This window comes from Leeuwenhoekiella obamensis, assembly GCF_055391795.1.
The window spans coordinates 1,969,801-2,200,486 of record NZ_AP029251.1 but is presented as its reverse complement, the minus strand read 5'-3'; the positions used below and the strand labels follow the sequence as shown (position 1 = coordinate 2,200,486).

General features: G+C 38.5%; 175 protein-coding genes and 1 tRNA gene (2 of these 176 running past the window's edge). 75 read left to right on the top strand and 101 right to left on the bottom strand.

All coding sequences use genetic code 11. The features are described 5' to 3' along the window. From ACZ5L8_RS09615 to ACZ5L8_RS09605, 3 genes are all read left to right on the top strand, one after another. On the top strand, position 1 holds a 1-nt sliver of the coding sequence (locus ACZ5L8_RS09615; protein WP_462597487.1) for a BlaI/MecI/CopY family transcriptional regulator. 359 nt of this gene lie to the left of the window's left edge; just 1 of its 360 coding nucleotides falls inside the window; its start codon lies beyond the left edge, outside the window; its stop codon straddles the left edge of the window (only 1 of its three bases is visible, at position 1). Between the two features lies 1 nt (position 2). Beyond that, a complete protein-coding gene (locus tag ACZ5L8_RS09610; protein ID WP_464436974.1) occupies positions 3-1,955 on the top strand; it encodes a M56 family metallopeptidase in 1,953 nt (650 codons plus the stop codon). A gap of 537 nt (positions 1,956-2,492) precedes the next feature. After that, entirely contained in the window at positions 2,493-2,645 is a 153-nt protein-coding gene (locus tag ACZ5L8_RS09605) for an SsrA-binding protein (RefSeq protein ID WP_462597489.1), read from the top strand. Positions 2,646-2,718: 73 nt separating this feature from the next. On the opposite strand, the gene yaaA is transcribed toward ACZ5L8_RS09605, so the two are convergent. The 5 genes from yaaA to lnt all read right to left on the bottom strand — a co-directional run bounded on the left by yaaA (position 2,719) and on the right by lnt (position 8,673). Next, positions 2,719-3,483: a peroxide stress protein YaaA gene (gene yaaA, locus ACZ5L8_RS09600; RefSeq protein WP_462597490.1), complete on the bottom strand. Its 765-nt coding sequence runs from the start codon at positions 3,481-3,483 to the stop codon at positions 2,719-2,721. 96 nt (positions 3,484-3,579) lie between these two features. Further along, a complete protein-coding gene (locus tag ACZ5L8_RS09595; protein ID WP_464436971.1) occupies positions 3,580-4,284 on the bottom strand; it encodes an ABC transporter ATP-binding protein in 705 nt (234 codons plus the stop codon). A gap of 74 nt (positions 4,285-4,358) precedes the next feature. Next, complete coding sequence (locus ACZ5L8_RS09590; RefSeq protein ID WP_464436970.1) at positions 4,359-5,096, bottom strand: O-methyltransferase; 738 nt, start codon at positions 5,094-5,096, stop codon at positions 4,359-4,361. Positions 5,097-5,128: 32 nt separating this feature from the next. After that, entirely contained in the window at positions 5,129-7,021 is a 1,893-nt protein-coding gene (locus ACZ5L8_RS09585) for an ABC-F family ATP-binding cassette domain-containing protein (RefSeq protein WP_464440944.1), read from the bottom strand. Positions 7,022-7,050: 29 nt separating this feature from the next. Beyond that, positions 7,051-8,673 carry an apolipoprotein N-acyltransferase gene (gene lnt / locus ACZ5L8_RS09580; protein WP_464436968.1) on the bottom strand — a complete coding sequence of 541 codons (1,623 nt, stop codon included), beginning with the start codon at positions 8,671-8,673 and terminating at the stop codon, positions 7,051-7,053. Between the two features lie 151 nt (positions 8,674-8,824). On the opposite strand from lnt, the gene ACZ5L8_RS09575 reads away from it, so the two are divergent. Beyond that, on the top strand, positions 8,825-9,730 hold the full coding sequence (locus tag ACZ5L8_RS09575) for a TIGR01777 family oxidoreductase (RefSeq protein ID WP_464436967.1): 906 nt from the start codon (positions 8,825-8,827) through the stop codon (positions 9,728-9,730). A gap of 52 nt (positions 9,731-9,782) precedes the next feature. On the opposite strand, the gene ACZ5L8_RS09570 is transcribed toward ACZ5L8_RS09575, so the two are convergent. Continuing rightward, complete coding sequence (locus ACZ5L8_RS09570) at positions 9,783-10,451, bottom strand: YceI family protein (protein ID WP_464436965.1); 669 nt, start codon at positions 10,449-10,451, stop codon at positions 9,783-9,785. A gap of 152 nt (positions 10,452-10,603) precedes the next feature. Between ACZ5L8_RS09570 and ACZ5L8_RS09565 the strand changes: the two genes are divergently transcribed. The 12 genes from ACZ5L8_RS09565 (at position 10,604) to ACZ5L8_RS09510 (ending at position 24,029) form a co-directional block, all read left to right on the top strand. Then, the gene (locus ACZ5L8_RS09565) at positions 10,604-11,173 is read left to right on the top strand and encodes a nucleotide exchange factor GrpE (protein WP_462597496.1); all 570 of its coding nucleotides are present in this window, start codon (positions 10,604-10,606) and stop codon (positions 11,171-11,173) included. Between the two features lie 48 nt (positions 11,174-11,221). Then, positions 11,222-12,346, top strand: a complete 1,125-nt coding sequence (gene dnaJ, locus ACZ5L8_RS09560; protein ID WP_464436963.1) for a molecular chaperone DnaJ — start codon at positions 11,222-11,224, stop codon at positions 12,344-12,346. A 274-nt stretch (positions 12,347-12,620) separates the two neighbouring features. After that, positions 12,621-13,580, top strand: coding sequence for an ABC transporter ATP-binding protein (locus ACZ5L8_RS09555; RefSeq protein WP_464436962.1), 960 nt, complete (start codon positions 12,621-12,623; stop codon positions 13,578-13,580). Further along, complete coding sequence (locus tag ACZ5L8_RS09550; RefSeq protein ID WP_464436960.1) at positions 13,577-14,863, top strand: ABC transporter permease; 1,287 nt, start codon at positions 13,577-13,579, stop codon at positions 14,861-14,863. Before ACZ5L8_RS09555 ends, ACZ5L8_RS09550 begins: the two co-directional genes overlap by 4 nt. 2 nt (positions 14,864-14,865) lie before the next feature. Continuing rightward, complete coding sequence (locus ACZ5L8_RS09545) at positions 14,866-15,777, top strand: mechanosensitive ion channel family protein (protein ID WP_464436958.1); 912 nt, start codon at positions 14,866-14,868, stop codon at positions 15,775-15,777. A gap of 8 nt (positions 15,778-15,785) precedes the next feature. Beyond that, complete coding sequence (locus ACZ5L8_RS09540) at positions 15,786-16,667, top strand: DUF6268 family outer membrane beta-barrel protein (protein ID WP_464436956.1); 882 nt, start codon at positions 15,786-15,788, stop codon at positions 16,665-16,667. 2 nt (positions 16,668-16,669) lie between these two features. Continuing rightward, positions 16,670-17,833, top strand: a complete 1,164-nt coding sequence (locus tag ACZ5L8_RS09535; protein WP_464436953.1) for a sigma-54-dependent transcriptional regulator — start codon at positions 16,670-16,672, stop codon at positions 17,831-17,833. A gap of 274 nt (positions 17,834-18,107) precedes the next feature. Then, positions 18,108-18,614, top strand: coding sequence for a CAP domain-containing protein (locus tag ACZ5L8_RS09530; protein WP_464436951.1), 507 nt, complete (start codon positions 18,108-18,110; stop codon positions 18,612-18,614). Between the two features lie 234 nt (positions 18,615-18,848). Then, positions 18,849-19,730, top strand: coding sequence for a PPK2 family polyphosphate kinase (locus ACZ5L8_RS09525; RefSeq protein WP_464436949.1), 882 nt, complete (start codon positions 18,849-18,851; stop codon positions 19,728-19,730). 9 nt (positions 19,731-19,739) lie between these two features. Further along, on the top strand, positions 19,740-21,140 hold the full coding sequence (locus ACZ5L8_RS09520; RefSeq protein ID WP_464436948.1) for a M20/M25/M40 family metallo-hydrolase: 1,401 nt from the start codon (positions 19,740-19,742) through the stop codon (positions 21,138-21,140). 86 nt (positions 21,141-21,226) lie between these two features. Continuing rightward, positions 21,227-22,759 (top strand): GH3 family acyl-acid amido synthetase, encoded by a 1,533-nt coding sequence (locus ACZ5L8_RS09515; RefSeq protein WP_464436946.1) that lies wholly within the window; start codon positions 21,227-21,229, stop codon positions 22,757-22,759. A 67-nt stretch (positions 22,760-22,826) separates the two neighbouring features. Continuing rightward, positions 22,827-24,029: an MFS transporter gene (locus ACZ5L8_RS09510; RefSeq protein ID WP_464436945.1), complete on the top strand. Its 1,203-nt coding sequence runs from the start codon at positions 22,827-22,829 to the stop codon at positions 24,027-24,029. 23 nt (positions 24,030-24,052) lie between these two features. Here the strand turns inward: ACZ5L8_RS09510 and ACZ5L8_RS09505 are convergent, their stop codons facing one another. From ACZ5L8_RS09505 to ACZ5L8_RS09490, 4 genes are read right to left on the bottom strand one after another with little or no spacing between them, the layout of a single operon-like run. Further along, on the bottom strand, positions 24,053-25,126 hold the full coding sequence (locus ACZ5L8_RS09505) for a dipeptidase (protein WP_464436944.1): 1,074 nt from the start codon (positions 25,124-25,126) through the stop codon (positions 24,053-24,055). Continuing rightward, complete coding sequence (locus ACZ5L8_RS09500; protein ID WP_464436943.1) at positions 25,126-26,235, bottom strand: D-TA family PLP-dependent enzyme; 1,110 nt, start codon at positions 26,233-26,235, stop codon at positions 25,126-25,128. Before ACZ5L8_RS09500 ends, ACZ5L8_RS09505 begins: the two co-directional genes overlap by 1 nt. Continuing rightward, entirely contained in the window at positions 26,235-26,702 is a 468-nt protein-coding gene (locus tag ACZ5L8_RS09495) for a RidA family protein (protein WP_462597511.1), read from the bottom strand. The genes ACZ5L8_RS09500 and ACZ5L8_RS09495 overlap by 1 nt, the downstream gene beginning before the upstream one ends. A 1-nt stretch (position 26,703) precedes the next feature. Further along, a complete protein-coding gene (locus ACZ5L8_RS09490) occupies positions 26,704-28,017 on the bottom strand; it encodes a gluconate:H+ symporter (protein ID WP_464436941.1) in 1,314 nt (437 codons plus the stop codon). Positions 28,018-28,160: 143 nt separating this feature from the next. Between ACZ5L8_RS09490 and ACZ5L8_RS09485 the strand changes: the two genes are divergently transcribed. Beyond that, positions 28,161-29,249 carry an MBL fold metallo-hydrolase gene (locus tag ACZ5L8_RS09485; RefSeq protein ID WP_464436938.1) on the top strand — a complete coding sequence of 363 codons (1,089 nt, stop codon included), beginning with the start codon at positions 28,161-28,163 and terminating at the stop codon, positions 29,247-29,249. A 1-nt stretch (position 29,250) separates the two neighbouring features. Here ACZ5L8_RS09485 and ACZ5L8_RS09480 read toward each other — a convergent pair whose 3' ends face one another. The 12 genes from ACZ5L8_RS09480 to ACZ5L8_RS09425 all read right to left on the bottom strand — a co-directional run bounded on the left by ACZ5L8_RS09480 (position 29,251) and on the right by ACZ5L8_RS09425 (position 40,075). Further along, the gene (locus ACZ5L8_RS09480; protein ID WP_464436936.1) at positions 29,251-29,727 is read right to left on the bottom strand and encodes a hypothetical protein; all 477 of its coding nucleotides are present in this window, start codon (positions 29,725-29,727) and stop codon (positions 29,251-29,253) included. A gap of 87 nt (positions 29,728-29,814) precedes the next feature. Continuing rightward, a complete protein-coding gene (locus tag ACZ5L8_RS09475; RefSeq protein WP_464436935.1) occupies positions 29,815-30,513 on the bottom strand; it encodes a cyclase family protein in 699 nt (232 codons plus the stop codon). 12 nt (positions 30,514-30,525) lie between these two features. After that, positions 30,526-30,711, bottom strand: coding sequence for a hypothetical protein (locus tag ACZ5L8_RS09470; RefSeq protein WP_464436933.1), 186 nt, complete (start codon positions 30,709-30,711; stop codon positions 30,526-30,528). A gap of 46 nt (positions 30,712-30,757) precedes the next feature. Beyond that, complete coding sequence (locus tag ACZ5L8_RS09465) at positions 30,758-31,864, bottom strand: FG-GAP repeat domain-containing protein (protein ID WP_464436931.1); 1,107 nt, start codon at positions 31,862-31,864, stop codon at positions 30,758-30,760. A gap of 79 nt (positions 31,865-31,943) precedes the next feature. After that, on the bottom strand, positions 31,944-32,699 hold the full coding sequence (locus ACZ5L8_RS09460) for a DJ-1/PfpI family protein (protein ID WP_464436929.1): 756 nt from the start codon (positions 32,697-32,699) through the stop codon (positions 31,944-31,946). 7 nt (positions 32,700-32,706) lie between these two features. After that, positions 32,707-33,144, bottom strand: coding sequence for a carboxymuconolactone decarboxylase family protein (locus ACZ5L8_RS09455; RefSeq protein ID WP_464436927.1), 438 nt, complete (start codon positions 33,142-33,144; stop codon positions 32,707-32,709). A gap of 59 nt (positions 33,145-33,203) precedes the next feature. Next, entirely contained in the window at positions 33,204-33,794 is a 591-nt protein-coding gene (locus ACZ5L8_RS09450) for a Crp/Fnr family transcriptional regulator (protein ID WP_464436925.1), read from the bottom strand. 102 nt (positions 33,795-33,896) lie between these two features. Next, positions 33,897-35,213, bottom strand: a complete 1,317-nt coding sequence (locus tag ACZ5L8_RS09445) for a M20 metallopeptidase family protein (RefSeq protein ID WP_464436923.1) — start codon at positions 35,211-35,213, stop codon at positions 33,897-33,899. A 71-nt stretch (positions 35,214-35,284) separates the two neighbouring features. Further along, positions 35,285-35,875, bottom strand: coding sequence for a Crp/Fnr family transcriptional regulator (locus ACZ5L8_RS09440; protein ID WP_464436920.1), 591 nt, complete (start codon positions 35,873-35,875; stop codon positions 35,285-35,287). 142 nt (positions 35,876-36,017) lie between these two features. After that, the gene (locus ACZ5L8_RS09435) at positions 36,018-38,192 is read right to left on the bottom strand and encodes a DUF5916 domain-containing protein (protein WP_464436918.1); all 2,175 of its coding nucleotides are present in this window, start codon (positions 38,190-38,192) and stop codon (positions 36,018-36,020) included. A gap of 190 nt (positions 38,193-38,382) precedes the next feature. Continuing rightward, positions 38,383-39,057, bottom strand: coding sequence for a hypothetical protein (locus tag ACZ5L8_RS09430; protein WP_464436917.1), 675 nt, complete (start codon positions 39,055-39,057; stop codon positions 38,383-38,385). 157 nt (positions 39,058-39,214) lie between these two features. After that, complete coding sequence (locus tag ACZ5L8_RS09425) at positions 39,215-40,075, bottom strand: SDR family oxidoreductase (protein WP_464436915.1); 861 nt, start codon at positions 40,073-40,075, stop codon at positions 39,215-39,217. A gap of 91 nt (positions 40,076-40,166) precedes the next feature. Here ACZ5L8_RS09425 and ACZ5L8_RS09420 point away from each other — a divergent pair, with 91 nt between their 5' ends. Both ACZ5L8_RS09420 and ACZ5L8_RS09415 read left to right on the top strand, forming a co-directional pair. Then, positions 40,167-40,517, top strand: a complete 351-nt coding sequence (locus tag ACZ5L8_RS09420) for a winged helix-turn-helix transcriptional regulator (RefSeq protein ID WP_464436913.1) — start codon at positions 40,167-40,169, stop codon at positions 40,515-40,517. Positions 40,518-40,670: 153 nt separating this feature from the next. After that, positions 40,671-41,729: a COG1470 family protein gene (locus ACZ5L8_RS09415; protein WP_464436912.1), complete on the top strand. Its 1,059-nt coding sequence runs from the start codon at positions 40,671-40,673 to the stop codon at positions 41,727-41,729. A 505-nt stretch (positions 41,730-42,234) separates the two neighbouring features. Here the strand turns inward: ACZ5L8_RS09415 and ACZ5L8_RS09410 are convergent. The 8 genes from ACZ5L8_RS09410 to ACZ5L8_RS09375 all read right to left on the bottom strand — a co-directional run bounded on the left by ACZ5L8_RS09410 (position 42,235) and on the right by ACZ5L8_RS09375 (position 52,924). Continuing rightward, positions 42,235-43,143, bottom strand: coding sequence for a glycerophosphodiester phosphodiesterase family protein (locus ACZ5L8_RS09410; RefSeq protein ID WP_464436910.1), 909 nt, complete (start codon positions 43,141-43,143; stop codon positions 42,235-42,237). A 103-nt stretch (positions 43,144-43,246) separates the two neighbouring features. Beyond that, positions 43,247-44,824 carry a calcineurin-like phosphoesterase C-terminal domain-containing protein gene (locus tag ACZ5L8_RS09405; RefSeq protein WP_464436908.1) on the bottom strand — a complete coding sequence of 526 codons (1,578 nt, stop codon included), beginning with the start codon at positions 44,822-44,824 and terminating at the stop codon, positions 43,247-43,249. 29 nt (positions 44,825-44,853) lie between these two features. Beyond that, entirely contained in the window at positions 44,854-46,287 is a 1,434-nt protein-coding gene (locus tag ACZ5L8_RS09400) for a SusD/RagB family nutrient-binding outer membrane lipoprotein (protein ID WP_464436907.1), read from the bottom strand. 9 nt (positions 46,288-46,296) lie between these two features. Next, positions 46,297-49,737 (bottom strand): SusC/RagA family TonB-linked outer membrane protein, encoded by a 3,441-nt coding sequence (locus ACZ5L8_RS09395; RefSeq protein ID WP_464436905.1) that lies wholly within the window; start codon positions 49,735-49,737, stop codon positions 46,297-46,299. Between the two features lie 73 nt (positions 49,738-49,810). Next, complete coding sequence (locus ACZ5L8_RS09390) at positions 49,811-50,758, bottom strand: FecR family protein (protein WP_464436903.1); 948 nt, start codon at positions 50,756-50,758, stop codon at positions 49,811-49,813. 78 nt (positions 50,759-50,836) lie between these two features. After that, positions 50,837-51,415, bottom strand: coding sequence for an RNA polymerase sigma-70 factor (locus tag ACZ5L8_RS09385; protein WP_464436900.1), 579 nt, complete (start codon positions 51,413-51,415; stop codon positions 50,837-50,839). Between the two features lie 84 nt (positions 51,416-51,499). Then, a complete protein-coding gene (locus ACZ5L8_RS09380) occupies positions 51,500-52,222 on the bottom strand; it encodes a hypothetical protein (RefSeq protein ID WP_464436899.1) in 723 nt (240 codons plus the stop codon). A gap of 21 nt (positions 52,223-52,243) precedes the next feature. Next, a complete protein-coding gene (locus ACZ5L8_RS09375; protein ID WP_464436897.1) occupies positions 52,244-52,924 on the bottom strand; it encodes a GDSL-type esterase/lipase family protein in 681 nt (226 codons plus the stop codon). 213 nt (positions 52,925-53,137) lie between these two features. On the opposite strand from ACZ5L8_RS09375, the gene ACZ5L8_RS09370 reads away from it, so the two are divergent. The 11 genes from ACZ5L8_RS09370 (at position 53,138) to ACZ5L8_RS09320 (ending at position 72,520) form a co-directional block, all read left to right on the top strand. Further along, entirely contained in the window at positions 53,138-55,147 is a 2,010-nt protein-coding gene (locus ACZ5L8_RS09370) for a beta-L-arabinofuranosidase domain-containing protein (RefSeq protein ID WP_464436895.1), read from the top strand. Between the two features lie 114 nt (positions 55,148-55,261). After that, entirely contained in the window at positions 55,262-58,360 is a 3,099-nt protein-coding gene (locus ACZ5L8_RS09365) for a SusC/RagA family TonB-linked outer membrane protein (RefSeq protein ID WP_464436893.1), read from the top strand. Between the two features lie 10 nt (positions 58,361-58,370). Beyond that, positions 58,371-59,990, top strand: a complete 1,620-nt coding sequence (locus ACZ5L8_RS09360) for a RagB/SusD family nutrient uptake outer membrane protein (RefSeq protein ID WP_464436890.1) — start codon at positions 58,371-58,373, stop codon at positions 59,988-59,990. A gap of 10 nt (positions 59,991-60,000) precedes the next feature. After that, positions 60,001-60,801, top strand: coding sequence for a discoidin domain-containing protein (locus ACZ5L8_RS09355; RefSeq protein WP_464436888.1), 801 nt, complete (start codon positions 60,001-60,003; stop codon positions 60,799-60,801). A gap of 205 nt (positions 60,802-61,006) precedes the next feature. Then, the gene (fucP, locus tag ACZ5L8_RS09350; protein WP_464436886.1) at positions 61,007-62,308 is read left to right on the top strand and encodes an L-fucose:H+ symporter permease; all 1,302 of its coding nucleotides are present in this window, start codon (positions 61,007-61,009) and stop codon (positions 62,306-62,308) included. A gap of 346 nt (positions 62,309-62,654) precedes the next feature. Further along, a complete protein-coding gene (locus tag ACZ5L8_RS09345; protein ID WP_464436884.1) occupies positions 62,655-64,088 on the top strand; it encodes a glycoside hydrolase family 125 protein in 1,434 nt (477 codons plus the stop codon). Positions 64,089-64,115: 27 nt separating this feature from the next. Next, the gene (locus ACZ5L8_RS09340) at positions 64,116-66,371 is read left to right on the top strand and encodes a GH92 family glycosyl hydrolase (protein ID WP_464436882.1); all 2,256 of its coding nucleotides are present in this window, start codon (positions 64,116-64,118) and stop codon (positions 66,369-66,371) included. Continuing rightward, on the top strand, positions 66,364-68,550 hold the full coding sequence (locus ACZ5L8_RS09335; RefSeq protein WP_464436881.1) for a GH92 family glycosyl hydrolase: 2,187 nt from the start codon (positions 66,364-66,366) through the stop codon (positions 68,548-68,550). The genes ACZ5L8_RS09340 and ACZ5L8_RS09335 overlap by 8 nt, the downstream gene beginning before the upstream one ends. After that, complete coding sequence (locus tag ACZ5L8_RS09330; protein WP_464436879.1) at positions 68,551-69,375, top strand: alpha/beta hydrolase; 825 nt, start codon at positions 68,551-68,553, stop codon at positions 69,373-69,375. Continuing rightward, positions 69,365-71,311 carry a glycoside hydrolase family 97 protein gene (locus ACZ5L8_RS09325; protein ID WP_464436877.1) on the top strand — a complete coding sequence of 649 codons (1,947 nt, stop codon included), beginning with the start codon at positions 69,365-69,367 and terminating at the stop codon, positions 71,309-71,311. The genes ACZ5L8_RS09330 and ACZ5L8_RS09325 overlap by 11 nt, the downstream gene beginning before the upstream one ends. 66 nt (positions 71,312-71,377) lie before the next feature. Further along, positions 71,378-72,520 (top strand): ROK family protein, encoded by a 1,143-nt coding sequence (locus tag ACZ5L8_RS09320; RefSeq protein ID WP_464436875.1) that lies wholly within the window; start codon positions 71,378-71,380, stop codon positions 72,518-72,520. Positions 72,521-72,524: 4 nt separating this feature from the next. On the opposite strand, the gene ACZ5L8_RS09315 is transcribed toward ACZ5L8_RS09320, so the two are convergent. The 15 genes from ACZ5L8_RS09315 to ACZ5L8_RS09245 form a co-directional block, all read right to left on the bottom strand. Continuing rightward, positions 72,525-73,547 (bottom strand): LLM class flavin-dependent oxidoreductase, encoded by a 1,023-nt coding sequence (locus ACZ5L8_RS09315; RefSeq protein WP_464436873.1) that lies wholly within the window; start codon positions 73,545-73,547, stop codon positions 72,525-72,527. A 251-nt stretch (positions 73,548-73,798) separates the two neighbouring features. Next, complete coding sequence (locus tag ACZ5L8_RS09310) at positions 73,799-74,560, bottom strand: SDR family NAD(P)-dependent oxidoreductase (protein ID WP_464436872.1); 762 nt, start codon at positions 74,558-74,560, stop codon at positions 73,799-73,801. A 92-nt stretch (positions 74,561-74,652) separates the two neighbouring features. After that, positions 74,653-75,588, bottom strand: a complete 936-nt coding sequence (locus ACZ5L8_RS09305) for a helix-turn-helix domain-containing protein (RefSeq protein WP_464436870.1) — start codon at positions 75,586-75,588, stop codon at positions 74,653-74,655. A gap of 50 nt (positions 75,589-75,638) precedes the next feature. Beyond that, the gene (locus ACZ5L8_RS09300; RefSeq protein WP_464436868.1) at positions 75,639-76,295 is read right to left on the bottom strand and encodes a hypothetical protein; all 657 of its coding nucleotides are present in this window, start codon (positions 76,293-76,295) and stop codon (positions 75,639-75,641) included. 213 nt (positions 76,296-76,508) lie between these two features. Next, positions 76,509-76,919, bottom strand: coding sequence for a hypothetical protein (locus tag ACZ5L8_RS09295; protein WP_464436866.1), 411 nt, complete (start codon positions 76,917-76,919; stop codon positions 76,509-76,511). Next, positions 76,916-77,464, bottom strand: coding sequence for a hypothetical protein (locus ACZ5L8_RS09290; RefSeq protein WP_464436865.1), 549 nt, complete (start codon positions 77,462-77,464; stop codon positions 76,916-76,918). The genes ACZ5L8_RS09295 and ACZ5L8_RS09290 overlap by 4 nt, the downstream gene beginning before the upstream one ends. Positions 77,465-77,506: 42 nt before the next feature. Continuing rightward, the gene (locus tag ACZ5L8_RS09285; RefSeq protein WP_464436862.1) at positions 77,507-78,064 is read right to left on the bottom strand and encodes an RNA polymerase sigma factor; all 558 of its coding nucleotides are present in this window, start codon (positions 78,062-78,064) and stop codon (positions 77,507-77,509) included. Between the two features lie 214 nt (positions 78,065-78,278). After that, the gene (locus ACZ5L8_RS09280) at positions 78,279-80,594 is read right to left on the bottom strand and encodes a GH92 family glycosyl hydrolase (RefSeq protein ID WP_464436860.1); all 2,316 of its coding nucleotides are present in this window, start codon (positions 80,592-80,594) and stop codon (positions 78,279-78,281) included. Between the two features lie 78 nt (positions 80,595-80,672). Then, positions 80,673-82,964, bottom strand: a complete 2,292-nt coding sequence (locus ACZ5L8_RS09275; protein ID WP_464436858.1) for a GH92 family glycosyl hydrolase — start codon at positions 82,962-82,964, stop codon at positions 80,673-80,675. Positions 82,965-82,999: 35 nt separating this feature from the next. Further along, entirely contained in the window at positions 83,000-84,019 is a 1,020-nt protein-coding gene (locus tag ACZ5L8_RS09270; protein WP_464436856.1) for a family 43 glycosylhydrolase, read from the bottom strand. 274 nt (positions 84,020-84,293) lie between these two features. Further along, positions 84,294-85,457, bottom strand: coding sequence for a glycoside hydrolase family 43 protein (locus tag ACZ5L8_RS09265; RefSeq protein ID WP_464436855.1), 1,164 nt, complete (start codon positions 85,455-85,457; stop codon positions 84,294-84,296). Positions 85,458-86,589: 1,132 nt separating this feature from the next. Next, entirely contained in the window at positions 86,590-87,072 is a 483-nt protein-coding gene (locus ACZ5L8_RS09260) for a hypothetical protein (RefSeq protein ID WP_464436853.1), read from the bottom strand. 1,360 nt (positions 87,073-88,432) lie between these two features. Continuing rightward, positions 88,433-90,223 (bottom strand): hypothetical protein, encoded by a 1,791-nt coding sequence (locus tag ACZ5L8_RS09255; RefSeq protein ID WP_464436851.1) that lies wholly within the window; start codon positions 90,221-90,223, stop codon positions 88,433-88,435. Between the two features lies 1 nt (position 90,224). Then, a complete protein-coding gene (locus ACZ5L8_RS09250) occupies positions 90,225-90,734 on the bottom strand; it encodes a hypothetical protein (protein WP_464436849.1) in 510 nt (169 codons plus the stop codon). Positions 90,735-91,613: 879 nt separating this feature from the next. Beyond that, on the bottom strand, positions 91,614-91,808 hold the full coding sequence (locus ACZ5L8_RS09245) for a hypothetical protein (protein WP_462597658.1): 195 nt from the start codon (positions 91,806-91,808) through the stop codon (positions 91,614-91,616). Between the two features lie 266 nt (positions 91,809-92,074). Here ACZ5L8_RS09245 and ACZ5L8_RS09240 point away from each other — a divergent pair, with 266 nt between their 5' ends. From ACZ5L8_RS09240 to ACZ5L8_RS09210, 7 genes are all read left to right on the top strand, one after another. Beyond that, complete coding sequence (locus tag ACZ5L8_RS09240; protein WP_464436847.1) at positions 92,075-92,833, top strand: hypothetical protein; 759 nt, start codon at positions 92,075-92,077, stop codon at positions 92,831-92,833. Between the two features lie 2 nt (positions 92,834-92,835). Next, positions 92,836-93,282 (top strand): DUF5675 family protein, encoded by a 447-nt coding sequence (locus ACZ5L8_RS09235; RefSeq protein ID WP_464436845.1) that lies wholly within the window; start codon positions 92,836-92,838, stop codon positions 93,280-93,282. Next, the gene (locus tag ACZ5L8_RS09230; protein ID WP_464436843.1) at positions 93,236-93,502 is read left to right on the top strand and encodes a hypothetical protein; all 267 of its coding nucleotides are present in this window, start codon (positions 93,236-93,238) and stop codon (positions 93,500-93,502) included. The genes ACZ5L8_RS09235 and ACZ5L8_RS09230 overlap by 47 nt, the downstream gene beginning before the upstream one ends. A 377-nt stretch (positions 93,503-93,879) precedes the next feature. Continuing rightward, positions 93,880-96,540, top strand: coding sequence for a TonB-dependent receptor (locus tag ACZ5L8_RS09225; protein ID WP_464436840.1), 2,661 nt, complete (start codon positions 93,880-93,882; stop codon positions 96,538-96,540). A 14-nt stretch (positions 96,541-96,554) separates the two neighbouring features. Then, positions 96,555-97,904, top strand: a complete 1,350-nt coding sequence (locus ACZ5L8_RS09220; protein ID WP_464436838.1) for a DUF4876 domain-containing protein — start codon at positions 96,555-96,557, stop codon at positions 97,902-97,904. 3 nt (positions 97,905-97,907) lie between these two features. Then, complete coding sequence (locus ACZ5L8_RS09215; RefSeq protein WP_464436836.1) at positions 97,908-99,503, top strand: DUF6850 family outer membrane beta-barrel protein; 1,596 nt, start codon at positions 97,908-97,910, stop codon at positions 99,501-99,503. Continuing rightward, a complete protein-coding gene (locus tag ACZ5L8_RS09210; RefSeq protein ID WP_464436835.1) occupies positions 99,503-100,633 on the top strand; it encodes a cytochrome-c peroxidase in 1,131 nt (376 codons plus the stop codon). The genes ACZ5L8_RS09215 and ACZ5L8_RS09210 overlap by 1 nt, the downstream gene beginning before the upstream one ends. 732 nt (positions 100,634-101,365) lie before the next feature. On the opposite strand, the gene ACZ5L8_RS09205 is transcribed toward ACZ5L8_RS09210, so the two are convergent. Then, a complete protein-coding gene (locus tag ACZ5L8_RS09205; RefSeq protein ID WP_464436834.1) occupies positions 101,366-101,842 on the bottom strand; it encodes a helix-turn-helix domain-containing protein in 477 nt (158 codons plus the stop codon). 874 nt (positions 101,843-102,716) lie between these two features. Here ACZ5L8_RS09205 and ACZ5L8_RS09200 point away from each other — a divergent pair. Genes ACZ5L8_RS09200 through ACZ5L8_RS09190 form a run of 3 tightly spaced genes read left to right on the top strand, consistent with a single transcriptional unit; the run spans position 102,717 to position 109,932 of the window. Further along, the gene (locus ACZ5L8_RS09200) at positions 102,717-105,743 is read left to right on the top strand and encodes a SusC/RagA family TonB-linked outer membrane protein (protein ID WP_464436833.1); all 3,027 of its coding nucleotides are present in this window, start codon (positions 102,717-102,719) and stop codon (positions 105,741-105,743) included. Next, positions 105,744-107,153, top strand: a complete 1,410-nt coding sequence (locus tag ACZ5L8_RS09195) for a RagB/SusD family nutrient uptake outer membrane protein (protein WP_464436832.1) — start codon at positions 105,744-105,746, stop codon at positions 107,151-107,153. After that, a complete protein-coding gene (locus ACZ5L8_RS09190; RefSeq protein ID WP_464436831.1) occupies positions 107,140-109,932 on the top strand; it encodes a M16 family metallopeptidase in 2,793 nt (930 codons plus the stop codon). The genes ACZ5L8_RS09195 and ACZ5L8_RS09190 overlap by 14 nt, the downstream gene beginning before the upstream one ends. A gap of 59 nt (positions 109,933-109,991) precedes the next feature. Here the strand turns inward: ACZ5L8_RS09190 and ACZ5L8_RS09185 are convergent, their stop codons facing one another. From ACZ5L8_RS09185 to ACZ5L8_RS09170, 4 genes are all read right to left on the bottom strand, one after another. Further along, on the bottom strand, positions 109,992-110,267 hold the full coding sequence (locus tag ACZ5L8_RS09185) for a DUF6520 family protein (RefSeq protein WP_464436830.1): 276 nt from the start codon (positions 110,265-110,267) through the stop codon (positions 109,992-109,994). A 185-nt stretch (positions 110,268-110,452) separates the two neighbouring features. After that, positions 110,453-110,881, bottom strand: coding sequence for a MauE/DoxX family redox-associated membrane protein (locus tag ACZ5L8_RS09180; protein WP_464436828.1), 429 nt, complete (start codon positions 110,879-110,881; stop codon positions 110,453-110,455). Between the two features lie 85 nt (positions 110,882-110,966). Then, a complete protein-coding gene (locus tag ACZ5L8_RS09175) occupies positions 110,967-111,902 on the bottom strand; it encodes a helix-turn-helix domain-containing protein (protein ID WP_464436826.1) in 936 nt (311 codons plus the stop codon). Continuing rightward, positions 111,903-112,274 carry a DUF7793 family protein gene (locus tag ACZ5L8_RS09170; RefSeq protein ID WP_464436823.1) on the bottom strand — a complete coding sequence of 124 codons (372 nt, stop codon included), beginning with the start codon at positions 112,272-112,274 and terminating at the stop codon, positions 111,903-111,905. 239 nt (positions 112,275-112,513) lie between these two features. On the opposite strand from ACZ5L8_RS09170, the gene ACZ5L8_RS09165 reads away from it, so the two are divergent. The 11 genes from ACZ5L8_RS09165 (at position 112,514) to ACZ5L8_RS09115 (ending at position 130,341) form a co-directional block, all read left to right on the top strand. After that, positions 112,514-114,925 carry an aminotransferase class I/II-fold pyridoxal phosphate-dependent enzyme gene (locus ACZ5L8_RS09165; RefSeq protein ID WP_464436821.1) on the top strand — a complete coding sequence of 804 codons (2,412 nt, stop codon included), beginning with the start codon at positions 112,514-112,516 and terminating at the stop codon, positions 114,923-114,925. After that, the gene (locus ACZ5L8_RS09160) at positions 114,922-115,761 is read left to right on the top strand and encodes an RteC domain-containing protein (RefSeq protein WP_464436819.1); all 840 of its coding nucleotides are present in this window, start codon (positions 114,922-114,924) and stop codon (positions 115,759-115,761) included. Before ACZ5L8_RS09165 ends, ACZ5L8_RS09160 begins: the two co-directional genes overlap by 4 nt. Before the next feature lie 183 nt (positions 115,762-115,944). After that, positions 115,945-119,013: a type I restriction endonuclease subunit R gene (locus ACZ5L8_RS09155; protein ID WP_464436817.1), complete on the top strand. Its 3,069-nt coding sequence runs from the start codon at positions 115,945-115,947 to the stop codon at positions 119,011-119,013. Between the two features lie 7 nt (positions 119,014-119,020). Further along, positions 119,021-120,649 carry an HsdM family class I SAM-dependent methyltransferase gene (locus ACZ5L8_RS09150; RefSeq protein ID WP_464436814.1) on the top strand — a complete coding sequence of 543 codons (1,629 nt, stop codon included), beginning with the start codon at positions 119,021-119,023 and terminating at the stop codon, positions 120,647-120,649. Continuing rightward, positions 120,642-122,009, top strand: coding sequence for a restriction endonuclease subunit S (locus ACZ5L8_RS09145; RefSeq protein ID WP_464436812.1), 1,368 nt, complete (start codon positions 120,642-120,644; stop codon positions 122,007-122,009). Before ACZ5L8_RS09150 ends, ACZ5L8_RS09145 begins: the two co-directional genes overlap by 8 nt. Continuing rightward, positions 122,006-124,270: an AAA family ATPase gene (locus ACZ5L8_RS09140; RefSeq protein WP_464436810.1), complete on the top strand. Its 2,265-nt coding sequence runs from the start codon at positions 122,006-122,008 to the stop codon at positions 124,268-124,270. The genes ACZ5L8_RS09145 and ACZ5L8_RS09140 overlap by 4 nt, the downstream gene beginning before the upstream one ends. Then, on the top strand, positions 124,267-125,256 hold the full coding sequence (locus ACZ5L8_RS09135; protein WP_464436809.1) for a hypothetical protein: 990 nt from the start codon (positions 124,267-124,269) through the stop codon (positions 125,254-125,256). The genes ACZ5L8_RS09140 and ACZ5L8_RS09135 overlap by 4 nt, the downstream gene beginning before the upstream one ends. Then, complete coding sequence (locus ACZ5L8_RS09130) at positions 125,257-127,074, top strand: GmrSD restriction endonuclease domain-containing protein (RefSeq protein WP_464436807.1); 1,818 nt, start codon at positions 125,257-125,259, stop codon at positions 127,072-127,074. 67 nt (positions 127,075-127,141) lie between these two features. After that, positions 127,142-128,341 (top strand): PDDEXK-like family protein, encoded by a 1,200-nt coding sequence (locus ACZ5L8_RS09125; RefSeq protein WP_464436806.1) that lies wholly within the window; start codon positions 127,142-127,144, stop codon positions 128,339-128,341. A 120-nt stretch (positions 128,342-128,461) separates the two neighbouring features. Beyond that, positions 128,462-129,340 carry a phospholipase D family protein gene (locus ACZ5L8_RS09120; protein WP_464436803.1) on the top strand — a complete coding sequence of 293 codons (879 nt, stop codon included), beginning with the start codon at positions 128,462-128,464 and terminating at the stop codon, positions 129,338-129,340. Between the two features lie 344 nt (positions 129,341-129,684). Continuing rightward, entirely contained in the window at positions 129,685-130,341 is a 657-nt protein-coding gene (locus ACZ5L8_RS09115; protein WP_464436801.1) for a class I SAM-dependent methyltransferase, read from the top strand. A 1,309-nt stretch (positions 130,342-131,650) separates the two neighbouring features. On the opposite strand, the gene ACZ5L8_RS09110 is transcribed toward ACZ5L8_RS09115, so the two are convergent. Together ACZ5L8_RS09110 and ACZ5L8_RS09105 are read right to left on the bottom strand one after the other, a co-directional pair. Continuing rightward, the gene (locus ACZ5L8_RS09110) at positions 131,651-131,968 is read right to left on the bottom strand and encodes a type II toxin-antitoxin system RelE/ParE family toxin (protein ID WP_464436800.1); all 318 of its coding nucleotides are present in this window, start codon (positions 131,966-131,968) and stop codon (positions 131,651-131,653) included. Beyond that, positions 131,968-132,198: a hypothetical protein gene (locus ACZ5L8_RS09105; protein ID WP_464436798.1), complete on the bottom strand. Its 231-nt coding sequence runs from the start codon at positions 132,196-132,198 to the stop codon at positions 131,968-131,970. The genes ACZ5L8_RS09110 and ACZ5L8_RS09105 overlap by 1 nt, the downstream gene beginning before the upstream one ends. An 821-nt stretch (positions 132,199-133,019) precedes the next feature. Between ACZ5L8_RS09105 and ACZ5L8_RS09100 the strand changes: the two genes are divergently transcribed. Then, positions 133,020-135,476: a beta-L-arabinofuranosidase domain-containing protein gene (locus tag ACZ5L8_RS09100; protein ID WP_464436797.1), complete on the top strand. Its 2,457-nt coding sequence runs from the start codon at positions 133,020-133,022 to the stop codon at positions 135,474-135,476. Between the two features lie 525 nt (positions 135,477-136,001). Here the strand turns inward: ACZ5L8_RS09100 and ACZ5L8_RS09095 are convergent. After that, positions 136,002-136,181 (bottom strand): hypothetical protein, encoded by a 180-nt coding sequence (locus ACZ5L8_RS09095; RefSeq protein ID WP_464436795.1) that lies wholly within the window; start codon positions 136,179-136,181, stop codon positions 136,002-136,004. A gap of 551 nt (positions 136,182-136,732) precedes the next feature. Here ACZ5L8_RS09095 and ACZ5L8_RS09090 point away from each other — a divergent pair. Further along, positions 136,733-136,882: a hypothetical protein gene (locus ACZ5L8_RS09090; protein ID WP_464436794.1), complete on the top strand. Its 150-nt coding sequence runs from the start codon at positions 136,733-136,735 to the stop codon at positions 136,880-136,882. A 47-nt stretch (positions 136,883-136,929) separates the two neighbouring features. On the opposite strand, the gene ACZ5L8_RS09085 is transcribed toward ACZ5L8_RS09090, so the two are convergent. Beyond that, positions 136,930-137,283, bottom strand: a complete 354-nt coding sequence (locus tag ACZ5L8_RS09085; RefSeq protein WP_464436792.1) for a winged helix-turn-helix transcriptional regulator — start codon at positions 137,281-137,283, stop codon at positions 136,930-136,932. A 96-nt stretch (positions 137,284-137,379) separates the two neighbouring features. On the opposite strand from ACZ5L8_RS09085, the gene ACZ5L8_RS09080 reads away from it, so the two are divergent. Together ACZ5L8_RS09080 and ACZ5L8_RS09075 are read left to right on the top strand one after the other, a co-directional pair. Beyond that, complete coding sequence (locus ACZ5L8_RS09080; protein ID WP_464436790.1) at positions 137,380-138,003, top strand: nitroreductase family protein; 624 nt, start codon at positions 137,380-137,382, stop codon at positions 138,001-138,003. A 213-nt stretch (positions 138,004-138,216) separates the two neighbouring features. Further along, on the top strand, positions 138,217-140,364 hold the full coding sequence (locus tag ACZ5L8_RS09075) for a catalase (RefSeq protein WP_464436788.1): 2,148 nt from the start codon (positions 138,217-138,219) through the stop codon (positions 140,362-140,364). 79 nt (positions 140,365-140,443) lie between these two features. On the opposite strand, the gene ACZ5L8_RS09070 is transcribed toward ACZ5L8_RS09075, so the two are convergent. From ACZ5L8_RS09070 to sbnA, 4 genes are all read right to left on the bottom strand, one after another. Beyond that, the gene (locus tag ACZ5L8_RS09070) at positions 140,444-140,803 is read right to left on the bottom strand and encodes a hypothetical protein (RefSeq protein ID WP_464436787.1); all 360 of its coding nucleotides are present in this window, start codon (positions 140,801-140,803) and stop codon (positions 140,444-140,446) included. A 62-nt stretch (positions 140,804-140,865) separates the two neighbouring features. Beyond that, entirely contained in the window at positions 140,866-142,317 is a 1,452-nt protein-coding gene (locus tag ACZ5L8_RS09065; protein WP_464436785.1) for a Y4yA family PLP-dependent enzyme, read from the bottom strand. A gap of 10 nt (positions 142,318-142,327) precedes the next feature. Continuing rightward, positions 142,328-144,070, bottom strand: coding sequence for an FAD/NAD(P)-binding protein (locus tag ACZ5L8_RS09060; protein ID WP_464436783.1), 1,743 nt, complete (start codon positions 144,068-144,070; stop codon positions 142,328-142,330). Beyond that, positions 144,070-145,038, bottom strand: a complete 969-nt coding sequence (gene sbnA, locus ACZ5L8_RS09055; protein ID WP_464436781.1) for a 2,3-diaminopropionate biosynthesis protein SbnA — start codon at positions 145,036-145,038, stop codon at positions 144,070-144,072. The genes ACZ5L8_RS09060 and sbnA overlap by 1 nt, the downstream gene beginning before the upstream one ends. A gap of 190 nt (positions 145,039-145,228) precedes the next feature. Between sbnA and ACZ5L8_RS09050 the strand changes: the two genes are divergently transcribed. The 3 genes from ACZ5L8_RS09050 to ACZ5L8_RS09040 all read left to right on the top strand — a co-directional run bounded on the left by ACZ5L8_RS09050 (position 145,229) and on the right by ACZ5L8_RS09040 (position 147,654). Next, complete coding sequence (locus tag ACZ5L8_RS09050) at positions 145,229-145,765, top strand: DUF421 domain-containing protein (RefSeq protein ID WP_464436779.1); 537 nt, start codon at positions 145,229-145,231, stop codon at positions 145,763-145,765. A gap of 488 nt (positions 145,766-146,253) precedes the next feature. Then, positions 146,254-146,916: a response regulator gene (locus ACZ5L8_RS09045; RefSeq protein ID WP_464436777.1), complete on the top strand. Its 663-nt coding sequence runs from the start codon at positions 146,254-146,256 to the stop codon at positions 146,914-146,916. Between the two features lie 159 nt (positions 146,917-147,075). Further along, positions 147,076-147,654, top strand: a complete 579-nt coding sequence (locus ACZ5L8_RS09040; protein ID WP_462597544.1) for a DUF2911 domain-containing protein — start codon at positions 147,076-147,078, stop codon at positions 147,652-147,654. 125 nt (positions 147,655-147,779) lie between these two features. Here the strand turns inward: ACZ5L8_RS09040 and ACZ5L8_RS09035 are convergent, their stop codons facing one another. The 18 genes from ACZ5L8_RS09035 to ACZ5L8_RS08950 all read right to left on the bottom strand — a co-directional run bounded on the left by ACZ5L8_RS09035 (position 147,780) and on the right by ACZ5L8_RS08950 (position 178,763). Then, positions 147,780-149,228, bottom strand: coding sequence for a Gfo/Idh/MocA family protein (locus tag ACZ5L8_RS09035; RefSeq protein WP_464436774.1), 1,449 nt, complete (start codon positions 149,226-149,228; stop codon positions 147,780-147,782). 35 nt (positions 149,229-149,263) lie between these two features. After that, positions 149,264-151,555: a GH92 family glycosyl hydrolase gene (locus tag ACZ5L8_RS09030; RefSeq protein WP_464436771.1), complete on the bottom strand. Its 2,292-nt coding sequence runs from the start codon at positions 151,553-151,555 to the stop codon at positions 149,264-149,266. Between the two features lie 24 nt (positions 151,556-151,579). Then, the gene (locus ACZ5L8_RS09025; protein WP_464436770.1) at positions 151,580-152,659 is read right to left on the bottom strand and encodes a Gfo/Idh/MocA family protein; all 1,080 of its coding nucleotides are present in this window, start codon (positions 152,657-152,659) and stop codon (positions 151,580-151,582) included. Then, a complete protein-coding gene (locus tag ACZ5L8_RS09020) occupies positions 152,649-154,715 on the bottom strand; it encodes a glycoside hydrolase domain-containing protein (protein ID WP_464436769.1) in 2,067 nt (688 codons plus the stop codon). The genes ACZ5L8_RS09025 and ACZ5L8_RS09020 overlap by 11 nt, the downstream gene beginning before the upstream one ends. A 3-nt stretch (positions 154,716-154,718) precedes the next feature. Beyond that, positions 154,719-156,902 carry a hypothetical protein gene (locus ACZ5L8_RS09015; RefSeq protein ID WP_464436767.1) on the bottom strand — a complete coding sequence of 728 codons (2,184 nt, stop codon included), beginning with the start codon at positions 156,900-156,902 and terminating at the stop codon, positions 154,719-154,721. A 66-nt stretch (positions 156,903-156,968) separates the two neighbouring features. Continuing rightward, entirely contained in the window at positions 156,969-159,470 is a 2,502-nt protein-coding gene (locus ACZ5L8_RS09010; RefSeq protein ID WP_464436765.1) for a glutaminase family protein, read from the bottom strand. 162 nt (positions 159,471-159,632) lie between these two features. Then, complete coding sequence (locus ACZ5L8_RS09005) at positions 159,633-160,307, bottom strand: DUF3823 domain-containing protein (protein ID WP_464436764.1); 675 nt, start codon at positions 160,305-160,307, stop codon at positions 159,633-159,635. 12 nt (positions 160,308-160,319) lie between these two features. Further along, entirely contained in the window at positions 160,320-162,206 is a 1,887-nt protein-coding gene (locus ACZ5L8_RS09000) for a RagB/SusD family nutrient uptake outer membrane protein (protein WP_464436762.1), read from the bottom strand. A gap of 12 nt (positions 162,207-162,218) precedes the next feature. After that, a complete protein-coding gene (locus tag ACZ5L8_RS08995; RefSeq protein WP_464436760.1) occupies positions 162,219-165,425 on the bottom strand; it encodes a SusC/RagA family TonB-linked outer membrane protein in 3,207 nt (1,068 codons plus the stop codon). A 354-nt stretch (positions 165,426-165,779) separates the two neighbouring features. Further along, on the bottom strand, positions 165,780-167,603 hold the full coding sequence (locus ACZ5L8_RS08990; protein ID WP_464436758.1) for a discoidin domain-containing protein: 1,824 nt from the start codon (positions 167,601-167,603) through the stop codon (positions 165,780-165,782). 66 nt (positions 167,604-167,669) lie between these two features. Next, complete coding sequence (locus ACZ5L8_RS08985) at positions 167,670-169,463, bottom strand: RagB/SusD family nutrient uptake outer membrane protein (RefSeq protein ID WP_464436757.1); 1,794 nt, start codon at positions 169,461-169,463, stop codon at positions 167,670-167,672. Between the two features lie 55 nt (positions 169,464-169,518). Further along, positions 169,519-172,674, bottom strand: coding sequence for a SusC/RagA family TonB-linked outer membrane protein (locus ACZ5L8_RS08980; RefSeq protein ID WP_464436756.1), 3,156 nt, complete (start codon positions 172,672-172,674; stop codon positions 169,519-169,521). 325 nt (positions 172,675-172,999) lie between these two features. After that, positions 173,000-174,237, bottom strand: a protein-coding gene (locus tag ACZ5L8_RS08975) for an IS3 family transposase (RefSeq protein WP_464436754.1) whose coding sequence is annotated in 2 segments (ribosomal slippage) — positions 173,000-173,895 and positions 173,895-174,237 — 1,239 coding nt in all. Because the reading frame shifts where the segments join, the coding sequence is not laid out codon by codon here. A 101-nt stretch (positions 174,238-174,338) separates the two neighbouring features. Next, a complete protein-coding gene (locus tag ACZ5L8_RS08970) occupies positions 174,339-175,040 on the bottom strand; it encodes a basic secretory protein-like protein (RefSeq protein ID WP_464436752.1) in 702 nt (233 codons plus the stop codon). An 89-nt stretch (positions 175,041-175,129) separates the two neighbouring features. After that, the gene (locus ACZ5L8_RS08965) at positions 175,130-176,155 is read right to left on the bottom strand and encodes a LacI family DNA-binding transcriptional regulator (RefSeq protein WP_464436750.1); all 1,026 of its coding nucleotides are present in this window, start codon (positions 176,153-176,155) and stop codon (positions 175,130-175,132) included. A 261-nt stretch (positions 176,156-176,416) separates the two neighbouring features. Beyond that, positions 176,417-177,793, bottom strand: coding sequence for a sulfatase family protein (locus ACZ5L8_RS08960; protein ID WP_464436748.1), 1,377 nt, complete (start codon positions 177,791-177,793; stop codon positions 176,417-176,419). Positions 177,794-177,882: 89 nt separating this feature from the next. Beyond that, positions 177,883-177,970, bottom strand: a tRNA-Ser gene (locus tag ACZ5L8_RS08955). Between the two features lie 124 nt (positions 177,971-178,094). After that, complete coding sequence (locus ACZ5L8_RS08950; RefSeq protein ID WP_462597585.1) at positions 178,095-178,763, bottom strand: SanA/YdcF family protein; 669 nt, start codon at positions 178,761-178,763, stop codon at positions 178,095-178,097. A gap of 50 nt (positions 178,764-178,813) precedes the next feature. Between ACZ5L8_RS08950 and ACZ5L8_RS08945 the strand changes: the two genes are divergently transcribed. Both ACZ5L8_RS08945 and ACZ5L8_RS08940 read left to right on the top strand, forming a co-directional pair. Beyond that, on the top strand, positions 178,814-179,443 hold the full coding sequence (locus ACZ5L8_RS08945) for an NAD(P)H-dependent oxidoreductase (protein WP_464436746.1): 630 nt from the start codon (positions 178,814-178,816) through the stop codon (positions 179,441-179,443). Between the two features lie 170 nt (positions 179,444-179,613). Continuing rightward, complete coding sequence (locus tag ACZ5L8_RS08940) at positions 179,614-183,297, top strand: transglutaminase domain-containing protein (protein ID WP_464436744.1); 3,684 nt, start codon at positions 179,614-179,616, stop codon at positions 183,295-183,297. Between the two features lie 2 nt (positions 183,298-183,299). Here the strand turns inward: ACZ5L8_RS08940 and ribB are convergent, their stop codons facing one another. From ribB to ACZ5L8_RS08915, 5 genes are all read right to left on the bottom strand, one after another. Then, positions 183,300-184,442, bottom strand: coding sequence for a 3,4-dihydroxy-2-butanone-4-phosphate synthase (gene ribB / locus ACZ5L8_RS08935; protein ID WP_464436742.1), 1,143 nt, complete (start codon positions 184,440-184,442; stop codon positions 183,300-183,302). A gap of 34 nt (positions 184,443-184,476) precedes the next feature. Beyond that, entirely contained in the window at positions 184,477-185,931 is a 1,455-nt protein-coding gene (locus ACZ5L8_RS08930; protein ID WP_464436740.1) for an LptF/LptG family permease, read from the bottom strand. Positions 185,932-185,938: 7 nt separating this feature from the next. Continuing rightward, on the bottom strand, positions 185,939-186,595 hold the full coding sequence (gene lolA1, locus ACZ5L8_RS08925) for an outer membrane lipoprotein periplasmic chaperone LolA1 (RefSeq protein WP_464436738.1): 657 nt from the start codon (positions 186,593-186,595) through the stop codon (positions 185,939-185,941). 1 nt (position 186,596) lies between these two features. Further along, entirely contained in the window at positions 186,597-188,972 is a 2,376-nt protein-coding gene (locus ACZ5L8_RS08920; RefSeq protein WP_464436737.1) for a DNA translocase FtsK, read from the bottom strand. An 81-nt stretch (positions 188,973-189,053) separates the two neighbouring features. After that, positions 189,054-190,217, bottom strand: a complete 1,164-nt coding sequence (locus ACZ5L8_RS08915) for a redoxin domain-containing protein (RefSeq protein WP_464436735.1) — start codon at positions 190,215-190,217, stop codon at positions 189,054-189,056. Positions 190,218-190,448: 231 nt separating this feature from the next. Between ACZ5L8_RS08915 and ACZ5L8_RS08910 the strand changes: the two genes are divergently transcribed. Then, complete coding sequence (locus ACZ5L8_RS08910; protein ID WP_464436733.1) at positions 190,449-192,824, top strand: GAF domain-containing protein; 2,376 nt, start codon at positions 190,449-190,451, stop codon at positions 192,822-192,824. Between the two features lie 70 nt (positions 192,825-192,894). Here the strand turns inward: ACZ5L8_RS08910 and ACZ5L8_RS08905 are convergent, their stop codons facing one another. Next, positions 192,895-194,100, bottom strand: coding sequence for a Pycsar system effector family protein (locus tag ACZ5L8_RS08905; RefSeq protein WP_464436730.1), 1,206 nt, complete (start codon positions 194,098-194,100; stop codon positions 192,895-192,897). A 58-nt stretch (positions 194,101-194,158) separates the two neighbouring features. Here ACZ5L8_RS08905 and ACZ5L8_RS08900 point away from each other — a divergent pair, with 58 nt between their 5' ends. Both ACZ5L8_RS08900 and ACZ5L8_RS08895 read left to right on the top strand, forming a co-directional pair. Then, entirely contained in the window at positions 194,159-197,863 is a 3,705-nt protein-coding gene (locus tag ACZ5L8_RS08900; RefSeq protein ID WP_464436729.1) for a metallophosphoesterase, read from the top strand. A gap of 2 nt (positions 197,864-197,865) precedes the next feature. Then, the gene (locus tag ACZ5L8_RS08895) at positions 197,866-199,398 is read left to right on the top strand and encodes a bifunctional GNAT family N-acetyltransferase/carbon-nitrogen hydrolase family protein (RefSeq protein WP_464436727.1); all 1,533 of its coding nucleotides are present in this window, start codon (positions 197,866-197,868) and stop codon (positions 199,396-199,398) included. Positions 199,399-199,452: 54 nt separating this feature from the next. Here ACZ5L8_RS08895 and ACZ5L8_RS08890 read toward each other — a convergent pair whose 3' ends face one another. Continuing rightward, positions 199,453-200,379 (bottom strand): mechanosensitive ion channel family protein, encoded by a 927-nt coding sequence (locus ACZ5L8_RS08890; protein ID WP_464436725.1) that lies wholly within the window; start codon positions 200,377-200,379, stop codon positions 199,453-199,455. Beyond that, complete coding sequence (locus tag ACZ5L8_RS08885) at positions 200,379-200,873, bottom strand: Dps family protein (protein ID WP_464436722.1); 495 nt, start codon at positions 200,871-200,873, stop codon at positions 200,379-200,381. Before ACZ5L8_RS08885 ends, ACZ5L8_RS08890 begins: the two co-directional genes overlap by 1 nt. A 184-nt stretch (positions 200,874-201,057) precedes the next feature. On the opposite strand from ACZ5L8_RS08885, the gene ACZ5L8_RS08880 reads away from it, so the two are divergent. From ACZ5L8_RS08880 to ACZ5L8_RS08825, 12 genes are read left to right on the top strand one after another with little or no spacing between them, the layout of a single operon-like run. Then, the gene (locus ACZ5L8_RS08880) at positions 201,058-202,059 is read left to right on the top strand and encodes an SDR family oxidoreductase (RefSeq protein ID WP_464436720.1); all 1,002 of its coding nucleotides are present in this window, start codon (positions 201,058-201,060) and stop codon (positions 202,057-202,059) included. Continuing rightward, positions 202,056-203,330, top strand: coding sequence for a nucleotide sugar dehydrogenase (locus tag ACZ5L8_RS08875; protein WP_464436719.1), 1,275 nt, complete (start codon positions 202,056-202,058; stop codon positions 203,328-203,330). Before ACZ5L8_RS08880 ends, ACZ5L8_RS08875 begins: the two co-directional genes overlap by 4 nt. Next, positions 203,317-204,459 (top strand): non-hydrolyzing UDP-N-acetylglucosamine 2-epimerase, encoded by a 1,143-nt coding sequence (gene wecB / locus ACZ5L8_RS08870; RefSeq protein ID WP_464436718.1) that lies wholly within the window; start codon positions 203,317-203,319, stop codon positions 204,457-204,459. Before ACZ5L8_RS08875 ends, wecB begins: the two co-directional genes overlap by 14 nt. Beyond that, positions 204,456-205,499, top strand: coding sequence for a dTDP-glucose 4,6-dehydratase (gene rfbB / locus ACZ5L8_RS08865; protein WP_464436716.1), 1,044 nt, complete (start codon positions 204,456-204,458; stop codon positions 205,497-205,499). The genes wecB and rfbB overlap by 4 nt, the downstream gene beginning before the upstream one ends. A 54-nt stretch (positions 205,500-205,553) precedes the next feature. Further along, positions 205,554-205,904: a four helix bundle protein gene (locus ACZ5L8_RS08860; protein WP_464436713.1), complete on the top strand. Its 351-nt coding sequence runs from the start codon at positions 205,554-205,556 to the stop codon at positions 205,902-205,904. Positions 205,905-205,939: 35 nt separating this feature from the next. Next, on the top strand, positions 205,940-206,797 hold the full coding sequence (gene rfbA / locus ACZ5L8_RS08855) for a glucose-1-phosphate thymidylyltransferase RfbA (protein WP_464436710.1): 858 nt from the start codon (positions 205,940-205,942) through the stop codon (positions 206,795-206,797). Continuing rightward, a complete protein-coding gene (gene rfbC, locus ACZ5L8_RS08850) occupies positions 206,797-207,354 on the top strand; it encodes a dTDP-4-dehydrorhamnose 3,5-epimerase (protein WP_464436708.1) in 558 nt (185 codons plus the stop codon). The genes rfbA and rfbC overlap by 1 nt, the downstream gene beginning before the upstream one ends. Next, complete coding sequence (gene rfbD, locus ACZ5L8_RS08845; RefSeq protein ID WP_464436706.1) at positions 207,347-208,207, top strand: dTDP-4-dehydrorhamnose reductase; 861 nt, start codon at positions 207,347-207,349, stop codon at positions 208,205-208,207. The genes rfbC and rfbD overlap by 8 nt, the downstream gene beginning before the upstream one ends. A 51-nt stretch (positions 208,208-208,258) precedes the next feature. Then, positions 208,259-209,653, top strand: a complete 1,395-nt coding sequence (locus ACZ5L8_RS08840) for a UDP-glucose 6-dehydrogenase (RefSeq protein WP_464436705.1) — start codon at positions 208,259-208,261, stop codon at positions 209,651-209,653. A 9-nt stretch (positions 209,654-209,662) separates the two neighbouring features. After that, entirely contained in the window at positions 209,663-210,799 is a 1,137-nt protein-coding gene (locus ACZ5L8_RS08835) for an aminotransferase class I/II-fold pyridoxal phosphate-dependent enzyme (protein ID WP_464436703.1), read from the top strand. A gap of 1 nt (position 210,800) precedes the next feature. Beyond that, a complete protein-coding gene (locus ACZ5L8_RS08830) occupies positions 210,801-211,874 on the top strand; it encodes a polysaccharide biosynthesis protein (protein WP_464436701.1) in 1,074 nt (357 codons plus the stop codon). A gap of 2 nt (positions 211,875-211,876) precedes the next feature. Next, positions 211,877-212,914 (top strand): glycosyltransferase family 4 protein, encoded by a 1,038-nt coding sequence (locus ACZ5L8_RS08825; RefSeq protein ID WP_464436699.1) that lies wholly within the window; start codon positions 211,877-211,879, stop codon positions 212,912-212,914. Positions 212,915-213,844: 930 nt separating this feature from the next. On the opposite strand, the gene ACZ5L8_RS08820 is transcribed toward ACZ5L8_RS08825, so the two are convergent. The 17 genes from ACZ5L8_RS08820 to cysC all read right to left on the bottom strand — a co-directional run. After that, complete coding sequence (locus ACZ5L8_RS08820; RefSeq protein WP_464436698.1) at positions 213,845-215,098, bottom strand: hypothetical protein; 1,254 nt, start codon at positions 215,096-215,098, stop codon at positions 213,845-213,847. A gap of 25 nt (positions 215,099-215,123) precedes the next feature. Further along, positions 215,124-216,470, bottom strand: a complete 1,347-nt coding sequence (locus ACZ5L8_RS08815) for an exopolysaccharide biosynthesis polyprenyl glycosylphosphotransferase (protein ID WP_464436695.1) — start codon at positions 216,468-216,470, stop codon at positions 215,124-215,126. Between the two features lie 121 nt (positions 216,471-216,591). Further along, on the bottom strand, positions 216,592-217,356 hold the full coding sequence (locus ACZ5L8_RS08810; RefSeq protein WP_464436693.1) for a glycosyltransferase family 2 protein: 765 nt from the start codon (positions 217,354-217,356) through the stop codon (positions 216,592-216,594). Further along, complete coding sequence (locus ACZ5L8_RS08805; RefSeq protein WP_464436691.1) at positions 217,353-218,300, bottom strand: UDP-glucuronic acid decarboxylase family protein; 948 nt, start codon at positions 218,298-218,300, stop codon at positions 217,353-217,355. Before ACZ5L8_RS08805 ends, ACZ5L8_RS08810 begins: the two co-directional genes overlap by 4 nt. Continuing rightward, positions 218,297-219,388: a glycosyltransferase family 4 protein gene (locus ACZ5L8_RS08800; protein WP_464436688.1), complete on the bottom strand. Its 1,092-nt coding sequence runs from the start codon at positions 219,386-219,388 to the stop codon at positions 218,297-218,299. Before ACZ5L8_RS08800 ends, ACZ5L8_RS08805 begins: the two co-directional genes overlap by 4 nt. Before the next feature lie 8 nt (positions 219,389-219,396). After that, complete coding sequence (locus ACZ5L8_RS08795; protein ID WP_464436685.1) at positions 219,397-220,143, bottom strand: sulfotransferase domain-containing protein; 747 nt, start codon at positions 220,141-220,143, stop codon at positions 219,397-219,399. Then, on the bottom strand, positions 220,121-221,170 hold the full coding sequence (locus ACZ5L8_RS08790; protein WP_464436683.1) for a glycosyltransferase: 1,050 nt from the start codon (positions 221,168-221,170) through the stop codon (positions 220,121-220,123). The genes ACZ5L8_RS08795 and ACZ5L8_RS08790 overlap by 23 nt, the downstream gene beginning before the upstream one ends. Positions 221,171-221,175: 5 nt before the next feature. Then, complete coding sequence (locus tag ACZ5L8_RS08785; protein WP_464436680.1) at positions 221,176-221,745, bottom strand: serine O-acetyltransferase; 570 nt, start codon at positions 221,743-221,745, stop codon at positions 221,176-221,178. A 45-nt stretch (positions 221,746-221,790) separates the two neighbouring features. Further along, on the bottom strand, positions 221,791-223,134 hold the full coding sequence (locus tag ACZ5L8_RS08780; protein WP_464436677.1) for an O-antigen ligase family protein: 1,344 nt from the start codon (positions 223,132-223,134) through the stop codon (positions 221,791-221,793). Then, positions 223,127-224,572 (bottom strand): lipopolysaccharide biosynthesis protein, encoded by a 1,446-nt coding sequence (locus tag ACZ5L8_RS08775; RefSeq protein WP_464436674.1) that lies wholly within the window; start codon positions 224,570-224,572, stop codon positions 223,127-223,129. The genes ACZ5L8_RS08780 and ACZ5L8_RS08775 overlap by 8 nt, the downstream gene beginning before the upstream one ends. Then, positions 224,572-225,273 carry a sulfotransferase family 2 domain-containing protein gene (locus ACZ5L8_RS08770; RefSeq protein WP_464436671.1) on the bottom strand — a complete coding sequence of 234 codons (702 nt, stop codon included), beginning with the start codon at positions 225,271-225,273 and terminating at the stop codon, positions 224,572-224,574. The genes ACZ5L8_RS08775 and ACZ5L8_RS08770 overlap by 1 nt, the downstream gene beginning before the upstream one ends. Before the next feature lie 10 nt (positions 225,274-225,283). Then, positions 225,284-226,537 (bottom strand): pectate lyase family protein, encoded by a 1,254-nt coding sequence (locus ACZ5L8_RS08765; protein ID WP_464436668.1) that lies wholly within the window; start codon positions 226,535-226,537, stop codon positions 225,284-225,286. Positions 226,538-226,603: 66 nt separating this feature from the next. After that, positions 226,604-227,626, bottom strand: coding sequence for an NAD-dependent epimerase (locus ACZ5L8_RS08760; RefSeq protein ID WP_464436666.1), 1,023 nt, complete (start codon positions 227,624-227,626; stop codon positions 226,604-226,606). Continuing rightward, positions 227,623-228,435 carry a 3'(2'),5'-bisphosphate nucleotidase CysQ gene (gene cysQ / locus ACZ5L8_RS08755; RefSeq protein WP_464436663.1) on the bottom strand — a complete coding sequence of 271 codons (813 nt, stop codon included), beginning with the start codon at positions 228,433-228,435 and terminating at the stop codon, positions 227,623-227,625. Before cysQ ends, ACZ5L8_RS08760 begins: the two co-directional genes overlap by 4 nt. Positions 228,436-228,446: 11 nt before the next feature. Beyond that, positions 228,447-229,712: a sulfate adenylyltransferase subunit CysN gene (gene cysN, locus ACZ5L8_RS08750; RefSeq protein ID WP_464436661.1), complete on the bottom strand. Its 1,266-nt coding sequence runs from the start codon at positions 229,710-229,712 to the stop codon at positions 228,447-228,449. Between the two features lie 43 nt (positions 229,713-229,755). After that, complete coding sequence (gene cysD / locus ACZ5L8_RS08745; RefSeq protein ID WP_464436658.1) at positions 229,756-230,661, bottom strand: sulfate adenylyltransferase subunit CysD; 906 nt, start codon at positions 230,659-230,661, stop codon at positions 229,756-229,758. Further along, positions 230,661-230,686: the final stretch of an adenylyl-sulfate kinase gene (cysC, locus tag ACZ5L8_RS08740; RefSeq protein WP_464436656.1), read on the bottom strand. Its footprint extends 568 nt past the window's final position; 26 of the gene's 594 nt are visible here — the last part of the coding sequence; its start codon lies off the right edge, out of view; its stop codon occupies positions 230,661-230,663. The genes cysD and cysC overlap by 1 nt, the downstream gene beginning before the upstream one ends.

Below are 230,686 nucleotides of genomic sequence, written 5' to 3'. Positions count from 1 at the left end.
GTATGGAAACGCTGATTTACATCGCAAAGGGTTGTGGCATTCTAGCTATTTTCTATACTGTTTATGTGCTTTTTCTTGCCAAAGAAACCTATTATGGTAATAACCGTAGGTTTTTAAATCTAGGTGTTTTAAGTGCTTTTGTGCTGCCGCTTTTGATCTTTAAAAAAGAGGTTTATCTCACATTAAATGCGCAGGATCTCGTTAATAGTTCAACGTCTTCTCAAACTTTGGAAACTGCTGGTTTAACAACTGCAGATTATCTAGAGATTATGCTTCTTTCTATTTATCTGCTGGGCGTAAGCGTGATGATAATACGCTTGCTTTTACAGATGGTTAAGATCTTTAGCTTTCTTAAAAACCAAGGGCACTTCACAAAAAACGGAATCAAATATCTTGAGATTGCTGGGATCCCGGCGCCGTTTTCATTCTTTGGGTATGTGGTTTATGATCCATCACAACACACAGATCAAGAACTTGCTATGATACTGGCGCACGAGGCTGCGCATGCTAAGAGCGGTCATACATGGGATATTTTACTTTCTAAACTGCTGCTGGTGACACAATGGTTTAATCCGTTTGCGTGGTTGTATGCTAAAAAAATGGAGCAAAATCTAGAATACATGGCAGATGCCAGCGCAACTCAACAAACCGAAAATAAAAAAGGATATCAACTTGCAATGCTTAGAACGGGAATCTCAAATCAAGTCCCAGCATTGTCAAGCTCATTTTACAATTCATTAATCAAAAAACGAGTAATTATGCTTAACAAACAATCATCTTCACAAACCAGCAAGTTTAAACTTGCCATCATCGTACCGCTATTAGCGATGTTTCTTTACAGTTTTAACTATAAAGAAGAATTAAAAATCAAGATCAATACAGATGATCTGGCTTCCGCCAAAAGTGATCGATCAGAAGATCCGTTCACATCGGTGATTCAAGAAACTTCCGTAGTTCAAGAAACTGAAAATGAAGAAGCATTCACCATTACAATTCCTATGAGTGCGACTAAAAAGGATTTAGATAAAATCGTGAAAGATGCAGAGGCAACTTATGATATCAAACTAGATTTCTCTGGGGTAAAACGTAATAAAAAAGGGAATATCATAGCACTTCAGGTAGACTATAAAAGTAAAAATGATGTCGGTGCGCGTTATATAATGTCAGACGATAATGGTCTTAATGATATTATCTTTTATAGAACGGAGTCTGGCGAAGTAGGATTTGCAAACCACGGCACAACAATGGCTGAAATAGAACGTGAGAAACAAAAGCGTGATGAGGAAATTGAGAAACACAAAGCAGAAATTAAAGAGCGCAAAAAGGAAACTCAGATAAGAATTAAAGAACGCCAAAAACAAGTAGAAGAACGTCAAAAATTAGCTGAGGAGCGTCAGAAGGAAGTTCAAGAAAGAGCCGAAAGAGAAATTCGAACTCTTATTCAAAATAGACCAACAGACACAGCAAAGATCTATAAAATGAAGAGAGAAATGGATCGTCGACGATCCCTCGGTGCTCTAGAAGAAATTGATGCTTCCTTAAATACAGATATTGTAGTTGTAAGAAATACTCAAGAAGACAAAGTTTTATATGTTATCGATGGAGAAGTTGTTGATGCAGAAAAAATGCGTTATCTAGATAAAAAAAAGATCAAATCTATCAATATACTTAAAGATAAAAGCGCAATTGAAAAGTATGGTAAAAAGGCTGAGTATGGTGTTGTAGAAATAAGCACAAAAGATAATACGCCGCCTAGCAATATTGTGGTGCGTTCTATTGATAGCAACGCGGTTCTATATATTCTCGATGGAGAAGAAAGCACAAAAGCCGCTGTAGATCGTTTAGATCCTAAGACAATCGAGTCGGTAAGTGTTTTAAAAAACGAATCTGCTACCAGTCTTTATGGCGACAAAGGCAAAAGCGGAGTGATAATCGTTACCACTAAAGTGAAATAGTTTTTGGCTTAAAGCCAAATAAAATAGCTCCACACGCGTGGGGCTTTTTTTATGCAGAAATGTTTCAATCAACAATGAAACTTTCATTTTTCATGAAAATTCACGGCAGTTTTCTCTAGAGATTTTCAAAAAGCACTAAAAATCCCCTTGAAAAGTTGATGTATGAAATCATAATGAATATAATGGGTTGAATAAATAAACTTATTTATAGAGAATTATGTTTCAAATTTTCACTAATCATATTTTTTCAATTACAAATCCGTATTCAATTTCACTGATTTTTTGAAGTTTGCTTGTGGGATTGCTGCTAAACCGCATTCTTTGCTTCATCAATTAAAAACAACAGTTAAATCAAAATCAAAAAACGACAGTTTAATTTTTAAAATCAATCAATCATGGCAGCAGTAGTAATTAAAATCATCGAAATCATTTTTGGGTAACCAAAAAAACTGACCTCTTAACACATTCCTAAAGCGCAACGGGAATTGTGGTGAAATCCATACTTTTAAGGTTAGACTGATCAACTAACCCCACAGTATGAAAAAGAAAATCTTTAAAACCCTGGCAAAGATCAATAAGAAGATCCTGCCGAGTTATTCAAAGAAAAATGTTGACCTAACCAAAGCGACAAAACTACAATTAGCGGTTTTTGGATACAGACTTTGGGTTACAAAAAACGCGTTAGATTAAAACGCTAATCAACTAAAAAATACTTTCGCTTTCGCGAAAAGAAAAAGGCGCTGAGATCAGCGCCTTTCTTAATTTATCGTGTAAAAACAAATTCATTTTTTGAAGGGTCAGATTCGCTTTCGCTATAAGCGTAACCGTCATAATCAAAGCCTTTAATACCTTCCAGATCGTTCACATCGTTGTCAATGATGTAACGCACCATTGAGCCTCTGGCTTTTTTAGCAAAAAAGGAAATGATCTTTAATTTACCATTTTTAAGATCTTTAAAAACCGGAGTGATTACAGGAACCTTTAGATTCTCTGGCTTCACAGAATTAAAATATTCCTGACTCGCAAGATTGACGAATAGTTCATCATCATCAAGCTCTTTGTTCAGTTGATCAGTTATTTTATTATCCCAAAACTCATACAAGTTGTTTTTGCGGTTTATCTTGAGTTTTGTGCCCATTTCTAGACGATACGGTTGCATCAAGTCAAGCGGACGTAAAACCCCGTACAATCCCGAAAGAATGCGTAATGTATCCTGTAATTTATCTAGTTTCTCTGTAGGGATCGTGTATGCATCAAGACCTGTGTAAACGTCGCCTGCAAAGGCATAAACTGCAGGTCTTGCGTTAGTTTTTGTAAAAGGAACTTCAAATTCTTTGTAGCGCTGATAGTTAAGATCTGCCAGTTTATCACTTATGCTCATTAAGTCTGAGATCTCTTTTTTAGTCTTGCGCTCTAGCTTTTTATTCAGCGTTTCGGCTTCCTCAAGAAAAAGAGGTTGCGTGCCACGCGTTGTAGGTAATTTTGATTCATAATCCAGCGATTTTGCCGGAGAAACAACAATTTTCATGTGCTTGAATTTTGAGCATAAAAATACGCTTTAGAACCATTATCTAAAGCGTAAATACTATTGTGTTTATCAATTTCGCTATGGCGAAAAATGATCTTATTCGTAAACTCCAGGAGAAACTCTGCGTTTATCGCTTTCTATAAGTCCGTCGCGAAGTCTTATGATTCTATGTGCATGTTCTGCGATATCTTCTTCGTGTGTTACAAGAATAACAGTGTTTCCTGCCGCGTGAATTTCATCAAAAAGCGCCATGATCTCAACAGACGTTTTAGAGTCTAAGTTTCCCGTAGGCTCATCAGCAAGAATGATACTTGGTTTATTCACTAGAGCACGACCCACAGCAACACGCTGTCTCTGCCCTCCAGAAAGTTGGTTAGGCTTATGGTCCATACGATCTGATAGGCCAACGCTATCGAGAACCTCGGCAGCACGAGCATGACGGTCAGTTTTTGAATAACCAGCATACACCATAGGCAAAGCAACATTATCTAGCGCGGTAGTTCGTGGCAACAAGTTGAAGGTTTGAAAAACAAAACCAATTTCTTTATTGCGCACATCGGCCAACTCGTTATCTGTCATATGGCTTACGTCTCTTCCGTTCAAAATATATTTTCCAGAAGTTGGCGTATCAAGACAACCCAATAAGTTCATGAATGTAGACTTCCCAGAACCAGAAGGTCCCATGATCGCAACATATTCACCTTTATCAATATCGAGGTCAATGCCTTTAAGAACTTTAACCACTTCGTTGCCCAAAGGGAAATTTCGCTTTATTTCTCTAATATGGATCAAACTTTCCATGTATGCCTGTTTTATCGCTGAAGTTAACTGATTTTCGTCAATTAGTGTTAAAAAGCTAAAGGATGTTACAAAGATTAAGCCCTAATCACAAAATGCTCTTCTTCCTGCTCCCTTCTGAAAAACACAAAACCTAACCAGTAGCAATCAATTGTAACGGTAACTTGAGGATGCCTTTTAATCTCTTCCCACGCTTCGGTCATTCCTTCAGACCAATAAATATCATCAAAGATCCACACCGTGTCGTTATGAATTGTGGGTAGTAATTGTTCAAAGTAAGTAAGCGTCGCATCCTTGCTGTGATTGCCGTCAAAGTATATAAGATCAAAGGATTTTTTTGCTTCCGCCAAAAGTGTTTCTTTAAAATCACCAACAACGAGATTTACATTTTCAATGTCAAATTGCTTCAAATGTTTTTCTGCAACGGCGGCGGTTTGTGGGCAACCTTCAAGGCTAGTTATTTTGTTTTTTTTGGCTAAAGCCAAAGCCGCTGTCGCCAAACCCACAGAAGTACCTAGTTCTAAAGACTTCTGGATATTAAAATACGAAGCCACCCGAAAAAGGATCTTTTGCCTAGCGCGCGTCGCCCCGGCATTTTTAGCGATCGCAGCAATAGGTCTTGTATTGCTTGTAAATACTAGAGAACCAGCGCCAAAGTCAGTTACCTCAATGACTTCTTTAGAATCTGTAAGTGATTTTCTGTGTGCCTTTAGAAGTTTGTATTCGGGATATTTTTTGCGGTCGTACAGGCATTTTGTGACAAAATCATACACAAAAGGCGAGTGTACGCCGTGCTGATTTTTTGACTGCCACAAAAAAGAAAAATACTTTTTTACCCGATACCACATTATCCTTCGGCTTTCATGCTTAGTTCAAACCAGCGCTCAGTTTTTGTCTCGATCTCGGTTTCTATTTCTTGCAGTTTTACAGAGGCAGCATTGATTTCGTCGCCAGACAGATCAGGGTCTAAAAACACTTTTTCTTGTGTCGCTTTTTTCTCTTCAAGTTTTGCGATCTCTTTTTCTAGGCGCTTGTATTCTTTTTGTTCCTCGTAGTTTAAGCTGCTGTTTGCGGTTTTCCAGTTGTCTTTTGTGACTGATTTTTCCTCTTTGGGTTGCTCGGTTATCGCTTCCGCGGAAGCGAAATCTGCAGACTTCTCATACTCGCGATAATCTGTGTAGTTGCCCGGAAAATCCTCTACCTGACCTTGCCCTTGGAAAACAAAAAGGTGGTCAACGATCTTGTCCATAAAGTAACGGTCGTGCGAAACCACGAGCAAACATCCCGGGAAGTCTAGCAAGAAATTCTCAAGGACGTTAAGCGTTACAATATCCAGATCATTAGTAGGCTCATCGAGGATCAGGAAGTTAGGATTCTGGATCAAAACCGTACAGAGATAAAGACGTTTTTGTTCACCTCCACTTAATTTTTCGACGTAATCGTATTGCTTCTTACGGTCAAAGAGAAAGCGTTCTAGCAATTGACCGGCACTTATTTGACGGCCTTTTTTAAGCGGAATATAATCTCCAAATTCTTTAATTACTTCAATTACTTTTTGACCGGGTTTTACGTTGATTCCGCTTTGCGTGTAGTAACCAAATTGTATCGTCTCACCCACAACCACTTTACCGCCATCAGGTTTTAAGCCACCGGTAAGAATATTGAGAAAGGTAGATTTTCCTGTTCCATTTTTACCGATGATCCCAATGCGTTCTCCGCGCAAAAAGTTGTAGTCAAACTTATCTAAGATCTTGCGCTCACCGAAGGATTTAGTAAGGTTGTGCAATTCTACAACCTTGCTTCCCATGCGCTCCATGTTGATCTCTAGCGTTACCTGATAATCTTGACGACGCTTGTGTGCTCGCGCTTTAATTTCATGAAAATCATCAATACGCGATTTTGATTTTGTAGTACGCGCTTTTGGCTGGCGACGCATCCAGTCTAGCTCTTTTTTAAAGAGTTGCTTTGCTTTGCCAGTCTCAGTTTCTTCAGCGGCTACGCGAGATTCTTTTTTATCTAGATAGTAAGAATAATTCCCTTTGTAGCTATATAGTTGGCCAATGCCAAAATCTGCATCAAGTTCTACGATCTCGTTACAAACACGCTCTAAGAAATAGCGGTCGTGCGTTACCATAAAAATGGTAAGATTCTCTTTGGCAAAATATTCTTCTAACCATTCGATCATTTCTAGATCAAGGTGGTTAGTAGGCTCATCCATGATCACTAGATCTGGTTTTTCAAGCAAGATCACAGCAAGGGCAAGACGTTTTTTTTGTCCACCGCTTAGTTTTTCCACTTTAAGTGAAAGATCATCTAGCTTAAGCTTAAAGAGAATTTGCTTGTATTGCGTTTCAAAATCCCATGCTTGTAAGGCTTCCATGCGATCAAACGCTTTTTGATACGCATCTGTATCGTCCATGTTGAGCAATGCCTTTTCATAAACCGAGATGGCTTTAAGGATCTCATTATCGCTAGCAAAAATGGTTTCTTCAATGCTTAGCTTTTGATCTAATGCTGGCTCTTGTGCAAGGAAAGAAACTTTTAAACCTTTGCGATACACCACGTTACCAGAGTCTGGCTCTTCGGCTTTAGAAAGTATATTAAGAAGACTGGTTTTTCCGGTTCCGTTTTTGGCGATAAGCCCTACTTTTTGACCCTCGTTGATCCCAAAAGAAATATCACGGAATAAAACCCGCTCGCCATAGGCCTTAGAAACATTCTCGACCGATACAAAATTCACTGCGCTCATAGGCTGCGAATTTAGTCAATTTAAAGTCTAGGATTTGAGAATTGTTTGATGCGTTTTGGACGAATTAGAGAATATAAGAAAACAAGAATTCCTACAATCATTGCTATCCACGCAAGATAGTCGCCATGTTTTACATAAAATGTGATCGTATCGTTGAGGTTGATCTTAGCATTGATCGTCCCGATCTCGTTATACGGCAAGGTTTCGTGCACTTTACCAGTTTGATCTATTACTGCCGAAATACCTGTATTTGCGCTCCTAGCAATACTTCTGCGTGTCTCGATAGCGCGTAAGCTAGCATACGCAAGATGCTGTTTGTGACCTTGCGTGTCGCCCCACCAGGCATCGTTTGTCATAATAGCAAGAAAGTCTGCGCCATTGCGCACATAGCCGGTTACAAATTCTCCAAAAACCGATTCATAACAAATGATCGGCCCCACCTTTGTACCGTCATTTCCTTCAAAAGCCGTGCGATCATCTTGTATGGTTTTCATCGCAACAGTGCCGCCCATGTCTAACATAATGTCGCCTAGTAAAGGTTTTAAAACGTCTTGATATGGGAAATTTTCAACGCCTACCACAAGTTTGCTTTTATGGTAGATCTGGCTTTCGCCAAAATAATTCAACAGCACCGCGCTGTTGTAAAAATCTCCCCAAACAGGATTTCCTATTCTGTCTGTGCCTAGATAATTGCTGGTAGGCAAAAGATCATCTTCGCTATGATGCATTTGATAAAATTGAATACCCATGAGGTAATTCAACTTTGGATATTTTTCTAAGAAGTTCTGCGCTTTACTTTTTTCATCACTATACTTAAATGTTGAAAGATCTACGCCATAACCTTCTGCAAGAACAGTTTCTGGAGTGATGAGAAATTGAGTTTCTTGGGTAAGCGCTTTTTCAGATTCTTTAAAGATTAGATCTGCGATGCGATCGTTTGTTGTGTTATACTTTTCGGTATATGGATCAATGTTGGGTTGAAGGATCACAACTTCTATCGGATTTTCCTTTTCGACGTAAGTCGCCTTAATAACATTAGAAATGAGAATAGGAATAATCACAACGCTGGCAAAACCTATAAATGCGCGTCTCAGTTTTTTCTCTGCATTGCTGTAATTTCTCAGGCCATAAAACAAAATGCAATTTGCTGTCAAAACCCACAACGTACCGCCAAAAGTCCCGGTGAATTCATACCACTGGATCCAGCTAGTATATTCCGCGAAAGCGTTACCCATATTGAGCCAAGGCCAAGCCGCTTGCCAGTTGAGATGCATAAATTCATACAGCATCCAGATGCAAATAAGAAATACAAGACTCACAGAAGTCTTAGCGCGTTTGCTCACAAAATAATACAGCATCCATGCAAAAGTCATTAAAAGCGCATTTGCTAAAACAGCAAACCACATCCCAACCGCAGTAGAATTATAAAGCCACCAAGTGCTGCAAATATTAAAGATGAAAAATGTGAGATAAGCTAAGCCGAAGACTTTGAGGCCTTTTCGCTTAAAAGCAGAAAATCTAATTTTTCTAGTGGCAAAAAGCAACGGGACAAAAGCTACAAAAAGTAAAAATGGAAATCCGTATGTGGGCCAACTCGCAGCAAGTAATCCGCCAGAAAGTAACGCTAAAAGAAGTCTTTTCATTATGGTGTTTGTAACCGTAAATATACGGGTTGACGTTCGCTTCGCAAATTCAATTATTTTTCTCAAAAGTCTGCGTACACCCTTGTTAAACCTAAATTAAAACAACGTAAAGGCCGCGCGGTTTGTTTTAATTTTAAAGCAAAACCATCACATGAAACTGCTTATTACCGGCGCCACCGGACTTGTAGGAAAAGAGATCACGAAGCAAAGTCTGGCAAATGGCCATAGCGTAAATTATCTCACCACTTCTAGAGATAAAATCCAGACTAAACCTAACTATCAAGGATATTTTTGGGATCCCAATACAAATGAAATTGATGATGCGTGTTTCAACAATGTTGACGCGATCATTCATCTTGCGGGCGCATCGATATTTCAGCGGTGGACGGATGAAAATAAAGAGATCATTTTAAAAAGCCGTACAGAAACAGCAGCGCTGATTTTTGCACGCTTACGCGAAATTGACCATAACGTAACGCAGTTTGTCTCGGCGAGTGCGATAGGTGCTTATCCATCTAATCCTGAAAAATTATATACAGAGAATTACCCTGAATATCATCCGGGATTTTTAGGTAAAGTGGTTAGCGCTTGGGAGGCCAGCGCAGATCAATTTAAAGAACTTGGTCTTACGGTTGCAAAAATTAGAGTGGGCGTTGTAATGGCAGAAACCGAAGGCGCTTTACCTCAAATTACAAAACCTATTAAAATGTTTGTGGGCGCTCCGCTGGCTGGTGGTGAGCAATGGCAAAGTTGGGTGCATGTTGAGGATTTAGCGGGGATTTTTCTTTTCGCTGTAGCGAAAAAATTAAATGGAGTATATAATGGTGTAGCACCCAATCCTGTTACAAATAAGGAAATGACAAAAGAAGCTGCCGCGATTTTAAACAAACTTTTATGGCTGCCCAGTGTGCCAGAGTTTGTGCTTAAGTTAATGCTGGGCAAAATGTCTTCACTCGTGACGGAAAGTCAAAAGGTAAGTGCGGAGAAAATCATTGATGCGGGGTATACTTTTAAATTCCCGCAATTGCATGGCGCATTCGCCGATCTATTAAAATAAAAAAAAGCCTCGCATTTGCGAGGCTTTTAGATTTTTGGCGAAAGCCAGAAAATTACATTTCTCTATCTGCTACAACTTTAACTGTAAGCTCGATATCGTCACTTACAAATTTGTCGCCTAGATCGTCAAAAACACTTTTAGAACCATAGTTCACATTCCAGTTTGTACGGTCAATCGTGAATGGCTCAGTAGTAAGCGTTAGTGTAGTTCCGTTCTTAGAATAAGATACTGGGAACTCGATGTTTTTCTTTTGATCTTTGATGGTAAGGTTACCTGCCATCATCCATTTTCCATCTTTTTCTTCAAGACCAGTGATCTCAAAAGCTGCAGTAGGGTAGTTCTCAACGTTGAAGAAGTGATCTTCTTTACCTTCTACAGTTCCTTTAAGGTGACTTTCAAGACCTGCTTTCATGTCTCCTTCAAGGTCTGTAACCTCAATAGTTTTCATGTCAATAAGAAAGCTACCAGTAAGTGTGCTGTCTTGTAGGCGAAGAACACCAGACTCAAGTTTAAGAGTACCGGTATGTGTACCTGTAGGTTTTGAACCCTTCCAGTCTATCACAGACTCTTCTTTGTTCACCATATATTTTTGAGCTTCAGCTTTTGCTTCTGCAACTTCTTCGGCATCACCTGCCTCAGTTTCGTTTTTGTTTCCTTTGCAGGCAACTAGCGCAGCCATGAAGAAAACAGCAACAGACATTTGTAGGAATTTAGTTTTCATAGTATTTAAGTAGTAGTGTTAATTAATACGTCAAAATTATATGTTTAGCGATTCTTGAATCTTAAAGAAATACTAAATTATAGTGGTGACATTTTGACATTTTAAAGTTATTGGCAGTACTTTTGCCATTTTACGGAAAAAGCGATAAAACAATGAGTTCAAAAGATAAAGAAGAAGTAGTAAAAGAGAACCCAGAGGCGGTAAATAACGAAGCTCAAGAAGCTGCTGCAACTGAGAATGCGGCTGAGCAAGAAGAAGTTAAGGCTGAAGAGTCTGAGCTGGATAAGTACAAAGCAGATCTTGAGAAAGAAAAGGATAAATTCTTGAGACTTTTTGCCGAGTTTGAAAACTACAAAAGACGTACTTCTAAAGAGCGCGTAGAACTTTTTAAAACAGCAGGGCAAGAAGTAATGCAGGCCATGTTGCCAGTTCTTGATGATTTTGACAGAGCGCTTAAAGAAATTTCACGATCAGAAGATAAAGAGTTGCTTAAAGGAGTTGAGCTTATCAGCGATAAGTTAAAATCTACTTTAAACAACAAAGGCCTTGAGCAACTAGAGGTTAATCAAGGTGATACATTTGATGCAGAGATCCACGAAGCGATCACACAGATTCCTGCACCTCAAAAAGACCTTAAAGGAAAAGTGGTAGACGTAGTTGAAAAAGGTTACAAATTAGGAGATCGCATAATTAGGCATCCTAAGGTGGTTGTAGGACAATAAGTCTTACCCATAGATGTCATTATTATTAATTGAGAAAGCTTAGACGGAATGAAAGAAGATTATTATGAAATATTAGGCGTAAGCAAAGGCGCCTCTGAAGCTGAGATCAAAAAAGCATATCGCAAGAAAGCTGTAAAATATCACCCTGATAAGAATCCAGGAGATGCTGAGGCAGAGGAGATGTTCAAAAAAGCAGCAGAAGCTTATGAAGTTTTAAGTGACAAAGATAAGCGTGCGCGTTATGATCAGTTTGGTCATCAGGCTTTTGACGGCTCTGGCGGCTTCGGTGGTGGCGGAGGTATGAACATGGATGATATCTTCAGTCAGTTTGGTGATATTTTTGGTGGCGCTTTCGGTGGCGGAGGCGGCTTTTCTGGATTTGGTGGTTTTGGCGGAGGCCAAAGACGTATGAAGGGTTCTAACCTGCGCATTCGTGTAAAACTTACACTAGAAGAAATTGCAAACGGAGTAGAGAAAAAAGTAAAAGTTAGACGCAAGAAGCAAGCGCCAGGAACAACGTATAAAACTTGTTCTACTTGTAATGGTACTGGCCAAGTTACTCGCGTTACAAATACAATCTTAGGTCGTATGCAAACAGCTTCTGCTTGTACTACATGTGGTGGTAGTGGCCAGATGATAGACAGCAAACCAGCTGATGCAGATAGCGACGGTATGAAAACCGTAGAAGAAACTGTAAGCATCAAAATTCCTGGTGGAGTTGTAGATGGCATGCAGCTTAAGGTAAGCGGTAAAGGTAATGATGCACCGGGCAATGGTATAGCTGGTGATCTGCTTGTAGTGATAGAAGAGCTAGATCATGAGACTTTAAAACGCGAGGGTGATAATCTACATTACGACCTTTATGTGAGCGTTCCAGAAGCGGTGTTAGGTACCAGCAAAGAGATCGATACAGTTACCGGTAAGGTGCGCATCAAGATAGAAGAAGGCGCGCAAAGCGGTAAAATATTACGCTTACGCGGAAAAGGAATCCCGTCAATTAACGGATACGGAAAAGGAGACCTTCTTGTTCATGTAAATGTTTGGACACCAAAAAACCTAAACAAAGAACAAAGAGAATTTTTTGAAAAAATGCTTAACGACGACAATTTTGCTCCAAAACCGCAAAGTGAGGATAAGTCATTTTTCGAGAAGGTAAAAGACATGTTTTCTTAATTTAAGAAGTTATTAAGAAAAAAAATGTATATTTGAATATCACTAATCACTACTAGTGATATTTTTCTTTTTCATAGCAATTTTTTTCCCACCCCTTCTGGTTTCAGAAGGGGTGGGTTTTTTATAGACATTTCGTATTGAAATTTTAATGATTAATTTAATCTTGCTAGCAGGTTATATGGCGGCTGTATTCTTTTGGCTTTAAGCCTAAATAATTCTTAACATCGCCAATGCCTGTAAGGTTTTCAATATCTTTATCCATTATATCACACTTATGAATGAACTTCTTGCTGCAAACCACATACATAAAAAGTTTGGCAAGTTTACCGCGCTTAATGATCTGTCGATCGCTGTTCCTAAGGGGAGCATTTTTGGGCTACTAGGACCCAATGGTGCGGGTAAGACCACTTTAATAAGGATCATTAATCAAATTACCATGCCAGATACTGGTGAGGTTTTTATTGATGGTAAACCGCTTGCTCCACATCATATTAAAGAAATAGGCTACATGCCAGAGGAGCGCGGCCTTTATAAGTCTATGAAGGTAGGTGAGCAAGTTACTTACCTTGCCAGACTTAAGGGTATGAGCAAGGCTGAGGCAAAAGAACGCAGCGAATACTGGTTTGAGCGTCTAGGAATGTCTGGCTGGTGGAATAAAAAAATACAAGAGTTGTCTAAGGGTCAAGCCCAAAAGGTGCAATTTATAGTTACTGTACTTCATAAGCCTAAGCTGCTGATATTTGATGAACCCTTCAGTGGTTTTGATCCTATAAATGCAAACCTGATCAAAGACGAAATCCTAAAACTTCGTGATGATGGTGCGACTATAATTTTTTCAACCCACAGGATGGAATCTGTTGAAGAAATGTGTGATTACATCGCGCTTATCAATAAATCAAACAAAATATTAGACGGCAAACTCTCTGAAGTTAAGAAGCAATTTAGCTCAAATACTTATGAAGTGGGTCTTGCTGTAGATGGCGATTCTGCTGCTAATTTACAGTTATTAGAATCACAAATACTTACTGAGATGCAAGCAAAGTGGGAAGTAAGTATGGCAGATTTTAAGACCATAAATGATAACGATCTTAAACTTAAGGTAAAAGTTCCTGAGAGAATGACCTCAAATGATCTTCTTACATACCTCATGCCTAAGGCTACGGTAAATCACTTTGTAGAAGTGATACCTACGGTAGATGAAATTTTTATTCAAACGGTAAAATCTAACTCATGAGTAAACTAGGCATTATAATAAGTAGAGAGTACAAGTCTCGTGTAAGAAATAAATCGTTTATCGTGATGACTTTTTTAAGTCCGGTGATCTTTGTTGCGATGATCTTGCTGGTTGCATATTTAACGCAAGTAAATGCAGATGATAAACGCACCATTGTTGTCGTAGATGAGTCTGGTTTTTTCTACAAAGAGTTTGAAAATACAGAGAGTATCAATTATATGGATCTTTCTCCGGCGGGGCTTGAGGAAGCGCGCAAAACGGTTTTAGATAACGGTTATTATGGCCTTCTTTATATTCCAGAGAATATCAAGAAGAATACCACTGGCGTGAAATTCTACGGCGACGAATCTCCTGGGTATGCTACTCTAGAGCGTATTGAAGGACAAATTTCGCGTAAGCTTACAGATGAAAAACTTGTAGATAGAGGTGTAGATCTTGATGTTCTTGAAGAAAGTCAAACAAGAATTTCTGTAAGTATTGAAAATTTTACTGGCGAGAAAACCTCAAAGATCTCAAATTGGATCAAAGCTGCCTTTGGTGGAGCTGCAGGTTATTTGCTTATGATGTTTATCATTATTTATGGTAACATGGTGATGCGTAGTGTGATCGAAGAAAAAACAAATCGAATTATTGAGGTGATAATTTCTTCTGTAAAGCCGTTTAAGTTGATGATGGGCAAGATCATCGGGACTACACTTGCGGGAATCACTCAATTTACGATTTGGCTTATGATAGGTGGGGGATTGGTTCTTTTTCTTACCATGTATCTTGATCTTGATCCTGCAAGCGCAACGCCTGTAAGTAATATGGGAGCAACAGATCTTGATAAATTTGAGCTTATTGCTTTAGATATTCTGAGATTGCCATTGCTTCAACTTGCGGTAGGGTTTATCATTTATTTTATTGGGGGGTATTTCTTATACAGTTCAATTTACGCTGCGATTGGTGCAGCAGTAGATAGTGAGACAGATACGCAGCAATTTATGTTGCCTATTATTATGCCGTTAATGCTTGCGATCTATGTAGGACTATTTTCAGTGATCGATAATCCACATGGTACGGTTTCAACTGCATTTTCTTTAATACCACTTACTTCTCCTATTGTTATGTTGATGCGTATTCCTTTCGGCGTGCCATGGTGGGAACTTGCGCTGTCAGTCTTCTTGTTAGTGCTAAGTTTTATAGGGACAGTTTGGTTTGGTTCAAAAATATACAGAGTTGGAATCCTTATGTATGGTAAAAAACCTACGTATAAGGAAATCGCAAAATGGATTAAGTATTAATCATGTTTCAAGAAGACGTAAAAGACAATATTAAAGAAGGAGCCGAGAAGGTTAAGGATGTCATTGAAGAAGACATCTGGGGATCTATTGTAGACTTTCTTAATTATGGCTTTCACTTTGGTAAAGGTGATAATGAAATTCACCTAACCATTGGTGCGCTGCTGCTTGTGATTTTTGCTTTTGTTTTCACTAGCGGATTTCTACGTTGGATTCGTGGTTTGATCACAAAAAAGATGGACCGTGAGAATGAACTTAAGTTCATTAGTATTTTTAAGTTCATTAAATATGTGGTGTACATCGCAGTAATTCTCGTTACGCTTAGCGCCTCAGGAATTGATATCACAGTGTTAATTACAGCTTCAGCAGCGTTATTTGTTGGTTTGGGGCTTGCACTTCAGGAATTATTTCAAGATATCATAGGTGGTATTTTTATCATGGTAGATAAGTCTCTTGCTGTGGGAGATATCGTTGAGGTAGATAATAAAGTAGGACGAGTTTTTGAAATAAAATTAAGAACAACGCGGGCGCTTACGCGTGATGATAAGGTGATCATTATACCTAATCATAAATTTATAAGCGATACAATATATAACTATACACAAAACCATAAAACAACCCGGGAAAGTGTGAAAGTAGGAGTAGCGTATGGTAGTGAAACGCAGCTTGTACGAGACATACTTATTGATTGTGCAAAACGCCAAAATGGTGTTTTAAAGAGTCCCAAACCCTTTGTGCTATTTGAGGATTTTGGTGATTCGGCATTACTCTTTGGGGTCTATTTTTTTATAAACGACAGTTTTGTAGACCCTAGAATCAAGAGTGAGATAAGGTTCAGGATCGACGAGGAGTTCAGGAAGAATAATATTACGATTCCTTTTCCTCAGAGAGATGTTCATCTCTTTTCCACCAAGTAAACTATGCTATGAAAAAGAAATTGCTAACCATTATTTTAATGGGTGTATGTCTATTTGGCTACAGCCAAACAACAGACCTTGCCCGCGTGGAGTATATGTATATTCCGCAAGCAAACTCAGACAACTCGATCACGCGTTTTAGAGCGCTCGCACAATTGCCTATCCCGCTAGATAAGGATAAAGATAAAATTATCGTTGTAGGAATGGGCTATAGAAATACAGGTCTTACCATTCAAGATCCTGTGCCTTTTGAGACTTCTGCTCTAGATCATTTACATCGCATTGAAGGTTATCTAGGTTATGTCTTTAAAATTTCGGACAACTGGCGTCTAGGAGCGAAGGCTGGTGCTAGGATCAACTCAAATCTTGAGGGTAAGCTTGTAAGCGATGATGTGATCTATGAGACATCGGTTTACGCGATCAACGATATGAAAAAGGCTGGTGTAGATAAGCCATATCGCTGGATTTTTGGGCTTACATATTCTACCACGCCAGGAAGAAATTATCCTTTGCCATTGGTAAATTATTACAGAGAATTTCATCCAGATTGGACGTATACTTTGGGTGTGCCCAAATCTAATATAAGACATTACCTCAAAGCTTCTCATAAGGATGCGCTTCAGGCGTTTGCCTCTTTAGATAACTTCTTTAGCAATATTCAAAATAACATAGAGGTTAACGGAAAGACAGCAGAGAACGTTTCGATGACAATCATAATGGCAGGACTAGGATATGAGCATTATTTTACAGATCATTTGCTGTATTATATGTATGCAACACGTTCTTTGAGTAATGATTACAGATTAAGGGATAATGAAAGAAATGATATTTATACCTTTAACGATAAGAACACGTTCTATTTTAGATCTGGAGTAAAATTTAAGTTTTAAGCATGTCAAAAATCCTAATCATAGAAGATGAGGCGGCCATCAGGCGCGTACTTATCAAGATACTTACAGAAGAGAATAAAGAATATCAGGTAGATGAAGCTGAGAATGGCCTAGAAGGTATGGAGAAGATCAAAGACACAGATTATGATCTTGTGCTTTGTGATATCAAAATGCCAAAAATGGATGGTGTAGAGGTGCTTGAAGCTACAAAAAAGATCAAGCCAGATACGCCCATGGTAATGATCTCTGGTCATGGCGATCTAGATACAGCGGTAAATACCATGCGTCTGGGTGCTTTTGATTATATATCAAAACCACCAGATCTTAATCGCTTATTGAATACCGTTCGTAACGCGCTAGATAGAAAAACTCTTGTCACTGAGAATACCAGATTAAAGAAAAAGGTAAGTAAGAAGTTTGAGATGGTGGGCGAGAGCGATGCGATCTCTAGCATAAAAGAAATTATAGACAAAGTTGCGCCTACAGAGGCTCGAGTGCTTATCACTGGGCCTAATGGTACGGGTAAAGAACTTGTTGCGCACTGGCTTCATGAAAAAAGCGACCGTAGCAAGGGGCCGATGATTGAGGTAAACTGTGCTGCGATACCTTCAGAGTTGATAGAGAGCGAACTTTTTGGACATGTAAAAGGTGCTTTTACAAACGCAAATAAAGATCGTGCAGGGAAGTTTGAGGCTGCAAATGGCGGTACTATATTTCTTGATGAGATTGGTGATATGAGTCTTTCGGCTCAAGCCAAAGTGCTTCGCGCATTACAAGAAAATAGAGTGCAACGCGTAGGAAGCGATAAAGACATCAAAGTGGATGTGCGCGTTATCGCTGCAACGAATAAAAACCTAAAAACAGAGATCGAAGATGGAAAGTTTAGAGAAGACCTTTATCATCGTCTAGCAGTGATCTTAGTAAAAGTGCCTGCTTTAAATGATCGTAGAGATGACATTCCGTTGCTTGTGGATCATTTTGCTTCAAAAATTGGAGAAGAGCAGGGGACTTCTAAAAAGGAATTTACAGAAAAAGCCATTAAAAAACTTCAAGAATACGATTGGACAGGTAATATCAGAGAGTTACGCAATGTTGTAGAACGTCTTATTATCTTAGGAGGAAAACAAGTCTCTGAAGAAGATGTAGAGCTTTTTGCGAGCAAGTAATTACTATTCTTAAATAATTCTTAAAAGCGCCAAATGGCGCTTTTTTTATGTATTTTATCGATTAATATTTAATTTATAGCTGATATTCAGTTTGTTAAATGTTTTTATGAGTACTGGTTCAAGTAGCTAAAACAACGTTTAAATGCACTAAAAATCGACATAAAGTGTTAAAAAATCATAATAATCGACAAAAAACACAAAAAATACGTTCAAATACTTGTTTGTTTGGAAATTTCATATAATATTTGTCAGCGTAACTCAATAACCCAACATAATGAAACTGACCAATACCCTAAAGGTCACAGCGTTAATCGCTCTATTCTCATTTGCGAGCTGTACCCCAGATACCACCCTAGAAGAAGATTTTACTCAGGCTGATGCTGATTATGAAATATCTAATATTGATGTAGATAGTAAATTATCTCTTGAAGTATTAGAAGAAATTAACGCGTATAGAGCATCCATAGGATTATCTGCGTTAGAACTGCAAAATACACCTACTAATTTAGCAGCTCAACACAGTGATTATATGGCAAACAGTGGAGAGATCAATCACGATAACTTCGGTTCAAGAAGTGATGTGTTGATATCACAAGGAGCTTTACACGTTAGTGAGAATGTAGCTTATGGCTACGCAAACGCTCAGAAAGTGGTTAAAGGATGGCTTAACAGTCCATCGCATAAAGAAGCCATTGAAGGAGATTTTAATTTTACAGGAATTGCAGTAGTACAGGATGATCGCGGTATACCTTTTTATACCCAGATTTTTATCAAACAATAGATCCCCAAATCATAATTGTTTTAAATATATCTCAATTGTAAGTTGCCTTTTTTGCCCCATGATCCCAAATCATAATTTTAATTGAGAGGTATATTGATCAAATTGTACTATTAGTTCCTAAAATGTAATTGGTGAAGAAAGACCAGCGTTTATCGCTGGTCTTTTTCATTTATATGGTATAGCTTCCGCTAAAGTTGTATTTTGGCTATTCATTTTTGCTAAATATTACCTGCTATGGACGATTTTTCAATTGCTGATTACCGCGTAGATAAACACATTGTTTTAGATAAAATAGCAACGCATGAAGATTGGGGAAAGAAAAAAGATCTAGAGCAAGAGCTTGACACAGTTGGCAAGCAAATCGCCGAAATACAAAACAAGATCTACGCCCACGATAAATATGCGGTTTTGATCTGTATTCAAGGGATGGATACAGCAGGTAAAGACAGCTTGATAAGAGAGGTTTTTAAAAATTTCAATGCACGCGGAGTGTTAGTTCATAGCTTTAAAGTTCCTACAGATCTTGAGCGTAGTCATGACTATTTATGGCGTCATTATATCGCATTGCCAGAGCGTGGTAAATTCGCCATTTTCAATAGAACGCATTATGAAAATGTGCTGGTAACAAGAGTTCATCCAGAATATATTTTGGGCGAAAGCCTACCCCATATTAACAGCGTGGCAGATATTGATGAAGATTTCTGGGCATCTCGTTTTGAGCAGATCAATAATTTCGAAAAAACCATTGCGCAAAACGGTACCATCATTCTTAAATACTTCCTGCATTTGTCTAAAGATGAGCAAAAAGATAGACTGCTTAGAAGACTAGAAAAGAAGGATAAGAATTGGAAGTTTTCTGCAGGCGATCTTGAAGAGCGTAAACTCTGGGATCAATATCAGGAGTGCTATGAAGATGCGATAAACAAAACTTCACAACCGCATGCGCCTTGGTATATTGTGCCGGCAGACGATAAGTCCACCGCCCGACTCATTTTTGCCAAGATCCTTCTTGAGGAACTGCGTAAATATGACGACGTGCAAGAGCCAGAACTGGACGAAAAAACAAAAGCAAACATAGAATTATATAAAAAGCAGCTGCAAGACGGCACTATTTAAAATCACCCAATGAACAAAAAAGTATTACACCTTTCTCTACTTGTATTATTTGGCTTGGTAGCCAAAACCACTCAGGCGCAATCTGACGAAGATCGATTAAAAAGTTTTTATGACTTGGCACTTCTTGAAGGTCAAAGTTATGAGTGGCTTGATGAATTGTCTAATGATATAGGTTCACGCCTTAGCGGAAGCGAAGGAGCAGCAAAAGCTGTACAATGGGGAAAAGCAGCACTAGAAGAAATAGGTTTAGATAAAGTCTGGCTGCAGCCGGTAATGGTGCCTAAGTGGGTGCGCGGCGAGAAAGAAACGGCGTATATCACCGCAAACGGAAAAAACATTGATGTGCCTATTTGTGCATTAGGAGGATCTATCGCTACAGCTCAAAATGGATTAAAAGCACAAGTCATTGAAGTGAAATCTTTAGATGAATTGGCAACGTTAGGAAAAGAGAAGATCGCAGGTAAGATCGTGTTTTACAATCGCCCGATGCAGGCAAATTTGATCCACACGTTTGAAGCATATGGTGGTTGTGTAGATCAACGCTATTCTGGCGCTCAAGAAGCGGCAAAATATGATGCGTTAGGCGTTATTGTTCGTTCTATGAATTTAAGACAAGATGATTTTCCACATACGGGTTCTATGTCTTACGGTGATTTGCCAGATGATAAGAGAATTCCTGCTGCGGCAATTAGCACAAACGGCGCAGATCTTTTAAGTCAGCAGTTGGCAGAAAATAAAGCGACTGAAGTTTTTATTAAAATGTCATGTGAGAATTTCCCAGATGTAGAAAGTTATAATGTCATTGGCGAAATCACAGGAAGCGAATATCCTAATAAGTTTATGGTTGTAGGCGGACACTTAGATTCTTGGGATCTAGGTGATGGTTCTCATGATGACGGCGCCGGTATTGTACAAAGTATGGAAGTACTTCGCCTTCTAAAGAAAACAAATTACAAACCTAAACACAGCATTCGTGTTGTGCTTTTCATGAATGAAGAAAATGGTCTTCGTGGCGGTAACAAATATGCTGAGGTCGCTGCCGAAAAAGGAGAGGATCACGTTTTTGGTCTTGAGAGTGATTCAGGTGGTTTCACGCCACGCGGTTTTAGCTTTGATATAGACGATGCTAATTTTGCAAAAGTTCAAAGTTGGGAGCCGCTTTTTAAGCCATATTTAATTCATTATTTTGAAAAAGGCGGTAGTGGAGCAGACATCGGTCCGCTTAAGAAAAATGGAATGGTTCTAGCGGGATTACGTCCAGATTCTCAGCGTTATTTTGACTATCACCACGCAGCAAACGATACTTTTGAGGCGATCAACAAGCGCGAACTTGAGTTGGGAGCAGCATCTATGACCAGTTTAATTTATCTTTTTGATAAATACGGCGTTTCTCAGCCTATTAAAGACTAAGTTCAAGCTCATTTGTTAAACTTCCGTAAACCCGGGGTTTAGATTTTTTGGTTGTGGGTAAATTTGGGTTAAACCCAAAAAAACTCATGGCAATACTCGGCTCATTAATTAAAGGGATCATTGATCTTAGCGACACTATAACTTCAGATGGAAACCCTGTAGAAGAACAAAAGGAAGTTCTTGAAAAACTACTTAAGAAAGCAAAAGACACGCAATTCGGAAAGAAGTTCGAATTTCAAGAAATTCTTGAAAGTGATGATGTGCGCGTAGCTTTCGCCGAAAGGCTACCCTTTTATGATTATAACAGCATAAATGAAGAATGGTGGTGCAAATTGCATGATGGTGAGACTGATGTAACCTGGCCGGGTGAGCCGCATTACTTTGCGTTGAGCAGCGGTACGACGGGCAAAACAAGTAAACGAATTCCTGTGACAGATGAGATGATCTCTGCGATTAGAAGCGCGGGAATTAAACAGGTTGGAGCGCTTGCGAATTTTGATCTGGAAGCTGACTTTTTTGAGAAAGAGATCATGATGCTGGGTAGTTCTACAGATCTTCAAGAAAATAATGGTCATCTAGAAGGTGAGATCAGCGGGATCAGCGCGAGTAATATTCCGTTTTGGTTTAGAGGATATTACAAGCCGGGCGAAGAAATTGCAAAAATTGATGATTGGGATGAGCGCGTGCAAAACATTGCAGAGAATGCGCACAACTGGGATATTGGCGCTTTGAGCGGAATCCCAAGTTGGATGGAGCTCATGATGCAGAAGGTTATTGAGCATAATAATCTAGATAGTATTCACGATGTTTGGCCCAATCTGCAGGTGTACACCTCTGGCGGTGTAGCTTTTCCTCCGTATGAAAAAAGTTTCAATGCGTTGCTGGGCAAACCTATCACGGTGATCGATACATATCTCGCTTCAGAGGGTTTTATGGCGTTTCAAGCGCGCCCAGAAACTGATGCGATGAAGCTCGTTACAGACAATGGGATTTACTTTGAGTTTGTGCCCATGAATCCAGAATACATCAATCAAGACGGTAGTATTGCACAAGACGCGCCCGTTGTCACTCTAGAAAATGTTGAAGAAGAGAAAGATTATATTTTGATCATTTCTACAGTTTCTGGAGCGTGGCGCTACCTTATAGGCGACACCATAAAATTCACAAATAAAGACCGCGCCGAAATTAAGATCACAGGTAGAACCAAGTTCTTTTTAAACGTTGTGGGAAGCCAACTTTCAGTCAATAAAATGGAAGATGCTGTGCGTGAGCTAGAGGATGAATTTGATATTAAGATCCCAGAGTTTACGCTTGCCGCGAAAAGAAATCCCGAGGATGACGAGTTCTATCATTATTGGTATCTAGGCACAGAATCAGACCTTGATAATAATAAACTTGCCGAAAGTCTGGATAACAAATTGAAAGAAGCAAACAAGAATTATTCAGTTGCGCGAAGTAAAGCCTTAAAAGGCGTTTTCGTGGAAACGGTATCACCAGAAGTTTTTCATGAATGGAACGCCAAGAACAAGAAAAAGGGCGGACAAGTAAAAATGGAAAAGGTAATGACCGAAGAAAAATTCAAAGAATGGGAAGATTTTGTAAAGTCTGAGGTGCAGTAGCGACTTACCCGTCTTAGTTGGGAAAAGTCAACGTTTTTCTGGCTAAAACCACTACCAAAAGTCCGCTATGCATTTAAGAGAAGCTTCTCCCCAGAGAAAACGTCTGGCAAATATTTTAACCTTTATCGCCTTGCCGTTTTCGGGGTTTATGACAGATGTTTATCTGCCGTCATTCCCGTCAATGGCGCAGGATCTGCAGGTGTCAGAAAAAAGTATTCAGCTTACTCTTACTTGCTTTTTTCTTAGTTATGGATTCTCTCAACTTTTTGTAGGTAGCATTGTAGATAGCGTTGGGAGATATCGTCCTGTATTGATCTCTCTGGTGGTTTTGATCGCAAGCAGCATCGGTATTGCATTTACAGATGATGTGATGATCATCAATATTCTGCGTGTTGTTCAAGGTATAGCAACGGCTTTTATGGTTGTGGCAAAACGAGCGTTTTTTGTAGACCTTTACGAAGGTGAAAAACGGAAACATTACCTTAGTTTCTTTACCATCGTTTGGTCCTGCGGACCCATTATCGCACCGTTTCTTGGTGGATATTTAGAAAAACTTTTTGGATGGCAATCTAACTTTTATTTCCTCGCAATTTACTGTACGCTTATTTTACTTGGCGAACTCTTTATAGGTGGAGAAACAATAAGGATCAGGAAGCCTTTTAATCTTAAAAAAACAAGTGTTCTTTATCGTGTGATGCTTCGCAATAAAGGTTTTCTGTATGGCATCGGCGTGCTAGGAATTGCATATTCAGTGACGATGGTTTTTAACGTTGCTGGGCCGTTTGTGGTAGAGCATCACTTTGGTTTTGATTCGGTTACCATCGGGTATTGTACCTTGGTTTTAGGATTCGCCTGGATGGTGGGAGGTATTATCAGTAAACGCTTTACACCTTTGGCTTTTAAGCCAAAAATCTATACAACAAGCTTTATACAATTGGGTTTGATCGGTGCGATTGTAGCGCTAGGTTTAACCATTGATAATCTCGTATTGTTAGTCGCATTTGCATTTTTGATCCATATTTGCTCTGGATTTATTTTTACAAATTTCTTTACGCACAACATGCTATTCTTCCCTAATAACGCTGGTATTGCCGGCGGTCTCATGGGCGGAATGCTTTATATCATAACCTCATTTTCAAGTTTCTTGATCTCGTCATCAGGAGAGATCGATACGACTTTTGATCTAGGATTACGCTATTTAATGTTCGGGTTGCCGTTACTTTTTATGGTGATTTTGGCGGTAAAAGCAACACTCAATACATCTAGATAATTGCCTTTCGGCGAAAAGAAATCTCATTCCCAAGCGGTTTCTAAAAAACTTAAAAAGTTACCATGCAGGACTTTCTTAATATCATTTTGAGAATATCCACGCGCTGAAAGTATAGCGGGAAGTTTCTGAAGATCTGCAATGGTATCAACATCTGTAGGTCCTTGCTCAGTGCCAAAACCGCCATCCAGATCTGTGCCTATGCCCACATGATCTGTGTTTCCTGCAAGTTGGCAAATATGATCTATATTGTCTGCAATAATTTCTAAGGTTACGTTTTTTTCTTTTGGGGTAGAAACGCCACGTTCCCAATTTGGGACCATCATCCAGGCATCCAGCGCCATCCCTATCACGCCGCCGCGCTTAATTATTTCTTGTAATTGCTCATCAGTAAACTGGCGATTGTGATCTACAAAAGTTCTGCATAGGTTATGGCTTGCCCACAACGGACCGTCATAAATATCCATCGCTTCCCAAAAACTGATGTCGCATAAATGCGTCACGTCTAGAATCAAACCTAATTCTTGTATTTTCTTGATCAGGGCTTTTCCTTTGGCTCCCAAGCCACCTTCAGAATCTGTACCGTGAGCATATGTTCCCGGCCCGTAATGCGCCGGCCCAATCGCTCGCAAACCATCCTCATAAGATTTCTCTAGATAGCTCAAATCCACGATAGAATCTGCGCCTTCTAAAGAAAGAATATAGCCTATGGGTTTCTTGCCTTCTTCAGTTTGCCACAGTTTTAAATGATTTTGTAGCTGCTCTTTATTTCTTATTTGAACCATTTCGCCACAATCTTCCATGGCGCGATACCAAGCCAATTGTCCTTGGGTTTGTGCCCAGGCTTGCTCTGGAGATTGCCAGCCGGGCAGCGGATTGCCAGGTTTTGTGAAGCGTGCGATCTGTGTGGCAACACAAAGACCCACGTTACCTGCTCGCATTGCAGGAAATGAAACCGTGTTGCGTTCACGGTCTGGCTTATCTGTCATGCCTTTTTCTCTGTGACGCATTTCTTGCACAGGCAAACGCAGATCTCTGTTCCATTCTAACGCGTTCATAGAAAGGTCGAGGTGTACGTCAAAAATGAAATTATCTTGCATCAATAGTTGATTTTATGATCTCTTGCGGTAACTTCCCAAGTGCCTGTCATCTGGCCGTTGGCAACGGTTATGACATGTGGATATTTAGCAACCGTAGGGCAAATGTGTTTTGGGATCGCATAAAATGTATCCCCAATTTCATGCTTGTCTGGATGCGCAGGTTTTACTACAAAATGCTCTTCGCTTTGTCCCAATTGCTCCAGATCATCAGTATTTAAAAATTTAACACGGGGAAAAGCCATTTCTGAAGCCAGCGATTTATGACCAAGATCTAAACAAAACTGCTCATTTGTAGGTTTGCTTATCAAGCGAGTAAGCAAGACCGCAGCGCACTGAAATTGCATATCTGCAAATAACGATCCGTAGCCGTCATCCCATAAAAGCGTTGTGCCCGGTGAAGCAACGATTCCTCCTCGCTTTGCATGAATAGGGAAAGTAGGCGAACCTCCAGCAACAATATTTTTTACGATAAAACCTTTATTTTCTAGTTTTCGCTGTAGCGAAATAACTTCTTCAAAAGCTGCGTCACAAACCTTCTTACGTTCGCTTAATTCTGGATTTCTGATGTGACCGTCGTACGCATGCAAACCTTCAGCCGAAAGATATTCTGCACTTTCAATAATTGTAAAAAAATCTATTACAGCTTCGCCAGGAACTATGCCTGTGCGATTCATGCCAACATTGAGGTCGATGTAAATGCCTAGTTGTGTTTGATTCTTTTTCGCTTTAAGCGAAATAGCCTCTAACGTCTTCTCATTATCCACTAAACAAGAAAATGAAACATCCGGAAAAGCCTGCGCCAGATCGAGATATCTCATGATATTAGGTCCCACAGGTTGCATGGCAAGAAGGATGTCTTTTGCTCCAGTTTTTGCAAGAAGTTCTGCCTCGCCTATGGTTGCGCATTTAAATTTAGCAATGCCATGATCCATTTGCATTTGGATCACTTCGGCCATTTTGTGAGTTTTGATGTGCGGGCGCAAGAATACTGGTCCGCCGGCCATCTCAAGCATCAATTTTATATTGTATTCAATGCGTTCAGGAAAAACAAGAAGTGCCGGTGATGCTACTTCTTCTGGATCATTGAGCGTGTACCAATCTTTGTTCATTATTTGTGTAGTTCAAACATGGCTTCAACTTCAACGAGGATATTAGTGGGTAACATCATGCCCACTGCGCTACGCACGCCTATTCCATTCTCTCTTCCCCAGATATCTGCCATGAGTTCGCTAAAGCCGTTTACGACATACGGTTGCTGTTCAAAGTCTGGTGTGCAATTCACCATGCCTAGCACTTTTACAACACGTTTTATACGGTCAAAATCGCCAAAATGATCTTTGATTGTTGAGAGCATAGTAAGCCCCACTTGTCTTGCGGCTAGTTTTGCGCCATCTTTATCAGTATCATCGCCAGCGCGACCTATCATTAAACTGGCATCGTTTTGCACAGGTCCTTGACCTGATACGTATAAAAAATTATCAACTACAAGTACTGGTCTGTACACCCCGGCAGGAGGTGGAGCAGGAGGTAATACTAATCCTAATTCTTCTATTCTTTGAGAAGGAGATTTTTCCATTTTATATAAATAAGCTTAAAGTTAAGGTTCCTATTAATCCCATAACGCCTACCAGCGTTTCCATCACGGTCCATGATCGCAGTGTGTCTTTCACCGAAAGGTTGAAATATTCTTTAAACAGCCAAAAACCAGAATCATTTACATGCGAAAGCATAAGACTTCCTGAGCCTATGGCGAGCACAAGTAATTCTGGTGGTGTTTGCGTTTGTGCGGCTATCGGGAAAACAATTCCCGCGGCGGTAAGTCCGGCCACAGTGGCAGAGCCTACGCAAACGCGTATTGCGGTTGCGATAAGCCACGCGAGGATTATGGGTGAAACATTTGATTCTTTGAGAAGGTCTGCGATATATTCACTCACACCGCTATCTACAAGGATTTGTTTTAATGCACCGGCGCCGGCAATTACTAGCAATATCATGGTGATACCTGTTACAGATTCAGATAGTGTGCTCATCACATCTTTCATCTTTTTACCTTGATGAATGCCCAGCGAATAAATAGCAAACAGCACAGCGATAAGCATCGCCATTACTGGATTTCCTAAAAATACTAATGTTGTTTTTAATGCGCCTTCCGGCAAAAAGTGATTAGCGAAGATCGATATGAAAATTAGAAGAATAGGTAATAAAGCAGTAAAAAGACTGGTTGCGGTTGAAGGCATTTCTTCCTCCTTTAAGATCACCGGATTGTAAAATTCTTCTAACGGTTTTGCTTCTATTTTTTTTATTGTTCTGGCAAAAAGTGGTCCGGCGACAATGATCGCAGGAACTGCAATGATCAATCCGTACATCAAAGTTTTGCCTATGCTTGCTTCAAACATCGCAGCAATAGCAGTAGGAGCGGGATGCGGTGGTAAATATCCATGCGTTACTGAAAGTGATGTAAGCATGGGTAAACCTACATACAGTAGTGGCAATCGTGTGGTCGCAGCAATCGTGAACGCAAGTGGAACCAGAATCACAAATCCCACAGAATAGAACATTGGGATTCCCACAATAAAACCTGTAAGTACAACTGCCCATTGCACGTATTTGATCCCAAAGGTGTCAACCAACTTTGTTGTGATGCGTTGTGCCGCGCCGCTGTCTGCCACTAATTTTCCGAGCATGGCGCCTAAGCCAAGGATAAGCACAAGAAATCCTAATGTTGCTCCTATACCTTTTTGGATAGACTCAATAATGCTTAAAAGTTCCATGCCTTGTAAGGCTCCCACAAAAATGCAGACAATTATAAAAGACAAAAATGAATTTAGTTTAAATGCCGCAATAAGAAGAAACAGTAGTAGGATTCCGGCGAGTACAATGATCAGTGACATAAAATCTGGTTAGTTGTGCCTTAAAAATAGGAATATTGCAAAATATTGTCATTTTAAATAGCAATATTTTTATTTGTTAACATTATTTATGCTGTTTTGGATCTCGGTTTTTCTCTTTTGGCGAAAGCCATAACCTCTTTTACATGATATATTTTTTACTTGCTATTGTCTTGATAGCGATCGTGGTGATACTTTATTTACAACAACCCATTTTTGGCGGTAAGCCAAAAAACGAAAGACTCGCTCGCATGGAGCAGGCTTCTAATTATAAAAACGGTGCTTTTCAAAATCAGTCTGAAACACCCGCAGTTACAGAAGGTCATAGTTTTCTGGGCGTGATGTATGATTTTCTATTCAAGAAAAGTAAGGATGCAAAACCATCAAAAACTATCCCATCTATAAAAACAGATTTGCATGATCTTAAGGGCGATGACGATGTGTTGGTGTGGTTTGGTCACTCGTCTTATTTTATGCGTGTAAACGGAGTTACATTTTTGATCGATCCTGTTCTTAGCGGTAGGATTTCTCCTTTACCTGGCGGTTCTCAGGCGTATAAAGGCGCAGACGATTATGGTGTGGAAGATATTCCGCAGGTGGATTATCTTGTGATCTCGCATGATCATTATGACCATCTGGATTATAAAACGATAAAAGCGCTTGAGCCTAAAATTAGCCAAGTGATTTGTGGTCTTGGCGTTGGGGCGCACTTTGAGCGTTGGGGCTACGCTGCAGAAAAAATAACAGAGAAAAATTGGTTTGAGAAGGTTGAGTTAAAGAGCAACATGACATTGCATACCTTGCCTGCTAGGCATTTTTCTGGCCGTACCTTTAAGCGTAATACCACATTGTGGCAATCGTATTTGCTTGAGACTTCTTCTAAAAAGATCTTTTTAGGCGGTGATAGCGGTTATGATGAACATTTTAAAAAAATAGGAGAACGCTTTGGGCCCATTGATCTTGCCATTATGGAAAATGGTCAGTACAACGAGGCATGGCATGCGATACACTGCTTACCTCCAGAAACGGTGCAGGCGGCGCTAGATCTTAAAGCAAAACGAATGATGCCTGTGCACTCATCAAAATTTACGCTTGCTCTACACCCATGGTACGAGCCGCTGGAAGAAGTCTCAAAACTTGCCGAAGGGAAAATCCCGTTAGTGACGCCTTTAATTGGCGCGCCGGTTTATATTGATGACGACAGCCAAGAATTTACCCACTGGTGGCGCGATTAGATCATTGCGATAATAGCTCTAACTCGTGCTTATAATCTAGCTGAAGATCCTCGTGTAGCGCATTGATCTTTTTTACCACGCTTTCATAAGTGCGGCTGTATAAGCCAGTCAGTACGGTGTTTCTTGTGATCGAAGGTTTCATTTTTCGCAGCTTTTTTAAAAAGTGTAAAAGCAAGACAACCTCAGTTTCTTTGTTGCCAGAATAGCGCACAAACTTGCGAAGCTCACGCATGATCTTTCGCACGCTTTTTTTGACATAATAATAGTTGCGCGTATTGATCTCAGCAAACATCGCATCCATGTTTTCTATGACGCTTTCGCGAAAACCTTCCTCATAATCAGCTTCAAAAAGTAAATAAGTCAACAACTCTTTATTTTCCTTTTTAAATCTGCCCAGACGCAACACCAGTTGGCGTAACTCTTCTTCATTAAGCTCTTTAAGTTCTTTGCGTATTTCGGGGAGTGAGGCAGCTTTCATGACCGCAAATTAGCGATTTAAATCTTGCAGCAAAAGTGCAGATCGTGAAGGTTGATTTTTGATATCTTTTGGCTTAAAGCCAAAAAACTACTCAAAGATGGCCACAGCGCGCACGGGAGAACCGGTGCCGCCTTTGATCTTAAGTGGCAAACCGATGAATCTAAACCTGCCTCTACCGATGAGCTGATGAAGGTTGATGAGGTTTTCATAATGTGTGAAGTTCATGTTACCGCACACATAATGCACCTGTTTATTTGAAATTCCGGGAACGCCTGGCGACATGGTCTCGACACCAAAAGCAGCGATTTCTTGCTCACCCAACCACTCTGCCGCAGCAACCGAAATCCCTGGGCCGTTACCCCAATTTTCTGTTCTAAAATGTTTCCTGTAGTGGTCTGTGTGCAAGAGCACAGTATCACCTTTTTTTATCTCAACATTTGCGTCTTTGCAAGCAGTGATGATCTCATCTGTGTCGATGATCTCTTTAAGTCCTTTGTGAGAAAAATCTAGGCATATCCCTTCTGTGTAAAACATGTTAAGCGGCATAATGTCTATCGACTTGCCAGCATGTTCTATCGCCATGTGGTTTATAGCATCTACGTGGGTGCCGGTGTGCTCGCCCAACTCTAATTTATGCACAGCAGGAGTGCGGATCTTGGGTTTTTTTATTCCCATCCACTCTTCATGCGAGTTGTGAACACGCATGGTTACCTGCGGCAAATCCTTATAAACAGGCATGCCTTCATAAATCTCTTGACTAAGATCTATAATTTCGGGAGTTGCCATAAGGAGATGTTTTTATTGAGCTTTTTTAGGCTTACCTCGAAAAAGTGAATTGATCAACAGACCTACACCCACACCAGCGCAAATTCCTAAAACCGTATCAGAAACTGATGTGAATTGTCTTAACGTGATAGAAAGTAAAAGCATTAGAAGTCCAGAAATAATAAAGGTCTTCGTTTTCTTATCATTTAGTTTTTTCATGGCAATGTGATTTAAAAACTATAGCTAAGTTCGGGAATTTATAACACTAATCTACCTGAGTTCTGTAATATAAATTCCAATTACCAGAATTAGATTCAATGATATCAGGAAGTCCATCGCCGTTAATGTCGCCAGTGGTCACATTATATGTGTCTTCCTTAAGATCTGGATTTAAAATGATTTCTTCAAACTTTAAGTTCCCTTTGTTTAAATAGACATAATTTGTCTCTTCTGAGTTTCCTTCTGCAATGTCTAAAAGGCCATCGTTATTAAAGTCGGCTATCTTGATAGATGCTGTCTGGTGATCTTTGCTTAGCGTTTGTTTTTTAGTAAAATCAAATGTTTTACTCCCAAAGTAAATAGCGTTTTTTCCACCCAGATTACCGCAAACTATATCTAGAAAACCATCATTATTGATGTCACCTATATCAACAGATCGGGTTTCATCATTTGCTCCTCCAAACTCGATCACCTTTTTAAAAGCTAGTTCTTTATCATTTAAGAAGATCTTATTCTTGTTTTGGCGCTCAGCCGTAATAAGATCAAGATCTCCATCTAGGTCTATATCTATGATCACAGTTTGGATGGTTTGATCTGTTTCATCACCGTAAAAAATACTTTGCTCAAAATTGCCTTTGCCGTCATTGAGGCAAATTTCATTTACATCTTTGCGGTTTGATAATATAAGATCAAGGTCGCCATCATAGTCTATGTCTACGATCTCTAGATTTCTTGTGGGTGCGATCTTCCCAAAACTCCCAGCACGTGTAAAGCTGCCATCAGCACTGCCAAAGTAGATCACATTTGCGATGCCGTCATTTGCTACAGCGAGGTCATTGATATTGTCTCCATTAAGATCGCCTGCTTTTACAGCGTAAGAGGCATCCATGTAATTGCCTATGGCTTGCGCTAGTTTAAATCCGCCTTTGCCGCTGTTGTAATACACATAGTTTTGTTCGGCCCAGTGTCTACCATTAGCCACTAAAGCATCCAGATCTCCATCTTTATCTATGTCAAAAAGCGTAATAGATGCCGTACGGTTAGATTGCGTACCTATCGAGAAAAAGCCATCTGCATTAAAGAAAGACGTCTGCTGGCAAAAGGCAATTGAAGAACTCAAGAGCAGTAAAAAAATAGAGAGAAAACTTTTCATGGCAATGATACATTAAAGTATCGCCAAGATAAGTTTTCTCTCTTTATTAGTTTAAGAACAGTGACTTAAACTGTGTATCTTATTCTTTTTTCCAGTTTTGCAGGCGGTCAAGATATAGATAACTTTCTACAAATGCTCTGTGATCTGCGTCTGTCATGATCTCTAGAAGTTCTAACGCGCTAACATAGCTAGCCAAGTTACCGTTAGAAGAAAGAAATTTACCATCTTTTACGTATGTCACGGTGTTTTCATCCTGCACTTTAAGATCTGGATAATCTTTTTGTAATTGCTCACCGCCGCCAATCCAGGTTACGATCTTATGACCGCTTGCGATGCCAGACTTACCTATAAGCTGCGCGCCGCCACAGTTACTCACAGTATATTCGGTTTCTTGATTTTTTGTTTTGATAAAATCTACCAGCGCTTCATTATGCACTTGTGAATACATATCATAAGCACTTGGCACGAACAAAGCTGTAAGCTGCGGACAATCTTCAAAGGTGTAATCTGGTACAAAATGCAAACCTTCTTCTGTAGTGATAGGTTTCATAGTCTGGGCTATAGTGATCACATTAAAAAGTTGCTTACCATCTTCAGAGGGTTTTGCAAAAACGTCAGACGTGGCAACCACTTCGCTTTGCAATACGCCATTGTACATTAGCAATCCTATGGTTGGCAATTCGGGGTTAAAGGGCTTTAAATGTTTTGTCAAGGTGTCTGAGGCTACACTTGTGGTTTCGGTAGTTTCAGCCTTGCTTGTGCTTTGCTGTTTGTTGTTGTCGCAACTAAAGATCAAGGTTGCAACGGCAAGTAATAATAAAAATTTATAACGCATGGTTTTATTAAGATATTGGTTTGTGTGTACTTATTGCAATACGATTCCACGAATTGATTATGCTTATCGCCATGATGATCTGCGCTGTGTAGCTTTCGCCGAAAAGGCTAATAGCAGCATTGTATGTTTGCTCGCTAAGTCCGTTTTTATGGATCAAGGTTATTTCTTCAGTCATAGAGAGGATTGTTCTTTCTTTTTCATTAAAAAGTCCAGACTCTTCCCAAGCGTTAAGCAGAAAAATACGTTGTTCAGTTTCGCCCATTTTAAGAGCATCTTGGGTATGCATATTAATACAAAACGCGCAGCCATTGATCTGTGAAGCTCTTATTTTAATGAGTTCTTTGTGAGATTTGCTTAGATCACAATTAGCAAGATAAGCCTCTAAAGTATACATCGCTTTATAGGCTTGTGGTTGCAATTGATCTATTTGTATGCGGGCATTCATGGGTTTGTATTTATGAATGCAAAGATATTTTGGCTACAGCCAAAAAAACTTGAACCAGTTCAAGAAAGGCTCTTCTTTTTTAATTTACTCACATACTCTGGCGAAAGCCCCAGATAAGTTGCAACAAGATACTGCGGAACGCTATTTACAAAATCTGGAAAAGCATCTCTAAAGCTGTAATAGATCTCTTCTTTAGAATAGGTAAAAATGTATTTCATGCGATTGATCGCCGCGCCATACGCCGTTTGATAGATGTTCCTAAAATACACTTCAAGCTTTGGGATACGGGCTAAAAGTTTATCTTGTTTTTCTGGGGTGATGCTTAGAACCCGGGACGGCTCCACCGCCTGAATATAGAACTCTGAACTGCGCCTTTGCTGAAAAGCAAGATAATCTGTGATCCACCAACTGTTAATGGCAAACTGCAAGGTCTGATCGTCGCCTTTGTCATTTACCAGATACATATGCAAGCAACCCGATGTGACAAAATAATGCTTAAGCGCTGTGCTTCCGGCGCTATAGATAACCTCTTTTTTGTCTAAAGAACTAAACTCAAAATACGATTTTGCAAGTTCCCATTCTTCAGGAGTGAGCGTGCAATAGGTAGAAAAATGATCGTATAAGGTTTTAAAATCTGTGTCAGCTCCCATGCTTTTAATTAAGGATAAACAGGAGAGCGAAATTAAATAAACTGCGTCAAAGAAGGTGCTGTTTTTTGGCTGTAGCCAAATAAGATCTGCTAACTCACATCGTTAATTTGAAAGTCGCTGTGCAAGTAGCGAAGAGAAATAGTTGACACCCGTTTTAATGCAGCTTTCATCTACTGCAAAATTAGGCGAATGTGGCATGGCAATTATACCTTTTTCAAAGTTAGAGCCGCCTATCAAGAAATACACTCCCGGCACCTCACGCTGAAAGTAAGAGAAATCATCACCACGGCCATCTGGGATCACACCGGTTAGTTCTATTGCAGAACCTTGCCCATAAATTGATGTTATCGCAGCAATCGCATTTGCTGATAATGCAGGGTCGTTATCGATATTCCCACGATCTGGCGAGTATGAGATCATATCAGAATCGTAGTTTACTTCAATGAGAAGCTTGCCGTATTTAGAGTTCATAATGGTTTGCTCCACTTGAACCGGTAGTTTGTTTATCACTGCCGAGTCATCAGCGCTTACATAGCCCGTGATCGTCAATATACCATCATCGTGTTTTACTTTAAACTGCTTATCAACGGTGATGTAATTTTTAAATATTGTGTTTTTACTACCTATTCCTATCTGCGGATCCATAAGATTACGCGTGTCCCAAAACTTGCTGTCTATAGCTACGTTTTGCAGCTTTTTAATAGCATTCTTAGTAAAAGCAACTAGGGCGCTATCTTGGTGTTTTGTCTTAAACTGAATATTGATCTGCTTATAATCTGCAAAGAGATAAAGTGGTTTTGTTGCTATAAGACCAGCAGGCATAGGTGAGAGATGAGCGGCATAGATCTCATCTGGTTGTATAATGTCAAAGATCCCATCTGCTAGCATGGTTTTAGCGCCTTTGTAATTTTCCTCACTCGGCTGAAAGATGAAATACACCGTACCTTCAAGATCTTGTTTTTGCTTTGCTAGTACATTAGCCATACCTAAGGCGATGGTGGTGTGCACATCGTGACCACAGATGTGACGTTTGCCTTCAATGACAGAGCGAAATTCTAAATCTTCTTTGTGTTTAGACGACATTGCATCCATATCGGCACGCCAGGCTACTTTTTTTCCGGGTTTGTCGCCTTGTAAAATCCCGATTACACCATAACCGCCCACGCCGGTTTTTACCTCCAAGCCTAAATCATTCAGGTATTGTTCTACAATGGCAGCGGTTCTTTTTTCTTCGCCACTCACCTCAGGATGTTTGTGAAGATCACGGCGTACTTCCACAAGACTGTTATAGATACTATCGCTGTGTTGCTGTATGTTTTTGTGTATCGCAGTGGTGTTGTTTTGGCTATAGCCAAAAATGAAAAGCAACATTACCACACCATTTAAAAACCATTTGTAACCTTGAGAAAGCGTATTCATACTGTTGTTTTTGATCGTGTTACAAATATCTGGCGGCTTAAGTGGTTTTGCTTGTCACATATGTGACAAAATCATTTTGATGCTATTTTTTTGCGTATTCTACTTAGTGATTGTCGCTCTATCCCAAGAAACGAAGCCAGATGCGTCAGACTGATGCGATTCATCAGGTTAGGATTCTCGGCAATGAAATTTAAATAGCGTTCTTCTGCAGTGTTGAATAGAAAACCCTCCACACGATCGCTTAAGATGGTGAGCACTTTTTCGGCGATCAATCTGCCTTGTTTTTCGCTGTTCTTAGAATTTGAATAGCTCTGCATGATCACCTCATACGGCAAATTCACAATCACTGTAGGCTCCAAGCACTGCATGAAATACTTGGTAGGTTTTTGTCGTATAAAGGCGGGATAATCTGTAGCGTATTCTTGTTCTTTAGTAAAACCGGTGGTGATCTCGCTGCCTTTGTCGTTTACATAAAAACGTCTCAAAAGGCCGTGGTGAAGAAAGCCCATATTGGTTTGCACTTCGCCATTCTTTAAATAGAATTCGCCTTTTTTTAAGCAGATCACGCTAAGGTGTTTCCGCATAAATGCAAGCTCGGCTTCATCAGCATAGGTTAGTTGCTCCAGATAATTTGAGATGTATTTTTCTGCTTCGTCTGTCATAAACATTTGTAAGGATGGTGCAGTTGTTCTTTTCGCTACAGCGAAAACAAATAACACAACCTGTTTATAATGACTAAAGTAACTAAAATGTATTGAAATAGCCTACTGATACCCAATTCTCAAGACCATTTGTCTAGTGATTTTACCTATTAAACCAATAGGTCATTTTTAAAGTGAGTGACCACACTTTGCCTTCTAACGGGGCGATGCGTTGATTGTTTGTATACACGAGGAAGATGTCTGAAGCCGGCGCATATCGCCATTGAAACCTAGAGTTGAGGTTAAAGTTTTTGCTTTGCTCGTTATATTGAAACAGCGTAGACCAGAATAATTTGTTTGTGAATGTGATGTCTGCCTCTGCGCCCATAAGCCAGAATTCTGTGGTGTTCCAAGGTTCTGGGAGTTTGATGTTGTTATAGCTTGCTGTGGCGCCCAGGCTGGCGTATGGTTGTATGCGATAGCCGGCTTGTGCGCTAAGGTTTGTGCGAGAACCTTTGGCATAATAACGTCCTAGTCTACCGGATAGGTTATAGGTGAAGAGGCTTTTTGGTTTAGAATTATACTCCCATATAAAGCCGTTCCAGTGGTGGCGAGAGCCTGCTTCTAGCAAGGGTTTATCTGTGTTTGTAGGATCAAAGGGACGCTGCAATTCTACAAATTCATTAAATACGTTTACCTGAAGCGAACTCCTGTTTAAGAAGTTTACTTCATAACTCAACACGCTTACATAATCTGTAGAGTGGAAGTCTGGATTAAAGTAATACCGCCCAAAATACCCAGGACCGTGGCTCACTATTGTTTCGCTTTCTGGCAAAAAGAGATACCCTACGCGCCCATTAAAACTCACATAATTATTGCGAGGCACATAACCCACCTCTGAAGTGAAATTGTCAGAAACATACTCTTGCTGTATGCGCCAGTTCCAGTTGCGGCTGCTGTAAGAAAGGTTTGCTCCTTGAGAGAACCCATTGTAAGATGCATCTGGTCCAAAGGACTTCAACATAAACAGTTTACCATTGTATGCGTTGTCTTTTGAAGCGAGGTTGTATTCTAATCCTAGGTTGCGGTTGTATTCTGTGTATTGTGCTTTGTTCTCATCGGTGAGGGCGTCATAATTTATAGACTCTTTATTCACCATCATCAGGCCTATGCTAGAGCGAGAAAATACTTTTTGCTGCAGCGAAAGAACAGCAAAGTTCTGGCTTGGTAGGCCGGTTTCTTCTACATTGTCTGTTTGCATATCCATAAGCCCTAGACGCAAATTGCGGTTGAGGTTACCACTTACTCTGGCACCAGCGATAATAGGCACGCCCAGCCCGATGCGACGAGAGAAAAATGGACGGATATTATCATACCCAAAGCTGGCAAAAAGATCTGCGTTCTCTAAGAAGAACTGTCTGCGCTCTGGGAAAAACAGTTCAAAACGATCTAGATTAGCTACTTGCCTGTCTACTTCTACCTGTGAGAAATCTGGATTTAAGGTAAGGTCTAGATTAAGAGAAGAAGAGATCCCAAGCTTAACATCACCACCTACTTTAAATTGATCGTCATAAGTAATGCCATCTATGCTTGAGCTACCCGTAGTACCCAGCACATAGGGTATAAGAGAATAATTTAAGCCTTGTTTAGGCGGCGCTTCGTCCCATTGCAGATTGCCGGTATAGGCAAGAGAAGCCGTAGGGAATTGTCTGGGAATAGGCGTCCAACTAGATTTTTCATTGGTGCTGATATCCAGACGCGAGAAGTTAATACCCCAATTCTTTACATCCTTTTCATACCTGATGGACTTAAAAGGTATCGCCATCTCAACAACCCATTTATCCTCATAGTTCTGCACCTCAGAAACCCACTTACTATCCCAGTTAAGATCTATATTACCACCGTTAAACATTGTGCCATCCCATTGCGCACCATACGCATTAGCCCCAAAACTGAACCCAGTGGTTTGATTATTAAAAGGATCTAGAAACAGCAAGAAGTTGTCATTACCGCCAAAGTTAAAATCCCTTCGCAAAGACTCTACAACATAGGTGTTACCCGGAGTTTTAAAGAAGGTGGCAAGCAAGTAAACATTTCTTTCGTCGTATGCCATTTTCACCTCACTGGGTTGCGTCGCCCCGCGATCGTCCATGGGTAGAACCATAAAGAAATCCTTTGCTGGCTCTGCGTTTTTCCATGTCAGCTCATCTGCAAGACCATCTATTTTGATCTCTTCAGTGGTCTTGGTGATATGTATGTTGTAGTCTGCGTTCTTTTTCTGAGCGCGAGTTTGTAAACAACCAATAAATAGTATAGCGAGGAGTAGAAGTTTTTTCACTTAAAAACGACATAGATTAATATGCGATAAAAGTAATAAAACCTTACAGTTTTACGAAGCTTTCAAAAACATCGTACTTGTGAGGTGTGTTTTTGAGGATGTATTAATATTAATGCTGTAACTGGATTGGCATTTATGATACATTGTTGATTTAGTTTTTTGGCTTAAAGCCAAAACCCTAACCGCATAATTACTGTGCAGGATAGAGGTATCCTTCAAAGAGTTTATGCAATTGCGTATTGATGAATTGAGGATCGGTGGGCTCTTTTTCTTTATTGGGAAGCAAGCGCTGGTAAAAGGCTACGTTGTGTTTTTCTTTATCCAGAATAAAGCCATAAAGCGTGAGGTTAGACTTTACTGGCGAGGGCACAGCCATACCTAGCGTTAAAATACCCACGGCAATACCTTTTGCAACCTGACCACCGTAATTCCCTTTTTTTCTACCGAAGCCTGATGCGACGATTATCATGGCAAAGCGCTCATCATTGCTCTGCATTATGGAGTCTAATGTAGGTGGCAAAGCGATCTCATCCAGCTTTTTGTATCTCAGCGTCATTTGGCTGAGGTAGTTCAACTCATTTTCTATCCTCGCATTGACGCTGTCATTTGCTATGATCATTTTGTCGCTTAGTTTAAAGCGTGACGAATCTGCTTGCAAAACCGAGTCGATCACTCTGGCTGTGATCTGTGAAAGCGAGTCGCTTAAAACCGACTTGTTGCCTTTCTCCACATAATGGATGTAGGTGATCGGCTCTATGTAATTCATGTCTTTAACTTGCTCTGCGGGTACAGAAGAGGTTAAGAATTTGTTTGTACCGCAAGAGGTAAGGGCAAGGGCAAACAATAAATAGCACAGTTTTTTCATAGGAATTACAAATGATTTAAAGCTGTAAGATAGTGTCGCTTTGACAATTATTCAGCCTGCTAATATAATTTAATTTTTGAGCTATTTGGCTGCAGCCAAAACAAAGAAAACCGCACTAAGGCGGTTTCTTGTTAAGAGGTGATATTCTATTGAATGTTTACAGATTGAATATCTGTTTTAAGCCTGTTTTTAAGTCGGTAGGCTTGCGGCCTAACAACTGCTCAAGATCTGAGCTGGTGTTCTCAAATCTGTGGTCTTTGATGTCTTTAGAGAATCCTGTGGTTAAGAAGATCAAGAATTCTGGTAGTTGAAGTTCTTCTAACTGTTTTGCAAAAGCATCAGCAGGCACATCAGTGTAGTTTACTTGTTTGCCTGAAAGCTCAGTGAGCACCTGCGCAATATCAGCAAACGATGCAAGTGTACCACTAGCGATCTCATACGTTTTGTTTGCATGACCCTCTTGAAGCAGCACATTAGCAGCAGCTTCACCCATTTCTGCACGCAGCGCATACGGCACTTTACCATCTCCCGCCGGTAAGAAGATTCGATTTTCTAACACTTGCTCGCCCGTAAACAGCGGAATACCATCAGTATATAAAGTATTGCGCAAAAGGGTGTATGCAATACCACTTTCTTTAATATAGGCTTCGGTATTAAAGTGATCTAGCATAAACTCACCTAAAGCAGAGTTTGCTTCGTCCACCATTGATACCCCGGTGTAAGCGATGTGTTGCACACCAGCTTTTTGAGCAGCATCTACTACATTTTTATGTTGCTGTAAGCGATGTTGATCCACACCAGAGATAAGCAATACTTTGCTAACCCCTTGCATCGCGGCATCTAGCGAAGCGGTGTCATCAAAACTACCAATGCGCACAGTGACTCCTTTAGCTATGAGATCGGCTGCTTTTTCTTTGCTTCTCGCGAAAGCTACTATGTTACTTCCCTCGGTATGTTTAACTAATTGCTCTATTACGGCAGCACCTAATTGTCCTGTTGCTCCTGTTACTAATATCATGATTCTTTTATTTTACAAATGATTAATTTACTTTTGTTACTCAAAGTAACTAATAATAGTTTTAAAATGTAACTTGTTACCTTGAGGTAACATGCTAAATACTGGTAACATTATGGTAACTAATGACACTGAAGAGATACAATGCCCTGTTGCAGCCACCATTGAATTGATAGGAGGGAAGTGGAAGACGCTTATTCTTTACCAACTAGGATTTGGTACGCGCCGCTTTGGTGAGATCGCTGTGCGTATACCCACAATTTCTAGAAAGGTGTTAACTGAGCAGTTAAAGCAGCTAGAGCATGATGGCCTTGTACAACGGCAACAGTTTAAGGAAATCCCACCCAGAGTGGAATATTCTCTTACTTCTCTTGGCGAAAGCCTAACACCCGTAATGAATCAGATCGCTACATGGGGTGAGAATCACTTGTTTAATAATAGGTAAGTGTTTGTAGGTTATTAAATTATAGGTAGGTTAACCATAATTTGACTTTTGTTTCACGCTGATGATTCTTAAATGTTTTATATGGAAACATTGTGAATCATTAATAATAATAGTATGTTAGCTAAAACGATTAACTACTATTTAACAATTACCATGAAAAAATTCTACTTAATGCTATTTGCGGCTGCTTTGTTAGCCTCTTGCTCTTCTGGAGGGGATGACTCACAAAAGACCGCAGACTCTAGTTTTGATATTACCGCGATCACGGTAAAGAATGCTGAGGGAAACACACCGGTTAAAGGTGATGAGGTTACTGTGTCATTCACCATTAAAAATACCGGCGATGTTGCTGGTAAAGCTAGTATTGCTGCAAAACTTTCTAGCAGCCGCTTTTCAGATTATAAAAATGTAAACCTACCTACGGTAGATAAGCAACTCGCTGCAGGAGAGACTGCTGTTGTTACTATGGAGATGGGGCCTTTCTTTCAGGATTCTTATAATGGTAAGCACTATGCGCTAGGCCGCGGTGAATACTTCTTTGAGTCGGTTATGATCAACGAGGCTACAGATACAGAGTATTCAGGTCGTGTATTTCAAGTACAAACCAGTAATGCGCTTCTTGTACCAGTGATCTATGAGCCACAATATCTTGCTAAAATAGAGACAAACCTTGGTATTAAAGACTATTTAAAGAATGCTTTTACAAGACAAGTGGAGCTATATGATAACAATGGGAATTACCAGGACTACGCTGGTGGTTTTGATGACATGATGAATGTAGAGCACCATTTTTATCCTATCCTTACTACTAACGTATCAGACTATCCATTGGATGACGGACTGTGTGAAAAGGCAATCGCTTTAGGTGGTGATGTTTTAGGTCTTAAAGATGATTGGGTAGGTCCTACAGGAACGCAGGCAGAAAACCATGGGTTTGATTACTTAATGGCGCTAACGGCAGACGGTTTTGGTGGTGTAGCTTGTGGATGGATCAATGTACAGATCTCTGGGGTTTTTGATTATGATAAGAGTCAAGACCGTGCACAGATCGTATTGATACACGAAACAAGTCACCTATTCGGTTCACCACACTGCGACCCTAAACAAGGGTACGTAATGTGTTCAGGTGAAAAGCACAGCAAATACATAGACAAAGGTATCTATGTGTACAACGTAGACTCAAAGAATCAAATGAGCATGCGCTGGGATTAACGTTCACGTACTTATGTTGTTTATTAAAAGTAAGGTCACCCATAGGCCTTACTTTTTTTGTTTAAAGAGGGGGTGTTAATTAGGTAATTGAGGGGATTAGCTGATTAGCGAATGGGGTAATCTGTGATAAGGTTAAAAGGTTATGTTGTTATAACTGCGAACTGCTTACGGAGTACTGAACTCCGTTAACTGAGCGGAGCCGAAGTGATATGTGTTAATTAGGAGATGAGCGAATGGAGTGAATTAGCGAATTAAATGTGATAAGGTTAAATGGTGATGCTGTATAACTTTTTAACCTCTTAACTGTATAGCAAAAAAACTGCCTACTGCGACTGCATACTGCTTACTGAATCCGTTCAATGAGCGGAGCCAAAGTGAAATTCTCAGCCGCAGTCTCCAGTAAAAAGCTTCTCCCTTATCCTAGAAGGGAGATGAGCAAGTGAAATGAAGCTCAGAGGGTTCAATTCCTCCATTCGCTAATTCTCTAATCAGCTAATTGAAACAGTTATCGCAACGCTTCTATCACGCGCTCTGGGTAGTCTGTGATGATGCCGTCTACTTGTAGAGAGATCATTTTGTTGATGGCGGTGGTGTCGTTTACCGTCCATGGGATGAGCTGCATGCCCAGATCATGAATGTGGTTTACCACGGTGCTATCAGTAATAAGTTTGTAATGTGGACTGTAGATCTGCGGGATGTAGCTGAGGTTTTTTAGGTTCTCGTCTACGGTGCCGTTGCCTACTAAGAAAGCGATCTCTACCTCGGGATATTCGGTGTGCAATACTTCTAAAGGTGCGGGGTCAAATGACTGCACGTTATAATGCCCTTCAATATTCTTACTTCTTACTACATCCATCAGTAGTTTTACAAAGGCTTCTGGTTGAGGTTGAGTGATGTCATATTCATCAGGTACACTCTTGATCTCAATGTTGTACTTCACCTGTGGTAAGTCTTTTGCAGCGATCTCTGCCTGTATGGTATCTATCATTTTGCTTAAAAGCGGTTTATAGGTTTTCATCTTTTGCTGCTGCGGGAAGTTCTTATTCCCACGGCTACCGCTATCCCACTGGCGTATGCTGTCATACTCCATCTCATAGAGGTTGTATTGCAGCTCATTTTCTTTGGCTACAGCCACACCATCAGGAGTACTCATATAGAGCGCGTTCATGAAGGGTTCGTGTGATACCACAACTTGCTTGTCTTTGCTTATTACAACATCCAACTCTAGCACATCTACATCTTTGTGCAAGGCGCTAAGGAAGGCTTCTATGGTATTTTCGGGCAGGTTGCCACGCTCACCACGGTGTCCTTGTACAGCGATAGAAGGTTTGTCTTGTGTCATGGTGGTTGTATTGTTTTTGCAGGCTATGGCCAAAATCATCATGACCAATACACCTATGCATCTTAATTTCATAAATATAGATTTTAGTATTGAGTATTATATACTGAAAAATGCAAATAAAAAAGACCTGCGCTTAGCTATTGCCAAGCCGCAGGCCTCCACTCACATAGAAAGACTAATTTCCTAGCACTGATTCTTCTACTTTGTATGTTCTTGTACCTGTATAGGTCTGCCCGTATTGATCCTTTGCCTTGATCTCTATGGTATGCTCGCCCAGCTCTACATGAGTAGGGATCTTAGCATGCCACAGGTGCTCACTATTAATAGGATTGCTGCTACGTCTACCAGGCATAAGTTGCTCTGCCGTGTCCCACTCATAAACAAGCGCCACATAGCTAGGGTCTGGCTCTTCCATATACTGCATTTTTTTCCACTCGCCGCCATCTACTCTAAACATCACTTCGTCGCCTTGCGTACCCATAAAGAAGTTAGCATAAATACCGGCAGGCTGAGGTTTGTCTTTAGCCACCACATTAGGCGCAAAGATCTCCATCTGGAAGCCTTTATCCTTACCAGCAACTTTATAGTCTGTAGTGTACTCGTTACCATTAAAATGGATAAAAGCATATCCCTTAGGCGTACCATCACGCATTACAGAGATAGGCGTACCGTCTTTACCTATTTTACCGCTGTACCAGTCTCCACTGGTAGTACCTACATTATACTCGTGGTGTGGTTTTTTACCTTTCCATCCTTGGCTTTCGCCAAAAAAATCCTGACGCTGTATATGCGTATGTGCCGAAAGTGTAAGATTATGCTCAAAAGGTAATAACAGATCAAAAAGACGCTCTCTATCTTCATCACGGAAGCTGTCTCCCTCACCCTCTGCAAGCGGGATGTGGAATGAAACAACTACCAGATAATCCTTAGGCACATATTTAAGATCATTCTCAACAAAGTTAAGTTGGTCTTCACGGAAGCCACCCCAGTATCCTTTGTGATCGCGAGGATCTGGATACAAGATGTTGTCTAGCACGATAAAGTGCACCTTACCATAATTAAAGGCATAGTTAGACGGCCCAAAGTGCGCAGTAAAGGAGTCATCGCTATCCTGCTCTTCCTCTGCATCAAAGTCCATATCATGGTTACCCATAACATTAAACCATGGGATGCCTATTTTCTTCATTACCTTTTTATACGGCGCATGCAGGCTAAGGTCATTACCTACGATATCCCCCAGGCTCATCCCAAAAGGAATACCCTGAATACCTTCTACCTCGCTTACGATACCTTTTTCAAACCACTCAAGATCTTGCATGGTATATGGTTGCGGATCACCAAAGATCAAAGCAGTGAATTGCTCATTCTCTTCAGCAGGTAGCACAGCAAAGTCTAGCTTGCGAGGCGCTTTACCCGTAGGAGCGATACCCTTAAATTCTAACTTAGGAGAACCCTCTGGTCTGTGCAGTCTGAAGAACTGAGGTATGTTGTACTCATCTACTGGTAGGGCATAACCGCTAGGTTTGATAAGTGCGATAGCATTATCATCACCCACAGGTAGCTCATACATACCGTTAGCATCAGTTTGTACCACTTGTTCTCCATTAGTAACAGATACCTTAGGAAGCACCTGTTCCTTACGGTCTTTCTTACCGTTGTTGTTAGCATCAACATACACGTAGCCTTTTACGGTTTGTTGCGCCATGACCTGACAACCGAAAGCCAGACCTGCAATGATCAATAAACGTTTCATTTTTCTATGTTTTGTGATTGGTTACTATTTTATTGGTCCCACCAGACCTTTGTGTTGATATTATCAGGACCACCTAGCATCTCTAGCGCATCCTGATAATTCGCATTATTATTGATCTGCACATCAGATGGATAATAAAAACGCGAAGGCATCACACCATCATTAAGCATGGCTGCGGTTTTAGGAAGTTCTGGCAGGCCAGTTCTTCTATATTCTAACCACTGCTGATAATCAATGAAATATAAAGCAAAATACTTTTGTAGCATGATGCGTGCTAAAGAGCCATCATAAGTTGCAGCCGCGTTAGCGAAATAATCTGCAGGTACCTCTGCACCCACTTGTTCAATACCTGCGATCACACCATTAGTGTAATGCTCTTCTGCATTATCAGTGTAGCCACGTTGTGCCATCTCTGCTTTGATAAATTCAACTTCAGCGTATGGCAAGATATAGATCTGCATTGGGTTTGTTACCTGCTCGATATTAAATGTAGAAGCATTGTACTCAAATTGAGACTCAGCACCTTCATAAGCACTTGGGATACCTTTGTATCCTATTGGGTTTACATCAGCATCAGTAGCTTCAGTGATCAATACAGGTCTACGCGGATCTTCAAGCGCATTAAGATTATCTACAAAAAACGAAGTGATCTTTGTGCTTAATCTAAAATCTTGAGGGCGCCCCCATGGTGAGATATTTGGGGTAACCCCAGTAACTTGTAAAATGGCAGACTCTGCTGTGTTTTCAAAAACAGGATAGGTATCTGCGTCATTGATCATGCTAGTAAGTTTCGCGAAAGCGTTAGTCTCACTGCGGTTTGAGATGCGAAGCAATAAACGCATATGCAAACTATTAGTGAATTTCTGCCACTTGTTCACATCATTGTGAAACAAGATATCATCTGCATACGCCATACCAAAACCAGAATCATACAGCGTATTTGCACGTTCAAGATCTGCTAAGATAGCCGTGTAAATAGACTCCTGACTGTCAAAAACCGGGTAGAAGTTTTGCTGCTCACCTTGCGCTGCCTCAGTATATGGCACAGGGCCAAAAAGATCTGTAAGGTTAGACATTACCCAAGCCTTAAGGGTAAGTGCGATTGCCTCATAGTTAGGATCCTCAGCTCTCACTGAAGCTTCTTCCATCTCTTTGATATTGTTTAACCACTTGTATGAGTTGTACCATGAACTGTTACCAATGTTCTGACTCACATCATATCGATGCAATCCACCAGAAACACTAGGGAAGGGCAGAGACACCTGCATAAGGTTAAATGTGATCGCATCAGCACGGCCAGCATTATGTGTAGCCATCCCATAGATAATAGGGTTGATAAGCGTACCCGGACTTATTTGTGCGATACGGTTAGGGTCTTCATTTATTTCTTCAAAATTGCTGGTGCATGAAGCAAGCAGGCCAGCAAAAAGAACGATGAGTGTTGTTATCTTTAAAGTTTTCATCCTTGTATGTTATAGGTTTACTCTAAGGTTCATTCCATAAGAAGCAGGTGATGGCATTTGTCCCATCTCTATACCTGGTAGTATCGTGCTCCCGTTAAGTGCAGCAGTCTCTGGATCGTAAATAGGGAAGTCTGTGATCATGATGAGATTTCTACCATATACAGAGAAATCTACAGCCTTGATACCAGAGTTGCCAAACCAACGCTTAGGCAGGTTATAGCGTAGCGCTACTTCTCTAAGTTTTAAATAAGAAGCGTCAAAAGAGTTAGACTCTACATTGGCTCTACGGTAATATCTGTTATACCAGTCTGGCGTGATGGCTTCTGTGGTGTTAGGAGAATATGTGCCGTCTTCATTAAGCACCACACCTTCACCAACGATAACACCTTCTTCGCGGCCCATAAATGTAGAGCGCAGTTTACCTTGCTGGGTAGCTTTGTGGTGAGTTTGAGAATAGATGATACCGCCATATTGACCGTCTAACGTAACATTAAGCGACAGATTACCGAATCTAAAACTGTTATAAAGACCCGCGCGCCACTCAGGACTTGCATCGCCTATGTATTGGATCTCATCAGGATAAGCAGGTAAACCTGCGCTGTCATAAACGATCTGCCCATCAGGAGAGCGTACAAAACCATATCCGTAGATCGCAGTCGTAGTTCCGCCCACTTTAGCAAGTAGGGTAGCGTTACCACCTGTGCCTATTTCCTGTTGGCCGTCAATCCCCTCAGCAAGTTCAAGTACTTTATTCCATATCTGGCTAAAGGTGAAATTAGCATTCCATGAGAACTTCTCCTGATCTACGATCTTACCGCCTAAAGTAAGTTCAAGACCGCGGTTTCTAACCTTACCAGAATTAAGTACTACCGAGCTGTATCCTGTAGTGATCTCAATAGGAACATTGATGATCTGGTTCTTAGTGAATGTTTCATAAACCGTAGCATCAAGAGTTAATCTGTTTTTAAGGAATCTAGCCTCAAAACCGGTCTCATAACTTGTGGTGATCTCTGGTTTAAAAGCTGGGTTATACAGATTTAATGGTATAGTCGCCGAACTTGGGAAGGCGTTCTGGCTATAGTATTTAGATGTTTTGTAAGGGCTGGTGTCATTTCCAACTTCAGCAAAAGAGAAGCGATACTTTAAATATCCTGTTTTCTCAAAGTTGAAAATGTCTGATAATATAAAGCTGGCATTCGCCGAAGGGTAGAAGTACGAGTTGTTCTCTACCGGAAGCGTGCTAGACCAGTCGTTACGGCCGGTAACATCAAAGAACATTTGGTCTTTATAAGACAATGAAACCAAACCGTATAAACTGTTTACCTTCTTGTTGTTATCATAGGTCTGAACGATAGGGTTGTTTACACCATTTGCCAGTTTGTAAACGTCTGGCACTACTAGCGCATCAACTTCAGCATCTGTCCTGCGGTAGCGGTAATCTCTTGTGTTACCACCAAAAGAAGCCGAAATATTAAGATCATCATTAACGTCTTTGTTATAGCTCAATAAGAAGTCTGCATTTACTTCCTGCTTCCAGATATCCTGATTTTCATAATATCCTTGAGCATAACGGTTAATGTCATACGGTCTTTTACGCTCTCTATCTTGATTGTATGTATTAAGTGTAGTGCGCAGTAAAAGATCAAGATCATCAGTAAAATTGATCTTAGTGTATATATTACCAACTAATTGGTTGCTCTGCAACGTATTTAAAGCCTCATAAGCGATAAGGTATGGGTTATCTATATACGAACTAAACGGCTGTATTTGCTGTAGGTTTTGTTGACCTTCTTTCCAGATGGGTTTGTACCAATCTAGATCTACGTTAGGATTTTGAAAGATCATGAAATACGCGATAGAACCGTTGTTATACCCTGTGCTAGGTAGATTGTCACTTACACGATTGTTATAGTTAAGAACACTACCTATTTTGATCTTTTCAGATACTTGATAGTCACCTTTAATAGAAGCCGTGATACGCTCGTAGCCGGTATTTGGCATGATCCATTCATTTTTAGAATGTCCTACCGAAAGACGCATGCTACCATTATCGTCACCACCTTGTATAGAAACATTATTGTCATAGGTTACACCTGTTCTCCAGTAATCTTTACGGTTATCTTCATAAGGTCTCCACAATGTGCGCTCAGCACCCTGACCTTCTACCGTAGGATCATATTGAAAGTATTGCTGATCATCAAAACGAGGACCCCAAGCACTACTCGTGCTACCCGTATTACGACCATCCTCAGATGTACCATAGCTATAATATGGTTCACCATCTGCATTAAAACTTTTACCAGTGCCTTGACCGTATTCATACTGCCAGTCTGGCCAGCGCTGTATCACGTCAAAGTTTACAGAAGAATTAATAGTAAGACCCAGACCAGTGTTTTTCTTACCAGACTTTGTGGTGATCATTAAAACCCCGTTAGAAGCACGGCTACCATAAAGAGCAGCAGCACCAGGACCTTTAAGTATAGTAACACTTTCAATATCATCAAGGTTAAGATCAGAGATCGCATTACCATAATCTATAGGCGAATCATTACCAGTATATGCGCTGCTAGATCCAGATGCTGTAGACTCTGGCTCAACAGGTACACCATCTACCACAACAAGCGCGTAGTTACCGTTAGCATCCAGAGAGTTATTTCCACGCAAAGTGATCAATTGAGAATTAAGCGGTCCTGATCCTGCCGAAACAATATTAAGACCTGCAACCTTACCTTTAAGTCCAGAAGACCAGTTGGCCGGCATAGTTTGAGAAAGATTCTCTGTTTTTACTGTAGATTGTGAGAAACCCAGTTTCTTCTCTTCTCTTTTAATACCTAAAGCTGTTACAACAACTTCATTAAGCGCATTAATACTTTCTTGTAAGGTAGCATCTACAGGTTTGCCGGTAGTTGCAGTTACTGTAAGCGTTTCAAAACCTACGTAAGAGATCTCGATCTTTACGGTCTCTTCATTTACTTCAAGAGAGAAATTACCGTCAAAGTCTGTTGTCGTACCATTACTGGTGCCAGCAACTTTTACTGTAGCGCCGGGTAGCGGCATGCCTTGTGCATCAGACACTTTACCAGAGATAGAGCGTTGCGCCTGTGGCGAAAGAACAGTGATAGTGTTATGGATGGTCTTGAACTTAAGACCGGTTTTGTTCTCTATTTCGGTAAGCACCGAGTTAAGCGGTTGGTTTTTCGCTTTAAGCGAAATAGGGCCTGTTGTACCTGAGATAGATTGATCAAAAACAAATGTAAATTCTGATTGTTTCTCTACCGCTTCAAAGAACTGCGTGATCTTAGCATCCTGAAGGGTTAAAGTGACTTTTGTGGTTTCTAACTGGTCGTTAGCTGTGTTTGCCACAACAGCCGTCGTGACAAGCATAAAGAGTATGAAATACAAATACTTCATGCGATTTAACTTCTTTAAAAGTTGTAGTTTCGTGTTCATTTTAATTATGGCTATAAATTTTGTTTTATGGTCGTAACGCCCATTCTTGTTGGAGCAAGGATGGGTTTGTTTTTTAAGGAGTATTCTTTTTTCTTATAGAGATCTGTTTAGGGTTTTTATAGTCTATCGTAAGATTTTTAAGTAGAGCGATGCTGCTTAGCACATGCTCTAGTTTTTCTTTTTTAAACTTACCGGTAAGGGTCTCGCTGGCGATATCATCATCTTCAATGGTGATGCTCACATCATACCAATTCTCTAGTATGCGAGCAGTTTCGGTAAGGGATGTTTTGTTAAGTGAGATGATCTCTTGCGTCCATAAGATCATATCATCGCTGTTCACCTCAGTGATGGTTGGGGTTTTGCTTTGTAGATAGTTTACCTGTAGGTTTCTTGTGAGGTAAATGGTGGTGTCCACTTTCGTGGAATTTACTTTCACTCTACCACTATTGACACTTACAGTTATATCTTGAGTGTCATAGCTATTAATGTTAAAACTTGTGCCCAAAACCTCTACGGCCAAGTCACCTGTTGCAATGGTAAAAGGATGCTCTTCATCACGAGCCACATCAAAGAAAGCCTCACCAGTGAGCTTAATGTCTCGCTGATCTACAAAGTCTGAACTATAGGTGATGCTGCTGTTACCATTAAGTGTGATATGTGTTCCATCTTCAAGGATCACCTCTTTGCGCTCACCTTTTGCAGCGAGCTGAGTGATCTGTTTTGCAGGCATAAAGAAAAGTGCGCTAAGCGTCAGCCCCACAAGCGCAACAAAAATCGCTGCTGCGCTCCAGTAAAATTTAGGGGTGAACGTTTTTACTGGCTTATGTTTAAGGACTGATCTAAGTATGCGATCGCGCTGTTGCGCTGAGGTTTTAATGTCAAGATCAGCATGCTTAAGTTGCATTTGCTCCATAAAAAAGTCTAGCTGTTGCGCTTCTAATTGTGATGCGCTGCCAGCTGCATATTTATGGGCGATCTTGTGTAACTCTTCTTTGTTCAAAATAAGTGTCTTTGTAAGCAAGACACCATTTTAAAGTGCTACACGTAGTGCAAAAAGTGCATTTAATGGTTTGTTTAAGAAAGGGTGATTTTGTTAACCTTAAGAAAACATTAAGGCAATAATGAGAGAAAGTTGACCAGTGTGAAGATTTGATCGTAAGTGATTTAAGGCATCACTAATGTGTTTCTCTACTGTGCGAATAGAAATATTAAGCTTTTGAGCGATCTCAGAATTAGACAGATCTTCAAACCTGCTTAACATAAAAACCTTGCGACATCTAGGCGGTAATTTGTTGATCTCCTGTTTGATCAATTGCTCAAACTCGTGATAATCCAGTTGGCGTTCTACACGAGGCGAAGTAGGCATATTTTCAAGAACATCTTCATGAACGGTGGTGAACTTAAGATCACGAATGTGGTTTGCAATACCATATTTTACCGCTCTAAAAAGATAACCTTCCAGATTCTTAATTTGTTGTAGGTCTGTCTTTTCCCAAAGGTTTATGAAGACCTCTTGCACAATATCTTCACAGATCTTTTCATCTGCATAAATGCGAAAAGCATAAGCGTAGAGACGTTTCCAGTAGCGGTCAAAAAGGATCTCGAATGCCTTTTCGCCGTGAGCGGAAACCTTTTCCTGCAATTGTAAATCTGATAGGGAAGATAAACTGGTTTGCATCAAATTGTGAGTTGAAGCAAATAAACCGGTTTTTTATCTGAAGCCTTTAGTAATTGAGTTTAAGAATTGGTTAAGAAAATGGGTTTAATTACTGGTTACGCTTTGTGAGGGATTAGAGAGATCCCATTTTTCAAAGTTTTTGTCATTAAGATGAAAGTGCAAAATTCCGTCGTAAGAATATTCAAACTTAAATGTACTATCCTCATTATTAAACTCGATCTCTTTACCACTGATGTTGTAGTTGTAAGATGTATTGATCGAATCACCCGTGAAATAATGAGCAAAAGTAGGGGATAGAGATGCTTTATTATCATTTTTAAAAGTGATAGTATAAGAAGTAAATAGGTCTTGATACTTGCTCATTATATCTTCTTTGTTAGCATCCTTACTAAAAGTAAAGCCACCCATTTTAAATTGTCCGTCTAGATTTAAGTCTGCATGTTTAAAAATTATATAATTGATGCGAGACAGGTCAAAATCTATTTTTGCGGTACCATCTTGCGAAAGTTGAACAGATAAGCTCTTTTTAAAATCGTTCTGCATTAAAACGATCTTTTTATCATACAGCTCATATTTAAAGTTGTTTCCATTAGTGCCTTTATACATTTCGTTTATTAAAGGAAAGCTTATAGAATCCTGATCTATAATATCAATACTAGCGTTCTTATAATTAAAGACAAAGTTTTTGGTGCTGGTTGTAGTTACATAGTATGCTCCATCTTCAAGGTAATGCCTATCCCCATTATTACACCCCGCTATGAATATTGTAAACAATAAAATGAATATGATTTTGATTGATGATCTCATGGTTAGATTTTTGTAAGATGGTTATTTCTTCAGCGCTTTCTTGATCCCTTTTTCAACAAGAGGAACCATTACTTTGTATCCTGCCGGTGTAGGATGCACACCATCATCTGTATATTTTTTGTCAAGACCTTGCTCTTTATCAACCATTGCAGAGAAGTAGTCTACAAGAGTGATCTTGTTCTTTTTGGCGTAAGCCTTGATCAACTTATTGAGTTTAGCAACGGGTTCAACAGGGTTGATCTCTGGTCGCCATCCCAATGTGTTAGAAGGTACAAGCGTACACAGCACAACGTTGATGTCGTTTGCCTGAGCGATCTCTACCATAGACTGGATGTTATTAAAGGTTTCCTCAACGGTCATTGGTCCGGTATTGTGCGCGATATCATTAATACCGGCAAGGATCACGACAACCTTAGGGTTGAGGTCTACAACATCAGGTCTAAAGCGTATAAGCATCTGCGGCGTGGTCTGGCCACTGATCCCGCGGTCTACATAATGCGTATTTGCAAAAAACTCTGGAAGTTGATATTGCCAACCCTCGGTAATGCTATTTCCCATAAAAACCACACGAGCATCATCTGCAGGAAGTTTTTTTATACTGTCGTTGTGGGCTTCATATTTCTTAAGGTTAGCCCAGTCTTGTGCCATAATCGTAGAAGTGCTTAAAAGTGCTATAGCTAATAGCGAAAGGATTTTTTTCATGATAGATATGTAGTAGTAACTATTATTTATAAAAATGAGTGATGGCTAAATATAATTCATTTTATCTTATTTTTACTTGAATCAATCGATTTAGTCAATTTGCGAATTAGTTCGTTTAATCGCTTCTTTTTAGCCTTTTACACAAAGAATGTAGGGTTGAAATTTAGAAGCATTAAAATTGATCACGATCAACACGCCATAAAACAACCCACCATGAAGAATGTAACTACATTTTTACTTATTGCTCTTATCACATTACTATCTGTCGCGCCGGCAGAAGCGCAAGAGCGCAATGATCATTATATCACAAATCAAGCGCCATTGCTAGAGCAGCGATTTACAGCTTTGCCACTGGGCGATATTAAACCGGAGGGCTGGTTAAAAAAACAGCTAGAGATACAAAGAGATGGTCTTACTGGTAATCTTGACGAAAAGTATTCTCTTGTGGTAGGTGATAATAACGGTTGGCTAGGCGGAACTGGCGATAGCTGGGAGCGTGGGCCATATTGGTTAGACGGTTTAACACCGTTAGCTTATTTGCTAGATGACAAAAAGTTGCAGGCTAAAGTAGAGAAGTGGGTAGAGTGGAGTATAGAAAATCAGCGGGATAACGGCTATTTTGGACCAATTCCTATTAGTGAAGATACACCGCGTATTCCCGGAACTCAACAGACTCCTAGTGAGGATTGGTGGCCAAAGATGGTCATGCTTAAGGTATTGCAGCAATACTATTCTGCTACAAATGATGAGCGCGTGATCAAGTTGATGGATGGGTATTTTAGATATCAGTTAGCCGAATTGCCAAAAGATCCACTAGGCAAATGGTCTTTCTGGGGCGAACGTCGTGGCGGCGATAATTTGCAGATCGTATATTGGTTGTACAATATCACTAAAGAAGATTACTTGCTAGAGCTTGGCGAGCTTATACATAAGCAAACACATGACTGGGCCGGGATTTTTGTGAGTGATGAATTTAGGAATGCAAACCCGTTCATGGATCTGCATTGTGTGAATGTCGCTCAAGGCGTAAAGGAGCCTATGATCTATTATCAGCAAAGTAAAGACACCACGTTTTTACATGCACCAAAGCACGGCTTAGAATCCTTAAAAGCCATTCATGGTTTTGCAAACGGAATGTACGGTGGCGACGAAGCGCTCCACGGAAATAACCCTATACAAGGTTCAGAATATTGCTCTGCGGTCGAACTGATGTATTCTCTAGAGAGTATGTTGCCCGTTTCTGCAGATGTTTATTATGCAGATTATCTGGAGAAGATCGCCTTTAATGTTTTGCCTACACAGCAAAATGATGACTTCACTGCAAAGCAATACTTTCAGCAGCCTAACCAGATCAAGATCACGCATGAGTACAGAAACTTTAGAGACGCTCACCATGGTAGTAATACCGTTTATGGTTTAACCACGGGATATCCATGTTGCTTGACAAACATGCATCAAGGTTGGCCTAAGTTTGCTCAGAATCTTTTTTACGCTACAGCGAAAAATGGTGTTGCAGCATTGGTTTACGCTCCTAGCGAGGTAAATGTAAAAGTTGCTGGAGGCGAAGAGGTGAATATAAAGGAAGAAACAAATTACCCATTTGAAGATGAGATCACTTTTTGGGTTAACCCAAAAAAACAAATAACGTTTGAATTTGTGATGCGAGTGCCACAATGGTGTGATGCACCTATTGTTAAGGTCAATGGAGAAGAAGTGCAAGCAACAGTCTCTGAAGATAATTTCATCACGCTAGATAGAACTTGGAAAAAAGGAGATAAAGTGACTTTAAAATTACCAATGGAGATCAGAACATCTCGCTGGTATGAAAAGTCGGTTGCTTTTGAAAGAGGTCCCTTGCTTTATGCGTTAAAAATAGGTGAGCGATGGGAGAAAAAGACGAATGAGCTATGGCCTGACCCTTTTTATGAAGTTTACCCTACTTCAGACTGGAATTTTGGAATTTCGAGACATGTGTTTGAAAAGCGAGAAATCGAAGTAGAATTTAACGGAATGAAAGAAATGCCGTGGAATTTAGAAAATGCACCTATTACCCTAAAAATGAAAGGAATTCAACTCCCATATTGGAAAGAATATGCAGGTAATCCTGGACCTATGCCTTTTGAGACATTCACAAATCAGGAGCGAGGAGCTGAGAAAATGATAGAATTAATACCTTATGGATGCACAACTATAAGGATTTCGCAATTTCCTGTTATTCATTAATATAAAAGAAATACTAAAATTTCTTTAATTCTTTGCTATAAGGTTTGAAAAGATTAGTATAAATTCGTACCAACTACTAAAACGATTTACTAATGTTTTCGAAACAAGCAAACTATGAAAAAGAAAACGACTGATTCTAGAAGAACTGAGAGTGATTTTAGTCTCAGAAATTCTATTAAGGGATTTATCTCCCGACCGCAAAAAAGTGCATTTTTTGCCTTTTTTATTATGCTTTTAGGGTTTGGCACTGCTCAAGCCGCTGAAGCGATCACGTTACAAGACCCAATTACAGTTACGGGTACTATTACAGATCCTACAGGTATGCCTTTACCTGGCGCTAGTGTGCAAGAGAAAGGAACTACTAATGGTGTGGTAACAGATTTTGATGGTGTTTATTCTATTAAAGTAGCTTCAGCACAAAGTATTCTTGTGGTTTCTTACGTAGGTATGACTAAGCAAGAAGTAGCTGTATCTGCTGATGCACCAGTTAATATTACTATGCAAGCTGAAGCAGAAAACCTTTCAGAAGTTGTACTTATTGGTTACGGTTCGCAACAGCGTAAAGCAGTTTCAACAGCTGTAACTAAAGTAGATACTGAAGACTTTAACCAAGGGGTGGTACAATCTCCATTAGAACTTATTCAAGGTAAAGTTGCTGGTTTACAAATTACAAGAGCAGGTGGTAACAACCCTAACGGTGGTACTGCAATCCAGTTGAGAGGTGTTACTTCTATTACTGGTTCAACGTCACCACTTATTGTAATTGATGGTATTCCTGGTGGTAACCTTGATTTGATTCAGCAAAATGATATCGAGTCTTTTAACGTACTTAAAGATGGTGCTGCTGCTGCGATCTATGGTACACGAGGAACTAATGGTGTAATTCTTATTACTACTAAAAAAGGTAGCAAGGGAGCTGCGTCATTTACATACTCTTCATTTGTGTCTCGTGATTACGTAAACAGCAAACCTAATTTTTTATCTGCTAGTCAATTTAGACAAGCAATTGCAGATGGTATCATTGGTGAAAACAATGACTTAGGTGGTTCAACTGATATTTTTGATGAATTGGTCAATGAGTCTAACCTAACACAATATCACAACTTCGTAGCTTCAGGTGGAACTGAAAAAAGTAACTACAGAGCTTCTTTCTACTATCGTGACGCTCAAGGTATCGCATTAGAGAATGGTCGTGAAGAGTTCGGAGGACGTGTTAGCTTTAACCAAACTGGTTTAGATGATAAATTGACTTTCGCTTCAAGCTTAGCTGTAAACCTAAATGATGCAAACCTATTAGGTGGTGGTCAATTTGGTGCAGTGACAAGCTGGAACCCAACGGCTCCAATTTATGCTCCTTATAACGTTACTGAAGAAGGACAATTAAACAACCCTGGCAAATATGGTTTTTATCAGCCAGAAAATGGTTTTAACCCATTCTCAGAATATGCAGAGCGTTTTAACGAGCGTAAGCAGTTAACATTCTCAGGTGATGCTAAATTATCTTACGAAATAATCGACGGTTTAGTTGGTTCTGTTTTTGGTTCATACCAAAGAAATAACTGGAACGATCGTTACTATCGTACAACTAAAGATTATGCACAGTATAACACAGGTAGTGCATATAAAGGTACTGGTTATGCTTACAAAGGTAATCACGTAGATTACACGCAAACTATTGAGCCTACTATCACATTCAATAAAGCTATAGGAGATAATAACTTCGAGGTTTTAGGTGGATATAGTTATCAGTATTCAGCTACTGAAAACTACTCAATGGATAACAGTGGTTTTACTACTGATGGTTTTGAAGATTGGAACTTTGGTGCTGGTAACGCAATTACTGATACTGATTTGCCAAGACCAAGTTTATCTAGCTTCAAAGAAGACAATACTTTAGTAGCATTCTTTGGACGTTTAAGCTATAACTTTAAAGATCGTTACTTCCTACAGGCATCGTTAAGACATGAAGGTTCTTCTCGTTTTGGCGCAAATAACAAATGGGCAAGTTTCCCAGCTGTTTCTGGTGCTTGGGTTATTTCTGACGAAGAATTTGTACAAGAAGCAGATTTTATCAATAATCTTAAGTTAAGAGCAGGTTACGGTCTTACTGGTAACCAAGGTATTCCTAACTACCAGTCAATTGTAACTCTTGGAACTGGAGGTAAATATCCAGTATTCTTAGATGGTGCAGATGGTGCAACTTACTACCAGACTTACGGGCCAGTAAAAAACCCTAACCCAGATCTTAAATGGGAAACTAAGAAGGAATTTAACATTGGTGTTGATTTTGGATTTTGGTTTAATAAACTTAGTGGATCTATCGATTATTATACACGTCGTACAGAGGATCTATTGTTAAGCTATGACGTTCCACAACCTCCATTCGTACAAGGAAGTATCTATACTAACGTAGGTGATATTACTAACAATGGTATTGAATTAGCGTTAAGCTATAGAGTGTTTGATCAGGGAGATTTCAAATGGAATGTTGACTTTGTAGGTAGTTACCAAAACAACGAGTTGACTACACTTTCAAATCAAATATTCTCAGTTAGTGAGCTATATGGAGGTAACATTGGTAACCCAGGAAACTTAGGTAATGCGATACGTAATACAGAAGGTGGACCTATCGGTGACTTTTATGGTAAGCGTTTTGCAGGATTTACAGTAGACGGTCAGTGGTTATTCCACAAAGCTGATGGTACTATTGGTAGAGCAAGTGATATGACTGAGGAAGACAAAGCGATCATTGGTAATGGTTTACCAAAATATTACGCTTCGTTAACTAACACATTCCGTTATAAGAATTTTGATCTTACTGTATTACTACGTGGTAAGTTCAAGTATGACATTTTGAACACTGTTGATCTATTCTACGGTAACCCAAGTTTATTACCAGGTAACGTACTTACTTCAGCATTGGGTCAATACAGCAATATTTCTGAAGCGCCACAATATTCTGATTACTATCTAGAGAACGGAAACTTTGTGAAGCTAGACAACCTTACTCTAGGTTACAACTTTGACCTTGGAGAGAATAGTCCATTTAGTGCACTACGCGTATTTGGAAGCGCGAGAAACCTTGCAACCATTACTGGTTATACAGGTCGTGATCCTGAAGTACAGGATACTGGTTTATATCCAGGTGTAGATGATAGAAACTTCTATCCTCGTACCGTTACTGTAACTGCAGGTCTTAATGTTAACTTTTAATATTATAAATATGAAGAAGATAAATTTAATTCAGAAGGCTGCGTGCGCGATGGGAATTTTGCTTACCGTTGGGTGTACAGATCTTGAAGAAACAACATATTCAGAGCTTTCAGAATCTAACTTCTATAACACAGAATTAGAGTTGGTTCAGGCTAACCTAAGACCTTTTACACACATGCAAGCTTGGTTAGCATGGTCAGGTCAAAATGGATATTACTATCATAACGAACTTTCTGCTGACCAAACTGCTTGGCCACAAAAAGGACGTCACGGTTATGATAACGCAGATCACATTAGACAACATTATCACACTTGGACTGAGCAAGAAGGACGTTTGAACAATGCTTGGAGATTGATGTGGACCGGTTTAGGTTTTGTAAACACTGCAATCGAGAGTATCGAGGCAGTAGATGCAGAGTCAATTGGCGTTACTCCAGAGCGTTTAGAATCTATTGTAGCTGAAGCTAAAGTGTTAAGAGCTTATCACTATATGAAGATCATGGATATGTGGGGTAATGTGCCAATCGTTACTACAGTTGGAGAACCTACAAATCCTGCTACGGCTCCTAGAGAAGAAGTATTTGCTTTTATTGAGCAAGAACTTTTAGAGAATGTTGAAAAACTTCAACCTTTATCTCAAAAGTTAATAGGACGTATGTCTCGTGCTGTAGGTTATGCTATGCTTTCAGAATTATATCTTAATGCAGAGGTATGGTCTGGAACTCCTCGTTATGCTGAAAGTATCGAGTATTCAGATAAAGTGATCAATGGTGAAGGTGGTTCTTTAACCGGTACTATCGCTTTAGATCAAGATCCATTAGGACCATATAACAATACGAATGAGAATTCTCCTGAGAATATCTTCCAGTTTCCATTTAGCCGTAAAAATGATTTCGGTTATAGCTGGGCATCGTTCTATATGGGCTTTACTAATATGACTGCGGCTTTAGACGTGAACTATAGTGGTAACAATGCATTTGTTGTAATTCCTACTGCATTTGATGCATACAAAGAAAATGATATTCGTAAGCAAGAGTGGTTCCTATTTGGTCCACAATACCGTTATGGTACAACTGAGCCTATCTTAGGTTCTGAAGAGTATAATGGTCAGCCATTTGTTTATGTAAATAACATTCGTAGAAATACTGAAGGTCAAACCGGAGAAGGTTCTATGACTGATGGTGAAGAGAACAGTGGAGCTCGTTTCTTTAAATACCGTTCAGGAACTCAGGATGATCCTAATTATTTAGAAGGAGATTACGTGATCTACAGACTTACAGAAATGTATTTCAATAAGGCTGAAGCGATCATGCGTTTAAACAATGGTAATGCTACTCAGGAAGCTGTAGATCTTATCAACGAAAGTAAAATGCGTTATTTTACTGAAGATGATTGGGCTGCTGAGGCATATACGACTAGCACACTTACAATGAATGAATTGTTAGCTGAGCGTGGTAGAGAATTTATCTTTGAAGGTAAGAGAAGAACAGACCTTATTCGTTTTGGTAAGTTTACTACTGGTTCTTGGTGGGATCACACTCCATCTGGGGATGATCACCTTACAATTTATCCAATTCCATTCAGACAATTACAAGCTAATCCTAACCTTGTTCAAAACCCTGGATACTAAATAGCATATTATGAAGATACTTATAAATTTTTTAAAACCAACGGTACTTATTTTAGTTCTAGCTCTTACCGCGTGTGAGGGAAGAAGAGAGTTTGATGCTATCGTTGAGACAGGTGTAAACCTAGATAAATATGATATTATCTTACTTGAGTCTGGTAATACTCTAGATGTTAGAGCAACGTTTGAGCCTAATGTTGAGCCTCAGCGCGAGTACATCTGGGAGGTTGAAGACCCATCTGTTGCTGATTTGAAGCAAAACGCAGATCAAACAGTAACATTAACGGCTACTGGTTCTGGAGAAACTGTATTGCGTATTACAGCAGCAGACGATCCATCTGTTACTGATACAGCGCCTTTGAAGGTAATCGCAGGTCCTCCTGTTGATATTACTGCTCAAAGTACTATTAGCGTGAATCGCGAAAACAGTAATGGGCCAACTGGTGGAGAGGGATCTCCAAAATTAATTGACAATTCATTATCAACTAAATATTTAGCTGGTTTTTCAACTCCTTTCTATATTGACTTAGAGTTTGAAGAGCCTATCGTTGCAGGATACTACTCATTTACATCAGGTAATGATGCTGCTGGTAGAGATCCTAAAGATTGGGAAATTCAAGGATCTCAGGATGGTACTAACTGGACTACTTTAGATACTAGAACAGACTTTAGATTCTCAGATAGAGTAGAAACTCGTGAATTCTATTTTGATAATAATACAGCTTACAAATTTTATCGCTTAAATATCACAAGCAATAATGGTGCAAGCTTATTTCAGATGACAGAGTGGAGATTATTCCTACTTCCGTTCTAAAGAGATATTTTTAAGGATCTAAAATTGAAAATAGACTAAAGTCACTTTTCAATTTAGGTTCCATAAAATAAAGGCCAGGTCTATATAGATCTGGCCTTTTATTTTTTCAATATCTATTAAAATAATTACTAAAATTATGTGAAAATACTAAAACGATTTAGTATTATTGTATGGTCTTCTAAAACGTTGTATTACATTAAACGATATGAAAAATAACATTCCGGTAGTTCCGAAAAAACTTCTTTTGCCCTTTATTCTCGTGACTTCCTTGTTCGCGCTTTGGGGTTTTGCAAACGCTGTAACAGATCCTATGGTACAAGCATTTAAAAAGGTATTAGAGTTGTCTAATTCTCAAGCAGCGTGGGTACAAATGGCTTTCTATGGCGGTTACTTCTGTATGGCACTACCAGCGGCTTTATTTGTGCGTAAATTTTCTTACAAAACAGGTGTTCTTGTTGGGTTATCCTTATACGCCATCGGTGCTTTGTTATTCTATCCAGCAGCGACAACAGAGATGTTCTGGTTCTTTTGTTTGGGATTGTATGTGCTAACCTTTGGTCTGGCTTTCTTAGAAACCACGGCCAATCCTTATATCCTAGCGATGGGTGATCAAAAAACGGCCACTCAGCGATTAAATTTGGCGCAAGCCTTTAACCCTGTAGGACTTATTGCGGGTTTGCTTGTCGCGAAATTCTTTGTGCTAGATCTGCTGCGATCTGATGATGTAGAAGACTTCTCGCTGCTACCAGAGGCGCAAAAAATATTGATCAAAACCTCTGATCTTATGGTGATCAGAAATCCATATGTGATCTTAGGATTAGTTGTTCTTGCGATCTTGATCTTGATCGCTGTAAACAAAATGCCACAGGCAAAAAGTGAAGGTGGTATACCTGATCTTAAAGTGACGTTTAATGGTTTGTTTAAAAACAAAAAGTACTATCTGGGTGTTCTTGCGCTTGTGCTTTATATGGGTGCGCAGATCATGTGCTGGACGTATATTTATCAATACGCTGAAGCGAAAGGCTTAGAGAGTAATGTCGCTGCAAATTACCAGTTGGTTGCATTTATTCTATTTACCGTAGGCCGCGCTTTAGGAACCTGGTTGTTGCGTTTTATGAGTGCTGGTAAAATGCTTGCTTGGTTCGCAATTCTTGGAGCGGTGCTTACCGTAGGAGTGATAGTTTTTGAAAGTATTATAGGTTTATATTGCTTAGTAGGTGTTTCTACATTCTTATCTGCGATGTTCCCTACAATTTACGGTATTGCTCTTGACGGACTTCAAGAAGAAGAAGCAAAGATAGGTGCGGCGGGTCTTGTAATGGCGATCGTAGGTGGAGCTTTGTTGCCAAAACTTCAAGGAATGATAATCGACTTAGGCGGTACAGGAGTAGACGATACTTCTATAATGGGAGTTAGTGAAATGAATTTTTCTTTCATTTTACCAACCCTTTGTTTTCTTGCCGTTGCCGTGTATGGAGTATGGGTAAGTAAGCGATTGAGCGTTTAAAAGTCAAAAATTGACGGGTGTCAATATATCAAGATAAAGTCATCGATAAGATCATATAGTTTACAGCTTGAGCTAGGGATTTTTAATAAACTGATTTCAAGTTAGAAGTGATGTAGGCAAAGGTCAGGCTTTATTAAGGTCTGACCTTTGGGTTTTAAAATATTGACCCTCAATGCATATAAAACCAACTAATAAATTAATTTTGTAAATATTTGCTTAACTAAAACGGTTTAGTATTTTTGATGTAAGGATTTGTGATGGTATTCTTTGCATTATTCTAAATAATACAGGGATACAGGATATTTTGAAACATCGTTTTAGATAGCATCAAAGAATAGTTTTTAAAATGAAACGAAGAAAATTTATACAGAATACTGCGCTTGCTGGAGGATTAACTATGGTTGATCCTTTGCAGGTTTTAGGTGCAGATAGATTAAATACATTAAAAGAATTTCCAACGGTGCGTGTGCCTAAAGGTCAAAGAAACTTTGAAAGTCATGCGATAGAGAAAGCAATTAAAGAATTCTCTAAAAACGTAAAAGACGAAGAGCTTGCTTGGTTATTCAATAACTGTTTTCCTAATACATTAGATACAACAGTTACATACACCACTCAAGATGGTAAGCCAGATACGTATGTGATCACAGGAGATATTGATGCAATGTGGTTGCGTGATAGCTCAGCGCAAGTTTGGCCATACATGCAGTTTGCTGATGAAGATAAAGATCTTAAACATCTTATCGCAGGTGTGATCAATCGTCAAACGCGCTATATTCTTAAAGATCCTTACGCAAACGCTTTCTATAACGATCCTGAAAAAAGAGGAGAGTGGAGCACAGATATGACAGATATGCATCCTGGCGTTCATGAGCGTAAATATGAGATAGACTCTCTTTGTTACCCTATTCGTCTTGCATATAATTACTGGAAGACTACAGGAGACACAGCTCCTTTTGATGAGAATTGGCACAACGCCATTAAGAATATCATTCAGGTATTTAAAGATCAACAAAAGAAGGAAGACCGCGGGCCATATAAATTTAATCGTAGAACAGCCGTAGCGACAGACACTCGCTCAATGCACGGTTATGGATATCCTGTAAATCCTGTAGGTTTGATCTGTAGTGCTTTTCGCCCTAGCGACGACGCAACAGTTTTTTCTTTCTTGATCCCGTCTAACTTTTTTGCGGTGGTAAGCATGGAGCAGGCGGCAGAGATGGTAGAGACGTTAAAAAATGATTTGGCTTTAGCCAAAGAACTAAGAGCGTTAGCCACTGAGGTAAAAACAGCGCTTGCCGAGCACGCGATATTTGATCATCCTAACCACGGTAAGATCTACGCGTTTGAAATAGATGGTTACGGTAATCGTCTTATGATGGATGATGCAAATGTGCCAAGTCTATTATCGTTGCCATACCTTGACGCAATAGCGGTAGATGATCCTATTTATCAAAACACACGCAGTTTTGTGTGGTCTTTAGATAATCCATTTTTCTATAAAGGTTCAGCTGCCGAAGGTATTGGCGGACCTCACGTGGGTCAAGATATGATCTGGCCTATGGCGATCACCATGCGCGGACTCACAAGTACAAGCGATGCGGAGATCAAAGAATGTATCAAAATGCTAAAAAACACGCATGCAGGCACAGGCTTCATGCACGAAACATTTAATAAAAATAATCCAGAAGACTTTAGTCGTTCTTGGTTTGCATGGGCAAATACCCTTTTTGGTGAATTCTTATGGAAGACCTATAAAGAATCACCAGAGTTACTAGGTTAATTGCGCATAATCACCCCAACAGATTACATGATAAAACGGTCTTTGCAATATGTTACTTTAGCCCTCATGCTCACCGCATGTGTGACTAAAAATGATAAAGCTGCTTCGCCAGCGGTTGCCGATGATGATCTTACACAATACGTAGATCCATTCATCGGCACCGGTGGTCATGGCCATACTTATCCTGGGGTGAGCATGCCATTTGGTATGTTGCAAGTAAGTCCTAACAACGGCAATAACGGTTGGGATTGGGTTTCTGGATATCATTATCCAGACACTTTGATCACTGGATTTACGCATCTTTCGCTTACAGGTACAGGTATAGGTGATCTTTCAGATTTGCTTATTATGCCTTACGGCGAAAAGGTTGAACTCAAAAGCAATTACAGATCAAGAGAAGATCGTCCATATACTTCAGCATTCAGTCATAATAACGAAACTGCAACTGCAGGATATTATCAGGTTTATCTGGAAGACTCAAAGATCAATGCAGAGCTAACCGCTACTGAAAGAACAGCATTTCATAAGTATACTTTTGGCGAAAGCCAGAAAAAAACTGTTGTGGTTGATCTGGGATTTGCAATAAACTGGGATCGCCCGCAAGAAACGCAGCTTACTCTAGAGGACGAAAATACGCTTACTGGCTATCGCTTTAGCAGCGGCTGGGCAAATAATCAGAAGGTGTTTTTTGTAGCGCGTTTTTCTGAGCCGGTTACGCAGATCTCCTTGATCAAAGATGAAGTTTTAGTAGATGCAAAAACGGCTACAGGTAAACAAGTGGCTGGCCAATTATTCTTTGATAACGCAACGACAGATACGCTTGAAGTGAGTGTTTCTATTTCTTCTGTAAGTGTTGATAATGCTAAGGAGAATATGGATAAAATGTCTTTTGCGGAAGCAAAAAGTGCAGCAAAAGATACTTGGAATAAGGCATTAAATACATTACACGTTGAGACTTCAATAGATTCGATCAGGACTAAGTTTTATACATCAGCGTATCATGCGAAATTGGCTCCTACGATTTTTAGCGATAAAAATGGTGAGTTTAGATTATCAAACGATTCTATTGTAAAAGGTGATTTTACAGCATTTACTACAATGTCGCTTTGGGATACGTTTAGAGCACAGCAACCTTTATTAACGCTTACTCATCCTGAGCGTGTGGGCGATATTGTATCTTCTATGCTTGCTTATTATGATGAGCGTGGAGTTTTACCTGTGTGGAATTTATACGGGAATGAGACGAACACCATGACCGGTTATCATTCTATCCCAATTATTGCAGAAGCTTATCTTAAAGGCATTAAAGGTTTTGATATCAATAGAGTCTACGAAGCGATGAAAACCACAATGATTGGAGATGCTCGCGGACTCAAAGAATACAAGGAATATAGTTATGTGCCTTTTGATGCGTATAACGAATCTGTAACTGTAAATCTTGAACTGGCTTATGACGATTGGTGTGTGGCGCAAATTGCAAAAGCACTAGATAAGCAAGAAGATTATGAGTATTTCTTAGATCGCTCAATGTCGTACAAAAAGCTGTACGATAAAGAAACAGGCTTTATGCGTGGCAAGTCTAAGGATGGTAAATCGTGGCATGAGCCATTTGATCCTAGATTTTCTCGTCACCGTGAAGGCACAGATTACACCGAAGGAAACGCATGGCAACACAGTTGGTTTGTGCCGCAAGACCCACAAGGTCTTATTGATCTGCATGGCGGTGGTGATGCATTTGCAACACAATTAGAAGAGTTATTCACGCAATCATCGGAAATTACGGGTGACGATGTTTCTCCAGATATTTCTGGTTTGATAGGTCAATATGCTCATGGCAATGAACCAAGCCATCACATTGCTTATTTCTTTAATAAGGCGGGTAAACCATGGTTAACGCAATATTGGGTAAAACAGATTCTTGATACGCAATACACAACAAAGCCAGACGGCTTAAGCGGTAATGAAGATTGCGGACAAATGTCTGCTTGGTACACTTTCAGCAGTATGGGGATCTATCCTTTTAATCCTGCGAGTACGACGTATGAAATAGGTACACCGCTTTTTGAAAAAGCAGCAATAAACCTTCCAGACGGTAAAACGTTCACTATCGTGGCAGAAGGTGTTTCAAATACAAATTTCTATATACAATCTGCGACGCTTAATGGTCAAGAGTTCAATACAACGACGCTTACGCACGAGCAGATCTTAGCAGGCGGAACTTTAAAATTTATAATGGGCCCAGAACCTAACAAAAACTGGGGTTTAATCTCAACCAATGAATAAAAGAGCAGTACAATATTTAAGTCTTTTAAGTATGGTTTTTCTTTTTTTGGCTTGCGCCGAAAAAGAATCACTAGCGCAAAACACAACTGGAGATTATGTAGCAAATCCTGTGGATTATGTTAATCCGTTTATCGGGACAGCGCCGCTTACAGATCCAGAATTTATAGGATACACACCTCCTAGAAACTGGAGAGTTTGGGCAGGTTTGACATTTCCTGGTTCTGCTTTGCCTAACGCAATGGTACAATTAAGCCCTATCACACAATACGGTAGTGGTGCAGGTTATGAGTATGAAGATGATGAGATCATAGGTTTTACGCACACAAACAAAGGTCACTGGAATTTATGTCACCTTCCTATTTTGCCGGTTTCTAATGGTGCAACTTTTCCTTTTAAATCTAAATTCTCAAAAGAAACCGAAAAAGCTTCTCCTGCATTTTATGAAGTTGAGCTTCAGGATTATGGTGTTAAGGTAAAACTAACCTCTACTTTGAGAGCTGGTGTACACGAGTACACATATAGCAATGCCGAAGATAGAAACATAGTTTTTGATCTATGGCGAGCAAATAACCGAGTGAACGACTGGGAGATCAACAAAGTTTCTGATAACGTAGTTTCAGGTGTGCAACATGTGGGTGGTGATAAGATTCACTTTTATGCTGTTTCAAGCGCAAACATCACAGCACTTGAACAGAAAAAAGAAAAAGAAGGGGGTTATGCTTTACTTAAGTTAGAGAACGGTAGCGAGCCGGTAACTCTTAAAGTAGGTATCTCTTTCGTGAGCGTTGAAAACGCGAAACAAAACCTAGAAACTGAAGTAGGTGATAAGTCTTTTGAAGACATTCATAAAAGTGGTAGCAACGAGTGGAAAGCGCTTTTATCTAAAGTTGAGATCAGCGGTGGAGAAGAGAAGGACAAAGAGATGTTCTACTCTTCGCTTTACAGATCCTTTTTATGGCCAGCGCTTCGCAGTGATGTAAACGGAGATTTTACTGATGATGCTGGTGAAAAACAGAATGAAGAATATCAATACTACACCTTGCCATCTCTTTGGGATACGTATCGTAACAAGGTTGTTTTATTAGGATGGTTACGTCCAGAAGTTACAAGTGATATTATCTCTGGCATGATCAATAAAGGTGAGCTAAGAGGTTTTATGCCTACTTTCTTTCACGGGGATCACGCTGCTTCTTTTATAGCGAGTTCTTACTTACGTGGAATAAAAGATTATGATGTTGATAAAGCATACGAACTTTTGATCAATAATGCGTACAAAGATGGCGGTACACGTCCTCACATTGCTGAATATATCGAGAAAGGCTTTATCTCTGACCCAGATGTTGAAAATCCTCATACGGAGACAAAAGCAAAAGCCGGAGTTTCTAAAACACTTGAATATGCAGTGGATGATTACAGTCTTGCGCAGCTTGCTAAAGCACTAGGAGACGAGGAGCATTATGAGGATTTGATGAAGCGTTCTAAGAATTACAAGAATGTTTTTGACCCAAAAACTAATTTTATGCGTGGCCGTCTTGAAGATGGTTCATGGATTCAAAACTTTAATTCAGAATATCCATACTACGAGTACATGTACAGAGAAGCAAACGCTTGGCAAGTAAGCTTTTTTGTTCCGCATGATATGGATGGTCTTGTAGATCTTTATGATAGCGAAGAGCGTTATGAAGAGAAGTTAGATTCATTGTTTACACTTCCGTGGAATCCTAAGCACATTGCGCGTAACGTGTCTAGCTTTATAGGTCAATATTGCCAAGGAAATCAACCTGATCACGAGGCGCCATTTGCATATTACTTTATCAATAAGCCAGAAAAGTCTCAGAAGATCCTTGATACCATTATTCATGATTTCTACGGAGTAGGAGAAGATGAGTTAGCGCTATCAGGAATGGACGATGCAGGTGAAATGAGCGGCTGGTATGTTTATGCATCTACAGGATTATATCCACTTTCTCCGGTTGATAATGAGTATCTTGTAAGTCTACCGGTTTTTGATAAGGTAAAATGGCATATCGCTGGCGGAAAATCTTTTGAGATCATTCAAGATAGAAACTCAAGAAACTTGGAGTCTATTAAATGGAATGGTGAAAAAGTAGACGGTTACTTCGTGCCTTATGAAAAACTAATTCAAGGAGGAACGCTAGAATTGACAACAAAAAAATAGATGAAAAATCTAACACACGTAATTACGATAATTTGCTTTCTAAGCTTTCCGTTTTTGGGCTTGACCCAAACAACATACAAAACGGCAGAAGGCATTTCTTATCGCACAGAAACTGAAGTTAAAAGCGATGCTTACCTGGCAGAGATGGATCTTATGGATATTCATTATCCTGAGAATGTAGAGGATGCTCCGGTGATCATTTGGTTTCATGGAGGCGGTCTTACAGGTGGTCGTCGTGAAGTTCCTGCAGCGTTAAAGAATTCAGGAAATGTGATCGTGGGTGTTGGGTATAGGCTTTCGCCAAAAGTACAAGCAGCAACCAGCATTGCTGATGCTACGGCAGCTGTTGCCTGGGTTTTTAAGAACATACAGAAGTATAACGGCGATCCTAAAAAGATCTTTGTTTCGGGGCATTCTGCAGGTGGTTATCTTGCTTTAATGGCGATCATGGACAAATCCAGACTAGCTAAATATGACATAAATGCTAATGACGCAGCAGGTCTTGTGCCTTTTAGCGGTCATACGATCACGCATTTTACCATAAGGGCAGAGCGTGATATTCCTGGTGAGCAGCCCATTGTTGATGAATGGGCTCCACTATTTTTTGTGCGTGGAGACGCGCCACCTACCTTGCTAATTACGGGTGATCGTGAGATGGAAATGCTGGGTAGATATGAAGAAAATGCATATTTCTATCGCATGATGAAGGTTGCGGGACAGAAGGAAATAGAAATATATGAGATGGATGGTTACGGTCATAACATGACGCATCCAGCATATCCTTTGTTATTAAATTTTGTAAAAGCACATTCTGATGAAAAATAAGATAACTTACATTTTTGGTCTTTTTCTTTGTATAACTGCGGTGCAGGCACAGCAAACTAAAGTGTCATCTCCAGATGGTAGTCTAGTTGTAGAAGTGGAGGCTGAAGGTGATGTAAGTTATTCTGTGGCTCTCAATGGTAAATCGATTTTTCTAGATAATACACTGAGTCTTGATCTAGGCAAAGATGTTCTAGGTAAAGATGCAAAGCTTAAGAGTTCATCAGTAAAATCTGTTACTGAAACTATTGAGCCTGTAGTGCCAATGAAATACAGTGAGATCGAGAATTCGTATAACCAACTCACTTTAAAATACCGCAAATACGATATTCAGTTTAGGGTTTATGATGAAGGCTTTGCTTATCGTTTTGTGACAAATACAAGAGATTCTCTTGAGGTTAAAAATGAAGAAGCTGTCTTTAACCCTTCCGGGGAATATACTGCGCATTTGCAACAAACTGGTTCTTTTAAAACGGCCTATGAGCATCCTTATACGCATGTGCGTACTTCAGATTTTGGCGAAAGCCAAAAAATGGCGGTGTTACCCGTTTTACTAGAAAGTGACGACACTAAGATCTTGATCTCAGAATCTGACTTAGAGAAATATCCTGCGATGTTCTTAAATGTGAATACGCCAGAGCAATTGAGCGCGATCTTTCCTAAAGATCCTATCGCATTTGGCCCAGATGGAGACCGTAGTTTAAAACTTACTGAGCGTGCCGATTATATCGCAAAGGTGGATGGTAAAAGATCTTTCCCATGGCGTTATTTCTTGATCACAAATGATGAAAAAGATATTCTTGAAAATACGCTTACCGTTAAACTAGCTACTCAAAATGTGCTCGACAACACTTCGTGGATCAAACCTGGGCAAGTAAGTTGGGAATGGTGGAACGGCGCTTCGCCATACGGCGTGGATTTTAAGGCTGGCTTTAATGAAGATACCTATAAGTATTTTATAGATTTTGCTTCAGACTTTGGGATCCCATATATCATCATGGATGAAGGTTGGGCAAAAAGTACAACAGATCCATATACACCTAATCCTACGATAGATCTTTTTGAACTTATCGCTTACGGTAAAGAGCGCAATGTAGATATCGTGCTATGGTTGACGTGGCTTACGGTTGAGAAGAATTTTGATCTTTTTAAGAAATTCAAAGAATGGGGAATCGCTGGTGTGAAAATAGATTTTATGGATCGCAGCGATCAATGGATGGTAGATTATTATGAGCGCGTGGCAAAAGAAGCAGCAAAGCATGAACTTTTTGTTGACTTTCATGGCTCGTTCAAACCAGCAGGTCTTGAGATAAAATATCCTAATATCATTTCTTACGAGGGCGTTCTAGGCCTTGAGCAAATGGGTAGAGCAACGCCAGACAACAGTTTGTATTTACCTTTTATGCGCAACGCAGTGGGCCCAATGGATTTCACTCCCGGTGGAATGATCAATATGCAGCCCGAGTTCTATCATAGCGTGCGTCCTAACTCTGCCGCGATGGGAACAAGAGCTTTTCAGATGGCGTTGTTTGTGGTTTTTGAAAGCGGTGTACAAATGCTAGCCGACAACCCTACAAACTATTATAAAGAAAAAGAATGTACTGAGTTTATCACTGCCGTACCAACCACTTGGGATGAAACAAAGATCCTTGATGCCAAGATAGGTGAATATGTCGTGGTAGCTAAGCGCAAAGGCGAAGAGTGGTTTGTAGGAGCGATCACTAATAGCAAAGAACAAGAGCGTGAGTTTACGGTAGATCTTAGCTTTTTGGATGCATCCAAAACCTATAACATGACCGCTTTTAAAGACGGAGTAAATGCAGGAAGACAAGCGCTAGATTACAAGAAAGAACAAACAACAGCAACAACTAATAATACAATAACACTAACCCTGGTGAAGAATGGCGGTTTTGCTGCCAGGCTTTCGCCAAAATATTAAACAACCTAACCAAAAAAGTATAAAAAGTGCTAACCAGCTTTTTATACCTAATGTGGAGACAGGCCTATGGAATACAATATTTACGGAGACGATAGAATAGTAATGAGTCTTGATGCAGGAGGAACAAATTTTGTTTTTTCGGCAATACAGGCAGGGAAGCAATTGATAGATCCTATTGCGCTGCCAGCAAACTCACACGACAAGGAGAAATGCCTACTTACCATGATCGATGGTTTTAAGCAGGTAACACAGGCTATTGCACCACAACAACCGGCAGCGATAAGTTTCGCTTTTCCTGGTCCGGCAGATTACAAAAACGGAATTATAGGAGACCTTCCTAATTTTCCATCTTTTAAAGGCGGCGTGGCGATAGGCCCAATGCTAGAAGAGATCTTTAATATCCCAACGCTTATTAATAACGACGGTGATCTTTTTGCTTATGGTGAAGCAGTAGAAGGATTCTTGCCATACATTAATCAAACGCTTGCAGATAACGGTATTGAAAAGCGTTACTCAAACTTGCTAGGTATTACGCTAGGAACTGGCTTTGGCGCAGGAGTTGTGATCAACGGTCAGATCTGTTTAGGAGATAACTCAGGAGCAGGTGAGATATGGTTAAGCCGCAACTTTGCAAACCCTAAAACCTTTGCAGAAGAAGGTGTAAGCATTAGAGCGGTACAAAGAGAGTATTGCGAATTAGTGCGATGCGAAGATCTACTTTCGCCTAAGCGTATTTATAAGATCGCAAAAGGTACTGCAGAAGGTGATCAACAAGCAGCTATAACCGCATTTGAAAAAATGGGTAAAGTAATAGGAGAAGCGCTTGCTAATTCTATCACGATCATTGATGCGCCAGTAGTAATAGGTGGTGGTATCGCGGGAGCTTCAGAGTTTATTGTGCCTGCAATTGTAAAGCATCTTAACTCTAAAATCGAAGATTACAAAGGGCAACAGTATTCTCGTTTAGTTTCAACTGCGACATATATTGATGATCCTGCTAGCTACGATGCTTTTATTTCAGATGATTCGGTGACTGTGGATATCCCGTTTTCTTCAAGCACAGCAACGTATAACCCAAATAAGAAGATACCTATAGGTATTTCTCGTTTAGGAACTAGTGAAGCGGTTTGGTTAGGCGCTTACGCTTTGGCTTTGGACTATTTAGATAAGAAGAACCTATACGAACCTTCTACACTATTGCACGAGTAATACGCTAGTAAAATATTTCGCTGAAAAGCTTATAAGACTTTAACCTGGCCTCATGGTCATGGATGTGAGAAACGGCAATGAGTTCGTCAACGCTGGTTTCTTCAACAAAGTGTTTAACCTGCTTTCTTATGGTCGCTTTACTGCCTATAAAGGTGTAATGCATCATAGGCTTTATCGCAGCTTCCTGTTGTGGACTCCAGATGGCATCCATACTTTCTACAGGAGGTTGCAACGGGTAGCGATTGCCAGTGATAATGCCCATTGCGAGTTGGTATAAGCTGGTGGCAAGTCTTCCGGCTTCTTCATCTGTATCTGCAGCAATTATGTTTACGGCTGCCATGGTGTATGGTTTTTTGGCTTTCGCCGAAGGGCTGAAAAACTTTTTATATTGATGCAGGGCATTGTGTAAATGTGTAGGAGCAAAGTGGCTGGCAAAAGCGTATGGTAAACCAAGTTTAGCCGCCAGTTGCGCACTGAAAGTACTAGAGCCCAAAAGATAAATAGGAACTTCAAGCCCCTCACCAGGAATGGCACGCACACGGCCATCTTCACTCTCTTTAGAGAAATAATATTGAAGTTCCTCAACCGCATTAGGAAAATCCTGGACGCTTTCTTGTTTGCCTTGTCTTAGCGCATTAGCTGTGATCTGATCAGTTCCCGGCGCTCGGCCTAGGCCTAAGTCTATCCTTCCGGGAAAAAGTGTCTCTAATGTTCCAAATTGCTCAGCGACAATGAGTGGTGCATGATTGGGCAACATGATCCCGCCAGAACCTATTCTAATGGTAGAAGTGCCGTTTGCGAGATACGTGAGTAAAACTATGGTAGCAGAACTCACAATACTGTCCATATTATGATGTTCAGAAACCCAAAACCTATTGTAGCCCCATTTTTCTGTATGTCTTGCAAGATCAAGACTGTTTTCCATTGAGGTCTTGTGTTCAAAACCCTGAAGAACAGGAACAAGATCTAGTAATGAATATTTAATTTTTGAAAGGCTTACTTCTGAAGTGGACATATCTAAATTCATGAGCGATTTTAGTCTACTAAGAATACAAAACCTTACGGAAGGTGCACAAAAAAGGCCGCTGAGAAGCGGCCTTAAATTGTAATGTTTTTGTGAGGTCGTTTTGTAAGAGGCTAATCAAATTAAACTACCTTATTTCTTAAAGAAATCTAAACATTAGCGATATAAAAATGGATAAAAATCTGATATGATGCAACAAAAAAAGGGTGAAGCGCAATAACGCTCACCCATATAAATTTATATTTCTGTCTGATTTACAGCTTCATACCGCCTGAAATTTCTATGCGTTGCCCATTGATCCATCTTGCATCCTCTGAGCAAAGAAAAGCTACAACGCCACCTATATCTTCTGGCAATCCAGGTCTTCCTAAAGCGGTTATTGAAGAAACCATATCATTGAGTTGTTTATTATCACGAACGGCTCCACCGCCAAAATCGGTTTCAATAGCTCCCGGAGCAACAACGTTACTGCGTATTTGTCTTGAACCTAGCTCAGCTGCTTGATATCTTGTGAGTTGTTCTACTGCAGCTTTAAGGGCGCCATACGCAGATGCTCCAGGCATTGCGAATCTCGCCAGACCGCTACTAATGTTTACAATTCCTCCGCCATCGTTCATTAGCGGTAACAACTTTTGCGTTAGTAAATACGGCTGCTTAAAGTGAATGGTATACAGATTATCGATGTCTTTTTCCTCAGTGCTAGCAAAATCACTATGATGACCTACACCAGCATTTGGGATCACAAAATCTAATTTGTCAGTTTTAAATTCTGACTCTAAAACGCTCTTTACTCGCTCTAAAAAGGCGTCATAATTACTAGTGTCAGCTACATCCAGTTGCAGACTTGCGGCTTTACTACCTAATTTTTCAATCGTATCTACAGTGTTTTGAGCCTCTTCTTGTTTGCTTCGATAGGTGAGAATGACTTGCAGACCTTTTTTAGCAAGATTGATCGCCATATCCTTACCTAAACCACGGCTTCCACCGGTAACTAATGCTATTTTTCCTGTACTCATAATTTCTAGTTTTTAATTTGAAACAAAGGTACTTTGAAGGTTACTGTTAGTTTTGCAAGAAACAAACCAGTATTTGTAAAAAACAAATCTTTCTAAGATCTGAAGTTATTTGGCGAAAGCCCAATGTATTTTTTAAAGAAGTTTGAGAAATGAGCAACTTCTTCAAATCCTAAGCAATATCCCACTTCAGAAATTGTCCATTGTGTTTGTTTTAATAGGATCTGCGCCTCTTGCACAATGCGTTGATTTATGATCTCGCTGGTTGTTTTCTCAGTTTTTTCTTTGAGTACTTTGTTTAGATAATTTACGTGTATTGATAGCCTTTCGGCGAAATCCTTTGGGTTGCGTAGTTGTATGCGTTGATGCGTTGATTCAATTGGGAATTGTCTGTGCAAGAGCTCTGTGAATAGCGATGAAACACGGTCTGTTGCATTAGTCGTAGAATAGATCGCTGTGGCTGGTTGTAGTTTTTGTACTTGATGAATTAACTCAATGATATAGTTGCGCAGCAGGTCATATTTAAAGGCATAATCAGAATTTATTTCTTGCATCATCTTTTTAAATATGGGCTCTAGCGCTTCAACTTGCTCTGGCGTAAGTTGAAAAATAGGGTAGCCGCCAGATTGAAACAACGGGATCTTATCTAAATGAATTCCGGTTTTTTCATGCAGCATAAAGTCTTCTGTAAAAATGCAGAAGAAGCCATCTTGATCATCGTCTTGCGGGACGTAATTGTATGGGATCTTTGGACTTGCAAAAAGCAGCGCATATTGATCTATAGGGATAATTCTATCAGCATACTCGGCTTGATTACGGCCTTTTATCAAGCTTATCTTGTAATACGTACGCCTGTTGTATGGCATTTTTTTAGTCTGCTTATGATGCTTGTAAACCTTAGCGATCTCAAAAACATTAAAGTGACCTATCTCTTTCTCAATACCATCTGGCAACAATGATTTGCCAGAAATATCCTGATCCATCTCTTTGTAAAAACCCTCAATAGAAGTTTGCGAAGTTGAATTCTTCATGCGGCATATGTTTTGCAAAAATCAAATGTACGACAAATCAATTTGCAGTATTACTCTAGACAGCCAATGTTACGTTTGTCATCAACATGTTTAGCAAGAATTGTGTACTGAGTGAGAAGTTCATCACCGTTGGGGCAATCTATATTTGTATTGGCGATATCTTCACTACGTGGATTATCATCAGCGTCGCTTACTGTTTCATATTGCTTTGATAAACATTGCAAAATGTTACCCGCATTAAGGTAGTAGCGCTCTTCTGTGATCTTGTCTTTTGTAGCCGGTTCATCTGCTGAGCCTTCTACAAAACTCCAGTCTTTTCTCTCAAAGTAGATAAAGAATGGCATACTGTCTTTCACGAAATATTGATCACGCGCCTCGTGATGGTCATACTCATTATAGACGTGCTCAATGAGTTTTAAAGAACCGTCTTTAGTATAAAAGTGTAGTGTTCCGCGCTTTTCGTTATTGCAATTATAGCGCACTACATTTTCTTGAAGTTCGCCATTATCTCTAGCCTTTACAATGTCGAGATAATCAACTTTGATATCTATGATCTGTTCCTGTTCTTCGCTTTTCTTGAGCGCTGCAGAGTCTATTGTTTTCTCCTGTGCGTTCGTTTCATCTGCCTTCTCCACCTCCTTTTTGTCAACTTCCTTACAGGATAGTGCTATTGTGCAAATGAAGAAAAGCCATACTAGTGTCTTCATCTTCATTTTACGTATTTTATACAGAAATTAAAACAAATTCGATAATGTAAACTACCTATTATCAGAGTTTGTGATAGGATTAACGAAGGTTTAAGAACAGGAAGAATTTTAATTATTATTAATTATAATCTATTTGTTGTAGATGTTTTATAACTATACCCTTTTTGGCTTTAAGCCAAAAAAATACCAGCACAAGGCTGGCAATTTTAAAAGTTAGTGGCGACCTCGTATGCGCTCTAGCATGCGCCTGCCAAACTCCCGCTCGGCGACAATAAGCCTTGCACGTTTTTTAGCTGAGATCACATCCTTAAGGTCTTTCATGAGTTTCTCAGTCGCTTGAAACATATCTTTTTCTGTAGTGAGATACTCTTTTACAAACGTTTCAGCTTCTTCTTCAGTGGCTTTGCGGCCTTTCATGATGCTGCGTATTTGCTTTTCTCTTACTTTTTCTACCTTATCATTGTACACTTCATATACTGGCCAGAAGTCTTTTGCTTCCTCTGGAGTAAGTTCTAGTTCGCGAGTGATAAAGGCTGTTTTAAGCGATTTAAGGCGCTCCCGCGGATTCTGTGCAAATAGTGTCATGCTGAGTAGCATGCACGCAAGTAGTGCTATCTTTTTCATTCTTGTAAGGCTTCTAGTAAGATAAGATCTTCTTCTAGCAGATAATCTGTGAGATCTTTATCTAGTTCCTGGTCTTCTATATCAATGTCATAAATATCTTCATCCAGAATATACTGCAAATCAGCATCAGATAAAAATAAGTCCTGCTGCTGCAAATAGTAATTCTCAACTTCTGGTGAAAGAGTTGCGAAGTCAGGTTCTGTGTTGTTTGACTTAAATGTAAATAACAAAATTATAACGATGCAAGCAGCGGCAAAACTTGTGGCGTACCATAGTTTATTGCTATTAGTATTATTATTATTGCTATTGCTGTCGGTATCCTTATTTGGGATCAGTTGATGCACATTATGCTGTGCGTTGAGTTTTGCAAAAACCTGATCTTCTAAATTATCAAAATACGCATCATCTGCAGCATAACCATCTGCTTGCTCTTCTTGCAATTTAGGTTGAAGATCCAGCTCTTCAAGCACGCTGGCTTCTAGCTCATCAAAATAGTCTTTGTGAGTAGAATAGCCATCTTTAATATGTTGCTTTTCAAAGTTCATGGATGCTTCTTTGTCTTTAGAATATAGAAATCTCTAAATGGTTTAGTCTATGCTTAATAGTTCTTTAATTCTTTTTACCGCAAGGTGATAATTTGCTTTTAAACCGCCCACGGTTATCCCGGTTATCGTGGCGATCTCGGTGTATTTGAGTCCGTCAAAATATTTTAAATTAAATACCTCTCGTTGTTTTAACGGCAATTGATTTACGGCTTGTTGCAATTTATATTGTATCTCATCGCCGCTGTAATAAGTGCTATTTGCCTCTAATTCTTGCATGTGTTGTGCGCCCAGATCATCGATTCGCACATTGGCCTTATCTGCTTTTTGCTTAAGCAAGCGATAGGCTTCATTGCGAGCGATGGTGTACATCCAGGTGTACAATTTACTATCGCCTTTAAAACCGTCAATATATCTGTAGATCTTAATAAATGTAAGCTGCAAAACCTCATCAGTATCCTCATGATTTACCATGAGTTTACGCAACATACCATACAGCGGCCTTTTGTAAAGCCCCATAAGTTCTCTAAACGCCGCATCTTTAGTTTTGGGCGCTTTCAGGCGAGAAACGAGATCTTCTTCCTCAGTGGGAATTAAGTGCATTGTACGGTTTTATGTTGAGTGTTTTCGCTGCAGCGAAAACAACGTATCCTCGATCTACAAGGTAAAGATTAGAATGCTGTTTTGTACAAAAGGTTTATTCTGTTGCGGTAAATAATTTAAGTGGTGTAGATGTTTTGGCTTTAAGCCAAATAAAAAACCACGACTTGCGCCGTGGTTTTCAGGGTTGATTAGTTGCTAATTTATGGTTAGTTAATTAGCGGTAAAGATTTTTATTAGGTCTGCGGCTCATGTAGAAAGTAAGCGTACCACCGTTCATGATCTGCTCATGCGTGATGAAAGGTGTCTCTAGTTTTTCTCCATTAAGCTCAACATTGCGAACATATACATTTTTCTCTCCTTGATTTCTGGTCTTTACCGTGAAGGTCTTACCATTATCAAGGTGAATCGTAGCTTCTTCAATAGCCGGGCTACCCAAAGCATAATCTGGACTTCCTGGCGCTACAGGATAAAAGCCCATGGTGCTAAACAGGTACCATGCACTCATTTGACCAAAGTCGTCATTACCACTTAGACCATCTGATCCTGTTTGGAATTTACTTTCTAAGATCAAACGGATCTTGTCTTGAGTTTTCCAAGGGTCGTTCGTCCAGTTGTAAAGATAAGGTACGTGGTGTGAAGGCTCGTTACCGTGCACATAGTTCCCTATGATACCTTCACGAGAGATATCTTCAGTATTCTCAAAGTACTTGTCTGGCAGGTCCATTGTGAATAATGAGTCAAGGTGTGCAGTAAATTTCTCTTTACCACCCATCATCTTGATCATCTCAGCAGGATCATGCGGAACATATAAACTATAGTTCCAGCTGTTACCCTCAATAAATCCTTGTCCGTGTGTATCTAGTTCATCAAACTGTTTCTTAAAAGAACCATCCTTAAGACGAGGACGCATAAAGCCTATAGACTCGTCATACACGTTCTTATAATTCTCAGAACGCTTCATGAATTCTTTGTAGATATCGTCTTTGCCTAGCTTTTTAGCCGCCTGAGCGATCGCCCAGTCATCGTAGGCATATTCTAGCGTTTTAGATACTGAAGCTCCGCTTACATCTTCTGGCACATAGCCCATATCCATATAAGCACCTATACCATCAAAGTAACGCACTTTAGCAGTTTCAACAGCAGCGTCTAGCGCATGCTCTGCATCAAAGTCTACATTACCTTTTACAATAGCATCTGCTAATACAGAAGCACTGTGGTATCCTATCATACACCAGTTTTCGTTAGCATAATGCGACCAGATAGGAAGCATGTGATGCACACTTTGATCGTGGTGAGCTAACATAGAAGAAACCATGTCTGCATTGCGCTCTTGCTGCACGATATTAAAGAATGGGTGTAAAGCTCTATACGTATCCCAAAGCGAGAAAGACGTGTAGTTTGTAAAGCCATCAGCTTTGTGAATGTTGCGATCCAGACCCATGTACTGCCCATCAGTATCCATGTAAACCGTAGGACCTAAGAAAGCGTGATACATCGCAGTGTAGAAGTTAACAAGGTCAGTATCCTTAATGGTCTCTACAGTGATCTTCTCAAGTTCTTTTTGCCAGTTTGCTTGTGTTTCAGCTTTAACAGCATCAAAGTCCCATCCTGGGATCTCTGCTTTCATGTTCTCTACAGCACCAGTCATACTTACCGGTGATAAAGCGAACTTAATTTTAATAGCTTCGTTATCTTCAGTCTCAAAGTCAAAGTGTAGTCTTAGATCCTTACCAGCCATTTGTGGGAAGTTGTGCTCTTGATCAAAACGACCCCAGAAGCCACGATAAACCTGACCTGGTTGTTTTGCCTGACCATATGATTTAATAGGCTTGCTAAAGCTCATTGCAAAGTACACCTTACGCGTACGTGCCCATCCAGAAGTCTGGCGGTAACCCGTAACCAGTGTATCGTTCTCTACACGCACAATTGTCCATACATTCTTCTCATCATAGTTGTAAATACCATGCTTAAGATCTAAGATGATGTGCGCATCATCACTCTTTGGGAAGGTGTATTTATGCATCCCCACGCGTGTAGTAGCTGTAAGCTCTGCATTAATGTTGTAATCCTTAAGATTCACCTGATAGTAACCAGCTTCAGCATTTTCTTCATCATGAGAAAAACGAGAACGGTAACCACTATCTGGATCAGCTTCTGTTCCTGGGTTGAGTTGAAGATCACCTACGGTAGGCATTATTAAAAAGTCACCAAGGTCTGAGTGACCTGTACCGCTAAAATGCGTGTGACTAAAACCTACAATGGTATTGTCTTCATACTGGTATCCTGCGCAGTATTTATATACATCAGGGTTGTAACGGTTATTTGCTTCATAGGGTATAGTGTCAGTATCTGGACTTAACTGCACACTACCAAATGGAGCTGTAGCTCCAGGATAGGTATGACCCATTTTTGCCGTACCGATCATTGGGTCTACATACTTCACCAGATTTTCTTCCTGCGCTTGCAGTGTTACAATTCCGCTTAAAGCGAAAAGAAAACCCAGGCATTTTTTACTGTTCAATCTAATCATTATCTGTATTATGTTCTTTTAGAATAAGGGGTTAAAAGAATAGGCAGCCTCAAGAGGCTGCCTATATAAGTATATTAATTATTCGTTTGACAACGAGTACGGGTAAGCAGATTTGCTGGTACCTCTGTCTTTGTTAGGCTCGTCAGACATTTCATAGTCTAATGTAGCACCCTTCATAAGCTCTTTGTGGCTTAACCAGTTTTTCTTGTATTCTTTACCGTCTACTTCAAGTTCGTCAACATAGATATTCTCGCTGCTGTTCTCAGGAGCATTGATCTTGATCTTTTTACCGTTCTCAAGATTAAGTGTGATATTCTTGAATAATGGAGCACCTAGAACATACTCGTCTGTAGCAGGAGCTACAGGATAGAAGCCCATTGCAGAGAATACATACCAAGCAGATGTTTGCCCGTTGTCTTCATCACCACAATATCCATCAGGAGTAGCTTTGTACATTCTGTCCATAGTTTCTCTCGCCCATTTTTGAGTCTTCCATGGTGCACCTGCGTAGTTGTACAGGTAGATCATGTGCTGTATCGGCTGGTTACCATGTGCATACTGACCCATGTCTGCGATCTGCATTTCACGAATCTCGTGGATCACACCACCGTAAACGCTCTCGTCAAAAATAGGAGGCATAGAGAATACAGAATCTAATTTCTTAACAAATTTCTTCTCACCACCCATAAGGTCAACCAATCCCTGTACATCATGGAATACAGACCAGCTATAGTGCCAGCTGTTTCCTTCAGTAAATGGGTTACCCCATCTGAAAGGATTAAAGTCTTCTTGCCAGCTTCCGTCTTCGTTCTTACCACGCATTAGTCCGTAGCTTGGATCAAAAAGATTCTTGTAGTTCATACTACGCTCTTTATAGATGTTGATCTCTTTTTTGGGTTTACCCAAAGCCTGACCAAGTTTATAGATAGCGAAGTCATCATAAGCATATTCTAGAGTTCTTGCAGCACTCTCGTTCACACCTACATTATAAGGAACATATCCTAGTTTCTTGTAGTACTCTGCACCATCACGACCCACTGCAGACATTGGCCCTTGATTGTTCGCACCGTGAACTACAGCTTCCCAAAGCGTCTCGATATCATAACCTCTAAGACCTTTAAGATACGCATCTGCAACAACAGAAGCAGAGTTGTTACCTACCATGATGTTAGCATAACCAGGGCTAGACCACTCTGGTAACCATCCACCTTCTTTATAATCGTTTGCAAGACCAGCTTGCATCTCTTTATTGATAGAAGGATACGCTAAGTTCAAGAAAGGATATAATGCACGGAAGGTATCCCAGAAACCAGTACCTGCGAACATATATCCAGGAAGGATCTCGCCGTTATACGGGCTCCAGTGAATGATTTCGTCATTCTCGTTGATCTCGTATAATTTGTTAGGGAAGAATAATGTTCTGTATAGACAAGAATAAAACGTTCTTATCTGGTCTATGCTACCACCGCCAACTTCAATACGACCTAATTTATCATTCCACTCATCACGAGCGTTCTGCTTGATCGTTTCAAAATCATCCTTAGCGATCTCGCGCTCAAGGTTAAGTTCTGCCTGCTCAAAGCTGATGAATGATGACGCTACTTTAGCATTGATCACATCACCTTCTTTAGTTTTAAAACCTACGATGGCACCGGCATGGTTACCTTCCATCTCAGCTTGACCTTTAGCAAGGTTGTCACCTTCCCAAGTGTTTATGTTGTCAAAAGGCTTATCAAACTGAATAACAAAGTAGTTCTTGAAGTTCTTGTAATCACCTCTTGCATACTTAGTGGTATACCCTATGATCTTATTCTCTTCAGGAATAACCTTTACATAAGAACCTTTATCAAAAGGATCGATAACCACGTAAGAGCTATCAGACTCAGGGAAGGTCATTTTAAACTGCGCAGCACGCTCAGTAGGAGTAAGCTCTACAGTTACATCATGATCTGCAAGGTAAACTTTGTAGTAGTATGGTGTAGATACTTCCGCTTTATGCGAAAACCAGCTAGCACGATCATCCTGCTTAAATTTCATACCACCAGTTACAGGCATTAAAGAGAATTGCCCATAATCGTTCATCCAAGGAGAAGGCTGGTGTGTTTGTTTAAATCCACGGATCTTATCTGCATTATACGTATATGCCCATCCATGACCCATAGGTCCTGTTTGTGGGGTCCAGAAGTTCATACCCCATGGCACTGCCACTGCAGGATAAGTGTTACCGTTAGATAGACCCGGACTTGAGTCTGTACCCATCAATGGGTTTACATAATCTACAGGGTTTTCAACTTTTTCAATGATCGCTTCCTGAGCAAATGCTGTGGAAATAGCAAGGCAAAAAAGCAATACGCTAAATCTGTATTTCATTAGAGTGATATTAGTTTTTCGTTTTTGATTTTAAATTAATTCTCAGCTAGAGGATAGGCTTCAACACCTTCTTCAGTGATCTTTACAGGTTTGATCAGTCCATTTTCATCAAACTCCATTACCTCGATACAGGTCTCTCTAGAGTTTCCGTCAGTCTCGGTAAGTGGTCTGCGGTGATACACGATAAAGTATTTATCAGAACCTTCAGGGTGCATAATGCTGTGGTGACCAGCACCGGTAGCAACCTCAGGATCCTGCTGAAGGATCTTACCCACGCGCTCAAATGGACCAAACGGACTGTCTGCAATAGCATAAGCTACACTATAATCTGGACCCGTCCATCCACCTTCGCTCCACATGAAGTAGTATTTACCATCTTTGATAAACATAAATGGCCCTTCTACATAGCTATCTGGAGTGATCTCTTTAAAGATGCTACCATCCTCATAAGGTACAAAACCAGTGAAGTCATCATTAAGTTTTGCGATGTTACAATGTCTCCATCCACCATAGATAAGGTAGTGAGAACCGTCTTGATCTTTAAATACAAATTGATCAATAGGCTGCGCACCGTTGTGGAATTTATCTACAAGAGGTTTACCTAAATAGTCTTTATAAGGTCCGCCAGGATTGTCACTTACTGCAACACCTATACCACCTTTTTCATCATCGCTTTGAATATCGTTTGCACCAAAGAACAAGAAGTACTTATCATCCTTCTCAATAATAGAAGGCGCCCATACAGCACGGTTAGCCCATTTTATCGCAGAGGTATCTACAATGCGCTCATGCTTCGTCCAGTTTACAAGGTCTGGAGAAGAGAAAGCATCAAAGAAAACCTGCTTTTCATAAGGCGCAGAGTACGTAGGGAAGATCCAGTACTCATCGTCAAAGATGATGCCTTCAGGATCTGCATACCATCCCTCAAACACGGGATTTCCTGCTTTTTCAGCTACTGCTGGTTCTTCAGCTTTTGCTTCATTTTCTTTTTTAGACTTGCTACCACAGGAAGTTAGTGCTGCTGTGATACCGATAATGAAAAGTAGTTTTTTCATAGATATTAGTAAGTATTGGCTGGTAAATATAAATATTTGATAGGCTAAACCGATTTAGTTATGCCGTAATTTTTGCTATTAATAAACGAGCCGTGAATTTAAGATAAAATTATAAGTTACAAGCGTTCTTTTTAAGATGCTCATAGTAATAGGGTTAAGATCTATTTCGCTGTAGCGAAAAGGACAAATAAAATTTATTAACAAGGCGTTGTTAGTAAGCCTGTTAAGGGTGAGAATGTTCGTTCTTTTGGCGAAAGCCAGAAAAACCGAAGCATTATTCTTCTAGCGGTAACGGCTGTGGGGTAGTGGTAGGACCATTAACCACAAGGGTGCCGTCTTCTTTTACTTCGATCTCATCCAGAAATACCACGCGCTGATCACCAGATGCTGTTGTGCGGCCATGATACACGGTGTAGCGTTTGCCGTTGTTAAGCGTTACCAAACTGTTGTGACCGGTACCTGTAACATCGCCACCATCCTGCGTGTTCTTTTGTAAGATAGGGTTGTTGTCTGCCTTAGTGAAAGGTCCCAGCGGATCATCACCAGTAGCGTATCCCACGGCATAATTCTCACCGCCATAGAAGTTTGCCGAATACATGATGTAGTATTTTCCGTTCTCTTTAAAGATATACGAGCCCTCCGTCCAGCGGCGGTTTACTTCGTGTGAGGTAACAGATCTACTTTCCCACTCTGCATTCTGGTTGTCCATCTCCAGTGGTGGGCGCAGCAATAATTGCGGCTCTCCTATCACACTTTTAAAGTCGGGCGCAAGTTTAACGCCATAAACCCAACTCTCTTCGATCTCGTCATACCAGCCTTTTTCTTTAGCCCAGTCTGCGATCTCAGACTCCACCGGGTGTTTATAGCAAACTCTAGAGTAGTACAGATAAAACTCACCGTTCTCATCCTGATACACATTTGCATCAATAATGGGGTAGCCAGGGTCAAAGATGGGTTTATCCTCTAAGTTATGAAAAGGCCCCGTAGGACTATCTGCCACGGCAACGCCTATCATAAAATTCTCTAGTTCGTTAGTAGGATTGTCATCCCAGTGTGCGCTAAAGAACATATAGTACTTGTCTTCAAATTTATACACTTCAGGCGCCCAGAAGTCTTTAATGCCCCAAGCGTTCTCTTCATTTTTAGTGTCATATACCTGACCTTCAAACTTCCAGTTTACCAGATCCTGAGAAGAATATGTAGCAAAACCATCTTTAGCTCCGCCGCCGGTACCATACATGTAATAGGTGCCGCTGCCGTCATTAAGGATATAAGGATCCCCAAATTTCACCGGAATAGGATTACTATACGTTTGTGGTTCTTCCTGATGAGTAGTAAGATCTTCTTGCTTGTCAGCTTCATTCTTATTGTCTTTACAAGCCGTAAAAAGTATCACCGTGAGCAGTGCGCAGGTGAGGGTGTTGTATTTAAAGTTCATGGTTGTGGTTGTTTGGAGGGGTAATTTAAGGATTAATGGGGTATTTGAATTAGGGGATTCTCAATTACTCGATTGGAGGTGATTGAACCCTCTGAGCTTCGTTTCACTCGCTCATCTCCCTTTTAGGAAAAGGGAGAAGTTTTATGCTGGAGACTGCTACTGCAGACTGAAGTTCTCACTTCGGCTCCGCTCAGTGAACGACTTCTGGCTTGCTTAGTGAACTGGGTGATTGAACCCTCTGAGCTTCGTTTCACTCGCCCATCTCCCTTATAGGAAAAGGGAGAAGCTTTTTGCTGGGAGCTGGATGAGGATTAATCGATTTTCAATTCTCAATTTATTGATTGGAGAATTTCAATTACTGCTTACTGAGACTTAAGACTTGCTACTGAGATTTTCACTTCGGCTCCGCTCAGTGAACTGGTGATTGAACCCTCTGAGCTTTGTTTCACTCGCTCAGCTCCCTTCTAGGATAAGGGAGAAGTTTTTTGCTGGGGGCTGGATGAGGATTAATCGATTTTCAATTATCAATTTATTGATTGGAGAATTTCAATTACTGCTTACTGAGACTGAAGACTTGCTACTGAGATTTTCACTTCAGCTCCGCTCAGTGAACGACTTCTGGCTTGCTTAGTGAACTGGGTGATTGAACCCTCTGAGCTTCGTTTCATTCGCCCATCTCCCTTCTAGGATAAGGGAGAAGTTTTATGCTGGAGACTGAGACTGGGAACTGATAACTGAGAATTTCACTTCGGCTCCGCTCAGTGAACGACTTCTGGCTTGCTTAGTGAACTGGGTGATTGAACCCTCTGAGCTTCGTTTCATTCGCCCATCTCCCTTTTAGGATAAGGGAGAAGTTTTTTGCTGGGAGCTGGATGAGGATTAATCGATTTTCAATTCTCAATTTGTTGATTGGAGAATTTCAATTACTGCTTACTGAGACTGAAGACTTGCTACTGAGATTTTCACTTCGGCTCCGCTCAGTGAACGACTTCTGGCTTGCTTAGTGAACTAGGTGATTGAACCCTCTGAGCTTTGTTTCACTCGCTCAGCTCCCTTCTAGGATAAGGGAGAAGCTTTTTGCTGGGGGCTGTGACTGCAGACTGAAGACTGCCAACTGAAGACTGAACAAAAACTATTCTTGTCTGCTTTTTTGTGCGGTGCGGAGGACTTTTTTGAAGTAGCGTTGTACTTCTTTGCTTTTGCTTACTTTGATCTTGTAGTTTTCTACGCTGGTGTTGATCTCTAGGATGGCGTAGGTGTCTTTGTTAAATTTCCAGAGAAGGAACTCGTATGCTACGGCTAGTAAAAGCACCATACTAAACATGGCGAAGGTAAGCGGAATAATGATCTCGAGGTCTTTTTCGCCCATTATGGTGAAAAGAAAAATAGCCACACAAATGATAAGGAGACAACCGAACTCTCTTATTTTACTTTTTAGGCGCTGGTTGTAGCTAGATAACTCAATGGAATAGATATCCTCCAGATCAAACTCGGTGATCCGTTTCTTTCTTGCAAAGAGCAACCGCTCTGTGGTAAGAATACTGTCTATCTTTTTTGCATGCTTCTCGTACACGCAGCGCTGCGAAACGATAGATTCATACGGGTAAAATTCCATTCAATTTTTTTAGGGGCCGGCAAATATAGCTACAATTAATAGTATTACGTCCTATAAATTAACAATAAGCTGTAAGAATTGTCTTCTTTTTAGACTTTTAACATATTAAATCGTTTAACCTTTACTGAAAATTAAATTTTCTTTAAAACTTCTCAATTGTTTTCTTGTTGATAATAAGGAGTTTATAAATATAGTTTTTACTGGTGTTAGGGGTGTTGGGGAGTAAGAATTACGAGTGGTTAGGGGTGGATGCTGGGGGAGGGAAGATGGAGGTTTATTTCACTTCGACTTCGCTCAGTGAACGGGATGATTGAACCCTCTGAGCTTCGTTTCACTCGCCCATCTCCCTTATAGAATAAGGGAGAAGCTTTTTACTGCTTACTTAGACTGAAGACTGCTGACTGAGAATTTCACTTCGACTCCGCTCAGTGAACGACTTCTGGCTTGCTTTGTGAACTGGATGATTGAACCCTCTGAGCTTCGTTTCACTCGCCCACCTCCCTTCTAGGATAAGGGAGAAGCTTTTTACTGAATACAGCTTGCTGAGAGTTTCACTTCGACTCCGCTCAGTGAACGGTTATATAATTAGTTAATTAGCTAATTAGAGAATTAGCGAATGGGAGTTGGAAGATGGGAGTGGAGAGATTAATCAATTCTCAATTTGTCGATTGGTTGATTTGATTTGTTGCTTACTGAGACTGAAGACTGCTGACTGAGAATGTTACTACGGCTTTGCTTAGTGAACGGTTATATAATTAGTTAGCTTTTTTCTTTTTTGCATCGCCCAAAAAAGAAACAAAAAAGTCTAGACTTATTTTCATTTTCTTGAATTGCGGAAAAAGCTACTTATCCTGCGTATGGAAAACCGCTTCGCTAGTTCCATACTCCACAGCCAACGCTGCTTAGCTTTTAAGCAATTGCTACGAAATTGAAAAGTAGGTCGGATTTAAAACTGCCTACTGCGACTGAAAACTGCGGACTAGGAATGTCACTTCGGATCCGCTCAGTGGACGACTTCGGTTTGGCTTAGTGAAAAGTTCTTAATGAGTTAATTATCTGATGTGGGAATTAGCAAATGGTTTACTTTGTCATTTCGAGTGAAATTGTGAAGCGAAGCGAAATGATTTTGTACCTGTGCGCCATTAAAGGAGCATCGAGAAATATTTAGTTAGCCCTTTTATTTCTAGCATCGACTAAAAAGGAAGCTAACTATTATACAACTGAATCGAACAGTTAATAAATTTCTTGAAATGGGGTACTAACATTGATCGCTATGCTTATCTAGAATGTGCATTACCTTTACTTTTACATCTCTAGTATTTTGAGGGTTTAAAAAGCATTTTAAAACATAGTATTGAGGTTAATCTTTAAACTTAAATCCGGCAATATTGTACTTCACTACTAATCCAAAGTTGATACGTTTTCTAAATGTACTTTCCTTATCTGCATTAGTGCCTAGGGCGTCTTCTGTTTGCACAAAAAGCCCACCGGCTAGACGACCGTCTTTATTATTGTAGGCAAAGAGACCCAAGCCCAATACGGTATGTGGCTTTATACTATTATGGTTATCATACATCCTATGGCGCAGATACGGATTTAGGCTAAGGTAGATATCACTTTTTTCAGCATTCTTTTGCATATCAATTGAATGATTTGAGAGGGCAAATAGCTTCACGAAATCTATATTTATGTCATATCGCAAAAAGCGATCATAAGGACCAGGAAGCGCCTTGATCTCCTTACTACTGCTAAACTTTCCCGAGGCGATGGTCGTATCCACGGTCTGTAGGGTGTAAGTGGAGGATGACATCTCGCTGAGGTTATTAGTATAGGAAATACCTCCGGTTACTCCTAAAAAGATTCCCGCATCCATGCGGCGCGTCACGCCAGCCTCGAGCTTATACCCCTGAAAGGAAATATCTTCAAACCTATTATCTATCGTGGTGGCTGTCTTGTCTATTTCTAGCGTAGCACCAGAACCCATAAAATAGGCCCTCCCATAAATCAATGTTTCCTTATCAGTATAAGCTGCATTCAGAAGCGACAAATAATCTCTTTCCTCCTCCATAGAAGTGTAGCTTTCTTCAAGTTGTTTTAATAGGTCAATCAAATCACTATAGTCTGCTGTAGAATTTTGATAGGCATCCCTTTGCTCTGTGAACTGCTCTAGGTAGGTTTTTATTTTGTCCTGGGCGGTTTCCCACTCCTCTTGATCCAAAGCATGGTGAATATTTATGGCTTTTATGTCAATGTTGTTCTTTGCGCTATCCTCTGTCAATGCTTTCGTAAAATCATCCTTGAGTGACCTCATCTTTACCCTAAGGGAAGGTAACGCCATCCCATCACCATCTGCGGTAGAAATGGCTATTTGCTCTAGTGTGGCATTAGCCTTTTGTATAAGTTGCTCCAGGCTGTTCAGCTGTTTAATCACCACTAGCGTTTTCTTGAGGTTGGCATCCCGTTTTGCTTCGGGTTGCATATCTTGTATAGCTTTAATTTTATCCTTGACATTTTTCCTTAGGTTGGTAAGGGATATGTTTGGGGCATGCTCAATAACAGTATAGATATATCTTTTGTTACCTTCATTCATAACACCGGCTTCAATAAGGTCATCAAGTTCAGCATTGATTTGGGTAAGTAATTCTTCAGGAGTATTAAATTTCAGGTATTCTTCAGCTATTTCTTCAGCCATGGCTTCGTTATATTTCCTTCTTAGAAAACGTTTTCCTATCATAAAGCCTATGGATGAAGAAGACGTTACTTTTTCTTCAGAAAACAAGCCACTAAGACCATCAGTGGCACTTCCTTTAAGGTCAACGCCCAGCAAGAAGGAGTTATTTTTCTTGTGTTTTTTTATGGATGTAGATACTGTGTCCCACCTAGAAAGTATGCCTTTTACAAAGTTATCTTTATCAGGATATGATTCTTTGTAGACGCTATCTATATTAAATTCTTTATAAGAATTGTCAATTTTTGGAAAAAAATCCCTGTAGTAACTAAAGGAAGCTACCTTATTTTGCAGGTCAAGATTAAGGTTTGCAGAAGGTAGTACAATGGTACTAAATCCTTCGCGGTCTTGCCCTAGGCTTTGCGCCCCTGATAGGCACGGGAGGCAAAGCATCATTACTATGAAATATATAGTTGCTTTCATTTTAAATAACCTTTATGTTTTCAGTTTTTCTAATGGATTCCATGGTTTCAGGCTTTCCCTTTTTTATGGTGCCATCACTGATGATTACCTCTTTGGTCTTAAAAGTCCATCTATCTAAGCCGGTACCAGTACGTATCACGGTTACAAAAAACCTATTTCTGAAAATTTGGATATCAGTAGCAATGCCATCCCCTATATACCCATCTTTACCTCCTACTTTAAAACTTACAATACCCGTGCCACTCATATGGTAAGAGATGTTAGCTAAATATCTATCTTGATTAACTGTTGCCATATCAATAGTAATTTTTTCAGCATTTTCATTAAAGAGGGGGGAGGCTTTAGCAATACTCTTAATTGTAGCTAGGCTAGCGCGTCTAGGAAATTTTTGCTTTAAGCTAATAAGATCTAGATCATCATCTTGGTTAAGGATATGAAGCGCCATCTCCGCTTCTATATTAGAAAGCCTAGTAGACTTTGAAATAGTATTTTTTGTTATTTTAGGATTCATTGTAAAGTACTGTTAGTTAGTGCTGTAAATATTATAAAATTAATATTTACAGCATATACCCATTAATGGGGATTTTTTTAAGTAATTGAAATTTACCGTTTCTTAAAAGGTTTACACTGAACTATTATGCTTCAAAAATTGTTGGTAAGGGAGCAATAGAAACCAATATAGAGATTAGAAGTATCCCCCCTTTGAGGGGGGCATGGGGGGTGTTCTTCTATGTTATCATTTTTAAAGTATGCTTTACATAATCTTGCATAAAACTTATTTTAATGTGCGGTTGTGTAACTGCTACCCTTAGGGACGACTATGTCACTTCGAGTAAAATCATGGAGCAAAGTGGAGACTTTGTATCCGTTCGTGATCTTAGAAGCATCGAAATGTTTGATCAGCTTTTCTTTTTTGCATCGCCCAAAAAAGAAACAAAAAAGTCTAGGCTGATTTTAAATTTCTTGAATTGTAAAGTAAGTCTCTTAGCCTTCACGGGAGAAACCGCTGTGCTAGTCTCCCGCTCCTCTGGCCATCGCAGCGAAACTTACTAACATTTACTACCAAATATAAAAGTAGGCCGTTTGTTTTGATAAAATAGAGTAATGCTTCTTCATTGACTTTAAGTTCAAAATATTCAATTAAGTAATGTGAAAAGCGTTATAATCCACTTTTGACTTTGTTTTGAGCCTTCTAAAAAAGGAGGCTTTAGGTGTGTGCTAATGGGTAATAATATTTAAGTCTATTAACTTTTTTCTTCTGTTAGTTGCGTAGTCACTTCGAGTAAAATCATGGAGCGGAGTGGAATGATTTTGTATCGAGAAGCATGTTAGTAGGTTTTATTATTGCTGTGCTTTAAAGTGCAATCCAAAAAACTGTCACTGTTTCTTTTTAAACGATGAATTCTGCGATCTCTTCTACTTCTAAGCCACAGTATGAAGCAAATTCATGTATCGTTACAAATTGATGTTTTTCCTTCCCGAGGTACGCTTTTATGTCCAGAATTAGTTGTCTTCCGTACCGTTCACTTCTACCCGTTATTTTTTGAATATCCTTAGGGTAAATGCATAATCTTGATAACTTCATATACTTTACTGTTAGGTTTATTTTTTAAGGTGGTAATTTCATACACTATCCATACACTATCCATACACTATCCATACACTATCCATACACTATCCATAGACTATCTATGGAGTATCTAGGTAGTAGGAAGGTATTTGTATATAATTACCCTATGTTTTTGCGGAAATAACGGAAATAATAACATTAAACGGCTGGTATGTAGCCTGTTGCGGAAGATTCTAATCAAATATAGATTGTTTTGTGGTCTAATCAAAATTTTATTTATTATGGCCAGACAATCTGGAATTATCAAGCTGAAAGGCACGATTGGAGGGATTTCTTTCTTCAAAAGTGCAGACGGGTACATGGCCCGTGAAAAAGGAGGTGTGGATAGTAAGCGTATTGCTAGTGATCCCGCTTTTAAACGAACCCGTGAGAACGGACAGGAATTTGGTCGCGCCGGTAAAGCGGGCAAACTTGTGCGTAATGCATTGCGCACCCTTTTGCAAAATGCGAGGGACGCCCGTATGGTAAGTAGGCTAACCAAAGCCTTACTAGCGATCATTAAAACGGATACAGAGAATACGAGAGGTAGTCGTACTGTGGAAGCAGGAAACATGAATGCCCTCTCTGGATTTGATTTTAATATCAATGGAAAGCTAGAGACCACTTTGTATGCTGAACATGTGAAAACATTGGATCGTACTACTGGAGAGCTAGGATTGACCATCGCACCTTTTAACCCTTTAGAGCGTATTGCAGCTCCTGCAGGAGCTACGCACTTTAAAGTAAGTGGAGGTGGTGCAGAGCTAGACTTTGCTAATGGGTCGTTCAACTTTGCCTCTGCTGATAGTGGAATGCTACCATTAACCAGTGCTAATACCGAGGAGTTAGATCTGGGAGTATCCTTAACCGCTGAAACCACTTTGCCTATACTTCAGGTTATGAGTGTAGAATTCTATCAGGAGGTTAATGGAGAGATGTATGCGCTAAATAATGGTGCTTACAACGCTATGAGTATACTGCAGGTAGACCAAAGCGCCTAGTGATGGAATGGTTAATTAAACGTAACTATTATGAGGAGAGCACCCATGGTGCTCTCTTTATAAACAAGCAGTTTGTTTGTTTTACCATTGAATTGCCTTGGAAGGAAAACAAGAAGCGAATTTCTTGTATACCAGAAGGTATCTATCCTTTACAAAGAAGAATTTCTCAAAAATTCGGGAATCATCTACATATTAAAGATGTGCCGGGAAGAAGTTTGATACTACTACATCCCGCTAACAATGCTAAACAAGAACTGCAAGGTTGTATAGCTCCTGTTATGACATTAAATGGGATGGGTAAAGGGATGGATTCAAAAAGAGCCCTTAACAGCTTATTAATGCATTATCAAGATGCGTTAGAAACTGTAGAAGATGTTTACTTATCAATTAAATACAATACACATGAATTTAGCAGAACGTTACAAAAGTCCGACTCCCAAATTTTTTAAAATCCTTAGAAATATAGGAGTTACTCTCGCCACAGTAGGAGGAACTATTGTTGCAGCACCTATAGCTTTGCCTGCAGGCGTTATCACCGTTGCCACTTATGCTATCGTTGCAGGAACCGTTGCTACTGCAGTTAGTCAAGCCGCAGTGAAGGAAACAGCTGTAGCTCAAAAAGAGGGGACAGATAACAATGAAGCCTCAACTAGTCGTAATGAACAGTAAGTATCCCTTGTTAACATGTGGTACTATAGGAGGAACTTTAACTTCAATATTGCCCACGTTATTTCAAGATGAAATTTTAAGGACGGTTTTTTTAGCAGGAATCGGTGCCTGTGTAAGTTTTATTGTTTCATTAATTTTAAAAGCGTTGCTTAAAATTTTTCATAAAATTATTAAGCGAAGAAAAGCTTGATGTTTAGAAAACCTTCCAGAGATGGGAGGTTTTTTTGTTTCTAATGGTATGATGATGATTTATAGGTCATTATTATAGCAGCATTGATCTTAGAACTTAGAAAGAAAAAATATAAGTATAAAATATACCTATATTTATTTAGATTAAGTTTAAATAGATATATTTGCCGACCTAATTTTAAGCTGTAATGCGTCTTTTTTTAATCATTTTACTAATTGGATTTAGTTCCTATAGTCAATCGATAAGAGGTAGAGTTATCTCTTCTTCTGATAGTACGGCTCTTGCAGGTGTAACGATCCAAAATTTGAAGGGTAATGAATGGGCTGTAACAGATGAGAATGGTCAATTTTCCATAAATCTAAAAGGAATTGACTACGTTCTAGAATTCAAGATGCTTGGCAAGCAAACTAAATATCTAGAGCATAAAGATATTGTTAATCATGACACTATAATTATAGCCTTATCCAATGAGGATCTACGTCTTGATGAGGTGATGGTAACTGCTGTGCCCAAAAGAGCTAAGATTGGTTCTTCAGTTGTTTTTAATGAATATGCAGTAGATCAAGTACAATCTTTTAGTTTAGGAGATATACTGGAGCAATTACCAGGGTTAGATATACAGTCGAGATACTCGCCAGAGCCACTTAACTCTGCTCAGAGTATTTCACTGCGTACAGCTCAAAGTAGTAATACTAATGCATTTGGAGTAGCTTATATTCTTGATGGTTTTAGGCTGTCTAACGATGAGGATATGCAAAGTTACAATTATGCTACTGGCTTAACTAGATATGATAACACCAGCTCAGGTTTAGATCTACGTTCAATACCTGCATCCAATATAGAAGATGTAGAAGTAATAAGCGGTGTGGCTGATGCCAAATATGGAAATCTTACCAGTGGTGTGATAAGAATAAACCGTAAGGCAGGCGTCACTCCATTAACGGCTAATATCAATGTGCAACAAGGAAACACTTCAGTAAGTATAGGAAAAGGTTTAAAGCTTAATAATCAATTAGGAGCATTAAGTCTATCTCTAGATTATTTAAATGCTAATCCTAACCCCAGTAACACTTTAGATAAATACAACAGAATAACGGCCGGTGCAATATGGTCAAGGAATACAGATAAAGTAAGAAACACTTTGTCTCTTACTGTACACAGCAACCTAGACGATAAGACTTATGATAAAGATCTGGATGATGGTGGTAAAGATGCTAGTTTCAAGAAGGATATTGGGTTTAGATTAAGTAACCGACTCAATTGGAAACCAGAATCGGGATTAGTGGATAATATATCTCTAACATCAGGATTGTCTTATAGTTATCAGCATTCATATAATCAATCATTTAAAAATGACGGAGGTAGAGTTGTTCCTACTAGTCTAGAGACTGGACTTTTTAAAGGAAGCTACACCCCTGCGGCATACTTGCAAATTAAAGAGGTATATGGGCAGCCAATAAATCTTAATGGTCAACTTACATTTAATAAGGCTATAAGTTATAATAGTGTTACTCAGCATAATTTGTCTTTTGGGGTTGATGCTGGCTTTAGTGAAAATTATGGAAGGGGGCGAGGTTATAACCCTGAGAACGCCCATACACAAGTTACATTAACGGCAGGTAGTAATGGAGTATCTAGTGATGAAGGTGTTAGACCACTAGATTTCTCACGTTATGTAAAGCCTAGAATCAATTTAGGGCTTTTTGCACAGGATAATGTAACTCATACTTTCAAAAATGATAATGAGTTATATATCAATTTAGGGTTGCGGTTTGATGTCCAAAATAGTTTTGCGAGTTATAGTCCCAGGGTTAATTTAGGATACGAAATTAATGATAAATTCAGCGTAAGAGGAGGTTTTGGATTTGCATCTAAGGCTCCTTCACTTAATCAAATTTTCCCAGGTGATAAGTACTTTGATATCCTAATAAGAGATTTTAGAACGAGCGACTATTCATTCAATTTAGTTCAAACATATAAAAAGGAAATACCGAAGCAGAACCTTGAACCAAGTAAGAGCTGGAAGTATGAAATAGGGGCTAATTATAATACCAATTTTGGATCGATGTCTATTACGGCATTTTACAACAGTACCTATGATGGTATATCATCAGTATCTATTATTGAACCAGTGTTATTTCCTCAGGTAGAATTTAGTTTTAATGAAGCAGGATCGCCACCTACTTATGAGGTTACGGGTTACGAAGATCTATTATTAGACTATAGCTTGAGCCAGAATTCTAATCAAACCCTCGATAAAGGGGTGGAGTTCTTTTTTAATTTCAACAAGATAAAGGCCATAAATACCTCATTTAATCTAAGTGGGACTTATATATTTTCTAGCTCTACATCCCGAGGGTATGAGTTAAAAAAGAATACTGATGTTCTTGAAGAAACCTATTTGTACGGTTTGCATTATACGCAGCCTAATGAAAATGATATAATTAAACTGAGAGGTACTGCAACTCACCACCTCTCAAAATTAGGTTTGCTCATTTCCTTAACTGCTGAGCAATATACAAGAGGAGTAACATATGCCAGTAGTGACTCGGTTTATCCTTATGCTTACATCAATCCACAAGGAGATATAATTAACATTCCAGCAGGTCAAAGGACAGCTGACCGATTTAAAACCATACAAAGGTCGCCAGCCTCTACAGAAAAAAGATCAACCCCTGCCTATCACAATTTTAATTTGCGTCTTACTAAAGAAATGTTGAATGGGTTAAGCCTATCGCTTTATGCAAATAATTTTTTGAATTATAGGCCTTTAATATCAACAGGCGGTTCAGAATCAAGACAAAATTCACTGATTAGTTTTGGTGGACAGATTAGATATAAATTTTAATTCAAACAATCATAATGAGAAATTCTATTTACATTTTATTCATCAGTGCTTTATTACTAGGTTGCAGTAAAGATGATGACGGTAATTATGTGGCTCCTATAAGTCATGATTTTGCCCTAACCTTTGACGAGAACTATGATAGCAATGCGGTATCACAAGCAGACATTACAGTTACAAATAATGAAGATGGTGTTGTCTATACCGGTACTTCTGATACAGAGGGCGTTGTTACCTTATCAGTTTTGCCAGGTACTTATACCATTACTGCAACCCGAACCTTTACAGCAGAAGAGTACTTCACATTTTCAGGTCAAGAAGTAGCACAAGAAGTTGTTTTCAACGCATCAGCAGAGAATATTCTTATTAATGAAGAAACCTCAACTACAACAACTTTAGAGCTAGTAACCGGTAAAATAGGTGATCTTATTCTTAAGCAAATTTATTATTCTGGCTCTGACGTAAGAAACGGGGCCCTATATAGAGATCAATTTTTTGAAGTTCATAATAACTCTAATGAAACTATATATTTAGACGGGGTATATTTTGCTCAAGTTTATGGTGCAACTTCTGTATCATCTAATTTAAAGCCTTATCATCAATCTAATGGTCAGTATGATTGGAGCCAATCTATAGGACAAACAGATGTAAATAATGCGAATAGCGACTACATTTATGTGGATGAAGTGATACAGTTTCCTGGGAGTGGGACAGAATACCCACTTGAACCAGGTAAGAGTACAATAGTGGCTGCAACAGCCGTTAATCATAAGGCTCCTCTTACTGTGGAAGATGATGAAGGAGAAACAGTGGTATATGAGGTGGTTAATCCTGATTTGACCATAGACTTAAGCAATGCACCATTTGAAACTTATTTTAGACAGTATCAAGAAAGTCAGGGGTCATCATTTTTAGATAGTGATATTGATAACCCAAATGCTGTAAATATGAATATAGCATTTAAAACATTTGCAGGTAAGGATTTGATTCTAGATCCTATGGGACGTGATGCTTTTGCGATTTTTAGAGCAGATGATGCTGTTTTTAATGGTTGGAATACGGTGCCATTACCTTCAATTACAGCAGATAACTTTGATGAAGATACTTCTGTATATCTGCAAATTCCAGTCTCTGTAATTTTAGATGGTGTAGAAACACAAAGAAATGACCCAAGTAAAGCAAAACCAAAAAGGCTTACAGATGCAATAGATGCGGGAGAAATCTCAACAATACAAGGGCATTATACATCAGAATCTATCATAAGAAAAGTATCAGCAGAGATTGACGGAAAGGTGTTTTATCAAGACACAAATAACTCTGCAAATGACTTTGAGGTACTTGCAAGACCACAAGTAGTTATAGAATAATTTATGAAGAGGCAGTATATTTTTTTACTTATAACCTTACTTTGTAAAATATCACTTTTTGCACAAGATTCTATACAAAGGTTTACGGTTTATAATAATAGATTTTTTGAAAGCTTAGCCGACAAGGGCATTGAAGAAGCTTTTAATATCGCCAATGTGCCCGTAGAAAATTATACTGCCTCCTCTTTTTCTTATTCTTTTGAAGATGGAGCTTTAAAACAGGGAGGAGAACCAGAGGCTATTACCTCAATGGGTTTAAAAACAACTGGTATTTATAAATCAGAGAATGGAACTGTTTTTTTTGGTAGGTTCTCTATAGATAAATCCTATTATAGTAATTTAAAATGGAATTTGTCTTATAACAATCCGCATCGAGGTAGAATGGCAGACCCACATTATTTTGCAGTATCTAAAGGAAGTAAGTGGAGTAATCAAGAATACAATGTGCAGGGAGGGGCTTTATTTCCTTTATCAAAGAGATTTAAGTTGCTTGCGAAAGCAGATTATACCTTATTCAATAAATATAGAACAGAGTATGATCCTAAACCTGAAATTACATATAATGAGTTGATTTTAAATGCGGGATTAGAATATACTCTAAAACCTAAAAATCATTTTAAATTTGGTGGAAAATTTGGGTATGCAGATGTCAATAATTCAATTACATATATCAATAGTAATGTAGCTTACCCAGCTAATTATGATATTTATATAAAGTGGATCGCGGGCTATGGTACAATGACCAGTCCTTTTAAAAATAATCTTGAGAAAGACATCTCAGAATATGGGTTCTATGCCGGTTACTCATTTACAGGAAATAAGGTGATATGGAATACAGCTATTAAATACTCTAATAAAGCGTATAGAACGTATCGTAATTTTGATGTAAATGACAAGGAAGACCGCTCCAATTATTTTGCAGATTTTAATACAGATCGTATCGATGTAAATGCATCGGCAATTTATTTTTATTCGCGTAATAATCTTTTCAAATTTAATCTTGCATACAGGGAGTTAGAAGGCGAGAACTATTGGTTTACAAAAGCTGGTAAAACGTACTCAGCATCAGAGCAGGAATTTTCATTAGACGTGTCATTCCTAAAGCTTAAGAATCAATTTACTAATTGGGATGTAAATACATCACTTGGAGTTTATACGATTGAGCAAATAGATGCACTTGCTCAGACAACATCTCGATATACCAATATGGAGGCAGGTCTTTCTATTCAAAAAAGTATTCTTCAAGGAAGAACTATAACTATATTGCCATTTATCACCATGAGCGGTAGATTTAATATGGATAGTTATTTTATTAATGGTAATAAGGATTATTTAGAAAATATCTTAGAAACAGATTATGCCGGTCTCACTCAAAAAACATTTTATGAAGAGGTAGTTTATCCAGATTATGCACTCTACTCTTCTAATAGTTTGTATACGTCTCTGGGAACAAACGTAGGCTTTAAATTATCAGAGAAATTAGACGGGATGATAGTTGCAAAAGGAGGTATAGAACATCTTATAACTCAAACTACCTATTTTAATGAAGCAGAGGCAAATCGCTACAATCTCCTACTAACATTTAAAGTCTTCTATTAATGCGGCGAATTCAATATATCACACTTTATGGCGTGCTATTTATTTTTGCAGGTTTTAAGGCCTTCCAAGAATATGATATTGATATATTAAGAAAAAAATATAGTAGTGGGGATTACCAGCAATGGCCGGCTCCGCATATAGATGATGAGGTAAAATCTGGTTTTAAAGATATAGGTCATCTTCCAGAAGTGCAGTTTCCAGAAGATAATCTATACACTAAAGAGAAAGCAACGCTAGGTAAGACCCTCTTTTTTGATCCTAGATTATCTAGTAGTGGGCAGATCGCTTGTGCCAGTTGTCATGACTCAGAATTGGGATGGGGTGACGGGCGGCGTGCTAGTTATGGTCATAACAGACAAATAGGAGCAAGAAATGCTATGACGCTTTTAAATGTAGCTTACGCGGAAACCCTTTTTTGGGATGGTCGTGCGGCGACATTAGAAGAGCAGGTAAACTTCCCAGTGGAAGATTCTCTTGAAATGAATTTTCATGTAGATCTTGCCGTAAAGCGTATTGCAAAGATCTCTGGATATAAAGATTTATTTGCTGCCGCTTATAGCGACCCACTAGTTACAGAACAACGTATTATAGGCGCTATTGCTACCTTTGAAAGGACAATAGTAAGTGAGAGTACGAGATTTGATAGATTTATAGATGGCGATGAAGATATCTTATCAGATCAGGAAGTATTGGGATTGCATTTATTCAGGACCAAGGCCAGATGCATTAATTGTCATAATACAGGATATTTTTCAGATAATAGTTTTCACAATACCGGCCTTACTTATTACGGACGATCTTTTGAAGATCTAGGCCTTTATGAACAAACCGGCATAAAAGAAGATGTAGGTAAATTTAAAACAGCTCCTTTGAGAGAGATCACTCGCACAGAACCTTTTATGCATAATGGGCTTTTTCCTCATTTAGCTGGGGTGATCAATATGTACAATGCAGGTATGCCTCAACCCAAGCGTAAAGATCATCAACTTAATGATACTTTATTTCCAGTAACATCACCGCTTCTTAAAGAACTTGAACTCACAGAAAGAGAACAGCGAGCGTTGGAAGCATTTTTATATACTTTAGAATCTCGTAATAAAAGAGAAACTCCGCCTGAATTGCCTAATTAGGGCAAAGTATTTTATTAAGTAGTGTATTAGTGGGTGATTCATCAATCGATGAAAAAATTAGCGGATTATCGAATGGGGGTGAGTGAACCCTCTGAGCTTCGTTGCACTCGCTCCTCTCCCTTCTAGGATAAGGGAGAAGCTTTTTACTGGGGACTAAGAGTGAGGACAGGTTACTTAAAATTCTCACTTCGGTTTTGCTCAGTGAACGACTTTTGCTTCGCTCAGTGAACTGTTTTTTAATTAGTTAATTAGCGGATGTGGGGATTAGCCAATGGGGTGCTGGAGGGATGATTAATCAATTCTCGATTTGTTGATTGGGGATGATTGAACCCTCTGAGCTTCGTTGCACTCGCACATCTCCCTTATAGGATAAGGGAGAAGCTTTTTACTGCCTACTGCGACTGGGAACTGCGGACTGAGAATGTCACTTCGACTCCGCTCAGTGAACGACTTCGGCTTCGCTCAGTGAACGACATTTACTTCGCTCAGTGAACTGTTTTTAATTAGTTAATTAGCGGATGTGGGGATTAGTGGATGTGGTGCTGGAGGGATGATTAATCAATTCTCGATTTGTTGATTGGGGATGATTGAACCCTCTGAGCTTCGTTGCACTCGCACATCTCCCTTATAGGATAAGGGAGAAGCTTTTTATTGCTGTGGGGCTGCAGACTGAGAATGTCACTTCGGCTTCGCTCAGTGAATGACTTTTGCTTCTCTTTGTGAACAGTGATTTTATTGTTTATAGTAGTTCTTGTTTTCCCGCTTTTCGCTTCTCAACTCTTTTTCAGCTACTTTTCTTATTAATATGGAAGACAAATTCGCAGGCTTGGTAGGAGTAGAATATACTGCTGCAAGTTCTTCTGCCACATCTTTTGTAGTTCGCTCTTGCTTAAAATAGTTCTTTTCAATAAGTGTATTGATGTATCGGGTAATTTGAGGTTTATTTCTACTGGCCTCTGAAAGTTTAAACCTGGGTTTTATAGCGATTTTAAAATCAAAGGCGTCTCTAGGGTGTAGCCCTATTGCTTTACAAATCTCAACTATATAAGAAACAGAGCTTTCTTCTCCTGCTTCTGCATTACGAATAGTTCGTGCAGCAAAACCTGTCATTTCAGCAATGTTTTCAATAGAAAAACCAGCATGCTTTCTGTATGCCCTTATTCTTTGGCCTAATTGCTCCAATGTCTTACTGTCCTTAAATCTTTTCACATATCAAATTGAGCAATATGATAAACAACAAAAAATACTTTATAATTATCATTTGTTGTCTTATTGTTTTATCATATATTTGATTCATAATTATTTGTTTGCGATACTTCTTTGCATAAAATATTAGAAGCATTCGCTTTGAGTCTTGGTTCGAAAACTGGTAATTTTTAGACAACAAGAGGATAAGCAAGGTGCTCACGACCGCGGGCGTGAGTTCTCTTATCGTTGTCTGGCGTACCAGTGCCACGAGCCGGTAAGTAGAGTCGCGCCCTTTTTGTTTTTGGGTTTTTTATTTCTACAACATTTCAAAGTCTTTGATTCTTTCCTAAGAGGTTAAGCTAATTTACCCCTACAATTTACACCCTAAAGTGCGCATTATGCGCATACCAATCGAACTGCACCCGCCATAGGCGGGTGTTACCCAAGGCTTGCATAACGGGTGCAGGAATATTTACTATGCTAATTACCCGTGGGACAGATTTTGCCCATGGCACTATCTGGTTGTGTTTTGCTAGCACAATGGGTGGGATGGATCGTCTTTGTCTTTTTTAAGGTTTTAGATGATTCTGGGGCTGATGTTTTTTCAGTGAAGCGGGGGATTAGTGGGGTTGATTTTAATTTTTAAATGAGGATTTATGGTTTGAACTTTAGGAGAACACCCCTAAAGTCCCCTCAAGGGGACAATACACTCATCATATGTGTGTAAATCATTTTGATTGTTGAATTAGCCTAAAAAAGAGTTGCTTATGGAAAACGAAGAATGAAGATCCTGTTTTAACGGGTAGAACCAAAAAGCCTTCCCTGTGATTGGCGTCGCGCGGGAAGGCCTGGTTTGAATAAAACGAATGTTTCATTTTACTAACACTACAAAATTATGAAAAATTATAACGGGCACCTGTGTGTCCTGCTATTGCTGTGCTTAATATTTAACAGCAGTAAGGCAATAGCCTATGATAGTTTCTCAACGCCTTTTACCCCAAATACTTTGCTAAGCCCTCAACAAGTGTTGAGTGGAACTGTTACTGACTCTCGCGGAATACCTCTTGCCGGAGTGAGTATTAGTTTACAAAACAGCACAAGAGGAACCACGACTGATACTAAAGGGTATTACACTTTACAAGTGCCGGATAATGCCGTACTGAGCTTTCAATCTCTGGGATTTGAACGTCAGGAAATCAAGGTAGGCAATCAAACCTCTTTAGATGTTGTTTTACAAGATGATATAACCGCTTTGAATGTGGTAGAGATCAATGCAGGATATTACAGCACAACAGAAAAAGAACGCACAGGTAATATCGCAAAAGTTTCAGGCGAAGACCTAGAGCTACAACCGGTTGTGAGTCCACTACAAGCCTTGCAAGGCAGGATGGCAGGAGTATCTGTAATCGAAAAGAACGGTGTACCTGGCAATGCTCCCAGTATTATGATACGGGGACAGAACAGTTTGCGTACCGCATATAATGACAACGGAAATTTACCTCTGTACATTATAGATGGTGTGCCTATAGATGCCAGCCCACTAAACAGCTTTACGGTATTGTTATCTCCCAATGTTTCTGGAATAGACCCTTTAAACACTCTGAACCTTACCAACATTAAAAGTATAGAGGTATTAAAAGATGCCGATGCTACAGCTATTTATGGGAGTAGGGGCGCAAATGGGGTGGTGCTAATCACTACAAAGAATGGAGCAGAGGGTACAGCAAGGCAAGGATTAAGTGCTCGTGTCTATACTGGAGTCTCAACCGTACCTACACGGCTGGACCTTTTAAAAACCGAAGACTATTTAAGTTTGCGTAGGGAAGCTTTTGAAAATGATGGACGCAATCCAACAAACGGAAATGCTAGAGACCTACTGCTTTGGGAAGATGATCGTTATACTGATTGGCAGGATGTACTCTTTGGAGGAACTGCTCATACCACCGATATAAATTTAAGTACAACGGGAGGCAATGCACAAACCCGTTATCGTCTGGGGGGAGGATACCATAGACAAACAACGGTGTTTCCCGGAGACTTTAGTTATCGTAAGGTAACAGTGGGGATAGGACTACATCATCAAAGTAAGGATAATCGCTTTAAGTTAGCCTTATCTGCCAACTACGGAAGTGATGTAAATAATCTCTTTGATGAGAGTAGTATGGTGAGTAAAGCAATAACGCTTGCACCCAATGCACCCGCTTTGTATACGGAAGATGGAATGCTGAACTGGGAGGATTCTACTTGGGATAATCCACTTGCGGTTTTATATAAAGAAAGTGATGGACGTGTACATCAACTAAAAAGTAGCCTAGGACTATCATACGCATTAGGGTGGGGTGTTACCGCCAAGGTTAATACTGGCTATACTCGTCTAAGCAGTAATGAGGTGATCAAACAACCCATACGAGCTACGGACCCTGCGGATTGGGCTACCGCGGAACATCGTAGTTCACATCAACAATCTACTAGAGGTTCATGGATAGTAGAGCCGCAACTACAGTATGATAAACAAATAGGAGACCTAGAGATCAATGCATTGGCTGGAGCGACCTTCCAACAGCGAATGGCAACTAGCCTTAGTGCTATAGGTACTGGTTATGCCAGTGAACAACTCATAGGGAATCTTGCAGCCGCTGACATGGTGAATGTTACCAGTGGTACAGAAGTGCTGTATAATTATGAAGCAGTATTTGCACGTCTTGGGCTTCACTATAAAAATCGTTACCTGCTCAACCTAACGGGAAGAAGAGATGGTAGTAGCAGATTTGGAGCAGCCAGACGTTTTGCAAATTTTGGAGCGGTAGGTGCAGGATGGATCTTTAGTGAGGAAGAGGCTTTTCAGACTGCTTTACCCTGGCTTTCCTTTGGAAAGTTAAGAGGAAGTTATGGAACCACAGGAAGCGATCAAATAGGCGATTATGGCTATCTGGATACTTATTCAGCTACGCCAGGACCTGGAGGGTTATATCCTACACAGCTGACTAACCCTAATTACTCGTGGGAGAGTAATAGAAAACTAGAGCTTGGAATTGATCTAGCCTTTATTAAAGATCGTTTACGTTTGAATACCAGTTGGTATCGCAATAGATCATCAAATCAGTTAGTGGGATATCCACTACCCGCCATAACCGGTTTTAATACAGTACAGGCTAATCTAGACGCTACGGTAGAAAATAAAGGGTGGGAGATCGTTGCCAGTAGTAGTAACATTCAAACGGCGAACTGGCGATGGAAGACCGATCTAAACATAAGCTTGCCACGCAATACACTAATATCCTTCCCAGATATTGAGCAGACTTCTTATGCCACGATATACACTGTGGGAGAATCATTAAGCGCACAGCGGTTCTACAATTATACCGGGGTAGATAGTGAAACAGGGTATTATACCGTAGAAGATGTGAATGATGATGGTGCATTGGATTTTGAAGACCAGACCATAATTAAAGATCTGGGTAGAACTTTATTTGGCGGATTTCGAAATACAATCACCTACAAAAAGCTATCCCTTGATTTTCTGATAGAATTTGTACAGCAAGACGGGCAGCAATATTATCCGAATACACCTCCTGGTAGGTTTGGAAATATACTGCGGGAAGATTATGTAAATCGTTGGCAGGATGAAGGAGATAATAGAGGAGTGCAACGTGCATCATCAAGTATCTCAGCTTTACTAGGATATTCCCGTGGATTGCAAAGTAGTCTTGTGGTGTCTGACAACTCATTCATACGCTTAAAAACGGTAGGTCTGAGTTATCAATTTAATTGGAAGGCATTGCATGTACAACAAAGTAGGGTTTTTCTTCAAGGACAAAATCTACTTACCCTCACTAATTATAGAGGATTAGACCCGCAATTTACAGGCAATACTTTACCTGCCCTGAGAACGATAACTGGAGGATTAGAATTAAAATTTTAAATGATGAGAACACGAAATATTATACAGAATACCCTTGTTTGCCTAGTCTTTTTAAGTCTGTGTGCATGTGAAGAATTCGTAGCTGTGGATGTACCTAATGACCGCATTACCAGTGTGAGTGTTTTTGCTGATGATATCACCGCAAGGCGAGCCATGGATGGTGTATATAGTCAAATGTTCAATACCAATTTTGCAGCTGGAGGGAACCGCTCTGTAACTTTCTTAGCAGGTCTATCTGCAGACTTATTGGACCTCACAGGAACAGCAGGGGAGATGGAGCAATTTGCTGAATATACCCTAGACCCCACTAACGGGTATAACCGTGATCTATGGGCAGGAGCTTACAATACTATTTATATGTGCAATTCTATACTAGAAGGCTTATTAACAACAGATAAGCTCAATGCAGATATTGAAACGTCTTTAGAAGGTGAAGCAAAATTCATACGTGCCTTCAGCTATTTCTATCTTACACAGCTTTATGGAGATGTACCATTGATCTTATCAACAGACTACAGAGAGAATGCTGTAGCACCACGTACCGACACGTTGGACGTTAATAGACAGATCATTGAAGACCTGGAACAGGCTGTGGTATTATTAGGAGAAGAATATCCTGATGGAGAGCGCACCCGGGCTAACCGATATACTGCAATGGCCCTGCGAGCCAGAGTGTATTTGTATGCGGAGGATTGGGAACAAGCAGCATACTGGAGTGGAGAGGTACTGAAAGCCACAGGCACGTATAGTTTAGCAGAAGATCCTAATGCTGTTTTTTTAGCCAATAGTAACGAGGCGATCTGGCAAATTTCACCAGCAGGATGGGGTAATGGTTTTACGCATACCCGTGAAGGAAATCTTTTTATCAGAATAAGCACAAGCGGTAGTCCCGTTACGCTCTCCCAACATTTAATGGAATTATGGGAGACTGGTGATCTAAGAAGAGATGCCTGGGTGGGTAGCTATAGTGATGGGAGTGATGTGTACTATTATCCTAATAAATATAAGGTACGCTTTGATTATTCAGGAGGAAATTTTACTGAATACTCCATGGTAATGCGCTTGGCAGAACAACACTTGATACGTGCTGAGGCGAGGGCTTATAGCAATGATATGGATGGGGCTTTAGCAGATATTGATGAACTGCGTAAACGCGCAAATCTCCCATTACTTCAAGATATGGATATGGTCTGGACCAGAGATCAAATTTTGAAGAGTATAGCTCTGGAGCGACAGCGCGAATTTTTTGCTGAATGGGGCCATCGCTGGCTAGATCTTAAGCGCACCGATAGTGCGAATGAGCTTTTGAATCAAGATAATGCATTTTGGGAATCTACGGATACCTTATATCCTATACCTGCTGATGAACGTATGAAAAACCCAAACCTTACTCAAAATGATGGATATTAAAATAAGCAGCAATATTATTCGACCAATACTATTTGCGATACTAGCTATAGTCCTATTTGATCAACCAGTAATAGGTCAAAATAAATCAGAAGACCTTCCAATTTATGGAGGAGAGTTATCTAATGGGTTAAAATATTATATCCAACCCATATCGAATAGTGGAGGGTATATAAATATGGATATGTTGGTACTTGCGGGTGGCGCTATGGAGCCAACTCACAAAAGTGATCTAGCGCATTATGTTGAGCATTTACCTGAGTCAACTTTAAAGTTTAAAACGCTTCAGGAAACAGGAAAACCAATAGGTGAAGTTTATCCTGAAGTGGAATTTTTAAATACAAGGACAGATATTTACTTTACACATTATGAATTGAGATACGTTGCCACTAGTTCAGAATCAAGAGATATTGCATCAAATTATCTAAAGGAAATAGTAAGCGGCAAAATGCATTTTCCTGATACTATAATCGATTCAGAGAAAGCGGTTTTCTATCAAGAATACCTCTATAGAGATGGGTTTGAAAATTATGGAGAGAAAACAATTGGTAATTCCTTCACTAATTGTGTATCCAAAGCTGTTGCACCTAATATGTTTAGAGATCACGTTAATGGATTTAATCGCAGTGAAATTGAAAGCTTTTATAGGTATTGGTATCGTCCTGACAATGCTGTTCTTATAGTTACAGGGGCTATAGAGGATATAGAGCAAACTGAAGAACAAATCCAGAAATTCTTTGGTAGTATTAAAAAACCAGACGGGAAGTTAAGTTTTAAGAGATGCGAACCAGATTATTTAAAGCGTCCTTCGCAGTTCATTAAATTTAATGATACGACCTCATCAATGACTAAAAAAGGAGGGTCAATTCTAAGATTGTATTTTAAAAATCAGTACACGAATGATGAATCGAGACAACAGCTAGATGATAAATGGCTAAATGAAGTGATACAGAAAAGTTTGCAGTACTATGTTACTGCTTTAAATCAAGACTATGACTCTTTCTATGAAATAGGAATACTTAAAGAGTATCAATTCCCTGCTTTTCGTTTTATACTACTCATGCAAAATGGGTTAGAAAAAAAAGCATTACAACATTTCACAGGAATGATAAAGACTATTGTAAAAAGGGGAGTTACCGAAGAAGATTTGGCAGCTATAAAGGAAGAATTATTAAATGCCCATAATGGAATTAACACAGAATCTAGAAATTATATTGTTAATCAGTTAAAAGCATATCATACAAATGGAGAACCCTTTACTGCTAGTAAAGAAATGGAGTACAAGAACTGGTTAGCAAATCTTAGTCCTGCTGATGTAAATCTTAAACTCAATGAACTATTAGGAGCAATGTCACCGGATATAGCAATAGCTGTGGGGGCAGGTAATCCTTTTTTACAGCAAACGGAAAATGAGGTGCGTAATTTAATACACCAAGCTCTACCCTTACCATACCCTAGCGAAAGGACAACATCATCAAGTTCATTAGAAATAGGTTCACTTTCACAAGTGGGGTATACTTATATAGGCCAAGACCCAGTGGGAGGAGAACGGTATATATTGGACAATGGAGTTACTGTCATCCTAAATAAAACCCCTAATTCATCATTTAAAATTCATGGTTTTAGAAAAACAGGAGCGGATATATTTACAGGGCAGGATAGAGCAAACGCATTTTTTTCACCAAGTCTTGTTGCGATTAGTGGTGCAGGGAATTATACTTCATTTCAACTTAAAGAAAAGCTATTGCGGAAGAATATTTATTATGGACGATATCCTTATGTAGATGCTAAAGAATGTGGTATTGAATTGAATGGAAATTCTGGGGATATGGAATTCTTTTTAGGGTTGACCTATCTCTTTATGACTAAACCTAGAAAAGATTCTATAGCTTTTGAACATTGGAAGTATAAAGCTTGGAGGGATTATGTTGACCCAAGCTTTAGTATGAGTGCAAAAGATCTTTTTGCTCTTGGTGCTCAAAGTTTAAATAATTCAGATGCCGGGTATACGGGATCGGGATATTATAGCCGTGTGAAACATGCAACTCAGAATAATGTTTATGAGATGTATACGCAGTTATTTCAAAGGGCTAGTGATTTCACTTTTATCCTATCAGGAAATTTTAAAGCAAACATAGTCATGCCTATAATAAGTAAGTATTTGGGTAATTTGCCTAATACTGCTAAACCCTTACCCAAGAGTAGTTCAGAAATACCAAAACTTCCACCCGGTCCAAAGCATAAAGAGTTCTATGTGGAGTATATGTTAAAAGATCAGGCTAGCTTGAGGGTGTATTATATATCCCCTTTTATACGTGATGATTGGAAAAGTTCAATAGACCTTAGAATATTAAAAATTTTACTTAATGAAGATCTGTCTACCCTACGATGGGGTAAAGGACGCGGGGTATATTTGAGTCTGGCTACGACCCGCATGGATTTTGATGATGGCAGGGGGATAGTAGCTTTTAATATCCCCACCACACCTGATGCAGTAGATACAATAATTGCAGATGTGGATGAAATTGTGAGAAATATTAGTGAAACACCTGTGAGTAATGAACGTTTACAACGAATTCTAAAAATGCGAATACTTCCTTATTTAGCGCGGGATAGGAGAGAAAAGGAAATCTATAATTATTATAAGTATAATTTATTACCTACAGATAAGAAAGAAATGCGGAGATATGTAGAGGAGCTCACTCCCGAGCAGTTAATACAAACCGCCGAAAGGTTACTGACCAAGGAGTATAAATATGAGATTATGGGGAAAGGGTATTGAAGTATATAAAAAGTAACGTCCCGAAATGCGGGACGTTACCATTTTATCAAGACACCGTACTATTCTGAAGGAATTACATATGGTGGTGTAGATCCAGAAGGCTTACGAACCTGAAGGGTTGCATCAGTATATACATCATATACTGTTTCTTCATCATCATCTTCAAAAATGACTTTACAGTCATCACCTGTGCCAGTACACGGGTCATTTTGTAATTGGACAGGTTGATTGTCTAGATTAATCCATCCATTAGCCTGAGCATTGTTGTTTGCAAAGGCAAGGCCAAAGGCCATCAGTAACACCATAAAAGGCATCATTATTTTAGCATTTTTCATGATATAAAAATTTAATTATTGCCTACTCTGTTTACAGGTTTTCAGCTTCTCCCTGAATCATCGCGCTATGATATTCTTATATTATTATTATTGCTATTGCTATTGCTATTGCTATTGCTATTGCTATTGCTATTGCTATTGCTATTGTTATTGTTATTGTTGGGGGTAGGTAGGAGTTAATAATGTCAAAAACTTGGGTTGTTTTTATTGTTGATATAGATGCCTAAATATGTAAGCAGGGTAAAAGCTATATTAAAAATCAAATGCTGTTGCCAAGTCAAAGAACTAATTATGCCACCGCATGAGCAGGGGAGTTCCTTACTGAAGAACAAGAGACCGCCAATGTATACAGTAAAAAGTGTCATTAAGATAGCAGCTAAGAATAATCCAGACCTTTTCATATCAGGAATAAGTAATAGAATCACCACTAATAATTCAATTAATGGAATACCCCAAGCTAAAACATCAGGTGCGCTGGTATTCTTAAATATTGGACTGTTAAATAGTGCGCTATGAAAAGATGTAAAATCTAAGAATTTTGAAATTGCCGCATATAGAAATAACAGTATTAAAAGATACTTTATAGTACTACCTATCCATTGTAATGATCTCATCCCTTGAAATTTTTGTTAGTATAAAATTCAGGAATGCAATTTGGTTTTAAGGGAGAAAGAATAATACCTAAGGGATTATAAAATTCTAACCATTAAAATCGCTTGACTCTTTTCTGAAATAAGAAGGGCTGTTATTAAATTTTGCTTTAAATGCTTTTGCAAAATGAGTGTAATTGCAAAAGCCATACTGTTTTGAAATTACTTTAAATGAGGTGGGCGTATCCTTTATCAAAAGCATTGCCATCTCAAGCCGTTTTTCTAAGTGGAGTTTAAAAATAGTGGTGTTATAAAGTTCCTTAAAACCTCTTTTAAGTTTGTATTCGTTAAGGTTAAATTCTCTTGCAAGGGTAGGCAGAGAAGGAAGCGTTTGGTGAAGATTGTTCAATACAAATTGGTGTACATCTCTTATCCTAAGAATATCGATTTGTAATTGTATAGCTTTTTTTGAACGAGGTTTTATAGTTTTATTATTACTTTTCTTTGGATTTACTTCTTTATTTAAAAATGGTAACCCTCTGAAAAAGTAAAGTGTTGAGTTTTTATTTTGTAGAAAATGTAAGTACCCCCAGCATTCTATACTATATTTTTTAGAGATCTTAAATTCTAGAAGAATTTTAAGTGGCACTTTATCAACATTCGTTCTGCTATTCCCTATAATGCTTTGTTTTAGGTTTGTGGAAGACGTTTTAGATAAGAATTTAAGTATTGATCTATCTAATAACGTATTTGATCTTTTAGCCAGAAGAGTTTTCAGTTTGTGATTCGTGGCTTGAATTTTTAAATCTTGATCAATTAGAAAAGTATATGGATCAGACATGTTTTTTTCACCGAAGGAATGTGCATATATAAAAAAGTCGCTAAGCTCCTCGGCAAGCATATTAAGGAGTATAGCCAGATCATCCAATTCATCAGGAACACCATCTAAAATCTGAACCCGGTTAGCAAAATTACCTGCGGCCATTTCTAATATCATATTGCGCAGCATATTAAAACGAGCCTGATGTGAGGAGAAATTTTTCATCTAGATATACTTCTTAAGGTATAGTAAAGCTTCGTGTCGCATTGTAAATAACTCAGCAGGTATAGTGGGCTGATCTACCCGAATAAAGAATTGAGTTAAAGAATTGCTTCCATGCGTAGTAGTGAGGTAAGCAACAGCTTTAGTAAGTATAGATCCTTGAAGCGCTAGATATCTTCTAGCTTCTAATGAAGGAATACTTAGTTTTCTAATATCACATAATATTGGATAGGCTTTCTCTCTTTGAAGTGAAAGTCTATCCTGAACAACTCTTTTTGCAACATTCAAATCAAAATCGTCAATCTTATGATAGGTAAAAAAGAGTATGTTATCCTCAATGGTAATATGAGCATATGGACTATTTATAGTCTCCATGTTAACTGGTAATTTCGTATCAAATTAATAATAATTATATAAATGTGTTAATATTCAGATCGATGTGCATCGATTTCTTGATGATATCACGCTTATTTATATGTGCAATTATGCTATTAGGGATTAATAGTATGCTTTAAAGGATTAATTATCTGTTTGAATATTACTACTAGAGGAAGACTACTAGGAATTTTATAGATTGAAGCGTTATACTACTCATTCACTTCAAACTAATAATTATGGCTAAAATCAAGCACAACCATTTTCTTGATACGGTGGATCAAGTATTTACCTATGCAAGAGCAAAGAACATTTTACACTTAAAAGCAGAAGGAGACACGTTTGATGGACGGTTTATAGGAGTCGCGGGTAGAAAGTTATATCACTTTGGTACAACGGGATACTTAGGCCTTGAACAAGATATACGACTAAAGGATGCGGCTAAAAATGCCATTGATCGCTATGGTACTCAATATCCCTTATCCAAATCTTATATCGCACACCCGTTATATGAAGAACTGGAAACCTTATTGCATCGCATTTATGAAAGACCAGTAATCGTAGCGAAAAATGCAACTCTGGCGCACATGGCAGCACTGCCAGTGCTTGTAGGAGATGGTGACACTATCATATTAGACCATCAAGTACACTGGAGTGTGCAAGATGCCGCAAATCGATTAAAGTTACGTGGTGTGAAAATCATCCCTGTTCGTCATAATAGAATTGATCAACTAGAAAGTAAAATACAAGAATATGGTTCTAAATCTGAAAAAATCTGGTATCTCGCAGATGGTGTTTATTCAATGTATGGAGACTATGCACCTTTAGAAGCATTGCAAGCACTAGCAAGGAAGTATAAACAACTACACCTATACTTTGACGATGTGCATGGTATGAGTTGGGCAGGAAAATATGGGAGAGGCTATGTTTATGATAAGCTTGATGCTGATATATTTAAAAGAAGTGTTTTAATAGGTACGTTAAGTAAAACTTTTGGAGCTAATGGGTCATTAATCATTTGCGGTGATGAGGAAATTCATCGTAAGATAAAAACCTTTGGAGGTTCTCTTACATTCTCAGCACAATTAGACCCTGCCTCTGTAGGCGCTGCTATAGCCTCTGCAAAAATTCATCTTAGTCCTGAGATCGAGAGCATGCAAGATGAATTACAAATGAAGGTTACATTTTTTAATCGTCTTCTAAAGGAATATAAATTACCGGTAGTAGAGTTTAATAATTCACCAGTCTTCTTTCTAGCTACTGGAATACCTGAAACGGGATACCAACTTACCCAAGCGCTACTTGAGGAAGGATTTTATGTAAATATGGGATTATTCCCTGCCGTACCGTCTAAGAATACAGGATTGAGAATTACGTTATCAAGACACAATCAATTAGAAGAGATCAAAGCGCTGGCGGATGCATTGGCAAAATTACATCCTGTAATTATGGAGAAAACGGGTAATACCTATATGCGATTAAATAAAGCCTTTAAGATTGATTTCGCCACACTCAAACATATAATAAACCCTAGTGAGGATTACATCATACACCAGTACGATAGTATCGAACAGTTACAAGAGAATGAATGGGATAAATACTTTAATGGAGAAGGTATTCTAGATCATGCTGGATGGCGTTTTGTAGAGACAGTTTTTAAGAATAATCACCGTCAAGAGAATAACTGGAAGTTCATTTACTTTAGAATAACAGATGATTTAGATGAAATTATATTACTGGCAGCCTTCACGATTAGTTTATGGAAGGAAGACATTTTATCCCCACCAGAGGTGTCTGCGACTATTGAAGAACAGCGAAGGGAAAACCCTTACTATTTGTGTTCACCAGTACTTAGTTTAGGCTCATTATTTTCTGATGGGCAGTCGTTATATTATAATTCGAACCATCCACAGGCTCCGACTGCTTTTACAGGACTGATGCAGCGCCTGGAGCTCATCGCGGAAGCGCATGATGTAACTCAAATTGTATTTAGAGATTTTGCTCCGTCAGATCATTGGGGCGCTATCTTTAATACACATGGTTTGATACCTATTGAAATGCCACAGACAGCCATAGTAGAGTATCTAGATTGGGATAATGAAGAAGGATATATCGATAGTCTTTCGACAAGATCTCGAAAACACTTTAAAAGGGATGTTCTACCATATAGGAACCAAGTAACGGTGCGCATCAAAAGTCAAGTAGGGGATAATGTTCTAAAAGAATGCTACCAACTATATAAAAATGTAAAGACCAGAAATCTAGGATTGAATGTATTTGAATATCCAGAAAAACTGTTTGAAGCAATGAATCAATCACCACAGTGGGAGTTTATTATACTTAGAAGTGTAGATACTAGTAAATTATTAGGGGTGCTTTTTTGCTATATCAATAATAATCTCACTTATGTGCCAAGCTTAATAGGCATGGATTACAAATACAACACCGAGTTTCAAACCTATAGGCAGTTGCTTTATGAAAGTCTGCGTAGAGCCAAGGAATTAGGATTAAATAAAGTAGATTGGGGAATCAGTGCGACTTTTGAAAAACGCAAATTAGGTGCAACCTTATTCCCTAAACAGGCATACGTGCATGCGGAGAATAATTTTATGATGGAGTACCTAGAAACCCAAAGAGGGATGCGGTCATGAAAGAGGCAGAAGCTTTGCTAGAGCAATTCAATAAAGAAATTGATTCACTAAGCAATAAAAAGGTTAATGGAGTAAAGTTGGCTCTTGAAGGAATAACCATATGCAATACCACGCTTTCTGATCTTAAAACTTGGGTAGATACGCATGATTTTGAAACTATTCCTGAGGAGATCTACTTCTTTAAAGAAATAAAGGCAGTACCCATGAGCTACCTGATCTATTACACCGAGATGCGTACTTGCGAGTTGTATCAGCCAAAAGCAGGAGTGCAGAATAAGGTTTCATTCCTTGAAAAGGAAATAAAGAAGATCAATAAGTTTTTCTACCGCAATGCAGATTTTGTTCATTATATGGAAATGGGTAATACTTATCTGGATCATCTCTATTTTTCAAGAACGCAAAACCCAGACTACCCTGCCAATCCCTTTACTAATTATTATCAATTCCCGGAATTCTCCACCTCGCATGATATGCTGTGGGCTAGGGTCAAAGCGATGAATAAGCTTATCCATTACATAAGAGCTGTACTTGAAGAATTACAACCCGGGAAGCCATTTGCTGCTAAGCGTAAAAAGCATAAAGTACTGGTGTGGACGGGTTCTAAAACAGCGCTTACAGAACTTATATATGCTTTATATTCTGATGAGGTTCTTAATCATGGTGCAGTGGATCTTAAAACGATCACCTGTAATTTTGAGGACTTCTTTAATATAAGTCTTAACCAGATGTATAAAACCTATTCAGAGATAAAAGAGCGACGTGGTAGCCGAACTAAATTTTTAAATGAGTTAATCATTAACTTAGAACACAAGATGAATAGAGAAGATAACTTGTAACCTCTTAATTGTTAAAGTTTATCGGTATTACGATACAGCTTGGGAAAGTATCGCATTTAAATTATACAGATTTGTATTGCGGAGATAATTGCAACCACTGAATGCCTGACAGGGTGTTTGGTGGTTTTTTTACTATATTTATTCCCTCCCCTAGTAATTATTATATATCAGCTGCCAACCTACATGAAATTTAACGAGGACTCTAGGGTAAAAATTCCATCTATATTACATTTATATCAATTGGGATATGACTACATCTCTTTGAAAGATGCTCTTTGGGACAAAAACACCAATATTTTCACAGCTATTTTTAACGAACAGATTGCTCATCTGAACTCGGGTTTATCAGAAATTGAAATTAAACAGGTATATGATGAAGTCTCATTATCTCTTGAAAACGAAGACTTGGGTCGCGCATTTTACAATATGTTATTAGATCAGTCGGGGGTGAAGTTGATTGATTTTGAAAACTTTGATAGCAATTCGTTTCACGTGGTCACAGAATTGCCTTTTCAAAAAGATGATGAAAGCTTTAGACCAGATATAACGCTTTTGATTAATGGTATGCCCTTGGTATTTATTGAGGTTAAAAAGCCTAACAACCGGGAAGGGATTTTAGCAGAGCACCGCCGTATGGAAAGGCGTTTTAAGAATAAGAAGTTTAGGAAGTTTATTAACATCACGCAGCTGATGGTCTTTTCGAATAACATGAACTACAGCGAGGAAGACACACAGATGTTAGAAGGGGCATTTTACAGCACTACAAATTATAGCAGACCAATATTTAATTTCTTTAGAGAAGAAGAAACTTTAGATTTAGAATCCCTGCTTAAACCCCTTTCTGAAGAAGTTGAGAACGCGGTACTTAAAGACACCAATCTTCTAAGTATCAAAACGAATCGGGAGTATCAATCGAATAAGAAACCAACTACATCCACAAATCAAATAGCAACATCCTTATTTCAAAGGGATCGCTTAAAGTTTATCTTGAGGTATGCATTTGCCTATGTAGAGGAAGAAAACGGCTTAGAAAAGCACGTGATGCGGTATCCGCAGCTTTTTGCAACAAAGGCTATTGAAGCCAAATTAGAGCAGGGAATTAAAAAAGGAATTATCTGGCATACCCAGGGTTCAGGTAAAACAGCTTTAGCTTTTTTTAATGTTAAGCATCTTACACATTACTATCGTAAGAAGAATATCATTCCTAAGTTTTATTTTATTGTAGACCGTTTAGATCTATTAACTCAGGCTGCTAAAGAATTTACAGCACGCGGTCTGGTTGTGCATAAAATAGATTCTAGGGACGACTTTAGTAAAGATATAAAGTCTACTCAGGTAGTACATAACAGTTCGGGGAAGGCGGAAATTACGGTGGTTAACATTCAGAAGTTTAAAGACGACCCCGATGTAATTAAAAACAACGATTATAATCTAAGCATTCAGCGGGTGTTTTTCTTAGATGAGGTGCACCGCAGTTACAATCCTAAAGGAAGCTTTTTAGCAAATCTGGAATTGGCTGATACTCATTCTGTGAAGATTGGATTAACAGGGACACCCTTGTTGGGTTCAGAATACAATTCTAAAAGCTTATTTGGCGATTATATCCATAAGTATTATTACAATTTATCAATCAAAGACGGGTATACCCTACGTCTAATACGCGAGGAGATAGAAACCAACTATAAGCTGGTTTTACATGAAGCTTTAGAAAGTATAAAAGTATTACAAGGCAACATCAACAAGAAAGACCTGTTTGCCAAGCCTCAATTTGTTGAGCCTATGCTAGACTATATTGTAAAAGATATGGAACAGGCACGCATTTCTATGAATGACTACAGCATAGGAGGGATGGTAGTTTGTGATTCTGCAGAACAGGCTAAAATGATGTACGAGATCTTTCAGCATACCTATGCAAAACAAAAAGATACGGAGCTGGATCTGGCTGCAGAAGAACCTGAAAGCTATGGGGACAAGAAGCGGCAAAATGCTGAAGTATTAAAGGCACAGGTAATCCTCCACGATATAGGTACAAAACAGGACCGTAGAGATTGGGTGTCTGATTTTAAAGTAGGCAAATTAGACCTATTATTTGTTTATAATATGCTGCTTACCGGTTTTGATGCGAAGCGTTTAAAAAAGCTCTATATAGGCCGAAAGATTAAATCGCACAATTTATTACAAACCCTTACCCGGGTGAATAGAACCTACAAGGCGCACAAGTATGGCTATGTGGTAGATTTTGCAGATATCCAAAAAGAGTTTGATAAAACCAATCAGGATTATTTTAATGAACTGCAAGGAGAGTTAGGCGATGAGATAAAGCACTATTCAGACTTGTTTAAAAAGCCTCACGAAATTCAGGAAGAAATAGCAGCGATTAAAGACATTCTTTTTAGATACAATACGGAGAATGCAACTATTTTTGGAGAGCAAATTTCAGAAATTAACGACCGCTTTGAAATTCGGGAAATAGCAAAAGCACTTAACAATTCTAAAGAATTATACAATCTGATACGCCTATCTGGAAACTTTGAATTGCTAGAGAAGTTAGACTTTAGAAAATTGGCTGTCCTCTCGCGATTGACCAATGACAGACTCAGCTTGATCAATACCCGTATTGCACTAGAACACAATGTAGAGACTGATAATATTTTAAACACGGCTTTAGAAGACGTCATTTTTGCTTTTACAAAAGTGAAGGAGGAAGAGATGATTCTTGCAGATGAACTTAAAAATATCTTAGGTAAAACCCGCGAAATGCTTGCAGGTAACTTTGACCAAAAAGACCCGGCGTTTGTTTCGTTAAAAGAAGAATTGGAACGCATATTTAAAAAGAAAAACCTAAGCGAAGTTTCTAAAGAAGAGATGGAAGCCAACATAAAAGCATTGAATGCGATTTACGATAAAGCAAAAAAGCAGGAACGTGAAAACCAATTACTACGTGCGAAATACGACTACGACGCCAAGTATGCACGCATTCACAAGCGCCTATTGGAGAAAGATCCGTTAACCGATAGCGAAAGCAAACTCTTTGATGCCTTAAAAGGATTAAAAGATGCCATAGACAAAGAGATTCTGCAGAACTCTAAACTACTTGAAAATGAAAGTTATGTAGAAAAGATGGTGATGCGCCTGGTAGTGAATCAATTTAAACGAGAACAACAGGTAAATATCTCAACTACAGATGTAAAACGGGTAAACAGCATTATTGTAAGAGAATATATGAATGAATACAACGGTTACGTTGCCTAATATAACTATGAATACAACACTACAATTTGAATCCCAAACCAAAGCACTTATTGATGATCTTAAAAGCGTATGTGCCAACTACGGTCTGGGAAATGACGGAAATGAATTTAAAATCATCACACAGGTTTTCTTATACAAATTCTTAAACGACAAATATGTTTATGAGTTAAAGCAACTGGAACCGGATCTTGCAAATGCGACCGATTTTGATAAAGCTTTAAAGCAGTATTCTGATGAGGATTTTGAACTCCTCACTATGCAACTCAGAGAGAATACTGCACGAATTGCTCCAGAAAATTTACTGTCCCGCTTATTTGAACAACAGGATAAAGATAAGTTTGCAGAGATTTTTGATCAGACCCTTTTGGATATTGCCAAGACTAACAGTGACATTTTCTCAGTATTGACTCAGGGAGGAGAGAAAGTCGCCTTGTTTGAAAACATCAGTAAGTACGTTACTGACAATCGTGATGCCTTTTGCAAAGCACTCGTCAATAAATTAGTGGGCTTTAGCTTTGAGAATATCTTTAACCAGAAGTTCGACTTTTTTGCCACTATTTTTGAATACTTAATTAAAGACTACAACTCTAACAGTGGCGGTAAGTATGCAGAGTATTTTACGCCCCACGCTGTAGCAAAAATTATGGCGGCCTGTCTGGTTACCGAAGACAATGTAAACAATGTTACCTGTTACGATCCCAGTGCAGGTTCAGGAACGCTTTTAATGAATTTGGCACACGCCATTGGGGAGGACAAGTGTACCATTTATTCTCAGGATATCTCCCAGAAATCCTCTGCTTTATTGCGGTTGAATTTGATTCTTAACAATCTAGTACACTCCATCCAGAACATTGTACAGGGCAATACCATCTTAAAACCGGTTCATAAGCAAGAAAGTGGCGAACTAGAAGTCTTTGATTACATCGTGTCTAACCCACCTTTTAAGCTAGACTTTAGCGATTACAGCGCAGATTTAGATAGCAAAGCTAATAAAGAGCGCTTTTTTGCAGGAATACCCAATATTCCTAAAAGTAAAAAAGAATCAATGGCGATTTACCTGCTGTTTATACAGCATATTATGCACAGCCTTACCGCAAAAGGGAAAGCAGCTATTGTGGTGCCTACCGGTTTCATTACAGCACAGTCTGGCATTGATAAAAAGATTAGAAAGAAGTTGGTGGAAAGTAAGATGCTTGCCGGTGTGGTAAGTATGCCATCCAACATTTTTGCAACAACCGGAACTAACGTAAGCATCCTGTTTTTAGATAAAACCAATACAGAAGATGTGGTTTTGATAGATGCTTCTAATTTGGGTAGTAAGATTAAAGATAGCAATGGAAACCAAAAGACCGTTTTAAGCGATGCCGAAGAGCAACAAATCATTGATGTTTTTAATGCTAAGGAGACCAAAGAGGATTTCTCGGTAGTAGTAAGCTACGACGATATCAAGACTAAAAACTACAGCCTTAGCGCCGGCCAATATTTTGAAGTAAAGATTGAATACGTTGATATTACTGCGGAAGAGTTTGCAGCTAAAATGAACCGTTTTGAAAGTAATTTAAATGAATTGTTTACTGAATCTAAGAGTTTAGAAAAGGCGATTCAAGAGAATTTGAAAAGTTTGAGGTATGATTAAATATACTTCAATAAGAGTAGGTCAATTGGGGAAAATAGTTACAGGTAAAACCCCAAAAACTAGTATACCGGAAAATTATGGAGGTGATTATATGTTTATTGGACCAATAGACTTACATAAGCATTTTATCATTTCTGAGTCTGAAAAAATGATTTCTGAAAAAGGTTTTAATAGTATAAAAACTAACACCTTGAATGGCCTAAGTATACTTGTAGGATGTATTGGGTGGGACATGGGAAATGTTGCATTGGTTGAAAAAAAATGCGCGACAAATCAACAAATCAATTCAATAACTAATATCAAAGATGATTATAATCCTTTCTACATTTATTATTGGTTTAAAGGGAAAAAAGCATTTTTATTTAAAATATCAAACGTAACTAGAACTCCTCTGTTGAATAAGACAGATTTCTCAAATATTATTATTAACCTTCCCAATATTTCAACTCAAAAGCAAATAGCCAAAGTCCTTTCCGATTTAGATACCAAAATAGAAGTCAATAACAAGATCAATCAGGAATTAGAAGCGATGGCCAAGTTGGTCTATGACTATTGGTTTGTACAGTTTGATTTCCCAATGCCTAAGGACTATGCAGCCTCCATCGGTAAACCTGAGTTGGCTGGTAGGCCTTATAAAACCTCTGGCGGTAAAATGGTATACAATGCCGAGTTAAAGCGAGAGATTCCTGAGGGGTGGGAGGTCAAATATATAAAGGAGATTGAGCCAAATGTTATTACTGGTAAAACACCCTCTACAAAAAAAGAAGAAAACTTTGGTGGTGACATCCCATTTATAACAATTGATGACATTAGACAAAGTAGGTTTATTTATCATACGGAAAGAACACTCACAAAGGTTGGTGCAGATACTCAAAGTACTAAGTATCTTGAAGAGTACGACATCTGTGTTTCCTGCATAGGCACTGTTGGAGTTATCGGATTTGTTGGAAAAAAGGCGCAAACAAATCAACAAATAAATACAATCTCTAAACCTAAGGAATATAACCGGTATTACCTTTTCCAGTATTTACAAGATTATTTTGATTTTAATGTTGCCGCAAAAAAAGGAGCTGTTTTAAGTAATATGAATAAAGGAGAGTTTGAATTGATTCCAGTTATTGAATCAAACTTGAAATTAAGGCAGTTATATTATAATAAAGTTGATAGTAATTTCAAAATTATCGCAAATAACATTAGACAAAACCAAAAACTCGCAGAACTCCGAGATTGGTTATTGCCTATGTTGATGAATGGGCAGGTGCGCGTAGAGAAAGGTTATGAAGAGGTTGAGGATGTGGTGAGTGGTCCCGATAGCTATCGGGAAGCTGCGGAGGATGGTGTTAAATATGGGGAGGGATGAGTGGATTTAAGTTGTTAGGTATTCGAGCTTTTTCTGATTGCGATACAAGATTTAGTAAAAATCTTCAAAAGGGTGAAATATATAATTTTTATGATGGTTACGAGTATTTGGATAGGGAGGGTTCCATTATAGGAAAGAATAATTTGTTTTTTAAAGATGATTCAGGAGATTTAGTTGATAATAACGTATACGAAATAAGGAAGAACTCCGAGACTGTAGGTAGTATTTACGATATAGAGCGACCACTGAATGATACATTAAGAATTAATGTGTCTGCTTTAGTCGGGAAAAATGGTTCTGGAAAGAGTTCATTGCTTGAAATCTTGTATGCTTTTTGCTATTTAATTGCATTATATAAAGGTATAATACCTGATCATGCTGCTTGGAGTACACGTATTAATATGCCTAATGTAAATCATAACTGGGTCTTCAAGAAAATAATTGATATACAAGAAGTTTATAGAGGTTTTAGAGCAGAAATTTACTATGAAATGGAGAATAATTTTTTTTCAATTTGTTATAACAATGAGGAAATAATATTTCAACGTTCATTAAGCAAGAATTTTCAGCACGATGGTTTTAACGAAAAAAAAGTTTATTCACCTCAAGATAATGTCGATAGAAAATACCAGTATATTTTAAATAGTATCTTTTATTATACTATCTCAATCAATTATTCCTTTTACGGACTAAACGCAGGTTACGATAATTCTTGGCTTGATTCACTATTTCATAAGAATGACGGTTATCAGACACCAATAGTCATTAATCCATTTCGTAAAGATGGGAATATTGATGTTAATTCGGAGCTTCACTTGGTACAATCTCGGTTACTATCTAATCTTGTTGATGAGTCATTTCAAGTAAAAGAAGTTGTGAATCTCAAAAAAGTTGATTCTGTGGTGTTTATGCTTGATTATTCACTGTTCAATACCATTAATGTACTTAATTTAGACAATGCAATTCAAGAGATAAGAACAAAATTAGAGTTGAATGATTCTGAATTTATAACTTATGTTTATAATGCAGTCTATACCACAAAAAAATCTAGGATATCCAAGATTGAATTAGAAAAGATTGATAATTCGGATCTTTTAGTAAAGTACGTCTATCGTAAAATCTTGAAAATTTATACCGCATATGATGAGTACAGCGAAGGGATTGATAGAGACCAAGAAAGATATATGTTGCCAAATTTCGCTCAGATCTTCAGAAGACTTGTTGAATTAAAGAATGATAGAAGTCATATAACTTTAAAACTTAGACAAGTATTAAATGCTATTAGATTTAACACCTTGAGGGATTCAACAGAAGGGGCGTGGGAAGAGGAAGCTGATGATTACGAAAAGGAATTGAAGAAAATCAAAAAAAGATATCTTCGCTTAAACATAGAAGATTTTATTGCGAGAATTAAAAAGATAAAAAAATCTTACCCCGATATTGATTTAATAGAACTTATTCCCAATGCTTGTTATAGACCATCAATATATATTCGCAATAAAAATGAAGTTACAAATTTTTATACTCTAAGTTCAGGAGAACAACATTTCATACATTCAATACAATCTGTCTTATATCATATTTCAAATATTAATTCTGTATTTAATTCTAATAATAAAAAGCTTAGATATAACTATATAAATCTAATTTTTGATGAAATAGAATTGTACTACCATCCAGAGTTTCAAAGGACATTTTTATCAGAATTACTTAATGGTATAAGAAATCTCAATATACCCCATGTAAAAGGCTTGAATATTTTATTTTCTTCACATTCAACATTTATTTTATCAGATATAAGAAGAAATTCAGTTTTAAAATTGATTGATGGTCAAATGGATAAAAGCTCTATAAAGACATTTGGAGCCAATATTCACGATTTACTAGCAGATAGTTTCTTTCTAGATAAAGGTTTTATGGGAGAATATGCAAAACAAACAATAAACCAAACCATAAAATGGCTGAATTATGAAAAATTGAAGGCTGAGATAATAGAATTGAATAAGCAGGATAGTACAGATCAAACAAAAGATTTGATAAATATAAAGGAAAGTGAAGCTAAAATTCTAGAATCTGAAATCATAAATAAAGATAGAGCTCATCACAAGGGAGTTATTGATTTGGTCGATGAACCTGTTTTAAAGACAAAGTTATTGGAAATGTATTCAGAGATTTATCCTAATATTAAAGATAAAGAAGCTGAATTTAGAAGATTGTCTGAAGAATTGGGTTATGAAATATCTAAAAAGCGAAAGAATTGATTTTTTTAGGAGAAGATAAGTGGAAGATTGCAAAAGCAAAAAAAGATCATTTTGCCTTGGTTTCAAAATATTTAAAGTCAAGTAAGGTAAAGGTGGATAATACTGAAATTAAAGCATTTGTTCTTAAATACATTAATATTCTTCTTGATGGAAAACCACGTCTTTTACAAGAACTGAATTTTAAATTTTACGATTCGCTCACGGGATTCACAACAAATGGCTATGAAGATTATTTATTAATTTCCAAGATTAACAGTAAAAAACGAAGTGCATCTCAAAAACGCAATTTTAAAAAGTATCAAAATCTAAATCTTCAAGTAAGCAAGTATATTAATTATGAAAATTGGTTTATTAAATCAGATGCAAATGTAAAGCCTGATTATATCTTAGCACAAAACTTAAACATAAGGACTTGCACCTACTGTAACCGTATTTATACAAATACAATGAAGAAATTGAATGGTAAAAGGCTGATGAGGCCACAATTTGATCATTGGTTTCCTAAAAGCACATTCCCTTTATTGGGGCTTTCATTTTATAATTTGATACCAAGCTGCAGTATTTGCAATAGTTCTGCAAAATCTGATGAAATTTTTAATCTTCAAAATTATCTGCACCCTTATGTTGATAGTGATGTTATAGAGAGGTTTAGGTATAGTTATAGGTACGAAAAATCAATAAACAAATATTCTATTCAGTTAAGTACTAAATATAATGATCCAAAAGCATTTAAAACATTTAAGAGTTTGAAGCTTGAAACGATGTATAATGCTCATATTTATGAATTGCAAGACTTGCTCTTAACTAAAAAGGCATATTCCGTAAATTATATAGATAATCTGATATCAGCATTTCCTGAAGCTCATTTATCATATGAAGAGATATATAGGTTGACTTTTGGTACCGAGAATAATTCTTCAGATTTTCATAAGAGACCTTTCAGTAAATTTAAAAAGGATATTCTTACTGAATTAAAAATCATATAATTGAGAAATGTTGATAAGCTTATGCAAACCCAAAAATACTCCGTCAATCAACATCCTATAGAGACTTTACTGTCTTGGGTTAAGTCAGGTGAAATTGCTATTCCTGAGATTCAGCGTCCCTTTGTATGGAAAGCCAGTAAAGTACGTGACCTTATGGATTCCCTTTATAAAGGATATCCAATAGGTTATATCATCTCTTGGCGTAATCATAATGTAAAGCTTAAAGATGGCTCTATGTCTGAGGGTAAAAAGATCCTAATTGATGGGCAGCAGCGTATTACAGCCTTACGAGCCGCTATTTTAGACGAGTATATTGTAGATAAAAACTACAAGCGAAAGAAAATAAAGATTGCCTTTAATCCTACCAATGAAAAGTTTGAGGTGCAAAGTGCAGCCATACGTAAAGACAAACTATGGATCCCCTCAATAAGTACTGTGTTTGATGGTTCCGTAGATCAATTTGATTTACTAACCAATTATCTTGAGAAAAACCCGGAGGTAGATCGTGCTAAGGTTAAAAGTGCCATCAGCAGTTTGGTTAAAATGCCTTTACGTCAAATAGGGTTGATCGACCTGGCTCCAGATCTGGAAATAGAGGTAGTGACCGAGATTTTTATCCGTATCAATTCTAAAGGGGTGGTGCTTAGTCAGGCAGATTTTGCCATGTCAAAAATTGCATCTAATGAAAAATATCAAGGTCAGGATCTTAGAAAAGCCATTGATTACTTTTGTCATCTTGCCGTTGCTCCTGAGTTCTACCAACGCATTAAAGATAATGACGCAACATTTGCAGCCACCGATTATTTTCAAGCCATGTCGTGGTTAAAAAATGAAAACGATGATCTTTACGATCCTAGCTATACCGATATGCTCCGGGTCTCTTTAGGTACAGAATTTAAACGAGCCAAATTAGAAGACTTGGTAAGTTTATTGTCTGGTAGAAACTTTGAAACCAGAAGTTACGAAGACTCCATAGCCGAAGCCTCTTTCGATAAATTGAAGTCGGGTATTTTAAAGTTTATGAACGAAACCAATTTCAAGCGTTTCGTAATGATCATTAAGAGCGCAGGCTTTATTCAGCCTTGGTTAATTCGCTCTCAAAATGCTATAAACTTCGCATATTTGTTATATCTGCATTTAAAGGATAGAAAATACAACCCTGCTTTAATAGAATCATATGTTCAGCGTTGGTTTGTGATGAGTTTGCTTACCGGGCGATCATCAGGTTCTTTTGAGTCACAGTTTGAGTTTGATATCAAACAGATGGAAACCAGAGATTTTGGTGAATATCTTCAAGAAGTAGAGGCAGCTTCCTTAGGTGAGGGCTTTTGGGAGCTGGGCTTACCACAACAGATGGACACTTCTTCAACAACCAGCCCAATGTGGTGTGTATTTCTAGCTGCACAGATAAAAGCAGGCGATAAGGGCTTTTTATCTAAGGCGGTACGCGTAGAGAATATGATAGACCATCGTGGAGATATACATCATATTTTCCCAAAGGATTATTTAAAGAAGAATGGTCTCACCCGAGGTAAATACAATCAGATAGCTAACTATACCTACATGCAATCTGAAATTAACATCAAAGTAGGCAATAAAAGTCCTAAGGAGTACTTTGACAATCTAAAACTTCAACTAAGTCAAGGAGATTTGATTTATGGTGGAATAACTTCAACCGATGAATTAAATCAGAACTTAGAAGTGAATTGTATTCCATTAAATATAAAGGGAGCAATCTTTGATGATTACGATCAATTTTTAAAGTCTAGAAGAAATCTGATGACCCAAAAGATAAAGACTTATTATCAGAGTTTGTAACAACGTCTTGTCAAAATTTTATATCCCGATATGGAATTCGGCTACCATTAAAACATAATAATCATTTATGCCTCACCCACTAACAGCCTTTACAATAACGTCTATACTTGAAACAGTTAAGGGGATAGTTTCTCAAGATAAACAAAATAGGAGAGAGAAAGGCGAAGATTTTAATGTGTTTGCTGTAATTCAAATGGAGAGTAGTGAAACAAAAACGCACTCTAATATGCTGGCGGCATTATTAAACCCCAAACAGGATCATTATTATGGCTCAATATTTTTAAAATTATTTTTAGAAAAAATCGGCTATGATTATGGAGAAGAAAATCTAGATAAGGTAAGTGTACAGACTGAGTATCATCTAGGTGAAATTAATAAAGACTTTACTGAAGGCGGTTTTATTGATATACTTATAACATTCTCTTCAGGAAAAACTATAACAATAGAGAACAAAATTTATGCAGGGGATCAAGAGAAACAGATGTATAGATACAGTCTTTTTAATAGAGGCAATTCAACGCTCTATTATTTAAACTTATTTGGCGATGACCCTTCAAAAAAGAGTTTATTCAGCTTAATTGAAGATGATTACACAAAGATCACTTACACTGAGGATGTTGTGAAATGGCTTGATGCCTGTATTAAGGTGACTAAAGAAGGTAGTATAGTAGAAAGCTGTATAAAGCAGTATTTATATTTAGTGCAAAAACTAACGTATACCATGAATAACGACTTAGAGAATCAACTGAGTGAAATAATTTTAAATAATCTAGATGCAGCTAAGTATATTCAATCACATTATCAACGTGCAGTATTTAAAGTAAGAGAGAAATTCAGGCATGCAGTCTACCTTTCTATTGGAGAGCGTCTAGATAAAGAAGTGTATAACGTTTGGTTAGGGAATGACTGTAATCATAAGTATTCACAAATTTGGATTGACTTTCGGGATAAAGGCAAGTTTTTTATGCGTTTTGGTGTTGAATCCTTTTCAGCCAAGGGAGCGCATGATAACAGAATATTTGTTGGTTTATTTGACAGAGAAAAACCTGCCACTATTTCTCTGGATGGATACAGACGGCTAAATAGATTTTGGCCAATAATAAAAGATATTAAAACTCCTGAAGATAATTTTTTAAACCTTTCGAGTACTGCGATACTTGAAAAATTAGGAAAAGACAATACATATTTTGAAGCAATGGTTGCGGCCACGGCAGAGCAGTCTGTTCTATTTATAAAGGCCTTAAGCAAAACAAAAGCTTCTGAATAAAGCGTATGTCTATCATCAGAGAATCTTTTTTAACTCCACACTACAAGTAAAAAGTTTACTGGCATATACCAAAGGGTTTTATTAGTTTAGCTGGATAATACAATATTACCCAAATCAATAATGAGTGAATTTCTTACCGGTGATGCTTTAGTTGATGCAGTTGATGATATTATCTGGGAGGCGCAAAAGACATTAATAATTGCTTGCCCTTACATAAAACTAGATACACATTTTAAGAAGATATTTGAGCATAATCTATACAAGCGAGATTTGCATGTGCTGCTCATCTTTGGCAAGAACGAAGGTGCTACCTACAAAAGTTTAAGCAGAAAGGATTTAGAATTCTTTACACAGTTTTTAAATATAAGTATTGTGTATGTTCCTCAACTACATGCTAAATACTATGCGAATGAGCAAAAGGGAATCGTTACCTCGATAAATCTGTATGGTCACTCTTTTGAGAATAATATAGAGTTTGGTGTTATGTTTCATTCTGATGACTCAAAAACATTAGATGCTGATACTGGTATTAAAGCCTTGCGAACGTGTGTAAAAATTGCTCAAGAAAATATAGCTATCTATATTAAAAGACCTGCCTATTTTGAAAGTTTGGTTAATGGGACCAAGGAGTATTTGCACTCAGAGGTTTTATTGGACAAAACAGATAAGTACTATAAGTATTCAAAGCTTAAACCAGGTGATAAGGATTTTAGTACAGTGCAGGATTTTCCTACAGAAATAATGGTAGACCCTATTGCTTTACAAAGACCTAAGAGAAAAACAAAGGCCACCATTATAAAGGAAAAGAATGAGATGGGGTATTGTATCCGTACAGGGGAGCGCATAGCTTTTAACCCCAATAGACCCATGACCTACGACTCATATTGTACATGGGCAGCCTTTGAAAACTGGGATTTTCCAGAAACTTATTGTCATAAAACAGGCAAACGTTCTGATGGAAAAACAAGCATGCGCAAGCCTATCTTAGGAGAGGGATAAGCCAGTATGCAGTTTACAGTCACAGTAGGCAGTTAATCCTCGCCCTTTGAGCGGAGCCGTAATGGTGATACTATTTACTTATTGATAGTACTGATATCTAGTTAGGAATTTAAAGGGTTATGATTGCATGGCGCATAATTATTTAATTTTATAATAGATACACTCTTTTTTGGCGAAAGCCATATCATCATATCTTCACGCTTCCAGCACCCAGCTTCAATTTCCCATTCGCTAATTTCCTAATCAACTAATCTCCTATTTACTGAACGCCATTCTACAAGAGATACACTAAATTTTAAACCGGACTAAGCTTGGGATTGCACTTTGAGCGCTAAATTGCTCCTATGCAAATCCCTCCTAAAAAACCTTGGCCCACAAAAGACGCAATGCAACAGGTGTATGAAAAGAACCTGTGGGGCGGAGCCGTTGACACTTTTTATTCAGGGGAAGGATCTCATGATCCTAAAACGGTACGGCGTTATTTGGAAGAGGTCATTTCTTTTTTTAAAACCTTGGAAACCCCGCCTGTGGTATGCGACTTGGGTTGTGGAGATTTTAATGTGGGGAAGGAGTTGGTTCCCTATTCTAAAGCCTATAAAGCAGTAGACATAGTATCCGAGTTGATCACACATAATACAAAGACTTTTCGAGGTAAGCAGCTTACGTTTGATACCTTAGATATTGCCAAAGACCCTTTACCAGACGGGGATTGTGCACTGCTTAGGCAGGTATTACAACATCTATCTAATGCAGAGATTGAGTGTATTGTAGAAAAGTTATATGCTTACAAGTATGTGATCTTAACCGAGCATCTACCAGATGAAACATTCACCCCCAATAAAGACATCATTTCCGGACAAGGCATCCGACTCAAAAAACAAAGTGGCGTTGATATACTAGCGTCTCCTTTTCATTTTAAAGTAAAAGAAGAAAGACAACTATTACAAATACCATCACCTAGTACAAAAGGCAAGTTGGTTACAACTCTGTATACTATTTAAGAGATTGTTATGTACGTTCACTGAGCGGAGCCATGTGTAGTATGCAGTGGGCAGTTGCAGTAAGGCAGTTGTTCGTTATCTGTTGATAGTTGATAGTACTGTTATGCAGTTAGAAGGTTATATGTTGATGACTTGATAACGCTATAACCTTTTAACATTATAACAAATCTAAGTCCGTTGAGCGGAGCCGAAACGGAGGATTGTAATTGATAGTTAATGATTGCTCGTTGATAGTACTGTTATGTAGTTAAGAAGTTATATGGTTATGACTTGATAACGCTATAACCTTTTAAAATTATAACATTTCATGGACGTTGAGGGGAGCCATGTGTAGTTTACAGTAGGCAGTCGCAGTGGGCAGTGGGCAGTTGATAGTTGCTCGTTGATAGTACTGTTATGCGGTTAGTAGGTTATAAGGTTATGATTTGATAACGCAATAACCTTTTAACATCATAACTATTCATGGACGTTGAGCGGAGCCGAAACGGAGGATTTAGTTGTTCTTTATCTTTTGCTCGTTGATAGTACTGTTCTGCAGTTAGGAGGTTATAAGGTTACGACTTGATAACGCTATAACCTTTTAACATTATAACATTTCATGGACGTTGAGCGGAGCCGAAACGGGGGATTTAGTTGTTCGTTATCTTTTGCTCGTTGATAGTGCTGTTACGTAGTTAGGAGGTTATAAGGTTATAACTTGATAACGCTATAACCTTTTAACATTATAGCTATGAATGGACCATGAGCGGATTTGAAAAGATGATTAGGAGAATTAGCTAATTACGTAGATGGGTTAATTATCAGATGATTATTATGTCATTTCGAGTGAAATTATGAAGCATAGCGGAATGATTTAATATCGAGAAATATATAGTTAGCCTTTTTCTTTTTTGCATCGCCCAAAAAAGAAACAAAAAAGTCTAGGCTGATTTTTAATTTCTTGAATAGTAAGAAAAGCTTTTTATCCTGCGCATAGAAAACCGCTTCGCTAGTTCTATGCTCTACGTCCATCGCTGCAAAGCTTTCCAGCTATTACTACGAAATTAAAAAGTAGGCCGGTTTTTAACTGAATTATTTAACTGCCTACTGCGACTGCTAACTGAGTACTGAATCCGTTTACTGAGCGGAGTCGAAACGAGGAATTGTAGTTGATAGTTACTCGTTGATAGTACTGTTCTGCAGTTAGGAGGTTATAAGGTTATGACTTGATAACGCTATAACCTTTTAACATTATAACAATTCATGGGCGTTGAGCGGAGTCGAAACGGAGGATCTAAGCAGTCCACTTTATATTCATGTTTCAAAAAAGCTATTTACCTCGTTTAATCTTAGGAGGATTTTGACGGGTATCAAAAACATCTGCAATCTTGATAAGATGGTTTTCGTGATCAACGGAATAAATCAATTTGTAGTTTTTATAGAGAAGATATCTGTAATCTATTTCTCGGTCCTTCAACATTTCTTCTCGTTGACCGATTAAAGGAGCTTCAACGAGTTTGTCTGCTTCCAGGATTATTGAGATAAGAAGTTTGCGAGCAATAAGTAATCCGGCTTCTTCGGTGTAGTACTCAAATATTTTATCTAATTGAGTTTCTGCAAAGCGCGACCAAACAACTTCGAGAGGCATTACTCAAATTTGTTAAGTATATCACCACTTTTTTTAAATCTCCCGTTATCAAAATCAGCTTCTGATTCTGATACACGCTGATTTAATTCTTCTTTAGAGATAGAAGGCTTAGCGGAATATGAAGAAGCTTTTTCTTTTTTGAGGAAGTTTTCAAGTTTAGCAATTGTTTCTTCGCTTTGAATTTGAAGAAACTCTTTAATAAACTCAATCTTACGTGCTTCTATATCCATTTTTTAATGCTTTATACCAAAGGTAATGATAAGTTTGAGAATATATACATCTTCAAAGAATCGGAAAGTCTGTAATAGTTTATAGTCTGTTATGCGGTTAGTAGGTTATAAGGTTATGATTTGATAACGCTATAACCTTTTAAAATTATAACATTTCATGGACGTTGAGCGCAGCCAGAAAGAGTTGGCAGTGGGCAGTAATTAACACCCCCCAAGCCCCCATTTCGGCAAGCTCAATACAACGCCTCAAGGGGGGAATACTTCATTTAAAATGGATTAATTGATAATGGTATTATAAACTAATATTGGTGCTGTTTTGCAGTTAGGAGGTTAAATGGTTATGACTTGATAACGCAATAACCTTTTAACATCATAACAATTCATGGACGTTGAGCGGAGCGATGTGTAGTTTCCAGTAGGCAGTCGCAGTAAGGCAGTTCATGGTTATCTGTTGCTCGTTGTTGGTGCTGTTATGCAGTTAGGAGGTTATAAGGTTATGACTTGATAACGCTATAACCTTTTAACATTATAACAATTCATGGGCGTTGAGCGGAGCCGAAACGGAGGATTGTAGTTGATAGTTAATGGTTGCTCGTTGACAGTGCTTTCATGTAGTTTAGAAATCAATAAAGCATAACTCCTTAACCTTCTAACTTTATAACCTATAACTTCTTTTCGGCGAAAGCCAAATACTTATTCTTATTAAATGTATATTTAACACTTAATCGTTTGCGTAATAGATGTCGCATTGTATTTAAGTGGGTTATGATCTGCTTATATGGTAGCTGTGACGCAGCTTATTAGATTTAAATAGTAGTAACATGATAAGAATAGGTTTAAAGATAAGTTTGTGTATTGCGGTGTTGGGGATCACCGTGCGAGGTATGGCTCAGGAAGTAGATGCTGTTGCTACCGTTGCGCCTAAGGTAGACTATGCTTGGAATACATTCTCGCTGGAGGATGTGCGCCTGCAACCCGGGTCGCCGTTTTATCATGCCATGCAATTAAATCAAGAATATCTTAAGGGCATGGACCAGCACAGGATGCTTAACCATCATTTGCGTCATGGCGGTTTGCCTAAGTTAGAAGGGCAATATCCCGGTTCTGATCAGCCGGTGGATACTCGTCCGGGCTATCTGGATCACTACCTTACCGCGATCGCGCTGATGTATGCACAAACTGGTGATGCCGAGTATAAAGAGCGCGTAGATTTTATCATAGACAAGTTGGCTAAAACCGCACAAGCCCTAGCCGATAAGGGAATACGCAGAGAGTTTTTATTTCACCGCGGTACACTAGATAATCTTAATCGCCTGCAACGTGGCGAGATCACGCTGGCGGGACCGGATGAGACAGGATATCCTTGGGGTGGCATCGGGAATATCTGGTACGGAGTGCATAAAATGCTTGCCGGTTTGCGCGATGCGTATCTGTATACCGGTAATGAACAAGCGTTGCAGTTGTGGCGTGAGGACTCAGATTTTATAACCGACTTTGCCCTGCATACCAATCCTGATCTTTTTGATAATATGCTAGATATAGAGCATGGCGGGATGAATGAAGTTTTTGCAGACCTGTATGCCATCACCGGGGAGGAGAAGTATATGGATGTCTCCAAAAGGTTTAACCATCAAAAGGTGATCTTGAACACCGCCTTAGATAACAATGTGCTGTATGGTAGGCATGTGAATATGCAGGTGCCCACCTTTGTAGGAACAGCACGACAATATCAGCTCACTGCCGATGAGGTAAGTAAACAAGCAACACTGCATTTTCTAGAGCATATGTATGACACCCAGAATCATGCAATAGGCGGCAGCGGGCGTTATGAGCGTTATCTTCCTGAAGCGCAAACGTCAAAAGGTCTAGGCTTTACCTCAGATGAAACCTGCGCGACATACAATATGCTCAAGGTAGCCGTGGAAGCTTTTAAGTTTACCGGAGACCTGCAGCACATGGACTATTATGAGCGTGCGTTATACAATCATATACTGGCGTCGCAGGACCCAGAGAGCGGAGGGTTTACCTATTACACTTCGCTAATGCCTGGCGGCTTTAAGTCGTTTAGCGATGGGTACAATCTGGATGGCATTTGGTGCTGCGTGGGTACAGGGATGGAAAATCACTCTAAGTATGGCAGAGCGATCTACTTTAAACACGGCAATGACCTGATGGTAAATCTGTTTATACCATCGACCTTGCAGTGGGAAGAAAAAAGGTTACAAGTCACACAGCACACTAACTTCCCCGAAGAGGATGATATCACGCTTACCCTAGATGAAAGTCAAGATTATAATGGGACGATCTCGTTTAGATATCCGTCATGGGCGCAGGGTGATGCCCAGGTATGGATCAATGGTAAGGCGGTACAAGTTACAAGCAAGCCTGGCCAACTGATAACACCAGACCATAACTGGAAAAAAGGTGATGAGATCAAAGTGAGATTTCCGCAGCATTTTAGTTTTGAGGCCGCTAGTGATGATCCTCATCTTAAGGCGATGTTGCGCGGCCCTATTGTGATGGCGGCGGCACTGGGTGCAGATAAGATGCCTGGTAGCGATCAGGTAAAGCGTGCCATGCATTACAACAACTGGATCACACCGCAGGAGGATGTGCCTGTGCTTATCGCAGATACTGAAACCCCAGAAAAATGGATGGATGCAGGCGGAGCGCCTTTGGCCTTTAAGGCAAAAAATAAAGGCTTGCTAGCTACAGGAAAAACAGATGTGCATTTGATGCCATTTTACAAAATACATGGGCAGCGCTATGCGGTGTATCTTAAGAACTATTCGCCGTCAGAATTAAAACAGCGCGAGCAGATCGTGAGCGATGAGGTTAATCCCTCTATGCTTGTCAGCGAAAAGGAGCATGACCTAAAAGGTGAAAATACAGATAAGCTACTGCTGAAAGACCGCAGACACTTCTGGGAAAACAACCGTTATGGAAGAGAAGCAAAAAAAGACGGATGGTTCTCTTACATCCTAAATGTGAACAAAGCCGAAAAACAATATTTGACTGTGACCTATTGGGGAAGCGCCTCTTGGAATCGAGGTTTAGATATCTATGTAGAAGGCCAGAAGATCGCCACAGAAACCCTCACCGAGCAAGTGCCAATAAGCTATTATGAAAAAACCTACGCCATCCCTGCAGCACTCATTAAAGGAAAACAAAAGATAACCGTTCGCTTTCAAGCAAAAGAAAACACAGACGGCGGCGCCATATACGCACTCAAATTAAGCAGCAACCCAGAAGCTTTTGTAGGGTATGGGTTTTATTAATGTTAGTTTATAGTTATTCGTTGCTAGTTGATAGGGGTGTTCTGTAGTTATGAAGTTATAAGGTTATGCTGTTATAACTTTTTAACCTCCTAACTGTATAACTAATTATGGACGTTGAGCGGAGTCGAAACGGGGGATTGAAGTTGATAGTTAATAGTTAATAGTTAATGGTTGCTCGTTTATAGGTTTGTTATGTAGTTATGAAGTTATATGGTGATGCTGTTATAGCTTTTTAACCTCTTAACTGTATAACAAATTATGGACGTTGAGCGGAGTCGAAACGGGGATTGAAGTTGATAGTTAATAGTTAATGGTTGCTCGTTGATAGGGTTGTTATGTAGTTATGAAGTTATATTGTGATGCTGTTATAACTTTTTAACCTCTTAACTGTATAACAAAAAAACTGCGAACTGCTTACAGAGTATTGAACCCGTTCACTGAGTGGAGCCGAAGTGCAAGTTGAGTGCATTAGCGAATGTATTACCCTGTCATTTCGAGTGAAATTATGAAGCATAGCGGAATGATTTAGTACTTGTGCGCCATTTTAGGAGCATCGAGAAATATATAGTTAGCCTTTTTCTTTTTTGCATTGCCCAAAAAAGAAACAAAAAAGTCTAGGCTGATTTTGAATTTCTTGAATCGCAAGAAAAGCTTTTTATCCTGCGCATAGAAAACCGCTTCGCTAGTTCTATGCTCTACGTCCATCGCTGCAAAGCTTTCCTGCTATTACTACGAAATTAAAAAGTAGGCCGGTTTTTAATTGAATTATTTAACTGCCTACTGCGACTGCTTACTGAGTACTGAATCCGTTCATTGAGCGGAGTTGAAGTGATTTGTGTTAATTAGGAGATGAGCAAATGGAGTGAATTAGCTAATTAAATATGATAAGTTTAAATGGTGATGCTATATAACTTTTTAACCTCTTAACAGAATAGCAAAAAAACTGCCTACTGCGACTGCTTACTGAATACTGAACCCGTTCACTGAGCGGAGCCGAAGTGAGATCATTAGTTCACAGTATTCAGTAGCAGTTTACAGTACTTTTCAGCTTTTAAATGGCTACTCACCCTGCCAACTTCCCACTTCCGTCATCCAGCCAAATCTATCATTCGCTAATTGCCTAATCAGCTAATTAGAAAATTCACTCCAATTCTTTCTTCTCTCGTTAAATAAATGTTACGCTTCAATTAAGTGCTATTATTACTGGCAATGTGAGCGTAACTTTGCGGCGTAAAAAATAAAGAAAGAAAAATACCATGGAGGATATAGATAACCATGAGGGCGGTGAGTTGTTAAGAACCGCAACAAAACAAGAGAATCACGAGATGGATGAGAAGCAAAAGGCAGTTTCTTACAAAGGCCTTTTTGATCTTATAGATTTTGAGAGTGATGTCATTCTTGTGTAAAACTCAGGAAGAATAATAGTATTAATAATAGCAATAGAGAAGATGCTCTATTTTGCTATTATCTTTTCCCGATGTTTGATTCCCCAATTCTTTAAGGCTTCGATCACATCGTCTAGGCTAAAACCATAGTCGGTAAGCGCATATTTTATGGTTACCGGCGTAGTGTCATAAACGGTACGTTTCACTAGTAAATTGGCTTCTAGTTGCTTTAACTCCTTACTTAGCATACGGTCTGTGATTTTTGGGATATCGTCTTTCATCTCGCCAAAGCGCTTTTCGCCAAAGCGTAAAGAAATAAGTATAGGCAGTTTCCATTTACCGTGCAGCACTTCTAGTGCATCTGTGATAGGAAGTAAGTAACCATTGCAGGCTTGCGGCTTGTGATCTTCATTACATTTCATCTTGCTATACCGTATGATAGCACTATACAATAGTACAGTACTATAGATTGTATAGTAAATATAAGTAATTTTGAAACGTACAAAAACACAAATTACATGAGTTTAATAGAGCAGTTAAACTGGCGCTATGCCGTTAAAAAATATAGTGATAAACCAGTGCCAAAAGAAAAGATAGATGCTATTCTTGAGGCTACTAATCTTTCGGCTTCTTCTACCGGGATGCAGGGTTATCGTTTTTTCTTAGTTAAAGATCAGGAGTTAAAAGCACAACTAGGTGAGGGCTCATTTAATGCACAGATCGTGGATGCACCCTATTTACTTGTTTTTGCGGCAAAGACCTCAATAGATCAAGCATACATTGAGAATTACATCAATTATGTAGCCTCAGAGCGCGGTATGCCAGCAGAGGCTTTAGCGCCATTTAAGCAGTCGCTAGAGAATCACATTCTTAATCGCGCAGATCAGGAGAACTTTGAGTGGTCTGCAAGACAAGCATATATAGCGCTAGGCACAGCAATGATCGCTGCAGCAGAGCAAGAGGTAGATGCAACACCTATGGAGGGTTTTGACAGTGAGAAGTTTGATGAATTATTAGGCTTACGCCAAAAAGGTTTAAAGAGTGTTGTTATCTTATCATTAGGGTACAGAGACGAGAGCGATGCCTTTGCCGGTCTTAAAAAAGTACGTTTCCCGATGGAGGAAATGGTTACCGAGATATAATTATCCATCCATTATAGCATGAACAGAAAATCCCCTGCTCGCAGGGGATTTTTTGGGTTTTAACCTTAGGTATAATTTTACTCAATAGGTCATGGTTATAGTTTTTGGTAATTTTTATATATTTTACATTATACTTTAACCTTTAATTGCGAAATACTGGAAGTAATCCTTGCTACCTTTAAAGCTTACAACTAATCAAAAAAAGCTATTGTTATGCACAAGGATTCAAAAAAGGAGGAAGAGGTACAATCTTCCAAAACCAAGCAACTCGCCGCAGATACCAAAGAGATGAAAGGTAAGGCGCTTACAACCAACCAAGGCTTAAGAGTAAATGATACAAACAACTCCTTAAAGGCAGGAGAGCGAGGGTCTACACTACTTGAGGACTTTTTACTAAGAGAGAAAATAACCAGTTTTGATCATGAACGTATACCTGAGCGTATTGTACACGCGAGAGGTAGTGCTGCTCATGGTTATTTTGAATTATATAAGAGTATTGAAAAATATAGTAAAGCCGGGATCTTTACTGACACCTCAAGAAAAACACCTGTATTTGTAAGATTCTCAACAGTAGCCGGGTCAAAGGGTTCTCCAGATTTAGCGCGAGATGTACGTGGTTTTGCTGTAAAGTTTTATACAGAAGAAGGAACGTGGGATCTTGTAGGAAATAACATGCCTGTATTTTTTATACAGGATGCAATGAAGTTTCCAGATCTTATTCATTCAGTTAAACCTGAACCTAATAACGAAATCCCTCAGGCAGCTTCAGCACATGATACCTTTTATGATTTTGTGTCTCATGCTACAGAAACATTGCATAACCATATTTGGGCAATGAGCGATAGAGCAATACCTCGTAGTTATAGAATGATGGAAGGGTTTGGGATACATACCTTCAGGCTTATCAATGAAGAGGGCAAGGCTCACTTTGTTAAGTTTCATTGGAAACCAGTATTGGGTGTACACTCAGTTACTTGGGATGAAGCAGTAAAAATCAATGGGGCTGATTCTGATTTTCATCGTAGAGATCTTTGGGATGCTATTGAAGCAGGACAATATCCAGAGTGGGAATTTGGTATACAAGTAGTTCCAGAGGAGGATGAGCATAAATATGACTTTGACCTTCTAGATCCTACTAAACTTATTCCTGAAGAAATGGTGCCTGTAGAGATCATTGGTAAAATGACACTCAATAAGAATCCTGATAATTTCTTTGCAGAAACAGAGCAGGTAGCATTCCTACCAGGCCATATTGTACCCGGTATAGATTTTACAAACGATCCTCTGTTACAGGGAAGATTGTTTTCATATAGAGATACTCAACTTTCGCGTTTGGGAGGACCTAATTTTCATCAGATACCTATTAACCAACCTGTAGTTCCAGCACATAACAACCAGCGCGATGGCCATATGCAGACTGAAATACCAAAAGGACAAACCGCCTATTTTCCTAATACCTTAACGGGTGGTTGTCCTCATCTTTCAAAAATGGCAGAAGGAGGTTTTACTTCATATGAAGAGCGCATAGATGCTAAAAAGATTAGAGGTAGAAGTAAAAGCTTCAGTGATCACTTTTCGCAACCAGCGTTATTCTATAGAAGTTTAGCCCCATGGGAGCAAGAGCATGTTGCCAGTGCATATACCTTTGAACTTGGTAAATGTAATCACAAGCATATTAAAGAACGTATGCTTTGGCTTATAAGCCAAATAGATAAAGACCTAGCAAAAAAAGTGAGCGATGGTTTAGGACTTGCTATTCCTAAGGATATTGATAGACCAATTAATCAATCTATAGGAGCCGATGCTGATGTAGAAAAATTTCAGCCAGGAGAGCAAATGAAATATCTGGATAAGGATAAATCATTAAGTCAGGCTAACACTCATTTTAAATCTATCGCTACCCGACAAATAGCTGTACTAGCTGCTGATGGTTTTGCTATGAAGAGTTTTAAGAAGTATAAGGAGGCTCTTGAGAAAGAAGGTGCAATGATAAAAATCGTTGCACCTCATGGAGGCACGATACAATGTGATGAAGGTATGGAGCATGATGTGGATGCGGCAATCGCAACAACAGAAAGTGTTCTATTTGATGCTGTGTTAGTGCCTGGCGGAGCTAAGTCTGTTAAAGCACTTCTCAAAGAAGGGAAATTTAGCAAGTTTGTGAGTGAAACTTTTAAACATTGTAAGGCTATTGCTGTACTAGAGGAAGGTAAGGACTTACTAGAAGCAAATGCACATTTAGATGGATATGAAGATGATAAGGCCGTATTACTAGATGCTTCACCTAAAGAATTTATATCTACCGTTGCTAAGCATAGAAATTGGGATCGTATGGGAAAAGCTTCGGCAATTCCTGTATAAATTATAATTAGAGCCTTAAAAAAGTAAGCGGTCTACTGATTCGATTCAGTAGACCGTTTTTTATGCGGTATGTCTTTTGTTACATCATGCTTATGGCTACATAATTAAATACAATATGGGCCAATACAAGATTGGGGTAATAATAACTGAGTTTAATATCCTGTGGTTTAAAGGTTATTTTGAATAAAATGTGCCATAGCACTATGCCTAATATTCCTTCAATTATTCCTGAGATCAATGCATTTAAAACTAAATGATCACCCAGAAAGGGTAAGATAAAATGCAACAGATATAAAAAACCTATACCTGTTATATAGTGTAAAATCCACCCAGGAATAAACAGGTTTTGTTTCTTTTTAAATAATACGGTATTAAGCCAATAAGGCTCTATTAAATTGGTTTTTAAAATTAATGTCAGTACAATGCTAATTGCAGTCATGCAAGCAGTACTTATCAAAGTAACCCAAAGAACAGAGACAAAAACCATAGGCAAGATATTTATTATTCATACATAGGAATAGGAGTAACATAGTCTTCTGATTGAAAATCCTCTTTAGTAAATGATGATTTTTCTGTAGACAAAGCCACATTCGCTGCTCGTTTAAAAAGATGTGCTTCGGTTTCAAAAAAGTGCATCATGTAACCAGCAGTATTCACAAATATGATCGTATCGCCTATCGCCGGAAGTTGAGGTAAGGTTATTTTGCGTTTTAAGAGTACGTCGCGTTCTAAACAATATGCGCCCGTGAAATAAACATCTACAGCTTCTGCATCAGGATCAGGATTCTTGAAGCATGCAAAAGGATCTAGCAAGAAGTCTGCGCTAGAACTTTTCATTTGAGACATGTTCATTTCTAGGCCAACTAGATTATTACCTTGTGCATCAACTTTGCGATGCGCTACTCGTGCCATCGTGATTCCCACTTGATCCAGAAGACTACGTCCAGGCTCTAGTCGCAGCTGTATGTCAAGCTCTTTTAATCTGCTTGCTACATGTTTACCCGCCGCATTTTCAGTCTCCAAAACAGCTTTAAGAAAGTGCGGTTTTGTGTTCTCGTTGTAATAAGGATACGTATTCAGTTTGCCTTCTATCTCACCATTTCTGTTCTTAAAACCTAGTCCGTCGTTATTGTAGGTGATGGGTACATGATCGCCAAGCACGGCTTGTTTTAAAATTTCCTGGAAGTTTTTCCATTCTGTGGCTTCCGCCAAATAGTTCATTAAAATACCTCCGCCAATATCCACAAACGAAAAGTCGAAACCTTGTGGTCGCAGTCTTTCAATAAGATCTAAGGTTTGATGTAAGGCTTCGCCGCGTTGCGCTGTGCTGTAACCGTCCAGATGAAAATGGAAACCGGTGAGTTGTATGGTCTGCGTAGTTTTCGCGGAAGCGAAAAAATCATGGATCACAGTTTCTACATCGTCAATATCAAAGCCAAAACGGCTCTGTAATTTCTCGCCGTTGAACATAAATCCAGAAATGCGAATCCCGATCTTCACCGTTGTGTTTTGCTGCTGAGCAATGTTTAAGGTTTGCTCTAGTTCATCGCGATTATCGATGATGATGGTCACGCCATTTTTTATAGCAAGGTTGAGGAGTTCGTTGTTTTTTATCGCAGCGGTAGAGATCAATAAATCTGCTGCGATGCCCAGATCAAGACATTGTTTTAACTCGTGAAAACTCGCCGTGTCAATGCCGATGCCAGCCTCAACAGCCGCCGGGATCAGGTTCTTGAATTTGTTTGCTTTTCTGGCAAAAAAGAGTTGGTTTTTAATACCATAACCATCTAAGATCTCTTTATAATCACCCACATTTTTCTTAAATGTAGGCAAGTGATGCACGTTCACCGGGGAGTGATGCGCATTAAAAATTTCTTCTTGAAGCGCATAGTCTTCAATAAGTTTAAACATCCAGGGTGAGGTAAGCGGTTGTAGCTTAGGTAAAGCTGTCATTGTAATTTTTTTATGCAGGGATTAATGTTTTGAGTTCGTTTGCGATTGCTTTTGCCCAATCGCTAATGGTGTCGTTTGCCTTGCGACTTAAGCTGTCATTGTCAAAAAGCTGACCTTCTGTAGGCGTGCCATAAAGCGTGATGTTTTTTTCTATTTCGCCGTTTGGGTTTATAGGATTTCCTGATCGCGTGCAATGCAATTCGCTTAAAGCGTCTTTTTTGTTTTGAAATGAGAACAGGTCTGCCGAATTTGTAAAAATGCTTTTGGCGTTTTTGTCAATTGCTCGTGGCAAGGTGGCGTTTATGTGGTGATCAAATGTGGTTGAAATGCCATTGCATTTGATTTCTTTTAAACTGTCTGACTCTTCTATTTCTGGTGATCTCGCATACGCGAAATCTACAATGCCAGCATCCATCAGCGCCAGCATTTTACGAATGTTTACCAGCGGCGGTCCGTATGCAATGCGATTAAATCTCCCGAACCATTGCTGCTGAAAGTTTAAGAGAGATTTTGGCGAAAGCCAATTGTTGCTGTAAATAGTATTAAAATCTGCAGCGATAAAGCGCCAAGCGCATGCTGCCGCCACAAACGGACTGTCTGGTTTTTCATTTTCCTCAACCCAGAATTGCCAGTGTTTTTTTACTTCTTGATGATGATCACTTGAAGCAGGAAGTGAATTCATTACAAAATCTTTGGCAATGAAATACGGAGCGTCAGGATGCTGTTTATGAAATTTAGAAATGTATTTTTCGAGTTCGTCATAGGGCAAATCTGTCGCCACTTTATAAGCATAGTTTTTAAACAGTTGTCTGTAAAAACTAGCTTGAATATCTTGATAGATCAAAGGAAGAGTATGCAGTTCAAAGTCCAGCGTTTCTTCTGCGGGATCAATATTTTCTACAAACGTTTTAAGGTAAAAACTGCTTTGTTGCAGATGATCTGTGTATTCTCCGCGTGGTATAATAGGCACACCAGATCTAGAGAATGGAAATATTTTCTCGGGCTCTTGCCCGCTTGGATGATAGGTTAGATTTCCATTTTTACTCATTATAAAATGACCTCCTTTGCCTTCTGTAAGACCTAAAATGGTATCAATCGCTGTTAACCCAATACCTTTGCAGATCACTTTGTTTTGCGGGGAAATGCATTTTAATTTATCATCAACAGGATAAATAAATGGAATGTATGAAGGATCTACGTTGCTATTTGCACGATGCACTATTGCCGGTTTATGACCGGTAGTGATCAGTACTTGATCAAAAGCTATATTATTAAAAGCGCCGTCTTCTATTTGAATCTTAAATGTTGCATTCTCTTTCTTTATCTGTGAAACTGCGGCGATATGTTTATGAATGAATACATTTTCGGGAGCAGCTTCACATATTCTCTCAAAGGTTTCAGCGAGATAATTGCCAACCTCTTTTCTTGGAGAGACTTTTTTATTTTCATCTTCTACAGTTTTTCCTGTTTTATTAGATCGCCATTGTGAGAAAGAAACCAGATCACAAGCAGGTTCTGGTGCTTGCTCAGGAACAACCGAAATATATCTATTGGTATAATTCATCAAAAGATATTCAGGTTGATCTGTTTTGTAGACCCATCCCGCACCAAAGGATCTGGATTCATTAAAAAGATGGATATGAACTTCCCTTTGCACCGTTGTTGATCTAATGCAAGCGAGTAAGCGCTCTAGTCCGTAGAGCCCTTTGGGTCCCAACCCAATAATTGCAATATTAAAAACAGAGGTGTTCACTAATTTAAAGTTTTTGCAACCCACTCAGGATTGTAAACCGTATCGAGATACCGCTCGCCACGATCGCATAAAATGAGTACACATTTGCTATTTGCAGGCAAGGAAGGCGCCATTTTCAAAAATGCAGCCACTACAGCACCAGACGATCCTCCGGCAAGAATACTTTCGTTTCTAAGTAATTTATTGCATCCCAGAACACATTCGTTATCTGAGATATGCATCACTTTGTGAATGGTACTTTTATCTAAGAATTTTGACGGCAAACCTGCGCCATGACCGGGAATATGTCTTTCTTTTGGCTTATCGCCAAAGATCACACTACCCTCTGCATCTACTGCAATTAGTTTTGTATTGAGCTGTTCGCGCTGTATGTAAGCCGCGCAACCCATTAACGTTCCACAAGTGCTTGTTGCTGAAAAAACATAGTCGGCATCAGGAAGCTTATCAATGATCTCTTGCATTGTACGATAGTGCGCTTGAGGGTTTGCGTTATTGCCGTATTGATTAGTCCAGAATGAATCTTTGATCTCACTAAGCAATTGCTGCACACGATCTAATCGCGCACCTAAATAACCACCATCTTCATTTGGCTTTGTGACTTGATCCACTTTAGCTCCATATGCTTTTAAGATCTTTATAGTATGTTTATTCGCTTTTGGGTCAACCACAATGATCAAGGGAATATTATAATACCCACAAACTTGCGCCAGACCGATAGCCATATTTCCGCTGCTACTTTCAATTAGCGTGGTGTTTGGAGTGATTTGTCCTCTCTTAATACCATCTTCTATAATGTTGAGCGAGGTCCTGTCTTTAATGCTCCCGCCAGGATTAGCCATTTCTAATTTTCCAAATACATCAACGCCGGTGGTGGCTGATAGATGCTTTAATAATACTAAAGGAGTATTACCTATAGTTTCAAGCACAGATTGCTGTAAAGTATCTAAGTGTGGTTGGTTAAGTTTCATACAGATTGATGGATAAGTTGATAGATGTATAATATCCTGTTTGATAAAGCTATATGATTGTTGGTTTTAGAATATTTATAATAACAATTTTTAACAGCAAATCGTTAAAGAATACGCAATGTTTAATGATAAGATGAAGCCTTGCAATGAGATAACGTAATTTGATGCTCTAACCTTCTAAAACATCGATATGGAAACATGGATCTACGCTTCGCTTGGTACAATTGGTAAAGTAGTTGTTTCTCTACTTGTCATTTTTACGATCATAATTGTGATCACGAGAATTTCTGGTTTACGGACGTTTGCTAAGATGTCCAGCTTTGATTTTGCATCTACCATTGCCATAGGATCTATCTTAGCGGCGGTTGTGATGAATACAAACCAGTCTTTATTAAAAGGCGGTATAGCCCTTGCAGGAATTGTAGCTTTTCAAACGCTGTTTGCTTATGCGGTAAGAAAATCTAAAAAATTAAATGAAGCTTTTACCAATGCTCCTATGATGTTGATGTATAAAGGTGAGATACTTTATGACAACCTCTCTAAAGCAAACGTGGGTGAAGATGATCTGATCGCAAAACTTAGAGAAGCAAATGCGCTTGACTTTAAAGAAGTGCATGCCGTGATCTTAGAATCTACAGGAGACATGTCTGTTTTGCATGGTGATAATAATAGCACGCTTGATCAAAGATTGCTTAAAGGAGTGCGCGGAATTCCTAGTGAGAAATAGTGGTATAAAACAAAGTTTATATACAAATAGGTGAGGCTTATTGCGTTATTTGATTTCCTGCCAAGAAATTAAAAAACAAGTAAGAAATATCTTTCGTTTTTCGGATTTGCTGAGAATAGTTTATATATTTAACCTCTAGTTTACACGAGTACGTGATTTACGAAAAACTGCTATAAACCCTATATTTTACGGAGATTGTGTTTCAAAGAGTGTTTGTAATAGCTCTACTTTGTGATACTTATTATGCGAGAAAATTGCATCAATTTTTGTTGGCCAAATTTTCCTACGTGTGTGTTTGTAGCAATGTGAGTTTATAAAGCATTTCAAATTTATAAATCCGTAAAACGTTTTTTGTATTTGTGTAGGGTAGACAGGTTAAGGGCACAGATTTTGTGCATTATGGAATTCTGTATTGAGGCGATTAAGGAGAGCGTTAGCTTTGAAGATTTGAGAGCAGACCCATCAAGTTTTTAAAATTTACATTTAGAATGTTTAGTAGAGTATTGATCGCTGAAGGTTTTGATCATGCACAAAATGAAATTGCAGATCTTCTAGAGCAAATGGAAATCCCAGTTGCAGTTGTTGAATATTGTGACGATGCCTATATAAGGATAAAAAGAGGAATTCTGGATCAAGAGCCTTTTGATCTATATATTACCGATCTTAGATTTAAACCAGATCACCGTAAGCAAAAATTCACCTCTGGCGAAGAACTTATCGCGGCACTTAGCAATGAGCATCCAGACCTTAAGGTTATTGTCTATACCATGGAAGATAGACCACAAAAGGTAAGGCAACTCTTTGATGTACATAAGATCAACGCCTACGTGTGTAAAGGTAGAAACGGACTTAAAAATCTAGAAGAAGCTCTTGAGCGTGTCGCTGAAGAAAAAAAATACCTTTCGCCAGAGATCTATAATGCATTAGATCACGATTATTCATTAGATGTAAATGATTATGATCTGCAAATTCTAGAAATGCTAGGACGAGGTTTTATGCAAAAGGAGATAAGTGCATATTTTAAGAAACATAAAGTAAAGCCGGCAAGTTTGAGCTCTGTAGAAAAACGTATCAACAAGCTTACTTCACACTTTGATGCTAAGAATGTAACTCATCTTGTGGCGATCGTCAAAGACCTTGGTTTGATCTAACTTTTAAATATTTCAATCGTTTTGAGATGCATACGAGAGTATGCTTTTTTTGTTTTGGCTACAGCCAAAATGATATAATCTCAATTTATACCGCACAAATGTCTAACTTAGCAGAGAGCGTATTGCGCTTTAAAAATTTAAAACATTAATTAGAATACGATGAAAAAACTACATTTTACAATCATGATCGTCGTTTTTGCGATGATCGCTACATTTACTCCACAAGCGAACGCGCAAGGCGGTAAAATCCAACCAAGTCAGAAAGCTAGCGTGACGCAGTATATCGCAAATGATGCGATGATCACGATCACCTATAGCAGACCGGGAGTTAAAGGAAGAACAGTTTGGGGTGATATCGTACCTTATGGTATGGAAGCGGGTAATAAATACTCAGACAACAAGGCGTTCCCATGGCGTGCAGGTGCAAATGCAGCAACTACTATTGAGTTTAATAAAGACGTTATGGTAGAAGGCGAGGCGCTTGCAGCAGGTAAATATTCTATCCACATGATCCCATCAGAAGATGGTAAGTGGACGGTGATCTTTAACAAGGTTAGCGATCAATGGGGAAGTTACAAATATGATAAAAGTCAAGATGCACTTCGTGTGATGGTAACTCCACAAGACGCTGAGCAAGAAGAGTGGTTAAGCTACGGTTTTGATGATATTACAGATAATTCAACTGTGGCATATCTTCACTGGGATGAACTAATGGTTCCTTTTAAGATCTCACTTTAATTTGAGTGATAAGAATTAAGAATTAAGCCCTGGCGATCGCTGGGGCTTTTTTTTTGGCTTTAAGCCAAAAGAAAACACCTCTTCAAAAACTGAAGAGGTGTTTACAATTTATACTAGATGGTGGATTATAACGTCCAGCCTTCTCTGTAATCACGTTTGACGAATTGATTTGCTTCGTCAAAGTTCGTAACCTTCATATTATCTGAATCCCAAAGCATCTCGATATAACGACCAGGATAATCAAATCCGCCGCCGCCACGCTCTTTGCGAACGTCAAATCCACGGATGGCAAGGTTTGCAATAAGTAAGATCTCTGTAAGTGGTCCTGCAACATCAAAAGCAGAACTTACTTCCTTCTCACCATAGCCAGCAATTGCAGCTTCAACCCACTGTGCGTAGTGACCTTCAGACTGGCCAGGAACACGTGCGTATTTCTGCGTTACTTTTGCTTGTTCAGTTTTTGAAGTTGGTAGTAATTGTGGGTTAGATGAATATGTACCACACATCATTTTACCTTTAGTACCTACGAATAGTACACCGTTACCACCGTCACCAAATGTTTCATTAGGACCTAACTCTTCAGGGCGTGCTGGTTGAATACCACCGTCCATCCAGTGAAGCTTAACATCGTTGTTAGTCTTATCAGTCTTATCAAAAGTCATTGTAACGTGACTAGATGGTGGGCAGCTATCTGGGAAGTATCCACGCTGGAACTCATCTACATAAACACTACCTATACTACATTGAACGTCTTTAGGGTATTTAAGGTTAAGCGCTCTCACAGGAACTTCAACAATGTGACATCCCATATCACCTAGAGCACCTGTACCATAATCCCACCAGCCTCGCCAGTTAAATGGCACAAGACCTTCTACATAATCTTTATAAGGTGCTGTTCCTAACCATAGATCCCAATCTAGTTCACTAGGTACTTGTGCAGCATCCTTAGGCCAAGGAATTCCTTGTGGCCATACTGGTCTATCTGTCCAGCAGTAAATTTCTTCAACATCACCTATAAGGCCAGCGTCATACCACTCGCTCATAAGGCGGGTACCATCATTAGATGATCCCTGGTTACCCATCTGAGTAACTACTTTATATTTTTTAGCAGCTTCTGTAAGCTTTCTTGCTTCGTAAATGTCGTGTGTTAATGGCTTCTGTACATAAACGTGTTTACCCAGTTCCATCGCTGCCATGGCGGGAGAAGCGTGGTTGTGGTCTGGCGTAGAAACAGAAACAGCATCAAAATTCTTATGCTCTTTTTCAAGCATTTCTCTCCAGTCTCTGTAGTATTTTGCCTTTGGGAAGCGCGAAACAGATTTCGCCGCACGGCGATCATCTACATCACAAAGAAAGCCTATCTCTGCTTTGCCTGATTTAGCAAACATATTGATGTCGCTTTCTCCTTTACCACCCACACCAATACCAGCTACTACAAGCTTATCGCTAGGAGCGATAAAGCCGGGTCCTCCTAGTACGTGTCGTGGCACGATAGAAATACCTAAAGCGGCTACCGAAGATTTTTTAATAAAATCCCTTCTGGGATTTTTTTTAGAATTTTCGTCTTTTTTCATGATTTGAATTTTAAAATCGAGTTGTTAATGGTTGTCTAAAATTTTAGATCGTATGAAGATAAAGAAAAAGGTTCGTCTTTAGTATCTGTACCGCGCTCTTTATTTGGTTTATCACTCATTTTTAAGTCAAATGTTCCACCATTAACGATGTCTTGATATGTTAAATAATTCTTGCTATAAGGTCTGCCATTTAATTGAGCATCATCTATGTAAACGTGCTCTTTGTCATTCCCTTTTGCATTAATTACAAATTTCTTACCATCTTCAAGAGTAACTGTGATCTTTTCAAAAACCGGACTACCTAGAACATACTCGTCTGTACCCGGGCAAACGCTATAAAAGCCCATTGCACTTAGTACGTACCAAGATGAGGTTTGCCCTTGATCTTCATCACCAGGATACCCATTTTCTGTAGCGTTGTATAACTTATCCATTACCTCACGAGAGCGTGCTTGCGCTTTCCATGGTTCGCCAGAGTAGTTATACATGTAGATCATGTGCTGTATCGGTTGATTACCATGCGCATATTGTCCCATGTCAGCTTCAACCATTTCAGTCATTTCATGGATCATTCCGCCATAAGTACCTACGTTCACTTTGCTAGATACATTAAATACAGAATCCATTTTTTGATTGAATTTCTCATCACCTCCTAAAAGGTCGATCAAACCGTTAGGATCCTGAAATACTGACCATAAGTAATGCCAAGCGTTACCTTCAGTAAACGGGCCTCCCCATTCGTACGGATCAAAATTCTCTGTCCAGTCGCCGTTCTTTTTGCGGCCACGCATAAAACCAACTTCTGGATCAAATACATTTTTATAATTGTACATCTGCTCACCAAATACACGCTCATAGAATTCTAATCCATTGCTTTTCGCTAAAGCGTAAGCACAAAAATCATCATAAGCATATTCTAGTGTTTTTGCAGTAGCCTCGCGAGTTTCAGGATACGCAACATAACCTAAAGTGAAGTAATCCTTCCAACCCTCGCGGCCGTTTGCAGGTCCCCACGGGCCTTTATTTGTCGCTTCATGAAAATATGCTTTAAGTGCGCGTTCAGGATCAAAGGTGTGTAAACCTTTTGCCCAGGCATCCGCCAAAAGTGAAATAGCATGATTACCTACCATACTTCCCGCTTCGCTAGGGAAACTCCAAGACGGTAACCATCCACATTGATCATAAGCATCTAGCAACGCTGAAACGTAGCGTCCTTGCATCTCAGGATACAGTAACGCGTTTAAAGGAAATTGCCCTCTAAAGGTATCCCAGAAACCGGTATCTGTGTACATGTAGCCTTCATGCACAGTGCCGTCATACGGACTGTAATAAACAGGCTTATCGTCTTTATCAAGTTCATAGAACTTACGCGAAAACAAGCTCGCACGGAAGAAGCAAGAATAGAATGTCTCCATTTCTTCCTGAGTTCCACCTTCTACATAGATCTTGCTTAAGTGCTCATTCCATGTCTTTTTTGCATCGTATTTAGTTTCTTCAAAAGCTTTGTGTTTTCCCAATTCACGATCTAGATTGATCTGGGCTTGCTCTAAACTAATGTAAGAAGAAGCCACTTTAGCTTGCACCGTCTGCCCGTCTTTAAACTGCACGTAAGCTCCCACGCCGTCGCCTTCAGCTTCTAGTTTTTCTTCCCATTTTTCATTCTTGCGATTTTCCCAAGTTCCTTCAGAACGGAATGGTTTATCAAACTCGATGACAAAATAGTTTTTCATGCCCTCAATGCGGTCCATACCACGGCCATTGCGCACAAAACCAGTGATCCTTCTGTTTTTTGGGCCAACCTTAACGCCGCTTAAACCAGTGTAACCGTCTAGCACGATAAAGGCATCAGCATCTTTAGGGAAATCAAATCTCAAATGCGCTCCACGCTCGCTAGGTGAGATCTCTGTTGTAATACCATTATCTAGCGTCACCTTGTAATAATGCGGTTTAGCGATTTCATTTTCATGACTGAATTTCGCTCTACGATCCTCATCATTCAGTTTTAACTCGCCAGTTACCGGCATTAGAGAAAACACAGCATAATCGTTAGACCACGAGCTACACTGATGCGCCTGCTGAAAACCTCTAATTTCATCTTTAAAATACTGATACTTCCAGCCATCACCGTTGCGACCCGTTTGTGGAGTCCAAGTATTCATCCCAAAAGGCAAAGCGGTGGTAGGATACGTATTCCCGTAAGTACGCTCATGTTTAGAATTTGTACCCTGCAAGGTATTTACATAATGCACTAGTTCTTTTGTTTGGGCTTGCACCAAAAAAGATACCAGCAATAAAAAGGTCAGAATTGGATAGGCTGTTCGTTTCATTGTACGTTAAAGTGAATAATTGATTTAAAGTTTTATGCGTTTTCCTGTTTTAGCAGATTTCTTAGCAGCTTCAAGGATCTCAACCACGATGAGGTTATTCTCTAATGATGAAAGATCATTAGTTCCATCTACTTTACCCGCGAGATAATCGCTTAGGTAATCCACGTGATTTGTGTAATAATTTTCTTTAAGATCTACTGTTTGTGGTTTAGTATGTCTAGGGAAGTGTTTCAGTGTATTTCCATCTACGGCATCATACGATGAGTGCTCACCATACACCTGAAAGTCCTTAAGGCTATAACTCCAGTTCCATGAAGCTTCAATGATCCCAGTGCCATCTTCATATTCTAGAACGATCACCGCGTCATCATCAACCTTGGGATAAACATCTGGTTTAAGAGTATGCGTCATCGCGGTAACTGCAATGGGTTTTTTACCGTTATGAAACCAAGTCATGATATTTGCCCCGTAGCAGCCAAAGTCATTTAAAGCGCCAGCGCCGTTTTGCTTAGGATCTGTAAGCCAACTCAAAAATTCTTTGCTACAGCCTATTTCCTTAGGGCCTTCATGACCGTCTCTTGCGATCATTTTCTTTAACTTCTGTGGGTTTTCATCCAACTTGTCTTTCATAGTTTGCAGGCTTCCGTACCACGTAGTCTCATAATTTGTGAGAATAGGTGTGTTGTATTTTCGCGAAAGCGCAGCCATTTCTTCTGCTTGTTTTACACTTATGGCTAGTGGTTTTTCAACCATAAGTGGGATGCCTTTTGGGACACATATTTTGGCTACAGCCAAATGATCTACTATCGCATTATACGCCAAAACCGCATCTGGTTTTGTATTTGCAAGAGCTTCTGACAGCGAACTGTAAAAGATCTCCTTTGGGACATTGTATTGTTTGGAATATCGAGCAACCAGATCTGGATTTTCTTCTGCGATCCCCACGATATCTACGCGGCCATTTTTATAATCGTTCATGATCACATGTGCGTGATCATGGCTTAAACCTGCAACGACAACCTTGAGTTTTTGCTGCGCGTGTGTAAAAACTACGCATAGCATAAACATAGCCGTTATGGTGTGTTTTAATGTTTTATTTTTCATCTGAATTTATTCTTGTCGCCCATGGATCGTAAGTGGTCTTAACGGGAGTAGGGGAGGCTTTGATCGTAAGTTTACCACCTTTTTGTAGTTCCTGGTGAGTGATCCAGTTGCGGTTTAACTTCTTGTTGTTCAGGAATACTTCTTCAATATAAATATTCTTTTTGTCAAAGTTCTCTACCGTGATCACAAAAGGTTTTTTAGAATCTCCGTTTATAGTCACTTCCTTAAACAGTGGAACATGTAAATAATATTGCGGCATCCCCACTGCTGCAGGTGTAAGACCAGTTCCTGCAAGTACAAACCATGCAGACATCGCACCAGCATCATCATCCATTGTAGATAAAAATGCTCTAGGTTTATTTTGATACACACGCCCAATGTATGGATTAACACCGCGACTGTTGTTATTAAAGTAAAACTGCGTCAGCGTATCTACAGCGATCCTGTTTATTAACTCCTGACTCTTCCATGGTTGTTTAGTAGCGTGATATAAATATGGCGCCTGGATGTCTGTTTCATTTGCATGATTGTAATAATCATGACCAAAGAACTCATCAAGCTCTGCTATAAAATTATCTTCGCCACCAGCCAGTTCTTGTAAACCGTGAATATCATAAGGTACTAACCAGCGGTATTGCCAGATCGTTCCTTGATACATGTTGCGTGCAGACATGCGATCTACATCATTGCGCGACATGTCTTTAAAATCTTTTTCCCAGTGTTGTTTGTACTCTAGCGCTTTAGAGGTATATTTTTTTGCGGTCTCTTTATCTCCTATCTCATTTAAAATTTCGGCGAGCGCCCAAGTATCATAACTAGATTCTAGCGCTTTATCTGGAGTGTGAAAGTCAAGATTATCAGTTTCATGCACTAGCGAATCAAGAATACTCTTTACGGGAACATCATAATCCTTGCGCATCGCGTCTAGCAAAACCACAATAGCATGCTCCGTACGTACAGTTTGCGAGGGTTCAAAGTCTGTTGAGAAATCTTTTTTCCCCGCTTTATAAAGCTGTGCGATAGACCAAGCGATATCATCGTATCTTTCAGGATAGGCGAAAGAAAGTAAAGGTAGTTGGGTTTTGTAATTATCCCAGATCGCCCAGCCGTTATAAAAAATGTTATCAGAATTTTGTAGCGAACCATCTGTTGCGCGGTAGCTGCCATCAGCTTCAGAGATCACAAAAGGTGATTGTATAGAGCGATATAATAAAGAGTAAAAAAGATCTTTTCTTTCTTGATCGCCTTCCACTTTAATGGCCGAAAGTTCTTTATCCCAAGCCTTTGTTGTAGCCTGTTTTAATGTTGAGAACGGTGCATCTGTCAGATTGTTTTTGGCATGAGCCAGATCAACAGAAGAAAAAGAAATGCGGAAATCCACATCCTTTGTTCCTGCCGGGAATTTTGCAAGAAATTGATGCGGCCCGATCTGCTCCCAGGTTATCGCAACATTGGCCTGCATGTCATAAAAAAACTTGTAGATCCCGCGACTACACGTTGTGCGAGCGCGTATAAATCCAGAAGAACCATTAGCATCAAACTCGTGCTGCTCCTCAATATATCCACCCACAAAGGCGTGGCTCAGGTCGACGTATAGTCCGTTTTCGCTTTCGCTAAAAGTATAATGATGAACGCCCAGATTTTTATTCACGGTAAATTCGGCAGTGATGCCTTCTTTAAAATCCACCGAATAATAGCCGGGAGTTCCACTTTGTTTTTCTTTGATCAGGCTTTTGTGGCCGTCCCATTTTCCCTGAAAAGGATGAACAAGAATAACGCCGCCGTCGCCAAGACAGCCCACACCTTCCATACGGTTGTGCGTGAAGCCTCTGTATTCTTTAGCATAATACTCATATCCCGGATGCGTTTTGGGATAGGTTTGCGGCCCAATGCTTATCATCCCAAAAGGATAAGAAGCTGCCGGTGAAAGTTGACCATGATCTCCTGAGGTTCCCAGAAAGACATTTACATTTTCGCTTTGCGCAAAAAATGATAGTGGTATAAAAAATAAAATTCCTAAAAGAGTTGATAGTTTTTTCGGGGTAGTTTGGTGCATTTTTTACCAGGTAATAGTTGTTTGTATTGGAGCTCCTAAGTTCTCAAATTTTAATAGAAGCGTGTTCGTTTTTTCGTCCCAATTTGACGTCATTTCAGTGATGGCAGCGCCATTTTCATCACTGCTTTTAATGCTCTTAGGTTCTTTAGGCAAATACACGCGCATTACATTGTTAGTATTCACCGGACTACGGCTTGTAAAAGCAAATGATTTACCCTTTGTTTTTTCATCAGTCACTCTGGCGGCAGTAGCAAGAACCTGTGGTTTTTTGCTTTTTATCGCATTAAGATTATATAGCAAGGCTTGCTCACCCGGGTTGATCACCTTTTTATCAAGCACCGGAATTTCTGGATCAAACAGATCGATCACCGGTCCATCAATAGTTAAAGGAGTAGCAGAAACACTTTCATCAAGAACTGCGGCGATCTCATACGGCCCGCGTTGCAGGTGGAAGTTATTTTTCTCAACCATATTCTCGCCAGTGTCAGATAGCGCATTTTTAAGCATCGCGATGTATGGTGTATCGCCTTGCTCTTGCATCACCAACTCTTTAGGATTTTGTCGTAAGACATAAACCTTACCCTTGCCAGCGGTGTGATATTTTACATTTCTATTTGGGTCTACGCCCAAAAGTTCAAAAAGATGTTCAGAAGGTGTATTGTAATTAAAGTCTTTATTCCACCAGTCTTGCACCTGCTGAAAAGGATCATCATCACGCCCCACATAAACCAGAGAACCACCTTTTTTCACCCAATCTGCCAGATACTCATGATCCTTTGGCGAAGTAGGTTTAAGGTTTGAATACGTCAAGACCAATATTTTTGTATCGGCAAGACCGCCTTTAGTATTAAGATTCTCCATGTGTACGGTTCCCACAGGAACTCCGCGTTTTATCAAAGGAAGCGTTAAGCCATAAAAGTTTGACAACTGCGGGTCGTCATAACTATCATGATTAGGAAAACGCTGAAACATCAAGGAGTTAGAAAGTAGAACATCAATGCCATCTGTACCGTTTATCTTATTGTCAGATTGTGGCATCTCATTAAGCACGTTGATCATTACCTGCATCTGCGTAGAATAATCACGCGGAATCAATATTTTTTCGTCAGAGCCAGCAACACTATAAGGGCTGGTGTAAATACGCTCTGGCCATGGCATCACTTCATAATTGTTAACAGATGGATATAAAAGTTTACCAATAAAAGTCGCTTGATAATTCAATTTATAATCCTGCCATGTTTTTCTACGATCTTCAATAGGATCTGTTAAGAAGAACATTTTGCGACCAGTAGGTTTTGTCATAGAAACCATTGAGCCATATTCTAAATATGCATTCTCAAAGGTTCTTTCTTTTTTAATGCCGTTATAGAAAACAGATTCGCGAGAAGTACCGGTCCAAACTTGAGCGATATAACCATCAATTCCCGGAAGAGAAGCTAGACTAGCTTCTGGACTTACGATGGCCCATGAAGAATAATTAATTAACGAGTGGGTAGGAACATAGACTTTTACGTCAAGACCTTTTGATTTTCCGTACTTTTTGGCGTAAGCCGAAACCTTATCAAGGGCGTTGTAGTACAGGTGATATTTCAATTTATTTGCCATCCAGGTATTTTCTGGTGACTCATGTTGCGGCTTCCAATCTGTGCCGTAGAATTTTTTCCACTCTTTTTTAAAGGATTCGCTATAACCAGAACGCGCCCAAAACTCTGGTTCTTCAAGATAAATAGAAGTTATGCCGGCGTCAATAACGCGTTTAACAACCGTTTCTTGAATATATTTTAAGAAATTGTCTGAAGGTACGATGTATGGCACATTGTGACCGTGCCAGATGATATCACCATTTTGTTGTACTTGACCTTCGTCAAAATGTTTTTTACCATCCCATTCTCCTAAGAAGTAGTCTTCATAAGAACCCCAGGCGATACCTGTCATAAAATGCGTGAGGTAGCCTTGATCTTGCCATGACTGTACACGATCTTCAAAGGTTTGTCTTTTATCATGGTCTGATGGGTTGCCGTTTACACCATACACAATAGAGATATCTGCGCGGGTGTCAATTTCTGGCATCCATGCACGGCTGGTTTGAAAGGCAGTTTTTTCAGTTTTAGGTTTCTCTGTGTCTTGCGCTACAATAACGTTTGCGGCAAGCAGTGCTAAAAATGAAATTTTCTTAATGGTAAACATAGGCATGGATTTAAAAAAATAAACCCGTGACACACAAGTTGCCACGGGTTTAAGAGGAGTGTGAAATTATTCCTGTTCTTTAAGTAGCTTGATGAAGTATGCACCTACTACTGATCTGGCTTTAAAGCCAACTCTATGGCCAGATTTTGTTTGATGCCAGTCACTAAGTGGCACTCTGTCTGGAGTTTCGTTTGCAAATGCCCAAACTGGATCAACAATAGCATTAAAGTCTTCTTGAGAGTCTGCCATTGTAGCTGTCCAAAGAATCCAGTCTGACTTTGTATAATCTCTACGGCTATCTAGTGGAAGACCGTATTTATTTTGCTTAGTCAAGTAATATGCTAGTTCTTCTTTAACCACGTTATCTGGAAAAACATTAAGATCTAAGATGTCATCCCAAACAAGGTTATACTTCTGGCTCCAAGTTTCAGGCTGCTCAAAAGCAAGTTCATAGTGATCTCCATCTTGAGATAGCTCGATCCATTTTTGTGCGAAGTCTTTTGCTGCATTAGTATATTTCTCAGCAGCATCAGTATCTCCTAACATTCCTGCAAGTTTACCGTAAGAAGCAATTGCCATGATCGCTTTTACAGATAAGTTTGAGTTACGAGCAAGGTGACCAGCAAAGTCATCAGTAGATAACTGGTTTGCAGGATCAAATCCATCTTGCATTAAGTAATCTGTCCAGGTAGTTAAAGTTTCCCAGTGCTCTTTTGCATAGTCTGCATTACCTTCTTGTTGTGCGATAGCAGCCATAAGAATGATCATGTTACCCGCTTCTTCAACTGGCATATCTTCACCATACGTTTGCCCAGTTGCGATAGGATAAGTACCTAAATCGTGAGCAGGGAAAGGTTTTTTCCATTTACCGCTCTCGCTGTAATAAAGAATACCGTTAAGCATACCTTTAAGAAGATCTGTATTGTATACTAGATAAAGTGGAGCAGAAGGATAGGTAATGTCTACAGTATTGATAGATCCATTACTGTTGTTTTCTTTAGATAAGAAAAGTATTTCTCCATCTGGTGATTCAACAAGGCTGTGACCAGCGATAGACTGACGGTAAGCAAGAACACAAAGGTCTGCATATTTTTTACCACCTGCTTCTACAGCGTCATTATAAAGTTCTTCATCAAAAGATTTAACTTCAGATAAGATCTCACCATATTCGTTGTAGGCATTCGCCAAAATCTGATCGAATGATTCAGCTTCTTTCTTGTGCCAAGGTTTAAGAGAAGTACCGAAAAAGTTTATCGCTTCTTCCTCATCATATCCTAAAAGGAAAAGGTGATCTTTTGCTTGAGAAACATCACCAAGATCAGCAACTGCATTAAGCATTAGTCCTTTTTGCGGAAGCGCTGATGAAGCACTGTTTGCACCGCTAGTAAAAGAAGAAATAGCATCTTTAGGTCCGCTTACGTATTGTGCAGCGTTTTCAGCAGGAGTTGAAAGGTAAAAATGTCCCCAGTCAACTCTAAGATCATCACCTTTTTTCTGAAGTACTGGTTGCTCTTGCGTACCAACCTTCATTGTTAGAAGTCCGTTTTTCTCATAGCTTTCAGAAGTAACGGCTTGTGTCATATTGTTTACAGCAAGGTTAGACGATGCACCCACATAAACTTTAACGTTGTGAGCAGCGCCATCATTAGAACCCGCTTGAACGTCAAGATAAGTTACAGGACGTGCATAAACCTTAAGATTCTCAATAAGTAGAGGAGAGGTGAATGTTGCAGTTACATCTACACCACCACAATCAAAAGTGTATTGTGTTTGGTTTGCAGTGATCTGTACATTAGTTTGTTTAGCTTGCTCAATAGCGGTGTTGTTCTCAGATTTTGCTTCTGTAACAAGACCAGCATCTAACCACTGACCACCAGCGGTGTTTCTAATATGAATTGCAAGCACGTTACCCGTTTCTTTAAGCGCGCTGATAGCATCTTCTTTAAGTGGGATGTATTTGTACGCATCATCCCAACCGCTAACGTCATAGATCTTAACACCGTTAAGATATGCAGTTACGTTATCGTCGTGACGCAGTTTTAAATAAACTTTAGAAAGGTCTCCTTGTGGAAGATCAAATGTTCTTCTATAGTAAAGGTCGTTACTCTTCCAAACAGTGCTAGCAAGCGACTCATTGTCAGAAAATGGAGCTTCACCATTTTTCCAAGCGCTGTCATCATATTCAGTACCTGTCCATTCTCCAGAAGGCTCATCTTCAGAGTATGCTACGCTATAGCTTTCTTCATCAGAAGTAGGAATTACAGTTTCATAAACTTTAGTTTCCATACCTAGGAAACGGTAGAATTTATCATCAACCTGAACAATACCTAGAAGGCTGTGGTCTTTCTCTGTCCAGTGTTTTGTAGATTGAGTGTTAAGTTCATCAGACATAGACCAAACGCTAAAGTTTGGGTTATGCGTGATCAAAGGATAAGCAGGCGCGCGTAACTCGGCTACACCAGCCAGCTCTTTATTTTCAGAAACCGTTGTTTCTGATTTCTCAGTTTTGCAGGATGTAAAGAAAGCAAACAGTCCTAACAGGGCTGCCGCAGATAATTTGTTTGTCATTGTTTGATTATTGATAAAACGATTTAGTAATAGTATTAAAATTTTATTAAAATGCCAATTTTTTTCAATTTAGATTGCGCATTTTTCTCTGTTAAGTGTTCTAAATTGATAAAAGAGGGCAAAAGCCATAGCTTTTACCCCCTTTATCATGGGTTAGGTTAATTATAAATCTAGTTTAATTGTATCAGAGAAAAGTAAATCTTCTACTCCGTTCATTTTTATACCGATGCGGGCGAATATTGCATCTTTGTTATAACCATCAGGAAGATTAACTGAAGCGGTGATGTTGCTTTCAGTTATTGTGCTTGCATCAGCTTGAGCGACATTATAATCTCCATTATTAGAAACAAACTGTGTATCATTAATGTAGATCTTAGCATACTCAATGTTTCTACCATCAGTACCTGTAAGTACTTTAGTGATGCTTGCAGATCCAGTGATCGCATTTCCACTTTGACTAAAACTAGGGTTACTTACAGTGTAATAGGGAGTAACCTCAAGATCCATTTGTGTATTTCCATTAATGGTAACAAAAAGTGTATCTGCAGGCGCCTTCCAAGGACCTTGACCGTCAATGAATTTCAATTTGTACTCACCACTAAAAAACAATCCGCTAAAGGATCCATCTGTGTCTAAGTGAACATCAAGAGGACCGTAAAGACCGTATCCTGATTGCCATAATTGAAATCTAACTTCCTTAGCGCCTACTTGTATAGGCTCACCATTGTAAACTACATTACCTGTAAAGAATGCATCAGGCTCATCGTAGTTATCTATTTCGCATGAAGCGAAAACAAATGTCAACGCAACTATTGCTAATATATATTTGATTTTCATAATGCTAATTTTTTATTGGTTAGGGTTCTTAACAATAAGCGGGTTATTGTTCAAGATATCCTGTCCTATTTCAGAATAGTAATTTCCTAACCTAAAGTTATCTGAACCAGTAACACGACTAGGTTTAACGATCTTGTATAACCAGTCTCCATCATTAGGATTTCCTGGATTTACATATTTGTATGGCCATAACCCGAAAGGTTGTGTAAGCCTTTTAGTAGCATCGCCTATGTTTTGAGTAATCGTGGTTGCGTCCATAGGAACACCATCTAGAATTTGATGTGCGATTCTCCAACGTTTCATATCAAAGAAGTGCAATCCTTCAAAAGCAAATTCTACAAAACGCTCATGAGCGATTCGATCAAATGTGATGTCACCAGCAGCAAGATCTGTGGTGATACCTGCACGTTGTCTAACCTGATTCATATAGCCAGCAGCTACATCAAATTGCTCAAGTTCAAATGCAGCTTCTGCAGCATTCAATAAAACTTCTGCAAAACGGTAACGAATAAACCAAACATCACTCTGTGTACCGCGTTGTCCAGATCCTGGTTTAGGATCTTGATATTTGCGAATATAAAAACCTGTTTGGGCAGTAAATTCAAGACCATCTATTGGCCCATCAAAACCTACAACTTGTTCAGCGCCATTAGATCCTGGGAACTCTTTAGATTGACCTCTTTGATCACCACTTACAACGGTACCATCAGCCAGTTGAACACCAGCAAAAATATCTACTTGACGCCCTTTAAAGAAAGATCCAGGCACGATAACAGTACCTTCAAGACGCGCATCTCTACCGTCAAAAAGATCTTCTGGATTCTCATAATAAATAGGAGCTCCAGATCCATCTTTTATAGGTAGTGGCTCATAATTACCGTCTAGAGTTTCAAAAGACTGTACTAAACTTAGTGCTGGGTTTATACGCCCACCTTCTTCTTCTTCAGCTCCGTATCTAGGTTGATTAGAAATGGTGAAACCATGCTTCTTGTCTGTTTGAAGTTTAAAATCTTCAACAAAGATCGCTTCGTTATTTTGATTCTTTTCATAGAACAATGCAGCAAAGTTTTCTGATAGATCAGGTTTAGAATTGTAAAGGCCATAGTTTCCTACCTCGCCGTTTATAATTCTTTGGGCTGCAGCCAAAGCCTTACCATAATATTCATCTGCTCTAGATGCAGGAATACCTACTTCACCACCAGGTAAAGATACCGCCGGAGTATTTTGACCGTATTTTGCGATAGATGCGGCATACAGCGCAGCTCTTGCTTTAGCAGCAACCACAGCACCTTGCGTAGCGCGAGATTTTATATTGGCATCCGCCGGAAGATCATCAACGATCTCGTCCATTTCATTGATCACAAAGTCATAGATCCCAGCTTCTGTTTCTCTAGGAAACTGAAGGTATGTAGGATCACCACTAAAATCGTAAGTCTGAGACTCAAGAATTAGTGGAACTCCGCCCATTCTTTTCACTAAAGTGAAATAATAAGATGCTCTTAAGAATCTACCTTCAGCCTTAAAGCGAGCAAGGTCTTCAGCATCAAGTTCAGTAGAATTTTCTAGACGCTCTAAGAACAGGTTCATGTCACGGATGTAGCCGTAGTCCCATGTTCCCCAATCGCCGTAGCCGTAGCCACCATTTTGAAACTCGCCATAGCGACCAGCTTCAGACCAGAAAGACACATTAAAACGAGCTACAGAAGCCCAGTCTTGAACTGTACCAAAATCATAGTATCTATTGTATAGATCTGCTAAAACTGACAGTACGAGATCTGGATTATTATATATCTGTTCCTCTGAGAGTACATTAGTAGGTTCCTTATCTAGGAACTCTTTGTCTGATTCGCATTGAGCGAATAACAGAGGTATAATTAATAGAATTATATATTTTTTCATTTCATAACAATTTTATAGAGAGATGTTTACTCCCACGTTAATAAATTTGTTCTGTGGATATTGTAAACCATTTTCATCTACAACTTCAGGGTCAACACCATACTCTGATAGGTTATCAATAGAGAATAAGTTATACGCGTTAACATACACTCTACATTTTTGCACGCTGATCTTGTCTAGTAGATCTTTAGAAAGGTTGTAACCTAACTCTAATGTTCTAGCTCTTAAATACGTCACGTTATGTAACCAGAAAGTTGAATTCTTGTTGTAGTTACTATGTCCACCTTCATTATAACGCAGAGCAGGATATTTGCCAGGGATCCAATCACTATTAGGATCAAATGGGTCTTCTCTATGCCATCTGTCTAAGAAGATCTTGTTAAGTGCTCCAGTGTTCTGGAAAGCCCAACGCTGCTCCCAACTTTGGTTCCAAGAGAAATTTGACGCCCCTGAAAAGTCTGCAGTAAAATCAAATCCTTTATACGCTAGGTTAATGCTTAAACCAAAGTTTACAAGAGGGTTGAAGTTGTTGTAGCCTATAGGTGTAATATCATATCCATCAATACGCTTATCACCATTTACATCTTTGTAAATAAGGTCACCAGGAAGTAGGGTAGAGTTACCACGTCCATCTACATCTACAGGATAACTATCAATTTCTTCTTGAGATTGAAACTGTCCTACAGTTGTATAACCCCAGAAAATCGTGTTGTAGCGATCTTCACTTGAGTTGCGATATCTGTCATAAGAGTTATTGAATCTAGGTTTGTAAGAAGATAAGAACTTGCTTCTAGAAATAGATCCATTTGCAGTAACGCTGTAGCTAAAATCACCTATATCATCAGAATATGATAATGAACCTTCAATACCAAAGTTAGCATCACTATTTACGTTCTCATCTGGAAGACCATATCCTAATTCATTAGGAACTAGTACATCATATTTTCTACCACGTAAACCAGTTCTCTTGCGATAGAAATAATCAACTGTTCCTGATAATTTACTGTCAAACATATAGAAATCTGCACCAATGTCTAAGATCTTACTTTCAAACCAAGATATGTTGTTAATAGGCTGCCCTCTGTCTCTAGAAGGTATAACTGGTTGTCCATCCAAGATCGCTGGGTTGCCAACATCATAGCTGTAACCTGTTAAATAATCAAAGGCACCAATTCCCACATTATCATCACCTAATACACCATAAGATGCTCTAAGTTTTAGATTATTAAGAAAGCTATTTGAACCTAGAAGATCTTGTGCAAATTTTTCTTCAGTAATTCTCCAACCAGCAGATGCAGATGGGAAGTAACCTACTCGTTTTTCTGGTGAAAATTTCCAAGAAGCATCACGTCTACCAGATACTTCTAGATAGTATTTATCAGCAAAGTTATAGCTCAATCGTGCGATATAACCTATACGTGCATCTTCAGCTTGATAATCGTCATAAGTATCCATATCAGAGAAGTAGATCAAAGGAAGTTCATTTGTTCCAGGAACAGAGTGTACCCACTGTTCTAGATACAGACCTTCTTGTCTCTCAGCAATAAATACAGCATCTATACTATGCTCATCAAATTTCTGCTTGTATTGTAATTGACCTTGATATACATTTTTAATGTTTTTACGTGTTCTGCGTTCACGCCATGGGTTTGTACTACCTCCTGTAACATTATAAACATCATTGGTGGGATCATAAGTGTAAGCCTCATAAGTGTACTCATGACCATCAAGAACTCTGTCTGAAATGAAATATGAATACATCCCTTTCGCCGAAAGGCCATCTATAAAAGGAATATCATAATCTACAGTGAAGTTGGTTTGTAAAACCCTCCAAGTATCGCGCTGGTAACCTCCAATTTTATAGTTGTGAAGAGCCCAGTTTGTTTCGTTGTGACCTATGTCATTAAGATATTCTGGGTTGTCATTAGCGTAAGGACGCTCATAAGGACGGTTACGTAAAATCGCAAAACGTGGTAACCAGTAATCATCTGCTCCAGGAATACCAGGATTCTCTCTTTTTTCTATACGACCGTTGATCTGTACGCCAACCTTTAAACGCTCAGAAATATTTGCGTCAACGTTACTCTGTATGTTACTTCTATCAAAACGAAACTCTTCACCTAATACAGATTCTTGACTTAGGTTTGTGAAAGATAAGTAGTAATTTATATTCTCAGAACCACCGGTTGCGCTAACGTTAAGGTTAGTAAGCGGTGCGTTTTTCTTAACGATAAAGTCACGCCAGTTAAAAGATTGATAACCGGGATCTGTACCTATTCTATATTTCTCAAGTTCATCTGGAGTAATATTTGTAGTACCAAACGAGTTTACCTCTGCTTCGGCTTGCGCCAAAACGTATTGGTATGAATCATTCACGGTTTCAGGGAAACGAGACCAGTTTTGCCATCCTGTGTAGGCATTAATATTTACTGTGTTACGAGTTCCTTTTCTACCACGCTTAGTAGTTACAACCACCACACCATTAGCCGCTCGCACACCATAAATCGCTGCGGAAGCATCCTTAAGTACAGTGATACTTGCAATATCATTAGGAGAAAGGTTGTTGAATTGACCTTCATCCTGCTGAATACCATCAATTACATAAAGAGGAGTACCCATATTACGTATTTGAATAGTAGCACTGGCTCCAGGTCGACCATCAGGCATTCTAAAACTTACACCTGGTAGTTTACCTGCTAATCCTGCACTTACAGTAGCTCCACCATGCACTTTCTCAAGATCTTCACTTGTTACTGTAGAAATTGCACCTGTAATAGATTTTTTGTCTTGAGCGGTATAACCCGTAATAACGATCTCATCAAGACCTGCAATATCCTCTTCAAGTTGAGGATTGATGGTCGTGTTTCCGTCTACAGGAACCTCTAAAGTTTTAAAGCCCACATAGCTGAATACCAGCGTTGCGTTTGATGCGACATCGATTGAGTAATTTCCGTCAAAATCACTTTGTGTACCGTTACTGGTACCTTTTTCAATAACCGTTACAGTAGGCAATGGCATACCATCAGGATCCATTATTGTTCCCGTAACTGTTATTTCTTCATCATTTTGGTTCTGAAAGGCATGAATATATTGAGAGCTAGACAATATACTTACGAGCATCAATAGAAATAGATCTCTAAATCGATTTCGCTTTTGAGAATATTGAATTTCACTGTTTTTCTGCCTTTTCAGTTTTTGTTGAATTTGTAGTTTTTCCATTTAAACAAAAATTGAAAAGTTAACACTCCGTTAATGTATGTTTAAACTTACTCAAACGATTGAGCGTGAAAAAGAGAGGAAATACGATTTATCAAAAATTGAATTAAACGTACATTTTACGTTTATTGTATTGTTGATTTTCCTCGTTTTGGTGAGGAATTTTAAATATAATTTGATTATAGCTGAATTTTTTGATTTTTATTTAATGATTATAAATGTTAATTATACGCTTCTAGTCGATTTTTCAAGTAAAAAAACGCAGATTTTGAAAACCTTTATAAAAAAAATCAGCTCCAAAATTTCGATTAAGAAATCTTAGAGCTGATTAAAAATTTTAGTGATTATTAACTAATACTAATCACTACTTAGTAGTCTCCATTCTCCAATTTGAATAAGACCAGCACCATTATTCTCAGTAACTTCCCATCTATAATATAGATATGCAGTGCTATTATCTACAGTAAAAGTACGAGTCTGGCCTCTCTCGTCGAACATTTGATCGGTTTGAGAATCTATTTCTGTCCAAGTTGAGTTATCATTAGAACCTGAAAGTGTCCATGTTTTAGCATCTCTACCTGGAGCATCATTTCCTGATGTGATGGTATATTGTCCTACAACAGAAGCTTCAAGCAATCTTTGTTGCATTTGTAGCGGTTGAGTAGGATCCCAACTTGTTAAGAACTTAGATCCTTCATCATCATCAATAAGTTTGAAAGATCCCTCAGCGCCGCTAGGTCCATTTGTATTATCACGGTTAACGGTTATAAGAGCAGATTGAGTAAAGTCTTCAGCTCCAAAAGAAATGATCTGTAATTGCATCAATCTCCATTCAGCTATTTGAATCAAAGATCCACCATTGTTATCTGTAATATATATTCTATAGTACTGGTAAGCGGTCTCATTGTCAATATTCCACTCTCTTGTTTGGAATCTTCCAGAGAATGATTCATCAGATTTAGAATCTAATTGAATCCACGTAGTACCATCATTTGAGGCAACAAGATTCCAATCTTTAGGATCTCTATCTGGCGCGTCATTAGCAGATGTAAAAGAGTACTTATTGATCACCTTAGGAGTTGGGAAAAACTGCTGAACATACATAGTATCATCATAATTCGTCAGATACTTTGTATTTATATCATTATCCACAAGTTTAGGTGAACCTTCATTATTACCAGCGCCATTAGGGTGCTCATTACTTACGCTAAGGATCGCCAACGGTGTTAGGTCAACAGATACAGAAGCAGGAGTAAATGGATAAGGAAGATCTGGATATTTTGCTTGAGCAATAACTAATTCTTGTGCCCATGTGTCATTCCAGCCAAATGCCTCTTCAAACATAGGTTGAAGATCATCTCCTGCAGCACCACTCCAGAAGTGAATGAATTCACCAACGGTAAAATCAGATACATAGCTACCACCATTAGTGGGATAAAATTCAGCAATTGTGCTAAAGAAATTACTGAAAATGCCTATACCATTGTAGTTTTCATAGATAGGTAATAACCAATCTTGAAACCAGTTTGTACCAGCAACTGGTAGGTTAGAAGTGCTTTCAAGATAAGCAGTTTTAACTCTTTCAGCGTCAGCTTCAAGGTCTAGAGCCATATACATATCGTATGTAAAAATCTCTACAAAGCTTTCACCCCATACAGTTGTAGCCGGAGCTCCATTTGCTCTATTGTTACCACCTTCAACCAATTGTCCTAACAGTTTTAAAGATAGGTCTGAGGTTTGAGCAGTAAGTTCAAGTTCAGTGATCGGTAAGTCAATTACATTTTTATTTTCAGTTTCAGTCTGTAAATAATTACCGGAAAAAGTTGGTGCAGCGGCGTCGCCGTGACCTACAACATGTAGACTAGCACCGTTACCGAAGAAGCCATACTTACTAAGAATTTCTGGCCAAATTTTACCGTAAAAAGATAATGGCCATTCTATTTCACGATCTACATCTGCATCATAGAATACACCCACTCCATTGATAAGGATCTGTCTATTTACTTTTTCAGAATATCCACCCCAGCTTTCAACCATAGCTCGTGGTGGTGATCCATCTGGATCTGTATTGATAATTGAATCTGGCAACCCGTCAATAAGAGAAGTGTCATCTTCTTTACAGGATATCAATACTGTAAGCATTACAAATACTGATAATAGCCTTAAGTTAATATATCTCATAATTTTTTTAATTTATAAAGAATCATTATTCAACGGGCAATAAAGAATCACCCGTTGAACATTTTCTTACCAACCTGGATTTTGAGTTAAAGTAGGGTTAGCATTGATCTCATCTTGTGGTATAGGCCAAAGATAATCTTGAGGTCTAAATATTCTATTTTCGAATACAACCACATTATAGAAATCTGCTTCACTAGTAGCGTTAATATCCATACTGTGGAAAGGTCCATCAAGAACATCGCTAGCAATTTTCCAACGACGTACATCAAAATATCTTACGTTTTCACCAAAAAGCTCAACACGTCTTTCTTTTCTGATAGCAATACGCATATCACCTTGATCTTTAGGAGCAGCTAGGTCTATAGTTCCATATTCTGGAATACCTGCGCGTTCTCTAATAAGGTTTACATATTTTAGAATATCAGGGTTTCCTGGATCGTACTCATTTAAAGCTTCAGCATAATCGAGGTATAGTTCAGCTAAACGAAACATAGGAATACTTCTTTGATTAAAACCTTGGCATTGCCCTACTGGATAAGATTTTCTTACAACATATCCTGTAGGAGCATAATCATTAGTACCAGCTTGTCTACCAGAGTTACCGCCATACCATGTTTTTGTAATGATATCTCCACCACCTCTATTTAGCCAAAGTGAACCATTGTAAGTAACCGCATTGTAAAAACGAGGTTCTCTATTTGTCCAAGGATTATAAGTAGATCTGGTTGTAAAATCGTAAGGAGCTTGAAAGTCTGAAAAACCATCAGCATCATAATTTGCTACTGGATCGTCTATAGATCTACCATTAGATGTAAAGAATGCATCTACAGCTTCTTGAGTTACACCTAAACCTCCTGCACCACGGTAGCAACCATCTGCTCCTAAGTGATAAGGTGTGATATCATAGTGATAAAAAATATCCCCACGTGGTCGAGCATAAATGATCTCATCATTGTAATCTTTGATCATTACATCACGTACAGATAAATATGGATTGCCTGTAGGGTCTTTGTAAAGACTAAATTGAGTAGGAACGAACTTATCGATAAATTCTTTAGCTACATCAGCAGCTGCTTTCCACTTTTGAACATCATAAGTTTGAGGTATCAATTGATTACCTTCAGCATCAGAAAAACCAGCGTAGTCTGTGTTACCATTGAATAAAGGACTTGCAGCAAATAAAAGCGTCTTTTCTTGGATCATCATTGCCATTGGCACTTTGAATCTTCCAGCATCTTTGTCTTCAAAGTTACCTTGCTCAAGACCTATAATTGCTTGGTCCATTTCACTAACGATGTACTGAGCAACTTCCTCTATTGAATTTCGCTTTAAGCCTAATGCATTAAGATCAGCATCCTGAGGGATTGGAGTCTCACCAAGTAAGATAATAGGCCCCCATGAGCGCATAAGGTTATAATAGTAATAAGCTCTTACAGCGCGAGCCTCTGCTTTATACTGAATTATATCTGTAGGCGAACAATCTGCACACTTGTCAACGTTTGCTATAAATGTTGAAGCAGAACGAATACCTCTATAGAAATTAGACCAAAGGTTGCTAACTTCTTGTGTTGTAGAGTTCCAGTCACCTATGTTTAGCCAGTTTCCCATATGGAAACCCCATACATATTCACCTTCATCAGATCCACCAGTCCATGGACCAGAGTTTTGAGTAGTTGTATATCTCTGTGCATATTCGCCAGGAATTTGAGAGTATACGTTAGCTAAATAACGAGTTACATTCGTCTCATTATTAAAGGTGTCTTCAAAGGTTAACCTGTCATCAGGAACCTGATCTAAGTAGTCATCGTTACACGAAAGTAACGTAACCGAGCCTAGAAGAGCGATTAATAATTTTTTCATATCTATTTCTTTTTTCTATTTAATGAGATTGTTATTGAGTTCATACCTTTAAGAATTAAAAGTTAAAGGTACCACCCAATGCGATAACACTAATGTTAGGATAAACACTACCGTTACGAGTGTTAAGTTCTGGATCCCAAAGATCAAAATCTGTAATTGTGAATAGATTTGTTCCTCTAAGATATAATCTGAAAGAATCAATTCCTACTTTATCTGTTACTGAAGTAGGTAATGTATAACCTAACTCTGCAGTTTTAAGACGTATAAAATTGATATCTCTTAACCACCAGCTACTATCTTGTCTGTTGTTACTAGAACCATAGCTTGCGGAACTATAAGATAATCTTGGCGAAGTTGCGTACGGATTATTGTTTTCTGGCGTCCAGCGATCAAGAACTAACGTATATACAGTTCCTTCACCACCGTCTCCACCAAATGGTTGTACACCAGCTCCACTAATAAAGCGACTAGCGAATTGCTGCCCCTGGAAGAACATGCTTAAGTCAAAACCTTTATACTGTGCAGTGATACCAAAACCATAAGTAAGCGCTGGTACATCACCATCACCAAGTACTTTTCTATCGAAAGAATCAATCTGACCGTCACCATTCAAGTCAGTATACTTGATATCACCAGGTTGAATTTGACCGAATGATTGCGTTGGAAATCCATCAGCAGATGTGATAAATCCATCTCCATCCATATCGTCTTCAAGAGTGAATAATCTTTCAGCTACATAACCGAAACTTGCAATAAGGTTTGTACCTCTACGGTCTAACCAAGGGAAAGGTTGTTGTGGAACTCCATTTTCAATAATCTTATTCTTATTATATGAGAATGTACCACGGAATCCTAATTGTAGTTCTTGCGCGATAAGCGTGTTATATGTAATAGTTCCATCGAAACCTTTGTTCTCTACTATACCAAGGTTACCTGATGGGTCAGAATTAAGACCAATATAATTAGGAATATCACTTCGGTTAAGGAAAGCACCTTCTGTTCTTTCTTTAAACAAGTCAAATATTACACTTAGGTCATTATTGAACATGTTGAATTCAATACCTAAATCCTGCTTTCTTGCTTCAGCCCAGCGCACATCTACACCGTTTCTTGTTTCAGCAATACCTTCAATATAGTTACCTCCTGTAGGACCATAAGTATAACCTCCTTGACCTCTGTTTACTTCGCTTAAGTATGCAAAACGAGGAGCTCCAGAGTCAGATCCTACTAGACCATCAGAATATCTAATTTTAAGGTAGTCAACAGTTTCTTTAATAGGCTCAAAGAATTTTTCGTTAGATAGTACCCAACCTCCAGCAACTGAAGGAAAGAAACCGTAACGGTTGTTTGGAGCAAAGTTCTCAGAACCGTTGTAACCAGCATTCACTTCAAAGAAGTAACGATCATCATAAGAGTAAGTTGCTCTACCGGCAAGACCTTCACTTCTAAAAGGAATACCACTAACAAGATCACCAGCAAAAGCATTAACGTAATCTTGTCTGTTTGCAAGTAATAAACCACTTACAGAGTGATCACCAAATGATCTATCATAGTTGAATGATAACTGCGTATAAAACCTTCTGTTACCACCATTACTGTTACTATATCCTAAGAATTCATCACCAGACTCGTACGTTTCATTAAGAACTAGCTCACCATCTTCTGTTATTGGGAAGTTAGGATCTACAAAGTACGTGCTCTCTCTTTTAGAACGAATAAGCGTTTGATCATTATAAGTATCAAATGCAAATAATCCATGAACAGAAAGACCTTCTGTAATAAAGTTTAACTGCTGCGTAATGTCAAGGTTAGTGTTTAACTTGTTTCTTGTAAGAGTTCTGTAACCTCTTAAAGCTACATCAGCGTATGGGTTTCTTAAACCACCGTTCGCACTTTTACCAGGAACATATCCACCTGGGTAGATTTTAGGATATTCTACAGGAGAAACTTCTAATGCAGAACCAAAGATCGCTCCTACGTCTATACCAGGATAATTACCTTCTGATAGATAACCTTGGATACCAACGTTAATGTTAGTAGTCTTAGTTACATCAATGGTAAGGTTTGATGTAAAGTTATATCTCTTAAAACGTGTACCTGAGTCGTAATCTTCGATACCATCAGTTACAAAAAGACCAGTTTCATCATAATACCCTAAAGACACGTAATACTGTGCGTCTTGCGCACCACCGCTAACGTTTACTAACGCTTGTCTGTTACGACCAAAATCGTTAAAAACTTCATCTAACCAATCTACATCAGGATAGAGTAGAGGGTTAGTACCTGCAGCTGTATTGTCTATATATTCTTGTGTATATCTTGGCACAGAACCACGAGTGGTAAGTGCTTCGTTAGCAAGGTTCATGTATTGTACACCATTTACCACATCTGGTACTTGAGTAAAATAGGTTACACCTTCATAGTAATCAAGAGTTACAGCAGGTTTTCCTAGTTTACCTTTTTTGGTTTCAATAAGGATTACACCATTTGCACCACGTATACCATATACTGCAGTAGCAGATGCATCTTTTAAAATTGAGAAAGAAGCAATATCACGTGGGTTAATATTATCTAGAGATCTTTCTACACCATCTACAAGTACAAGTGGACTAGCGTTACCAAAGGTAGATATACCACGTATCCAAAGATCTGCTCCGTCAAAACCAGGAAGCCCATCACGCTGTACCCCAGTAATACCAGAAATCCTACCCGCAAGCATAGTACCTATGTTTGCAACAGGAAGTTCAAGTTCTTCAGCTTTTACAGTAGATTGTGCACCTACAACGCTAATTTTCTTTTGTTTACCATAACCTACGATAACGACCTCATCAAGCGACTGTGGATCATCATCCATTTGTATGTCAACGGTTGTTCTTTCGCCAACGGTTACTCTTGTACTTCTCATACCTACGTAAGAGAAAGTAATGATAGACTCTTTTGAACTAACGGTAATAGAGTAGTTACCATCAAAGTCTGTTTGCACACCGTTGTTTGTATTAAGTTCAGTAATGTTTACTGCTGGTAGAGGTAGACCTTGAGGGTCTGTAACTGTACCAGTAATTGTAATACCGTCTTGCGCAGCTGCACTAAAGTGAGTGAACACCATGAGAGCTACGATTAGAAAAATACTACAACGATTGCGGGTTCCATTCGAGGTTTTAGAAAGTGAAGGTGGTTTGCCAATACGTTCTAAAGTAAATTGTTTTTCCATCAATGATTAATTAGTAAATAGTTTAACATTTAATTAATATTGCTGTAAACATACTAAAACGGTTTAGCAAATCAAATTATTTATTATAGAATCAATGATTTTTGAGAAAAACTCAATATTGATCAATAATTTTATGCTTTTAAAAATATAAAACCGTTAAAATTGAAATTTTGATGAATATATTTCAGTTGTAGGGTATCCCGTAAGGGGTTGGTTTTCAAATGATGTCTCAGAATTGGATTTATGAATAAATGTTAAGGTTTTCCATAATTCCTATTTTGGCTTTAATGAGTCGTCCTAAAATAGGTTGACAGTTTTTAATAATTTAAATCAATCCCTTGAAGCTAGCTTCAAGGGATTTTTTGTTGTGTATAAAATTAGGTGTTTTGTAGTTAAGGCTTAGATGTGGTCTTTGATTATTATAAGTTTTAATAGACTGCTGAACTAGCAGGCTAAGTTCTTTGCCTGTATTGCATTTGTTTATCAAGAACTCTCCCTTCAATATCCCGTTAATTCGTTCTGCTAATGCATTTTGATAACAGTCATATCCATCTGTCATTGAAGGTATCGCATTTGATCGCTTCAATTGAGTTTGATACAACGAAGAACAATACTGCAAGCCTCTGTCAGAATGATGTATTACCTCGCTTGATGTGGTTCTACTCTTATTAGCCATTTTCATTGCTTTAACTACATTTTCTGCACTCATGTCATCACTTAGATGATAGCCCATTATTTTTCTGCTAAAAGCGTCTGTCACCAAGGAAAGATAATGTGTCCTTTCTCTACTCTTGATGTAAGTAATATCGCTTACAAAGTATTGCTCTGGTCTTACGGGTGTAACATCTTTCATTAGGTTAGGGTGTTTTTTTAGCCAATGCCTAGAGTCTGTTGTCCTTGTGTAATTCTTTCTTGGTTTTATAAGCATTGATTCTGACCTGAGATAATCAAATAAGGCGTCCCTGCCTATTTTAACTCTCATCTTTTCAAACTCAACGTTGAGTAAATAATACAGTTTACGAGTACCTAGTCTTGGCATTTGCTGGCGCACCCTTAAAATCAGCGGTTTGATCAAGGCAAGTTCATCAGCTCTTGTCCTTTCTCGCATTTCTGCTTGATAGACAGCCTGTCTGCTTATCCCAAACAATCTGCAACAACGTGACAGGCTTAGTCGGTGTTCTTGCCGGATTCGTTGGATTGATTGGGCAAATACTTTTTTCGAATAGAAGTTCCGTATTGCTGATCTGAGATATCGATCATCGTGTTGAGAATCTTATTCTTAAGCTTCTCATCTGACAGCTCTTTTTCAAGCCTCTTGATCTTTTGAGCAGGTGTTTCTTTCATTGTATTACAGCTAAGTCTTGTCTTTGGTTTACTCCAGTCTAAGGTACCGTGTTTGCGCAACCAAACCAAAACAGTACTCCTTCCTTGAATACCGTACGCTTTTTGGGCTTGCTTATAAGTCATTTCGCCCTTTTCTACCTGAGATACAACCGCTAATTTAAAGCCTAAATTGTAATCACGCTGAGTCCGTTTCTGCTCAGCTCCTTCTGAGTCTTTCATAAATAAGTCGAATTTGTGTCAACTTATTTCAGGACGGGACATAAGCCAAAAAAAAGCCCGCATAATTAAATGCAGGCTTTTTAAATGATTTTCTTGGTTGGTTAAGAAAGCTCTGGGTTTTTAGAATATTCTTCCCAAAGTTCATCTACTGTATGACCAGTGTACTCTTTCCAAAGTTCATCAATATACGTTTTTGCTCTTAGGTTTTTGTCCATTTTAGGAACAAGGTTCTCATCATAGTTTTGAGAGATCCATACTAAGAAACGTGCAGTGATACGGTAAGCATTAGTATAGTGTTGCTTCTCGTTAAATGGAGTTAAAGACCATCCTGCCTTCTCATTGTCTACACCATATTTGTAACGTACGTAATCTGCGATACCTTCAGTAAGCCATCCTGGTCCTGCGTTGTTAGGGTAAGACTGGATAATGTGCATTACTTCATGTGTCATAAGATCTGTATCTTCTGGTTTTTTGTGTAACCATTGTGAAGCTACAACTACTTGACCGTTGTGAGCATATGCAACACCGTCATAAGCAGTATCAATCTTAATAGCAAGATCTGTACGCGCATCTTTATTAAAGTCGTTCATCATTTTTGGGTAAACCTCATTGATGATGCTTTTAAATTCTTCTTCAAACTTAGGGTCTAAAGTAGGATCTTGATTTGTGTAAGTGATGGTTAGATCTGATTTTGGCTCTTCAACTTCTGTTGCTGCTGTTTCAGCTTCTGCTGAAGATTTTTTTTCGCCACAGCTTAATAACATCATTGCTGAAGCAAAACCTAGTACATAAATGTTCTTCATTATAAAAGTTTGTTTAGTGATGAACACAAACATAGTAAATCGATTTATGTAAAATCAATTTATTTTTAAAATAAAAATTAGGGCGTCCTTTATTTTGCTGCTGAAGATTCTCTAACTATCAGATCTGCTGCGATTGAAGTGTTCTGTATTCCTTCTACAGTTTTTTTGTCGTCTAGAAGTTCTAGCATGATTTTCATTACTTCTTGACCTATTTTGTCCATAGGTTGAGCAATTGCAGAAATAGTAGGAGTATAGATCTGGAAGAGATCATTATCATCAAACGTTAATACACCCAGTTGATTAATAAGATCTGGATTTGTTTTCTTGATCATTAAAATACCACTTTGAGTAAGGTAGTTTGTGGAGAAGAAAACGGCATCAACTTTATCATTGAGTTGCAAGAATGAGTGGATCATATTTCTTCCTTTCTCTGTGTTTACATCATTAAAAGGAATCTGCAGAACAAATTCTTCAAGGCCAGCTTCTTTGATCGCTTGGCTATATCCTTCTTGACGTTTTAACATCTGCGTTTGTTTTACATCAGTAGTGATAAAAGCGATATTCTTGAATTTGTTTTCAATAAGATGTTTTGTGCCCTCATAAGAAGCTTGCTGGTTGTCAATGATCACGCTGTGTGATTCTAGCTCATCAAAGCGTCTGTCAAAAAGTACAACCGGAGTATTGCTTTCTTGCAGGTTTTTAATTTCTTCTTCAATGCCCATAGGTGGTGCGATCATAAAACCGTCTACCTGTCTTCCTGAAAAAATATTGATAAATTCTCTAGCTCTATCTGGGTTATTCTCGTGACTGCAAAAAAGAACTTTGTAATCTTTTTTATAAGCGATATCCTCAATGATTCTCGCGATGCTAGCAAAGAAGTTGTTGCTAATATCCTCTATCATAAGAACCAGGATCTTAGTCTTACCCGTTCTTAAACTTTGAGCAACAAAATTGGGTTTGTAATTAATAGACTCAACATATTCTTCAATCTTCTTAATTACTTCATCAGAGATCTTTTTCTCTTTACCCTTGCCGTTTAATACAAACGAAACGGTAGTTGCTGAAACATTTAATGCTTTTGCTATATCTTTAAGAGAAACTCTTTTCTTACTCATTCTTCAATTTTTTCGGTTAAGTTCTACACTTGGGTTAGGCGCTGAGCGCAATAAAATTAAAAATACTTCAATTTTATGGTAAATCCGCAGTTGTAAACCGAATTAGTCTGAATTTTTTCTAAAATTTAAGTGTCAATTCACAAAATGAGCATTTTGTACAAGTATTATAATTACGTTGTTTGTTTTAAATAGGTTTTGGCTACAGCCAAAAAAAAACCACAGCGCAAACTGTGGTTTAGTATTTACTATTTTCTTATTCACTTAATTGCCTGCTTGCATCTCTTCTTGCACGCCGGCTAACCAGTCTTGATGAATCTTAAGAAGTTCTGCCAGTTTCTCTGGGTTTTGATCAGCAACATTATTTGTCTCTGAAACATCTTTGTCAAGATTTACCAAAAACAGATCAGGAAGATCCATTTTTTTGTTGCCTTTGTTTGGTTCTATCACGTTACCTATTAACTTCCATGAGCCTTTTCTCACAGCCCATTGAGAGCGGTTGTCGCTATACGTGCCAACCTGCCAGTACACAACATCATGCTTAGTTTTGCTGTTGTTTTTTATAATAGGCATCATGCTTTTGCCATCAATTTTTTCGGTCACTTTTGCGCCGGTAAGTTCTGCGATGGTAGGAAACCAGTCCATCTCCATAACCAACTGGTCACGTGTCTCACCAGCAGGGATCACGCCGGGATATCTGATGATCGCCGGAACACGAATTCCCCCTTCAAAAAGGCTGAACTTGCTACCTCGATAAGGTCCAGAATTTCCGCCTCCCCAGAAAGCTCTTTCTTCTTTAGAATGCCCATGGTCTGATTGAAATACAATGATCGTATTTTCAGTCAATCCTTTTTCATCAAGATAATCTAGAATCATTCCTATAGACTCATCTGTGTTTGATACAAACGCAGCATATTCCTTGCGAGGAGAAGGTAGATCTTTGTAATAATCTAACCATTTAGGAGTTCCTTGATATGGGTAATGCGGTGCATTGAAAGCCCAGTATAAAAAGAAAGGTTCCTCATCTGTTTTGTCAATTACATTCTTGATCTCGCCCACCATTAGGTCAGAGAAATGCTCACCAGGATAATACACTTCCTCATCATTGCGATAAAGATCATGCTTATTAGGACCATCCCAGAAAAACGTGTGCGAATAATTGTCAATACATCCACGCTGATGCCCAAAGAAATAATCAAATCCTTGACCATTGGGTAAATTTTGAGGTCTGTGGCCCAAGTGCCATTTTCCCACAAGCGCAGTTTGGTAGCCATTGTCTTTCATCATTTCGGCCATGGTTACTTGGTCAGTAGGTAAACCATATTGACCGGTAGCCTCAGCTTTTTCAGGAATCGGGACATTGCCAGGAAGGCCAGCTCTCAGATTTGTTTTCCCCGTAAGGAGTGCCGCTCTAGACGGTGAACACACAGGAGCGCCTGCATAAAACTGAGTAAAGCGCGTACCTTCTTTAGCAAGCCTATCCATATTAGGCGTGTGAAGATCTGTTGCGCCGTAGCTGTTGAGATCAATTGATCCCTGATCATCTGTCATAATGACGATGACGTTGGGTTTTTGTTTTTGGCTGTAGCCAAAATTACTCACAAGTGCCAGTGCGAGTAAAACGATTAATTTGTTGCTCATATTTTTATAATTTGTATAAAAATAGAACTTCTATAATCTTCTCAAAATATATGCAATAAAAAAAGCCTCACCGGACGTGGTGAGGCTTGTGGCGGAGAAAGAGGGATTCGAACCCCCGGAGGTGTGACCCTCGCCGGTTTTCAAGACCGGTGCATTCGACCACTCTGCCATTTCTCCAATATCACTTAAATCTCTGAAACTGCATTCTACCTCCCGATAGCTATCGGGACTGCCATTTCTCCTTAAGCGGGTGCAAATATAAAATGAATTTTTAAGATGCAGAAAACTTTTTTAAATTTCTTTATGTATTATTTTTTCCCGTGATAGGGATTTTCTCTCCTTTAAAGTGCGGATCCTTATTTATCAGCAATTCTCCTAGTGCTTTCACATTGGCAATCAGCTCTCTAAAATTATTTCTAGTTTCTGCTTCATATTTTCTACGATCACCTATAAAACCATAAAAATCCAGCCCCATAGATCGCGCAAGGTAAATCGCTCTAGGTAAATGGAAGCGTTGAGAGACCACGATCGCCTTATCAACGTCAAAAATATAGTTTGCTCTAAAGACAGAATCATAAGTGTCAAACCCGGCAAAATCCATAAAAATATCCTCTTCAGGCACGCCGCGCTCAAGCAAATATTTTTTCATTGCAGAAGGCTCGTTATAATATAAAGACCCATTATCACCCGAAAGTAGGAAGCGTTTAACCTTGTTATTCTCATAAAGAAGAAGAGCACTCTCAACCCTGTCTCGCAAAACCACGCTTAGCTCACCATCGCTTTTTACACTTGCTCCCAGAACGATCACGGTGTACGCTTCTGGCAACGCATTTTTATCCTCGTAGATAAAATCTTCAGTTTTATGTGAGATATGGTAAGAAAGTCCGACTAAGCTTAAAACGCCCAAAATCGCAATAAGCAACAAATAAAGTGCGATTTTCTTGATATTAATTCTCTTGAGCAATTTCATTAAGGTCGTGTGGGTATCCTTGATTAACTTTGTGTAAATATAACGCAGTAATGAACATAATAGAGCGTCTTCAATGGCGATATGCAACAAAAAAATTTGATGAGAATGCTAGGCTTTCGCCAAAAAAACTAGAAATTCTCACAAAGGCCTTTAATCTTACCGCCACTTCTTACGGTCTGCAGCCGCTAAAGCTTATCGTTGTCAATAATAAAGAAAAACAAGCAGAATTATTGCCTCATGCCTTTCATCAGCGCCAGGTTGTTGATGCTTCACACCTTCTTGTGATCTGCATAGAACGTAAGACAAGAGCAGATGAAATTGAAGAATATTTTAATCGCGTTAAAGAAATAAGAGATACCCCAGAGCAGATCTTGGCGCCATTTAGAAAAGATCTTATCAACCGTTTTGAAGGTCTAGGCGAAAATGAAATACAAGAATGGGCACGTAATCAAGCCTATCTAGCGTTAGGTAATTTAATGACCGTTTGTGCTGTAGAAGAAATCGATTCTTGCCCCATGGAAGGTTTTAAGGCAGATGAGTTGGATAAGATCTTAAAACTAGACGAACTAGGATTAAGTTCGGTTCTATTGCTGCCTGTGGGATACAGAGCAAAAGACGATGTGTTCGCTGGCTTTAAAAAAGTGCGTAAAGAGGAAGAGGATTCTGTGATGTTCTTGTAACTACGCAAATTTTAATTTTCTTAATATTACGGTCGATCTTTGTTTAATATCAAAGATTGCCGTTTATTGCTACACATAATTTTTTTAATACACTTATGCTCAAAAATATCTTTTGCGCCCTAGCATGCTTTTTCATTTTTCAAATTTCTGTAAGTGCTCAAGACGAGGCTTTGCAAAGTTTACTTCAAAACGATAGAGCATCAGCTCTAGAAAAAATAAATCAATCTGACCCTGAGAACATAGAGGAGTTCATTTTCCGAGAAATCGTTAAAACAGAAAATGGCAAGTTCATGCAGAGTGATAAATTCATTGGGCAATTGCTTAATTATGATGAATTTGAACCATATCTGTTTGCTTACTGGAAGGATGGATTTGTTTTTGATGATTACCTTTCAGATGGTTTAAGTCCTGCTGCTCTTAACAATATAGAACAATTATCTGATCATGATTTTGATTCTGCTTTATTAGATAATGCGCTACAGTATTTAAAGGCTGTTGCTTCTAGGCAAAATGGCGATTTTGAAGGGTATTATTCTGCTGTACAAGATATTGCTGGTATAAGAGAATGGCAGTATTGCGGCGTGTTTGAAAACCTTAACGGCAGTGGTATATATACAGAATATGAGCCCGAAGCCGTGGCGGTGTCTAAAACTGGTTTTGATACTCAGGGTAGAGGTATTGTAAATTGGTACACTCCACGTGATAACGACAAAGAGGCTTACAAGTTTTTTACAAATCATGATGAGTTTGGCTATGGGGTTAACTACGCACAGACATTTGCTTATTCGCCAATAGATCAGCGTGTAGTACTGCATACAGGTAGAGGAGGAGCGTTAAAAGTCTTTGTTAATGATGTGCCTGTAATTACAGAAACTAAGGATGTCTTTACAGAGATGTGGAGTAATAGTGTAGAGGTTAACCTAAAAAAAGGGTATAACCGCATTGTTGTTAAGGTTGCCACAAGCAAAATGACACCTTATTTTATAGCTGCTATAACAGATGAAAAGGGAGTTGAAATTGATGGGTTGACATATAGTGCAAGTCCACAATCTTATGATAAATCAAATATAGAAGAAGTAAACCCCCAAGCGCTTGATCATATATTGATCTCTTATTTTATACAAAAGCGTGACCCAGAGGATAAAACATCAGTAGAGAGTTTTGTAAATGATCTAGCTTTAATTAGCGCCTACTTGCGCAATTCTCAGCATCAAGAAGCTCTTGAAGTGATGGATGAATGGGTTAAAATATATCCACAAAGCTCAATATTAAGAGCTAATTTAATGACTATCTATAATTTATCTGAAAGATCAGAGCAGGCCGTAGAAGTCCAGAAGAATATGAGACGTGACGATTCGGAATATGTGATGTCTTTGATGGCAGAATTTCAAGAAACGGATAAGCTGTTTAAAAGGGATCTAGCAGATTTTAATGGGTTTATTGATAAGCTGAAAAATGCTACAGACTTTAGTTTTATTGCTTATATGGCAGATATAATGTCTGCTCTTAGATCTGGTAATCAGGTTGCTCTTAGAGAACATCTAGATGCTCTTGTAATAGATAAGACCGCGCCATCAAATTTGATGGTTACTTTAATTCCTATATACGATCAAGTGCTTCAAGATAAAAGTAGAATGCAAGAGCTACTAGAGAAGTTTAACAGAGAGCATTTTAACTATGAGAGTCTTTCAACTCTAGCTAATTATTATATCAATACAAATAATGCAGATAAAGCAAAAACTTTGTTTGAGGTATACATGCCATATTTAAAGAATGAGAATTGGTTCATGCTAGATTATGTGAAGATTTTGCTTACGCAAGAAAAGTACTCTGAAGCGATCAAAATACTTGAGGATATAGAGGCAAATTTTCCGTATTCGTATCGTGTGGCTAAAGAAAAAGGAGAGACTTTCTTAAAATTGAACAAGAAGGATGATGCATTAGTAGCTTTCGCGGAAGCGCTATCGCGCGCACCCTCAGACAATAGCTTAAGAATGCGTATCTATGACCTTAAAGGTGTGGCAGACCCACTTGAAAGGTTGAGAACTAAAGATATTTATGCATATATCAAAACAAATAGAAACACCATAGAAAGTAATAATTATGGTCTGAATCAATTACTACAAGAGATCAATTTACAAATTTACGAGCAAGGCGGTGGTCGATATAGAAAGACGCTAGTAATGGAGGTGACTTCAAAAGATGGTGTGGAGGATATGAAAGAATACAATCTAGGTATAAACGGTTTTACACTTTATAAAGCCGAAGTGATCAAACCAGATGGTTCTTTAGTTCCTGCTGAGCGATCAGGAAGTAATTTTGTCTTTAATAATCTTATTCCTGGTGATGTTGTGCTTATAGATTTTGAAGCAAGTTTTGCCAATAGTGGACGTTTTTATAAAGATTTTATAGATGACCATAGTTTTGAAGGTTATCATCCTAAGTTGAAAGATACGTACACGATAATTGCTCCAAAGGATTTTAAGTTTGATTACACAGTAAGTAATGGAGACCTGATCTATACAGAAAAAAAGCAAGGTGATTTTATAGAGTATAGATGGGAGACAGATGGAGTTACAGAGCTCAATGCATATGAAGATTTTGCTCCTGTTCTTGAAGATATTGCGACAAAATTGCACATTAGCTCTATAAAGGATTGGGATGAGATAGCAGATTGGTATTCAGATCTTGTGAATAATCAGTTAGAATATGATGGTGAAGTTCAGAAAGCTTTTGATGCAATTTTTCCTGAGGGTTATAGTAACCTTTCGGAGACTGAACGAGCAGAGCGCATTTATAGTTATATGACAGATGAGTTATCATACAGCTATGTAAGCTTTAAGCAAAGTGGCTTCGTACCTCAAAAACCTTCAAAAACGCTTACTTCAAAACTGGGCGATTGTAAAGATTTTTCAACACTTTTTGTTTGCCTTGCGGCGAAAGCAGATCTTAAAGCACAACTCGTACTCGTCCTTACATCAGATAATGGTGAGCAAGCATTAGTAATGCCTAGTACAAGTTTTAATCATTGCATTGCTAAGGTAGAATTAGAAGGAGAGGATCAATATCTTGAGTTAACGTCAAAATTCTTGCCGTTTAGATCAATACCTACATCATTGCAAGACGCAATAATGCTTGATATACCTAGCAATAAAAATAAGAATAGCAGTACTTCAGAATTATACCATCTTAGGGATGCGCTAAGAAAAAAAGCCGTTAAAAAATACAATGCTATTGTGAATTTGAATGAACAGCAAAGTGCAATTCATTTGAGCGCATCATTTACTGCGCAAGCAGCATCTTATTATCGCGACCTTTTGATTGATAGTAATATAGATGTTGTAAAGAAAGATGTTCTTGAAAACTTCAGATCAAATTCTGGATTAGATCTTGATATAGTTGATCTAAAGGATATAGAGAAAGACAATTCAGCGGGAGATATTAGTTTTAATGTAGATTTTAAATGGAATAACAAACCTCAAAAAATTGGAAGTTTAAAAACGATATCTATACCATTCTTAAGTTTGCCTTACACCTCTTCTCTAGTTCAAGAGGAGGCGCGTAATTTTCCAATAGATTATAAAGGATATGAGGATATAGATGGTTATGAAGAAAATATAACTCTAGAATTAGATAAAGGTTTAAAGTTCTCTGAGGTTCCAGAAAATGTATCACTCTCTTTTAAAGATCACTCATTCTCTCTAGAGTATAATTTAGAAAAAGAAAATTTGTTGGTTGTAAAAATGCAAGCGGCTATAAGCAATGAGAATATTGCTCCTGACGATTATCCAGAATTTAAAAAATATGTGGATAAGGTTTTAGAGGCTAAAGAAAGTTTGATAGGGTTTAAGTAACCCTAATAATTCACCCACTCAGTGATTTCGAGGCCGTAGCCTATCATCCCTACGCGCTTAACGCTTTCGCTATTGGTGAGTAATCGTATTTTGCCAATGCCCAGGTCGTGTAAGATTTGGGCTCCTATACCAAAGTCTTTAGAGTCCATTTTGATCTGTGGCGCTTTAATCACGCCTTCTTTTTGCAGTTCTTTTAATTCTTCAAGACGTGTAAGTAATCTATCAGATGAGATATCCTGATTAATAAAAACGATCGCACCTTTGCCTTCATCATTGATGGCCTTGAACATTGCGTCGAGTTTTTTGTCAGGCTCATTGGTAAGTGTACCAAGAATATCATTATTTACAAAACTACTGTTAACACGTACTAAAACAGATTCGTCAAATTCCCAATTGCCTTTAGTAAGCGCGATGTGAATTTGATCATTAGTAGTTTGTTTATATGCTCTAAGTCTAAAATCTCCATAACGAGACTTAAAGTCAAAATCCTCCATCTTGGAGATCAAGCTGTCATGCTGCATTCTGTATGCAACAAGATCTTCAATGGTGATGATCTTCAGATCAAACTTTTTTGCTACTTCATAAAGTTGCGGAAGACGAGCCATCGTTCCATCTTCATTCATTACCTCTACAATAACACCAGCCGGCTGAAAACCTGCAAGTCTAGCAAGATCGATCGCAGCTTCGGTATGACCTGTGCGTCGTAGCACGCCACCTTGTTTCGCTATAAGCGGAAAAATATGTCCTGGACGAGAAAGATCCCATGATTTTGTTGAAGGATCAATGAGCGCTTGCACTGTTTTTGCTCTGTCTCCTGCGCTTATTCCTGTTGTAACACCGTTACCCTTAAGATCTACCGAAACTGTAAATGCAGTTTCCATAGGGTCTGTATTGGTGCCTACCATTCTGTCAAGTTGCAATTCTTCACAGCGTTCATCAGTAAGTGGTACGCAGATCAAGCCGCGGCCATGCGTAGCCATAAAGTTTATGACTTCTGGCGTTACCATTTCGGCTGCAGCCAAAAAATCACCTTCATTTTCGCGGTCAGCGTCATCAACAACGATGATCACTTTGCCTTTCTTGATGTCTTCAATAGCTTCTTCAATGGTGTTGAGTTCTATGGAAGGAGATAGGGTAGTGGTCATGACAATTTTTTATGTAGTGCAAAGATAGCTAAAGCTATTTTTTTGGCTTTATGCCTGCTATCTTATTAAAGAATTTCTTGATAGGATCTAGAATGCTGTCTATATCAAATAGACCTTGATCTGTAGTAGCTCTGTATGTTAGGTAAATTCCTAGTGGTAGCAAGATCATTGAACTTAACCAACTTGCAAGCCATGCTGAGATGCTGCCATCTTCAGCGCTGTTTTTTGCAAAAATACCAATGAAGTGATAAGTGAGAAACAACACAACGCCAATGACAATAGGCAATCCCAAACCACCTTTTCTAATGATCGCTCCTAGTGGCGCGCCCACAAAAAATAGAATAATACATCCAAATGCAAGCACGAATTTATCATGCATGGCGATCTCATATTTACTCAAACTTTTTACGCGAGCTCCGTTTTCTGCCTTTCTTGAGCGCACGCTATTCACTTCAGAGATCACTCTCGTGCTAGCGAAGTTTAGCATTTGTTGTTGATCCTTAAGACTAAAATTCTCTAGAATATCCATTTTAAGGGTCTTGGTAGAATCTACCACGAGATTGCGTAAATATGTAGAATCAACCTTTGTAAGGTTAACTTTAGTAACCTGATTGTCGCCTACAGTTTCTAAGTACTTTTTGTAATTAGCTCTGATGTCAACTAAGGTGTCGCTAAGTTTTGCAACGCTAAGCATTGTATAAGCATTGTCAATGCTTTTTTCATCCATATCCACATTGTCTAGTTCGCTTAAGTCAATGTTTATGGTGTATGTTTCAAAAAAGCTTTTTACAAATGGCTGTCGATCTCTTTTATTAAAATCTTTCTGCTCAACCTCGTTGTAATAATTACCGTCCTTTAGTTTTAAAGAAAGTACATTATCCTTGCCGCCGCTCATCAACTCGCCTTCACGCGCTTTAATTACTGTGAAGTTTCCGTCGCGAGATAGGTCCTTTTGATAAATGATAACATCCTTTAAAAATTGATCGTTATCACCTTCTTTATCGCCAATCTTGATCACATATTCTTCGCCAATGTTATTGTATTGACCTTTACTCAAAGCCATTGCGGGTTTGACTTTGGCTATATTTCGACGCAAGTTTAAACTCTCAAACTCTGCTGCAGGAATCACATAATTAGCAAACAAAAAAGACAGAATGCTAAGCCCTGCGATAAAAAACATAAGACTGCGCATTGCTCTTTGAAGTGAAATCCCAGTAGATTTCATCGCAGCAAACTCATAATTCTCAGCAAAATTACCAAAGGTCATAATGCTGGTAAGCAATATGGTAAGCGGTAAAACCAAGGTAACAAGACGCGGGGAGAAGTACATTAAAAACTTAAGAATCACGACAAAGTCGAGATCCTTACCAGCTAGATCTTTAATATAAAGCCATACGGTTTGTAAAATGAATATGAACATCAAGATGATGAACGTACTCAGAAAATTCTTTACAAAAGTCGTTAATATGTACCTGTCCAGTATTTTCACCAGGCGCTTAGTCTAATTCGTCAATATAGAAGTCAGCATATTTTGCCTTGTCAAAAGCAAAGAAGCTATTTGTAAGCGGCTGATCTACCTTAAAAGAATTTACAGTTATAGCGATGGTGCTCCCGTTATTTTGGGTCATGATAAGCTTGTAAATATGCTTAGTTTGTGGGTCTACGCCCAAAAGTGCACTTTTCAACTCGCTATTGCTATCCATAGGAGTAAGCTTGATATACTGAATTTCTCTACCGCCTGCATTTTGTGTGATATCCCATTTATATGTATAACCTTCATTGAAAAAAGTCAACATTTTTGAAGGCGTGATCGCTCCATCGTCACCAGGATTTTGAGAAGAAATAGTCACTTGCTCATCTGCCGGACTAATGGTGTATAATTTTTTACCATCAAAGATCTGTGTAGATCCCATCAAGTTCAATTTGTATTTATCACCCATAAAAGTCACGTCGCCGCGGCTTTCTTGGTTGATGTTTGCCTTAGTGTTGCTAAAGCTGTATTTGAATTCAAGATACATGTTCTCGTATCCTTTTACCTTTTGCGATACTTCGTTAAGTAATGCTTTGGCTTTTGCGTCTTGCGCTTGCAGGCCGTTTAAACTAAAAACAGCAAATAATAAACAAGCAACAATTTTAATACTATTCAATTTCATTTTATTCATTGTTTAAGTGTACTTCTAGAGCGGCAAGATCAGGAACAAGAACCTGTCTGGCTTTACTTCCTTCAAATGGTCCTACAATACCTGCAGCTTCTAATTGATCTATGATCCTTCCTGCTCTGTTATAACCCAGTTTAAGCTTACGCTGAAGTAAAGAAGCACTTCCTTGTTGTGCTGTAACGATCACTTCGGCGGCGTCTCTAAATAGGGCGTCTCTTTCGCTCACATCTATATCAAGTCCTGTGCCACTATCATCGCTAGAATATTCTGGCAGAAGATGAGCATCTGGATATGCCTTTTGAGATCCGATAAAGTCGGTTATTTTTTCTACCTCTGGCGTGTCTACAAAAGCACATTGTACACGCACGGGTTCGTTACCTTGTGTAAATAGCATATCACCACGACCTATAAGTTGATCTGCACCTTGAGAATCTAAGATCGTGCGGCTATCTATTTTTGAGGTAACTCTAAAGGCAATTCTCGCAGGGAAGTTAGCTTTAATAATACCCGTAATAACATTTACAGACGGTCTTTGTGTAGCGATAATTAAGTGAATACCAACGGCACGAGCCAATTGCGCAAGACGAGCAATAGGAGTTTCAACCTCTTTACCGGCAGTCATGATAAGGTCTGCAAACTCATCTACCACAAGTACAATGTATGGTAAGAATTTGTGACCGTCATTAGGGTTAAGTTTTCTGCGCTTAAACTTAACGTTGTATTCTTTAATGTTACGCACCATTGCATCTTTAAGCAAATCGTAGCGCGCGTCCATCTCAAGACATAAAGAGTTAAGAGTATTTATAACCTTAGAATTATCTGTTATAATGGCATCTTCACTGTCAGGTAATTTTGCCAGATAATGTCTTTCTATCTTATTGAATAAAGTAAGTTCTACCTTTTTGGGGTCAACCAAAACAAACTTTACTTCTGCAGGGTGTTTCTTATACAGTAGCGAAGTTAATATCGCATTTAATCCTACAGATTTACCTTGTCCTGTAGCACCCGCCATAAGCAAGTGTGGCATTTTTGCAAGGTCAACCACAAAGGTTTCGTTAGAAATAGTTTTACCCATAGACAGCGGCAATTCCATTTCTGCATTTTGAAACTTAGGAGAAGCGATAACAGAACGCATTGAAACAATACGTGGTGTTTTATTAGGAACCTCAATACCAATGGTTCCTTTGCCAGGAATAGGAGCGATGATCCTGATCCCAAGTGCAGCAAGAGATAGCGCAATGTCATCCTCTAGATTCTTGATCTTAGAAATACGCACACCAGCTTCAGGAACAATTTCATAAAGCGTAACCGTAGGTCCCACGGTAGCTTTAATATGAGCAATAGCGATCTTGTAGTTTTTAAGTGTTTCTACAATGCTATTTTTGTTTTCTTCAAGTTCTTCTTGATTGATCGTGATACCTTGCCCAGCAGAATAATCTTTAAGCAATTCAATGCTTGGGAAACGGTAGTTTGAAAGGTCAAGACGTGGGTCAAATTCCCCAAAATCCTCAACCAATTTTTTGCTCAGATTCTCGGTTAATTCTTCTTCTTCAACCGTTTCTTCAATTTCTATCTCAAACTCGTCTTCAGAAGGTTTTTCTTCTTTTATTTCCTTTTCAGGGGAAGGCGCTACGCTAGTTTCAAGCGTGACGGTTGTTTCTGGTTTTGCAGGTTCTGGCTTTTCTTCAGGGATTGCAATATTATCCTTTTCAAAAGCCGTGTCTTCCATCGGGATTTTCTCGTCTTCTTCATCTGAGTTGAACTCTGAAGCAAGATTTTCTTTTCCTTTTTTGAAATATCCTTGAATTTTTTCCGGCGTAAGCCTAAGTCTTAAAACCATATAAACAATGGCGAAGAAGGTCATGAGCAAGATGGTGCCGATGAAGCCTAGATAATCTTGAAGAAAATCATTGAGCTCGTAGCCCACAGTGCCCGCCAGCAACGGATTTGTCTCTGCAAAAAAACCGAAGAATACCGCAAGCCAGATCATGACCAAAATTCCCCAGATCCAGTAGCTGCGAAGTTTGGTTTTTGGCTTGTCAAAAAAGTAATAATAACCGGTAACGCTTATAAGAACCGTAAGAATAAATGCAGCGAGACCAAAGCCATCATAAACCATGAGGTTGCCAATGGCGGCGCCAAATTTATTCAACCAATTTTCTGCCTGTGCTTCGCGATCTGAGATTTGCTCAAGTACACTTTGATCTGCCTGCCAAGTGAAGAAATACGATATTAATGAGAAAAACAACGCAATACCCAGCAAAAACAAGAAACTGCCAAGCATGATCTTTTGTTGCCTGTTTAGTTTATAGCTTCTTTTGCTAGCTGGTTTTTTAGTCGTTTTCTTCTTGCTGGTTCTCTTTTTGGCCATCAAATAATGTTGCAATCAATGCGCAAAAATACGATTATGAAACGTGTACTTGCACTAAAAGTTGTGCGTAGGATCTTTAAATTATGACGAAGCTTTATCGCCTGTTGCTGCTCCTAATAATTTTGCCATCTTAGTTTCTAGATCTTCCCCTCTAAGATCTTTATCAATGATCATCCCGTTTTTGTCAAGCAAAAAAGTAGCAGGAATCGCTCTCACGCCATAAGCACGAGCGATAGGATCTTGCCATTCTTGAAGGTTAGAAACATGAAACCAGTCCATCTTATCATTCTCGATCGCAGTTAACCAGCGGTCACGAGCATCTGCTCTGTCTAGAGAAACGCTAATGATGTTAAGACCTTTATCGTGGTATTTGTTGTACACTTTTACCACATTAGGATTTTCTGCACGGCAAGGTTTGCACCAGCTCGCCCAGAAATCTATAATGGTGTATTTTCCCATTGCGTCGCTAAGAGCAAGTGTTTCTCCATCTGGAGTAGGACCAGAAAAATCTGGAGCTTGATTACCTACGCTAGCTTGTTTTGAAGCCGCTTCTTGTTCTTTGATCTTAGCCATCATCTCTGCAAGATCTTTAGCTCTTTTTGTGTCTTTGATCTCTTGTGGCATAGAAGCAAAAACCTCTTCAGCTTCATCTGGTGTTATAAGACGCTGCCCCACAAGTTCTGATAAGATCAAAACAGAAACAAAGTTGTCTTTGTTCTCTTTGATATAATCTAAGTTATGCTTGCCAGTAGCTTCTCTAATAGATTGAATTTCGTTTCTAATGGCGTCAACTTTCTCATTGTTACCATCGCGCATTGCAGCCATTCCTTCTTGTTGAAGGCTTTGCATTTCATTGCGCTGAGCGATCATGTTGCCTTTGTATTCTTCAAACATTTTGTTCTCATCGCCACCACGCACAACAGATTTATCTAAACTGTCTTTGTAAACAGTGATCTTAATGGTTGTGTTTTCTTCAATAAATACAACATTACCACGCTGACTGTCAAAAGACAGGATCCCCAAATCTTTTTCTGCTAATGGTCTAGCTTTAAAAGTAAAAGCACCATCTTTTACCTTTGCAGTGTCAGTAACTTCAAGTGTGCTTCCTGCACCTATCTCGTTAAGGTAAACACTGGCTCCATCTTCAAAACCTTCGGCTTTACCTTCTATTGAAAAATCATTTCCTCCTTGGCATGCAACAACTAGTGTTGTTAATGCGATAATTGCTATGTTTTTAATCTTCACGGTTCAAATTTTATGGTCTGCAAGATACGTTTTTGAACTACCCTAAGCAAAGTTATTCGGTGTGTTATATCTTTTGGCTGCAGCCAAAAAAACAAAAGCATCATCATGCTGGTATTTAGATAATTAAAACATTTTGCAAAGCTGCTTGTAAGCATAAATAGATGTTAAAGACTAAGAGGTTTATATAGGCTTAGGCGATATTTATTAATTTTAGAATACTATATGGGGCAAATGAAAGATTTTAGTGATTTTCCTATCGTGGTTAAGCTCTCTTTTCACAAGGTGATTGAAGAGCTAGAGAAGCGTGTGGAAAATTCAAAAAGTAGTATCTCTAAAGAATATCTAGAGTCATTACTGCAATATTTATATAACTATCCTGAGCTTACTGAGGGTCTGCAAGAGTTTACCAATCTTGGTAAGTTTAAAGAGCCTATTAAGGTGTTGCTAGAGAGTTTGTTTCCTGCAGCGCTTACTACTAATGAGATCAAAGCAGCGTCAGTGCCGTTTTATAATTTGCTTTTTAATCCTACAGATCGGTTAAGAAAAATAATCGAGGACGCTGGTGAAGATTTTGAACTTGAGGTTAAAAATGTAAGTGATAATCAGTTTTACATCATAGGTTGTGTGCTCATTCTTAAGTCTTATTACGGTCATAAAGTGGATCTTAGTAAGCCTATCTATTATGATATTCCTGCTAAAAATAAGCTCATGCGTTACTATCGCGTAGCGATGAATGCAGATTTTATCTCGTTTGAACCTACAGAGAATGCAATAGAGATTACAGATGAGATCGTTGCAGAATTACTCAACGATGTGGATAATGTTGAGCTGTGGCGAAAATACTTCCCACCGCTAAGCTGGGTGCTTAAGGGAGTTTCTATCCTTAATTTTACTGATGTTACCCAAGACCAAGCGATAAGCGAATTAAAAACATTCTTGCTGTATGATTCTGGTTTAAAGAATAAGCAGATCGTTGACAAATTCGAAGGAATTTTCAGGTCTATTTTTAACATGCCAGATCTTCAAATTGGATTCACGGGATTTGATACTAACGAACACGGATTTAAAAAACTAGATAAAGATTTTGCAAGAAGCTTTATCATAGATGAAAAAAATAGACACGACTGCAGAACAACAATGTGTGAAGCAAGTTATGATGCTTTAGTACGTGATAAAAAATATTTTGTAATTCCTGATGTTGAGCAATATGCTGCTGCAAATGAGAACAGTCAGCTAGCTGAAAACTTACTAACTAATAAAGTAGGAAGTTGCGTGCTGGCGCCTATTGCAAAAGGGAATAATTTACTTGCCGTTTTAGAATTAGTTTCGCCAAATAAAAAAGAGCTTAATAGTGTAAATGCGATGAAGCTGGATGATATCATCCCGTATATCGTGAATACTGTGGAGCGCACAAAATTTGAGTCTGAAAACAGGATCAAAGCGGTGATACAAAGTGAATGTACGAGTATTCACCCAAGTGTTTTGTGGATATTTGAGGAAGAGGCTAAGCGTTATATCGAGAATCAAGATGCTGGTAAATTTGCGGCTTTCAGAGATATTGCGTTTGACAATGTGTATCCGTTGTATGGGCAAATTGATATCGTAGGTTCTTCAGATGAGCGAAACTCTGCAATACAGAAGGATATTCTGGTGCAGCTTAAAATGGTCGATAAGATTTTGGCGAAAGCCTTAAAATTAGAGATGATACCTATTTATGAGCAGGTAAAATTTAGAGTTAGAGACTACATAAGCAAACTCAAAGAAGGTATTAACGCTAGTAGCGAAAGCGAAGTTGTGAATTTGCTTAGCGAGGAGGTGAACCCAATGTTGAATCACCTCAAATCAAGGCACGAGGAGTTGAAAATTGATATTCAGGAATATAAAGAATCGCTTAATCCTGAAACTGGCCTAGTTTACAAAAGCCGAAAATATTATGACGACGCAGTGCAATCTATCAATCAGAAGTTGGCCACGTTTATAGATCGTCGTCAGCAGGAAGCACAGCAGATATTTCCGCATTATTTTGAGCGATACAAGACAGATGGTGTAGATCATAATATGTACATCGGCCCATCAATGACAAAGGATAGGAACTTTAATCAGATCTATCTTTATAATTTAAGATTGTGGCAATTGCACACCATGTGCGAGATGGAAAATAACTTCTATCATCAGCAAAAGGATTCTAAAATTCAGCTGGATGCTGCGTCGTTAATCCTTGTGTTTAGCAACACCTTGTCTATACGTTATCGTATGGATGAGAAGAAATTTGATGTTGATGGCACATACAATGCGCGATTTGAGATCGTCAAAAAACGTATTGATAAAGCGTGTGTAAAAGGCAGCGATGAACGCGTTACACAGAAAGGTAAAATTGCCATTGTGTATTCGCAAGATAGCGACAAACACGAGTATGAGCGTTACATAACATATTTGCAGCGAAAAGGATTTTTAGGAGATGAGGTTGAGGATCTTGAGCTAGAAGAAGTTCAAGGCGTTGTAGGTTTAAAAGCGTTACGAGTTAATGTGCTTTATGCGTCTTCGGTTCCTAGAAAAGAGGCTGAAGAGACCATCTCTTACGATGATTTGATAAAGGTTTTAGAGTAGATATTTTTTGGCTTTAAGCCAAATAAAAACCCGGATGATACATCCGGGTTTTCTTGTTTTTATACGTCGCTTAGATCATCCAGAAAGCGATGATGTAAGACACAACCGAAACGATAATTCCTGTCATGAAAATGGTGTATGTTTTGCGCAGTAGCATGTACTTTTTGTTCAAAACAATACCCAATAAATAAAGATCTTTTGTTAGCGCTTCGTAGATATATTCTTTGTCGTTGATGATCTCGTTGATCGCCCATTGATACTGGTCATAAGGCATCTTATGAAAATTCCCGAAGAATAGAATATTTACTTGCTTTTTCTTTACCTGTTCGCGCGTAAATTCTCCAGAAGTAACATTAGGTCTTGTGGACATAATAGACAATATTATTGACGCAACACTGAATAATACAAGGATCAGCGTTGGGATCATAAGGTGTCTGTTTGTTGGCGAATCTAGTTTTGGTATTACGTTGGCTAGAGCCAAAGAAATAATGATCGCATTTACAGATAGCAGGATGTTTGCCTTTGTATCTGCAATGTCACTTAACTTAATATGGTTTCTAAGCGTAGTTCTGTATAAAGTTTGAACGCCACGATCTGGGCTTTCATCTTTATACTTTGCTTTAAGCTTAGCTTTTACCTCTTCCTTACGGTATTTTTTCTTTTTCTTTTTTTCCTTTTTAAGCAGGCTTATAAGGTTTTCATCCTTCTGAGTTTTCCAGTTTTTTGCGGCATAGTCAGTATAAAATCTGTGTTTCTCAGTAAACATTTTGATGTTCTTCGCACGCCACTCTTCAGCCGAGTAATCTGCGACATCATTAAGAAGAAGTTCTTGTCTTAAGAACTCGCTCGTTTCGGCAAAATAGTCTTTTGCAAGGTGCGATGAATCTGCGTCATTAATGATACTCTCCAGATCGTTTTTTGGCTCCATGCCCATCTTAGTAGAAAGAATAAGTTCTTTTACGGTTTCGATGGTTTTCTCATCTACATTTTCTTCTTTAAGAAATGCTTCAGCGATCTTAGCGCTAGCTTCTTCATGACCTTTTCTACACTCAGTATAACCAGTGTCATGTAGCCATGCTGCTAGTAATAGCGCCTCTTTCTGTTTAACATTAATTTCAGATTTATCGACTAATTCTTTAGTACTTTTAACAACCCTCGAAGTGTGGTTGTAATTGTGATATAAGAAGGTGTTAGGCAACTTTTCTTTGAAAAGCCTAAGTACGAACTCATCAGCTTTTACAAGGATTTCAGGGGTTGCTTCGATAGTTTCAGACATATTCGTTGCGATTATACGTAAGGGAAATGTACTAAAAAATTCTACCAATTAATTTTAGATGATAAAAAATAACATTGTTCTAACAGTTGTTACTTCGCTTGTATTAACTGCGTGCGCTACGTTTAATGAACCTCATTTTAGTGAGCAGGAAAAAGATCCTAATGACTTATATCCTGAAGGCAAAGAGATTTCAAAAACTTTCATTCTTGTGGGTGACGGTGGGATCGTTGATATGGGCGAAATGAGTGATGGTATCACCGCGTTGAAGAACTATGTAGATCAAAGAGAGCAAAAGGGAGATGTAACCATATTTTTAGGAGATAATATTTATCCTGACGGTATGCCGCCAGCGCATTCTGAGAATCGTGCCGTTTCTGAACATAGATTAATGGTTCAGAGAGAAGGTGCATTGGGTAACAAAGGTAAGGTGATTTACATTCCTGGAAATCATGATTGGTATAATGGCAGATTAGAAGGTCTTAATCGTCAGGAAGAATTCTTAAAAAGTCAGGTAGATGATGATGACATCTTTTTGCCTAGTGAAGGTTGCCCTTTAGTAAGCAAAGAGATCAATGATAAGATCCAACTGATAGTAATTGATACACAATGGTATCTTGAAGATTGGAATAAATCTCCAAAGATCAACGATAAATGTCAGATAAAAACCCGTGAGAAGTTCTTCATTGAGTTAGAAGGAGAGTTAAAGAAGAATCAGCAGAAGACCGTTCTGATCGCAATGCATCATCCTATGTTTACAAATGGTGTTCACGGTGGGAAGTTTGCGATCTCAAAGCATCTTTTTCCTGGTCAGAGAAAAATACCTGTGCCTATTCTAGCATCGCTTGTAACGCAGATTCGTACGCAAGGTGGAGTTTCAAAACAGGATAGATTTAATGAAAAATACAATGAGCTAATGCGTAGGCTTAAAGTATTGATAGGTGGTGATCAACGTATCGTTCTGGCTTCGGGGCATGAGCATAACTTACAATATATAGAGCACGAGGAAGTAAAACAGATCGTTTCTGGATCTGCTTCAAAATTGAGTTATGCAGAATTAGGCGGCGACGGACTTTTCGCGTACAGCGGTCAAGGTTTTGCAGTGATGGATGTTTTTGAAGATGAATCTATCTATGTGCGTTATTATGGTGCTGACGATAATAAGCAGCCAAAACTTCTTTACACACACAAGATCTTTGATGCGAGAGAATATTATGACGCATCAGATATCGCTACAGATTATCCTGAAACTATAAAAGCATCTGTTTACACCTTTGATGAAACTGAAAAAAGTGACTTTTTTGAGACCGTTTGGGGTGAGCACTATCGTGAGATCTATGGTAAGAAAGTTACTGCGCCGGTAGCTTTGCTAGATACACTTTATGGTGGATTAAAAGTGATACGACCTGGCGGTGGTCATCAGACGGTTTCTTTGCGACTGCAAGACAAAAATGGCAAAGATTATAATATGCGTGCTTTGCGCAAAAATGCTACGCAATTCATTCAGAAGGTGATCTTCCCTGAAAATGAAGTGCAAGAAGATCTTGAGAACAGCTTGCCAGAATCTTTAGTTCAGGATTTTTACACTGCGGCGCATCCTTACGGTGCATTTGCAGTTCCTACACTTAGCAAGGCGGCTAATCTTATGGCTCCAACGCCAAAGTTATACTACGTTCCTCGGCAGCCAGCTCTGGGTGAATATAATGACATGTATGGCAATCAGCTATACATGATCGTAGAACGACCAGCAGAAGAATATGATGGAGCGACTTTTAATTATCCAGATGATATTGAAAGTACAGATGATATTCTTGATAAAATTAGAAGCGACGAAGAGAACATTGTAGATGAGGTGACCTACATCCGCGCAAGAATGTTTGATATGCTTATAGGCGACTGGGATCGTCATAATGATCAGTGGCGCTGGGCAGAATACAAAGATCAAAACGGTAAAGATATTTTTGTGCCAATACCTCGTGATCGTGATCAGGTTTTTACAAACTTTGATGGAGCAATACTTGATGTTGCTCGTGGGCTTTTTGGCGCCGCAAAACAATTTGCAGTTTATGATGAGAAGCTAGATGATATCAAGTGGTTCAATAACGCTGGGATAAAGTTAGATAGGGCTCTTGCCCAAAACTCCACTCGTGAGGTCTGGATCGAACAAGCGCAGTTCTTGCAAGACCATATCTCTGATGAAATTATCGAAGAAGCTTTTACAAATCTTCCTCCTGAAGTAAGAACGGGTAGTTCAATAGATGAGATCAAGAAAAACTTGAAAGGTCGCCGTGATAACATCGTTGAGATCGCAGAAGAGTACTGGGATTATTTCTCAAAACTTCAATTTGCGAATGGTACAGATAAAGATGATTATTTTGAGATCACAAGAGGCGATAATCAGACAACTGTAAAAATATGGCGCATAAAAGATGGGGAAAAGGCAGACGTCATTCTTGATCGTACGTATTATAGCAATGAGACCAATCAATTATGGGTTTATGGTCTGGATGATGATGATGTTTTTGAAGTAAAAGGAAATGGGAATAACCCAATTTTCGTAAGAATAATTGGTGGTCAAAACAATGATATTTATAGAATTAGTAACGGTAGAAGACTAAAGATCTACGATCATGAAAGTCTGCCAAATACTATAGAAAGCAGAGGTGGTGCAAACTTTCGTTTGACAGATGTTTATGATTACAATACGTATAATTATCAGAAGCAGATCCTTCGGACGAATTTGATCACGCCAGCTTTAGGTTTTAATCCAGATGATGGTATTAAGCTAGGGCTTAGTGATGCATATACGGTACACGGATTTAGACAAAACCCCTTTTCGCAACAGCATAAATTCTCTGCAGGGTACTTTTTTGCAACACAAGGTTTTGATTTTAGATATTCTGGTGAGTTTGCTGGGATTTTTAATAATAGAAATCTAATCGTCTCTGGCCGATTCACAACGCCTACATTCTCGCAAAACTTCTTTGGTTACGGTAATGAAAGTGTAAATCCAGATGATGAACTTGATCTGGATTATAACCGTGTGCGCATGAGTATTATGGAAGGTTCTGTGGGCTTGCTTAATAACTCAGATTATGGTAGCACCTTTAGAACGCGATTGATTTTTCAAGGTATTCAAGTAGATGGTAATAATGAGCGGTACATTGAAGAAAATAACGTGATCAATGATATTAGGAAGTATTTTGGTACTGCCGAAATCGCTTACATTTATCACAGTGCAGATAATGAGTTAGCGCCTACGCGCGGTATGGATTTTAGCCTGGTAGGCGGTTATACATACAATATGCGCGAGACAGATAGAGACTTTGGTTTCTTAAACGCAAAAATGGGTTTCTATAATGCTATTAGTACCAATAGAAAGTTGGTTTTAAAAACACTAGCACAAACCCAGATAAGAATGGGCAATGAGTATGAGTTTTATCAAGCGGCTACGCTAGGTCAAAGCACAGGTTTACGCGGGTATAGATTTAATCGCTTTAACGCGAAAAGGTCTTTCGCAGGATCAGCAGACTTGCGTTATGCATTTGATACTTTTAGAACCGGTTTATTGCCGCTGCAAATTGGAGTTTTTGGAGGGTATGATATAGGAAGAGTTTTTATAGATGATAGTCCGTCAGAGCGCTGGCATGATAGCTACGGACTTGGTTTTTGGGTAAACAGCGCAGATGCATTAAGTGGAACATTTAATTTCTTCAACTCAGATGAAGGATTGCGTGTTTCTTTTGGATTCGGTTTCAACTTTTAATAATGGAGCAATTAGATAAAATAGATAAGATAGAGCTAGAATACCTCAAACTTGAGGATTACAAAGAGCTCAAACAATTGATGATAGAATGTTATCCTAAGATCCCAGATCCATACTGGGAGAAGAATGACATTAAAAAACTCATTAAACTTTTCCCGGAAGGGCAAGTTGTGATCAAAGTAAACGGCGTTATCGCCGGTTGCGCATTGTCTATCATAGTTAAGTATGCAGACTTTGGCGATGATCATACCTATCTTGAAATCACGGGTGATGAGACGTTTAAAACACATTCTAATGGCGGTAATGTGTTATACGGGATCGATATTTTTATAAAACCAGATTATCGCGGGATGCGCATAGGCCGCAGACTTTATGATTATCGCAAAGAGCTTTGTGAGCAGCTTAATCTAGAGCGTATTGTTTTTGGTGGTCGCTTGCCAAACTATCACCTGTTTGCAGATGAGATGACTCCGCGTGAGTATATTAAAAAGGTACGCTTACGCGAAATTGACGACCCTGTTCTCAATTTTCAATTTAGTAACGACTTCCACGTGAAGCGTGTACTTAAGAAGTATCTAGAAGGTGACAAAGCCTCACGTGAATATGCTGCGCTTTTAGAATGGGATAATATTTATTATCAAAAGCCAGTAACTAATCCTAGCCAGAATAAAACCGTTATTCGTTTAGGTTTAGTGCAGTGGCAAATGCGCCAGTACAAGAACTTTGAAGAGCTCATAGAACATGCGGAATATTTTGTAGATACAATCTCTGGTTATCGCTCAGATTTTGCTTTGTTTCCAGAGTTTTTTAATGCGCCATTAATGGCTGCTTATAATGACCTTTCAGAGGCTGATGCGATAAGAAAACTAGCAAAATATACGCAACGTATTAAGCAACGTTTCTCAGAATTATCAGTTGCTTATAACATCAATATCATTACAGGAAGCATGCCTTCTTTAGAAGATGGTTCGCTGTATAATGTTGGTTTTTTATGTAGAAGAGATGGTACAATAGAAGAGTTTTATAAACTGCATGTTACTCCAGATGAAGCTAAAGTTTGGGGGATGAAAGGAGGAACAAAATTGCAAACCTTTGATACAGATTGTGGTAAAATAGGTATTCTAATTTGCTATGATGTTGAGTTCCCAGAGTTGAGTCGTTTGCTTGCAGATCAAGGTATGGATATTCTATTTGTGCCTTTCCTTACAGATACGCAAAACGCTTACAGCCGTGTGCAACATTGTGCGCGAGCAAGAGCGATAGAGAACGAGTGTTATGTAGCGATCGCTGGTAGTGTGGGTAATTTACCAAAGGTGCATAATATGGATATTCAGTTTGCACAAAGTATGGTCTTTACACCTTGTGACTTTCAGTTTCCTACAAACGGAGTGAAAGCCGAAGCGACACCTAATACCGAAATGATCCTTGTGGCTGATGTAGATCTTGATCACCTCAAAGAGTTAAATCAACACGGTAGCGTGCGAAATCTCACAGACAGACGGAAAGATATTTTTCAGCTTAAGATTAAGAAATAAAAAAAATCCTCTCGGTTACCGAGAGGATTTTTTTTCGCCGAAAGGCATATTGTTTTAAGAATCTTGAGCCACTGTAATGGTCTCTGATCTAAATTTATTTTTACCAAAGTCAAGCGTGCGAATTGGGAACGGTATGTTAATGTCATTTGCATCGTATACTTTCTTGATCGCCATGATCGCTTTGTTTCTCGCTTCAGAAATATCCTTTTGTTTTAAAGCCGGAGTCCAGAAGCGTAGCACATAGTTTATTGAGCTGTCGCCAAATTCTGTATAGAACAATTCAACCTCTTCATTACCCTGCTGCGGGAAAAGTTCTTTAATGGTAGAAACGGTCAATTCTTGCACCTTTTCTAGGTCACTTTCATAACCCACGCCACAATTCACAAAAATGCGAGAACGCTCTGTCTGGCTGAAGTTCTTAAAAGGATTTTCAATAATACTTGCATTTGGGATCATCACAAGGTTGTTATCATTCTCTCTTATGATGATGCTTCTAAGATTTATATCTTCTATAAAACCTGCAAAACCATTAGTCTCAACCCAATCTCCCAATTGAATTTTAGGCAAGAATGAAAGAATAACACCAGAAAATGTGTTGTTCAACGTTCCTTGAAGCGCTAGACCAATTGCCAAAGCAACAACACCAGCACCTGCAAGAATAGATGTTAATACCTTATCAAGTTCAAGAACACCCAGCGCAAAGAAAAAACCAATAAGGACCGTTAAAGCAAAAACAAGTTTGCCTACCATAACTTTTATGCTGCGCTGTTTCACGCTTTTCATAAGCACATTGGTAAATAGTTTTGAAACATATTTAGCAATGAACCAGAAAATGATAAAAATAATAATGGCAAAAAGTATGTTTGGCAACTTAAGAATAAGCGCCTGCACCCAGCCTTCTAGTTTGTCCCAGAGCATATTAAATCCGCCTGAAACTACGTCTTTGTCTGTTGTGTTTTGATCTTGTAAGAGTAAAAGCATTAATCTATGTCTTTATGGGTTTCACTAGTTCTCATTTTCCATGCGTCAAGCATCCAGCTTGTTTTCTCAAGTTCTCTGATGTAAGCGCCTACAAGGTCAATTGTACCTTCGTCGCCAGCTTTGTCTGCAGTTTCTACTACCACGCGCATTTGCTTTAATAGTTTACCATGATCTTCAAGAATGATGGTTACCATTTCAACATCTTTAAACTCACTTTTTGACTCTTCCAAGTTAGACATTTTCAGGTAATCAGAATAGTTACTTGTAGGTTGATAACGCAACGTCAAAATACGTTCTGCGATCTCATCCACTTTAACCTTAGCATCTTCATACATCAATTCAAACTGCTCGTGAAGATCAAAGAAATTACGTCCTACGACATTCCAGTGAAAATTTCTAAGCTTTTGATAATATAGGTGATAGTCTGCTAACAAAGTGTTGAGTTGCTCAACAGTTTTCTCGGTTTTAGCTGAATCTAAATTAAGATAGTTCATGATCTTTTTAATAAGTTTTATTTATACCTATCAAATTTACCATTGTTAAATTCTTGTAGCAAAGATGTTAAATGGTTTAGCTAAAATTTAACTCGTTACCCATACAGTTGTTAAGAGTTTTCACGATTTTGCGGCCTCGAGACATTGCAGGGAAACACGTATCTTTGACCTCATAAAATTCACAATGCAAACTGAGACATCATTTAGCGGTAAAACTATCCTATTAACAGGCGGCGCGGGTTTTATCGGTTCGCATCTTGCGCATGCATTTTTAGCGCTGGGAGCAAAGGTGAGATGTCTTGATAATCTAAGTACCGGCAAGCTCGAGAATATAAAACCGCTTATTGAGCATGATGATTTTGAGTTTATCAAAGCAGATATTCGGGATTATGACGCTTGCGCGAAAGCTACTCAGGGATGTGATCTCGTGAGCCATCAGGCGGCTCTGGGCAGTGTTCCTAGAAGTATAGAAGATCCATTGACCACAAACGCGGTAAATATCTCTGGATTTTTGAATATGCTACAAGCCGCAAACAACACCGGGATCAAACGTTTTGTTTACGCTGCGAGTTCATCAACTTACGGAGATAGTAAAACTCTTCCTAAAGTTGAAGAAACTATCGGCAAGCCGCTTTCGCCATATGCGGTGACAAAATATGTCAACGAACTCTATGCTGATGTTTTCTCAAAAACATACGGTATGGAGTGCATTGGGTTGAGGTATTTTAATGTCTTCGGGCCTCGACAGGATAAAGACGGAGCCTATGCCGCTGTGATCCCAAAATTCGTTTCTGCGCTTATAGAACATAAAAGTCCGGTGGTTAATGGAGATGGCAGTTTTTCACGAGATTTTACATACATCGAGAATGTTGTTCAGGCTAATGTTCTTGCGTTAAGTACCGCTTCCGCGAAAGCGATAAACGAAGTATACAATGTAGCCGTGGGAGAGCGAACATCCATTCAAGAATTATTTGAAGCCCTGCAAAACGGACTTTCAAATTTTGATACAGATATAAAGAATATAAAGCCTCAATACGGCCCAGAACGCGCGGGAGATGTACCGCATTCGCTGGCGAGTATTGAGAAAGCACAAGAACTTTTGGGCTACGACCCAAAATATAAATTTGCTCAAGGTATAGAAGAATCTATCGCCTGGTACTGGGCACAAATGCAAAAGCATTCATGAGAAAAAAACTGGGCATCATAGGCTTGGGTTATGTGGGTTTGCCGCTGGCGAGATTGTTTGCTACGCAGTATGCCGTTGTGGGATTTGACGTAAAAAGAAATCGCGTCGAGAATATAAAATCGGGTGTGGATAGCACGGGAGAAGTAGAGCAGGAGCAGTTAGAAAATGTGCTGAAGCAAGCTAATGATCAGTCTTTAGGCTTGTTTTGTACCGCAGATGATAAAGAGTTAGAAGGTTGTGATATTTTTATAGTCACTGTCCCCACGCCGGTAGATGATAATGCAAATCCAGATTTTACACCGCTGGTAAAAGCCAGTGAAACGGTGGGTAAATATCTAGACCGCGGAGTCATCGTAATCTATGAATCTACGGTTTACCCGGGAGCAACAGAAGAGGTTTGTATTCCTATCTTAGAAAAAGTTTCTGGACTTAAGTTCAATGAAAATTTCTACGCAGGTTATTCACCAGAACGCATTAATCCCGGAGATAAAAAACACACGGTTGAGAAAATATTAAAAGTGACTTCTGGCTCAACGCCGCAGGTTGCTGATATTGTTGATGAACTCTATGCTTCTGTGATCGAAGCGGGAACGTTTAAAGCGAGTTCTATAAAAGTTGCTGAAGCGGCAAAAGTCATTGAGAATTCACAGCGCGACATCAATATTGCCTTTGTGAATGAGTTGGCTAAGATCTTCAACCTTATGGATATTGATACCAGCGAAGTGCTGGAAGCTGCCGGTACAAAATGGAATTTCCTTCCGTTCAAGCCAGGATTAGTGGGCGGACATTGCATAGGTGTTGATCCTTATTATTTGGCGCAAAAAGCCAAGCAAGTGGGATATCATCCAGAGATAATTTTGGCCGGAAGGCGACTCAACGATAGCATGGGGCCGTATGTGGCGTCTCAGGTTATCAAGTTGATGGCGCAGAAGGATATCAAGATAAAAGGAAGCAAAGTGCTGCTTCTGGGCCTGACATTTAAAGAAAATTGCCCTGATGTGCGCAACACGCGCGTTGTTGATGTGTATCACGAGTTGGTGCAATATGGTTGTGAGGTTGATGTCTTCGACCCAATGGTGAATCCTGAAGAAGTAAAAGCCGTTTATGGAATTGATGTCGTATCAAAACCTCGAGAGAATTATGCAGGAGTTGTTCTTGCTGTGGGGCATGAGGCTTTCGCCAAAATACATATCGACGCTCTAAAAGCCGAGAATTCGGTGGTGTATGATGTGAAAGGCTTTCTCAAAACAAAAGTAGATGGCCGACTCTAAGAAAAAGCTGCTTTTTGTTTTTGGGACGAGGCCAGAGGCAATCAAAATGATTCCTGTGGTCAAAGCGTTCAAAGCTGAATATCAGTTTGATGTTGAGGTTTGCGTTACCGGTCAGCATAAAGAGATGCTTGAGCAGGTTTTGACTTTCTTTAAAGTGACGCCAGATTATGACCTGGCTGTGATGAGAAAAGGACAGACGCTTAATACCTTGACAATCTCAATTCTTGAGAAGTTGGAGCCTATTCTGCAAGAAGCAAAACCAGATTTGATTTTTGTGCATGGCGATACATCTACAAGTTTTGTGGCGAGTCTGGCGGCATTTTATCAAAGTATTCCTGTGGCTCATGTGGAGGCCGGTTTAAGAACTTGGGATATTCAATCGCCATTTCCAGAGGAGTTGAACAGGCAGTTGACGGGTAGGATTGCAAAATTTCATTTTGCTCCAACGCCTTGGTCAAAAGAGAATCTGCTCAAAGAAAATATCCCTGAAGAAAATATTCTGGTTACCGGAAACACGGTAATCGATGCCTTGCATTTGACGATAGAAAAACTGGGAGATACAATCCCTGAATCTTTGAAGGATAGTTTTGGCGCCGTGCCTGGCGCTCGGCAGGAAAGCCAAAAAACTGTTTTAATAACCGGCCACCGTCGGGAGAATTTCGGTGACGGATTAAGACATTTATGCGAAGGTTTTAAAACGCTTGCAAACCAGAATCCCGAGGTGCAATTTATTTATCCTGTACATTTGAATCCCAATGTTCTAAGGCCTGTTCACGAGATCTTAGGAGAGGTTCCTAACTTTAAGTTGATAGAGCCACTATCGTATCCAGATTTTATCTGGTTGATGAACAAGAGCGACATCATAGTGACTGATAGCGGAGGAATCCAAGAGGAAGCGCCGGGATTAGGTAAGCCGGTTTTAGTGACACGAGAAGTGACTGAGCGACCAGAGGCCGTAAAGGCAGGAACAGTAAAATTGATCGGTACGGATGCTGATTTGCTTATCATTGAAGTTACAAAATTGATCAACGATAAAGCGTATTATGAAACTATGGCAAGGGCACATAACCCGTATGGAGATGGTAAGGCTTGCGCCAAAATTATTGAGTTTATAGCAAATAGATTATGAAAATATTAATTACAGGAGGTGCTGGTTTTATTGGGTCGCACGTGGTACGCTTGATGGTGAACAAATATCCAGAACATGAGATTTACAACTTGGATGCGCTGACTTATGCCGGCAATCTGGAGAATCTTACAGATATTGAAGATCAGCCCAATTATCATTTTGTGAAAGCTGATATCAATGATGCAGCGGCTATAGATTCACTTTTTGCAGACCATGATTTTGACAAAGTCATTCACCTTGCGGCCGAGAGTCATGTAGATAGAAGTATTAAAGACCCGTTAGCTTTCGTGAAAACAAATATAATAGGAACTTTAAATCTTCTTAACGCTTGCCGCGAAAACTGGAAAGATAACTTCACGGATAAACTTTTTTATCATATAAGCACAGATGAAGTTTATGGAACGCTAGGAGAAGAAGGACTTTTTACGGAAGAAACCTCGTATGATCCTAATTCGCCATATTCTGCTTCAAAGGCAAGCTCAGACCATTTTGTTAGAGCTTATGGTGAAACGTATGGTTTGCCTTATATCATCTCAAATTGCAGTAATAATTACGGTCCTAATCAGTTTCCTGAAAAGTTGATACCGTTGTTCATCAATAACTGTATTGAAGAAAAACCATTGCCGGTGTATGGCGACGGAAATTATACAAGGGATTGGCTTTTTGTGATCGATCATGCACGTGCGATAGATGAGATCATGCAGAAGGGTAAGTTGAAAGAAACGTATAACATCGGTGGTTTCAACGAATGGAAAAATATTGACCTCGTTAAACTTTTGTGTAAACAGATGGACGAGAAGTTGGGTAGAAAAGACGGAAGTTGCGAGACATTGATAACCTATGTAAAAGACAGGCCGGGTCATGATAAACGTTATGCAATTGATGCCAGCAAGATCAATAGTGAGCTAGGGTGGGAGCCCTCAGTAACTTTTGAAGAAGGATTATCAAAAACAATTGATTGGTATCTGGAGAATACAGAGTGGTTGAAGAGTGTGACGAGTGGTGAGTACAAGAAGTACTACGAAGAACAGTATAATTAGTATATACTGTTATAATGTTAAAAAGTTATTAGGTTAGGTTGTTAATCAGTTATAATGAAAGTTCAATCGCATAAGGATTTAAAGGTATGGCAAGAGAGTATGTTTCTTGTCGAGGATACTTATGCCATTGTAAAATTATTTCCTGCAGATGAATTATATGGCTTAAGCAGTCAAATGAAGAGAGCTTCTATTTCGGTTGCTTCTAACATAGCTGAAGGAGCAGGCCGGAGAAGTAATAAGGAGTGGATACAATTCTTATACATCTCAATGGGTTCTTTAAGTGAATTAGAGACTCAAATGGAATTGGCTGTTAGGTTGAAATTTGTTGAAGCAAATTCGGAATATTCACAACGCATATTTTACATAAGGAATATGCTTTCAAAACTTATTGCAAGTCTGTCATAACAGATAACCTTATAACCCCATAACAATAAAAAAAAATGAAAGGAATAATATTAGCAGGCGGTTCAGGAACACGGTTATACCCATTAACGATAGCGGTGAGTAAGCAGCTAATTCCTGTTTATGACAAGCCCATGATCTATTACCCACTTTCTACATTGATGCTTGCGGGTATACGAGAGATCTTGATCATAACTACGCCAAAGGATCAAGCAGCTTTTCAAAACTTGCTAGGAGATGGTAGCGCGCTAGGTTGTAGGTTTGAATACACAATTCAGGAAAATCCCAATGGACTGGCCGAGGCGTTTATTCTAGGTGAAGATTTTATAGGTGATGATAAAGTTGCCCTTGTTCTGGGAGATAATATCTTTTATGGCAATGGCTTAAGCCAAATGCTTCAGGACTTAAATTCGGTTGAGGGTGGAAGTATTTTTGCCTATCCTGTAAAGGACCCTGAGCGCTATGGCGTTGTAGAATTTGATGAAGATAAAAAGGCGATTTCAATTGAAGAAAAGCCGAAGGAGCCTAAGTCGCAATATGCCATTCCTGGTCTGTACTTTTTTGATAATCGGGCGGTAGATTTCGCGAAAGCGGTAAAACCATCTGCGCGAGGCGAACTAGAGATCACTAGTATTCATAACAGTTATCTAGAGCTGGGTGAATTGAGCGTTTCGGTGATGAGTCGAGGGATGACTTGGTTTGATACCGGTACGATTGATTCGCTTGACGAAGCAACAGATTTTGTGCGCGCCATTGAACATCGCCAGCGTTTTAAAATAGGCTGTATTGAGGAAGTAGCTTTCCTGATGAACTTCATTGACAAAGACCAACTCGCCATACTCGCCGAAAAATACGGGAAATCAACCTATGGCGAATACCTAAAATCTTTACTATAATGCAATTTATTGAAACTGGTTTTAAGGACTTATGGCTGTGTGAGCCAAAGGTTTTTGGAGACCATCGAGGCTATTTTTTTGAAGCCTTTAATAAGGAAGAATTCAAGCAGGAAACCGGCCTCGAGGTTGAGTTTGTACAGCAAAATGAAAGTCATTCTTCTAAAGGTGTTTTACGTGGCTTGCATCTGCAAAAAGGTGATTTCGCTCAAGCGAAATTTATTCGAGTGCTTCAAGGAAGTGTGCTAGATGTCGTGGTGGATCTGCGTAAGGATCAGCCCACTTTTGGGAAGAAATATGAAGTAGAACTCACCGCCGAAAATAAGAGACAGCTCTTTGTACCCAGGGATTTTGCGCATGGTTTTCTCGTGACTTCAGAGACTGCAACTTTTGTGTATAGCTGTGATAATTTTTATGCGCCAGAGCATGAATTGAGTTTGAGTTTTTTTGATAAAAAACTGGGAATAGAACTTTCTTTGTCTAAAGAAGAACTTAAGCTTTCACAGAAAGATGAAAAGGCTTTGGGTTTTGAGGAAATCGTAAAGGAGTTGTATGGCTAAGAAATTTAAAATCCTAGTCACAGGAGCAAATGGTCAATTGGGACAATGCATAAAGCAGGCGTCTAGCAGTTTTGACCATGAGTTTTTTTACTTCTCGAGTTCAGAATTGGATATTACTGATAAATCTTCAGTGGAGCCGGTTTGTAAGAAAATCAATCCAGACTTTATAATAAATGCAGCAGCCTATACCCAAGTGGATAAAGCAGAAGATGAAGAAGAACAGGCATTTGCTGTAAATCATATAGGCGTCAGGAACCTCACAGATCATTGCAAACAATCAAGTTGCGGTTTGATACACATTTCAACTGATTATGTTTTTGATGGGGAAAAGAATTCGCCATATTTAGAAACGGATGAGGTTAATCCGCAAACGGTTTATGGAAGGTCAAAGCTTGCGGGAGAAGTAGAAATTATTGATGCTCAACTAGAGAAGTTTGCCATTTTGAGAACCTCTTGGTTGTATAGTTCTTTTGGGCACAACTTCCCAAAGACGATGCTCAAACTAGCTAAGGATAGGGATTCTTTAAAAGTAGTGAATGACCAGCACGGCAGTCCGACTAGCGCTCATGATCTAGCAGAAGCTATTTTGCAAATAATACCTCAATTGACTAGTGAAAATTCAGGTTTATATCATTTTTCAAATAGTGGGATCACAACGTGGTTTGGGTTTGCAAAAGAGCTTCTTAAGCAACGAGAAATTGAAATAGAATTACATCCAGTTTTCTCAGATGAATTTCCTGCGAAAGCCAAACGACCAAAATACAGTAAGCTTGAAAACGTTAGCGTAACTGAAGTATTTAACTTAGAGGTAAAAGACTGGAAAATTTCTCTAGATAAAACTGTTTTTTCCTAGTTAAAAAAACATCTTAAAAGTATATTTGTCTCAATATCATAAAATCAACCAATGAAGATTAAAAAGATTTGCTGTATTGGCGCGGGCTACGTTGGTGGGCCAACGATGTCAGTTATAGCACAAAATTGTCCAGAAGTACAAGTAACAGTAGTAGATCTCAATGCAAAGAGAATTGCGGCATGGAATGATGAAGATCTTGATAAACTGCCAATTTACGAACCTGGTTTAGATAAAGTAGTTGGTGAAGCTCGTGGGCGAAATCTTTTCTTTTCTACAGAAGTAGATAAAGCAATTGATGAGGCCGATATGATCTTTATTTCAGTTAATACTCCTACGAAAACGTATGGTATTGGCAAGGGGATGGCTGCAGATTTGAAATATATCGAATTATGTGCACGTCAAATTGCTCGTGTAGCCAAATCTGATAAAATCGTAGTTGAAAAGTCAACACTTCCTGTACGTACCGCTGAAACCTTAAAGCGTATTCTAGATAATACAGGTAACGGAGTGAATTTTGATATTCTTTCTAATCCTGAATTCCTTGCGGAAGGTACGGCTATTGAAGATCTTCAAAATGCTGATCGTGTTTTGATAGGTGGAGATAATGACGAGCGTGGAATTAAAGCTAAGGAGGCACTTGTAGAGATCTACGCACAATGGTTACCAAAAGAAAGAATTCTTACAACTAATGTATGGAGTTCAGAGCTTTCTAAATTGACGGCTAATGCATTCTTAGCGCAACGTGTATCTTCTATCAATGCTCTTTCAGAACTTTGTGAGGTTACTGAGGCCGATGTTAATGAAGTTGCTCGTGCGATAGGTACTGACTCAAGAATAGGTCCTAAATTCCTTAAGTCTTCTGTTGGTTTTGGAGGCTCATGTTTCCAAAAAGATATTTTGAACTTGGTTTATATCGCCAAGTCTTTTGGTCTTGATGCTGTAGCTGATTATTGGGAGCAAGTGATCATTATGAATGATCATCAGAAGCGTCGATTTGCAGCGAAAATGGTTAGCACGCTATTTAACACCGTTTCTGGGAAGAAGATCACTTTGCTAGGTTGGGCGTTTAAAAAAGATACTAATGATACTCGTGAGTCTGCGGCAATCTACGTTGCTGACTATCTTTTAAATGAGCAAGCAGAGATCACCGTTTACGATCCTAAGGTTTCGGCTGAGCAGGTGTATGCTGATCTTGACTATTTAAACACACGTAGCGAGGAAGAGAACAGAAAACTTGTGACTGTTGTAAATGATCCTTTAGAGGCTTGCAAAGACTCTCATGCGATCGCTATTATGACAGAATGGGATGAGTTTAAAACCTACGATTGGGAAACGATCTATAAAGATATGTTTAAACCTGCATTCTTGTTTGATGGTCGTGCGTTGCTCGATTCAGAAAAGCTGGATGAGATAGGTTTTGAAACTTATGTTATAGGTAAAGGATAAAATTTAAGGATGTCAAGCGGGGAGCAGAAAAATAGAATTTGGCTTTCCCCACCACATCTTGGCGGGCAGGAAAAACAATATCTTAACGCAGCGATATCTGAAAATTGGATCGCTCCCGCTGGCCCTCAGATCGACCGATTTGAAAGTGAATTAGAAAATTATATAGGTTATAAGAAATATGCCGCGGCTCTTAATTCAGGGACCGCGGCTATTCATTTAGCGCTTATCCTCGCTGGAGTTACAAAAGGAGATGAGGTGATTTGCCAGAGTCTGACCTTTGCCGCAAGTGCAAATCCTATAAAATATTTAGGGGCGACCCCAGTTTTTGTAGATAGTGAGCAAACGACCTGGAATATTTGTCCGGTTTTGCTAGAAGAGGCGATCAAAGATCGTATCGCTCATGGCAAAAAACCTAAGGCGATCATCGCCGTTCATCTTTATGGCATGCCTTATCAGGTGGATGAGGTTTTGGCTGTAGCCAAAAAATATAAAATACCAGTAATAGAAGATGCGGCTGAAGCATTAGGAAGTTCATGTAACGGAAAACCCTGCGGGAATTTTGGGAAGTTTGCTATTTTTTCTTTTAACGGAAATAAGATCATCACGACCAGTGGTGGCGGAGCTTTGCTTAGTAATACAGAGGATGAAAAGAAAGAAGCCATTTTTCTAGCTACTCAGGCAAAGGATCAAGCATTTCATTTTGAGCATTCTCAATTAGGCTATAATTACCGCATGAGCAATATCGCTGCGAGTATAGGCTGTGGACAAATGGAAGTCCTGGCAGACCGTATTTCGCAGAAGCGAGAACTAAATTCATGGTATCGTGAGCTTTTTACAGCTCATGATATTGAAGTTCAATTTCAAGATGAACCTTCTGATACCTACTTTAGCAACTACTGGTTAACGGTTGTTCAACTAGATGAAAATGTGAGAGATCGTATGATTAGCGCCTTCGCGGAAGCGAATATAGAATGCCGCCCTGTGTGGAAACCTATGCATTTGCAACCGCTTTACAAGGACTGTGTTTTTTATGGCGGCGCGGTAGCAGAAAATCTTTTTAAAAACGGTTTGTGTTTGCCGTCTGGCACAAGTATGACTGCCGAAAACCGCGAAAGAATTGTAAATTGTCTTAAAACGATTCTTTAAGTTGGACAACAAAACTTCAAAATCAGATTGGTCGCTTAGCGGATTTTCACTAACAGAATTGCTGGGTAGAGAGGAAATCTGTGTGGATCTTGCATCAGCAGCCTCGCATATTGCGGGTAAAACCATTTTGATCACTGGGGGGGCTGGATTTATAGGAAGTGAATTGGCTAAACAGATCGCTTTGCTTATGCCAAAGAAGTTGATCTTACTTGATCAAGCAGAGACTCCGCTTCATGAATTGAGTTTAGCATTAGATGAAGATCATCCAGAGATTGAAAAACAGTTTCTGCTAAGAAATATTACAAATCGAGAAGATGTTTTTGATCTTTTCAATAAAGAGCAAGTCGACATTGTCTTTCATGCTGCGGCGTATAAGCATGTGCCATTGATAGAGCAAAATCCTGAGCAAGGCTTTGCGGTGAATGTTCTAGGGACAAAGAATGTTCTTGACGCGGCTATTGATGCTCATGTTAGTCAGTTTTTTTTGATCAGCACAGATAAAGCTGTTTGCCCTTCAAGCGTGATGGGCGCGACCAAAAAAATGGCAGAAGACCTGTGTTTAGCGAACAATATTACTTCTGAAAATACTCAGATCTCAGTAATACGTTTTGGGAATATTATAGGCTCTAGTGGCTCTGTTTTTCCGTTATTTGCCCGTCAGATCAAAAACTCTAGCGCTTTGACGATCACAGATCAAAATATGCAGCGCTTTTTTATGACCGCCACAGAAGCGGTTAAATTGGTTTTGGATGCAACGGTGATGGCGACAGGAGGTGAGGTTTTTGTTTTTGATATGGGGGCGCCTATTTCTATTTTGGCTATAGCCAAAAAAATGCTACAACAATCTCAGAAGGATCTAGCTATAAAAATAATTGGTCAACGAAAAGGGGAGAAGTTATCAGAAAATTTGACTGAAGGAGAACAACTGAGTCAAACAAGAAATACACATATTTCATTCTTCATACCCGAAAAAGATAACTTTGAGAATTTTATGTTTTTGGATAAACATGATGAATTATGTGAAGTGAATAAGCTTAAAGAAGCGTTTGAGGAAAGGTTGAAAAGCTTAGTGTAGCGATGAAGTTATTAGATCTTTTTATACCCATTTTATTAAGTTTAGTTGTTTCGGTTATTCTATTTCCCATAGGTATTCACCTATTGAAAAAATGGAATGTTGTAGATCATCCTAACTTCAGGAAATTTCATAAAAGTCCGGTGCCAACTTTAGGCGGAGTTTTGATCTTTCTTTCAGTAGTTTTTGGCTACTTGATCTTATCTCCAGGTATTACAAACTGGCCATTTTGGGTGGGGATCACAGCAATTTTGATCCTTGGTATTGTAGATGATCTTCTTGATATAAAGCCTGTAATTAAGTTAGGTTTTCAATTTTTGAACTTTGCTTTTTTGGTTATTCAAGGTGATTTTTTAGTTGAATGGGAAGTGTTGTTTGGGTTTGTGGGTTTACCATTTATGCTCAATCAACTATTGACGATTATTTTCTTTGTATTTATTGTCAACGCATTTAATGTGATAGATGGAGCTGATGGAGTGGGAGGAACAGTATCTCTTTTTTTTCTGGTCGTAGTAGCATACATTTTTTACAGTTCGTTAGAAACACAATATTTAGAAATTGCGTTATTTCTGCTCGGAGCGATCATAGGATTTTTGTTCTATAATTGGGCTCCAGCTAAGATCTATATGGGAGATTCGGGTTCTAATTTGTTAGGACTTTGTTGCGCTTGTTTTATGGTTGTGATCTTGATGAATACGCAGTCTAGCGCTCAAACCCGACTAGAAATTGTCAATCCGTTTAGTACGCTTTTATCAGCATTTAGCTTCCCGATCTTTGATTTTGTAAGAGTAATTGTACTACGATCGATCAAAAGAAAACCACTTTTTATAGCAGATAAGCTTCACATTAATTCGTTGCTTATGCGAAAAGGTTGGTCACATTATAAAATCGCTGGCAGTGTAGCAATATTTACAGGTGTTATGTTCTGTATCTCGCAAGTTCTGAGTGTTTATTTTGTGGATTGGTCTGGCCTTTTGAGTTTATTGGTAATCGGTATTGTAGTGCATTTTGCTTTTGTGAAGTGGGTAGAAAGTAAAAGATAATTAAATAAAGTTTCCTCTTGCATGCTGACTTTGAAAGTTGGAACTTCCATACACTATCCATACACTATCCATACACTATCCATACACTATCCATACACTATCCATACACTATCCATACACTATCCATACACTATCCATACACTATCCATACACTATCCACGCTATAACTACGCTATAACTACGCTATAACCATACACCATCCCCGTCCTTGGCTAGTCCTAAAATAGCTATACAGATTAGTAAATAAATCCTGATATAACTATACAAATCTGATGCTTAATATTAGTTGATATCATATATGATGCATCTCGGCTCCGCTCGATGACCTTTATTATTGATGGGTGCTGGGAGTGGGGAACCCTCCGACCTTTGCTTCGCTTGGTCACCTCCCTTAATAAATTAATGGAGGAGCTTTATCTTGGCTTTGCTCGATTGCTTTTATTTTAAATGGGTGCTGGGAGTAGGGAACCCTCCGACCTTTACTTCGCTTGGTCACCTCCCTTAATAGATTAATGGAGGAGCTTTATCTTGGCTTCGCTGGATGATTTTACTAGGTGAAAAGGATTAGGGAATAGCCCAATGTATTAAATTTCAATATAATTGAAAAATTGTATTTCAAATCATGTCTTTTCTTTTTTCCATTGATGAAAAAAGAAACAAAAAAATCTAGACTTATTTTAAATTTCTTGAATTGTAGGAAAAGCTTCTTACCATGCGTATGAGAAACCGCTGCGCTAGTCTCTTACTCCACATCCAGCGCTGCGAAGCTTTTCCCCAATTGCTATGAAATTTAAAAGTAGGTCATGTTCGCTTAAAAAGAATGATTGACTTGGGATAGAACACACTCCGGTCTGTGCTTCGCTGGGCCACCTCCTTTAATAAATTAATGGAGGAACTTTATCCTGGATTTGCTCGATGAATTAAGGTGTCCTATAGTTTACTTATTGCATTTGAATGCTTGCTTACTCTACTTGGGAGGAGGGTGAAGGCTATTATTATAGCTACTTCAAATCTTAAGCGTTGTATGGGTTCAAAAAGGAAGATCCAGGGAAGGCTTACGATAAAGAATATAATCAGGAAATTGAATTGTGATTGCTTTTGAATATTGTTTGCAATCAACTTTTTTATGAGTTTTTGAATTAGACAGATCAGTAAAACAAGCATAGCAAGAAATCCAATAATGCCGGCATTGAGCCATGCTCCTAGAAGTACAGAATGACTAGGGATGGTTTTGATCTCTTGTTTCTTAAGTTTTTTAGTGAGCTTAGGAGAGATTTTATTAATGTCTACAAATTCATCATAGTATTCGCCTGTTTTGTCTTTTGGCCATGAGCCATATCCTAGTAATGGTTTTTTGGCTATAGACAAAGCACTTACATACACTTGAGGGCGTGTAATTTTAATGAGTTGGAGAGGGTGGTATGGGTTGTCAATCTTTGCAAATTGCGTTTTACTTCTACTGAAAGTATTGTTGTTTTCTGAAACGTATATGAAGCCAGTCCACAATATACATAGTATTGCAAAGGCTACAATAATAGGAGTCAGGAACTGCTTGCTTTTAATAGGTTTGAATAGTGAATTCATTTTATAGATGAATCCACTTGCAATAAAGATCAGTCCGGCACTTCTTGCATCAAATATAGATAAGGATACGACGCCAGTGATAATCGAGAGGTACCAGATATGTAGTTTTATTCTTTCGTAAAAAAAGTAGCTGGTGCAGATAAATATATATCCTAAAAGCGGAGCAAAAAGAAGTCGGGAAAGTCCGTTCTCAAAAACGGCTAGTTTAGGCGAGAACCAGACAAAAAGCAATAGACTGATGCTGTAGCCGATGAAGATTGAAAATATCTTATTTGGCTGCAGCCAAATAGCATGGTAAACAAATATTATCATAGCCGCTGAAATGATAATATTTACCCAGCCCCGCGCCATGTTGTGCAAGGTATTTTGATTTATAATGTCACTGGTTACTTGACTTAGGAGCAGAACCAATAGCAATACAAGAGGAATCCTTAATACAGAAAAATAGGAGGGAAGTCTTTTTAAATTTCGCGGAAGCAATAAGATTATTCCAGCGAATATCTCATTCAATGGAATCGTGCCAATAAAGCCTACAAGGATATTTTTTAGAAATCCGAAGGTGAAGTTAATGACGCTAAAGGACTTAAAGCTGTTGCCCATAGTGCCAAGATAAGATAATTATGGTTTAGTAGGCTTTGTCTTCACCACGAAGAACATTCACCACGGTGTAATAAATTATGGTAAGGTCTAACCTAAGTGACCATTTTTCAACATAGAAAATGTCGAGTTTAGTTCTATTAATGATATCAGAATTTTCAACGATCTCACCTCTAAAACCACGTATTTGGGCAAGGCCGGTAATACCAGGTTTTACGTAGTGTCTAACCAAATATTTGTCAATGGATGCAATGTAATGGTCAGATTGTGATTCCATGTGCGGGCGTGGACCAACCACACTCATATCTCCAAGAAATACATTAAAGAACTGCGGTAATTCATCAAGACTTGTGCGTCTAAGGAAGGCCCCAATCTTTGTAACGCGCTTATCACCTTTTACCATCATTTTAGTATTTGCTTCTTTGTTGTCTCGCATAGAGCGAAACTTGTAGCACCAGAATGGTTGTTTATTAAAACCGTGTCTTTTTTGCCTAAAGAAAAGAGGACCTTTACTCTCTAGCTTGATCAAAACATACATCAAAGGAGTTAACCATGATAGAATACAAAGGATCACTAGAAAGGAGAAAATAAGATCAAATGCACGTTTACTGACCTTTGCATAATCAGTATCTAATGGAAGTTTTCTAAGGTTTAGAACGGGGATGGTGTCATATAGCTCAAAGGACATTCCACGAGTGTAAATCTCTTTATTATCAGGGATGATCTTTATTTTTTTAAAATGATTATCCGCATAATGAATAAGCCTTCTTATCTCATCTTTAGAAAGGCGGGATGCCATGCAGTAAATCTCGTCGACTTCACCTTCCAGAGCGAAATTGAAGAACTCTTCAATGCTACCCAGATAGGTAGGGCTATATGATTTTACATTGTCAAAATATCCAACGTAGCGGTATCCAAGATCTGGTTCGTCAAAAACCTTTCTTATCTTCTTTAGGTTCTTATCTCGACCAATGACGACCACGCTAGCAAAGTTTCCTCCACTAGATCGGTATCTATCTCTTGTAAAATAGAAAATGATCCTATAGATCATTAGACCTGCGCAAATGGTCCCGAAAATATAGAATTGATCTTTAATTTCAAGTGGTGACAATCCTTTGAAAGTGAATAAAGCAAAGTATGCCAGGCCAAAGATTATATACAGCTGAAAAACCTTATGGATATTAGTTAAAAATCGCTCTTTACGTGCGGTAGGATAATAATTAAGGGCATATGCAGTGATCAACCAACTCGCATTTACATATACAATTGAAAATAGGTCAACATAGGTATCAGGAGTTAATAAATACAAAGATGCATTTATTATCAATAAATGAATAATAACCGATATAGGTATAATCAAGTAGGATCTACGCATTATTCAAGTTAATTAAGCAGATCAAATTTTTGATAATGGTTAGTATGCAGATATTAGGCATTAGTCGGTTTTAAAATCTAGAAGATTTTAGATCAGTTGTTTATTTGGGATATAAAAATAGTTAAAATATGTTCATTCCCAATCTAGGTTTTAAGTATTGAGGTATTTTTCGCCCAATCTTAAAGCCTAATGTGAAGAATCCCAGCATTCTATATTTTTTTATAATGTGAAGGTCTTCTTTTGATTTAAGCTTTTGGAGTTTAGCAGTTGTACTTTTGCCCCCCAAACGCATTTTAACTAAGTATTTATCAAGGAAGCTCTTTTTGATCTTATCTTCAAAAAACCATCGCAATGAAATTTCGTAATCACTAGCTATACGATAGGACTCATCGTACAATCCATAGTTTTCAAAGACTTCTTTTTTTACGTATATAGTCGTGTGAAGTGGAATCCATCCGAAATTTAAATAACGTTTTTTATAGGGCTTTCCAGGATAGATTCTTTTTGTGTTCTTGATATTGTTTTTCTCTACATAAAGACCACTGCCGTATACAAGATCTGCTTGTGTTTTAGTGAAATGTTCAACAACATCAGAAACTGTGTTTTTATCAAAGTAAAGGTCGTCGGAATGTAAAATCCCGATGATATCACCTGTTGCCATTTTTATGCCTTTGTTAAGAGCGTTGTATAATCCGTTGTCTTTCTCAGAAACGAATTTTGCGATCTTGTCATCATATTTCTCTACAACAGTTTGAGTGCCATCTGTTGAATTCCCATCAACAATTATGTGCTCTATGTTATCGTAGGACTGACTTAAAACGGACTCGATACAGGTTGAGATAGAGGACTTGTTATTGTAAACTATCGTTATTACTGATACTTTCAATTTTCTTCTTTTAAGAGTTGGTCAAAATAACTGATCGTCTTTTTGAGACCGTCTTCGAGGGTCACTTGAGCTTGCCATTGATTTAATTTGGCGTAAGCCAAAGAAGTATCAGGTTTGCGCTGTTGCGGATCATCTTTAGGGAGAGGAAGATGAATGATCTTTGATCTTGAACCTGTGATCTCTAAAACAGTTTTAGCAAGTTCTAACATGGTGAATTCTCCTTGGTTCCCAAGATTTACAGGTCCTACAAAGCCTTTTTCACTATTCATCATTCTAACGGTGCCTTCGATAAGATCATCAACATATTGAAAAGATCTTGTTTGAGAGCCGTCGCCAAAGATAGTGATGTCTTCTCCCTTTAATGCTTGAACTATAAAGTTTGAAACTACACGCCCATCATTAGGATTCATATTTGGCCCATAGGTATTGAAGATGCGTATGATCTTTATATCTACATTATTCTGAGTGTGGTAATCCATGAATAGTGTTTCGGCACAACGTTTACCTTCATCATAACATGATCTTGGGCCAATGGGGTTGACATTACCCCAGTATGTCTCGGGTTGTGGATGAATTTCAGGATCTCCATACACCTCACTAGTACTGGCTTGAAGAATCTTAGCTTTTACACGTTTTGCAAGACCTAACATATTTATAGCTCCCATTACAGAAGTTTTAATAGTCTTTATTGGGTTGTACTGATAGTGTACTGGGCTTGCGGGGCAGGCAAGATTGTATATCTCATCTACTTCTGCATAAAAGGGAGCAGTAACATCATGACGCACTAACTCAAAATATGGATTGTCGAAAAGGGATAAAATGTTTTGTTTGCTTCCAGTAAAGTAGTTGTCCAGACAAATCACTTCATTGCCCTCATCCAATAAACGTTTACAAAGGTGTGAACCTATGAAACCAGCACCGCCTGTGATCAGTATTTTTTTCATGAATTTTCATTTTCTTTAAAAAGAGAAATTATTTCATTTTTTAGCGTGATATATGAGTATTTCTTTTCAAAGAGTTGTCTGGTATAGTTTTTTTTCGCTTTTAAGTCATCAGAATTGTTAGAAATAAAATTCAATGTATCAATTATTTGGCTACTTAAATCTTTATTTTTATCGATTAAATATGCAGACGCCCCGTCAACCATATTTGGAATACCAGCATGATTGGTTACAATAGGAACAGTGTTTTGCGATAAAGCTTCAATAATACTTCTTGGACTTGCCTCAATTGGATATGTTGTTGGTAGGATAAAGATGTCGGCATTGGCTAATTCTTTTTGGACTTTAGCCCTTTCAGAAATTTCACCGCAAAACTCAATATTTGAATGAGGTTTTATCATTCCCAAAATTTTTTTAATAACCTCATGTTCTCCTTTGCCAAAAATCTTTAATCTAAAATCATCTTTAACGTTTCTATCTTTCAAAGCTTTAATGACCTCAAAAATACCCTTGGACTCAAAAAGATTACTTAAGTAAATAATGTTTATGGGTTTAGTTGTATTCCCCGAGGATAAGTTTTTTTCAAAAATAGGGTCAATAAAGTTGGCAATTACGTTATAGTTTTTATTAACTCCACTTATTTCTTTTAAATTCTCTGTTAGAAATATATAATGGAATAAGTCAAACTTATAAATATAATTAAAAGGAAAATTTTTGATATTAAAACTGCCGCTGCGAATATGACAAATAATTTTTTTGTTTGTGAGAATAAAAGGTAGGTAAAGTAGAATGTCTCTAAAAAATCCTTTCTTATTACTGCTAGGGACTATGTACATCATTTTAGGCCATTGGATCAGAAATAATAACCAAACTTTAAATATAGTAAGTGTATATTTAAAAAACGCAGCAAAATAGTAGACCACTTTATCTAATATATTAGCATTATCTGTTGGGTACCATTTTATATTCCACTTAAATATTTTGACATTATACCTGCTAGATAAAAGGTCACACATTAGTTTTGTTCCAACATTTTGTCCATTATATGGAGGGGGAAGGCTTGCTGGTATATAGATTCTCTTTTTTTTCATTAAATTCTTTAAATTTGAGTAAAAATAGTATCCGCAACAACTTGATTATAGTAGATTTTATCTTCAGAGGAAAAATAATTGTCTATCGACCTTGTTTTTTTTGCGGCAAAATTATAAGAATCTTTATCCAGCGAATTTTTAATTAAAGCTGTATGTTCTCTTCTTGTAGCAAGGATAGATTTTTTCAGAATTTCAGGATCATAATTAAATTCAATTTTTTCTAGAGCTTGAAATATGCTGTGCAAATCATCTTTCATTAAATCATTGTAATTTATTATCGCTTCAGCATCTTTGTAAGATTTGTATGATTTTACCAAAGACTCAATACCTGTTTTTTTCGCTCTCAAAAATGTACTAAAAGAGGTGTTGTTATCTATAATATTTCTGGCTAAAGAATAGTCATAAAATGACATGATAGTGACAGGTTCTGGTCTTATTATATATATAATCTTACACTTTTTATACAGGTGTTTTAGTTGATTAAAAGGCAGATGTGATTTAACTAGAAGCTGATCATTATTTAATCCCAGTGAAGACATTTTTTTTCGTGCGGATGAGATGTTGCCTTTCCCCATTTCTGGCAGTAATGAATTTACGAAGTCATAAGAAAATTTAATGTTAGATGTACTTAATAAAGAGAAATATTTTGCCATGGCCATTCTAAACCTTGTATTACCAGACTTAGGAAAGCTTGATATAAAAATATCATTAGACGTAAGTGATTGGTAATCCTTAATATAACGTATTGGGTTCATAAAGAGAATTGTAATATTTTAAGTAGGATGTTGCGTAATTTTCTAAAGAAAGGCGGCGTATTATAATCAGTCCATTTGATAAAATCCTTCTTTTCTTCTCATACTCCATGTTTTTTGCCTTAAGGATTGCCTTTTTTAAATCTGACACATCTCCTGGTTTAAAGAAGATAGCTTCATTTTCAGTGAACCAAAGTCTATGTTGAGGAATATCAGAAAGAATTAGAATGCATTTTTGACTTAATGCTTCAAAAGCAACATTAGGCATGCCTTCATGGTAACTCGGTAAAATAAAAACATCATGATTTATATATTCATTCTTAGGGTTGGCGATATAGCCTTTTGTCGCTAAAATATTGTTAGTGTTTAGGTTTTTAATTGTTTTTAACAACGGGCCAGTACCAATAATAGACAACGGCTGTCTAACTAATCCTTCTTTATAAAGTTGAGAATATGCTTGAGCAAGTTCTAAAATTCCTTTTTGGGATACAAGTCTTCCAACAAATAAAAAAGATTCTGAAGAACTATTAACTTGAACACTTTCGTTGATATTATATTTAATTGCATTGGGAATAAAATTAAATTTTTTGCCAAAAGTCAATTTGTAAATTGAAGAATGGATTTCTTTAGGTGTATTAGAAACAAAATTTTTAAATAGTATAAAACAGAATAATTGATATACTCTTTTTAGGGAGTTAAGTTTATAAACATTTCGTATACCCAAAATTGTATTTGAACGGTATTTTATAAAGAATAAGGGACTAATATGTGTGAATACATCAGGTATCCAAACGTGAAAGATTGATGCTTGCGAACAATAGAGACTCTTATTCTTTTTAAATTCAGAAATCTTTAAGAAGTTTAAATTTTCATGATGCGGTAATTCTAAAGTGCTTTCTTTACGTTGATACACAATGTATTGTTGCATCCCTTCTTTTGCAAGTTGATGGGCAAGAAGTACCATTTGTGTCTCTGCACCACCACCACTTAGATTAGATGTAAAATGAAAGATTTTAAAAAAAATCGACATGAAAATTAGATTGATTGATCAGTATATGGATTATTAATATATTCCGCTGTAGCATTCTCTCTATGAATAATTTTTGCTGGATTTCCTATTGCTATATGATTTTGAGGAATTGAAAAGTTGATAAATGAATTACCTGCGATTAAAACATTATCACCGATTCTAATGTTTCCCACAACAACTGCATTTGGACCTATATAAACATTATTTCCAATAATAGGTGTGCCTCCATTTCTACCTTTTGTATTGCCAATTGTCACACCTTGCAAAATATTACAGTTACATCCTATTTTCGTCTTAGAGTTAATTACAATATTTCCAAAATGAGGAAACAACATTCCAGAACCTATATCTACCGTTCTAGGAATTTGAAACCCATACTTAATAGAGTATCTGCGATAAAAAAAATAATAGATGAATCCCAAAAAATTTTTTCTAGAGCGTGACTGAGATTTCCTAAAGAAATAAAGAAATTTAAATCCCGGATTAGAAATTATCTTTGTCAATAATGATACTTGAGATAGGTTCTGTGTATATCTTCGAAGATCATTTAAAATAATATTTTTGTTGTTTTTCAATTTCAGATGCAATTTAAATTATAGCATTAGGATTAAGATATGTTATCATTTATATTTTAATTCTGCATTAAGTTTTGAAGATATAGTTATTCCTATGAAGGTTCCCAAAACTATTAGTATAATTTTGTTGATCAAGAGATAGTTAACAGAGAAACCATAGATGATCAAAATCAATAGAAAAATCCGGAGATAGGAAACTTTACCTTTACATAAGGCTGCTTGCCATTTCAAATTTTTTATAGTCCAATAAAAAACATGCAAGAAATATAAGGTGTAAACAATACCATATGAAAAGAGGTTTTCCAAGTATTCATTCTGACTTGCAACAATAAAGGTGCCATTCTTTAAATAGGTTTCTCTAGTTTCGGGACCGTATCCTATAACTGGACTTTCGAAAATTTTATCGATGTACTGCTCAATTACCTTTAATCTATATTCTACACTTCTATCATTAGATAAAGAGTCTGTTGTGTCTAGAATATTTAGACTTGCAAAACGATCAGCCAAATCATTAAGATTCATTCCTTTTAATGTATCTATTAGAGAAGGTAGCAATGATAACAATATCAGAAATATTAGGGGTATCGACAGATATATAAGTAAGCGGTAAAATTTATTCGACGGTGTTGATCTCTTAAATATCTTCTTAAAGATGCTTCGTGGTAAATAAAAAATCAGAAAAAGTCCGAATAAAATAAGCCCAGTTCTAGATCCTGTCAAAACAATCATGACAAGGATAAGAAAAATAAATAAACTTGTAAACGTATGGTTTTTACCCTCAAAATAACTTCCAAATAGAACAAGTGAATACGCAAAAACCGCCCTTGCTGCTATATTAGGTTGTGTGAAAAAGCCGATTGCTCTTGAACTTTCTGATCGTATATATGCAAAGTCTTCTGTTTCAGTTGAAATGGCCATTATAGCCCTTAAAATATCATAATTGATAAAGCCAATAACGAAACTAATTATAACAGATAGTAAAGCTAAAAAGTAAAATTTATTTACCAATTTAAAAGAATTCTTCCTAGAGAAGAATAGGGTGCTAGTTATAAAAATAAGAGAAACAAACACGATGAATGATGTCCAATATATATACCGTTCAATAGTGAGGTTGTTTAAAATAAGATGGATAAATATTAAACAAATAGGGAAAGTGAAAATTAGGTGAAACCATTTTCTAAATAATTTTTGTTTAAACAGCTCTATAAAACTAGGCCAATTTACGGTGACAAAAATCAATAAAATGGTCATGCTTATAATTGAAGCAAACTGAGTTTTACGATTAATTGCGATTAGAAGCAATTTGTAAGTGTCAGTAAATTGTAGAAATAACACCAGTAAAGCAATTGCGCTTAATGCGTGTATTAAAGGGTTTTTACTTTTAAGCATTCTTACTTTTTTTTATCATATTAAGTAATAAGCTAAGGTCTTTTTTAATATGTATTACCCTGAATACTTGTAGTGTAAGTGCATAGATGACCAACAAGAAAGGAGCTGTGAAAAATACTTTGTATCCAGTAATTTTAAATGTTTTTATGAATAGAATGCAAAAAAGAATTGATATAGCACCAGCGATAATTACCTTGAAGAGATTTTGTATTTCTATTTTAGTGGAAATTATCTTATTGGAATAATAATAATTACAGAATGTACTGATAATATTTGTGAAGATTAAACCAAATATAAGGATCAATATATCTTTAGAAATTATACCAACAATAATTGTGACAGCCTGAATAAGTTTTTTAACAATTTCTAAGTAAAGTATTATTTTGGTCTTGTCATAAACCTTAAAAATTACTCTGTTGAATTGTTCTTGCATATAAAAAAAACCAGCAATTATAAGTAGTTGTAAGAAAAATGCTGAGTTAATCCACTTTTCACCATAGAGTAGAATAACAATTTCTTTGCTATATACATATGTTATAATAGTTATAAAACCTACAAGTGCTGTCAAAATTGATACAAATTTCTCATAAGTCTTTTTCAGAAGGTCTTTTTCATGTTGAATTTTGGCCAAGCCTGATAATAAAACATTTTGTGTAAAGATATTTAAAACAGTTTGCGGTACCTGCTGTAGTTTTTGGGCTTGATAGAAATAACCCACTTGCGACATTGAAAAATACTTTCCTAGAATCAAGTTGTAAATATTTTGAAAAGCCGTATTGAGTAAATTGGAAATAGTGGTATTAACACCAAATGAATAAAGTTTTGAAAATGATTCCTTATTCCATCCTAATTTTATAAACAACCGTTCAAAAATTGCAAATTGTAGGACAATAAAAATAGGAGTTGTAATTTGAAGAACAACTAGCGACCATACACCAAAATCGTGGTAGGCTAAGAATAGGGCAAAGGCCGATGCTAAAGCTACTGCTACTACATTGTATATAGACTTATGTGAAAATCGCATATTCCTAACTAATATGGCATTATTTACGAGTTGAAATGCATTTATAATCAGAATAATACCAGAAACTCTTAAGTAGTAAGCAAGTTCTATATCTCCATAGAAGTCCCCTATAAAAGGAGAACTGATAAAAAGACATAAGTATAGTAGAATGCTAATGGATAGATTAAAAGTAAAGACCGTCTTAAAATCTTCTGAGTTTGCTTCAGGAAGACGTATTATAGCACCTATTAACCCGCTGGCGACAAATACATTAGCAACCGTTGTGAAAAATATAATAATGCCCATCTGACCAAATTCTTCAGGAGATAATATTCTTGCTAACAAGATGTTGGTGATGAGAGTTATTGTGATATAGATGGCTTGGCCGCCGGTTGACCAAAAGAAACCTGAAACAATTCGTTTATTTAAAGACATTAAAAATCTTTATTGTAGTCAAAATTATCAAAATCCCTTTCGTATATTGAGTAAATAATATCTTTAGAAGTTGAATCTAATTTATATTCTGAATTTCTATAATTGATATCTGAAAGGGAAGAGGAATCTCTAATTGATTTAAACAAAATTTTGAATTTATTTAAAAAATTTGTGGTTTGTATAGTTTTGTTATAATGCTTTAATACTAGATTAGATAAATTCAATTCCTCTTTGATAACCTGGAAATCATTCTTGAGATTTTCAAACTTTCCCACAAAATCAACTTCACAATACTTATTTGTATAAATATAATTAGTCTGAGGAGCTAGAAAAAAACCAAATTCTTTTGATTTTAAAAGAGATATAAGTTTTTTTTGAATAAACGTATCGAAGTCCAAATAATCACTAAATTTTAAAAATTTGTAAGTTGAGTATAATCTTGTAAAAGGATTTCTTACAAAAGCAAACTTAAAATAATCATCAAAGAGTTCTTGTGAAATATAGTGATGTTCAACGTATTCTTTTGCCAGTAGGTGAGATACCCTTCTTGGTCCCAGTGATTTATTTGTGGAAGCACCCAGTAGTAAAGAATGTCTATTATCCATGTCTAGGTTAAGATCATCCATAAATGCTCTTTCTATACTAGTACCTGCAGCTTTGGGAATATGCACGAAGATGCATTTATGCTTATGCGAAATCATAAAAGTAAATTTAGTTTAATGTGTCTTGTCTTTTAACGAGTTTTCTTCTTAAACTCCATTCAGATGGCTGAAATTTTTTCCTAACTGCTTTTTGGGAAGGTAGACCCCCTGTTTCTTGTTCTGAATTGATAATCTTTCCGGTATTTTTCAAAACATTGGTAATAATCCTTTCATCGACTTTATCCCGATTCCAAGGTGTAGCACCAGCATTTTTAAGAACATAGTCGCTCACTGATTTAGAATTTAAGGGGTGAATATTCGGATTCCAGTTTGTCTTATCGGCCGCAGGTGTTGTTTTATTTAAATCATAATCATTCATAACTTTATCGCCGTCTAATTTAATGCTCAAATTATCTTCAAGATATATATTAACCTTTGGATACATAGATTTGAAGATTTTAGTATTGGTAGAAGGTCCTTCCTGCATTACATTTCCTATTATATCTAGATTCCCAAATTGAATTTCCTTGTCTTTCCATTCTTTTTCAGATAAACGATAGGTAATAGCCATTTCACCTGGGTTGTAAATGAGATTATTAATAACTGCACCAGATGTCCCTCCTTTAAACATAGGATTTCTTCTGTTATTACAAGTATAAAGGTTGCCAATTATTAATATGTTTGTAACATTGTCGTGTATTAAAGTTCCCATTGAATGAGGAACGCTATCAGTATGACGCGATCTATATAGCCCCTCCCCAATAATATTGTTGCTGAAGGTGATATTATGGGATGTATTTTTTCTCCATTCTGAGGGAGTCTTTCCCATAAATCGAGGGCCTGATGCAGAAAGGTTTTCATCAATTGCCCAAGAGAACGAACAATGATCTATAATTATATTAGAAGCTCCGTTCATAGTTGATAACCCATCTATACTATTAGCATTTTTAGTATCACCGGGTCTAATTCTAATATGTTGGATAATTACATTATGTGTTGCAATTCTTATACCGCCATTGATAATTGTGACGCCTCCTTCTGGAGCAGTTTGCCCTGCTATGGTAATATATGGATTGATTATTTTAGGAGCTCTCCCCTTAAAATCAATAATTCCAGAGATCTCAAATACAATTATCCGAGGGCCGTTATGCTCAATTGCTTCAATTAGTGATCCAGGTCCCGACGTGTTAAGGTTTGTAACCCTTAATATAGTTCCATTTTCACCTCCTTTAGTTTCCGTTGCCCAGCCCATATGAAATCCATCTATTTCAAAGCCAAAATTATCTTTTTGGTTCTGGACTGAATTGCAAGATTTGATTTGCACTATACTCAAGAGTGTAATCAATGTAATGTAATAACATTTGCCAAATAGCAACATAAGTAATGTACCTTATTTTGAAAGATAGTCAATATACCAACGCACAAAGTTATCTACCCCTTCTTCGATCCCTACTTGACTATTGTATCCAATCTTCTCAAGTTCTACAGTTTCTGCCCAGGTTTGAGGCACATCACCGGGTTGCATAGGTAAATACTCTTTAATGGCTTGTTTGCCTAAACTAGACTCAATTGCATTAATAAAATCCATCAATGATTCAGGCTGCCCTTTTCCAATGTTGAAAAGTTGGAATGGCTTGTTTTGAATTGACTGAGGATTTGGTGATTCTATAACTCTTTCAATACCAGAAATTATATCATCGATGTAGGTGAAATCCCTACTCATGTTCCCTTTATTGAAAATTTTAATTGGCTTTCCTTCAACAATAGCCTTGGTGAAAAGATAAATTGCCATATCCGGACGGCCCCAAGGCCCATATACAGTAAAGAAACGTAAGCCTGTAGTGGGAAGATCATAAAGATGACTGTAAGTATAAGCCATCAATTCATTACTCTTCTTAGTAGCGGCATAAATACTAATAGGGTGATCTACGTTATCTTTTTCAGAAAATGGAATTTTTTTATTTTCACCATAAACACTTGAGCTACTGGCGTATATAAGATGTTTTATCTTGTTATGTCTACAGCATTCTAAAATATTCAGAAAACCTACAATATTACTATCAATATATGATTCTGGATTTTCTAGGCTGTATCGTACTCCTGCTTGAGCAGCTAAGTTACAAACTATGTCTATTTCTTCTGATTTAAAAAGTTTTGGAAGTTCGTTTCGATCTTCCAAATTTAATCGAATAAACTTGAAATTTGAATTGTGCAGATTTGAGACCGATAGAATATTGAATTTTTCTGCGATGTTTCTGGAAATACCTAGCTCTTTAAGTCTTGAGTATTTAAGATTAACATCGTAATAATCGTTGATATTGTCTAAGCCAATGACTTTGTGACCATTATGAATTAATTTTTCACATAAATGATATCCTATAAAACCAGCAGCACCTGTTACTAAAAATTTCATACTTTTTTCTGTTTAACTAAAAACCAATTATTCAATAATTCTTTTCGATTATAAACCATTTCTTTTTTTGATTCCCAGTCTATAACCTCTTTATTAGCTCCAATGCATATTGCATTCCCTGCAGCGGTATCCCACTCCATAGTAGGTGCAAAGCGAGGATAGCAGTCTGCAGTGCCATCAGCTACCATGCACAGCTTTAAAGAACTACCTTTGGAAATTGTTTCTACCTTACCATATGTTTTTTCGAGCTCATCTATGTATTCCTGAGTTTCAGGAGACATATGTGATTTGCTTGCGACAACAACATAAGTATCATCATTTCTATTTATAGGAAGCAATACGGAAGATTCTTTAATTTCCTCAAAAGATAGGGATGATGCCATGCTATCATTTTTAAATGCTCCTATGTCTTTTGAAGAAAAATATAATGTATTTATCGCTGGGGCGTACACAACGCCCAGGATAGGTCTTTGGTCTTGAATCAAGGCAATATTTACCGTAAACTCTCCATTCTTTTTTATAAACTCCTTTGTCCCATCAATAGGATCAACTATCCATAACAAATCCCAATCTTTTCTTTCTTCATAAGAAATTGTTTTTCCTTCTTCAGAAAGCATGCGGATTTCTGTTTTTTCAAGATGCTGTTCAATAATCTTGTGTGAACTAAGGTCTGCTCTAGTTAATGGTGAATCATCTCCTTTAACAGAAACATCAAAATCGTCAGATTCATATATTTTCATTATAGAATCTCCAGCTTCTAATGAGGCTTCAATAGCTACTTTTAATAGCAGATCAAAATTTATGTCCAAGATGGTTAGATTTAGATGATCATTCCTGCAGCCACAGTTTCGTGAGTGCTTTCATCAATTAATATAAAACTTCCCGTGCCCTTATTTTGGTTATATTCATCTACTAGTAAGGGCTTAGTCGTTCTTAGTTTTACACGTACAATATCGTTCATACTTACTTGATCATAGTCTTCCTGACGATGCAAGGTGTTGATATCTACTTTATACAGAACTTCTTTGATCATTGCTCTTGCATCCACGGAAGTATGTTTAACTGCATATTTAGCACGAGGTTGCATAGCATCATTATTCATCCAGCATAGCATAGCCTCAATATCTTGTTTAGGTTCGGGTTGATTGTGTTCTCTAACAATCATATCACCTCGACTAATGTCTATATCATCCTCAAGATTGATAGTGACAGATTGTGGAGGGAAAGCTTCATCAATTTCCTCTTCTCCAAGCACTATAGATTTGATCTTTGATTTAAACCCTGAAGGAAGAACCATCACTTCATCCCCTTTCTTAAAAATACCACTATTCACTCTACCCGCATATCCTCTATAGTCATGAAATTCATCACTGAAAGGTCTTATCACTGTTTGGACTGGAAAACGGCAATCTACCATATTGTGGTCGCTGCTAATATGAATAGTTTCTAGAGTTCCTAATAGCGAATCTCCTTTAAACCAGTCCATGTGATTAGACTTGTCTACTACATTATCGCCATTAAGTGCAGAAATAGGTATAAAACGAATATCTTTTATTCTAAGCTTTGAAGCAAAACTTTTATACTCTTCAACTATCTCGTTAAAACGATCTTCAGCATAGTCAACTAAATCCATTTTATTTATACATACAACAACATGCTGTATTTGTAATAGTGAAGCGATAAAAGAGTGACGTTTTGTTTGTTCAATCACTCCCTTTCTCGCGTCAATCAGAATCAAAGCAAGATTAGCAGTAGACGCACCAGTAATCATGTTACGAGTGTATTGAACATGGCCAGGAGTGTCTGCTATAATAAATTTTCGTTTAGGAGTGGCAAAATAGCGGTAGGCTACATCAATGGTAATTCCCTGTTCGCGTTCATCTTTTAAGCCATCTGTCAAATGAGCAAGTTCAAGATGAGAGATCCCTTTTTTCTCAGAAATCTTTTGAAGGTTATCGATCTGGTCTTCATAAATCGATTTTGAATCAAAAAGCAGCCTTCCTATTAATGTACTTTTACCATCATCAACACTACCTGCTGTGGTAAATCTTAGTATCTCTTTCTCTTCGTTATGTATAGCACTCATGTGTATATTTATTGATTGTGTAGAATAGTTGATTGAATAATGATCAGAAGTAGCCTTCTTTTTTACGATCCTCCATAGATGTTTCCGAACGCTTATCGTCAGATCTATTGCCTCGCTCTGTTTGTCTAGCAATTGCAACTTCTTCTAAAATAAGTTTTAGTGTATCTGCATCAGACTCATCTCCTCCGGTTATAGTAATATCTCCTAATGTTCTAAAGCGTATTTTTTTGGTAACCACTTCCTCCTTAGGTCTAAGTGTAATGAAATCTGAATAAGGGATCCAAGTGTCCTGTCTTCTAATTACTTGGCGCTCATGTGCAAAATATAGTGATGGTATTGCAATATTATTTGCTGTTAAGTATTGCCACACATCAAGCTCAGTCCAGTTGCTTATAGGGAAAACACGAAAATTTTCACCCATATTTAATTTCCCATTTAAGATGTTCCAAAGCTCAGGTCTTTGGTTTTTTGGATTCCATTGTCCAAAATCATCTCTATGAGAAAAGAAACGCTCTTTAGCACGTGCCTTCTCTTCATCACGACGACCTCCACCAATACAAGCATCAAACTGATTTTCTTCAATAGCTTCGAGAAGGGTAGTTGTTTGTAATTTATTCCTGTTAGCATCCTGACCAGTCTCTTCTTTTACAGAGCCTTTGTCAATTGAACTTTGAACAGAGCCGACTACTAATTTTACACCTAATTCTTCCATCAATTGATCTCTAAAAGCAATAGTTTCTGGGAAATTATGCCCTGTATCTACATGTAAGAAAGTAAACGGTATTTTAGCCGGATAAAAAGCTTTTTTTGCAAGATGTGTTACTAATATAGAGTCTTTACCGCCCGAAAATAATATAGACGGATTTTGAAATTGAGCAGCTGTTTCTCTTAGAATATAAATTGCTTCTGCTTCTAATTCCTGCAGATGTGATAATGCGTATTTTCTCATTACTTAATGCTTAATTGATTCTGAA

What these genes read in the sequence shown, in the direction of transcription:
- ACZ5L8_RS09610 (WP_464436974.1), top strand. Translation starts at nt 3, where the DNA reads ATGGAAACGCTGATTTACATCGCAAAGGGTTGTGGCATTCTAGCTATT.
- ACZ5L8_RS09605 (WP_462597489.1), top strand. Translation starts at nt 2,493, where the DNA reads ATGAAAAAGAAAATCTTTAAAACCCTGGCAAAGATCAATAAGAAGATC.
- yaaA (WP_462597490.1), bottom strand. Translation starts at nt 3,483, where the DNA reads ATGAAAATTGTTGTTTCTCCGGCAAAATCGCTGGATTATGAATCAAAA.
- ACZ5L8_RS09595 (WP_464436971.1), bottom strand. Translation starts at nt 4,284, where the DNA reads ATGGAAAGTTTGATCCATATTAGAGAAATAAAGCGAAATTTCCCTTTG.
- lnt (WP_464436968.1), bottom strand. Translation starts at nt 8,673, where the DNA reads ATGAAAAGACTTCTTTTAGCGTTACTTTCTGGCGGATTACTTGCTGCG.
- ACZ5L8_RS09575 (WP_464436967.1), top strand. Translation starts at nt 8,825, where the DNA reads ATGAAACTGCTTATTACCGGCGCCACCGGACTTGTAGGAAAAGAGATC.
- ACZ5L8_RS09570 (WP_464436965.1), bottom strand. Translation starts at nt 10,451, where the DNA reads ATGAAAACTAAATTCCTACAAATGTCTGTTGCTGTTTTCTTCATGGCT.
- ACZ5L8_RS09565 (WP_462597496.1), top strand. Translation starts at nt 10,604, where the DNA reads ATGAGTTCAAAAGATAAAGAAGAAGTAGTAAAAGAGAACCCAGAGGCG.
- dnaJ (WP_464436963.1), top strand. Translation starts at nt 11,222, where the DNA reads ATGAAAGAAGATTATTATGAAATATTAGGCGTAAGCAAAGGCGCCTCT.
- ACZ5L8_RS09555 (WP_464436962.1), top strand. Translation starts at nt 12,621, where the DNA reads ATGAATGAACTTCTTGCTGCAAACCACATACATAAAAAGTTTGGCAAG.
- ACZ5L8_RS09550 (WP_464436960.1), top strand. Translation starts at nt 13,577, where the DNA reads ATGAGTAAACTAGGCATTATAATAAGTAGAGAGTACAAGTCTCGTGTA.
- ACZ5L8_RS09545 (WP_464436958.1), top strand. Translation starts at nt 14,866, where the DNA reads ATGTTTCAAGAAGACGTAAAAGACAATATTAAAGAAGGAGCCGAGAAG.
- ACZ5L8_RS09540 (WP_464436956.1), top strand. Translation starts at nt 15,786, where the DNA reads ATGAAAAAGAAATTGCTAACCATTATTTTAATGGGTGTATGTCTATTT.
- ACZ5L8_RS09535 (WP_464436953.1), top strand. Translation starts at nt 16,670, where the DNA reads ATGTCAAAAATCCTAATCATAGAAGATGAGGCGGCCATCAGGCGCGTA.
- ACZ5L8_RS09530 (WP_464436951.1), top strand. Translation starts at nt 18,108, where the DNA reads ATGAAACTGACCAATACCCTAAAGGTCACAGCGTTAATCGCTCTATTC.
- ACZ5L8_RS09525 (WP_464436949.1), top strand. Translation starts at nt 18,849, where the DNA reads ATGGACGATTTTTCAATTGCTGATTACCGCGTAGATAAACACATTGTT.
- ACZ5L8_RS09520 (WP_464436948.1), top strand. Translation starts at nt 19,740, where the DNA reads ATGAACAAAAAAGTATTACACCTTTCTCTACTTGTATTATTTGGCTTG.
- ACZ5L8_RS09515 (WP_464436946.1), top strand. Translation starts at nt 21,227, where the DNA reads ATGGCAATACTCGGCTCATTAATTAAAGGGATCATTGATCTTAGCGAC.
- ACZ5L8_RS09510 (WP_464436945.1), top strand. Translation starts at nt 22,827, where the DNA reads ATGCATTTAAGAGAAGCTTCTCCCCAGAGAAAACGTCTGGCAAATATT.
- ACZ5L8_RS09505 (WP_464436944.1), bottom strand. Translation starts at nt 25,126, where the DNA reads ATGCAAGATAATTTCATTTTTGACGTACACCTCGACCTTTCTATGAAC.
- ACZ5L8_RS09500 (WP_464436943.1), bottom strand. Translation starts at nt 26,235, where the DNA reads ATGAACAAAGATTGGTACACGCTCAATGATCCAGAAGAAGTAGCATCA.
- ACZ5L8_RS09495 (WP_462597511.1), bottom strand. Translation starts at nt 26,702, where the DNA reads ATGGAAAAATCTCCTTCTCAAAGAATAGAAGAATTAGGATTAGTATTA.
- ACZ5L8_RS09490 (WP_464436941.1), bottom strand. Translation starts at nt 28,017, where the DNA reads ATGTCACTGATCATTGTACTCGCCGGAATCCTACTACTGTTTCTTCTT.
- ACZ5L8_RS09485 (WP_464436938.1), top strand. Translation starts at nt 28,161, where the DNA reads ATGATATATTTTTTACTTGCTATTGTCTTGATAGCGATCGTGGTGATA.
- ACZ5L8_RS09480 (WP_464436936.1), bottom strand. Translation starts at nt 29,727, where the DNA reads ATGAAAGCTGCCTCACTCCCCGAAATACGCAAAGAACTTAAAGAGCTT.
- ACZ5L8_RS09475 (WP_464436935.1), bottom strand. Translation starts at nt 30,513, where the DNA reads ATGGCAACTCCCGAAATTATAGATCTTAGTCAAGAGATTTATGAAGGC.
- ACZ5L8_RS09470 (WP_464436933.1), bottom strand. Translation starts at nt 30,711, where the DNA reads ATGAAAAAACTAAATGATAAGAAAACGAAGACCTTTATTATTTCTGGA.
- ACZ5L8_RS09465 (WP_464436931.1), bottom strand. Translation starts at nt 31,864, where the DNA reads ATGAAAAGTTTTCTCTCTATTTTTTTACTGCTCTTGAGTTCTTCAATT.
- ACZ5L8_RS09460 (WP_464436929.1), bottom strand. Translation starts at nt 32,699, where the DNA reads ATGCGTTATAAATTTTTATTATTACTTGCCGTTGCAACCTTGATCTTT.
- ACZ5L8_RS09455 (WP_464436927.1), bottom strand. Translation starts at nt 33,144, where the DNA reads ATGAATGCCCGCATACAAATAGATCAATTGCAACCACAAGCCTATAAA.
- ACZ5L8_RS09450 (WP_464436925.1), bottom strand. Translation starts at nt 33,794, where the DNA reads ATGGGAGCTGACACAGATTTTAAAACCTTATACGATCATTTTTCTACC.
- ACZ5L8_RS09445 (WP_464436923.1), bottom strand. Translation starts at nt 35,213, where the DNA reads ATGAATACGCTTTCTCAAGGTTACAAATGGTTTTTAAATGGTGTGGTA.
- ACZ5L8_RS09440 (WP_464436920.1), bottom strand. Translation starts at nt 35,875, where the DNA reads ATGACAGACGAAGCAGAAAAATACATCTCAAATTATCTGGAGCAACTA.
- ACZ5L8_RS09430 (WP_464436917.1), bottom strand. Translation starts at nt 39,057, where the DNA reads ATGAAAAAACTGTGCTATTTATTGTTTGCCCTTGCCCTTACCTCTTGC.
- ACZ5L8_RS09425 (WP_464436915.1), bottom strand. Translation starts at nt 40,075, where the DNA reads ATGATATTAGTAACAGGAGCAACAGGACAATTAGGTGCTGCCGTAATA.
- ACZ5L8_RS09420 (WP_464436913.1), top strand. Translation starts at nt 40,167, where the DNA reads ATGCTAAATACTGGTAACATTATGGTAACTAATGACACTGAAGAGATA.
- ACZ5L8_RS09415 (WP_464436912.1), top strand. Translation starts at nt 40,671, where the DNA reads ATGAAAAAATTCTACTTAATGCTATTTGCGGCTGCTTTGTTAGCCTCT.
- ACZ5L8_RS09410 (WP_464436910.1), bottom strand. Translation starts at nt 43,143, where the DNA reads ATGAAATTAAGATGCATAGGTGTATTGGTCATGATGATTTTGGCCATA.
- ACZ5L8_RS09405 (WP_464436908.1), bottom strand. Translation starts at nt 44,824, where the DNA reads ATGAAACGTTTATTGATCATTGCAGGTCTGGCTTTCGGTTGTCAGGTC.
- ACZ5L8_RS09400 (WP_464436907.1), bottom strand. Translation starts at nt 46,287, where the DNA reads ATGAAAACTTTAAAGATAACAACACTCATCGTTCTTTTTGCTGGCCTG.
- ACZ5L8_RS09395 (WP_464436905.1), bottom strand. Translation starts at nt 49,737, where the DNA reads ATGAACACGAAACTACAACTTTTAAAGAAGTTAAATCGCATGAAGTAT.
- ACZ5L8_RS09385 (WP_464436900.1), bottom strand. Translation starts at nt 51,415, where the DNA reads ATGCAAACCAGTTTATCTTCCCTATCAGATTTACAATTGCAGGAAAAG.
- ACZ5L8_RS09380 (WP_464436899.1), bottom strand. Translation starts at nt 52,222, where the DNA reads ATGAGATCATCAATCAAAATCATATTCATTTTATTGTTTACAATATTC.
- ACZ5L8_RS09375 (WP_464436897.1), bottom strand. Translation starts at nt 52,924, where the DNA reads ATGAAAAAAATCCTTTCGCTATTAGCTATAGCACTTTTAAGCACTTCT.
- ACZ5L8_RS09370 (WP_464436895.1), top strand. Translation starts at nt 53,138, where the DNA reads ATGAAGAATGTAACTACATTTTTACTTATTGCTCTTATCACATTACTA.
- ACZ5L8_RS09365 (WP_464436893.1), top strand. Translation starts at nt 55,262, where the DNA reads ATGAAAAAGAAAACGACTGATTCTAGAAGAACTGAGAGTGATTTTAGT.
- ACZ5L8_RS09360 (WP_464436890.1), top strand. Translation starts at nt 58,371, where the DNA reads ATGAAGAAGATAAATTTAATTCAGAAGGCTGCGTGCGCGATGGGAATT.
- ACZ5L8_RS09355 (WP_464436888.1), top strand. Translation starts at nt 60,001, where the DNA reads ATGAAGATACTTATAAATTTTTTAAAACCAACGGTACTTATTTTAGTT.
- fucP (WP_464436886.1), top strand. Translation starts at nt 61,007, where the DNA reads ATGAAAAATAACATTCCGGTAGTTCCGAAAAAACTTCTTTTGCCCTTT.
- ACZ5L8_RS09345 (WP_464436884.1), top strand. Translation starts at nt 62,655, where the DNA reads ATGAAACGAAGAAAATTTATACAGAATACTGCGCTTGCTGGAGGATTA.
- ACZ5L8_RS09340 (WP_464436882.1), top strand. Translation starts at nt 64,116, where the DNA reads ATGATAAAACGGTCTTTGCAATATGTTACTTTAGCCCTCATGCTCACC.
- ACZ5L8_RS09335 (WP_464436881.1), top strand. Translation starts at nt 66,364, where the DNA reads ATGAATAAAAGAGCAGTACAATATTTAAGTCTTTTAAGTATGGTTTTT.
- ACZ5L8_RS09330 (WP_464436879.1), top strand. Translation starts at nt 68,551, where the DNA reads ATGAAAAATCTAACACACGTAATTACGATAATTTGCTTTCTAAGCTTT.
- ACZ5L8_RS09325 (WP_464436877.1), top strand. Translation starts at nt 69,365, where the DNA reads ATGAAAAATAAGATAACTTACATTTTTGGTCTTTTTCTTTGTATAACT.
- ACZ5L8_RS09320 (WP_464436875.1), top strand. Translation starts at nt 71,378, where the DNA reads ATGGAATACAATATTTACGGAGACGATAGAATAGTAATGAGTCTTGAT.
- ACZ5L8_RS09315 (WP_464436873.1), bottom strand. Translation starts at nt 73,547, where the DNA reads ATGAATTTAGATATGTCCACTTCAGAAGTAAGCCTTTCAAAAATTAAA.
- ACZ5L8_RS09310 (WP_464436872.1), bottom strand. Translation starts at nt 74,560, where the DNA reads ATGAGTACAGGAAAAATAGCATTAGTTACCGGTGGAAGCCGTGGTTTA.
- ACZ5L8_RS09305 (WP_464436870.1), bottom strand. Translation starts at nt 75,588, where the DNA reads ATGAAGAATTCAACTTCGCAAACTTCTATTGAGGGTTTTTACAAAGAG.
- ACZ5L8_RS09300 (WP_464436868.1), bottom strand. Translation starts at nt 76,295, where the DNA reads ATGAAGACACTAGTATGGCTTTTCTTCATTTGCACAATAGCACTATCC.
- ACZ5L8_RS09295 (WP_464436866.1), bottom strand. Translation starts at nt 76,919, where the DNA reads ATGAAAAAGATAGCACTACTTGCGTGCATGCTACTCAGCATGACACTA.
- ACZ5L8_RS09290 (WP_464436865.1), bottom strand. Translation starts at nt 77,464, where the DNA reads ATGAACTTTGAAAAGCAACATATTAAAGATGGCTATTCTACTCACAAA.
- ACZ5L8_RS09285 (WP_464436862.1), bottom strand. Translation starts at nt 78,064, where the DNA reads ATGCACTTAATTCCCACTGAGGAAGAAGATCTCGTTTCTCGCCTGAAA.
- ACZ5L8_RS09280 (WP_464436860.1), bottom strand. Translation starts at nt 80,594, where the DNA reads ATGATTAGATTGAACAGTAAAAAATGCCTGGGTTTTCTTTTCGCTTTA.
- ACZ5L8_RS09275 (WP_464436858.1), bottom strand. Translation starts at nt 82,964, where the DNA reads ATGAAATACAGATTTAGCGTATTGCTTTTTTGCCTTGCTATTTCCACA.
- ACZ5L8_RS09270 (WP_464436856.1), bottom strand. Translation starts at nt 84,019, where the DNA reads ATGAAAAAACTACTTTTCATTATCGGTATCACAGCAGCACTAACTTCC.
- ACZ5L8_RS09265 (WP_464436855.1), bottom strand. Translation starts at nt 85,457, where the DNA reads ATGAACTTTAAATACAACACCCTCACCTGCGCACTGCTCACGGTGATA.
- ACZ5L8_RS09260 (WP_464436853.1), bottom strand. Translation starts at nt 87,072, where the DNA reads ATGGAATTTTACCCGTATGAATCTATCGTTTCGCAGCGCTGCGTGTAC.
- ACZ5L8_RS09255 (WP_464436851.1), bottom strand. Translation starts at nt 90,223, where the DNA reads ATGAAAGCAACTATATATTTCATAGTAATGATGCTTTGCCTCCCGTGC.
- ACZ5L8_RS09250 (WP_464436849.1), bottom strand. Translation starts at nt 90,734, where the DNA reads ATGAATCCTAAAATAACAAAAAATACTATTTCAAAGTCTACTAGGCTT.
- ACZ5L8_RS09245 (WP_462597658.1), bottom strand. Translation starts at nt 91,808, where the DNA reads ATGAAGTTATCAAGATTATGCATTTACCCTAAGGATATTCAAAAAATA.
- ACZ5L8_RS09240 (WP_464436847.1), top strand. Translation starts at nt 92,075, where the DNA reads ATGGCCAGACAATCTGGAATTATCAAGCTGAAAGGCACGATTGGAGGG.
- ACZ5L8_RS09235 (WP_464436845.1), top strand. Translation starts at nt 92,836, where the DNA reads ATGGAATGGTTAATTAAACGTAACTATTATGAGGAGAGCACCCATGGT.
- ACZ5L8_RS09230 (WP_464436843.1), top strand. Translation starts at nt 93,236, where the DNA reads ATGAATTTAGCAGAACGTTACAAAAGTCCGACTCCCAAATTTTTTAAA.
- ACZ5L8_RS09225 (WP_464436840.1), top strand. Translation starts at nt 93,880, where the DNA reads ATGCGTCTTTTTTTAATCATTTTACTAATTGGATTTAGTTCCTATAGT.
- ACZ5L8_RS09220 (WP_464436838.1), top strand. Translation starts at nt 96,555, where the DNA reads ATGAGAAATTCTATTTACATTTTATTCATCAGTGCTTTATTACTAGGT.
- ACZ5L8_RS09215 (WP_464436836.1), top strand. Translation starts at nt 97,908, where the DNA reads ATGAAGAGGCAGTATATTTTTTTACTTATAACCTTACTTTGTAAAATA.
- ACZ5L8_RS09210 (WP_464436835.1), top strand. Translation starts at nt 99,503, where the DNA reads ATGCGGCGAATTCAATATATCACACTTTATGGCGTGCTATTTATTTTT.
- ACZ5L8_RS09200 (WP_464436833.1), top strand. Translation starts at nt 102,717, where the DNA reads ATGAAAAATTATAACGGGCACCTGTGTGTCCTGCTATTGCTGTGCTTA.
- ACZ5L8_RS09195 (WP_464436832.1), top strand. Translation starts at nt 105,744, where the DNA reads ATGATGAGAACACGAAATATTATACAGAATACCCTTGTTTGCCTAGTC.
- ACZ5L8_RS09190 (WP_464436831.1), top strand. Translation starts at nt 107,140, where the DNA reads ATGATGGATATTAAAATAAGCAGCAATATTATTCGACCAATACTATTT.
- ACZ5L8_RS09185 (WP_464436830.1), bottom strand. Translation starts at nt 110,267, where the DNA reads ATGAAAAATGCTAAAATAATGATGCCTTTTATGGTGTTACTGATGGCC.
- ACZ5L8_RS09180 (WP_464436828.1), bottom strand. Translation starts at nt 110,881, where the DNA reads ATGAGATCATTACAATGGATAGGTAGTACTATAAAGTATCTTTTAATA.
- ACZ5L8_RS09175 (WP_464436826.1), bottom strand. Translation starts at nt 111,902, where the DNA reads ATGAAAAATTTCTCCTCACATCAGGCTCGTTTTAATATGCTGCGCAAT.
- ACZ5L8_RS09170 (WP_464436823.1), bottom strand. Translation starts at nt 112,274, where the DNA reads ATGGAGACTATAAATAGTCCATATGCTCATATTACCATTGAGGATAAC.
- ACZ5L8_RS09165 (WP_464436821.1), top strand. Translation starts at nt 112,514, where the DNA reads ATGGCTAAAATCAAGCACAACCATTTTCTTGATACGGTGGATCAAGTA.
- ACZ5L8_RS09160 (WP_464436819.1), top strand. Translation starts at nt 114,922, where the DNA reads ATGAAAGAGGCAGAAGCTTTGCTAGAGCAATTCAATAAAGAAATTGAT.
- ACZ5L8_RS09155 (WP_464436817.1), top strand. Translation starts at nt 115,945, where the DNA reads ATGAAATTTAACGAGGACTCTAGGGTAAAAATTCCATCTATATTACAT.
- ACZ5L8_RS09150 (WP_464436814.1), top strand. Translation starts at nt 119,021, where the DNA reads ATGAATACAACACTACAATTTGAATCCCAAACCAAAGCACTTATTGAT.
- ACZ5L8_RS09145 (WP_464436812.1), top strand. Translation starts at nt 120,642, where the DNA reads ATGATTAAATATACTTCAATAAGAGTAGGTCAATTGGGGAAAATAGTT.
- ACZ5L8_RS09140 (WP_464436810.1), top strand. Translation starts at nt 122,006, where the DNA reads ATGAGTGGATTTAAGTTGTTAGGTATTCGAGCTTTTTCTGATTGCGAT.
- ACZ5L8_RS09125 (WP_464436806.1), top strand. Translation starts at nt 127,142, where the DNA reads ATGCCTCACCCACTAACAGCCTTTACAATAACGTCTATACTTGAAACA.
- ACZ5L8_RS09120 (WP_464436803.1), top strand. Translation starts at nt 128,462, where the DNA reads ATGAGTGAATTTCTTACCGGTGATGCTTTAGTTGATGCAGTTGATGAT.
- ACZ5L8_RS09115 (WP_464436801.1), top strand. Translation starts at nt 129,685, where the DNA reads ATGCAAATCCCTCCTAAAAAACCTTGGCCCACAAAAGACGCAATGCAA.
- ACZ5L8_RS09110 (WP_464436800.1), bottom strand. Translation starts at nt 131,968, where the DNA reads ATGCCTCTCGAAGTTGTTTGGTCGCGCTTTGCAGAAACTCAATTAGAT.
- ACZ5L8_RS09105 (WP_464436798.1), bottom strand. Translation starts at nt 132,198, where the DNA reads ATGGATATAGAAGCACGTAAGATTGAGTTTATTAAAGAGTTTCTTCAA.
- ACZ5L8_RS09100 (WP_464436797.1), top strand. Translation starts at nt 133,020, where the DNA reads ATGATAAGAATAGGTTTAAAGATAAGTTTGTGTATTGCGGTGTTGGGG.
- ACZ5L8_RS09095 (WP_464436795.1), bottom strand. Translation starts at nt 136,181, where the DNA reads ATGGACGTAGAGCATAGAACTAGCGAAGCGGTTTTCTATGCGCAGGAT.
- ACZ5L8_RS09090 (WP_464436794.1), top strand. Translation starts at nt 136,733, where the DNA reads ATGGAGGATATAGATAACCATGAGGGCGGTGAGTTGTTAAGAACCGCA.
- ACZ5L8_RS09085 (WP_464436792.1), bottom strand. Translation starts at nt 137,283, where the DNA reads ATGAAATGTAATGAAGATCACAAGCCGCAAGCCTGCAATGGTTACTTA.
- ACZ5L8_RS09080 (WP_464436790.1), top strand. Translation starts at nt 137,380, where the DNA reads ATGAGTTTAATAGAGCAGTTAAACTGGCGCTATGCCGTTAAAAAATAT.
- ACZ5L8_RS09075 (WP_464436788.1), top strand. Translation starts at nt 138,217, where the DNA reads ATGCACAAGGATTCAAAAAAGGAGGAAGAGGTACAATCTTCCAAAACC.
- ACZ5L8_RS09070 (WP_464436787.1), bottom strand. Translation starts at nt 140,803, where the DNA reads ATGACTGCAATTAGCATTGTACTGACATTAATTTTAAAAACCAATTTA.
- ACZ5L8_RS09065 (WP_464436785.1), bottom strand. Translation starts at nt 142,317, where the DNA reads ATGACAGCTTTACCTAAGCTACAACCGCTTACCTCACCCTGGATGTTT.
- sbnA (WP_464436781.1), bottom strand. Translation starts at nt 145,038, where the DNA reads ATGAAACTTAACCAACCACACTTAGATACTTTACAGCAATCTGTGCTT.
- ACZ5L8_RS09050 (WP_464436779.1), top strand. Translation starts at nt 145,229, where the DNA reads ATGGAAACATGGATCTACGCTTCGCTTGGTACAATTGGTAAAGTAGTT.
- ACZ5L8_RS09045 (WP_464436777.1), top strand. Translation starts at nt 146,254, where the DNA reads ATGTTTAGTAGAGTATTGATCGCTGAAGGTTTTGATCATGCACAAAAT.
- ACZ5L8_RS09040 (WP_462597544.1), top strand. Translation starts at nt 147,076, where the DNA reads ATGAAAAAACTACATTTTACAATCATGATCGTCGTTTTTGCGATGATC.
- ACZ5L8_RS09035 (WP_464436774.1), bottom strand. Translation starts at nt 149,228, where the DNA reads ATGAAAAAAGACGAAAATTCTAAAAAAAATCCCAGAAGGGATTTTATT.
- ACZ5L8_RS09030 (WP_464436771.1), bottom strand. Translation starts at nt 151,555, where the DNA reads ATGAAACGAACAGCCTATCCAATTCTGACCTTTTTATTGCTGGTATCT.
- ACZ5L8_RS09025 (WP_464436770.1), bottom strand. Translation starts at nt 152,659, where the DNA reads ATGAAAAATAAAACATTAAAACACACCATAACGGCTATGTTTATGCTA.
- ACZ5L8_RS09020 (WP_464436769.1), bottom strand. Translation starts at nt 154,715, where the DNA reads ATGCACCAAACTACCCCGAAAAAACTATCAACTCTTTTAGGAATTTTA.
- ACZ5L8_RS09015 (WP_464436767.1), bottom strand. Translation starts at nt 156,902, where the DNA reads ATGTTTACCATTAAGAAAATTTCATTTTTAGCACTGCTTGCCGCAAAC.
- ACZ5L8_RS09010 (WP_464436765.1), bottom strand. Translation starts at nt 159,470, where the DNA reads ATGACAAACAAATTATCTGCGGCAGCCCTGTTAGGACTGTTTGCTTTC.
- ACZ5L8_RS09005 (WP_464436764.1), bottom strand. Translation starts at nt 160,307, where the DNA reads ATGAAAATCAAATATATATTAGCAATAGTTGCGTTGACATTTGTTTTC.
- ACZ5L8_RS09000 (WP_464436762.1), bottom strand. Translation starts at nt 162,206, where the DNA reads ATGAAAAAATATATAATTCTATTAATTATACCTCTGTTATTCGCTCAA.
- ACZ5L8_RS08995 (WP_464436760.1), bottom strand. Translation starts at nt 165,425, where the DNA reads ATGGAAAAACTACAAATTCAACAAAAACTGAAAAGGCAGAAAAACAGT.
- ACZ5L8_RS08990 (WP_464436758.1), bottom strand. Translation starts at nt 167,603, where the DNA reads ATGAGATATATTAACTTAAGGCTATTATCAGTATTTGTAATGCTTACA.
- ACZ5L8_RS08985 (WP_464436757.1), bottom strand. Translation starts at nt 169,463, where the DNA reads ATGAAAAAATTATTAATCGCTCTTCTAGGCTCGGTTACGTTACTTTCG.
- ACZ5L8_RS08980 (WP_464436756.1), bottom strand. Translation starts at nt 172,674, where the DNA reads ATGGAAAAACAATTTACTTTAGAACGTATTGGCAAACCACCTTCACTT.
- ACZ5L8_RS08970 (WP_464436752.1), bottom strand. Translation starts at nt 175,040, where the DNA reads ATGAAGAACATTTATGTACTAGGTTTTGCTTCAGCAATGATGTTATTA.
- ACZ5L8_RS08965 (WP_464436750.1), bottom strand. Translation starts at nt 176,155, where the DNA reads ATGAGTAAGAAAAGAGTTTCTCTTAAAGATATAGCAAAAGCATTAAAT.
- ACZ5L8_RS08960 (WP_464436748.1), bottom strand. Translation starts at nt 177,793, where the DNA reads ATGAGCAACAAATTAATCGTTTTACTCGCACTGGCACTTGTGAGTAAT.
- ACZ5L8_RS08950 (WP_462597585.1), bottom strand. Translation starts at nt 178,763, where the DNA reads ATGAAATTGCTCAAGAGAATTAATATCAAGAAAATCGCACTTTATTTG.
- ACZ5L8_RS08945 (WP_464436746.1), top strand. Translation starts at nt 178,814, where the DNA reads ATGAACATAATAGAGCGTCTTCAATGGCGATATGCAACAAAAAAATTT.
- ribB (WP_464436742.1), bottom strand. Translation starts at nt 184,442, where the DNA reads ATGACCACTACCCTATCTCCTTCCATAGAACTCAACACCATTGAAGAA.
- lolA1 (WP_464436738.1), bottom strand. Translation starts at nt 186,595, where the DNA reads ATGAAATTGAATAGTATTAAAATTGTTGCTTGTTTATTATTTGCTGTT.
- ACZ5L8_RS08920 (WP_464436737.1), bottom strand. Translation starts at nt 188,972, where the DNA reads ATGGCCAAAAAGAGAACCAGCAAGAAGAAAACGACTAAAAAACCAGCT.
- ACZ5L8_RS08910 (WP_464436733.1), top strand. Translation starts at nt 190,449, where the DNA reads ATGAAAGATTTTAGTGATTTTCCTATCGTGGTTAAGCTCTCTTTTCAC.
- ACZ5L8_RS08905 (WP_464436730.1), bottom strand. Translation starts at nt 194,100, where the DNA reads ATGTCTGAAACTATCGAAGCAACCCCTGAAATCCTTGTAAAAGCTGAT.
- ACZ5L8_RS08900 (WP_464436729.1), top strand. Translation starts at nt 194,159, where the DNA reads ATGATAAAAAATAACATTGTTCTAACAGTTGTTACTTCGCTTGTATTA.
- ACZ5L8_RS08895 (WP_464436727.1), top strand. Translation starts at nt 197,866, where the DNA reads ATGGAGCAATTAGATAAAATAGATAAGATAGAGCTAGAATACCTCAAA.
- ACZ5L8_RS08890 (WP_464436725.1), bottom strand. Translation starts at nt 200,379, where the DNA reads ATGCTTTTACTCTTACAAGATCAAAACACAACAGACAAAGACGTAGTT.
- ACZ5L8_RS08885 (WP_464436722.1), bottom strand. Translation starts at nt 200,873, where the DNA reads ATGAACTATCTTAATTTAGATTCAGCTAAAACCGAGAAAACTGTTGAG.
- ACZ5L8_RS08880 (WP_464436720.1), top strand. Translation starts at nt 201,058, where the DNA reads ATGCAAACTGAGACATCATTTAGCGGTAAAACTATCCTATTAACAGGC.
- ACZ5L8_RS08875 (WP_464436719.1), top strand. Translation starts at nt 202,056, where the DNA reads ATGAGAAAAAAACTGGGCATCATAGGCTTGGGTTATGTGGGTTTGCCG.
- wecB (WP_464436718.1), top strand. Translation starts at nt 203,317, where the DNA reads ATGGCCGACTCTAAGAAAAAGCTGCTTTTTGTTTTTGGGACGAGGCCA.
- rfbB (WP_464436716.1), top strand. Translation starts at nt 204,456, where the DNA reads ATGAAAATATTAATTACAGGAGGTGCTGGTTTTATTGGGTCGCACGTG.
- ACZ5L8_RS08860 (WP_464436713.1), top strand. Translation starts at nt 205,554, where the DNA reads ATGAAAGTTCAATCGCATAAGGATTTAAAGGTATGGCAAGAGAGTATG.
- rfbA (WP_464436710.1), top strand. Translation starts at nt 205,940, where the DNA reads ATGAAAGGAATAATATTAGCAGGCGGTTCAGGAACACGGTTATACCCA.
- rfbC (WP_464436708.1), top strand. Translation starts at nt 206,797, where the DNA reads ATGCAATTTATTGAAACTGGTTTTAAGGACTTATGGCTGTGTGAGCCA.
- rfbD (WP_464436706.1), top strand. Translation starts at nt 207,347, where the DNA reads ATGGCTAAGAAATTTAAAATCCTAGTCACAGGAGCAAATGGTCAATTG.
- ACZ5L8_RS08840 (WP_464436705.1), top strand. Translation starts at nt 208,259, where the DNA reads ATGAAGATTAAAAAGATTTGCTGTATTGGCGCGGGCTACGTTGGTGGG.
- ACZ5L8_RS08835 (WP_464436703.1), top strand. Translation starts at nt 209,663, where the DNA reads ATGTCAAGCGGGGAGCAGAAAAATAGAATTTGGCTTTCCCCACCACAT.
- ACZ5L8_RS08825 (WP_464436699.1), top strand. Translation starts at nt 211,877, where the DNA reads ATGAAGTTATTAGATCTTTTTATACCCATTTTATTAAGTTTAGTTGTT.
- ACZ5L8_RS08820 (WP_464436698.1), bottom strand. Translation starts at nt 215,098, where the DNA reads ATGGGCAACAGCTTTAAGTCCTTTAGCGTCATTAACTTCACCTTCGGA.
- ACZ5L8_RS08815 (WP_464436695.1), bottom strand. Translation starts at nt 216,470, where the DNA reads ATGCGTAGATCCTACTTGATTATACCTATATCGGTTATTATTCATTTA.
- ACZ5L8_RS08805 (WP_464436691.1), bottom strand. Translation starts at nt 218,300, where the DNA reads ATGAAAAAAATACTGATCACAGGCGGTGCTGGTTTCATAGGTTCACAC.
- ACZ5L8_RS08800 (WP_464436688.1), bottom strand. Translation starts at nt 219,388, where the DNA reads ATGAAAAAAAAGAGAATCTATATACCAGCAAGCCTTCCCCCTCCATAT.
- ACZ5L8_RS08795 (WP_464436685.1), bottom strand. Translation starts at nt 220,143, where the DNA reads ATGAACCCAATACGTTATATTAAGGATTACCAATCACTTACGTCTAAT.
- ACZ5L8_RS08790 (WP_464436683.1), bottom strand. Translation starts at nt 221,170, where the DNA reads ATGTCGATTTTTTTTAAAATCTTTCATTTTACATCTAATCTAAGTGGT.
- ACZ5L8_RS08780 (WP_464436677.1), bottom strand. Translation starts at nt 223,134, where the DNA reads ATGCTTAAAAGTAAAAACCCTTTAATACACGCATTAAGCGCAATTGCT.
- ACZ5L8_RS08775 (WP_464436674.1), bottom strand. Translation starts at nt 224,572, where the DNA reads ATGTCTTTAAATAAACGAATTGTTTCAGGTTTCTTTTGGTCAACCGGC.
- ACZ5L8_RS08770 (WP_464436671.1), bottom strand. Translation starts at nt 225,273, where the DNA reads ATGATTTCGCATAAGCATAAATGCATCTTCGTGCATATTCCCAAAGCT.
- ACZ5L8_RS08760 (WP_464436666.1), bottom strand. Translation starts at nt 227,626, where the DNA reads ATGAAATTTTTAGTAACAGGTGCTGCTGGTTTTATAGGATATCATTTA.
- cysN (WP_464436661.1), bottom strand. Translation starts at nt 229,712, where the DNA reads ATGAGTGCTATACATAACGAAGAGAAAGAGATACTAAGATTTACCACA.
- cysD (WP_464436658.1), bottom strand. Translation starts at nt 230,661, where the DNA reads ATGAGAAAATACGCATTATCACATCTGCAGGAATTAGAAGCAGAAGCA.